Source organism: Culturomica sp., from assembly GCF_003524185.1.
GTDB lineage: Bacteria > Bacteroidota > Bacteroidia > Bacteroidales > Marinifilaceae > Culturomica > Culturomica massiliensis.
Window position 1 is genome coordinate 1 of sequence record NZ_DOED01000014.1, and the last position, 174570, is coordinate 174570.

The following is a 174570-nucleotide window of genomic DNA, read 5'->3' on the forward strand; positions in this document are numbered from 1 at the left end:
ACACACTTTTTGAAACACTATCCGTGGCCATTTTTAGCTGTCCGAAAAATGGCCACGCGAAGTCCCGGAATGGCTGATTTCAGGCCCCTATTGTCCATCCTATAAACATTCTCATTTACAGGCTTTAGCCTAAGTTTGTAATAAAAAATGAGAGCATGAAAAGTACTTTTTCATTATCGTTTTTCTTAAAGCGGACAGCGGCGCGTAAAACCGGGGAAATGCCTGTTATCGGACGTATTACGGTGAACGGGAAAGCCGTGGAGTTTCGGCCCGGTCTATCGGTGAGGCCAGAGGACTGGAGTGTGGAGAAGGGGCGTGCTATCGGGCGGACGCCTGAGATTATCCGGCTGAATGCGATGCTCGATGCTGCGCGTCATGCTATTACACAGCATTATCAGCGGCTGCTCACCGAAGACGGTTATGTAACTGCGGAAAAGGTGCGGGATGCTTATCTGGGAAGGGATGAGTGAGCGCTGAAAAAGAAGGAGGAGGAAAGGAGAAACAATACCACTTTACTGGACTTTTTCGACCGTTTCAACCGGGAATACCGGTTAAAGGCAGAGGCAGGAACTACTACGCAGAAGACTTACAGCCGTTATATCCTTACCCGAAACCGTCTGCTTGCCTTTATGACGGATAAATACGGCGTAACAGATATATGTCTGAATAAAGTAGATTTGTTTTTCATCAAGAATTTTTATCTGTATCTGCGGAAAGTATGTGAATGTACCAACAATACTTCGATGAAGTTTATACAGCGTTTCGGTAAAGTGGTATCGGTGGCAAGGGATTTGGGAATAGTGAAAAGCGATCCGTTTGTGAAGTTTGATTTTCATTTTGATGAGGTAGACCGTGGCTATTTGACAGAGGAGGAGCTCGGGCGGATAGAAACGAAGGAATTCATTTCGGAACGTCTTGGGCAGGTGCGGGACATTTTTGTGTTCAGTTGCTATACGGGTTTATCTTATATTGACATAGCTAATTTGAAGGGGGAGAACCTTCAGACTTCTTTTGACGGTCATGAATGGATAAAGATCCGCAGGCAAAAGACACAGGTCGTTTCCAGTGTCCGTTTATTGGAGATTCCCAAAGCTATTCTGGCGAAATATAAGGGAAAACAGCCCGACGGGAAGTTACTTCCGGTAATCAGTAACCAAAAGATGAATGAATACCTGAATGAAATCGCTACGCTTTGTAATATCGGCAAACACATTACTTTCCATTTGGCAAGACATTATTATTCTCATTACCACCTGATAATGAGTAGTTTGCAAGAATATCTTTCTTAACAGGTAACGATTTAGAAACGAGCGAAATGCTTTATTCTGCTATGTTTCTACACACATCTCAAAGAGCGACTTGATGGATGCAAAAATACAGAATTTATCTCAATAAACAACACTATCTTATGCAAAAGTTACTCTATTCCTTATTTTATCAGAATACTACTTCCGTTTCTGTTCCTTATCATCGTCCTGCTCCATCCTTTTGTTCAACCGTTCCTGCATCTTGTCCAGAAAGTATGTGCGACTTACGTTCTTGCGGCGTTTCATATCCGTGTAGGCACTGTAACAATCCCGGATGTCGATGTTCAGCAGTGTTCCTATAAAGGCGGCTAATTCGTGTATCGGGGTTTCACCGTTGTTGATGCTATCCATTTCACTGAGTCCGTACACTATTTCCACCAATTCGATAGCAGTACCAGTCCACTTGTAGAAACCTTTAACTTTCAGAAGTTCGGTAGACATATTTTCACCTCCATTTCGCAGGTTAGTACGTTTCACCGAAAGGAAAGCATACAACATCTCCATAGCCATGATGCGGGCGACAAGATGGTCATATCCCGTCGAAAACGCCGAATCATCATCCAGATGGCATACATCCATATTGACAATATTCTCTTGCTTTCCTCGCAGAAAATAGTACTTATCCATATAAGTTGCCCCGCTGCGGTAATATTGAAAGAATGCTACATGGCGATCAAAGAACAGTTTTTGTTCTTCCTGTCTCTTTTCGTAATAAGTATCCAACTCATCATCCCCGATGGGACGTTGGCTTTCGATGCGCAGTATCTCATGGAAATAAATCAACTGTCCTAAAAGTGTCGGTTTATGATGCTTAAAAAAGGAAATTTCTTCTGCTTCATCACGGAAAAGGGTAGATTCCGTTAATGCTTTTAATTCTATTAGCTGCTTTCTCAGGAAGACAAGCATCGCTTTACAATCCCGGATAATATGACTCCCGTTCAGGTCGATGGCTGCTATCCGGCTATCCATTTCCCGTATCATCTCTTTACATTTTATCTGCATTGAATATTCTCTTTAGTTTCGGGTGCAAAGTTAAGAATATCAACAATATAGCTAATCATATAAATTTATCATATACTAACAGAAAATGACCACAGATACTTTATTTTGTAAAAGAAGTATTCTCTTTTCGCAAATTACCCGGTGTATCACCCAGATATTGTTTACAGAAGCTGTTGAAGTGTTGAGCGGAAGAAAAGTTAAACTCGTCAATAATGTCGGAAAAGGGGATGTATGGCATTGACAAGCGGTGTTTAATGTGTTCTGCCCGCTTTTGAATCAGCCAGCGGTACACAGGTATTCCAAACTCATTTTTGAATATTCGCCGGAAGGTATGTAACCCATAGCCACATAATTCCGCCAGTTCCTTCGTACAATTGGCTTTACGGTAGTGTGTCAGTACAAGGCTTTTGAATGGGATTTGCTCATCGGTCATCGGATGGAAGAAAAGTTGCAACTCTTCAGGTGTGTAATATTTGCTGAATAGCCAAATCAATTCCTTATGTTTCAGTTTCCATAAATTCGGCTCGTGCGTTTTATCATCTATATAGCCATTTATTCCGTCCAGTAGGTGTAGCAGTTGTTTACAGACAGTGAGTTTACTGTAAAAATAGCTTTTTCCTTCCTTTGGCTCTATATGCTTATGCGTATAGAGATAAGAGAGAATACAATTCTCTGCATGGCATACTGTGTTATTAAAGTAATGGATAAATAATATTGTATTACTCAACGCTACTCCGTAATAGTCACTACCACGAGGCACAAATAATATTTCTCCTGCACACAAAAACTCTTCCTTGAACTTATTACTCGTGATGCGTATGTGTCCGCTTTGACAGAACAGCAGCACGTGCTGTCCCAAATTTACACTGCTACGTTCTGTGTTTCGCGAATAATTCATTATCTGAAAAGAACAGCCTAAAGGGTTTTCTTCGCAAACAGTTTCTTTATTACATTTATATGGCATTTCCTTCATATCATCTAAAAGTTCAATTTCTTCCCCCTCCCAGCGCACGGTAAAGTGTTATAACTCCTTGTATGGCATCAAAGCGGTTCGATATTTGGTTAAGTTGGGCTTGCAATAAAGTTTGTTGTGAAGTGAGGACTTCAAGATAAGAAGTCGTGTTGCCGTGTTGCATCAACAATTGTGTATTATGTACGGCGGATTTTAACAAAGTAACCTGTTGGTCATACAAGCTCACTTTCTCTTTGGTCGATTGACATTGTGCCAAAGCGTTGTTTACTTCGCTTCCGGCATTCAATAAAGTTTGTTGAAAATTCAACTTAGCTTCTTCTTGCTGTACCTTTGCCATATCCAAACGAGCTTTGTTTACTCCCTTGTTAAAAATAGGCTGTGACAGATTTCCGATAACTTGCCAAAGAATTGCTCCCGGATTGCTGATACCGCCTCCACCGCTATTTGTCCATCCGATATTTCCGCTAAGCGTAATGGATGGATAGAAATATGAACGGGCTTCATTAGTTGCATAATAAGCCTGCATCAGTGCCGCTTCGGCGCTTTGGACATCCGGACGATTGGATAACAATTGTAATGGGATTCCAATCGATAGTGTTTCAGGAAGCACTTGTTCCTCAAATTTTCCTCGTTCAATCGCACGGGGCGTTTCGCCTAAAGTAACGCATAAGGCATTCTCTACTTCCGTGATTTGGCGGCGCAGGTTTATCACGGAAGCATCGGCGGAACGTTTATTTGCATCTGCCTGTGCGATGGCTGCTTCGGTTGTTTGCCCTGCTTGTTTTAAAGCACGCATGACATTGACGTTCTTTTCCCAGAGAACAGAAGTTTGCAACGTAATTTCTAATTGTTTGTCCAGCATCAGCAAGGTATAATATGAATTGGCAATATTTGCAATCAGTTGTGTCCGGACTGTTTGCTGATAAGCCTTGCTCTGCTCCAATGCCGCCTTTTTTTGATGCTTCACATTGGTCACTTTCCCGAAAATGTCCAATTCCCAACTGGCTGCAACAGGCAACTGATAGGTCTTTGCTACATCACTGCCATCAAAACTGTTTAGATTTCCTTGCGGATTGAACGATACGGCAGGAAAATAAGAGAGCCGTGCAGACTTCAACGACGTTTCCGCTTGAGTTATACGCAAGTGTGCAATCCTCAAATCGACGTTATTACCCAAGCCATTGCGAATCAGTCTTTGCAAGTCGCTATCGGTAAACACCTGTTCCCATTTCAGACTTGCAATAGTTGTTGTATCTGTCGTTTCAACAGTTTCCCCGAAAAGTTTATCTGTTTTAGTTTCAGGACGCAAGTAAGGTTTGTATATGCCGCAGCTGCTTATTAAAAGTGGCAAGGCAAAAATTATTGATATTATTATTATTCTCTTCATTGGACATGTTTTTAATTGTTTTCTTCTTCTTGACTTTTCTTTTTGGGCGCTAATTTCTCTTGTAATTGTTGCATCAGCATAAATAATGCAGGAGTGATGAACAACAAAGCCAATGTGCCGACAAACATTCCTCCGACGGCTCCCACTCCTAAAGAAATATCTCCGTTGGCTCCCACACCTGTTGAGAACAGAAGCGGGAGTAAACCGACAATCATTGTCAATGCGGTCATCAGAATAGGACGAAGCCGCACGGTAGCGGCATTAAGAGCCGCACGAGGGATACTCATACCTCGTTTACGGGCTTTTTGGGCGTATTCTGTAATCAGAATAGCCGTTTTAGCCAATAACCCGATAAGCATGATGATTCCCATTTGCAAGTAGATATTATTCTCCAACCCCATGATTTTAGTAAACAGGAAACTTCCCATCAGTCCGACAGGAACAGATACAATCACGGCAAGAGGAATAAGAAAACTCTCGTACAAGGCGCAAAGTATCAGATAGATAAAAATAAGGCAAACAGCAAATATAATAACCATATTATTTGACAAGCCCGATTCTTCACGTGTCATGCCTCCGAATTCGTAGCCATATCCAGTCGGCATAAAGGTATTTGCCGTTTCCCGAACGGCATTGATGGCATCGCCCGAACTATAACCTTCGGCAATCCTCACATTGACGGATATGGAGTTGAACATATTGAAACGTGTCAATGATTCCGACCCATAAGTACGTGTCAGGGTTACAAACTGGCTGACAGGAGCCATGCCTCCGCTTGTACGGACATATATATTATGAAGTGACTGTTCGTTCAAATGGTCTTCGGGGGTAGCTTGTATCATTACCCGGTATACTTTTGAGAAACGGTTCAAATCAGTTACATACTGTCCTCCGCAATAACCGGAAAGGACGGTAAGTACTTCTTTCGGTGAAATACCGACCGAACTGCATTTATCAGCATCCACATCAACCATATACTGCGGAAAATTAGTATTAAAAGAAGTATAAGCCATCGCTATTTCCGGTCGTTTATTCAGTTCCCCTATGTAATTTTGTGAAACAGCAAAGAAATCCGATACGCTGCCTCCCTTTTTGTCCTGCAAATAGAGTTCAACGCCGCTCGCACTGCCATAGCCAAGTACCATAGGCAATGAGAACATAAATATCTTTGCATCCGTAATGGGTGTTGTCAGGTGTTTTATTTTCGCTGTTACGGCATCTATGCTATTTTCTTCTCCTCTGCGCTCATTCCACGGTTTAAGAGACATGATAAAGGTTCCTGCTGAAGCACTTTGACCGGAAATCTGGCTGAATCCCGAAATCTTGGCGTATGATTCTATCTGCGGAATATCTTTTAGCACCTTTTCGACTTTACCAACGATTTCTTCGGTTTGTTGCAGGGTATTGCCGGGAGCCGTGGCAACATTGACATACAACAACCCCTGATCTTCCTGAGGTATAAATCCGGATTTGGTGGTACTCATCAAAACAACAAGCAAAGCGATAGCACCGAAAAGAATAGTTCCCGTAATCCATTTGTACCGGACAAAAAATCTCACTCCCCCTTTATACTTGTTTGTAATGGCAGAGAACGAGGTATTAAATGCGGTACGGAAACGTTGCTCGAATGTTTTGCCACCATTTGCCTTTTTATCAGGTTTCATAAGCAAACTGCAAAGAGCAGGACTCAACGTCAGCGCATTAAGGGTTGAAAGAGCTATCGCAGCTGCCATCGTAAGACCGAATTGCGTGAAAAACACACCCGAAGTGCCTCCCATAAACGATACGGGAATAAATACAGCCATAAATACAAGCGTGCTGGTTATAATGGCTCCCGTAATATTACTCATTCCATCTACCGCAGCTTTATAGGACGAACGGTAACCTCTGTCAAACTTGGTTTGTACGGCTTCGACAACGATAATTGCATCATCAACCACAGAGCCGATAGCTAAAACGAGAGCGAATAAAGTCAGAAGGTTAATACTGAATCCAAGCAGGGATAAAATGCCGAATGTACCCAATATCGAAACTATAATAGACACCAACGGAATAAGTGTGGAACGAATACTTTGCAGAAAAACATACACCACAGTAATAACTAACAAAATGGCAAGCAACAATGTGATAACGATATTTTTGATTGAAGCATCCAAAAAGTCATTGACATCCAATAGTTTCTTTACTTCCATACCGGGAGGTAAACTCGGAACCACCTCGTCCAACAACTTGTCGAGAGCCTGGGAAATTTCGGTCGCATTGGAACCGGCAGACTGTTGTATCGTAAGAACTGTTCCGGGGTGTCCGTTCGACTGCACATTCATCGCATAGTTCAACGCCCCAAGTTCAACCGTAGCTACATCTTTCAGCCGGAGTATCTCTCCATCCGATAAAGAACGGATAATAATATTTTCGTATTCTTCAGGGGTTTCAAACCGTCCACGATATTTCATGGTGTATTGAAACGTATTGCCCGAATTGTCGCCAAGAATACCTGTAGGAGACTCGATGCTTTGTTCTCCGATAGCCGTTGTTATATCTGAGGGTTTTAAGCTGTACTGTGCCATTACATCCGGTTTGAGCCAGACACGGATGGAATATTCCGAACCAAGTACGCTTACACCGCCAACTCCGTTGATACGCAATACCTGCGGCAATAGATTGATTCTTGTATAATTTGATACAAAATCCTGATCGAATTTATCATCACTGCTATACAGTGTGAACACGGCGACAATAGAGGCTTGTTGCTTACTCACGGAAACACCTCCCCGTGTAACATCGGAAGGAAGTTGTGCGGTTACTTTGGACACACGATTCTGCACGTTCACCGTTGCCATATCCGGATCAGTCCCTTGCTTGAAATAGACCCTTATAGTCGCACTTCCGTTGTTAGTGGCTTCCGAAGTCATGTAAAGCATATTTTCAACCCCGTTGATAGCTTCTTCCAATGGAACAAGGACACTCTTTTGTACAGTTTCGGCATTGGCTCCGGTGTAAGCGGCTGTAATGGTAACAGTAGGTGTAGCAATATTCGGGTAGCGTTCAATCGGGAGTGTATTAATCCCGATGATACCCAAAAATACGATTAATATAGAAATGACAGCCGAAAGTATCGGTCTGTCGATAAATATCTTTAGCATATCAGTCTGTTTATTAGTTTTTTATTGTTATTGGAGTTCCATTGCGTAAAAGAGCAGCACCTTCTGCTACGATTATATCGCCGGTGTTCAACCCTGATTCAACTACAAAGGTTTTCCCGTCATTCACAGGAAGAATTGTTATTTCGGCCGATTGCGCTTTACCTTCCAATACTTTATAAACGAATACTTTGTTCTGTAATTCAAATGTGGCGCTTTGCGGAATGACAATACACGATTTTATGGTCTCAGGAAAAATAATTTTGCCTACTCCACCGCTTAAAAGAATACGCTCCGTATTCGGAAATACGGCACGCACACTTACAGTTCCCGTACTACGATCTATAACACCGCTAATCGTTTCCACATGACCGTTTTCGGAATAAAGATTTCCATCGCCCAACTGCAATTTTACTTCGGGCATAGACGCAAGCGTGTTTTTCATCGAACCATTTTCACGTATATAAGATAATGCCTGCTTTTCGGTCATCGAAAAATAAACATACATTTCGCTGTTATCGGAAACTGTCGTCAACGGAGTAGATATGCTTGAATTTACCAACGCACCTATTCTATAAGGAAGTATGCCGACAACACCGTCAGACGGACTCTTTACCACCGTAAAAGAGAAGTTGTTCCGGGCATTCTTTTCTTGTGCTTTTGCCTGCGCAAGTGAGGCTTCCGCACTTCTCAATGAGTTGTTAGCTGTTTTCAGATCATACTCCGAAATTACTTGCTGCCCAAATAATTCCTGTTTACTTTGGGCATTCAAACGAGCTGTTTCGACACTTGCCTGTGCCATTTCCACATTAGCAATAGCCGTTTCTAATGCCGCCTTGCAAGCTACTTGGTCTATGATAAACAAAGGCTGTCCTTTTTTTACGCTTTGCCCTTCTTGTACACAGACTTCAGTGATAAGCCCCGAAATTTGCGGACGAATTTCAATATCCTGACGACCTTTTATCGTAGCCGGATAGTTGTTTGAATAATCTTTATCACCGAGGGAAATTGTCATTACCTTATACTCGTTCTTACTGGTCTGTACCGGAGCATTGTTTTTACAAGAAATTGCCATCATTCCACTCAGAAAGCAACATCCATACACCATAATTGATTTAATCTTCATTGATCTCATTTTATTTTCATTTATTATATTCTATTGCTGATATTACAATCATCTTCATCCGAAGAATCATTTGAAAGTGCAAAGTTCGGTATAAGCCAAAAAAGTTTCAATGGTTTTTCTTGATCTAAATTTGTCAATTATAGACTTTTATATATCTTCGTGCAGCATTTTTAGCTTAATACGCAATTCAATGTTGTATATTTTAAACATTTTACTTCATCATATTTCAGAATGGAAAGAATAGAAGAGTTAAGATTTGCCGATTTTATAGAAAGGATTGATTTATCTGCTGCAACACACTATCAACGGCAGGTTGTAATTGTCGATATACAGGGGCTTCCTGAAGAAACTCTGAACAAAAAAAGATTTCCTTTGAAATTGGAAACTATTGCCATTGTCTTAGTCGAAAGGGGGGGACTCAAAATGAATATTGATTATATTCCTTATAATATAAGAGAAAATATGCTCTTGATTCTATCACAAAGGCATATTATGCAAATAGTTTCGCTTTCGGAAGATTTCAAAGGATACTTCCTCCTTGCAAAGCCTAATTATCTTAGAAGCCTGATCGACAGCGAAAGACCGCCTTTGACAACAGGAACTAATTCTCCGCTGAGAACTCCTGTTACACAACTGGACAAAGCCGAGTTTGAAATTCTGCACAACAATCTAAAGCGGTTGCAATGGAATATGCAGCGCAGTGAACATCCCTATCAGGCGAAGCTGATAGCGCATGGCTTGGCGGATCTGATTTTTGAGACATGGAATATTCGTATTCATAAATCGGGCAGAGAGCAGGTCGGTCATAAATCGAGTAATCGTGAAAATATCGTTGCTGCATTTTTTAAGCTGCTTCTGACAAATAGCCGGAAAGAGCGTGAGGTTGCCTTCTATGCCAACCGACTTCATGTTACTCCTGTATATCTATCTCGTGCGGTAAAGTGTGTCCTCGGAATGCCCGCCATTAAAATTATCCATGACATGGTTCTGTCAGATGCCGAGTTGCTTCTCCGCAGAAAAGAGACAACCATTCAGCAAATCAGCGAAGAGCTGAACTTCCCCGATCAGGCGGCATTCAGTAAATTCTTCAAAAAGAACATGGATGTATCACCTTTAGAATATCGAAAGAGGTATTTGAGTTAGTACCACCTTAATTAATTTGTTCAGTTAAAACGAAATAACTCACAGGAATTAATACTACAATCACCCGACTTCGGAGGGTGATTACTCCCACAGGGCAAGGCTTTTGAGAGTAGCTCAAAAGGTATCGAGTAACTCGATACACACCTTGCTGTGGGAGTAACCCACAAGCCTTTGAGTAACTCAAAGGACACCTTGCTGAGTTCTGGTGAACTCAAAAATCCTCCGAATGTCGGATTAAAAATTAGCTTTATTATCAAAATGGGCACAGTAAACCGAGTGGATATACTGTGCCCATTTATTTCATTGAATGGCAGTAATTATAATTTTCTCCACTGTTCAATGTCCTGCCCATAGAGTTCCAGATGATGCCGTGCCAGATTCTCCAAGAATCCCGACACGCTCATTTTTCGTTCACCGAGTCTGCGCACGACATCGTCAATGCGGTCACGGGTGGCACGGCTGACAAATACGGGTTGTCGGTCGGTAATCTTCGGGATGCGGAGAAACTGCTCCCGGTACTCATCCAACGATGCCTTGCGCTGTTTGGTGGTGGCTCGTCGGGGAGTTCCACTCTGTACATCCGGTTCACCTCCCTTTAGAGGTAATTCATCGGATGAGGGTGGCAATGTGCAAGCATCGCTCTCTGTTTGCCGATTCTCACTCTCAACCGGTGTATTCCTGCTGTAATAACTTGAACCGCTGATAAAATCCCGGATGTCGATAGGCTCGTCTGTCTTTTCTTTCATTGTCTGATTGGATTAAAAATGAATACTATGTGTATAGACAGTCAGTGTACTTGGCTGACTAAACACTGCAAAGAAAGAGGATTTATTTTGTATAATCCAACAAGTCAGTGTATTACGATACTTATACGGAGTAATGCGCCAAACTTCTCTTTGCCAACTATATCAAGTAGGGTTAGTTTGCCGGGTTCTGCCGGTGGGCTATTTATCATCAGCTAACCGAGAATAACCAATGGGTGCAGTGTGTTATTTGAACCGACTTGAACGCCACACACTTCCATCCCGGCGCAACAAGCTGCCACTTCGCTGAAATCCATTGAGATACGGAAAAATTATCATTTATTTGCCGGTGAAATAAGAGAAAACATTTTAAAAAGATAGAATCATGGAAATAATCAATGTAGAATCCCGAACATGGGAAATGATGATGGCAAGGCTTGAAAACTTTGCCGAAAAAGTAGAAGCACTGTGCTGTGTCAGTGGCGATAAAGCCCTGCAAAAGTGGCTCGACAATCAGGAAGTGTGCGAGATATTGGGTATCTCGAAGCGGACACTTCAAACGTATCGGGATAATGGTACGCTATCCTACACCCAAATCGGACACAAGATGTATTATCGTCCCGAAGATATAGAGTCGCTAATCAATAAACTTAAAACGAAGTAAGCATGAGCGGGATTATTACCAATGAGCATGAACGGGTGGTACGCCTGTTCGGTTCCTTAGATAGAATGTTATCGGGCATTGAACGGTTGGTTGCCGGTCACAGACCGACATTAGGCGGTGAACGGTTCCTGACGGACAAAGAAGTATCCCGGCGATTGAAAATCAGCCGCAGGACTTTACAGGATTGGAGGACAAACGGGCAGATTGCTTATATTGCATTAGGTGGCAAGGTGCTTTACAAAGAGTCCGAAATTCAAAAGATGCTGGAAAAGTACCACCGAAAGGCTTGGCAATAGCTATGCTGATTCTGAGGGGAGGGAGTTTTTTGTTGCCAATGTGACGCTACCAATCCAGAGAGGCACAGCCGGATTTATCGGTTGTGCCTCTCTGGTATCGGATGCTATGCGTCATCATCGTGTCGGTCGTTTTCGTTGCAGGGGCTTTTCTTGTGCAGGGATAGGGAGCAGGCAAGTTTTACGGCTTAAATACAACCTTCAGGTGGAGATTTCAGCCGTAACCCTTCAGGGCTTGAGCTTGACTGTTCGCTATCCCGAAACTTCCTTTGCCCCTGTAATGGAAATGACCGACACGGTGATTTAATTCAGCCATTGACTTATAGACGTGTTGTCGTACAGGTTTAATAAACTCAATAAGTATTGGCGTATCAATTCAGTGTTTCAGGACTTCTCTTGCTACTCATGGCAACAAATATTTGAGGAGTTATATGCTGTCCTCTTTCAGCCATCTTAGTTAATATCCACCTGCGAAAAAGTTCTGCTTGTGGCGATTGAATCCGAAAAGCAAGAGCCACTACCATATCCAAACCGTGATAATCCGGCAAAATGTTGTTACCAACCAATGTTGCGCCGTTGGTAAAGTTTCCCGCTATGATACCTGTTTTCAGAATGGCGCGTATATCAGACCGTATTGCCGGTATCATTACCCCGAACAGTCCGGCTATCTCAAAATCCTGCATCATCACCTTGTCGGGAACAGACACAGTGCCGTTCCCGTTGATTGTTACTATTGTTTTCTTTTCCATATTCATTTTATCAGATTGAATTATTATCTCTTGTCTTTCTCCTTTCCATCAGCCTGTTCATGTCCTCCGAAATCTTTTGGTCGGTAACTCTCGCATAGACTTGCGTGGTAGAAATATTGGTGTGTCCCATCATTTTGGCGATGCTCTCAATCGAAATGCCCTCTGATAACAAGAGCGTTCCGAATGTATGCCGGGCTTGATGGTGCGAGAGATTCTCCTTAAATTCCAGCGCATTGCCAACTGCGTGTATCTCGTGCCAAAGAATATCACGGATAGGTAAGGGGAAAACGGGCTTCGTGTCATCGGTAGTGTTGTAAAGCGAAAGTATCTGTTCCGCTATCGGGTGCAGCGGGATGAAAGCCTCCACATTGGTCTTGCCTCTCTTTTCACGGATATAAGTACGGTTGTCGGCTGTTCTGCTGATATGGTGCGGATAAAGCCTATAAACATCCACATAAGCCAATCCGGTCAGAGAAGAAAAGATAAACATCCTGCGAGCCAGTTCCAGCTTCGTGTCCTCCATCGGGGTTTCCATCATACGTTTCAGTTCATTGCGGCTGATATGAAGAAGTTTCGGGCTGTTTTTCTTTTCGTAAGCAACATCTTCCAACGGGTTGGCTCTGATTATCTCCCTATCCACGGCTATATAAATCAGCCTGTTGAGCCAGCACAGGCACTTGTTCATCTTGTCGGTACTGCAACCAAGTTCCTTTAGGAGAAACACCTTATAAGACAGCCCGAACTGTTCTGTTATTTCCGAAAATGGATAGTCCTCTTTTCCAAAAGTCATGATATATCCTTTCAGGCACTCTTGATAGATAACAGAACCACGATAGGTGGAACGGGAGTTGATTTCAACAGAGCGTTTTTCCAGTCGCTTCAGTTCTTCCATGCCTGCCCGTAATAAAGTGGTCGGAACGGAGTTTACACCGATAATCGTGTTTTTCAACAGCTCGGCACTGACAACGCCTTGCTCCTTGAGTATCTGCTGGTAAGATTGCTCTATTTTCTGTCTGAATTTCAGAAGGATGCCGTTTGCCTTGTTATCCCTGACTTCTCCATTCTTGGAATTAAAGTCTTCGGGTTTACAATAGATGCCTGTTGTTATAACGCTGTTTTTACCGTCAATGGTGATACGGCATAATACCGCTGTTGTTCCGTCTGCTTTTACCTTCGCTCTGTTTATATAGTATAGCTGTTTAAATGTACTTCTCATATTGTTGTTTTTAAAGGATTAATAGTAAGTCTTGGGTCGCTTCGATGAACTTGTCCATATCCTCGAATAGCTTTTTAGGGGTAACACGGGCATACACCTGTGTCGTCTGGATATTATTATGCCCCAGCATACGACTGATAGTCTCAATCGGTACACCCTCTTCGAGCGTAACCAGCGAGGCGAAACTGTGCCTCCCGGCATGATAGACCAGATCGGCTTCCATTCCGGCGAGGATACGCAGGCTTTTCATGTTGGCTCTCAACACCCTGTAATCCTGTACGGGGAGCAATGTTGCCCGTGTGTCGTCCTTGAATTTATCCAGCATGGCTATGGCTTCGGGCAACAGCTTTACACGTGCCAGCATCTCATTTTTCTTTCTACGGTATTTCAGCCACAATTCTCCGTTGTCATCGGTAAACAGGTTCTCACGGGTAATGGAAACCGTATCTGCATAAGAAGTTCCGGTATAACAGGCGAAAAGAAACAGATCCCGTGTGAGGGCGAGTGACGGGCGTCTGGAAGATATTTCAACATCCCGTATCCGCTCAAAGTCTTCACGGCTGAGAGCTTTGGGGGCGGTCTCTTTCTGTTTGGGGAGTTTGTAATGGGCGAAATAGAATTTATCGGAGTGTCCCTCCTTGAAAGCCAGCTTGCATACTTTTTTCAGAATGGCAAGATAGTGGCGCACGGTTTCCATTGCATAGCCTCTCTCGCCAAGTACATACTCCTGAAAATCCCGGATAAACTGTTCACTCAGTTGTCCGAAAGCTATATCGGAAGTATTGAACTGTTTCTTTATCAGTTCGGCAAGGGCTTTACGGGTGTAATGGTAGGCGGGAATAGTCCCGACGGCAACATCCACACCCACACGGGATTTCAAATCATCAATCAGCAGGTCTAATCTTTTCAATAAAGTCATTTGTGTTTCCACGCTTCCCTGAAACAGGTTCTTCACATCTTCTGCGGTGAAGTGCTGCTTGCGCTCCAAAAGAGCGTTGTAGGCTTCATTGATGGATAGCAACAGCTTATCCAACTTGACATTGGTGACAACTGCTTCACGGCTCTTGCCATTCAAACGGCTTTCACGTGGATTCCACAGGTCGGGACTGCACGAGATTTTGCAACTGAACTGCGACATGGACTTGCCGACAGTGATACGCCCCATGACCGGGGTTTTGCCCGACTTGTCGGGGCTGCTCTTTTTCAGGTAGAGCAGAACCTTGAATTTTTCTTCTTTCATACGCTTATAACTTTTATGGACTTTGCCTCTCGGCAAAGTTACCGGGTTAATAAGCGCTCTTTGATATGCAAAATACTGTGTATCAACGAAGATAAAGCCGTTTCAATTTCTTTTATCCGCTTTCAGTTACCTGTTTTTACTCGGTAACTGAATAGCTAACGGTTTGGTAACTGAAAAGCTGCCTAAATCCGCTGTATTCTGAACTTCCACCTTTTAGCAAATTAGAGCAAACTGTTTCATTTCAAACAGGTTACCTATTGTCAGTCTTCATTATTCCTATGACTGCTTTGCTGCGGATTTTCCATCAAAGGCGTCACACTTTCGCCACGACGGTCACTCTTTCGCAGGGTGTTCCGATAGAGACCGTAAGTAAAATGCTGGGTCATAACAGTATCCGCACCACTCAGATATATGCCCGGATTATCGAACAGAAAATCAGTGAAGATATGGCTTTGTTGGAACAAAAAATGCAGGCAAAGCGGAAAAGAGGGCTACATTTATAATGAAGGAATGAATTAATACTTTTGTTTTGTCATTAATATATGTATATTAATAATTTTGTTATAAAAAGAAAACTCTGTCAAAATATACTTATTTTTGTAATCAAGGTGTATTATAATAATTTGATTTTTTACTATGATAATAAAGGAGTTGAAAATTTTGACAGAAGCACTTTGGGAAGCTATTAAAAGTGATTTGGATTTCTTTTCTTCAATAAGTTCTTTTGTAAAAAAGCTTGCTGAAATTAATTATTCTGATTTATCAAAAGATGATTTTACCGAAATTAATATATATGTCAATAATATAGAAAAATTCTTTTCAAGATATAGATCTACAGGCAGGAGCTTATATATTCCACCTAAGCAAACTTCGACTAATGACTCAACTGTAAGGAGAATTGTTGAAATAACGAATATATTGAATGAATATTCTGAAGAGCAATTACAAGTTGAGCTAAGTAATTTAAAACCTAAAAGAATAATAAAAGCTAAAGCTGAATCTCATAAAATTTTTATTGGACATGGGAGAAGTAAACTATGGGCTAGAATTCAGTTATTTTTAAAAGAAGAATTGAGCGTGGAAGTTTTTTGTTTTGAATCTGAAAATCGTACAAGTGAATCAATAATAGGAATTCTGGAAAATTTTTTGTCTAATTCGAGTTTTGCTATTTTAATTTTAACAGCAGAAGATGAAACTAGTAAAGGACAACTAAGAGCAAGGCAAAATGTTATTCATGAATGTGGTTTGTTTCAAGGACGACTTGGTTTCGATAATGTTGTACTTCTTAAACAAGAAGGAACTGAAGAACTTTCAAATTTAGCAGGTCTTCAATATATTCCTTTTAGTGGGGAAAATATTGAACAGACTTTTTATGAATTACAAAGAAAGTTAAAGAAAAGTGGTATAATATAATTGTTTATATATGAAGTATATAAGAATTAAATAAATAATTTTTATTTAATCTTCGATTACTGATTTTATTTGTAGTTAAGTAAATATGAGTGAAATACTTTCGATAATTCAAAATGAAAAAATTAACTGGGAGCCGTGGATTTTATTTGTAGCAATTTTAGCTTTGGTTGCTTCAGTAATTATTCCATTTGCTCAAAAAAAGTATGATGAGCATAGAACGAAAAGAAATTTTCAGTATTATCTAAAAAAACAGATCGGTCTTATTTTAAATCTATTAACTACAGAAAAGCTTGAATATATTGAACCGAGTGTAAAAAGTGATCCTCAAAAGCAATTTTTTTTAATAAAAGATTTTATTTTATATTTAAAATCTGATTTTAAAAAATATAAAAATAGTGTTCAGCCCAGAATTGTGTTTGAGCTTTTAATGAATATTCAAAAACTTTGTCATTATGCTTATCAACTAAGGTATAATATTTCTATCATTGATCTTAAAAAGATAACAGAAAAAATTTTAGAACATGGGAAAGAGCTATCAAAAGATGAATTGAATAAAGTTTATGGACTAATATTGGTATATGAAAGTTTCCAGAGTATAAGTTATTTTCACGATAAGTTTTATCAAATAAAATCAATAAAAAGAGTAGTTGAAAATGAAACTTGGGTAGGTCTATCTGTGGAAAAAGATTTATTATCAAATCAAAAACAATTAAGTGAAGATCTACTGGTTTTAAATGATAACGAGAATAGTTTAAATGAATTAGAAAATATTATTCTCATTTTGAATCGAGAAACCAAGAAGTATTTCAATTATGATAAATTGCAAAGTCAGAGAGTTAAGAAAGACTGAGAGGGAAACGGTTCTTGTGTTAATATTACAAGAACCATTTCTTTATTAGTTATCTGTTGTAGTTGACAGGAAATCCTCGATTCTTTCGCATAATGTAAGCAGGTCTTCCTGACTGATGCAGAAGGCGGAACCCTTAGGCGTGGATAGAATGTAATCATTCTGGGGAGACAGAATGCTATCTGTTATCCAGGTCCGTTTGTTGATAAAAGGTGATTTTTCCTCTGATCCAATGGATAGTTCCTGCGGTGTGTATGGGCCGATATAAATTTCTTTCTTTTTCCCTTTATCAGGTAATTTGCCCGGTATTGCAGTACCTTCTACGAAGTGTTCCGAATGGGTTAAAAACTAGCACCCGGGGACGGGGCCAAAGTGCTATTTCTGTTTTTTGCGGGTATAATTAAAATCCTTTTCAGGGATAAAATTGAGCCGGAAGATATACGTAAAATGTAAGTGGTGCCGGTCTGTTTTTTAGCTTTGTGGCTGAGAAAAGATAAAAGCAAGGTATGTTTTCGTAACACGAAAACCTTGCTTCCGGTTGCCCGGAAGACGGCTAAACGCACTCCATTTAAAACCTCTTTTATGGCACGACCCGCAAAAATAGAAAAGAACAGCATTACTGTTACCTGCATATCCGCCTGATGCCGGGTGAGATGGAAAAGTTGCAGACGCTCTATAAGCGTACTACTTTCCCTTCTTTGAGTCAGTTTGTCCGCTTGAAACTTTTTGACCGCCATTTTGATGAACTGATGAAATACGGTTTATCCAACCAGGAACCAGCTTTAGTTCTCTGGAATGAAAAACTGGATGCCTTACGGAAAGAAATCAACCGCATCGGCACCAAAATTACCTTTATTAAATAAAATAAACGAATTACAGAATTTATAAAATTGAACAGTTAACGAATTAGAAACAAGCGAAGTTTTCTAAATCGCCGATTCTGTATCAACGAAAGAATACTCAGTAAAATGTAAAAGATACACTTTTATTTTGAAGCAATGAACGTTTTGTCTGGTTGTTGTAGTATTTTATGGATATTATCTAATTGCTTTATATGTTCTTCCATCATTATTCTATACTGGTCATATAGTTTCTTCATATTTGTATTAATTTTCTCCACGCTATTCTGAATATTTTCAATAATCTTTATTAAAAGATATAGATTAATTATGCTTTGAGTCCATTTACATTGTTTATATGTATTAATCTGTTCCATAAAAGAAGCAGACTTATGTGCATCAATACTATTACGAACTTGTTTTGCTTCATTCTTCTCAGTGATTTTCTTTATATCTTCTTTAATACTTTTCCATAGTTTCTTTATCTTTTCTTTTGCTACTAATTTTTCTGGATATTGATGCATGTCTTGTGCTACTTTTTTAAACAAGTTGTGTTCAAGTGCTTCATATATTATTGTATAAGAATGTTTACAAAGCATTATTCTTTCTGTATCGGTTGTTGTGTGGAATAAACTAATACAAGTCGTCATAGCGTCCATCTGAAGAAGAGTTAAATAACCTATCAAATCATAGATACCTTTGTGTATTTTTAATATTGACCTCCACTTGTCTATAGTATAATCATCACTACTACTTTGAGTATTGATAATAGTCATTTTATTAAGTTCATTATCAAAGTGATCCATTAAGAATACGTAAATACCACATTTCTTAGCAGAAGATTCAAGATTTGTTTGCAAATATTCTATATGTTCATCTGCTAACTTTTTCGATATAGTATAAAGTGCTGATTTATCTGATTCTTGAAATTCAAATATGTTCATTATGGAAGATTGGATATTCTTTATAGGCATTATGGAATAATATTATATATAACTTGTAACTTTTACTTGAAAGGTATCAAAATAAGATATTTCCTTTACATGATTTTATAACGCGATTTTTTACTACATCAGTAGGTTCGATATCATTTGATGTTGATTTATTGGATTACGCACCTGCCTTTCTTAAATTCGATCCATATATTATATTATATATAATGTTTGAAAGGCAGAATGCCTGTTTTTATATTTTTCCCAGCTGTTAAGATTTCACCAATTGAATCTGCAAATTTTAAGGTAACTGGTACACCATCTCCGTAAATACATGCATTATAATTTAGCTTGGTTAAGCTTAAAATATCTTTGCATACAGTATCAATATCGGACTGGCCTCTCACTATATCAATTTCAATAGGGTTAGGTGTTTCTAATCCCAATTGTGTTTGAAAACGCGGAACAAAACCTTTTGTCCAGAGAAATGCTTTGGTTTCGTCATATTGAAGCATAGTTCCTCGAGGCACACAATATTGATATTGTCTGTATAGTTTGAACGTATTATTTTCACGAATTCTTACACCAATAATTTTGCATTTGTTATTGGCTGCCTCTTCAAAACCTTCCCATTCACTATCATCAAAATAAGTTTTAGCATGAATGAAAATTTCATTTGGATAACAATCGAATCTATCAAAATAAGAATCCAGAGATTGGGAAATAATTTCAAAGGCGTCTTGTTTTGATAAATGAAATTCTCTTTTTTTCGGATTCCACCAAGGTCCTACATTTCCTCGAAAAATCATTCCATCGCCGGAGTCAAGAAACATTTGAGCGGCACAACAAGCATTTTTATTAGAGGAATTTAATTCCGTCTTTTTATAAACTAACCCTAAATAGCATACTCCTTTTCTTACGTCACCTAACTTCCATGGTAGACCACCTAATTTGTAATATAGTGCAGTTGCAATATTCCATGCTTTGGCCGTATCAAATTTTTTCTCGTTTTCAATCTGTTGAGGAGTGAAAAAATCTTCATAGGCAATTTTACTTTCTCTGATTATCTGTGTTACGATTTTTGATGAGAGAATTTTAGCTTTTAATTGGTTATGAAAATTTACTTCAAATTGATACGCTTCTTTTAATTCATCCTCATCTTTTTGAAAAAATAAGCTTAATTGCTGCGAATTTCTTTCTTTAGGTTTTAATCCAATATTAATATTATTTTCATCTTTGGGAATTTTCGACGTGGGTCTGCCATATTTGTAAATAGATTCTGGTATAATTACGAGCCATAAATCTACAGGCATTTCTTCTTTATCAGCATATAATTTTAATTTATCTACATATAAATTGACCAATTTATGAACTCTTTGATATGAATCAGTATATCTTAGATATTCCTCAATACTTTCTTCTTTCACATCAAGTTGAGGAATATTTTCAAAATTTACATATATATCAAAAATAGTTTCTAAACCAGGGAAATTAGGGCGAGCAATAACTCTGTCAGAATTAATAATTGGTGAGTGTAACTTTCGTAAATACTTTATTGCTTTATCACGCAGATTTTTAGGACCTATAATTCCTAAGTTTCTTTGCCCCTTTATTTTATTATGATCAAATGGACCAAATAACATTAAACCGTCCCTGGGATCAATAGCTTTTTGTTTATTACCAAAAGTTAATAAAGGCTCTGTTATATATTTTAAGATAGGTTCAATCATTATTGATTTCTATAAGTTCATCTGAGTAATTTTCAATTCGGTCACTATCCATTCTTGATTTGGGATCATTGTATCCAATTTCACTTCAAAACGTTTCAGGCCATTCTTTCATTTTAAAGAATGTATCAGAAACTTTAATCTTTATTTCATGCTCTGGATCTTTTAAATTTTGAAGCATAGCTAACAATAAATCTCTCCACTCTTCGTTAAAAAAGCGTTTCCCTTTTTTTCTTCTGTATGCATGGGCTTTTTTATCATCATTAATAGTGTTAAAGCCATCTGTTGTAAATATTAGATGGGATTTTAAAGAGAAACCGAGAAAAGGAGATAAAATAGGGCGAAAAGATAAGGCATAATGCCAATAGCCAACTCCTGTCATAGTACCAATTACAGCTTTTCTTTTTTCTTTGTTTGAATAAGGATAAACGAATTTTATTGGCTTTATTTTTTCATATATAGGAAGAAAGTATGCAGGCTGTTTATTCGACATTTCATATTTCCATAGTCCACGTTTCCGCAATATCGCTGTAATAATTATAAACAATAATCTTTTAAAGTGATTTTGTACGTCATTATGAGAAGGAAAATTTTCAGATTCAAAGCCGTCTAAAATGTTAGAGAGCGAATAAGAATAGATATTTTCAGGCAAGACTTGAAACTTTTCATTTTCTCTTTCTATTTCAAAACAAAGATTTTTATTGAAGGTAGATAGTATATTTGATAATAGACTTATTGGAGTATCTGGATTTATTTTTCTTATAGCATCTGCTTGAGCTGCATTAGAAAATTTGTATATATAAAATTCATTAGGAATTTCATCGACTTGCCACCAAGAAGTATAAAATAATTCATGTTTATTGGAAATTATTTTACATTTTGAAATATAGTTATTTTCATACCATTCTGAAAAACTTGATATTTGTTCTGAATCTGTTTTGGGAACATCATCCCTTTCTAATTTTTTTAATAATTGTTTTAAACCTTCGGCCCAACTGTAATCAAAGGGGATATGATTTAACCTGTTTGCCCCAATAAAAGCATTATAAGGAGCTTCTGAATCTATATGTAAAGGTATTATAAAATCTTTTATTGTTTTGTCTTTTGCAACACTTTCAGCATAGCTAATTTCCTTATAAATACCGTCTTTTAAATTGCCGTCTTTATCACAGATATTTTTAGAATAAACCCAAAGTACTTTGATTGTATTATCTCTTATTACATTTTGAATAGTTAGCCAAAAATGTTCTCCGCCTAATAAGCCATTTTTGTCAATCCATGTTTTATATCCTAACATTTCTAATCTTGAAGCGAGCCAAATGGCAAATTCATTATCTTCAGGTGTTGCATGGCTAATAAACAAAACATCTCTTTCCATAATTTCTTTTATTGAATTTGAAATTCATCTCTTCTACAAAAATAGCCAATTGTGTTTAATATGAAATAGATTTGATTATGATCTCTAAAATAAATTATATTTTTCCATTATATATTAAGTTTGTATGTAGTAAAATTATATTTAATTTTCTCTATGTGCTGGAATATAGTTTGGTGGATTTGTAAAAAGTCGGTCAAAGTCCGATAAAAAATTGTGGCTTTTTCATGGCTATATTGGAAGTTTAATGTGTAACTATTTTATAAACAAATGATTATGTGTTAGGTTAAAACCCCAGCTGGATCACAAAAACCGTGTCAAAATCGGTCAATACTTATTGTAAAACCTGTAATATTAAGACATTACAGGTTTTTTGTGTCTTTTGTCAAGCCGTCGCAGTCTTTTTATATTGACAATTTAAGCTTAAAAAGGTCACTTATCCGTCCACTATCCGTCCACGTACTTTTCGCCTTTTTTGTCCCAGATGACGTGGACGGGAAAAAGGCATATGACTGCATAACTCCTGCATTGTCTAAGGGGTAAATCATCAAACTTGATTTAATAGCTCAGTATAATAAGTGTACGGGCTTGAAGTATTGCATCCGTTGGTTGCAGTTGTCGATTTGCCGAAGGCAACGCGTTTTCCGGCTCGCGTCGTATTGAATTTTGGTGTGTATGCTTTACCTGAAGCAAACCAAATGCGGGGATTTATGCTATGGAAAACAGATTTACGATTATCAGGAAGGAACAGTGACAAGTTTTGCGCCGGGACAGGTAGTTGAGAAGATGGCAGAAGGAGTAAGATTTGGGAGACTTTATGAAGAAAGAAACCGGAAGAGATGTAAAATCTGTAAATGGGGTAAGTATATCTGTAATTGGGGTTGTGGAAAAATGAAAATAATACTTTAATTTTGTTATTGGAAAATTATAGGATATGGGTTGAAAAAGCTGTGAATGCACTGTATTTGTACATATCTCTGCTTTAATTAGATATTTACGTTTATGGATGAAATTATTAATTTAACCAGTGTCGACCAGTACAATTCTTTGTATGGTTTTGAAACGTTACACCCTTTGGTATCTGTTGCAGACCTTCGGAAAGCTACCAAATCGCTTAATAATGTTCAGTTGAATTACGGTTTATATGCCGTTTTTCTGAAATTGTATAAGAGTTGTGATATCCGTTACGGACGCAGGAAGTATGATTATCAGGACGGAACCATCGTCTGTTTTGCTCCCGATCAGTCTGTTTCCATCACTAATTCGGAAGGAGCTTCACAGCCGGTGCTCGGTTTGGTGTTTCATCCCGATCTGATACGTGGTACAACGCTCGGAAAGAATATCAAGCAGTACGGCTTTTTTTCTTATGCCGTTAATGAGGCGTTACATTTGTCCGAACAGGAAAAAAGTATTGTTATAGATTGCTTAAAAAATATTCAATTGGAATTGACTCATGCGATTGATAAACACAGTAAGTCGTTGATTGCAACGAATGTTGAATTATTGCTTAATTATTGTATGCGTTTTTATGAGCGTCAGTTTATTACTCGTGAAAATGAGAGTCATGATGTTTTGACAAAATTCGAGGAATTGCTTGACGAATATTTCAGTAGTAATGTTCCGGAATCTGATGGTTTGCCTACCGTAAAGTATTTTGCCGGTAAAATCTGTCTTTCTCCTAACTATTTCGGTGATATGGTAAAGAAAATCACCGGGAAGACAGCGCAAGAGCACATTCAGGAAAAGGTAATTGATTTTGCCAAAGAACGCATCCTCGGTACGGAAGAAACTGTCAGTCAGATAGCCTATTCGTTGGGTTTTCAATATCCGCAACACTTTTCCCGTTTGTTTAAGAAGCGCGTAGGATGTACTCCTAACGAATATCGTGTACAGACCGAATGATTGTTTTTAGAATGAAAGGGAATACGTTAGACATAAAAACGGTATGCGAGTGTAATCAATGTCTGGGAAATAAGACTTTACATCCACAGGTAAGTATTATCAATCTGGAGAAACCCGATTTAGGACAAGATGCTGTGAAATTTGAGTTTTACGCCGTCCTGTTGATAGAAGATTGCCCGGGTGGTTGTAATTGTTGTGGGCGCAAGTATTATGATTATTCCAACGCTACAATGGTGTTTCTCGCGCCCGGAGAGATTTTTCGTATGAGTGAGACCGGCGCATTACCCGATAAAGGATGGCTTTTGGCATTTCATCCCGACCTGTTGTTTCGTACTTCATTGAAAAATCATATTAAAAGTTATACTTTTTTTGCTTACGATAAAGAAGAAGCATTGCATTTGTCACAGCGTGAAACGTCCAAAGTTGTATGCTGTCTTGAAAATATAGAAGAAGAACTTCACCATGCTATCGATACGCATAGCAGTACCATTTTGTCGCGTCATATCGAATTGTTACTGGATTATTGCGCCCGCTTCTACGAGCGTCAGTTTATTACCCGGGAAACCAAAAACAAAGCTATTTTGGAAAAACTGGAAAAATTGCTCAATGACTATATGGTTTCCGGTAGATTACAGAGAGGAGAACAGCCGGCATCTGAGTACTTTGCCGGAGATTTGAATCTGTCGGTTGCCTATTTTAATGACGTGTTGAAGTTTGAAACCGGTAAGACACTGACGGAATATTTTCAGTTTAAACGGTTGGATATTGCCAAAAGGCTACTGTTGAAAGCAGGCACCACACCTGCTGCCGTATCGTGCCAGTTAGGGTTTCCCAGCGTGCAGTATTTCAGTTTGATATTTAAGAAAATAACGGGAATATCACCCAGTGAATACCGATATTCGCAAAATTGAAAGACGGAAGAGGGGCAGCCTCTTCCGTTTTTACTGACTGTATCGTAGATGACTAATTTCAGAGGTTACCTGATCTTACATTGAATCTGGTACCGGTATTTTAATGTCGTTGTTTAATTTTACTGCTTTATAGTAGGGCAGTCAGGGGTTGTGTCGGCCGAGAGTTCTCCGCTTTGGGACGCAGCTTCGGCATAGGCTGCATCATTGGCCGATATATAATTTAGCATACTGTACGTTGGCATTTCCGACCGGAAATGCACTTAAGTTCTGAGGAATTTTTTCTTTTTTCATATCCTGTGCATTTAACGGATTTGTTGCATGAAACAACAGTGCCATTGCTGTTGTTGCCATTATTGTTCTTTTCGTTTTCATTTGAGTAACTGATTGATTTTCTATCGGATATTTCAGAATTACGGCGTTTTGATTGTAATAGGAGTAGATAAATTACGGATTGTCCTACCCATATACAGGTGGTTTTCAGATTGTCGGTATGTGTCTCTCATAACAGAAATGACGAAGAAAATTGTGTTTTTAAATTCCGGGTTATTAATTTAATAATTGGCGGTATTTCTTTTAAAATTCAGCCGGGATAAATAGCGGATATAAAATGTGTTTTATTCCTGTCTTGTCTATAAGTTTAAATTTTCGTTAAATTATATTTTTCTTTGGCGTTTGCACGTTCAGGATTTTATTGATAGTTTTACAGTTGTGTCTATTCTAAATCGGTGGTATACATAATTATTTTATATTTGGTAATTAAAACGAATCATTTTAACAGCAGGAAAAGGCACTTTTTTATAATAACTTTTATTTTTTAAACAGGAGCTGAAATTATTACTGTCTATTCATGTTAAAAACACAATTTTCTTCCGCAGCTTTTGCAGATACAAAACCACATTACGCTATTCTCGACGGATTACGTGGTGTGGCTGCTATTATGGTCGTATGGTTTCATATATTCGAAGCTTATGCAACAAGTCATTTAGATCAGAAAATCAATCACGGTTATCTGGCAGTAGATTTCTTTTTTATCTTGTCCGGTTTCGTTATCGGTTATGCTTATGACGACCGGTGGAAAACAATGACTGCCAAGGATTTCATCAAACGCAGAATCATACGTCTTCATCCTATGGTTGTCATGGGGGCTGTTATCGGAGCGATTGTGTTTTATTTTCAGGGATGTCCGGTATGGGATGTTGCAAAAGTTACAGTGGGTGCCTTGTTTGTGGCGACATTTATCAATGCCCTTTTAATACCGGCTACGCCCGGTACTGAAATCCGGGGTTTGGGGGAAATGTATCCTTTGAACGGCCCGAGCTGGTCTTTGTTTTTCGAGTATATCGGAAATATTCTGTATGCCTTGTTTATCCGTAAATTTTCTACAGCAATGCTTGCTTTGTTGGTGGTTGTTGCCGGATCTGCATTGGCTGTTTTTAGCATATTCGGTCCTTATGGGGATATTTGTGCCGGATTTTCGCTGACAGGAATCGAGTTTACGGGAGGATTTTTTCGTTTGCTATACTCTTTTTCTGCCGGTTTGCTTTTATTCCGTATGTTTAAACCGACCCATATAAAAGGGGCATTTTGGATATGCAGTTTGGCTGTCATTGTTCTGTTGGCTGTTCCGCGCCTGGGGGGAGCCGGACATTTATGGATGAACGGCTTATACGATACGATTTGTTTTGCACTGTTATTCCCCCTTATCGTCTATTTGGGAGCTTCCGGCAAGATTACCGATAGATATACGAAACGGGTATGTAAATTTCTGGGAGATATATCCTATCCTTTGTATATGGTGCATTATCCTTTTATCTATCTGTACTATGCATGGGTTAAAAATGAAGAACTTACATTCGGGGAATCATTATACGGAGCTTTGGCGGTAGTTATAGGGAGTATGCTTTTAGCTTATATTTGCCTGAAATTGTATGACGAACCTGTTCGCAAATATTTGGCCGGGTGGTTTTTGAAAGCTAGGAACCGATGATTTTTGTAATTTATTGAACATGTGAAATGTAATCGGGGTAGACATCCCGGCCGGAACATAAAATAAGATAGGAAAACTTCTGAAATTCAAATGATTTCAGAAGTTTTTAATTGTAAATACAAGGCTTTTTCTTTTTCAGCAAAGGCGGTCGGTTTAATAGCACAATTGCCCCGTCCCTGTGATTTTACTTTTTGTCATGTTTTATTTATCGGTTTCCGCAGCCTGCATCAGGCAGAACTTTGGGTTGATCATATGCTTATGTGTGCTGTTTGTAATTTATTTATCAACAGCGTCATTTGGGTATGAGATTTATTTCTTTGTGATTGGCCGGGGAATCTTATTTCATTTCTTTTTTCAGTTGTTCGAAGATGGCGAGTATTTTTTCTCTGTCTTCGATCAGTTCGGGAGAAGATATTAAAAAATTGCCGTTTTCGATTTTCATGTTTACCTGTGGAGCGGTGATGATTTTACCATTGTAGAGAAAGCCTATTTGTTTGCCTGTTGCTTTTTCGGTGGCGTCAGCCCAGGTTTTGATTTTGTCGGCTTTTACTTTTCCGGTGAGTACGTAAGTCATGGTATTTTCCGTGTTGAGCAGGGAGTCGATCCGTAGCATTTCGAAATCGGCGACCGTGACGATCGGGGAAGGATCGAATGCGTTTGTCCGGCTGTCGGTAATGAAGTACCAGCCGTTTGCATCCTGTTTATTTGCTCCGTTTGCAAGTAAGGTACAGCATATACTTAAAATCAGATAAATTGTTTTCATATTGAGGTGTTTTATGTGGATAATTGTATGGTCTGCTTTGGGCGTGATCGGGTAAATGGGGTTGTGTTGTCTCTGATTTACATCTTCCGTGAGGGATACGAACCTGTGTATTGAAACAAAGGTAATTATTATTTTAATTTTTGGAAAAGTATATGGATATGTGTTGATATTTAAATCGGTTGTGGTGTGTTATGCATAGGATTTAACCGTATATTTGTTTTCGGAAGCGATAGGGAAAATTCAGAAAATCATATAAAGTTAAAAGAGAGTTCGGGTATGTTTAAAAAAATAGTAGTAATCGACGACACCGGATTGAGGCCGTGGGCTTTGGAACGTTTGTCCGCTTTAGCAAAAAACGTGATATGTTATGATGATATACCGGCGGATGAGGAGGAGGCGATATCCCGGATCGGGGATGCGGATGGTGTATTGGTTTCGTATAATACGAGGATCGGGCGGCAGATAATTGAAGCTTGTTTCGGGATAAAATATATCGGGATGTGTTGTTCGCTATACAGTGAGGAAAGTGCTAATGTGGATATTGCTGCGGCACGGGAGAGGGGAATTGTGGTGTCGGGAATACGGGATTACGGAGACGAAGGTGTGGTGGAATATGTGATAAGCGGGCTGGTTCGTTTATTGCATGGTTTCGGTGAGCATCAATGGAAAAGGGAAGCATTGGAACTGACGGGGCAGAAAGTTGGAATTATCGGGTTGGGGCGTACTGGAAAGATGATCGGCGATGCACTCCGTTTTCTGGGGGCTGAGGTGTCTTATTTCGGACGGAATCGAAAGCGGGAAGCCGAGAAGGAAGGATATACTTATTATCCGTTGGCTGAACTTTTACGACGTTCGGATATCGTATGTACCTGCCTGCCGCGGAATACGTTTATCCTGGGAGATGCTGAGTTTATGAATTTGGGTAAGGAAAAGATATTGGTTAATACGTCGGTAGGGCCTACGGCTTTTTTGCCTGATCTGTTGAAGTGGTTACGGAGTGATGTACGTAATTTTTACCTGTGTGACGGTGTCGGAATCGGGGCATACGCCGATGCATTGGCTGAATTCGATAATGTACTTTATACGCCTAAAGTGGCCGGGCATTCGGCACAGTGTATGGAGCGGCTTTCGCAAAAGGTAATTACCAATATCGAGTCGTTTTTGACTGTTTCGTAGAGAGAAAACAGGCTGTGTTCAGACGGAGACCGTCATGCCCGCAATAGAAAATGAAGGGGCAGAAAGAAAAATTTTATTTTCTTTCTGCCCCTTGTTCTTTTTAATTGGGAGAAGATGTATTCCAGTTGATTTTTTGAGAGTAGTACATAATAACGGCCAGAATAACAAAGAGTCCGAGGCTGCCTGAGAGTAAGGCGTAGGTTTCCATCCGGATGAGTACAAAGATATAAGTGTATAGCAGTGCCAGCAGGCCTCCGATAGTGAAGGCCGTTTTTCGGATTTTTAGTATTCCGATGAGATACAGTGTGATCAGAATAATAGTCATCAGTGCAGAGATCAGATAGGCCGGGGTAAATCCCAGGTGCTCGGAGATAGCGATCAGTAAGGTGTAGAACAGGCAAAGAGCCGATCCGATTAACAGGTATTGAAAGGGATGGATGTGTTTTTTTTGCATTACCTCGACGAAGAAACTGACAACAAACGTGAGGATGATGATAAGTGAGGCATATTTTACCGAACGCATGGATTGTTGGTATTGCTGTACCGGCAGTAATAATTCGGTGCCGAAGACGGCTAATTCCTCGGAAGTGAGAGTACGATTACCACTGAAGGTTTGCGGGTAGTTGCGGTTGAGATGTAATATCTGCCAGTCGGCCGTAAAACCGGTGTCTGTGACTTCTCTGTTTTCCGGGAGGAAAGCTCCGCAGAAACTGGGCGTATTACAGTTGGAGTTGATTTTTATGTTTGTGATTTTTCCGAAGGGAGCGAATTTTAAAGATTGTGAGCCTTTGAGATGAATCTTGATACTGAAATCAACCGTATCTCCGGGCTGTAGATAGCGGTTTAGCGGTAATGGAACGGATATTCCGGAGGGTAGGATCGAATTGGCTGGAAGGCCGGGATTGAGCGGAAGTGTTTCGTTTCCCCATTTTACTTCAGGTTGTCTGCTGATACCCCGGAGGTCGGATAAACCGATATTGAGGCTGGCATGTCCGGTAAACAGATTGCCGGCAGCAATATCGTTGCTGAAGTCTTTGGGAAGAATGAATTTGCCTTTCAATTCCAAGGGGGTTTTATAGACGACAATTTCGTATAATCCTCTGTTTAGCTTTTCGGTTTCGATATTGCCTGTAATTTCCAGGCTTTCCGGCAAGATGTGGAGATTATTTGCTACGGTTACAATTTTTCTTTTACTTTCACCGTTTTCATAAGTAATGTCTTCCCGTTTTTCATAGTAGGGAATACTGATAAACGGACCGACGACCTGCTGTGCACTGCTCCACTTTTCCTGTACCTCATTGCCGGCTTCATAGGCGGTGTATTGACGTTCGGTGATCAGTCCCCGGATCATCGCCAGCGGAATGAGCAAAAGCAGTATTAAGGCTCCGATCAAAATGATCTTTATCGATAGAGCATTACGTTGCATGAAATTCGGATGTGTTGATTTGTCTCGGTTTGAAATTGGGATTTGTGTTTCCATAATCTTATTTATTGTGTTGTTAAAAGTACTTTGAAATTCAAAGTTTAAAAGTAAAAAATATATGTATTTTATTGATCTATTTGGTTTTTTAAAAAGTTTTCGAGAGCTGTCAGATGTTTTTTAAAAGCTTCACGGCCTTCCGGGGTTACGGAGAATGTCGTATTGGGTTTACGTCCTATAAATTGTTTAAGACTCCGGATGTAACCCAATTCTTCCAGACTCCGGGTATGGCTGGCCAGATTGCCGTCGGTCAGTTCGAGTAGGTTTTTAAGCGACACAAAGTCAATTGTCTCGTTGACCATTAAAACGGACATGATTCCGAGGCGGGCTTTACTTTCAAAGGCTTTGTTTATATCTTCTAAGTTTAATTTCATGTGCTGTGTGTTCAGGCCACGGAGGCAGCTTGTTTTTCAAATTTGAAATGGAACCAGATGCCGTAGATGATGTGGAATATTCCGAAACCTACTGTCCAGAATAATAGTGCATATCCTTCTATAAAGCTGTCGGCCAATCCCAGGGCCAGTTCTGTATAACCTAAATAACGGGTGTTGGAATAAGTGTAGTTTGAGGCATTGATCAGTGCTATACCATAAAATATCAGCATGATGGATGAAGTTAGTCCGTAGTGTTGCTGGTATAACATGGCCAGACAAAAGATACCGCCGGCAGTCAATGGCAGAAAAAAGTTCCATAGTAATCTTTTGGCTGTCCGGTCGAGTCCGAAAGGACTGTTGTTTTTCAGTGCCTTATGACGGCACATGAGTATGACGGTAAGGAGGCAAATTCCGATCAGAATGGCGGCAAAAATCAATAGAATCCGTAGCCGGCCCGGGGTATTTATTTGTAATATGGGTATGGAAGAAGTTTCCGACAGGGGAGATATTCCGCCCAATATGTAGTAAGCGATAATGGCTGCGAGACAGGAATACAGACCGATGACGATGGCTGATGCACCGTTCAGCGACACAAAACGGGAAGATTTTTCCATCATCTTCCGGATGTCATTTAAGGTATCGAGGGCTTCTTGATTGTTCATATTAAAAGTACTTTGTTTTGCAAAGTTAAATATATTTTTAATATATAGGTAAAAAAAGAGAAAAAAATTACTGATTGCTATTCCGATTGAGTAAGAGTAGAGAAAGGTGCGGGGGAATCTGCTTATTAGTATCATGGGTGACATCCGGATGAATATGAATGGTTGCTATGGAAAGAGGACGTGATTTTCTGCAACGGTTTGCAGGAATTTTTCGTTATATAGGTTTGGTTTTGTTTCGGAGATGGCAGGATTCGGTTTACATTTGCGTAATGTATTATAAATAAGGAATGTTATGAGATATTTATTACTCGGATTGGTGATTTTGGCAACAGCCTGTACGAAACAGCAGGAAGAATGCCGTATAGAGCCTTTGAATACCGACAAAATTGCAGTGGCGGTGACTCCTTCCGAAAACCGTGAATATTCGTTTACGGATAAAAAGTCGGGGTATTATTACGGACGTACACAGGAAAATGATTTCGGGGAATGGTTCGCCGGATGGAATGTACGCCAAAAGCGTATTTTTTCGGATTACAAACTATTTGTGGATACGGTTTTTCTGGATCGCCGTAATGCACAGGCAAAGATGTATCCGTATAAATTGGAGCGGGTATTCGCACAGGCTACAGAGGAATTACTGATGTCCGATAATGAAGCTGTTTTGTATATCCGGCTGACAGATATAAAGGGCAGGTATATCGGGATTCAATTGAATACCGGTTTGTTAGCATCAATGAAGCAGGAGACAGACGGACTTACTTATGTTCCCCGGGAAGCGCCGGGGAAAGAAGTGAAGGTTGTGCCTTTCCGTCCGGAAAGAATAGAGTATACCGATAGTGTACTTTGGACTCCGGCCGCTGCCGGAGGTTTTCTGATTGCTTACGGAACGGCTGCCGGATGTGACTCGCTGATCCGGGATTTCCGGTCGGCCGGGGAACTGAAACTGGCAGCCCGGAAAGAGCGTATGGAAGGTATTTTGCAACGGAATCCGGTGCGGAGTAATCTGGATACACTGGATGAGGCATTGGCTTGGTTGCTGCTGACAACGGACGAGTTGGTGACGGATCAGCAGGGGAAGGGTATTTATGCCGGTTTGCCCTGGTTTAACGAATATTGGGGACGGGATATGTTTATTTCGATGCCGGGCGCCGTACTGGTGAACGGACAGTTTGAAACAGCGAAAGAAATTTTAGCGGATTTTTCCCGTTTTCAGAATAAAGATTCGGTTTCGCAAACGTGGGGCAGGATTCCGAACCGGGCCAATACGGAAGGCATATTGTATAATACGACGGACGGTACGCCCCGTTTTGTTATGCAGATTGAAGATTATATTAAATATTCGGGGGATACGGCTTTTATCCGGCAGATTTATCCGGCTGTAGCTTTGAGTATAGATGCTGCTATCCGTAATTATACGGATGAAAAGGGGTATTTATTGCATGCGGATGCCGATACGTGGATGGATGTGAAGCGGAACGGTATTCCCGGATCGCCGCGGGGAAACCGGGCGAACGATATACAATCGTTGTGGTATCAGCAGTTGATGGCCGGAAAATATATGGCCGGGTATATGCACGACCGGGTTAAAGCCGGGGAATGGGACAGTGTGGCACAACGGTTGAAACAGAATTTTGAAGCCGATTATGTAGACAAAGGACGGGCTTTTATTGCCGATCATCTGAATACAGACGGTTCGCGGGATGTACAGGTGCGGCCGAATCAACTTTATGTGTTTGAGTTGATCGGAGATGAAGATGTAAAAATGGGTGTTACCCGGAAAGTATGGGAAGAGTTGGTATATCCCTGGGGGACGGGTTCTTTGTCACAGAAAGATCCGGATTTTCATCCGCAGCATGAAAATTGGGAATACTATCATAAGGACGATGCTTATCATAACGGTACGGTTTGGTTGTGGAACAACGGACATGCTATGCAGCGGATGATAGAGATGGATCAACCCGATATTGCCTGGAAATTGTTTGAGAATATGAATCGTCAGGCTTTGGCAGAAGGGGCGGTAGGGAGTCTTTCGGAAAATGCGGATGCGCATCCCCGTGAAGGCAAAAATTGGGCGAAACGGTCGGGTACATTCCTGCAAGCCTGGAGCAATGCCGAGCAGTTGCGGGTGTGGTATCAATATTTTCTGGGTATTCGTCCCGATATGATAAAAGGGGAAATTGTGATAGAGCCGAAATTACCGTCAGCAATAACCGGTTTGCAATTTAAGGAACGGATAGGGAAAGGCGTATTGGAAGGTTGTTTTAAACGAAGTGGCGATGTGACGGAATATACTTACCGGTTGCTGAATGAGGCGGCGGATATTGATTTCCGTTTGCCGCTGTTCGGGAATGTGAGGGTTGGCTTGCAGGCCGGAGACCGATTGACGGTGAAAGACAGCGGAAGCCGGTTGGCGGTGGTCGTCGCGAATGTGCAAGGGAAAGAACTTTACCGGCACGATTATCCGCTTGTTCCGGAGAAAAAGCGGCTGAAACAATTGCGGGATGAATTTTTTAAGGATACCCGGTTTGCTGTTCCGGAGAAGCAAGAGAATCTGAAAGCATTGAGTAAGCGATATACGGGAAAGTAAAGTAGGGGAAAAGTCGGTTTCCGAATGATGGAAACCGGCTTTTTTGTTTATTTAAATCCGTTGATTTAATAAACTTTACGCTTCGATTTTATTTGGTATTAGGTTTAAAAGAGGTGCTGAAAGCGATCCGGATGTATTATGCATACTGAACGATTTGTTATAACCGGAAGTTATAGGGTATAACTATTTCGATTCGGTCTATCTCGTGAAAATGTTGTTCTTTTGCGACGGATTCAGGCGGGGAGTTATCAAAATCTGTCTGAATATCGTTTCAAAGTCAGGGAATATTAAATTCGACAATAATGAAGTTAAGTGAAAAAAGAGGCAATATGCTTCACGGGGTTCTGCTCATCGCACTTTTTTCGTGTGCGGCATTTTATATCGGAGATACGGTTATTATGAGAAAGCTGTCTTTCAGCCCTTTGATTATCGGTATTATTTTGGGGATGCTGTATGCGAATAGTTTGCGGAACCGTTTACCGGAAACCTGGGTGCCCGGTATTTTATTCAGTTCCAAGCAACTGTTGCGTTTGGGTATTATATTATACGGTTTTCGTCTTACTTTTCAGAATATCGTGGATGTCGGACTTTCGGCAATTTTGATCGATGCTACTGTGGTGACTGTTACTATTATAGGGGGAGTGTTTGTGGGACGATTGCTGAAAATGGATAAGGATGTTGCTTTACTGACCTCTATCGGAAGCGGGATATGCGGTGCCGCCGCTATATTGGGAGCCGAGGCTACCATTAAGAGTAAACCGTTTAAAACAGCAGTCGCTGTATCGACGGTGGTGATTTTCGGAACGATCTCGATGTTTTTGTATCCGGTATTGTATCGTAACGGGATTGTAGATTTATCGTCCGAACAGATGGGACTGTATACAGGGTCGACTTTACATGAGGTGGCACATGTGGTAGGAGCCGGAAATGCGATGGGTAAAGAGATTTCGGATGTGGCTATTATTGTGAAAATGATCCGGGTGATTATGCTGGTGCCGGTTTTGCTGGTACTTAGTTATCTGATTTCGTTAGCCAGACGGAAATTACAGCCGGTGGCCGGAACTACCGGAGGCGAAGCTACCGGAAAGATTACCATCCCTTGGTTTGCGCTGGGGTTTCTGGCCGTGATCGGCTTCAATTCTTTCGATTTATTGCCTGTAAGTTTGGTTGATTTCATCAACAATGTGGATACATTTTTATTGACGATGGCTATGACGGCATTGGGAGCCGAAACAAGTATCGAGAAGTTTAAAAAAGCGGGAGCAAAGCCATTTATACTGGCGTTGATTCTGTACGGTTGGTTGTTGACAGGTGGGTATGTACTGGTGAAACTTATCGTATAATAGATCATGTTAGGTTTTAGATTTATGATGGAAAGGTCATAAAAGTACAGAGGCAGGAACGATCGGTTTCCGGTTAGACGAAGACAGGTTTTCCTATTCGAAAAATTGACTTTCAATCAAAGATCGACAGTTGTTTGTTTATAAACGATGACACCGGAAAACGGTATTATCAGAATTTGATCAGCATTTTTTGTACGTACTCCCGGTATTCGCTGGGGGTACTTCCTTTTTTCTTGCGGAAGATACGGATGAAGTTCGACAAGTTGTTGAATCCGCAGGAGTAACATACTTCAGCAATGCTGTGTGTGGTGTCGAAAAGCATTTGACAGGCTTTACCGATACGCAGGTCGTTGACATAGTCGATAAAGGTACGTCCGGTTCTTTTTTTGAAAAAGTGGCTGAAAGCGGATTCCGACATGCCTACCAGATCTGCGACGGCGGCGAGGTTGACTTCGTCTTCGATGTGTTGTTGAATGTATTCGCAGGCTTTGGAGATACGCCGGCTTTTGGATTCCCTGACGATGTTTGAGATGTCGTAAGAACTGCTGGTGAGCAGATGCTGGTTGCGGGATACAGCCAGGTCGTACAAAATTGAAAAGAACGATAAGGCCGTGTCGAAGCCATGCATTTGTGTCAGTTCCAAAATTTTTTCTTTCATATCTTTTTTGACATTTTCCGAAAATTCTATGCCTTGTTTGGAGCGTTCCAGTAATTCGCGTATGGGACCGAATAATCGTTTGTTTAGTATCGGAAAATCAAGCAGTTGGTCGTGGAATTGGATCGTAATGACATGATTACCTTCAATGGTTTCTCCTCGCCAGGCGTGCGGGAGGTTGGGACCTGTCATGACGAGATCGAGTCCTCCGAATTCGTTGATGGAATCACCTACAATCCGTTTTCCACAGGTATTTATTACCAGATTTATTTCGTATTCGGAATGATAGTGTACCGGATACACAAAATCAGCATTGGGATGATTAAGGACAATAAACAGGTCTTCACCGGACAGTGGGGTAATTTCTTTTTGGATTTCCATGGCTGTAAAATTTGAAACAAATATAATAAAGGTTGTGTCTTTTTTCAAAAATGTATAGTTAATCAACAAAAAAATATATTGTTCTGCGTATTTTATCGTCTACATTTGTATTGTTCATTTTAAGCGAGAAGAATATGATGTCGGTTTCTGTCGGTTTTTGGGATTTGCTGATTGTAGCGGTTTATTTAATTTTTATTATTTGGTGGGGTGTCCGTCACGGCATGAGCCGGGATACCCGTTCTTATTTTCTGGCCGGCAGGAGTATGCCCTGGTGGATTGTCGGACTGTCGCTTTTTGCGGCCAGTATTTCGAGTACGACCCTGATCGGACAATCGGGAGATGCTTATCACACAGGTATTGCTGTTTTCAATTACAATCTGACGGGTGTCATCGTCATGGTATTTTTTCTTTTCTTTCTGCTTCCTTTATATCTGAAGTCGAATATTTTCACAATCCCGGAGTTTCTGGAAAAACGTTTTGACAAACGTTCCCGCTATTATTTTTCGGGGATTTGTATTATCGGTAATATATTTCTGGATGCTGCCGGAGCTTTGTATGCGGCAGCTTTGATTATCAAGCTGATATTGCCGGAGGCCGATTTGCAGACGGTAATTATTATTTTCGGTATTATTGCGGCTTCCTATACGATTCCGGGTGGTTTGTCGTCGGCTATTAATGCCGAACTGATACAGGCGGTGATTTTGATTGTCGGATCGGTGATTCTGACGGTGTTTTGCTTTCGGGAAGGTGGAGCATATTTATCCGGGTTGTTGGCTGACGGTGATTTTTCCGTGAAGCTGATACGTCCGTTGGATGATCCTTCTACGCCCTGGTTGGGTTTGATTGTGGGAATGCCGGTGTTGGGCATCTATTTTTGGGCGAACAATCAGACTTTGGTGCAACGGGTATTGAGTGCAAAGAGTGTGGATGAGGGACGGAAAGGGATTCTTCTGACGGGGTTTCTGACATTATTGACTTTGGTGATTATCGTTTTTCCGGGAATTATATCCCGTTATCTGTTTCCCGGTTTAGAGAAACCGGATATGGTATATCCCAATATGGTGATGCAATTGATGCCGGTAGGTTTGTTGGGCGTTATGCTGGCCGCTTTGCTGGCCGCCTTGACGTCTACACTGAGTGCTATATTGAATTCAACTTCTACTTTGTTTACGATGGATTTCTATGCCCAGTTGAATAAGAAAGCCGATTCGGCATCTTTGGTGAAAGTCGGGAAAGTGGCTTCTTTAGTAATTATTGTATTGGCGATGTTGTGGGCACCTTATATCGGAAAATTCGGTTCTTTGCTGAAGTATTATCAGGAGATGTTGTCGTATATCGCTCCTCCTGTGGTTGCAGCTTTTCTTTTGGGTGTATTCGGAAAGCGGGTGAATGGCAGTGGGGTATTTATCGGTTTGTTGGGGGGATTGGGGATAGCGGTATGTATGTTGTTTTTTAAAGAAATGATATTCGGCAATATGCACTTTTTGTTGATTGTACCTTATCTTTTGACAGCGAGTATGGTGATTATGGTTGTGGCCAGCTTGTTTTTTAAAAAACCTTCTCCGGAAAAGTTGGAAAATACAACTTTCAACATAGCGGATTTCAGACAGGAAACGACAGATTTAAAGGAAGTAAAGTGGTTCCGGAATTATCGTTTCTGGTCGCTGGTATTGTTAGCGGGGTGTGCTTTGATTTGGGTATTGCTTTATTGATTAATCGGAAAACAGAATAAATGTGTATGTATTATGAAATTGATGAAATTTAGTGGGAATCCTGTTTTAAAGCCGAATCCGGAGGTGGAATGGGAAAGTTTGATTGTATGTAATCCGGGGGTGTGGTATGAAAACGATACTTTTTTTATGCTATACCGGGCGGCCGGGAACGATGTGGAGCATGTTATTCGTTTCGGTCTGGCGGTGAGTAAGAACGGTTATGATTTTAAGCGGGTGTCCGAACGTCCGGTTTTTGTACCCAGTAGTGACGGACCGGATTCGGGATGCGTGGAGGATCCCCGGATTGTTAAGTTTGATGAGGATTATTATATTACGTATGCGTATCGTCCTTTTCCTCCGGGACAGTATTGGACGTTCGGCCATGATGAGGTGTTGCTGCCGGAGTGCGGAGGACAGGCTCCGTTAGCTTTAAAGAAAAATCTGGGGTGTAGCGGATTGGCTATTACCCGTGATTTCCATACATTCAGACGGTTGGGGCGGTTGACTTCTCCGATGTTGGACGACCGGGATGTGATTTTGTTTCCCGAGAAAGTGGGGAAATATTATGTGATGCTTCACCGTCCGAAAGAATATACCGGTGCGGAGTACGGGGTGAAATACCCTTCGATATGGGTGAAGTTTTCAGATGATTTATTGAGTTGGGAGGATAAGGAGAGTCATTTGTTGATTACCGGCCGGGAAAATACGTGGGAGGAAAAGATCGGAGGAGCCACTCCGCCGTTAAAAACGGATAAAGGATGGCTGATGTTGTATCACGGTGTTGAACACGGGGGTAGGGGATATTACCGGGTGGGCGCCGTATTGTTGGATAAAGAAAATCCTTTGAAGGTGTTGGCGCGTACGCCGGATTGTATTCTGGAACCGGAATTTAACTATGAGTTGTGCGGTAATTACCAGGGGTGTGTGTTTCCAACCGGAAATGTGATCGTGGAGGATATGTTGTATGTGTATTACGGTTGTGCTGATAAGTATATCGGTTTGGCTACCTGCCGGGTGGAAGAGTTGACGGATTTCCTGTTAAATGACTGTAAAGTGTGTTAAGGATTTCCGGCAGTGTGTTTTATTGTTTTATTTTTATCAAAAAATAAGTGTGTAAGTGCTAAAATAAAGAGTATGTATAAGAGTTTACTATTTATGTTGGGAGTTGTATTTTCCGGTTTGTGGTGGTCTTGTGAACGGGCAGCGGAGCAGTATGACATTGTGGTTTACGGCGGTACGCCGGCCGGGATCATGGCAGCTATACAGGGACAGAAAATGGGGAAAAAAGTGATCTTACTGGAGCCGGAAAGCCGGATTGGTGGATTGACGGCAGGTGGACTGGGAGATACGGATCACGGTAAAATTTCGACGATCGGCGGCTTGGCCGCGGATTTTTATCGGCGGATAGGTGTCAAATACGGACAACCGGAGGCTGTGTGGCAATTCGAGCCGAAGGTGGCTTTAGCGGTATTTCAGGAGTTGATTGCGGAAAACAAAGTGGATTTAAAATACCGTGAACGTTTGGATTTGGAGAACGGAGTTGTGAAAGAGGGCAGCCGGATTGTTTCTATCCGGATGGAATCGGGAAATGTCTATAAAGGAAAAGTTTTTATTGATGCGACTTACGAAGGGGATCTGATGGCTAAGGCCGGAGTTTCTTATTTTGTCGGCAGAGAAGGAAATGCCAGGTACGGAGAAAAGAATAACGGTATCCGTCCGGAAGGAGAGAATGAATTGCCGGGTGGTATCGATCCCTATCGCGTTGCGGGAGACCCGGCCAGCGGTTTGTTACCCCGGGTGAATGCAGATGCCGGAGGAAATGCAGGGGATGAGGATACGAAGGTGCAGGCATATTGTTATCGGATGTGCCTGACGGATTCGGTGGAAAACCGTATTTTTATCGAGAAACCGGAAGGATATGACGAAATGGAATACGAGTTGTTGTTCCGGGCTCTGGAAAAGGGAATGCCTAAAGACAGGTGTTTTAAGCTGCATCTGGTCGGCAACCGGAAAACGGATTCAAATAATCATTACGGGGTATCGACCGATTATAACGGCGGTAATCATAATTATCCCGAAGCCGGTTATGCGGAACGGGAAAAGATACGGAAACAGCATGAAACGTATCAAAAGGGATTGGTGTGGACTTTACAGAATCATCCGAGGGTACCGCAAGAAGTGCGTGCGTATTATGCGGCCTGGGGATTGCCGAAGGATGAGTTTGTGGAGAACGGACATTGGACGCCGCAATTGTATATCCGCGAGAGCCGTCGTATGACAGGAGACTATGTGGTGACGGAAAATGTGGTTCGTTTGCGTGAGCCCGTGAGTGATCCGGTGGGGTTGGGGTCATATGCGATAGATTCGCATCACACTCAGTATTGTCTGGATAAAGAAGGGTATGTACGTTCGGAAGGCGGTTTTTATCTTCCGTTGAAGCAGCCTTACCAGATCAGTTATAAGGTGATGTTACCCAAAAAGCAAGAGTGTGCGAATTTGCTGGTTCCGGTCTGTGTGTCGGCTACTCATGCGGCTTATGGCTCTATCCGTATGGAGCCGGTATTTATGATTCTGGGACAGTCGGCGGCTTCGGCAGCGGCTTTGTGTATAGAGAAAGGAATAGATGTACAGGATTTGGATTACGCTGATTTGCATAAAGAATTGGTGAAGGGGGAGCAAATTCTCGAAAATCCGGATAATGAAGCGTATAAGGTGAATGCTTTTGAAAAATAAAAAAATGGGACGAATCGGATTATTAGTAGCATTTGTTTTGTGGGTCGGAGTGGGTATGGCTCAGGAACCGGAGATCAGAAATACGATAGAGAAATTTCGTCCGACCAACGGATGCCGGATTCCGGCGGATATCAAATTCCGTCTGGGAGCTACCCATGTAGGGGGAAAATATTGCCTGACGGAGGAACCTTTTATTATAGAAGGAGCAAAGAAACTGAATGAATTGGGGTATGGTATTATCAAGTTGTGGTTTGCCAACGGAGAAGGGAATCCGAAAGGATATATGTACCATTCGGACTGGAAAGTGACCAGACAAACGACTTTGAAGGAGTTAGCGGAACATCCTTATTACCGCCGTTGTTTTGATATGCCGTTTTCGGTATTCGCGTTGAGTATTTCGGATGGATTTCCGGGGAATTCGACGAAGGATCTGACGGTCTCTCTCGCTAAGACGGAAGAGGATATCTATCGGTTGTCGCTTTATCTGTTGCAGACATATCGGGACCGGGAGATTACGTTTATCATACAGAATTGGGAAGGCGACTGGTTGTTGAGAGGAGGAACCGGACCGGATGCCCACTGGGAGATAAACGGAGCTCCGGCAGATTGGAAGTTGCGGGTGGAAAATATGTGTAAGTGGGTAAATGCCCGCCAGCGGGGGGTAGACCGGGCCAGAGCAGAGGTGAAGGGGGGGAAGTGTAAGGTATACCATGCAGTCGAGGCCAATCGTGTGATGGATGGGCGAAACGGAGTGCCCTCGGTGGCAACGCATGTACTTCCCGGGGTAGAAATCGATATGGTTTCCTGGTCGGCGTATGACGGCGTTTCTGAAGACGGTGTAAAGATGTATGAAGGAATTTGTTTTTTAAAGCAGAATATGCGCCCTACGGCTGAAATGAACGGAAAAAAGGTGGTGTTTATCGGAGAGATCGGTTATCCGGAGAATATGGCGAACCGAACGAAAGAAGAGGTTGTCCGGATGTGGGATACGTTTATGGCGGTGTATCTGGCGTTGGATATTCCTTATGTTTTTCATTGGGAATTGTATTGTAATGAGTTGAAGGCTGACGAATTCGACCGTAAGCAATATCCGTCCCGCTCTGCCGCCGATATGCGCGGATTTTGGCTGATTCGTCCCGATGGCTCGAAAAGCTGGGCTCAGGAATATCTGGAATCGGTATTGAAATGTGCAGGGGAAAGGTATGATAGAATGGGTCAATAAGTTGCAAGGTGATAGAGTTCATAAGGATTTTAGGTTTTAGATTATAAATTGAAGAATGGAGCCGGTGGGAAAATTACATGAGGGGACGGACTCATTGTGTAATTTATAATTTTTGATTTACGGTTGGGGATGGGTTTGATAAGGACGTGCTTTATAGAGGAGGGTATCGGTATTTGCCGGTGTCGGATAAGTTTCAAACCGGTTTGTCTGTGCAATTTGGGAGAATACTGATCGGGGTTTGAAATGCAAAGGTAAAAGGTGTTGTAGGTTTAGGTGTTAAAATGAAAAATGAAATAATATGCGAATGAAATATGTATGGTGTTTGGTGCTGGCTTTGTGGATAGGCGAATCCGGAGCGCAGTCACGGTTGAACTTTGGAGAAGCTTATCCGCAGGGCCGGACGGATTTGCCTAAGTCGAAGGTTCCTTTTCAGAAACCGGAACGTAAGCCGAAGCGGAATGAGGTTTGTGTTCCGGAACGAAAAGGGGAGGCTGAATATTTTTTACGGACGGGCTGGGAACTTGCCGAAGCACAAAAACTGACGGCTTCCGGACAGTCGGTGTTCGACCTGGATTTGAATACGAAGAATTGGTATAACGCTACTGTACCTGGAACGGTGTTGACCACTCTGGTGAATGAAGGGGTATACCCCGATCCGTATTGGGGATTGAATAACCTGGCGATTCCGGATTCGCTCTGCCGGACAGATTGGTGGTATCGCCTGGTATTTGAATGTCCGGCAGAACAGATTGGAAAACGTTGTTTTATCGTCTTGGACGGCATTAATTACCGGGCTGAAATCTGGCTGAACGGAGTGAAGCTGGGACGGATGGACGGAGCTTTTGTACAGGGAAAGTTTGATGCTACCGGATGTATGAAGACGACCGGAAAAAACGTGTTGGCGGTTCGTATTTTGCCTCCTTCCAATCCGGGAATACCGCAGGAACAGAATGGAATGGATCATGGAAATAACGGAGGAGTACTTTGTCTGGACGGTCCCACTTTTATATGTACGGAGGGCTGGGACTGGATTCCGGGTATACGTGACCGGAATATCGGTTTGTGGCAGGATGTCCGGCTGGTATTTACCGGAGCCGTTGTTTTAGAGGATATACGGGTGATGACGGATTTGCCTTTACCGGATACGACACGTGCGGATCTGTATGCAGAGATCGGGCTTGTAAACCGGGAAGCTGTAGCGAAGCGGGGAAAAGTCGAATTATCTGTAAACGATGGAGTCGTGACGAAGGATTTTGTTTTAGAAGCTTCGGCAAAACAGCGGCTACGGTTTGATCCTACGGAGTTTGCTGAATTGAGATGGCAAAATCCCCGCTTGTGGTGGCCGAACGGTTACGGAAACCCTTGTTTGTATGAAGCAGAAGTCCGGGTGTGGGTGGAAGACCGGGTATCGGATTGCCGGAAAATTCGTTTCGGAGTGAGGGAATTGGAATATGAGTTGACGGTGGATGCTGAGGATCGGGAAGATGTACGCATCCTGTTCAATCCGCAGAAGGCTTATGCAGCCGGAAAGCCGGTAATCGATAATTTAAAACGGCGGAAAGTCGGTAATTTGTATTTCCCTTCCCTGAAAACCGGTTTGGATGCAGAGGGTATTACAGTTTTGGGAAATGATGGTACGGAGCCTTATCTGGTGGTCCGTGTAAACGGGAAACGGATTTTTTGCAAAGGGGGTAACTGGGGAATGGACGATGCGATGAAGCGGGTAGCGAGGGAGCGGATGGAACCTTATATGCGTTTGCATAGGGAGCAAGGATTCAATATGATACGTAATTGGACAGCGGAGAGTACGGAAGAGGTGTTTTATGATTTATGCGATGAATACGGAATACTGGTGTTCAATGATTTTAGCATGTCGACCGAAGGGATCAATCTGTTACCGGCTGATTTCAATTTATTGCTGGAAAATATTCGTCAGATTGTGGTGCGTCACCGCAACCATCCTTCTATTGCTTTGTGGTGTCCCCGTAATGAGGGATTTGCTCCCGGGTATCTGGAGTACGGTATTTCGGATATTATCGCCCGTCTGGACGGCACCCGCCATTATATCGGTAATTCGCGCACGATGAATACGATCAAGAGCGGTCCCTGGCAATATACCTTACCTGTGAACTATTTTAAAATGGCGGCGGGTTTTGCGAATGAGGTCGGATCGCCCTCGCTGCCGACAGCGGAATCCGTGCGGAAAATGATGGCAGAGGAAGATTTATGGCCGATCGGGGATGTATGGTATTATCACGACTGGTTGATGGGGAAATGGGGGGATAGTCCTTTGATTCAGGGGTATCAGAATGGTATAAACCGGCAATTGGGGGAATCATCCGGGGTGGATGAGTTCTGCCGTAAAGCGCAATTGCTAAATTATGAGAGTTACCGGGCTATTTTCGAAGGCTGGAACAGTAAGTTGTTCGGTTCTGCTACCGGTGTGTTGTTATGGATGAGTCATCCGGCCTGGCCCAGTATGGTGTGGCAGACTTATAGTTGGGATTATGAAACTCCGGGGGCTTATTTCGGGGCAAAAAAAGCGTGTGAACCTTTGCATGTGCAGTGGAATCCGTTATCCCGGAAAGTAGAGGTGGTGAATGCTTCGCTTCGGGAATATAAAAATCTTACGGCAAAAGTTTGTATATATGATTTGAAGGGAAAGAAGTTGTGGGAAGAACGAGGAACTGTACAGTCGGCATCTAACCGGATGTGTGAGGTTTTTGTGTTGGAAGAAAAAGCAAATTGGCCGGAAGTGTATTTTATCCGCCTGGAATTGAGGGCGGGAAAACAGCTTTTGTCGGAAAATTTTTATTGGGAAACGACTTCTCGTACGGCAAGGGATTTTACGGTTTTGAATCGTTTACCCGTTACCCGGTTGACGGGGAGATGTCGTGTCCGTGAGGAAAATGGAATTGTAAAAGCGCGGATTATCGTGGAGAATCCGACCGATAAAGTGGCACTGGCTGTAAAATTAAATGTCCGGGACAAGGATACCGGAAAAGCAGTTTTGCCTGCTTACTTTTCCGACGGCTATTTTACCCTTTTGCCTTTTGAAAAGAAAGAGATCGGACTTGAATTTACTGCCGATGGGAAAAATAACCGGCAGATTACGGCAGAAGGATATAATGTGAGATTACAGGAGTTGTCCGATCTGTGATCCGGATTTCAGGGGAGTTAGACTGGTTGAGGGGAATATTTGTGGAAAGAGAAATAAAATAACTATGAGAAAGAGAAGTTTGTATTTGATTTTGTTGTTATGTCTGGAAATGGTTGCCGGTGCTAAGGAGCGTGTATATTCCGCCGATATTGTGGTGTATGGAAATTCGTCCTCGGCGGTTGTCGCTGCCGTACAGGTTGCCCGGATGGGGAAAAAAGCTCTGCTGGTCGCTTCGGATGCTTGTCTGGGAGGTTTGACGGCTTCCGGTCTGGGAGCTACGGATATTAACGAGTACAGGGCTGTCGGTGGGATCAGCCGGGAATTTTACCGGCGTGTGTATCAGTATTATCAAAATCCCGGTGTCTGGACAGTGATGGGGCGTGAGACCTATTTCGATGCTATCCGGAAACGGGTGTTTACGGGAAGGAATACGGATGCACAGATGCAATGGGTGTTTGAACCGCATGTGGCACAATCGGTTTTCCGGGAAATGCTGCTGGAAGCCGGAGTACAGGTTATATACGGGAAACTGGACCGGGCAAAGGGAGTGATAAAGAAAGGGGGCCGTATTGGTACGATTGTATTGACAGACGGGACCCGTTGTAACGGAGGTATGTTTATTGATGCTTCCTATGAAGGGGATTTAATGGCAGGTGCGGGTGTTTCCTATATTGTCGGCCGGGAGGCGAATACCGTGTACGGAGAATCGGTGAACGGAATATTGCCGAACGATCATGTGAAAAAGAGCCGGGTGAAAATCGATCCTTACCGGATAGAAGGGGATACTTCTTCGGGGGTGTTGCCTTATGTGGAGGTCGGTCAGCCCGGAAAAGCAGGGGAAGGTGATAAACGGCTGCAAGCTTATTGTTTCCGTTTTACTTTGACGGATGTTGCTGCAAACCGGAAAGAGATCATCCGTCCGGAGGATTATCGTCCCGAATGGTATGAATACATTATCCGTCTCTTGCAAGGAAATCCGGACTGGACATTGAAAAATATACTGACGATAACTCCGATGCCGAACGGTAAATCAGATGTGAATCATGCGGATTTTGTCGGAGCGAATTACGGCTGGCCGGAAGGGTCTTATGAAGAGCGGGAAGAGATGAAGGCTTTGCATCGTTCTTTTACGTTAGGGTTGATTTGGTGTTTGTCTCATGACGAGCGGGTGCCGGTAAATATCCGGAAGGAAATGTCTCGTTGGGGATTGGCAAAGGATGAGTATCGGGATAACGGGAATTTTCCTTACCAGGTGTATGTACGTGAGGCACGGCGGATGATCGGGGAATATGTCATGACGGAGCATGAGGTGACCGGCGTGAGGGAGGCGCCTGAGGCTGTCGGATTGGCTACATACTGGTTCGATTCGCATATCGTATCCCGGTTTGTAGATGAGAAAGGAGCGTTACGGGACGAAGGCGGTTTTTGGAAGAAGCAGACGGTATATCCGGTGGCATACGGTAGTATTATACCCCGGCGGAAAGAATGTGAAAATTTATTGGTTCCGGTATGTCTTTCGGCTTCACATGCGGCTTACGGGTCCATTCGTATGGAGCCTGTCTATATGGTTTTAGGGCAATCGGCAGCGATAGCGGGAGTACTGGCTTTGGAACGGAAAGAAGCTGTCCAGGAATTACCTTATGCCTTGTTAGCGGATAGCTTGAAGCAGCAGGGGCAGATTTTAAAATGGGAAACGAAATAGCTTTGTCTGAAATCCCGATATGCGATCAGGGAGCGTGGTGTAGATGATCTTTATCAGAAGGAGGAAGCATGTGATTTGTGAATGGAATAACGGATGAAAATAAATACTTAAAACAGAATACGATGAAATGGAATGACTTGGGAATTATTGTTTTGATTCTGTTCGGCTGCCTGCGTCTTGAGGCAGCCGGATATGACGTGGTTGTATATGGGGCCAGCAGCGGAGGTGTTACGGCGGCGGTACAAACAGCCCGGATGGGCAAGCGGGTTTTGTTGATCAGTCAGGACGGGCATGTCGGTGGACTGACGGCTTCCGGTTTGGGGGCTACGGATATTAATCAACGGGAGGCGATCGGCGGATTGTCCCGGGAATTTTATCAACGGGTATATGATTATTATTCCCGAAGTGAGGTTTGGACGAATCCGGAAGGCTGGGAATATTACAGCAGACAATTGGGAAAGTATTTTTGGAGGGGAAAAAACGATAGTTTGCGGATGCAGTGGATGTTCGAACCTCATGTGGCGGAAAAGATATTTCAGGATATGTTGTTGGAGGCTGGTGTAGAGGTTGTGTTCGGAGAGCGGTTGGATTTGCAGGTGGGGGTAGAGAAAAAGGGGAACCGGATTGTACGGATAAGAATGGAGAATGGCCGTGTATATGAAGGTCATATGTATATCGATGCGACGTATGAAGGGGATTTGATGGCTTTGGCCGGAGTTTCGTATACGGTGGGACGGGAAGCGAATGCTTTGTACGGAGAGACGATGAACGGGATATTGCCGGGAAAATTTGCCCATAAGAGTAACGTAAAGATAGATCCTTATGTGGTGGAGGGAAATTCCGCTTCCGGCCTGTTGCCTTTTGTCGAGGCCCGTGTACCTGGTGTAAAAGGGGAAGGCGATCATCGGGTGCAGGCTTATTGTTATCGTTTTTGTTTGTCGCGTGATCCGGATAATCAGCGTCCGATCGAGCGCCCGGAGAATTACGATCCTTTGTGGTTCGAGCATATTTACCGTTGGGTGAAAGGAAATCCCGGTGTTACGTTGAATCATATTTTAACTTTGACCCCGTTGCCTAATGATAAAACGGATGTGAATCATGCTGACTTTGTGGGGGCAAATTATCTTTGGCCGGAAGGAAACTATGAGATACGGGATTCGCTTGCCGGGATGCACCGGGATTATGTACTCGGTTTGTTGTGGTTTTTGGCCAATGACCGCCGTTTGCCCGACGATATACGGGGGCAGATGCGTTTGTGGGGACTGGCGAAAGACGAGTTCCGGAACAATGGGAATTTTCCGCATCAGATTTATGTCAGGGAAGCCCGGCGGATGCAAAGCGATTACGTTATGACGGAAGCGGAGGTTACAGGGAAAAAGGTGGCTCCCGAATCGGTGGGGCTGGCGACTTATTGGTTTGATTCGCATGTAGTGAGCCGTTATGTGGATGAAGAAGGGGCATTGCACGACGAAGGTACTTTTTGGGACAAGGAAAATATATATCCGGTCAGTTATCGTTCGATCTGCCCGAAGGAAAACGAATGTACCAATTTGCTGGTACCGGTATGTCTTTCGGCCAGCCATGCCGCCTACGGTTCGATTCGTATGGAGCCCGTATATATGGTACTCGGTCAGTCGGCTGCTGTTGCCGCTGTTCTGGCCATAGAAAATAATAAGAGTGTCCAGCGTTTGTCTTATCTGAAATTGAAGCAAGCCTTGCTTTTGTATCATCAGATTGTAGATTGGAAGAAAGAGAAGTAAACGGAATGTGGGTTCGTTTTAATGCTTATTTTCCAGATTTATAGGGATATGTATGTCGTATTGTATCGGGATTTTATGAGAAATGTTAAAAAATGAGGCTGAAATTTTCAAAAAAGTATAATAAAGCAACAAAAAAAGTGAAAGTATTCAACAAAGGGACTGATACATTTGTATCAACGAGATTTCTTTAAATGTAACAGATTTTAACTATGAAACACATGATTGACTTATTTGATTCATTCAAACCAGGAAAACGTTTCCGTCCGGGAAATTTTTCGTTGATGGTATGTTTGCTGGTTTTGGGAATGTTCGGTTTTTCATCTTACGGCTATGCGCAGGACGGATGGGTGACCGGAACGGTGACGACGAAGCAGGGAGAAACCCTGATCGGGGTGTCTGTTTTGGAAAAAGGAACATTGAATGGGGTAACTACGGATGTTAACGGAAAGTATTCGATAAGAGTTTCCGGGAATGCCGTATTGCAGTTTTCATTTGTAGGAATGAAGAAACAGGAAGTAGGGGTAAATAACCGGAGTTTGGTGAATGTTGTGATGGAAGAAGAAACAGAAAACCTGGAAGAAGTAGTGGTTATCGGATACGGTGTTGTACGGAAGAGGGATTTGACGGGAGCCGTATCTTCGGTATCTGCCGAGAGTGTGAAAGGTTTGCCGGTAAAATCGGTAGATCAGATGATACAGGGGCGTGCTTCCGGAGTATTTATGGTACAGAATTCGGGAATGCCGGGAGCCGGAGCTACGGTTCGTATCCGGGGAGGAAATTCGATTTCGGGTGGTAATGAGCCTTTGTATGTAATCGACGGGGTACCTGTTTATGCACAGGCAGGAAGTAGCCAGACGACGTTGAGTCCGCTGAATACGATTGCGACTTCGGATATCGAATCGATAGAGGTGTTGAAGGATGCTTCTTCTACAGCGATCTACGGAGCCCGTGGAGCGAACGGGGTTATTCTGATAACGACTAAAAAAGGAAAGGCAGGACGTACGTCAGTATCTTTCGATATGTATGCCGGATTTCAGAATATCCGCAAAAAATATAAGTTACTGAATGCGGCGGAATTCGAACAGTTGGCGAATGAAGCTTCGGTAAACGGAGGCGGACAGGCAATATATGACCCCAATGTGATTCCGGAGACGACGGATTGGCAGAAGCTGGTTCGAAATGACAATGCATTGACACAGAATTACCAGTTGTCAATATCGGGCGGTGATGAGAAAACGAAGTTTTTAACTTCTTTCAATTATCAGACGCAGGATGGTATTATCAAAGCAACTGAGTTGGAGCGTATGACTTTTCGGGGAAATCTGGAACGTATCGTATGTCATGGATTGAAATTCGGGACGAATCTGTCTTTGGCTCATGTTACGACGAATAAAGCCGGGGTTAGCGCTTTGGAAATGATGTTGGTGGCTCCTCCCAATATTCCGGTAAAAGATGCGGAAGGTAAATATACGAAGCAGAACCGTCTCGGGGAAATTTTTACGAATCCGATGGCTGTCGTGAATGATAAGGTAGATAAGAATAAACAACTTCGTGTTTTGGGAAATGCTTTCGGAGAGTGGGAGATTATTAAGGGACTGACTTTTAAGTCGACGATCGGCCTGGATTTGATACATTCGGACAACCGTTCTTATACGCCGATGACGATCAATGCAGGAGAAATTGTGAACGGTGACGGGAATGCCAGCAATGACAAGACGTATACCTGGGTAAATGAGAATACGTTGACTTATATCCGGGATTTCGGACCACATGCCGTCAATGCGTTGGTCGGTTTTACACAGCAGGGAAGCCGTTGGGAAATGATGAAAGCAGGTGCACAGGGATTTTTGAACGACAATTTGCAGATGAATGACCTGGGATCGGGGACAGTAGTTAAGACCCCTTCAACCGGGGTATCCGAATGGAGTTTGATGTCTTATCTGGCACGAATCAATTATTCGTATAACGGAAAATACATGTTGACGGCTTCTTTTCGTGCTGACGGTTCCTCTCGTTTCGGTGCCAATAACCGTTGGGGCTATTTCCCGTCGGCAGCCGTTGCCTGGCGTGCTTCCGAGGAAGGTTTTATCAAAGACCTGAATGTGTTCAGTAACCTGAAGATCAGGTTGAGTCACGGTTGGATCGGCAACCAGGACGGTATCGGAACTTATCCTTCCATTGCTTTGCTGGATAAGATGGCAGCCGTATTCGGAGATACGAAATACATGGGATACGGACCTTCGCAGGTTGCTAATCCCGATTTGAAGTGGGAAACTACCCGGCAGACAGACCTGGGTATCGATTTTGGTTTCTTTAACAACCGTTTGAATCTGACCGCTGATTTTTATTATAAGAAAACCACTGATTTGTTGTTGAATGTGAAGATTCCGGCAACTTCGGGTTTCGATTCGGCTTTGAAAAATGTCGGATCGGTGGAAAACAAAGGACTTGAGTTGAGTTTAAGCGGAGATCCCTTTGTAGGTGATTTTTCCTGGAATTCCAGTTTTAATATTACATTCAACCGGAATAAGGTGTTGAGTCTGGGTGGAGAGGAATCTATCGTACCGGCGGGAGGGAATAAGAGTCAGGGAATGGATGTATCGCGTTTGTTAAAAGTAGGAGAACCGATTGGTATTTTCTACGGTTTTGTAGGAGACGGAACTTTCAGCACGACAGATGATATCAAGAATTCGGCTCAGCCGAAAGCAAAACCGGGAGACATCCGCTTTAAAGATTTCAGTGGTTCGGATGGAAAACCGGATAACAAAATCGACGATTATGACCGGAAAATTATCGGTTGTGCACAACCGGATTTCTACGGCGGTTTTACGAATACATTCTCGTATAAGAATTTTGATTTGAATGTGTTTATTGTTTTCTCTTACGGTAATGATATATACAATGCCAATAAAGCCCGTCTGGAAGATATGCAGGGTACCTGGAATCAAAGCCGGAATGTGTTGAATCGCTGGACTCCGGAGCATCAGAATACCCCTGTTCCGAGGGCATTGACGGCTAAGGCTACCAGCCGTTCCTGGGATTATCTGATCGAAGACGGTTCTTATCTGAGAATCCAGAATATCCAGTTGGGATATACTATTCCGGAGAAAATCCTGAAGAAAACACGACTCATACGTTCGGCCAGGGTATATGCTTCGTTACAGAATTTCTTCACTTTTACGAATTACAGCGGATACGATCCTGAAGTCAGTCTTTATGGACAGGATAATGTCGGTATGGGATATGATTACGGTTCTTATCCTTCGGTGAAAACCGTGTTATTCGGTTTAAACCTGAATTTTTGATTGATGATTTTAAAAGATTGGAACGATGAAAAAATATATGATTTTTATGGTGGGTGCTTTGTTGGGATTGTCCGGATGTGTGGATCTGGATTTGGTCCCGGAAGGCTCAATGGCTCCCGATAACTTCTTTAAAAGTGAGGGAGATGCGAATTCGGCTGTTATTTCGGTTTATTCCGGACTGGGTAGTCATTATATTTACAACCAGTACTCAGAAGTGATGAATTCGCAGGGTACGGATGATGCCGAATGGGGAAACGGACGGAATACGTCCAATGCGGATAAAAACGATCTGGATAAGTTTACCTTCAGTCCGGCGACCAAACTGGTGTATGAGTTCTGGCGGACTCAGTATACCGTAATCAATCGCTGTAATTATGCCATCGATAATATTTCGGTTATGGGCGAGGACAGGATTTCTTTGAAAAAGAAAAATCAGTTTATAGCGGAAGCTCGTTTTTTGAGAGCTTTGTTGTATTTTAATTTAGTGCGTACTTATGGTAAGGTACCTTTGGTATTGAAAGAGACGACTTCTTTAAATGATTTGAAGGTAGCGAGAAGCAGTGTGGATAGTGTGTATTCACAGATTATTTCGGATCTGGAGTTTGCAGAACTGAATCTGCCCCGTAAAGGAGAGTATGCTTCGGCTGATCTGGGACGGGCTTCTAAGGGAGCGGCCAAAGGGTTGTTGGCTAAAGTATACCTGACAATGAAAAAATATGATAAAGTAGTGATCAAAACCGAAGAAGTGATGGGTATGGGGTATCAGTTGTGGGATAATTACGCCGATAATTTTGATCTGACGAAAAAGAACGGACAGGAATCTATTTTCGAAATACAGTATAAAGCCGGTACCGGTAATCCGGGAAGTTCCTATAACGGCTATTTCCGGCCTCCTTTTGTGAAAATTAACGGTTGGTCGGGATATGGGGATAATCCGGTTACTAAAAATCATTATGATGCTTATAAACCGGGTGATTTACGCCGGGATGTAAATGTAAGGTTGTATACCCGTGAGGAATATCCCAATATGGCCAGTTCTATTCTTTATCCCTATTATTGCAATAAGTATCTGGATTTTTCAAAAGAAGCAACAGTAGAGAACAGTGGAAACAATTATCCAATCCTGAGGTATTCGGATATTTACCTGATGCGGGCTGAAGCGTTGCATGCTCTGACACCTGGGAGTTCGGAGGCTTATGAGTGTGTGAATAAGGTCAGAAGACGTGCTTTCGGCAAACCGATAGATACACCTTCCGATATTGACCTGAAAACCGGTTTATCACCGGAAGAATTTTTGGATTCTGTTTTGTATGAGCGGCGTTTGGAATTTGCCTTTGAAGGTCAGCGGAGATTCGATTTATTGCGTACTCATAAACTGAAAGAAGCAATGGAAGCCCAGAATCCGTCTATCGCTGCTGCAATAGAGGAAAAACATTACCTGTTACCTGTGCCGCAGCTTGAGCGCGAAAGTAATTCTTTGCTCGACCAGAATCCGGAATGGTAAATTACGATTGTAAATTTTCGGATTTATGATTTCGGATTAAGATGCACAAACTGTTTGTGTTAGCGGGAGTGAGGGCATGTGTCGTTTGTGTAGGAAGATATAGAGTTGAATTAATCTGTTAGATAGATGGATCCCGCGAACGTACCGATCATTGATAGTACAGTTCGCGGGACTGTCTGTTTATTGGGAAGCGGTTGTTTAAAATGAAAGTTATGAGAAAATATATTGTTTTTTGGTTGTTATGTTGCTTTTGTCATCCGGTTGCCGGTTTTGAGTTGTCTTCCGTATTACAAAGTAATATGGTGATACAACAGGGAAAACCGTTTTGTGTATGGGGGACTGCACGTGCGGGTGAGAAACTGACGGTACAGGCCGGGTGGACTCCGGAAGTGTTGAGAGTAGAAGCTGATGAGGACGGGAACTGGGAGTGCCGGATCAAAGTACCGGACGTGAAGTCCGGGGATTTTACTTCTTATCGTTTGGAAGTGGTTGCGACGGATACGACTGTCGTGCTCGAAAATCTTGTAATAGGGGAGGTGTGGTTTTTTTCGGGACAATCGAATATGAATATGACGATGGAACCTTTTTTGCCCTGGCATAAAGGTATATTGAATCATGAGCAGGAAATCGCTTCCGCCGATTATCCGTATATCCGCCTGTTTACAACGGTTTTGAATCCTTCGGATTTGCCCACGGACCGGGTGGAAGGGACCTGGCAGGAATGTACTCCTGTAACCGTCCGGAAGTTCAGTGCCGTTGCTTTTTCTATGGGCCGTAAATTGTTCGAAACGTTGAATGTTCCGGTGGGATTGGTGGTTTCCTCCCGGGGAGCAATGTCCTGTCAGGCTTTTACGTCACGGGAGGTGTTGGAAAATGTGCCGGTTTTGAAAACGAAATATCTCGATCCCTGGCTTTCGGCTCCGGAGCAGGTAAAGGAGGGGAATGTGCCTTATAGATTGTATAACGGTATGATCTATCCTTTTCGTCATCTTTCGATACGGGGTTTCGGCTGGTATCAGGGTGAAAATAATTGTAATGACGGGAATTGCTATGCACTTTTGTGTGCCGAAATGGTGAAAGGTTGGAGAAAAGTTTTCGGGCAGGGTGATTTGCCTTTTTATTTTGTACAGATGACGCCTTATAGCTGGAAAAAGAATGATTTTTACGGCGGACATTACGCTGTGTTCCGGGAAGTTCAGGAGAAGACAATGCGTTTATTGCCCCATAGCGGAATGGTGGTAACGATGGATATCGGGGAAACAGAATCTATTCATCCGGTAAATAAGCGTCCGGTGGGAGAAAGAATGGCGGCATTGGCTATGCGACGGGTGTACGGATACAAAACGGTGGTATGTGAAGGTCCGATGTATAGCAGGGTACAATATAAAGGGAAACAAGTGGAGGTGTGTTTTAAAAAAGGGTCTTTGGGTACGGGTTTACGTACAAATGACGGGCAAATGCCTGCGCATTTTTACCTGGCGGGGACCGATAAACGCTTTTATAAAGCGAAGGCTGAAATTGTCGGGGACCGAGTCGTATTATCGGCACCTGCAGTGAAGACACCTGTGGCTGTACGTTATGCTTTTCTGACTTACCCGCTTACGAATCTGGAAAATAAAGAGGGTTTCCCCGCTTGTCCGTTCCGGACGGATAGTTGGACGGATGCCGTATATACCGGAGAATAGTCCGGGTATAACGATCCGTCGATTATACAAGTTTTGCCGGTTTCGGAAGGAGATCTGTAAGGTTTGTATAATCGGCGGATTTTTTATATCTTGCTTGCAGATCATTTAAATTATAGCGATTATGAAAGTGTTATATGTATTGTGTTGCCTGATTTTATGGGGCTGGGGAGGTATGGCTCAAACGGGGGAAAAAAATTTTATCGACCAGAATTATGTAGAAGTGACCGGGACAGCAGAGCTGGAAATCGTACCGGATGAAATTTACCTGCGTATTGTAATCAGTGAGAAGGATAAAGGGAAAAAAAGTGTGGAGGAACAGGAGAAAGAAATGGTAAATGTTTTGAAAAATCTGGGGATAGATGTGCATAATGATTTGGCAATCAGTGATTTGTTCAGTGATTTTAAATACTATCTGCTGAAGCGTACGGCTATACAAACGGAAAAAGAATACCAGCTTTGTATGCATGGAGCAGATAAGATCGGTCGTTTATTGACAGATCTGGAAGCGGTAGGAATTTCAAATATTTCAATTTTACGGGTGGATCATTCACAGATAGCAAAGTTTCGTCGGAAAGTAAAGACAGATGCCGTTAAAATAGCGAAGGAGAAAGCCGAAGATTTTGCCGGGGCAGTCGGGCAGGAGATCGGGCGTGCATTGTATATCAGTGAAAATGAAGGTGGCTATTATCCCCGTCAGAATGCAGTAGCCAATGTGCGTGTCAGAGGTGTGGGCTCGGTTGACAGTACGCCTGTTTTAGATTTTGAAAAAATACCGTTGAAATATACGGTGGTGGTGAGGTTTGAACTGAAATAGGACTTGTCGTATTGGATTGAGCCCGTTGTGATGAAGATTGTAAAAGTGCTACCTTTTTTCGTGTGGTAGCGAAGTCAGAAATAAAAGAATTAATCTCAGATCGGAAATTTATGAAAAGATATTGGATAGGGTGCTTTTTTCTTTTTTTAGGTCCGGGGCTTTTTGCACAGGATTTAATCGACAGGATGGCTGAAGCGGCTTGTAAATGTTTGGATTCACTGGCTTTGTCTTCCGGAGATTCGATAAATTATAAAGTTTGTTTGGCGCAGGGAATGGCGGTGACGATGGAAAAGGCGGGTGAGGAGGATAGAGTGAAGATGAATCGGGTAGAAAACATCAGAAAAACAATTGAGCAATTACAAAACCGTTTGGTGCAAAATTGCCCTTTGTTTAAGTCTTTGATATTGCAGGAAAGGACGGACCGGTTTTATGCTCCTTCTTCGGTTAAAGAAGCAAATGTACACTTCAATCAGGGGGTGGTTTATTCGATGGAAAAAGATTATGCCAAAGCAATTACCGAGTATCGTCAGGCGTTGAAAGCGGATGATAAATTTGTGAAAGCCTGGGATAATCTGGCGGTAGTTTACCGGAAATCAGAGAAATACCGGAAAGCTTTGGCGTGTTACGACAATTCTTTGAAACTTTTTCCGGAAGGTCGCGTCGCTTTACTCAATAAAGGCATTCTTTTGGAAGCGATGAAGGAATATGAACCGGCATTGAAATCCTATCAGCTTTATATACATCTGTATCCGGAAAATCCGGAGGGATACTGTGGTGCGGCGAGGGTGTATTATGCGCAACAGGATTATGAACATATTCTCGACTACCTGTTGCCGGCTCATCGTTTGTATGTTGAAAGTAATTCACAGTTTCAGGGAGAGACGGGACGTATGATCGACGGGGTTTATAGTGGGATGAAAGCGAAGGGGCAAGAAGAACTTTTCAAGGCGAAGTTTGAAGAGTACAATTTTGTTTTCGGGGAGGAATAAAGGACTGAATATTTACGGGCAGGAAGGCGGTGTTTTTGCTGCCGGCCGGATAAAATACGTTGAAATATTTAAAATATGGAATTACTGAAAAAAAGAATACTCCAGGACGGGAAATGTTTTCCGGGAGGGATATTGAAGGTCGATAGTTTTATCAATCACCAGATGGATCCGATTCTAATGAAATCGGTAGCCGTCGAGTTTGTCAGGCGTTTTGCCGGAACGGATTTCAATAAGGTAATGACAATAGAGGCCAGCGGGATTGCTCCGGCAATTATGGTGGGCTATTTGCTGGAATTACCGGTGGTGTTTGCCAAGAAGAAACAGCCGAAGACTATGGAACATATACTTTCGACTGTCGTTCGTTCGTTTACAAAGGACCGGGAGTATACGGTATGTATCAGCCGTGATTTTCTGAAACCGGGAGACCGGGTGCTCTTTATCGATGATTTTCTGGCAAACGGCAATGCGGCGTGTGGGTGCATCGACTTGATCCGCCAGGCCGGAGCAGAATTGGCGGGTATGGGTTTTATCATAGAGAAGGCTTTTCAGGATGGAGGCAATGTGTTGAGAGAACGGGGGATTAGAATAGAATCGTTGGCCATCATTGAAAGTCTGGACGATTGTCAGATTGTGATTCGCTGACAAAGTGACGGAAGAGGAGGGGAACGATTACATTCTGTCATGTGAACGTTTTGTTGCTTGCCGGGGTGTATCGCCGAAAAATGCAGGGAATTCCGAATTTTGTAAATTTTAATCTGATTTTTGAAAATCTTTTTGTGGGTTTGGCCGTAAAATTGATGTATTGTTGGGGATTAGAAGGCCGGTAATAAGGTGCCGGTTTTTTGATATTGGATTTTTATAATGTGAAATATGGCATATATAGATTATTACAAAATTCTCGGAGTTGATAAGAGTGCTTCCCAGGATGATATTAAAAAGGCTTTTAAAAAATTAGCCCGGAAGCATCATCCTGATTTGAATCCGAATGATGCGGATGCCAAGCGGCGTTTTCAGGAGATAAATGAAGCCAATGAGGTATTGAGTGATCCGGAAAAACGGAAGAAGTATGATCAGTACGGTGAGCATTGGCAACATGCCGATCAGTTTGAGGCACAGCAACAGCAGCAGCGGCAATACGGTGGGGCCGGAGGAGGAGGGTATTGGTCGTCGGCCGGGGGATTTTCCGGGGATGACGGAGAATTTTCAGATTTCTTTGAATCGTTATTCGGTTCACGGGGAGGGCGTCGTGGCGGAAGAAGTGCCGGATTCCGGGGACAGGATTACAATGCGCAATTGCAGTTATCGTTGCGGGATGCGGCTCAAACCCATAAACAGATATTGACGGTCAATGATAAAAAGATCCGGATTACGATTCCTGCCGGAGTGGAGGACGGACAGACGATTAAATTGGGAGGGCAGGGAGCTCCCGGTATAAACGGAGGACCTGCAGGCGATTTGTATATTACTTTCGTCATACCGGAAGATCCTGTATTTAAGCGTTTGGGCAACGATTTATATGTAGATGTGCCGCTGAATTTGTATACTGCCGTGTTGGGCGGAGAACAGGTAATCGATACGTTGAACGGTAAGGTGAAACTGAAAGTGAAACCCGAGACCCAGAACGGAACAAAGGTACGTTTGAAAGGAAAAGGTTTTCCGGTATACAAGAAAGAGGGGCAGTTTGGGGATTTGATCGTTACATGGTCGGTAGAAGTGCCGACGCATCTGACGGAGAAACAAAAAGAACTGTTTCAGGAATTGCAGCGTATGAGTTAAAGGAAGAGACGGGAAAATTACACATTGGGACGGACTCATTGTGTAATTTTTGATTTACGATTGAGTAGAGAATTGCAGTGTTTATAGGAGTTTTAGATTTCAAATTGGAGAATGGGCTTGATAGGGAATTGGATGTAGGATTGATTGATTTTGAGATTTATAGGATAGGATATTAGGAATTTTAGGTTGAAATGCAGTATAAAGGGGTTGTAAAACGAGGATAGAGTAACCGACGAAAATAAATTAATAAAACGACCGTATTATGGAAACGGATTTAATTATTGTCAATGAGTATTGCCGGCAGAATCATATAGACCATTCATTTATCGTGTTGTTGTATGATGAGGGACTGATCGATATCCGCAAAGAAAAGGATACGGAATATCTGTTGGTTTCCCAATTACAGGATTTGGAACGGTATACCCGTATGTATTATGATTTATCAATTAATATTGAGGGCATAGATGCTATCCGGCATATATTGGACCGAATGGAAAGTATGCAGGTGGAAATCAGAAGACTGAAAAATCGTTTGAGCAGGTTTGAACGGGAAAACGGGATAACTGATTATGAGTTTTGACCCGATTGTTATAAATGAAATTTATAGATTCCGGTATGTTTGTTTTGCTGGAAAACGGATTGTCGGAATACTCGGAGAAATGTCGATTGTTGTATAATTTTTATATTTGAGCTTATGAAAAAATCGTTTTTATTTTTAGCAGACGGATTTGAGGAAGTTGAAGCTTTGGGTACTTTGGATGTATTGCGTCGTGGTGGGGTGGAAGTGTATACGGTGTCTGTCTACGACAGGAAAGAAGTGGAAGGGGCTCACGGAGTGGTTGTTTCGGCGGACAGACTTTTGAGAGAAGTAAATGAAGCGGATGCAGAATATATGATTTTTCCGGGAGGAATGCCCGGCGCCCAGCATTTGTCTGAATCGTCCGTATTGATGGAGATGCTGAACAGGCATTTTGAGAAAAAGAAGCCGATAGCTGCGATTTGTGCTGCTCCTGCATTGGTATTGGGAAAATTGCCGCTGGATAAGTCAATCCGAATGACTTGTTATCCGGGTTTTGAAAAGTTTCTCCCGGGAATAAATGTGCGGCAGGAAGGCGTTGTGACAGATGGAAATATAATTACAGGCCGGGGACCTGCTTATGCTTTTGCTTTCGGGTTGGCTTTGTTGGAGCACATTACCGGATCGCAGGAGACGGCCCGGGAAGTTGCCGAAGGAATGTTATTGGGTTAATATAAAAGTCGCGTGGAAACGCGACTTTTCATTTATTGTTGAGAACAAACAAATTTTATATTCCGCGAATGCGGTCTTCAAATGCGGAAAGTGCTGCTTTCGCTCCTTCTCCCATGGAAATGATGATTTGTTTGTACGGCACAGTCGATACATCTCCGGCAGCATATATTCCCGGAACATTGGTGCGGCAATGTTCGTCGATTATGATTTCGCCTACCCGGTTGGTTTCTACGATGCCCTTGAAAATTTCACTATTGGCGGCGAGTCCGATCTGGACAAAAACACCGTCTAATGCGATGATCCGTTCTTGTTCGGTTTTGCGGTCTTTTACGCGTATTCCCGTTATTTTCTCGCCGTTGCCGATTACTTCCATGGTTTGTGAACTCCGGAATATTTCGACATTCGGCAGACTTTTGGCTTTTTCCTGCAATACGTTATCTGCTTTTAGTTCGTCTAAAAATTCCAGAACGGTTACTTGAGAGCAGATACCGGCGAGGTCGATTGCAGCCTCGATTCCCGAGTTACCGCCTCCGACAACCGCAACATGGCGTCCTTTGTAAAAAGGACCGTCACAGTGGGGACAGAAGGCAACGCCTTTACCGATATGTTCGGTTTCACCGGGAACATTCAATTTTCTCCAGCTTGCACCGGTTGCGATGATTACAGCCGGTGCCCGGAATTTTTCATTGCCTTTGGTAGATATGATTTTTTGCTTATCCTCTATTTCTATCTTTTCGAGTTTCCGGTGTTCAAAAATATCGATCGGATATTGTTGCATATGGGTCAGTAAATCGTTTGCCAGTTTACTGCCTGTTGTTAGCGGGACAGAGATCAGGTTTTCAATACCTACGGTTTCTTTTACCTGTCCTCCGATACGTTCAGCAATAACGGCTACTTTCAGGCCTTTGCGGGCTGAATATATCGCGGCAGAAGAACCGGCAGGACCGCCGCCGATAACGATAACGTCATATTGATGCTCGGTCGGTTCGGAAAGGGTATCCGCGGTTCCGTATAATTCTTCCAGTTTATTCAGTAATTCTCCGAGTTCTCCGCGTCCGACATGTATAAGCCGGTCGTTGACAAAGACGGAGGGAACGGCCTGTATTTTGAGTTCGTCTGCTTCTTCCCGGTGGAGAGCTCCGTCTATCATGACATGCTCGATTTGGGGATTGAAGATTGAAATGATATTCAAAGCTTGTACGACATCAGGGCAATTGGTACAGGTCAGAGATACGTAAGTTTTGATCTGTATGGGGCCCTTTAATGCCTGTATGCGTTTTTGCAGATTGCTGTCCGGTAGATTTTTGCCTTTCCCGTCACTGTTTAAAATGGCAAGCAGTAAAGACGTAAATTCATGTCCGTTGGGAATGCCTCTGAATTTTATGCCTGTATCGGTTCCGTTTTTCAATATATGGAATTCGAGATTTTTTCCGGTCGTTACATTGCATGTGATCTTTTCAGAGCAGTTTGCAACGTCTTCCAATAGCTCGAGCAGTTCCTGACGGCTTTCATGTTCGGGATCGACATGAATATCCAGGGTGTAATTGGCCTCCAGATCCGCAAATATGTTGTTTAGTTGGTCTTTTAATGCTGTATCTAACATAGTTTGTGTTGTTAAAAAAAGCCGGCTAAGGGGTGCCGGCTTTAGAAATGAATATTAAATTTTTCCGACTAAGTCGATACTCGGCTTTAACGTAGCGTCGCCTTTTTTCCATTTGGCCGGACAAACTTCTCCGGCATGGGTGGCTACAAATTGAGCGGCTTCTACTTTCCGCAGTAATTCATTAGCGTCCCGGCCGATGTTGTTGTCGTGGATTTCTGCAACTTTAATTTTACCTTCCGGATTTATCAGGAAAGTTCCCCGGTAAGCCATACCTTCTTCTTCGATCATAACTCCGAAAGCGCGGCTTAATGCTCCGGTCGGGTCTGCCAACATCGGGTAGTTGATTTTACGGATGCTTTCAGAAGCATCGTGCCAGGCTTTATGAACAAAATGAGAATCGGTACTTACAGAGTAGATTTCAACTCCCATTGCTTGGAATTGTGCGTATTTTTCAGCCATATCCACAAGTTCGGTCGGACATACAAATGTAAAATCGGCCGGATAGAAGAAGAAAATAGCCCATTTGCCTTTAACATCTTCGTTTGTTACGGTTTTGAATTTACCATTGTGAAAAGCTTGAACACTGAATTCAGGTAGTTGAGAATTAATAATTGTTTCCATCATTATTTGTATTAAATTGTTATTGTTTTCTTTTTGCATTACAAAAATATATCAATTTTCTCAATATAAATAATATTTTTGATCGAATTAATTTATAAACATATCGATAAAATATATTTTGTGTGGATAAAATGTTTGTAATCAGTTTGTTGGTGTGTAAACATAAGCTTTAAATTTTAAATTGAAAAATAAGATTAGGGTGAAAATTTTGCAAAGGGACGGACTCGTGGTGTAATTTTTGATTGATGTTTTCAAGTGATCGTAAATTCCGGGTTAAATAGATATGATGAATTGATAAGTCCGATAATTGACAATCTGAAATCTGCAATGATTTTCGGGCTCTTTTGCTTATTTTTGTATGAAACTAAATTTTCGGAGGGGGCGTACAGATAGGTGAGATAAAAAATGTATTATGGAAAAGAGAGAAACATTTTATGTGACAGGAATGAGTTGTGCCGGTTGTGCTATGAGTGTAGAACAGGTATTGTCTCAAACAAAGGGCGTGAAAGAAGCAAAAGTTAATTTTGCGGCTTCTACGGTTATGGTGGAATACGATGAATCGGTTGTTACTCCGACTGACTTGCAGGAGGCTGTACAGGCTGCCGGATACGATTTGATTTTGGAGGAGGAAACGGAAAGTGATATAGAGATTCGTCAACGGAAGGAATACCATAAGTTGAGACAGAATACGATAGGCGCGATTGTTTTTTCTTTACCGGTATTTATTATCGGTATGTTTTTTATGCATATGCCTTATGGCGATTGGATTATGTTGATATGTACCGTGCCGGTGATCCTGGTTTTCGGCCGGCATTTTTATATTAATGCCTGGCAACAATTGCGACACGGCCGCGCCAATATGGATACGTTGGTTGCGGTAAGCACGGGAATCGCTTTTTTATTCAGCTTGTTTACGACGATTTATCCTCAATATTGGACGTCCCGGGGGTTGGAGGCTCATGTGTATTATGAGGCTGCGGCTGTGATCATTGCTTTGATTTTATTGGGACGTTTGCTGGAGAGCCGGGCTAAGGCTGGAACGTCTGCGGCTATTCGTAAATTGATGGGGTTACAGCCTCAGACGGTCATCCGGGTAGCTGATGACGGCACTGAAACAGAGATTCCGCTTAAAGTAATTCAGGAAGGGGATGTATTGTCGGTACGGCCGGGAGAACGGATACCTGTAGACGGGACAATTAATACGGGTGTTTCTTTTGTCGATGAGAGCATGATCACCGGAGAACCGGTACCGGTAGAGAAGGTAACGGGAAGTAAAGTTTTTGCCGGTACGGTGAATCAGAAGGGAAGTTTCCGTTTTACGGCAGAGCGTGTCGGTAACGATACGGTTTTGGCCCATATTATAAAGATGGTGCAGGAGGCGCAGGGGAGTAAAGCTCCGGTACAGCGTTTGGTGGACCGGATTGCCGGCATATTCGTTCCGGTGATTATCGGTATTGCGATTATTACTTTTGTTGTGTGGATGTGGGTTGGCGGAGGGGAGGCTTTTACCCACGCTTTGCTTACTTCGATTACGGTATTGGTGATCGCTTGCCCTTGTGCTTTGGGATTGGCGACTCCGACGGCCATAATGGTCGGTATAGGAAAGGGAGCCGAAAATAATATTTTGATAAAGGATGCAGAAAGTCTGGAAGAATTGCATAAAGTTGGGGCTGTTGTGCTGGATAAGACCGGAACGATAACGGAAGGTAAACCGGAAGTTACCGGAATATATTGGAATGAAGGTATTTCTGCCGGGATTTATATGCCTGTTTTATTGGAACTGGAGAGCCAGTCGGAACATCCTTTGGCCGGAGCGGTGGTTACGTATCTGACGGAAATGGGTATTACTGCGGGGAGAGACGGTAGTTTTGAAAGTATTACGGGACAGGGAGTACGGGGACGTATTGCCGGGAAGGATTATTATATCGGAAACCGCCGTCTGCTGGAAGCGCAGAGTATTGTCGTGTCCGGAGAGTTGCAGGACTGGGTACAGGAATTGCAATTGGCCGGGAATACGGTCGTGCATTTCGCTGATGAGCATAAGGTATTGGCCGTGATCGGCATTGCCGACCGGATAAAACCGACTTCGGCCGAGGCGGTCAGCCGGCTGAAGAAAATGGGCGTGGAAGTTTATATGCTCACAGGGGATAATGCCGTAACGGCGAGGGCTGTTGCTGATCAGACCGGCATTGGAAAATATCAGGCCGAGGTGATGCCTTCGGATAAAGCTGAATTTGTAAAATCGTTGCAACGCCAGGGGATAAAGGTGGCTATGGTGGGTGACGGCATCAATGATTCGCAAGCCTTGGCGCAGTCCGATGTCAGTATGGCTATGGGACGGGGATCGGATATTGCTATTGATGTGGCGAAACTTACGCTTATAACTTCCGATTTGAATGTGATTCCCAAGGCTATTGCATTGTCACGGCAGACAACACATGCCATTCGGCAGAATCTGTTTTGGGCTTTTATTTATAACCTTATCGGTATCCCCTTGGCGGCAGGAGTACTTTATCCTTGTTGCGGATTTTTGTTGAATCCGATGATTGCGGCTGCAGCTATGGCATTTAGCTCCGTATCTGTTGTTAGTAACAGTTTACGTATAAAAGCAAAAAAGATCTGAAAATAACTTCATTTATCGTTTTGTGAGGAAAGTTGGGTAACCTTCTTGCTTTCGTGTCGTTCCATGAATAAACGGTTAAATTAGTATAGGATATGAACGATAAAGAGCACAGACAATATGTACAGACTGCCGACCGGCAGCCAAAAGAAGGACGAAGTCCGTCGATGAGGGCACAATTAGAAGAAGAGGAGGCCATGGGAAATGATGTTGAGAAATTGCACTCAGAGGGGGATGAACCTGATTTATGTCAGTATATTCAGGAAAAATCAGATCCGGCAGATTAATTTGCCGGATTTTTTTTACAAAAGAATCTTTATTAAAAAATTTACATAGGTGTGTTGTAAAATGATAAAAATAATATATCTTTACCGTCGCAAACGGTTGAAATTTGTGTGCCGAAATTTTTAATAATAACTCATAAATTTATTATCTATGTTGAAATCTTTAAGTTTTCTGGTAGTTGCCATTTTATTTATGTCGTGTTGCGATGCCTCTGCCAAAAAAGACAAAGCAGGTGTCGTGCAACCTATCGAGGTCGGACAACCGGAACGTCCTGCCGGACAGGAAGATGTTGTCGGATTGACTACACCGAAGCTGGATACGGTACGGGTCGGTTTTATCGGACTGGGAATGCGTGGTCCCGGGGCTGTTGAGCGTTTTACCCATATTCCCGGAACTAAGGTTGTGGCTCTTTGTGACATTCGTCCCGAATGTGTTGAAAGAAGTCAGAATATTCTGAAAAATGCAGGTTTACCGGAGGCTGCAGCTTATTCAGGCAGCGAAGATGCATGGAAACAGTTGTGTGAACGCGATGATATTGATTTGGTGTATATAGCAACGGATTGGGTACACCATGCTCAAATGGGAGTGTATGCCATGGAACACGGGAAACATGTTGCTATTGAGGTGCCTGCAGCTATGACTTTGGATGAAATCTGGTCGTTGATCAATACTTCTGAAAAGACCCGTAAACACTGTATGCAATTGGAAAATTGCGTGTACGACTTTTTCGAGTTGACGACATTGAATATGGCACAGCAAGGTCTTTTCGGGGATATACTTCATGTGGAAGGTGCCTATATCCATAATCTGGAAGATTTCTGGCCGTATTACTGGAACAACTGGCGTATGGATTACAACCGCAAACACCGGGGTGATGTATATGCTACTCATGGAATGGGTCCGGCTTGTCAGTTGTTGAATATTCACCGGGGCGACCGGATGAAGTATCTGGTATCTATGGATACGAAAGCTGTAAACGGCCCTGAATATATTAAGAAAACAACGGGTGAGGAAGTGAAAGATTTCCAGAATGGAGACCAGACGACTACAATTATCCGTACGGAAAACGGAAAGACAATGTTGATACAGCATAATGTCATGACTCCCCGTCCGTATAGCCGTATGTATCAATTGGTAGGAACCGACGGTTTTGCAAGTAAGTATCCGATTGCAGAATATTGTTTGAGACCGGCACAGGTAGACGCTAATGATGTACCCAATCACGAGAATTTGAATGCTCATGGTGCTGTACCTGAAAATGTGAAAAAAGCGTTGATGGAGAAATATAAACACCCCATTCACCGGGAATTGGAAGAAACGGCTAAAAAAGTAGGCGGACACGGCGGTATGGATTTTATTATGGATTATCGTTTGGTGTATTGCTTACGTAACGGTTTACCTTTGGATATGGACGTATATGACTTGGCTGAATGGTGTTCTATGGCCGAGTTGACCCGGATTTCCATCGAAAATAACAGTGCTCCGGTTGCCGTACCTGATTTTACCCGTGGCGGATGGCAGAAGTTAGACGGTTATCACCATGCTTTTGCCGAATAATCTTTCGGAGAGGATATATTGATCTCTTGTAAAAAGAGTGTCAAGTTTTTATACATCGGATGTCTAAAAAAAAGACATCCGATGTTTTTGTTGTAATGGTATGTGTTTGTTTTATAGTGCTTTATGCGGAATGGCATGTTTTTTGATTTCTTGTATGCGAAATAATTAAATTACTTGAAATATGAATTTTTTTGCGCGTTTATTCAGGACAGCCTTTCATAACAAAGGATTGACGGTAATTAATATTCTCGGATTAGGGACGGGATTGGCCGTGGCGTTATTTTTATTGGTGTATTTGCACTTTGAATACTCTTACGATAAACATTTCAAAGATGCGGACCGGATTTACCGGATATTGACAGTTTGGGACGAGGGTGGAAATGTGGTGAATTATCCGATTAATTTCGGTGTGTTGGCATCCACCTTGGTAAAAGAAGTGCCGGAGGTCGAAGTATCCAGTCGTTTGTATAAATGGGGGAATATGAATCTGAAATATGAGAATGGAGATAAAGCTTCGGTCAGGTCGTATATGGTGGATTCCTCGTTTTTACAGATTTTTGATTTTAATTTGCTATACGGAAATTTGGACGGGGCTTTGAACGAACCCAATACTTGCGTCATTACCCGGAGTACGGCCGACCGCTTTTTCGGTGTCGGGAGCAATCCTGTAGGAAAAAGCCTGATGTACGACGATTATAAGACAGCACTGGAAATAAAAGCCGTTGTGGCAGATATACCTTTAAATACCCATTTCCGTTTTGATTTACTGACTAAATTACCGGAATTCGGTTGGGGAGGCCTGGAATACTATACGTATGTGAAATTCCGGGAAGGGACGGATTATGCCGCAGCCATTGAGAAATGCAATGCAGTGAATAAGAATTTGCTGGAAACACGTTTTAATGGTTATGGTGACAGTAAATTCGGGAGTATTACCGAACCGTTGAACGGCATCCACATCGGAACACAATCGAGCTTTGATTTGACCCCTAAAACCAGTAAGGCGAATCTGATTTTTATTATTTTAGTGACGGTATTTATTTTGGCTATAGCCTTGTCTAATTTTATATCTTTGAATATTATTCAGGGAGAGAAAAGGGCAACGGAGATCAGTGTCCGGAAAACCAACGGAGCGGAGCGGTCGAATATTGTTAAAATGTTGTTCAGTGAGACGACTTTAGTGACTTTGCTGTCTTTTATCATAGCGATTGTGTTTTACTATGTATTTTCTACTCCTTTTGCCCGGTTGATTAATTTTAATTTACCTGCGGATGTGGGAATAACGGGAGTTATGTGGGGGTATTTTATTTTACTTTTTTTGCTTGTAACGGTGATTGCGGGGGGATATCCGGCTTATTACCTGTCCCGTTTCAGTCCGACGGAGTTGATCCGTAAAACGACGGTGAGGAAATATAAATTGACGGCAACTTCAGTTGTGGTGCAATTTTCTGTGGTGATTTTTTGTGTATCGGCTTTGTTTGTTGTTTGGCGGCAACTCGATTATGTAAAGAAAATGCCGTTGGGATTCGAAGCCGATAATGTTATGACGGTGCAATTGAATTGTACTTTCAAGCAGTATGAAGGACTTCGTGCGGATTTACTTCAGTTTCCCGATATTATTGATGTATCCGTATCCGGCGGCCATCCGCTGAACGGGTGTAGCGGGCAGGGATTGCGGCGTATGGATCAGGCGTCGACAGAAGAATTGACTATAGACGAACGACGCACTGGGCCCGGGTATTTACGCTTGTTTGGTATTCCGATCATCGAGGGACGCGATTTGAAGTATGAGGGAAGGATGGATTCAGCCGGTATTGTTTTGACGGAAACGACGGTAGCGGCACTGGACCTGAAAGATCCGATCGGAAAAAAAGTTTTATTTAACGATATGCCGATGACAGTGGTCGGAGTGGCTAAGGATATTCATTATGTATCTGCCCGGGAAAAGATCGGAAAATTGGTTTATACGGCATACAGAACCAGTGGTAGTACTTTGGGTATAAAATATGCTCCGGGTAAATATCAACAGGCGAAGACAGCTTTGTCGGAGATTATGAATAAACATTACCAAGGCGAACCGTATAGCCCTGTGCTGATGCGTGATATTGTCAACAATCAGTATTGGCAGGATGAGATTACCTCCCGTATATTGATCAGCGGTACGGTTTTGGCGATTTTACTGGCTTTGTTGGGTTTGGTGGCTTTGATGGGATTTGTCGCACAGCAGAAACGGAAGGAAATCAGCTTACGCCGGGTTATGGGTGCCCAGGTCAAGGAAATCGTATATGATCTGAACCGGTATATTATTCTGCGGATTTTGCCTGCCGTACCGATCGGATTGGCTTTAAGCTATTATATGATGAGTAATTGGTTGCAGAATTTTGCCTATACGATTCCTTTGAGCTGGTGGATTTTTGCCGGAGCCTTGGTGGTGACTCTGTTGATCGTGTTGATCACGATATTCTATCAAAGTATACATTCTGCAACAGCAAATCCGGTGAATGCCCTGAAAAGTGAATAGTATTTGAATATTGGGGGGAAGGAAAGACCGGCACAGAGAAAACATTTCTCTGTGCCGGTCTTCTTACAGGACTTCGGCTACGACAAATGTACTGCCTCCGATGTATATCATGTCTTCTGCTGCGGCCTGTTTACGGGCAGCAGCGTAGGCTTCGGCAACGGTCGGGTAGATTTCTCCCTGCAGTCCGTGTACGGCAGCCTTCCGGGCCAGTAATTTCTCATCCATAGCTCTGGGAATAGACGCTTTACAGAAATAGTAGCGTGCATCCGGAGGTAAAATCCGGAGTACGCTGTCTACGTCTTTATCGTTTACCATACCGATAACAAAATGGAGTTCGCGGTAGGTACAGGTTCGCAGTTGATTTGTGATTTCGGTGAGTCCGTCTATGTTGTGTCCGGTGTCGCAGATTGTGTAAGGATGCTCTGCCAGTTGTTCCCATCTGCCGTGGAGTCCGGTGTTGGAGATTACTTTTGAAATGCCTTCGCGTATGTCTTGCTCGTATATGGCCAATCCACAACTTTGCAGGGTGAATGCTGCTTCGAGTACTGCCGGAATGTTCTTCCGCTGGTAGAATCCTTTCAGCCCGCATTCGATGTCAGATAGAATACTGCCTTTGGAAGTTGCGGCATCATAGGTTCCCTTCTGGTTGTTTGTTATTTGCCATTCTTCCGAAGCGAAAGTCAACGGAGCATTGCATTCCCGGGCTTTTTTTTCAAAAACAAAGTCGTAAGCGCTGTCTTTGGCACCGATTATAGCCGGGATTCCGGGTTTTATAATGCCGGCTTTTTCAGTGGCGATTTCGGGTAATGTATTCCCCAGTAATGCCATATGGTCGAAAGAGATATTGGTGATTACCGACACCAGTGGAGTAATGATATTGGTGGAATCCAGCCGCCCTCCCAGTCCGACTTCAATGACGGCTATATCGACTTCCGCATCGGCGAAATATTTGAAAGCCATTGCAACCGTCATTTCAAAGAAAGAGGGTTTTACTGCGGTAAATACCTCTTGATTTTGCTCTACGAAACCGATCACGTATTCTTCCGGGATCATTTCTCCGTTGATTTTGATTCTTTCTCTGAAATCTTTCAGGTGGGGAGAGGTATAAAGTCCGGTTTTGTAGCCGGCTTCCTGTAAGATTGAAGCCAGCATGTGGGATACGGAACCTTTGCCGTTGGTTCCTGCGATATGAATGGTTTTGAATTGCCGGTGCGGGTGTCCGAAATGTTCGTCTAATTTCAGCGTATTGTCCAGGTTTGCCTTGTATGCTGCCTGTCCTTCACGCTGATACATGGGTAATTGTGCGAATAGCCAATCTAATGTTTGCTGATAGTTCATGAGATGAATTTTAAATACTGAATTTTGGATTGAACGTATTTTCCATACTTGTTTTTTATGAACAATCGTAAATTAATAATCAAAAATAAGGTATGTCTGAAAACACGTTGCAAAAGTACGAAACAATTGAAGATGGGGAATTGAAAAATAAAAAATTTACTTGTAAAAGTTTGAATTTAATTTTTTCGTTGCCGGGGAAAAAACTTATATTTGCAAGTTAGTTCTTACAATTGCAGACGTTATAAGCATTCTGAAATAAGGAGTGAACCGTTTAAGGTATTGAAGCGCTTTGCCTGGGAGATCCGGGTATATCGGGACGGTAGGTTTAAAAACTGATTTGTAAGTAAATTTTTACGTTAGAAACGATTTAGTAGAATTTAAATGAAAGAGGATAGCAGTGTTCCGGTGCCGGTTTTGAGACGAATGCCTTCTTATTTGGCATTTGTGAAGACCTTACAGAAGCGGGGAGAGAAATACGTGTCGTCGACGCGTATAGCTGAGTATATGGATATAGATTCGACACAGGTGACGAAAGATTTATCCCATACAGGACTTACCGGGAAGACTAGAGTCGGATATGAAGTGGATAGTTTTGTGCGCGTACTCGAAGATTTTTTGGGATTCAGTAAGGTGGATAATGCTTTCCTGGTGGGGGCGGGGTCGCTCGGTTCGGCTTTATTGCAGGACAAGGGATTGGCCGCATTCGGTTTGAATATAGAGGCGGCGTTTGACGTGGATGATGCCAAGGTCGGGACGAAGGTAAACGATATTGAAATTTATCATATCGACGAATTCCGGGCAATGGCAGCAGAACGGAATGTGGTGATCGGAATTATTACGGTACCGGCTGAGCATGCGCAGAATGTGGCGGATTTGATGGTTGCCTGGGGGATAAAAGCGATCTGGAATTTTACACCGGCCCGAATCAAGGTGCCTTCTCATATCGTTGTGCAGAATACGACGATTTACATGAATCTGGCGATTCTTTTCAATAAGTTGTATAATCAGGGATAGGGGGGATACGCCTTTGTCCAGGTCGAAGGCAGTTATTTTGTTCGATACAACCCGGATTTTTTAAGGTCGTTTTATGCATTATCGGTTAAAAACAGGAATCGCTTTGTTGTCTTGTCGTCCCGTCTTGCAATTTGTAATTCAAAGCCTACGATTTTCAATTCTTTTTTGCTTCTTTAGTCCTTGTTTTTTATTGCCGGCAGGCCTTTTGCTTTTCGCTTTTTATTTACTATCTTTGCACATTGCAAAAATGCAGAATCATTAATTTATAGAAAAATATCATGGTAAAGATTAAGTTTCCTGACGAAAGTGTCAAGGAATTCGAGCCGGGAGTGACCGGCCTTGATATAGCTAAGTCGATTAGCCCAAAGTTAGCGAAGGAAGTGTTGTCGATATCTGTCAACGGTGAGATCTGGGATTTGACCCGTGGTATTACCGATGATGCCGATGTGAAATTATTTACCTGGGAGGACGAAGAAGGACGTCATGCGTTTTGGCATTCGTCTGCGCATTTAATGGCAGAGGCTTTGCAGCAATTGTATCCGAATACGAAGTTCGGTATCGGACCGGCTATTGAGAACGGATTTTATTACGATGTTGATCCGGGAGAAGGAGTTGTATTGACAGATAAGGATTTGGAAGTAATCGAGAAAAAAATGCTCGAACTGGCCCGGGAGAAGCAGGAATATTGCCGTATCAATGTCAGCAAACAGGAAGCCTTGGATCATTTTTCGGCTATAGATGAGAATTATAAGGTCGAGTTGATCAACGATCTCGAAGACGGTAAGATCACATATTACAAACAAGGTACTTTTACAGACCTTTGCCGCGGTCCGCATTTACCCGATACATCCTATATTAAGGCAATCAAGCTGACGAGCTTGGCCGGGGCTTATTGGAGAGGTAACGAACACAATAAGATGCTGACCCGTGTATACGGTATCACTTTCCCGAAGCAGAAAATGCTGGACGAATGGTTGGTCATGATGGAGGAAGCCAAACAGCGCGATCATCGTAAGATCGGTAGGGAAATGGAATTGTTTGCTTTTTCGCAGGAAGTAGGGGCCGGTTTGCCTTTGTGGTTGCCTAAAGGTGCTATGTTGAGAGACCGTCTGGAGACTTTTTTACGGAAAGTGCAGAAGAAATACGGTTATCAGCAGGTGATTACCCCGCATATCGGAAATGTGAATCTGTATAAGACATCCGGTCATTATCAGAAGTACGGAAAGGATAGTTTTCAGGTAATCACGACTCCGCAAGAGGGAGAAGAGTTTATGTTGAAACCGATGAATTGCCCCCATCACTGTGAGATTTACAAAACGAAACCTCGGTCGTATAAGGATTTACCTATACGTTTTGCTGAATTCGGTACGGTTTATCGTTACGAGCAGAGCGGTGAGTTGCACGGATTGACGCGGGTTCGCGGTTTTACGCAGGATGATGCGCACTTGTTCTGTACTCCCGATCAGTTGAAGGAAGAATTTATGAAGGTAATAGATATTATTTTTATTATTTTCAAAGCTTTGAATTTTACGGAGTTTACCGCACAGGTTTCTTTGCGTGATCCGAAAGACCGGGAAAAATATATCGGAACCGATGAGAATTGGGAAAAGGCAGAACGTGCCATTATAGAAGCTGCTGCTGAAAAAGGTTTGAAAACTACGGTTGAACTAGGCGAAGCTGCATTCTATGGTCCGAAGCTCGATTTTATGATAAAAGATGCAATCGGGCGTAAGTGGCAATTGGGTACGATTCAGGTGGATTATAACCTGCCGGAACGCTTTCAGTTGGAATATACCGGAGCCGATAACCAAAAGCATCGTCCTGTTATGATTCACCGGGCTCCTTTTGGAAGTATGGAGCGTTTCGTAGCTGTATTGATTGAGCATACGGGAGGTAAATTCCCGTTGTGGCTGGCTCCGGATCAGGCCGTCATCCTGACAGTGAGCGAAAAATCAAACGATTATGCCCGGAAACTTTCAGAATTGTTAAATAATTCCGATATTCGCACCGTTTTAGACGATCGTAATGAAAAGATCGGGCGTAAAATCCGGGATAACGAATTGAAGAAAATTCCGTATCTATTGGTTGTCGGGGAGAATGAAGCCCGTGAAAACAAAGTATCGGTCCGCAGGCAGGGGCAAGGTGACTTGGGGTCGATGACGGTAGATGAATTTATCGAAATGATACATAGCGAAGTCGACAAGCAGTTGCACGCTATTTATAACGAATAAGGTTGTGCCGGAAGGCAGTCTTTATAATGTAGTAACTAATAATTAAGGAGGATTTAATATCGCAACAAGAATGGAATTCAGAGGTCCGAGAAACCGGCAGATTAACAGAGAACCACAACACAAAATCAATGAGTTAATCAAAGCACCGACAGTAAGGGTGGTCGGTGAAAATATTGAACCGGGGGTTTATCCTTTGCGTGAAGCACTGGCTATGGCTGAAGCTGCCGGAGCCGATTTGGTCGAAATTTCTCCTAATGCAGAACCGCCTGTATGCCGTATTATCGAATACAGTAAGTTTTTGTATCAGTTGAAGAAAAAGCAAAAGGAGATCAAAGCCAAGAGTGTAAAGGTGGTGATTAAAGAAATCCGTTTCGGTCCTCAGACCGATGAGCATGACTTTAACTTTAAAGTGAAACATGCGAAAGGCTTCCTTGAGGAAGGGGCGAAAGTGCGGGCTTATGTATTTTTCAAAGGCCGTTCGATCCTTTTTAAAGAGCAAGGTACGAATATCCTGGATCGTTTTATTGCAGAGCTTGAAGAGTATGGGAAAGTGGAAGCTGCACCGAAATTGGAAGGTAAAAAAATGATTGTGGTATTGGCTCCGAAAAAATAAATGTTTTTGATTTACAATTCTTCTCTTTTTTGCAGGGGAAGGATTGTGAATACAATCTGAAATCGTAGACCTAAAATCTACAATTAAAACGAACGATTTTTATAATTACATATTTTCTGAAACACAATTAAATTAAGAGAAATGCCAAAGATGAAATCAGTAAGTAGCGCGAAAAAGAGATTTACTTTGACCGCTACCGGAAAGATCAAAAGAAAACATGCTTTCAAAAGTCATATTTTGACCAAGAAAACAACCAAACAGAAAAGAAATCTTACTCACAGCACGATTGTCGATGATGCCAATATGAAGTCTGTGAAGAAGATGTTATTGATGTAAGATTAATTAAAGAGTTATTAACCTGAATGTTATGCCTTAAGTTTCCGGCTGAACGGAACGCTGACATTTAAAAAACAAGAATTATGCCAAGAGCTAAAAATGCCGTTGCTTCAAGAGCACGTAGAAAAAAGGTTTTAAAACAGACCAAAGGTAACTTTGGTGCAAGAAAGAATGTTTGGACGGTTGCTAAAAACACATACGAAAAAGGTTTATTGTATGCGTTCCGTGACAGACGTAAGAAAAAGTCGGAATTCCGCGCATTGTGGATTCAGAGAATTAACGCTGCTGTAAGAATGGAAGGTTTGTCTTATTCTAAATTTATGGGTCTGGTACATAAGGCTGATATCGATATCAACCGTAAAGTACTTGCCGATTTGGCGATGAACCACCAGGAGGCTTTCAAAGCTGTTGTTGCGAAAGTAAAAGAATTAGCAAAGTAATTATAAAAAATCGAAGGAAAGGCTGCTGTGAAGCAGCCTTTTTTTATTTCAAGGCGGGATTGTTTGCGGGTATTGTAACTTTATGGACTATATTCTGCACTTGTACCAAAATTAGTATTAACTTTGTCTTTAACATGTAAAGCAGGAGATTGATAATGAAGATTGCATTATTAGGATACGGCCGGATGGGTAAGGCTATTGAACGGATTGCGTTGGAGCGTGGACACCGGATTGTGTTGAAAGTGGATTTGGATAACCGGGAGGAATGTACGGACGAACAGTTGAAGACAGCTGATATCGCTATTGATTTTTCAACTCCGGCCATTGCTGTCGATAATTATAAATGGTGTTTCGATAACGGAATACCTGTTGTATCGGGTACTACCGGTTGGTTGGAACGTTGGCAGGAGGTGACGGATTATTGTCAGGCGAAAGCAGGCGGATTCTTTTATGCTTCTAATTTTAGCATCGGGGTGAATTTGTTTTTTCAGTTGAATGCGACATTGGCCCGGATGATGAGCGGTTTTGATGATTATAAGGTGTATATTGAAGAGACTCATCATATTCATAAACTGGATGCCCCCAGCGGAACGGCGATCAGCATTGCCCAGGGAATTCTGGAAAATCATCCTTCTTATAAGTCCTGGGAATTGGAGCACGGTGTGGTCTTACCTGCAGATGTCATCCCGGTTACGGCTAAACGGATAGATGAAGTGCCCGGTATACATGTGGTGACCTATAAATCAGCCGTCGATCAGATCGAGATTTCTCATTCGGCTTTTTCCCGGGAAGGGTTTGCACATGGTGCCGTATTAGCGGCTGAATTTATGCAGGGAAAAAAAGGAGTGTTCGGTATGAAGGATATGTTGAAAATCCGGAATTGAGATGATACGCCTTTATTTTTATTTGTCCGGTTGGATAATGGTTTTGAGTAAATAGACATTAGTAATTAAGAGGAAATATTTGGATTATGAGGGATATATTGCGTAATAAATGGTTTAAGGTTACCGTAGTATTGATCGTTTATCTGTTGTGGACATTGTGGGTCGGCAGTTGGTGGTTATTGCTGGGTGTTCCGGTTATTGTGGATGTGTATATTACCCGCAAAGTGCATTGGGCTTTTTGGAAGAAAAAAGGGGTAAAAAAACAGACGAAGCTGGTCGAATGGATCGATGCTTTGATCTTTGCCGTGGTTGCAGCCACCCTGATCCGGATGTTTCTTTTTGAAGCCTATACGATACCGACTCCTTCTATGGAAAAATCAATGTTGGTGGGGGATTATCTTTTTGTCAGTAAGGTGGCTTACGGGCCGAAGTTGCCCAATACACCCCTGGCTGTACCTTTCACTCATCATACCCTGCCTTTTACGACAAGTACGAAAGCCTATTCGGAAGCAGTGCAGTGGCCCTATAAACGGATAGCCGGGACGTCGGAAATCAAACGAAACGACATCATTGTTTTTAATTTTCCGGCGGGAGATACCGTGATTGTAGGCAGTGAGAATCCGGATTATTATTCGCAGGTGCGTGCAAATGCCCGGAATTATCAGCAGGTTGAATTGAGCCGGGGAAATCAGCTCTCTTTCCGGGAGGCGGAAGATAAAATAAGAGGGTTGATGAAGCAGCGTATGGAGATCATTTCCCGTCCTGTCGATAAGCGGGAAAACTATATCAAGCGTGGGGTCGGAATGCCCGGAGATACGCTACAATTGAAAGACGGCTTGCTGTATGTAAACGGAGTGGCAGCCGAAAGTCCTGAAAATCTGCAATTCGACTATATCGTAAAAACCAACGGAACACCGCTGAATCGAACGAAATTAAAGGATAATGTCGGAATTTCCTATGAAGATATACGGATGCTTTCCAATGCTGAATACAATTTCCCGTTAACGGCGGAAATGGTTACGAAATTGAAAGCATTCCCGAACGTCACTGAAATCAACCGGGTACACGATAGCGGTGTGAATCCGGATATTTTTCCGTTTAGTGCGGATTACCCCTGGAATATCGATAATTTCGGTCCGTTGTATATACCGAAAAAGGGGGATAAAGTCGAATTGAATATGAAGACATTACCTTTGTATGAACGTATTATCGGAGTGTTTGAAGGCAATAAGCTGGAAGTGAAAGATTCGGTTATTTATGTTAATGGACAACCTGCCGATGACTATACTTTTCAAATGAATTATTATTGGATGATGGGAGATAACCGTCATCGTTCGGCAGATTCCCGTTTTTGGGGGTTTGTACCGGAAGACCATATTGTCGGGAAAGCCTATTTTATCTGGTTGTCTTTGGATAAGGATAAATCTTTCTTAGGAAAGATCAGATGGAACCGGATGTTCCGGTTTGTACATTGATCGGAATAGAATTTTGATTTCGGATCGGACCCGCAGATTTTGTTGTCCCTATGGATTGATTCTGAATGTCAGAGTAAAATTGAAAAATAGGGATGGCAGAAGGGAGGTTTGGATAGACTTGGGGGGTGATTACTGATTAACCAAAATTTATCTCTGTCCTCCTAAAGTTCTTATAATCTTTTTTTTACTAATCATAAATTACACAATGAGTCCGTCCCAGTGTGTAATTTTGTGTGTTTGTTTCTTTCCTGATTGTTTAAAATGTAACAAATAATTATTCCTTTAGGACTTGTATGTAAATAAATAATCTATATATTTGTGAATATATATGTTAATTTTGATTTCCGAATGTTATTTTTTCGGATGTTGAAATAGGATTTGAACCCCTAATTATCTATTATAAACTTACACTTTTGAACAAAAGAAGTGTGCTAAATTAAATGCTATGAAAAAAATTATTTTAATTGTATTATTGGCCGGATGGGTATTCGGCGGGTACGCCCAGGAAGTTAAATTCGGTGTGAAAGCCGGCATGAATATGACCAGTTTGGGGTCGGATTTTAAAGATCTTACAGACGGTTTTGATCAGAAGACGAAAATCGGGTTTCATATCGGTGCTTTTGTCGATCTTGGAATTACTGAAAACTTTTACGTTCAACCGGGACTTTATTACAGTAACAAAGGTATGAAGCTTGAAGCCGATGAAAACAGCGATTATAAAATAAAAGTAAATTTGAGTTATCTGGAAATTCCGATTCTGGCTTCTTATCGTTTCAAATTGTCGGATAACATGAAATTGCATATCAATACCGGTCCTTATCTGGCATACGGATTGGGTGGTAAATTTAAATTCGAGCCGAGTGAATTTGAAGAACTAATGGATGGTGATATGAAAGCATTTGACGAGGATGAAGGTGATTTGAAGCGTTTTGATTTCGGTTGGAGTTTCGGTGCCGGGGTTAATTTCAGTGCTGTTTATGTCGGCTTGAAATATGACCTTGGATTTTCTAATATTGCCGGAGATTCTTATGACGAAGCTGATATGAAAATTCATAACCGTAATTTCTCTGTATCAGTTGGATATACATTTTAACTGTTTTTGGGGTAAACGGATTGTTTTAAAAAGTGGCGAAAGCCACTTTTTTTTTGTGAATTGTTCGTAAATTTGAGACAATTAATAATTAAACAGGATTCTTTCGGCAGACTGACGTAAAAGAAGTGACTATCTGAAGGGGTTGGATTCTGCGGACGCCTGTTCGGTTTAAATGAATATGTTCATTTTAAAATCTGAGAAATAATATTTAAAATTCGGAGTATGGCAGGGAAAAATAAGAAGACTTTTATTTTGGATACAAATGTGATTTTGCATGATTATAGAGCGATATATAATTTTAAGGATAATGATATTATTATTCCGATCGTGGTTTTGGAAGAATTGGACCGGTTTAAGAAGGGAAATGATCTGATCAATTATCATGCCCGGGAATTTATGCGGGAGTTGGATAAAATTTCCGATCTCGATTTTTTTAAAAAAGGAGGAAAACTGGGGCCTAAATTGGGACGTTTGTTTATCGAGGTCGGGAATAAAATTCCGCAGGATGTGCGGGCTTTTTTTCACGAGGATATTCCCGACCACCGGATTTTGGCTGTTACAGCCTGTAAGGCTCAGGAACTGGAAGATAAGGAAAAAGTGATTCTGGTGACGAAGGATTTGAATATGCGGATGAAAGCACGGGCATTGGGACTATTGGCAGAGGATTATAAAAACGATCAGGTAGAAGACCCGGATTTTGCGATAAACCGGAGTGTGAGGGAAATAAACGGTGTGGCACCGGAAATAATTAAGACTATACATGAAAATCCCGGAGGTCTTGAGGTGAAAAAAGTGTTTCCCCGGGAAGCGATCAGAGGGAACAATTATTATATCCTGAAAAATGATAATGCTTCTGCTTTGGCTGCTTATGATCCGATGAAACAATTGATCCGCAAGGTGGATAAACCCAATATTTTCGGGATATATCCCCGCAATGCAGAACAGGCGTTTGCTATCGATGCCTTGATGAATCCCAATATACAATTAGTGGCGATCAGCGGTAAGGCCGGTACCGGAAAAACTTTGTTGGCCCTGGCTTCGGCACTCCAGCAAGCCAAATTATACGAACAGATTTACCTGGCACGTCCGATTGTCGCTTTGTCTAACCGGGATTTGGGGTATTTGCCCGGAGATATGAATGAGAAGGTTGACCCTTATATGCAGCCCTTGTATGATAATTTAGGCTTTATCAAACGTCGTTTTAATATACACAGCCAGGAAAACCGTTTGATCGAGGATTTACAAAAGGAAGAGAAGTTGTTGATTTCGGCTTTGGCATTTATACGCGGGCGCAGTCTTTCGGATATTTATTTTATTGTAGACGAAGCCCAGAATTTGACGCCTCATGAGGTGAAAACGATTATCACCCGTGCCGGAGAAGGTACAAAAATGGTTTTTACGGGTGACATCGATCAGATTGACTCACCGTATCTGGATAAAAAATCCAACGGACTTTCCCACTTGATCGATAAGATGCAGGGACAGGATATTTTTGCCCATGTGCATCTGGAAAAAGGCGAGCGTAGTCATTTGGCGGACTTGGCAAGTAGTTTGTTATGATCTGGCCGATGAGATTATTCTGCGCATTTCTGATTTTTTTCGGGACGCTGTGTTCCGTATATGCCGACGGATATGTAAAGTATGTCCGGAAGCTTCTTCCTGTTGCGGAAGGAACCGATTTCTATATGGAGAGCATATACGGACATATTACTTTGCATCAATGGGAGAAAGATTCCGTTTTGGTGGAGGCTTCGTTTCAGGTGGAACGGGCGGAGGATTGGGAAAAGGAAGAGCTGGCCGGACAGTTGGATTTGCTTGTGGAAACGTGGCCCGGAACGATTAATATCCGTACGCAGGTAGCAGAGGAATTCGAGCAGGCGGGGAGCCTGCTTGTCGAGACTGTGTTGTGGGTGCCGAAGGGGATGGTGATGGATTTGGTAGGCCGTTATAGTTTTATTTATGTGCCTGCTTTTGTCGTGTGTGAACATACGAGTTTAACGGCTATATACGGAGACATACGGATCGATTCTTTACAGTCCGTGAATGACAGGGAGATTTATCTGAATGTATCCTATGGTAAATTATTGGTGGACTGCTGTTCGAAAGCCCTGATCCGTTCTTCTTATTCTTCCGTGGATATCGATAAAGCTTCTTTTCTTCAGATTAAGGCCGAAAAATCCCAGATAGAGGTTCAGGCTGCAGATACACTGATCAGCGAGGGAAAGTATAATGTATATCGGGTGAAGAAGAAAGGGATTGATGATTTTTGATTTACGATTTACGATTTACGATTTTTGATTGAGGAATAAGGTCGGTAGTGGGGGAGCTAATGTCAGTTTTACTGATTGAAATAGGCGATGTCCTGTCTTATCGGGTCTTTATCGTAAATCAAAATTCGTAAATCACAGCAGATGTATTAGTCTTTTTTGCCACTTCGTCCTTTTTTCAAACCGAGCAAGCGGGGTATGTAGGTAGCAATGTGGCGTAACTTTTTAGCTTCGTATACGTCGGCAATATTGATCAATATTGCCGTTTCTTCTACGCCTCCGAATCCGGGATTGGTAGCCGTGCCGAATGTGCGCATAGAAGGAGAGAGGCTCATGTAGGCATTTACCAGCGGAGGAATGTTTTCTCCCAGATCGCGTACGTTACGGGAGAGAATTCTGTAGTCTTCGTCGTAATTTCCCCCGTTGAAAACCGATTGCATATAATTTTCGTCGATGTGGATTTCCAACGGATGTATCGGATATACGAGATTTTCAGTATCCCGGAAATATTTTTTCATAAAATAAAGAATCATATCCCGGGCGTGCATGTTAAAGCTGGTATACATCGTCACTTTTCCGAAAAAGTATTTGATTTCGGGATTATCGACGGTAAGCGCTCCCAAGCCGTCCCAAAGGTTGTCGAGGGCGAACAGGGATTTCCGTCCCATACGGGTAGACTGGTAGAGGGGATGGACGAATGAACGGCCTAACTCGATCATCTGACTCAGGTATTGTTTTTTGAACTGTTCTGAAAAGCGAAACAACTCGGTAGTGGCTAAATTGGGTTCTCCCTCTGCATTTAATGAGAGATGATCACACAGAATATAACGGTATCCGCCGATGATTTCCTGTTCTTTGGGATCCCAGACGATCAGTTGCTGATACGGAGTATCGGGAGTGATGTCGAATTCGTCGATGTCGATCTCTTTTCCGGTACCGCCTCCTGCCGTACGAAATGTCAATTCGCGGATACGTCCCACTTCACGCATCAGGTTCGGTGCGTTGAAAGCGTTGAATGTGTATATCTCATTCCCCGCTTTGTTGGTTTTCCGTAAAAATTTTTCTTCTGTGAGTTCGGCAAGAAGTTTTTCTTTTTCGACGGGATAAATTACAGGTTGCATCTGCTTATAAGTGCTCTAATAATTAATGATATATTCAATTGTTCTGATAACCTTTATTCATAAAGATTACAAAAACGAAACCGAAATGTACAGTTTGATATGTCAAAGGATTTCTTTGAATTCCTGTACTGTATGTTTTCAGGTGTTGTGCTATACATCTGAATATTTATGCAAATATACTATTTTCTACAGAAACTCTGGCGGTATGGGGATTTTTTTACAATCGGTATAAGATTTCACGCACTTCTTTGGCCCATTCTTTCGGTTTTTTACTTTTATCGAACGATTGCCAGGAAATCGGTTTACCGATTTTTAATGTCAGGGTTTCATTTTTTTTCTTGAAGGCCTCTTTGGGTAACCAAAGCATTTCTATATTGGCTTTGAGTCCTATTCTTTTGCGGAAATTAGAAAGGTTGTAGAAAAAATTCGAATTCTGTCCGCTGATGTAGATCGGTACGATGTCCCGTTGGTGTTTTACTGCTTCTACGATAAAATTTTTCTGCCATTCGAGATCCTCTATTTTGCCTTTGATTTTACGGCTACATAAACCGGCAGGGAACATGATAATCTGATTGTCAGATGTATAGGCTGATGCGATTGCTTTGACGGCTTCCCGGGACATGCCTCCGTGCTTGTTGACCGGCAGGAAAATATTATTCAGGTTTTTCAGGTTCAGCAGGATATCGTTAACCGGGAATTTTAAATCCGGATAATATTTACCTAGAAAGGAGATCAGCGCAATACCGTCCGGTCCTCCCAGCGGATGATTGGAGACAAAAATATAGCGTCCCTGGGGGGATGGCAGGTTAGTGATTCCTTCGGTCTGGAAGGTGAGATTCAGGTATTCGACAATCGCATCAGCAAAATCGATGCCTTTGCGGTCTCCGTGTTTCCGGATAAAATCGTTGATATCATCGATACAGATGATACGGTTGAGCCAGGAGTAGACAAAACCCGGAATCCAACGGGCCAGGGCCGGATTTTTACTTTTGAATACTTCTTTCAGGTATATGGGGCTTAATGTTTCGTTTCCTGTTTCCGCTGTCTGATTCATGGTATTTGATTTTATAGGGCAAAGATAACGCCGGGGGGAATGCGGTTATATTTCTTCGAACTGCGCCGGGACGCATCTTACCGCCGCAAAGATAACTATTTGGATTTTTGATTTACGAATTTTGATTTACGATTTTTAATCGGGACCGGAGGAAATTGTATGCGGGAACTGACGTATTCTTTCCTATCGTTCTTTCTCTAACTTATTTTAATAAATAAAACACAACTGTTCTGCGGAAACTCCCGTTAAACAGGACAGCAAACAATGCAATAATTGAATGAAAACAAATATGTTCAACTAAAATCAAAAATTATGAAGCGTACTTTTTTTATAACAATGCTGGCTTTTCTGGCAGTTGGGCTGTTGGCGGGATGTAACTCAATGAAGAAGTTACAACAGGATGTTATCCAGACGGCTGTTATGGGGCAGGTAACTCCGGCCCAGCTCGAGTCCGTGAACGGTAAAATTAATTTCGAATATACCGTAAAATTTGCACCGAAAGAGTTCGGTAAAAAGATGATATTGAAGATAACGCCTCGCATGCAGTATGGGAATAACGTGGAAAAATTACCTCCTGTATTTTTACAGGGAGAAAAGGTAAAGGGTAGTAATTACCCGGTTGTCGCTTATAAGAGTGCTACGACAATTACCCAGAAGATGACGATGAATTTCCGGGAAGGTATGCAAAACGGCGTACTTTGGGCGGATATTGAGGCGATACACGGTGATAAAGCTTTTGCAATGTCTCCGGTTATCCTCAACCAGAACGGCGTACGGGTATGGCAGAACTATACCTTGCGTATCGGGGATACCGATTATGTACCGGTTATGACCGAAACTTTCGTTGAAGATGTACCGGTGGCTCAGGTAGGAGTGGTAAGCGGTTATGTTTTATTCCCGCTGGCACAGTCTAAAATTTCGGAAACCCAGCAACATTCTGCCGTTATGAATAAAGCTGTGGAAGCCATGAAAAAAGTATTGGCCGATAAAGGAGCTACGGTAACCAATATGTTGCTATATGCTTCCAGTTCTCCGGAAGGCGCCGAACGCCTGAATAAGAATCTGACCAATAACCGTTTCAAAGCAGCGAAGACTTTTTTTGAAAAAGATCTGGGACTGTCGGGTTTGCCTATCGTAAAGAATGCCAAGTTTGTCGTGCCGCAGATGGTAACGGAAAACTGGGACGGACTTTATTTGTTACTGAACGATTCCAATATCAAGAATAAAGCACAGATTATCAGTGAAATCAAGGCTGCTCCGAATAACAACAAACGGGAAGCGATACTCGAATCGTATATCAAGCGGATTCCGGAATTAAAGAACGATATTCTGCCTTTGTTACGCCGCGCTGATTTCTTCGTATTCTATACAACTCCCGAAATGGTGCAGGAAGAAATGCAGATGACTTATTTCATTCCGCAGGCAGATGAAAAGACGCCGACGGTGGGTACTCAATGGAACTGGCAATTACTGAACGATTTGGCAGCCATCGCTATTCAGAATAAGGAATACAAGAAAGCCCAGAAGTTACTGGAATCTGCTATTGTATTAAAACAGGATGCTGCTATTCAGAATAACCTGGGTATCGTGTATGCCAAGCAAGGGAATAATTCGAAAGCCATGGAGATGCTGAACAAAGCACAGGTAAAGAAAGAAGCCCGCTATAATATGGGATTGATGTTGTTGCAACAGGGAGATTACCGGAAAGCCGTTTCTTATTTGAAAGATACCCCGGGAATCAATTTAGGTTATGCACAGTTGATGGCCGGTGATAATAATGCCGCTCTCAATACGTTTAAGCAGTTGAAGCTGACAACCGGAACCGATTATTATATGATGGCCGTAGCTGCTGCCCGGGTAAAGGATGTCAATACGATGGCAATGGCTTTGCAAAAGGCGCTTCAACTGAATCCGAAGTTGAAAGCCTGGGCCGCTACCGATGTGGAATTTCAACCGTATGCCAATAATGCAATGTATCAGCAGTTGGTGAAGTAAGAGAATAGACATATAGATCAAGGGAAAGGGTAAAGCCTGTGAGGCTTTACCCTTTTTATTTTACCGTTTTGAACCAATTTGAACCTAAATCGTTGATCTGTAATTCATAAAATCTCTCTAATTTTAAAATATTTTAAAACCTAAAATAAAGAGATTATGAAAATGTATAGATTTATGTGGCTGATGGCGATGCTGGTCGTGTCGGCAGCTTTTGTGGCTTGCAGTAAAGACGGAGATGATCCGAAGTTCAATTATGATGTTCCTTATCCTGAAATTTTTAATTGTCAGTATTATGATGGAGATACATATGTTAGGAATATATCGTTTGTTATTGTAAATCCGACCAAAGAAACGGTGTATTGGATGGAGTTCGACATGGATGTATATCTTAAGGATGAATTGATTGTTTCTGAAAAATGTATGGTAGGTTCGCTTGCGGATAAAACGGAATTTGTTGTTCCTGCTAAGAAAAAAATAGAATCTGATAAATACTATATTCCGAATATGAAAGTAAAATTTTGGTTGGAAGATATATATAGTTTCAGTTTTTCAAATCTTCGTTATCGTACGCTTGAAGGCGATAATATTGAAACATCTGCACAATCGACGGAAGTGAAAGGTGTAATTTCAGTTCTGCCGTAATAATTACCTTATTTAAAGACCGGATACTTATGAAAAAATTGCTACCTGTCCTGATGCTTTTGGTATTTACTGCGATGAGTGTTGTAATGTATGCTCAGACAGTAATAAATATTTTATACCTTAAAAACGGTTCCGTAATAAAATGTAATGTGTTAGAAATGGAGATCGACAAACAGATAAAAATAGAGACTGCAGACGGTTCTGTCTTTGTATATCCGATGAGCGACGTTCTGAAAATTGGAAAAAACATGACATTACAGAGTAATGCCAGCCAATCTGCTCGGTCTGTGGAGAAAACGATCACCGATATAGACGGTAATGTCTATCGTATAAGAGAGATAAACGGCCTTACGTGGATGATAGATAATCTGAAGACTAAACATTATGCTGACGGTACAAAAATAAGTAGTGGTATAACGACGTCTTTTACACCATACCTATACTATCCTAACGATGAGTATATCGATAAATATGGGCTGTTGTATAATTGGGCGGCGGCGGTCCGTTTGGACAATAGTGAACAGATCAAATATTTTAACGGACATCGTCAGGGGGTGTGCCCGGAAGGATGGCATATGCCAACAGCCAATGAGTTCCGGGAGGCTTTCCCTATCCTTGCTAAAAAGGTTCAGAAAAAAAAAGAGTGGGCAGAACAGGTAGAAGAGATTAGGTCTGATAGTATGTTTTCAGTGAAATCTGCGGGAGGTTTTAATTTGCCTTATCCTGGTTCTAAGAATAAATACAATAAAATCGGTGAGGTATCGCTATTTTGGACTTGTACCCAACTTCCGCATGAGATAGGTTCTATGATAAGAGAGAGATTTTATGCTGAGGCGTTTTATTGTATACCGCTTGATATGTACACTTCTGCACCGCTACTGCCTACACATAAATATACGGCAATTTCTGTAAGGTGTATCAAGGATTATTAATAATCAATCAATTCATAGGCCGGGTGACGATTTTCTAATCGTCATCCGGCTATTTTCTCCAGCCGGGTCCAGGAGGTCCGGCTGATTTTATGGGCGATCAGGAACAGGATACTCCATAGCAGGAGGATGCCGGCCGGAATGCCGTAGGGAATGTAACGCAAGCCCATGTGAATGGTACTGAAAACAGCGGTGACGAGCATGGTGATAAGTATGAATACCAATACTTTGCCGGAATTGTATGTACTTCTTTCCCGGGAAAACGGGAAAGCGGGGGATATTCCCAGGGTGGCGACCAGGGTGGTAATGGTGATGGCCGTAAAGATAAACAATATATCCGGGAGAATAGCGATGCCGCCGATGTATATCAGGGGTATGGAAACGAACAGGAAGGTCGGAACGAAATATTTCAGGTAGAGGGCTTTGAAAGCGCCCAGCAGAATACTGCCCGGCCGGTAGAGCGGCTTGGTGCGGTAGAGCCAGAAATAATCTCCGAGTTCGTTGTATTTCATATTGTCTATAATCGTGTAACCGATTAATAAAGTAAGATAAAGTGGGAAAAAGCCCATAAAGTCGCTGACATTAAAATCTCCTTTTTTCCAGATGGAAAAGATTTGAAGACCGATGAGCACGATGATGTAAGCGATTGAAGGGAGTATGGCTTCTTTGTATTTCCGGTTGCCGGCGGCGAGACGCCAACTCAGCATAAATCCGGATTTTTGCATGGCCGACCGGGTAAATAAGGCGGCCAGGAAACGGGCCGTTTTTTCCTTGCCCGCCCGGGCGGTTTTTACCGGAGCTTCGTTTGCCGGATTAAGGTGGGCGGCGAAATAGGGAGCGAACCATTTGATCGTAACATAGGCCGAAATAAAAGGCAGGACGATTCCGATGGCTGCATATAGGTATACTGTGGCAGAAGGAGCCAGAAACAGTTCGGTCAGCGCCGTGAACCATACCGGAGGCAGGAGATAAAACCACCAGGGATCGGATGCTGTCAGTTCCAGTATGAGGTTGTCGGGGATATTGGCTACCAATTGATAGCTGCAAACGACAAGTACAATCATAAGGATCTGGATATAGCTGAGTATATTTCTGAAATTCTCGCCCGAAGCAAACCGCATACATCCCATATAGACCAGATTGGTTAATAGCAGGGCAAATAAGGTGTTGAGTAGGGTTGCCGACAATAACAGCAGGCCGGTCGCGACTCCTTTGGTGAAGATAAATACCAGTGTAGGGATGAGTGCCGAACAAAAGCTTAGGAACAGCATGTAATATCCGATAGTTATCAATTTGGCTGTAGAGATGGTACGGGAATCGACGGGTAAACGTAACAATATATGCGTGTCTCTGCTGTCGAACAGCATTTGGGTGTATTCCGATAACAGGGAAAGGATCAACATAACTAATATCATGCTGTGGTACAGTAGAATAGCTGTCGTAAGTCCGCTTTTAGACCAGGTCATCAGAAGAGCGAAGGTACCCATAACGAGCATGCTGAAACCTTGCTGCAACAAAGCGGAATTGATCTGTTTCGTTTTGTTGGAGTTGATGTTTTTGGACGTCCGGTTGTCAATGGTCAGTTTGGTCCGGATGATAGTGATCATTTTATCGAAATCGACCCCGGATTTGTAGAACAGGAGACGAAAAGGCCGCAATATAAAAAGTAAAAAGCGAATCATAAAAATTATTTTTCAAATACGTCTATAATTTGTCCGGCTTTTTCCGAATGGTCGTTTTTCCCGGTCAATTTCGAAAACAGTTCTTCCAGCGAAGTACTGCCGGAGTCTTGTTTTAATTGCTCTACAGTACCGTTGGCGATGATACGGCCGCCGTCGATAAGGACGATCCTGCTGGATATTTTTTCTACGATATCCATAAGGTGGGAGCAATAGAAAATGGTTTTGCCTTCTCTGGCCAGTTGCGTGATGATTTCTTTGACAATGATGACAGCGTTGGCATCCAGACCATTCAGGGGCTCGTCCATAAACAGTATGTCCGGATTGTGGAGCAGTCCGGAAATGATATGGATTTTCTGCTTCATACCTTTTGAAAAACTAATGATCCGCTCGTTGTTATGGGATTTCATTTCAAACAGTTCGAGCAATTCCGTAATTTTCCGGTGGGCGATGTCGGGCTGCATACCGTAGAGGGTGCTGACGAATTCAAGGTATTCGACCGGTGTGAGTTGTTCGTAAACGACGGCGTTTTCAGGAATATATCCGATGCGTTTTTTGATTTCCAGATCGTCGGTACGCAGGTTGTGTCCGAGGATGGAAACTTCGCCTTCGAATTGGCGGATGAGTCCGCATAATATTTTTACCGTCGTGGATTTGCCGGCTCCGTTGCTACCGAGGTAGCCTATGACTTCTCCGGCCGATATGTTAAGGTCGATGCCTTTAAGTACTTCGTTTTTGCGAAAACTTTTTTTCAGGTTCTTGATTTCAATACAGTTGTCTGTCATTTTATACGATTTTATCCGGATTTTTTTTGATATAGTCCCCCCAGTCTTTGCATTTCGGGCTACCGGTGGTCGGGAGTGAACCTTGTAAGTGGTGGCAATAGGCGATGGCAATGGCATCCGTTTCGTCCAGGTTCTCGGAGGTCGTATGGATTTCCATAAATTTACCCAGCAGCAGGGCAATTTGTTCTTTGGAAGCCGTACCGCTTCCCGTTACGCTCATTTTAATTTTTTTAGGCGCATACTCGAAGATGGGAATTTCCCGTTGCAGGGCGGCGGCGATAGCAACTCCCTGTGCCCGGCCGAGTTTGAGCATTGACTGTATGTTTTTACCGTAGAACTGGGCTTCGATTGCCAATTCATCCGGATGATAGGAGTCAATGACCTGTAATGTCCGTTTGAATATCCGTTGTAATTTAATGTAAGGATCGGATATTTTGTCCATATCCAATACACCGGATATCACCAACTGCGGTTTTTTAGATTTGCCGAAGGTGCGGATAATGGCATAGCCCATAAAGTTTGTTCCGGGGTCGATCCCCATGATTAGTTTTTCCATATACGGACGCCGGAAGGCCGGCCGATCAGATTTCGGTTAAAGTACTGCTGAAACAAAGATAACGATTTTTATATTTATCGGTTATTTTTTCTTCCAATAGCGGCAAATGATGTTGTGTGAAATGTTCCAGGGATTCAGGGGTATCAAAAACGACTTGCAACGAATAGGTTTTACCGTCGGGTTGATCGATGGATACTTTTGTAAAGAGCACGTCTTGTACGAATTGTTGCCGGCGGAGATAGGCGATATATTGTTCGCGCATAAAATCCTGCCATTCGGTTTCAATGTTTTCTTCGACGATATAGGTGGTGTTGAAAATAAGGCGCATGTTTTTGATTTACGATTTATGATTGAAATTGCAGATTTTATTGTAGTATTCAGTTGACGGGTGTTATTTTTTCGTTTTTGATTGTCTTTTCCAGTTCCCGGTATATTTTTCCGGCCTCGACACTGTATACGCTGCCGGAATAGTCGGAAACCAGTTGCTGATATAAACCGAGGGCCTGCTGTTTTTGATCTGTACGATTTTTGAGATTGGCAAGTTCGAATATTGCTTTTGCCCGGATATACGTTTGTCCGGATGCTTTCGCCAGTTTTTCCAATATCAGAGCGGCTTCTTGGTCTTGGTGTTGCGATAGTAAAACCCCGGATTTTACCAGGGCGGCATAATCGGCAATTCCGGCGGCGGAATTTTGGATCAGGCTATCCAAAACGGGTAGAGCTTCTTCGCTTTGGTGGCGGTAAACGGCATATTCTGTGGTGGCCAGTCGTTCTAAATCACTGTTATCGCCTTCTTCTTCGTAGTTCATGTTCAGGAAATGACTCATTTGCAGCGCATCGTTGGATATCAGCTTGCTGGTAGAACCTTTCAGAACATCGTATTGGGCTTTTGCCCATAGTAAGTCTCCTTCGAAGTAAGCCAGACGGGCTTTCTTGAGTTTGGCTTCGTATCCGATATCGTTGTTGGGATTCGCTTTTTCAATTTGAGTATAGAGAATCACGGCTTCCCAGGGATTATTCATATAGGTCAGTAAATCGGCCCGTTTCGATTTTAAAATATCTAAGGTCAGGGTATTCAATCGTTTTATACCGATTCCTTTTTGTAAAATCTGATCGGCTGAGTCCGGAAGGCTTAGATGGTAGGCATACAGATCACTTGTCAGGACAATGATATCGGCGTTTGCATTGCTATACCCCGTTTCTTGTAAAAAATCTTTACATTCGGAAACCAGGTTGCGGTAATTTTCTACCGGGGGCTGGGCTTGGTCGTATTGCCGGTATTTGCAATTGAGGATTTCCTTGCGTGCCGTGTAATAATAAGGATTTTCTTCTTTCCCTTTTTGAATAACCCGCTGATAGGCTTGTCTGGCGATATCGTATTTTCGGGCATTTGCGGCTTCGTGGGCAATATCGATGTAGATGTATAATTTATCCGTGTTTTTTGCGTTGAGCTTTACAGCGTGATTGAAGGCTTGCGTATAATCGCCCGTTTGCAGGGAATACCATACACCCAGTTCGTCAAATACGGAAGGGTAATCTTTTTGCCGGAATATTTTTTCCAGCTGGGAGGCGATAACTTTATCGGCATTGCCGTTTACGTCATAAGAACGCGCAAAACTGAGTTTGGAGGTGATGATGCTGAGTTTTTCCGGATTTTGAAGCAAGGCTTCTACAAAGAGTGCGAACATATTGTCGTAATCCCTGTCCATCATATAGTTGTCGCCCATTTCGGCCGTAAAGGCCAACGGGCGGTTTAACAGTTCCCGCCCTTTGAGGTAAGTTTTGTTGGCCCAGTTGTATTCCCGGATATTCCGGAATTTATTGGCCAGGCTGTGGATATCGTTTTCGTATGGGATCAATTTTTTGACGGCCCGGTTGAAATATTCCTCGGCTTTGTTGGTTTTGCCTTGTTGGGTATAAATGTAACCGAGATTCACTAAAAAATCTTTGTTGTTATCGTCCGTTTTCAGGTATTTTTTCAGTGTCTTTTCTGCACTATCGTATTCTTTAGCGTTGATCAGGCTAATGATGTGATAATCGAGGTAGTAAGAGGCCCGGGTACGTTCGTAAAGTTGCAAAAACATTTCTGCCGCTTTTACATATTCCTTGTTCTGGTAGTAGGTATATGCCAGTTTGGAATCGCTTTGCTGGGCGAATACGATGTTTGAAAAGCAGAATAAAATCAGAATGAGGATGAATCTCATAGAATTTAAAGATTTGGAGATTTGGAAATCCGAAGATGTTCTCCTTTCCAAATCTCCTTAATTTTTATCGGATCATATCGGTTCCCATAAACGGTTGTAATACTTCCGGCAGACGTATACCTTCAGCGCATTGATTGTTTTCCAGTAATGCGGCCACGATACGCGGTAATGCCAGGGAGCTTCCGTTCAGGGTGTGTACCATCGTCGTTTTTTTATCGCCTTTGTTCCGGTAGCGGAGTTTCAGACGATTGGCCTGGAAATCTTCGAAGTTTGATACCGAGCTGACTTCCAGCCATTTTTCCTGGGCTTTGGAAAATACTTCAAAGTCATAAGTCAGAGCCGAGGTGAAACTGATATCTCCTCCACAGAGACGGACAATGCGGTAGGGAAGTCCCAGTTTGATCAGCAGGCTTTCTACGTGAGCTACCATGCCTTCGAGGGCTTCGTAAGAGATTTCCGGCTTGGTGATCTGTACGATTTCTACCTTGTCGAATTGATGAAGCCGGTTCAAGCCGCGAACGTCTTTTCCGTAGGAACCCGCTTCGCGGCGGAAACATGCCGTATAAGCCGTATTTTTAATCGGTAATTTTTCTCCTTCTACGATCATGTCCCGGTAAATATTGGTAACCGGAACTTCGGCTGTCGGAATCAGGTATAATTTATCTTCGTTGACGTAATACATCTGGCCGTCTTTATCGGGTAACTGTCCCGTGCCGTATCCTGAATCTGCATTTACCATCAGGGGAGGCATTACTTCCTGATAGCCGGCCTTGATGTTTTCATCCAGGAAGAAATTGATCAGAGCTCTTTGCAAGCGGGCTCCGAGGCCTTTGTATACCGGAAATCCGGCTCCTGTGATCTTTACTCCCGTTTCGAAATCGATCAGATCGTATTTTTTAGTCAGTTCCCAATGCGGAACATCGTCTTCGTGACGATGAGGGATGTCGCTGACGATTTTGACAATTTCGTTGTCTGCATCCGATTTACCGCGGGGTACACTTGTATGCGGCATATTCGGTAAACGCAACAGAATTTCTGTTACCTCCGCATTCAGGTTGTTTACCTGCGGGACCAATGCTGCTATTTCTTCTTTTAATTGGGTCGTTTCCTGACGGGCTTTTTCCGCTTCTTCTTTTTTTCCGGCTTTCATCAGGTTTCCGATTTCCTTGGCGATGGCGTTCATCCGTGCTTGCTTATTTTCGGAATCTTGTTGTAATTTCCGGCGTTCTCCGTCCAGATATATGATTTTTTCAACGCTTTCCCGGGCATCAAAATTTTTTACAGCTAAACGTTCGATGACCGTTTCTTTGTTTTCCTGAATGAATTTTAAATTTAGCATGATCGTAATAAGTTTGGATTTTCAGATTGCCGGTTGTCATACGATACGTTGTTTTCATATCGTAAGGCAGCCGATTCTAAATAAGCTGAAATAATGAATGAACTATTAAAGTTTACTTCCCTTTGTTCAAGGCAGCTACTGAAATAGTCAATAAGTCAACAGACTTAAGTCATAAATTATTTTCCGAGCGGTAAATATACAAAAAAACTCCTGTATCGCTTACAATACAGGAGTTTTAAATTTTTATTTCAGGCTTATTCTGCTGCGTTTTCTACAGTTGCCGGTTTAACAGATACATAAGATCTGTTTTTTTGTTTTTTGGTGAAAACAACTTCACCGTCAACCAATGCGAATAAGGTGTGATCTTTACCTATACCCACGTTTAATCCCGGGTTGTGTACTGTACCTCTCTGACGAACGATAATATTACCGGCTTTGGCAAATTGTCCGCCCCATATTTTAACTCCTAATCGTTTGCTTTCGGATTCGCGGCCGTTCTTAGAACTACCGACACCTTTCTTATGTGCCATATCTTATTGAATTTTAGAGTTTACTAAATAATTTTTCTTTCAGATTAAGCGTTGATCGCTTCGATCTGGATTTGTGTCATAGACTGACGATGTCCGTTCAATTTCTGATACGTTTTTCTTCTTCTTTTCTTGAAGATAAGAACTTTGTCAGCTTTTACATGAGCCAATACTTTTGCGGTAACTTTAGCGCCTTCCACTTTCGGCGTACCGATTTTAATGTTGCTTCCGTCTTCAACGAGAAGTACATTATCAAATTCTACCTGAGTGCCTTCTTCTGCAGCCAGACGATGGACATACACTTTGCGGTCTTTTTCTACTTTGAACTGCTGTCCTTGAATTTCAACAATTGCGTACATTGTAAATTGTTTTAATGTTACTACCATGGGGTGAGATACTTATCTGCTTATTGAACCCCTGAGGAAAAATTTTTGTGGTGCAAAGATACAAATTGTTTTGAAAATGCAAAAGAGATTTGGATTTAAGATTTACGATTTAAGATTGGGAGAGAGGGGGAGGTGTTTGTGTATTTTGGAAAAGAAGAGGTTTATTTTAAATTTTGGATTTTAAATTTTAAATTGAAAATTAAAGTATGTATTTATTAAATTTGTGCCTTAAAATTTAAAATATGAAGGTTGTTTTATTACTGTTAGGCATTTTTATAGCTTCCGTTGTGAAGTGTCAGGTACTGGAGGGGGTAGTTTCCGATGCCGAGGGACAGGCGGTAGAAGGGGCTACGGTTTATGTACGGGAAACGGCACAAGGATGTGTGGCCGATGAAAACGGGAATTTTCGGATTGCGCTGCCCTCCGGAACTTATGTATGTGAGGTGAGCGCTTTGGGATATGAAAAACAGACATTGCAGGTCAGGGTAGGAGAGAAACGGGATGTATTGCAGGTGGTTCTGAAACCGATGGTGTATATGTTGCAAGAGGCAAAAGTAAATGCCAGAGGGGAAGATCCGGCTTTTTATATTATGCGGCATGCGATTGCCCGGGCACCTTATCACCGGCATCAGGTGAAGCGTTATCTGTCGGAGGTATATACAAAAGGTACGATGCAGTTGGAAAAGGTACCTAAATTACTTATGTTGTCGAAAGAAATACGGAAAGAGGTGACGCCTTATCTGGGAAAAGTATTTACCCTGGAATCGGTGATGGAAGTTGCTTTTGAAGCTCCCGACACTTACGAGCGGAAGATCGTGGCTTTTTCCAGTTCTATCCCGGATGATCTGAGCCCGGATGAAGCTTTGGGGATCGTCACCGCTTCGGTTTACGATCCGGATGTGATGGGTATGGTGTCGCCTCTGGCACCCGGAGCGTTTTCGTATTACCGTTTCCGTTTTGCAGAATGTTATCTGGAAGACGGAAAAACGATCAATAAAATCCGGGTCGAACCCCGGAAAAAGAACAGTCAATTGCTGGATGGTTATATTTATATTGTCGAAAATGACTGGAGTGTGGTGAATTTTGATTTTTCGGCAAAACTTACCGGGGTGACCCTGCACATCAAAGGGGTATTTCATGACGTAAAACCTTCCGTTTTTCTTCCGACTTCTTACGATATTGATGTGGACGTAAAAATTTTCGGAGTAAAGGCCGGTGGAAAGTATTATGCTTCTGTCAAATATAAAGAGGTGGAGGCGGATACGACCAATGGAGTTGTCGTGAAGCCTGTGTCTGTTGTTGCTGAAAATAAAGCATTGCCCGAGCCGGCTAAATCTCCGAAACGGGAAAAGGCGGAACGTAAGCTGGAAGCTTTACTGGAGAAAGAGGAGCTGACAACCCGGGATGCTTACCGGATGGCCCGTTTGTCCCAGCAATTGATGACTCCCGAACGACCGGATACGATACCTCCGCTTGAGATCCGGGAAGAGGTCGTTACGGAAAAGGTATCGGTCGATTCGATGGCTGTGCGGCGCGATTCGGCTTATTGGTTACAGATGCGTACGATACCCTTGAAACAGGAAGAGGTAAAGGGATATCAGATGAGGGATAGTTTGCGGGCTGTTGTGAAGAAGTCGGAGGGAGAAACGGATACCACCCGCCGTGCGCATCGGGATGTTTTCGGACAGATATTGTGGGGAAGTTCTTATAAATTAGGAAAACAGGGACGGTTTGAGTTCGACGGACTGGTAAAGGCTTTTCCCGAATATAATTTTGTGGATGGTTTCTGGATAGGGCAACGGTTCGGTGTGTCGCTTGCCGTAGCACGGGGACAGCGTTTGTATGTAGAACCTTCGGTTTATTATGCAACGGCCCGTAAATCCTGGATCTGGCAGGTCTATTCTTCTTATACTTATGCTCCTTTGAAACGGGGATTATTAAAGGTTCGTTTCGGAGATGTTTCTGCAGATTATAAAGGGAATGCCGGGGCATGGCGGCTGGAAAATACGTCGACCTCGCTTGTGTGTGCCGATAATTTTATGAAATTTTACGGGAAGCGTTATGTCGCTTTAGAAAACCGGATCGATATCAGTAACGGTTTGGTGTTGTCTGTCGGTGGAAATTACGAAAAGAGACGGGTGTTGGAGAATCATATCTCTTATAATATTTATAAGAAGGATCCGAAACCCAATACGCCTTCTTCCGAAGGGGGAGTCGATATGCCCGACAACACGGCTTTGCATGTTTACGGGCAACTGGATTATACGCCCCGTTCGTTTTACCGGCTCAGAAACGGCTATAAGCGGTATGTACGTTCCGACTGGCCTACTTTTTCCGTGCGTTATGACCGGGGAATTTCCGTCGGTTCCGGATTGAGCAGTGCTTACAACCGGATTGCAATCGGAGTGCAGCAAAAAAAATCTCTGGGACTCTTTGACAAAATTTCTTATAAAGTTCAGGCGGGTAAGTTTTTTTCGGTAAAAGAGTTGTATTTCCCGGATTATAAGCAGTTCGGCGCTACAGGATGGGTTTTTAGCAAAGAAATGTTTTTCAGCGACTTTTACCTGACGGACTACTATGAGTTGGCAACGGCTGAAAAGTGGTTTCAGGGAGCTCTGAATTATACTTCTTCTTATCTGTTGATCAAGCGATTGTCTTTTATGCAACGTTTCTTATTCAATGAGGCTGTGCATGTCCGGTATGTCTGGATGCCGGAAACTAAAAGTTATACGGAGTGCGGATATTCGCTGGGATTCGAGGATGAAATCCGGGGAGGTGTATTTTTCGGGTTCGACCGGGAGGGGTACCGGGGTGTCGGAGTACGGGTTGTATTGCCGTTGGATTGGAAATAAGTTGTATATTTACAATGTACATATTAAAATTGTATATTTACAATTTTAGATTAAATAAATCCGATGACGAATCGGCTTGTCGGGTAATTTAAAATTTACAATCTAAAATTTACAATTTATATACAGGATTAAGGTAGCTCTTAAAGAGTATTCAGGAAATAAATTTATAGGTTATGAAATATATAGCGCGATTTATAATGTGGTTGGGGGGATGGAAGTACAAGGGGGAATTACCGGAAGTGAAAAAGGCTGTCATTATTTCTGTGCCCCATACTTCCAATTGGGATTTTGTATGGGGGGAATTGGCTTTTTTAAGTCAGCGTATTCCGGCTTTTATTTTGATGAAAAAAGAATTTTTCTTTTTTCCGCTGGGAATGATTTTACGGGCATTGCGGGTGATTCCGGTCGACCGGGGGAAAAAGGACAGTCATTTGGTGGATCAGATGATTACAGAGTTTAAGAAGCGGGATTCCATGTATTTGTGTATCACACCCGAAGGAAGCCGGAGTAAGCGGAAAAAGTGGAAAAAGGGCTTTTTGGTCATTGCAAAGGCTGCGGGTGTCCCCGTATATCTGGGACGAATCGATTATAAAGGAAAGTATTGTGAAATCGGTCCTTTATTTAATCCGACGGATGATGTAGATGCGGATTTGCAATACATTATGAGTACTTATAAAGATGCTAATCCGCGACATCCGGAGAAATTTTCCTGGGGGGAGTGAATGAAAAGAGAGAAAGAGCGTTGCGATTCATGTAGGCGTCGGGAAACGTTTTCGCCGGATGATGATGTATCCGGTTTGTAATAATCAAACGGAATGACCAATAAGCGAAGCATTTTAATTTTTGTTTTTGTTTTATTTCTGCTGGCTTGTACAGGTCGGAATAAAACGGTTGAAATTGCTGTGGAACCGGGGCGGATGGTGGAGGTGGATGATTCCCTCATACTGGATGAACGGATCTTCTGTTCTGAAACGGAAACAGAAAAGAGGATGCTGAGTATGGGATTGGTGGATATCGGGAAATTGGATCGGCGGATAAAAGTGAAGTTGGTTTATGCCACACCGGATAATTTTACCGGAAAAGTTTTGTACCGGGAATTGAGAAAGGCATATATGCGGCCTTTGGTGGCGGAAAAGTTGATCCGGGCACAGGATTTACTGGAAAATATTCGGACAGGTTGGCAAATTGTCGTGTATGATGCCGCGCGTCCGATGTCGGTTCAGCGGGAAATGTGGGAGTTGGTAAAAGGAACTCCCAGACATATATTTGTCAGTAATCCGGGTCGGGGAGGCGGATTGCATAATTACGGACTGGCAGTGGATGTAACTTTATGTGACTCTTCCGGGGGATTCCCGGATATGGGGTCGGCATTCGATTATTTCGGAGAGGAAGCCCGGGGAGATAAAGAGGAAGAATTGGTTATACGGGGAAAAATTACGCCGGAAGCTTTTGAAAACCGGCAGTTGTTACGTAAGGTAATGACGGAAGCCGGTTTTATTGCGCTCGGGAGTGAATGGTGGCATTTCAATGCTCTTCCGCGAAGGGAGGTGATCGGTAAATGGGAAAGAATAGAGTGAGGAGTATATTATTATAGATTTTAAATTTTAGATTGTCGATTTAGATCGAGGAGAAACGGGGGCGGAGTTATTGCATTGTTTATGATTTGGATTGAGGGAGATGGGGGTAATTAAGGTTTGAAATAGAAGGTTTGAATGAAAATAGCATTGGTCCAGTCTTCTCTGGTATGGGGAGATATAGAAAAAAATTTGGCGCTTTTTGACCGGAAATTAGCCGGGATAGGGGCGTGTGATGTCATTTTGTTGCCGGAAATGTTTACGTCAGGGAGTATGTTGGTGAAGCCGGATAAAAGGGTGGCGGATGCGGAGAAAAACAAAACGGCAGCTTGTTATGAGCGGGTCAGGCGACTGATGTCGGAATGGGCAGAAAAGCGGGATGCGCTGGTTATGGGGTCTACGGTATATAACGAAGGAGAGTCGTATTATAACCGTATGATTGTGGCATTTCCGGATGGAAAGAATTTGTATTACGACAAGCGGCATTGCTTTCGGATGGGGGGAGAAAATGAACATTTTACTGCCGGTAGGCGGCATCTGTTTTTTGATTTCCGGGGAGTTCGGATAGCGACCTTTATCTGTTATGATTTGCGCTTCCCGGTATGGAGCCGGAATACCGATAATTATGATCTGGCGGTGTATGTGGCCAATTGGCCGGCATCCAGGCGTAAGGTTTGGCAGTTGTTGTTACAGGCCCGGGCAATAGAAAATCAGGCTTTTGTGGCGGGTGTGAATTGTGTGGGTACCGACACTGCCGGCTTGACGTATGCGGGAGATTCTGCCGTTATTGATGCTAAAGGAAATATCGTGGGAGCATGCCGGGAATATAAAGAGGAAATTAAGATTATCGGGATTGATATGGAAGAATTGCGTCGGTTCAGGAATAAATTTGCCGTGTCGGAAGACAGAGATGTTTTTGAAATTAAAGGTATTGACGGACTGGAAGTAGAGTGATAAGATCGTGTGGGGATAGGTGGGTTAATAGGCAATTTTTATATCTTTGCAAACGTGGTCGGAATTTATAAACTCAGTTTTATTAAACTTTGTGTTTTAATCCTGTATTTGTTTTGAATCGCTTTAATTTACTTAAATTTAAAATATATGAGATATTTATTACTTACATGTATCGGAATGGCTATGATGTTTAGTTCAAAGGCACAGGATAAGATGCTGACGATGGAAGATGCCGTTTTGGGTTATGAATTGCGGCCGAAGACGCGTTATATTCAATGGCAGGGCGACCGGGATATAATGACCTATACGGAAGGGACGGATTTGGTTGCGGAGGATGTATTGAAAGGAGAGAAAAAGGTGTTGATGACCGTAGAGGAACTGAATCGGTTATTAACTGCGGATTTGAAAGGATGGCCTATGTATGGCTGGGCGGATGCCGAAACGTTGGTAATCGTAAGGAAGGGAAACAGATACGAGATTGATATCGTGGGGAAACGGGTTCTTCGTACGCTTCCCTTGCCGAAAAAAGGTGGAAATGTAACCTATAACGGATACAATGCTTTTGCTTTTACGCGTGACAATAATTTGTATTATTCGGACGAAAGGGGAAATGAATACGCCGTGACGAAGGATTCAGACCCGAATATTGTAAACGGTCAGACTGTAAGCCGGAGTGAAATGGGTATTTCCAACGGTATTTTCTGGTCTCCGGATGGCAAAAAGTTGGCTTTTTACCGGAAAGACGAAAGTGCTGTGAGTAGTTTTCCGTTGTTGGATATAACGACCCGTACCGGAAGTTTACGTGAGATTAAGTATCCGATGGCCGGTATGCCTTCAGAGCAGGTAAGTCTCGGCGTATATGATTTGGCTTCAGAACGGACGGTATTTATGGATGTAACTGATTTCGGACGGGAGCAATACCTGACCAATATTACCTGGAATCCGGCATCCGACGTAATTTATATACAGGTTGTCGACCGGGATCAGAAGCATGTCCGTTTGAACAAATACAATGCTGTGACGGGTAAATACCTGGGGACGGTTTTGGAAGAGAAAAACGATCGTTGGGTCGAGCCGTCGAATGCTTTGGTGTTTTTGAAGAATGATCCGTCTAAGTTTATTTACCGCACGGATAACCGGGACGGTTTCCGTAATTTATACCTATGTGATACGGAAGGTAAATCTGTCCGCCGGCTTACCGATACGGATGCTGATGTAGAATATGTGGCTCAGGACGGTCGTTTTGTATATTATACTTCGGCAGAGGTTAGTCCTGTCGAAAATCATTTGTTCCGGGTGGATTTGAAATCCGGTAAAAAAAGCCGTCTGACGGATGCAGAAGGATGGCATTCGCCGGCTGTAAGTCCTGGTGGACATTATTTCGTCGATAGTTATAGCAGTCTGAATGTTCCCCGGGTTATGGCTGTACGGCAGACCGACGGTAAAATCGTACGGGAACTGATGCGGGCGGAAAATCCCACAAAAGATTACAATTTCGGAGAGATAAGTATGGGAACGGTAAAGAGTGCCGACGGCAGGTTTGATAATTATTATCGTTTGATCAAACCGGTGGGGTTCGATCCTTCGAAGAAATATCCGGTCATTGTGTATGTATACGGAGGTCCTCATTCGCAAATGGTTAAAAATACCTGGCAGGCGGAATTGCGTCGTTGGGAGATGTATATGGCCCAGCAAGGATATGTCGTGTATGTAATGGATAACCGCGGAACTTCCAATCGGGGTGCCGACTTTGAGAAAGCGATATACGGCTTGTGCGGTCAGGCTGAAATGGCCGATCAGATGAAAGGCATCGAGTTCCTGAAATCTCAGCCTTGGGTGGATGCCGGCCGTATCGGGGTACATGGATGGAGCTACGGTGGTTTTATGACGATTTCTTTGATTACGAATTATCCGGAGGTGTTTAAGGTGGGGGTTGCAGGCGGACCTGTAATCGATTGGAAATGGTATGAGGTGATGTATGGCGAGCGTTATATGGATACTCCCCAGCGCAATGCCGAGGGATATGCTAAAGTAAGTCTGATGAATAGGGCGAAAGATTTGAAAGGCAAGCTGTTGATTTGCCAGGGAGCTATCGATAATACGGTGCTGTGGCAGCATAGCCTGAATTTTATAAGGGAATGTATAAAGAATCAGGTACAGGTGGATTATTTTCCTTATCCTTGTGCAGAACACAATGTTTTCGGACGCGACCGTATCCATCTGATGCAGAAAGTAACCGATTATTTCGACGATTATCTGAAATAGGTATTCCGGGGAGGTTCGGAATAGCATAATAATGCGGAACCGGGACTTTTAAAACCTGGTTCCGCATTTTTATTTAATAACGTTTCCCTGCTTTCGGTAAAATAGAAAGTTCCTATTGAAGCATGTGGGAAATCGGCTGAAATTTTATAAAATCATTCTGTGCATTGCCTGATTTTTCTGTTTCCTTTTGTCTTTGGGGAAAATGGATGAAAATAGTTATCTTTACCACCGGAAAACGAAGAAATCAAGATTATGCGTATAGATATACTGAGTGTTGTGCCGGAATTGTTGGAGAGTCCGTTGAATCATTCGATTGTAAAGCGTGCCCGGGATAAAGGGATTGTCGAAATATACATTCACAATATCCGGGACTGGTCGAAAGATAAATACCGTAAGGTAGATGATTATCCTTTCGGCGGAGAGGCGGGCATGGTGATGATGATTCAGCCTGTATTCGATTGCATTAACGAATTGAAATCCCAGCGTGATTACGATGAGATTATCTATACTTCTCCGGATGCGCCCGTGTTTAATCAACGGGTGGCGAATGAATTGTCTTTGAAAGAGAATATCATTTTATTGTGCGGACACTATAAAGGAATTGACCAGCGTATCCGGGAACATCTGGTTACCCGGGAAATATCTGTCGGGGATTACGTATTGACAGGAGGAGAGTTGCCGGCTTGTATTATGACGGATGCTATCGTACGTTTGATTCCGGGTGCGATGAGTGACGAGAGTTCTGCATTGAGTGATTCGTTTCAGGATAATTTGCTGGCGGCGCCCGTGTATACCCGTCCGGCGGAATTTAACGGTTGGCAGGTTCCGGAAATTTTGTTGTCCGGTAATCACGCTAAAATCCGGGAATGGCAGGAGAAGGTGGCTTATGAGCGGACAAAGGCATTGCGGCCGGATTTATTGGATGAGTAAAATTACCGGATGGGGCAGAATTTTGGTTCTGTAAATTCGTTTTTATGATGTGTATATAGAAATCTGTCAGGGATATGGAAATTATCGAAGGAATAACTTTAAACGATTTGTTGCAACGCCTGGGTATCCACTCCTCCTGGTTGTTGAGTACCCTTGAATTCATGATCCGGATATTGTTTATAGCCATAGTAGCTTGGCTTACTTATTTTATTGCCCGGAAATGGTTGGCAAAGATCGTTGTCAAATTGGCCGGCCGGACCGATACACGTTGGGATGACCTGATGTTTGACCAGCGTTTTTTCAATTATTTTGCTTTTTTCATTACCCCTATCGTTATCCGGATGGTATCTTTTCAGATCGGTTTGGAATATCTGGTGGTTATCAATAAAGTTATCGATATTTGGATTGTTTTTGCGGTGGCATTTCTGTTGTCTGTGGTAATGGATGGGGTAAACCGGATTTATAACAGTTATCCCGTTGCGCGTAATCGTCCGATCAAGGTGTTTATACAGGTGATTAAGATATTTGTATATTGTGTGGTGACGGTTATTGTTTTCAGCATTATCCTGGGAAAAGATCCGGAAGCATTGTTGGTCGGTTTGAGTGCTTTTGCCGCGGTTTTGATGTTGATTTTCAAAGATGCGATACTGGGATTTGTAGCCGGAGTGCAGTTGATAGCCAATAAGATGGTTAATCTGGGCGACTGGATCGTGATGCCTTCTGCAAATGCCGACGGAGAAGTGCTGGAGATCAATTTGACGACCGTAAAAGTACAGAATTGGGATAAGACCATTTCTACGATACCGACTTATAAGATGGTATCCGAATCTTTTACAAATTGGCGGGGAATGGAAGAGTCGAACGGGCGGCGTATAAAACGTTCTGTAAATATCGATGTGCAATCCATTCATTATCTCACGCCCGGAGAAATAGAACAATTGGCAAAATCCGAATTGTTGAAAGATTATATATTGACGAAAAAGGCCGAGCTGGATATAAATTATGCAGATGCCAGTACACCTTTAGACGGAATTCGGATGACAAATATCGGTACTTTCCGGGAATATATGGAGCTTTGGATTGCGCAGAATCCTAATATCGCTCAGAATATGACGCATATGGTAAGACAATTGCAGCCCGGTCCGACCGGCGTACCGTTGGAAATTTATTGTTTTTCGGCCAGGCAGAAGTGGGTGGAGTATGAGAAAGTACAATCCGATCTTTTCGACCATTTGTATGCTGTGGTTCCGCTTTTTAATCTTCGCTTATTCCAGTATCCTTCCGATAAATGGGTAGCAGAGGGGGATAATTTTTGATTTACGATTTACGATTTACGATTTTTGATTGGTTCCGCAGATTGGTATTGGATTGAAAATCGAAAGGAATCTGCTACGCCCAGTTCCGGTTCGGGTCTCATTCTGTATATTCCGGAGGCTAAAGGAGTTCTGTTTTTTATTTTTATTTGAGAAAATAATTGTGAAACAGATTATTATTCTTACCTTTGCGCCCGTATTCAAAATAATGTCTAACTTATTAGTTAAGAAAGAATTAATTTTTATGTCAGAAGAACAAAAAGATTTGCAGGCTATAGCTGCAGAAAAAGAAACCAAAAAAACAGCTCCTGTTACAACAGCAGAAGCTGATGAAAATTTTGATTGGGATGCTTATGCTAATGATGTTGTAACTCCCGTTTCCCAGAAACAAGAACTGGAAGAAAAGTATGCCGGTACACTTTCGCAGATTGCAGAGCGTGAAGTGGTAGACGGTAAAGTAATCTCTATGAATAAGAGAGAAGTCGTTGTAAATATCGGCTACAAATCAGACGGTATCATTTCTTTGAACGAATTCCGTTACAATCCGGATTTGAAAGTAGGTGATACGGTTGAGGTCTATGTGGAAACACAGGAAGACAAAAAAGGTCAGTTGACTTTGTCACATAAGAAAGCGCGTGCAATGCGTAGCTGGGATCGTGTGAACGAAGCATTGGAAAAAGACGAAATTATCAAAGGATTTGTTAAATGTCGTACGAAAGGCGGTATGATCGTTGACGTATTCGGTATCGAAGCGTTCTTGCCGGGTTCTCAGATCGATGTTAAGCCGATCCGTGATTACGATATTTATGTAGGTAAAACCATGGAATTCAAGGTGGTTAAGATTAACCAGGAATTCAAAAATGTGGTTGTATCTCACAAAGCTCTTATTGAAGCAGAGCTTGAACAGCAGAAGAAAGACATTATTTCCAAGCTGGAAAAAGGTCAGGTACTTGAAGGTACGGTTAAAAATATTACCTCTTACGGTGTATTCATCGACTTGGGCGGTGTAGACGGATTGATTCACATCACCGACCTGTCTTGGGGTCGTGTAAATCATCCGAACGAAATCGTTCAGTTGGATCAGAAACTGAATGTGGTTATTTTGGATTTCGATGATGAGAAAAAACGTATTGCTTTAGGTCTGAAACAATTGACTCCGCATCCGTGGGATGCTTTGGATGCAGATTTGAAGGTCGGTGACAAAGTGAAGGGTAAGGTTGTGGTTATGGCTGACTACGGTGCATTCGTTGAAATTGCACCGGGGGTAGAAGGTTTGATCCACGTATCTGAGATGTCATGGTCACAGCATTTGCGTTCTGCTCAGGATTTCATGAAAGTAGGGGATGAAGTAGAAGCTGTTATCCTGACTTTGGATCGTGACGAAAGAAAAATGTCATTGGGTATCAAACAGTTGAAAGCTGATCCGTGGCAGAATATCGAAGAGAAATATGGTGTTGGCAGCAAACACAAAGCTACTGTACGTAATTTCACAAACTTCGGTGTATTTGTTGAAATAGAAGAAGGTGTTGACGGATTGATTCATATTTCCGATCTTTCCTGGACGAAGAAAGTAAAACATCCGGCAGAATTCACTCAGATCGGTGCTGAAATCGACGTTGTTGTATTGGAAATCGATAAAGAAAACCGTCGTTTGAGCTTAGGTCACAAACAATTGGAAGAAAATCCGTGGGATGTATTTGAAACGATTTTCACTGTAGATTCAGTTCACGAAGGTACGATTACCGAAATTTTCGATAAGGGTGCTGTGATTGCATTGCCTTATGGTGTTGAAGGATTTGCTACTCCGCGTCATTTGGTAAAAGAAGACGGATCACAGGCTAAAGTTGAAGAGAAATTGGACTTCAAGGTAATTGAATTCAATAAAGCCGCTAAACGGATCATTCTTTCTCATTCCCGTATTTTCGAAGATGCACAGAAATCGGATGAGAGAGCTAAGAAATCGGCCGAAGAAAAAACAACCAAAAAAGCCGTTAAACAGGTAAAAGATAAACTGGAAAAAACGACTTTGGGTGATATCACCGAGTTGGCTGCTTTAAAAGAACAGATGACTGCTAAAGCAGAACAGGCTGAAAAAGCTCCGAAAGCTAAAGCTGCTGAAGACAAAGCAGAAGAAGCTCCGGCAGAAGCTTAATGAGTCAAAGAACTAGGGTCTGCATAGCAGACCTTAGAATATAATAAAAGAGTCTGAACGGTTAGCTGTTCAGGCTCTTTTAGCATTAACCCGGAAATAAAAAAGGATGAAATTCGAATTGACGATTCTCGGTGCCGGCTCTGCTGTTCCGACAGCCCGTAGGAACTCTTCGGCACAGGTATTGAATATTCAGGAACGTTATTTCCTGATTGATTGTGCGGAAGCTACTCAACATCAATTGCGTCGTTTTCATATTCCCTATAATAAAATCGGTCATATTTTTATTTCCCATTTGCATGGGGATCATTTTTTCGGTTTGATCGGCTTATTGTCCAGTCTGGCGCTCCAGGGACGTAAAGGGGAGGTACATGTTTATGCAGACAGACGATTGCAGGAGATCATTGAATTTCAATTGAAGGTAATGAACAGCCGTTTGGGGTTTGCACTTGTTTTCCATCATTTGAGCCGGGAGGAAGAGGTTGTTTATGAAGATAAAGCGGTTACCGTGACTTCCTTTCCGTTGTCCCATCGTTATGATGCTCCGGTGTGCGGCTTTCTGTTCCGGGAAAGAGAGCGGGAAAGAACCATACGCAAAGATATGGCTCTGGCCTGGGATGTGCCGGTCGCTTTTATGCAACACCTTAAAAAAGGAGCTGATTTTGTAACGCCGGAGGGGCAGGTGATTGCTAACGACCGGTTAACGATTGCCGCTCCGCCTTCCCGTTCTTATGCCTATATGACCGATACTTTGTTCCGGGAACGTTTTGCTGCCTATGTTAAAGGGGTCGATCTGTTGTATCATGAGGCGACTTATGACCGCACGCTGGAACAATTGGCCAAAGAAACCTACCATAGCACGGCAGAGCAAGCGGCCCGGATGGCTCTTTTGGCCGGTGCAAAAAAATTGTTGTTGGGGCATTTCTCAGCCCGTTATCCGGATCCCTCTTGTTTGTTGCCGGAGGCCCGGGCTATTTTTCCGGATACGTTCGTTTGTACGGATGGGGATGTTTTTGATATTCCGGCCCTCAAGAGAAAAGAAGGTTGATTTGATCCGTTGTTTGCAATTTCTGATTGGTTTCCTAGAGGTACCGGTCTGTACACTGTGAAATACCGGTATTAAAGGTCCTCTTCTATAACTTTTAAAATATCCGGAGATAGGAGATCCAGAAGGCCCAATATGTAAATCACACCGATGATAATTGCTGTAATCAATATTGTAAAGAGCAGGATGAGTAATCCCGAGTAGAGAAACATAAGTGCTGTTTTTCGCAGGGCTTTCCAGAAACCTATTTTGAATAATTGTTTTAGGTCCCAAACGGTGACGGCGAAATAAAGACTGTATACGATCTGAAAGGAGTTATCTGTCAGTTCCGTTGTATGGGTGCAGACCATAATCGGTAAGGCTATGAATAAAGCTAAAATCAACCGTTGGCATGCTATGTAAGCAAATATGAATATATATTCTGTGAAATTGTAGGTATATTTTTTCCGGATTTGGTAACGATAGCGTGCATGATAGGTGGCAATAAACCGGTAATCCGAAAGGGTATAATTGTAAGAGCGTTTCCTTGGAGGCAGGGTATGGTAATATATCCAGGCGGAGAGGCCTTTTCTGGTTCCCGGTCCGTATGGATGAAAAGGAGGGGTGTAAAAGGCGAGGCGTGATGCCCAGGCAAAGAACGGCAAGGTTACAATAGCCGTCAGCGACATACTGGAATCGATCCATTGTTCCAGTAAATTGAAAAATCTTTCCCAAAAAGTTAAATCAGTGACGGTCTGGACTGCTTCAACCGGTTTTGCCGGTAAAAGGATCTGTGACATTAAGCCGTAGAATCCGGCGGTGATGAATAACATCGGGAACGGTTGGAAATGGATAATGCGTTTACCGCTGACATAGTCGGCCAGCATGTGTCCGGGGCGGATAAACAGTTCTTTGAATGTGAATAAAATCCCTCTGTCGCAATTGGTCAATCCGTAAGCCCAATTATCGATTACCGAGCGTAATGTCAGTCTCCCGACTTTAGCTCTTTGACCGCATTGGTTACAGTAATTCCCTTTGTATCGGGCACCGCAGTTTTTACAGATATGAGGCATAAATTTAACTTTCCTGCCTACAAATTTAATTTAATTATTTAAATTTATCATTTTGTGGGGTTACTTTTGTCCGGTTATTTGATCGGGTAAGGCCGGGGTGCCGAATAGTTCCAGAATTTTTTTACGCACCTGGTATGTATTTTCGCGGAATGCCTTGTCATCTCTGCCAACGCCGACAAATCCATTGAATCCGTTGAGGAAATTGTCCGGATAATAGGTTTTATTATTGTTGCGTTGGAATTGTTGTTCGATATCGGCATATCTGTTCAGGTCGTCAAAACTCCGTCCCTTTTCCAACAATAAGGGAAGCCGGCTGAATAGCAGAGAATCGTATGTACCGAGCGGGTTGCGTTGGGCGACGTGAATTTTTACAGCGACTGAATGTGTGCGAAACTCTTTTTTAACAGGTTTGTAATCGTAGCAACAGAAGGCTTCTTTTTCAATCAGGTTTCCGGCAGAGGGAAGCATGCGGGAAGGTTGCTCTAAAACCAGAAAATCATTTCCCAGATCGTATTTCCATTGAGTGGTCGTCTGGCAAGAGCGGATGTAGATCTGATTGTTTTTGTCGTATCCGAAAGTAAGGTCCGCCCGGGTGGAATAGGGGGAACTGGTCTTTCTGCGGTTTGTCAGCAAAACTTGCCGGAGCAATTGGTAATCGATGTATTCGAAAGTCATTCTTTTCAGAATGTGACGATGGAAGTCTATGACGAGGGTGCCTTTGCAGGAGATTCGGGTTTGGTCCGGATAGTCCTGGGAACGGGTATGGAAGGAATAAACGTAGTCGAGACTGTCGGTATCAACCGGTTTAAATTCGTATGTATGTGTTCCGGAGAAAAGAGGGCCGTATAATTGAACGGCACGCAGTAATGTGAATATCTTTCTCGTTCCGGCATCGAAACGGTTGTCTTCCGTCGTAATATACAGCGGCGAAAGGGTATCGCTGCCGTTATTGGTTAGGTTATAACTTCTTTGCGTGTATACAGGTAGAAAGTAGGAACGAAAACTCTGGTCCCATATATTTTTAGGACGGATGTCTCCGGAAGTAAAGTAATAGCCGTATTCACGCCGGTATTCTAGAGTCGTATCCCGGTAGTTCGTAATTTTTTCATATTGAGCATTGCCGTAGAAGTTGCAATAGGGCAGGGTACTACGCGGGAGCTTCTTTAATTTAGCACTTACTTTATTCAGCAATTCTTCGGTTGAGATACTTTGGACGATGGTTTCTTCCAGTTGGTAGCTCAATTCTTCGAGTTGGATGCGGTCGATTTTTTGTAAAGCTGCCGGAGTATACGTTACGAGTTTGTACCCCATTCCTTGAAATTGAATGGAGTCATTCGGATGAAGCAGGCGGTTGTGGATGATACATTCGCCGTCGATATCCGAGGAGGTAATCAGGAAGCTTTTGTTTTTATTGATGACATATACACCGAATATCGGTCGGTTTTGAGTATCTGTAATTTTTATTCGTAATGTGGTTGTATCGCTGACAGTCAGATATTGGGCTTGTAATGAACAAGTCCCTGAAAAGAAAAGGCAAATTAGTAAGAAATGTCTCATCGGAATATACGGATAATTGTGAACTTACGATTCAGAATGACAATGTCTTCGGGATGACTCCGATTTGTCGGTTTCTTTTTCTTTGGCCGTCAGATATATTTTTCCAATGCTTTTTTCAATTGCTCGATAGAAACGGGTTTTGTTAAAAAATCATTGCAACCTGCTGCAAAAGCTTCTGCCTTATCGGATTCAAAGGCAAAGGCTGTAAGTGCTATGATGGGAATGTTTTTGTCCTCTTGGCGGATTATACGGGTGGCTTCCAAACCGTCCATTTCCGGCATTTTTATATCCATAAGAATTAAATCCGGATGTACGGTTTTGTTCAGTTCGATAGCCTCTTTCCCGTTTACAGCTCTGACTAAATCGTATTCTTTACCGATCATTGCTTTTAGCAATAGAAAGTTGCTGTTTACATCTTCAGCAATTAAGATTACTTTGTGCTGATCCATATGTTTTTCTTTATTTTGTATACTTGTTATTCTTTCCGGTGTCTTTCCGGTTTTTTCTTTTCCGTCTATCGGAATGGTAAAGCGGAATGTGGAGCCTTTCCCGACAGCAGATTCTACTTCGATATATCCGCCCAGATTGTTGATGATCATTTGGCAGATAGACAGGCCGAGTCCGGAACCTTGTGCGAAGTTATTCAATTTTACAAAGCGGTTGAATATACTTTCGAGATTTTGGGGTGCAATACCGATACCTGTATCTTGTACGAAAAATTCGATGTTTTTGTCTTTCTGTTTGTATCCGAAACGAATTTCTCCTTCGGTTGTAAATTTTTGCGCATTGGTTATCAGGTTGGAGATAACCTGAGCCAACCGGTTGTTATCACTGGTAATTGTCATATCCGGCGCATCGGTGTCCAATATGAGCCGTACATTTGACTGTGTTTTATGGAGGTGAGTGTTGTAAAGGCTTTGGCACAGTTCTTTTAAATCTACGGGTTTCATTACAAATTCCAATGTCCCGGCTTCAATTTTGGAGAGATCTAGAATGTCGTTGATCAATTGTAATAATAGTTCAGCATTTAAATTGATGATATCGTCGTATTGCCGGAGTTCTTCCGGGTCCTGTGTTTCTGCTATCAATCTGGAAAAACCGACGATTGCATTTAAGGGGGTCCGGATTTCATGGCTCATATTGGCCAGAAAAGCGGATTTTAATTTGTCGGATTGTTCTGCTTTTATACGGGCTTCGATTAAAGCCGTTTCCGTATTTTTTAATTCAGTGATATCCCAGGCAATACCGATGATAAAAGGGGGTTTATTGTCTTCAAAGGGTACCAGGGTTTTTATGGTATTGACTGTCCGGATTTCTCCGCTGGTTGTCATATAATCTTCCTGGTATTCTATTTTTTCTCCGTTTGTTAAGAGGCGTAAATCGTCTTCTCTGAATTTGCGGGCATCTTCCGGATTCGGGAAAATTTCGTAGTCCGTGTGTCCCAATGCATGGTCGGCGAGAATACCGGAATGTTCTTCGAAAGCTTTGTTCCAATACAGGTAACGAAATTCATTCCCCGTATCTTTAACGAATAGATATACCGGAACATTATTCAGTATGGTATCCATAATAAAATTGAGTTCCCGTATTTTTCTCTGTTGTTGGAGTCTTTCTGAAATATTGCGTCCGAAGGTCCAGACAATTTCTTTTTCTTCGTCATACTCTTTTACGATATAAGTCGTTATTTCGAGAGTTATGGAAGTGCCGTCGGCGTTTTTGTGGCTTGTCGTGTATTTTAAGGTTCCGTTTGCTTCCCTGAGATTTTGGATTTGAGTCTGCCATGAATCCCGGGTGATATCCGGATATATGTCGTATATTTTTTGTTCCCGGATATCGCCGCTTAAATGATAATTGTTATAAAACTGGGCATTGGCAAAAATCAGATTTCCTTCAATCGTGCAGGCATATATTTCTTCAATGGAATTATTGACAGCCGATTTTACCATTTCTAATTTCTGTTGTGTTTGAATAGCTTCTGTCTTATCACGGCAGATACAGAGTACATGGTTGTCATCCAATGGAATGATCCGGTTTTCGAAGAAATGTTTTTCTCCGTTTAAGGGCAGGGAATGGCAGGCAATACCCGTTGTTTGCGTATGGATTACCTGATCCAGATTCGTCTTGATAATTTCGTAGGCATCTTTCGGGAGTATATCCCGTATATTTTTACCCAGCATGGCTGCTGAACTGTTACCTACGTGTACGGTTTTCTCAGAAGACACAAGTTCGACATAATTTCCTTCGTAGTCCAGAACGGAAAGCATATCGGGCAGGGCTTCCAGCGCTTTGGAACCGAATTGTTTTTCCAGGTTGCGCTTGTTTTCAGTAGTTACAGACCGGGCACAAACGGAAGAATCTTGTTTGCCGGAAAGATTTTCGATTTGTTTTTCCAGGTCTGCTATTCTATTTAGTAAGTCCTGACGCGATAGATGTTCGTAGACTTCCATAGTTATCGGAATTGGTTAATACGTCTTTTGATCGACCGGTTGTTATTATACAAAAGTAGCATAATTAATGAAATTTCTATGTTTTATTCCGCCCGTTTTGCTTTTTCCCACGTACCTTTCCCTTTGAATTTTTTGTAATAAAAGAATGCTTTTATAACATTCAGGTTCATAAATAGAAAGTAGTAAGGAATGAAAAGAATTTTAATTTTGATTTGTTTGCTTTGAAAATAAGCTCCTGTTGAGGCCAGGATGTAAAATAACAGTTGAAACAGAAAAATAATCCGGTAAATAAGCGAGGGTGAGCAAATGGCGAGTCCGGTATTTAACGGGAGTAGCAATAAAAGGGCTACGGGGGTGACGGACCAGCGTAACACCCGGTGTGAAATGTATTGGAAACTCAGAGTCTTGTATTTGAAAAGGTTCAGAAGTGAGCGCAATCTACAGATGGCTTGCAATCCTCCGGCTGCAATCCGGATTTTTCTTTTTTGTTCGTTTCTGATATCTGCCGATCCTTTTTCAATAGCATAGGCAGAAGCACAATATGTAATTTTATACCCCTTTTCAGCAATTCTCAGCGAAATCATGAAGTCATCCAATAAGGTATCGGCGGGCATGGGTTCAAATAGGGAGGTTTGTATTGCAAAAAGTTCTCCGGCTGCTCCTACTGTGGAATAGAGCCGTGAATCCCATGCCTTTAGTTTGGATTCATAACGCCAGTAAAACCCTTCCCCTCCTGATGCAGCGTTGTCTTTTGTATTGTTTTCAATGCGTTTTTCACCGGCAACACAACCTGTTTGCTTATCGGCAAAAGCATTGACAATTTCCCGGACGGCCTCCGGATTGAGCATGGTATTTGCGTCGGTTAAGATCGTATAGGGAGTCGTAACAAATGGCACTGCCCGGTTGAGGGCAGCTGTTTTCCCTTTTCTTTCCGGATGGAAATAGAGTTTTATTTCCGGATATTGGGCCAGTAGAGAGTTTGTATTGTCATTGCTGCCGTCCGTAATCCAGGCGATAGTCAATTTTTGGGGAGGATAATTCAGGGCTTTGCAGTTCCTCATTTTTTCCTCTACAACCTTTTCTTCGTTATAAGCTGCAATGAGAAGAGTCACTTCGGGAAGTTCTTCTTGCCATTCAGGTTTACAATATGGGTGAAAGAACTCTTTTATTCGTACGAATAAATAGAGTAGCATGCCATACCCTACGTAAGTATAGAAGACAATAACCAGACAAATCCAGAATAAAATTTCAAAAAACGACTGCCACATGAAACTTTAGACTCAATTCCGGTATATAAGATGTTCTTCGGGAAAGATATACCAGTCTGCATTGTCTTTCCCGCTGCTTTTTACCCATGCTTCAAATTGAGGATATACATCGGTTATTTTTCTCCATTCCTGCGGATAACGGAAAATGCCCGGAACGCGGATACTCCACATGTATTGCTGGGTAACTTCCTGTAATTTGGCCGGAGTAACACTCAAATTCGTATGCTTGTACCGGGGTAAATGGATTTCTGTACGAGGCAGCCGGGTGCCTACGATTGTAAAATAGTTTATGGCATCCAATTGAATGTCTTCTTCCTGAATCAGTGAAGAAAATTCTATCGTTACATCGAAAGAAACCGGCTTGGCCGTTGCGCCTCCCTGGATTGTATTGACGATCGTGGTCGTGTTGCTATACCCCAGTATCTGATGGGCATTGTCAAATAACGGAATAACCGCTTGCTTCTGTTTTTGTTCCGTAGAGTTACCGTTTCTGTAAAAGTTATCCAGCGGCAATTCTGTGGAATAGCTTACCGATTTTACGCTCTCTTTTCCAAGACGGTCTAATTGCAAGGCAGCACCCAATTGTCTGGTTGCACCTACTGCTCTCAAGGTAAAATGCAAAGTCACCCGGTCTATTCCGTTTTTCTGCGGATAGTAATAACTTGTTGAATCCAGACTTAAAACGATGTCATTCATGTCGTAATCTCCCGGATTCGGATAGTTATCTTCGGAAGCGAATGTGTAGGTCTGGGTATAGGTTACCGTTTTGGGAAATTCCGGTTCTTCCGGTTGCTCCGGAACATAGTCGTTTCCCTGGCTGCATTCGCTGGGCTTGATCTCGATGGTCGCACCCGTAGAAACATCTTCCAGCATACAATTAAACAGAATATTATAAGTCCATGGATCTGCCGGATATTGATTGCAACTGATGTAAAGGTTAGAAATAAAGTTTAACGGCGCGTACCGTGAAGGGCAGATCATTTTGTCGATCCGGACTAAAGCATAGTCATTTCCGTTTCCCTGGATGAATGGGCTTCCCCAATTGGCTGTGGTGAGTGTACCTATTTCCAGCATAGCAGAGTTGCCCAGATATACCGAAGAGTTTGCCATGGAAAAATCTTCGCTGACGAAAGAGCAGTCCGGAGAAACGGTCAGTATACTTTGGTTGTTCAGCTTAAATTTTTTGATATGGGCATAACATTCATTCCGGAATAGAAATGCAACGTCGGATGTCGTCAGTCCGTTTGCATAGAATTTTCCCTTGTTGACGAAGAGCATTCCACCGGCTTTGGCGATGATCCAATCTCCGTAAAAATTCCCTTCATTGATGACGGCTCCCGGATTATGAAATTCCAGGCCGATGTTGTTTTGCTCGGGGGTGCCCAATTGTCCGCCGGGGGCGATACCCATAACACCTCCTGCCGAATTCCATTTAAATGTACAGGAAGCCGCAGAAGATAACAGTTTTCCCGTTCCCATAATGTAGATATCCGAGCCTTTGTTAAGGACCGTCATGTTATTCGGGTTGATCCACGTACCCGTAATGTACAGAGAACTGTTGCCACTGCCGGGGAATGTAATTTTACCGGTATACGTTTCCCGGATAACGTAATTTTTATTGGCTTCCAAGGTTACGTTATTGGGGCCTTCTTTGATTTCGTTTGCGTCTGCGGGTACATTTTCCGGTATTCTTTCATCGGCATATGCCCGGGTGGTTGCCGGGGTGCTGCTTGTATTTTTTTCCGGGTAGAAACTGCAATCGAGTTTGTTGTTTTTGATTTCCGCTTCTTTGATGCTTTTTCTTCCGCCGGGAGTCGTTTGACGGATATACAAGGTTTTTTGAACAGCCGGAACGGTTATCGTTTTTTGTAGAGGTTGTTTTCCGGTACACCAGCCCGTGGTATACAATACAGCCGACGGATCGGTAAGCGGGTTTTTATCGAAAATTTCAATCGTGTAGAGGTATTGTCCTTCGTACCGGTCATAAGGAATTACGGACGTCTGAACGGAAGAGGTCGTCGACCAGGTAAAATCACTTGGAATATTCTGGATAAAATAATCCTTGCCCAGTGCTTCCGGGTCATATATTTCTTCGTGGCAACTACACAATAGAAATAGTCCACAAAGTATGCATAAAATACTGCTGTGTATTCGTTTCATGGTATCTTGATTAAAATCCGGGCGGTTGTGTTTGGGAGTTTACATGCTACCCAATCTACTTAATTATGTAACAAATGTACAATTCTTATTGATTCATTTCAAGAATATTACTCTTTTTTTTTAAGTAATTTCATTACTATCGGATTGTGGTCGCTTCCCGGAAGGCTGGGAGAGTCGTATGTCAAACCGACGAAGTGGGAATCATAGGCAATGAAGTCGATTCGCAACAAGCCTTTGATGCCTTTGAACGAGTGGCCGTAGCCTTTGCCACAGGCCCGGAAGCCGTCGGTAAGGTCGTGATTGCGGATGTGGTTGAAAGCATAGGAGACCGGGGTGTCGTTAAAATCTCCGCAGACAATCACGGGGTATTTCGTCGTATCTATTATTTGCCGGACAAGTTGAGATTGGCGGGCACGGATCTGAAAGTTTTCTTTCAGTTGTTCCAATAGGTTGACGAGGGTGTGGGCCTGGCCTTTCCAGTTTTTTACACTTTTGTACTCGTAATATTTCTTTTTGTTCAGACTGACATTCGTGGTTTGCAGGTGGTTGTTAAAAACCCGTATGGTATCCTGGCCTACCAGGATATCTACCCACATGGCAGCATTCGTTTCGGAGTGAAAGTCGATATCGGTATGCCGTATTATAGGATGACGGCTGTATACGCTGATACCGAAATTGGCCCACGAAGTCCGGCGATTGAAAAACGTACAACGAAACGGGAGAGGGATTCTTTCACGGATGGTGGCTGAATCCAGGTTGACTTCTTCGCAATGTTCCTGTACACAGAGAATGTCTATATTTTCAAGAGACAGTTTGCGAAGCAGTGCATAGCCTTTCGGAGAATGGCTGATTTCGTAAAATCCTTCGACATTGTAGCTGGCAATGTGCAAAACTTTTCCCGCATCTGAAATTTCAGGTAATTTTTTCCAGGGATTCTGGAAGATGGAAAAAAGGTAATTGTAATTTAATAAGATTGTAATTAAAGGCAAAACCAGCCATATTTTTCTGTGAAATCCCCAGAATATCAGTAAAAAGAAGTTGCCGATAAGAATGACAGGCATAAATAATCCGGAAAATGCAGGTACCCACCATGTATTAGGGTCAATATACGGTGCCAGTATGCCGGTTAATCCCAAGACGGCCATACCTATGGCTATAGGTTTCATTAAAAGGTAAAAGAAAAACCTTAAGGCAGCCATCTTATTCGTTCTTATTGTTATCTGACATGGTGAAATAACTCACAATAACCGATTGTGCTTTTGACACAATCTTTCTCTCCTACGCTTGAATTGAGGTTAATGATCGGATTGGCAAAGTTAAGATTATTTATAGAATATTAAAATCTTAAAATATTCGTTCCAATACTTTTTTTATCTGTCTTTCCCAGGAGAGTTCCTGAATGGAAGCTCTGATTCCGGAAGGTGAGACGGATAGTTGCCGGTAGAAAGCGATGAGCCGGCCGATGTTGACGGGGGCTTCGTTTGCCGGGACTTTTAGGATGTAAGGACGGTTTTCAAAATCAGTATCCGTTTCCGAGTAGATAAAAGGAATACCTCTGGCTGCATATTCTCTGTTTTTCAGGGTTTTGATGTGCTGTATGCCGCTGCGATGGCGTCCCAGACTACCGATTCCCATATCGCAACGGTCGAACAGGTTATCCAGTGCCTTGCCGTGTAATGCTCCGTGGAGAATGACATAGGGCCCGAGCCCGGATTGTCCGATAAGGGGGACAATTTCATTACGCTCGCGGGCACTGAAAAAGTCGCCTATAAGGTGGAAATATACTTTATAGTCAGGTTGCGTGGCGTAATATTCTGCCATTCCTTTTATCAGGCGGTCGTATCCGTGCCAGTAATGGATTTCTGCTACTCCGATGAGATGCAGTTCACGCTCCGGTGTATTGAGGGCGTGTTTCAAGGGGATTGCTTCGAAATCTATACCATTGGAAATTTGTATGGTCGGGACACCGAAGATTGTTTTATAGTCGGAAAAGGTAACGATACCGTCGAGGCAACGGGCCAGTTTTTTACGGTAATAACGGTCGAGGTATAAACCGATTTTCATGCGGAAGGTCACGTATTCCTGGTCGTAGGGATAGGTGGGGATTTCCATGATTACCCGGCACCCCTCCTGTTTCAGCCGCCGCACCAGTCGGATGGTAAAAGGATTGGCATTGTGGGCGGAGCGCATATATACCAATTTTATTTTTTCCCGGACGACAAAGCGAACGATGGAATCGAATTCGATCCGTTTGCTTATTTTGCTTCTCCAGCCTGTGCCGTAATCGGCAATGACTTGCTTGCCGGCCATGCGTTGTTTCCGGCCGTGTTCTTCGGACAGATAGCACAGGTAAGTTTCTAAACCGTTGGTTTCCAATGCACGGACTTGATAATGAATCTTTTTGCTGATGCCGTTGGCTGCGTCGAAACCGTGGAATGTGAGAAAAAGTGCTTTCATCTGTCGTCGCGTTTTTATACCTTTGCCGATATTTTTTAATTTATGGCGGAGTCAAGAGTTCAAAAGAGTATCCAGAATGCAAAAGTAAATCTAATATTCTATTTTATTACTTTATTTTTGTCGTTCTTTTCCCGGAAAATATTTTTAGATTGCCTGGGGGATGATTTTGTGGGGTTGACCGGAACATTGGGTAATTTGCTGAATTTTCTGAATCTGGCCGAATTGGGGATCGGGGCTGCTATCGGTACGGTATTGTATAAGCCGATTTTTGATTGCGACCGGGAGAAGATCAATGAGATTATCTCGGTGTTCGGCTATTTTTATCGGAAAGTGGGATTTGTTATTGCCGGAGGCGGGATTGCTTTATCTGCTTTCTTACCCCTTATTTTTGCAAAGACGGAATTTGACTTGGCTTTGATTTATTTTGCTTTTTATGCTTTTCTGACTTCGGCATTGATCGGCTATTTTGCAAATTATAAGCAAGTATTACTGGGAGCCGACCAGCGGAATTATGTTGTAATCGCCTATTTTCAGACTTCGAATCTCATTAAGACTTTCATTCAGATTGCTTTGGCTTATTATACCCGGAATTATTATTACTGGGTAGCGGTTGAGTTGTGTTTCGGGGTGATCTATAGTATTATATTGAATTGGAAAATCCGGAAAGTATATCCCTGGCTGCGTTCAGAGATTCGCAACGGCAGGTTGCTGCGTAAGCGCTATCCGTTGATTATGACTTATTCGAGGCAGTTATTTGTACACAAAATAGGTTCTTTGGTACAATTTCAGATCAAGCCTTTATTGATTTATAGTTTTGTATCTTTACAGGTTGTTGCCTTTTACGGAAACTATTCGTTGATTATCGATAAGGTGATTTTGCTTATCAAAAATATGCTGGGAAGCACAGGGGCCGGGGTGGGTAATCTGGTGGCGGAAGGGGATAAAGTAAAAATCCGGAAAATATATTGGGAATTGACGGCTTTGAATTATTTTATTGCGGGTTTGTTTGTATTTGCCGTTTATCACCTGATACAGCCTTTTATTGTATTATGGGTAGGGCCGGAGTATGTATTGAGTCGTTGGGTATTGATTATTTTGTTGGGGAATATGTTTATTATGCAGACCCGGGGTACGAATGATCAGTTTTTATATGCCTACAGTCTTTTTCATGATATATGGGCTCCGATTGTGGAGACGGTCGTCAGTATTTCCATATCTTTGGCCGGAGGATATTATTGGGGGTTGGAAGGCGTATTGTTGGGAAGTGTGGTAAGTATGTTTTTTATTGTGGTTTTATGGAAACCCTATTTTTTATACCGGAAAGGCTTTCAGGACAAACTTCGGGAATACTGGTGGGGTATCGTCAGGTATATTCTTTTGATCTTGCTTGCCTGGATCATAACGTCCGGAATTATCCGTTATGTTTCCATTGATCCTTACCGGAGTTATTGGAACTGGATACAGTTTGCCCTTGTGATCGTCGGTATTCTGGGGGGAGTGTTGTTTACCTTCTTTTATTTATTCAGTGCAGGATTCCGTTATTTTTTGAAACGTGTGAAGGAACGCTTGAAACTGAAATTTAAAATCAAAGCCTGATAGGATTTACGATTTACGATTTTTGATTTACGATTTTAGTTCAACCTAAACTGTTATCGCTTTACAGGAGTCGAAATAATTCTGTATTTGTCCGGATTGTCAGTCAATTTACAATCCGGGCTTCAGGTATGCCGGTAAAAATACCCCCGGTCAATGTGTGTGAACAGACCGGGGGCTATTTTTTATAAGAATTACAATTGTTACTCGAGTTCTTTTACGATTTTTTCGACATCTCCGGGAACGACACGGCCGAATACTTTTTCGCCGATGAGTACAACCGGGGCCAGACCGCATGCACCGACGCAACGGAGACTGGTGAGTGAGTATTTACCGTCGGCAGTGGTTTCGCCGACATTGATTCCCAGTACACGTTTGAATTCATCGAGTACTTTTTCTGCTCCTCGTACGTAACAGGCGGTTCCCATACACACGGAAATGGGATGTTCGCCTTTGGGGGTCATTGTAAAGAATGAATAGAAGGTAACGACACCGTATACTTTGGAAACCGGAATAGACAGTTGGCGGGCTATGATTTCCTGTACTTCACGGGGCAGATAACCGAATTTATCCTGTGCTTTGTGAAGTATGTTGATCAGTTCGCCGGGTTGGTTACCGAATGATTCACAGATCTGCACCAACTCTTTGACTTTATTTTCGGATAATTTTATTTCTGACATAACTTATCGGATTTGACTGTCTGCAGACCGGCATTTGCATACCGGTCTGACAGATGTTTTAATTACTTTTGTTGAAATAGTGGGTATGTAACAGATGGTGTGCTTTTTCACTCATCGGTTTACCCAGAAATTCCTCATATAATTTGATAATATCGGGATTCTCGTGTGATTTGCGAAGCGGTTTGTTACGGTCTTCCTCATAAAGAGCCCGGGTACGGGCTTTAAGCAATTCTGAATTGCCGTGGTGCAGAGGTTGTCCGCCGCCACCGATGCATCCGCCCGGACAGGCCATAATTTCGATGGCGTGGTATTCGGATTTACCTTCGCGGATTTCTTCCAGTAACCGTCTTGCATTTCCCAGACCGTGAGCAATACCGACATTCAATTTCACTCCGTTCAGTTCTATCGTTGCTTTTTTGATGTTTTCGAGTCCGCGTACGGCTTCGAAGTCTACTTTATCCAGTTTCTTTTGCGTATACAATTCGTAGGCTGTACGTAATGCTGCTTCCATCACGCCGCCGGAAGCTCCGAAGATAACACCCGCTCCGGTAGATTCTCCCAACGGATGATCGAAATCTTCGTCAGGCAGACTGTTGAAGTCGATGTTGGCCCGTTTGATAAGCGATGCCAATTCGCGGGTGGAGATGGAGTAGTTTACATCCGGATCGCCGTCTACCTTGAATTCGTCGCGTTTGCATTCGTATTTCTTAGCCAGACACGGCATGATGGAAACCACGATCAGGTTTTCGCGCGGAATATTCATCTTTTCAGCCCAGAAGGTTTTGGCAATAGAACCGAACATTTGCTGGGGTGAACGGGCAGTAGAGGGGATGTCGAGCATATCCGGGAACTGGTGTTCGAAGAAATTGACCCATGCCGGACAACAGGATGTCAGGATCGGAAGGCGTACGCTTTTGTCTCCTTCCAGGTATTTTGTCAGACGTCCCAGTAATTCAGAGCCTTCTTCCATAATGGTCAGGTCGGCAGCAAAATCGGTGTCGAATACTTTCGAAAAACCCAGTTGCCGGAGTGCGGCAACCATTTTTCCGGTTACGGAAGTGCCGGATGCCAGGCCGAATTCTTCTCCGAGTGCAGCGCGTACGGCGGGAGCCGTTTGTACGATCACAGTTTTTTTCGGATTATTGAGGTCGTTGATAAGACGGTTGGTGTGGTCCATTTCCGTCAATGCACCCACCGGACATACGGCAACGCATTGTCCGCAGAAGGTACATTCGGATTCACTCAGCGGTTGCTCGAATGCCGGGGATATGATGGAGGCAAAGCCCCGGTTTACAGCACCCAGTGCACCGACAGTCTGTACTTCGTTACACATCATTTCACATCTCCGGCAATAGATACATTTGTTCATATCCCGGATCAGGGAAGGTGAGCTTTCTACCTTGTAAGAACACTGTTCGCCGGCAAACGGCATTTCTCTGATCTTCAATTTTATGGCCAGATTCTGTAATTCACAGTTTCCGGATTTCGGACAGATCAGGCAGTCGTTGGGATGGTCTGAAAGGATCAGTTCCAATACCGTTTTGCGGGCATTCAATACCCGTAACGTACTGGTGTGTACCTGCATACCGTTTTCACAGCGGGTTGCACAGGCCGGAGCCAGGTTACGACGACCTTCAACTTCTACGACACAAATTCTGCATGAAGCCGGAAGGTTGGTGATGCACATGTCCTTCAGGTTCATGTAACAAAGTGAAGGAATATTGATCCCAACACCCCGTGCCGCTTCAAGGATAGTTGTGCCTCTGGCAACTTCGACGGTGTGGTGATCTATTTGTAATGTTATAGTAGGTTCCATAATTTTCTATTTCTCAAAGCAATGTACATAGTTTTTCTTAGACGGCACTGATTGCCTTAAATTTACATTTTTCCATGCAGGTACCGCATTTGATACATTTGGAGGTATCAATAAAGTGGGCTTCCTTGCGTTCTCCGATGATAGCGTCAACCGGACAATTGCGGGAGCAAAGGGTACAGCCTACGCACAGTTGCGGATCGATACGGAAAGAAAGCAGTGCTTTACATTTTCCGGAAGGACACTTCTTATCCTGAATGTGAGCAATGTATTCATCGTAGAAATTTTCCAAGGTAGAAAGTACCGGGTTAGGAGAAGTTTGCCCAAGACCGCAAAGGGCTGTGTCTTTGATGACATGACTGAGGTTGCGGAGCATATCCAGGTCGTCCATGCTGCCTTTGCCTTCCGTAATCCGGGTTAAGATTTCAAGTAACCGTTTATTGCCGATACGGCAGGGGGAACATTTTCCGCAGGATTCTTCCACAATGAATTCCAGATAGAATTTGGCAACAGCTACCATACAGTCGTCTTCGTCCATAACGATCATACCTCCGGAGCCCATCATCGAGCCGGCGGCAATCAGATTGTCGAAATCGATCGGAGTATCCAGGTGCTTTTCTGTCAGGCATCCGCCGGAAGGGCCTCCGGTTTGGACAGCTTTGAATTTCTTACCGTTTTTGATGCCTCCTCCGATTTCGTAAATGACTTCACGTAAAGTTGTTCCCATAGGCACTTCAATAAGTCCGACATTGTTGATCTTGCCGGCCAAAGCAAAAACTTTGGTTCCTTTGGACTTTTCGGTACCGATCTTATTGAACCAATTGGCTCCTTTGGTAAGGATTACCGGAATATTGGCCAGGGTTTCAACATTGTTTACATTTGTCGGTTTGTTCAAATAACCCGATTCGGCAGGGAAGGGAGGTTTTGTTGTCGGTTCACCGCGTTTTCCTTCCATGGAATGGATCAGGGCGGTTTCTTCTCCGCATACAAAAGCTCCGGCTCCATACCGGATTTCAATATTGAAACAGAAGCCGGTACCCATAATATTTTTACCGAGCAAACCGAATTCTTCTGCCTGGCGGATGGCTATCCGCAGGCGTTCAATGGCCAATGGGTATTCGGCCCGGATGTATACCAAACCTTTGTCGGCTCCGATACTGTATCCGCAAATGGCCATCGCTTCGATGACCGAATGCGGGTCGCCTTCCATAATCGAACGGTCCATAAAAGCTCCCGGATCGCCTTCGTCGGCATTGCATACGACGTATTTGCAATCAGACTGGTATTTGCGGGCAAATTCCCATTTCAATCCGGTAGGGAAACCGCCGCCCCCGCGTCCGCGTAGTCCGGAAAGTTTAATTTCATTGATGACTTCCTCCGGCGTCATTTCGGAAAGGCATTTTGCCAATGCAGCATAACCGTCCCGTCCGATGTATTCTTCAATATTTTCCGGATCGATAAACCCGCAATTACGCAATGCAATACGCAATTGCTTTTTATAAAACCCCATGTGTTTGGAGTCGCTTACGGCCGCTTTCTTTTCCGGATCTTTGTAGAGCAGGCGTTCTACTTTCCGGCCTTTTATGATATGCTCATTGATGATTTCTTCCGCATCTTCCGGTTTTACCTGGGTGTAAAACGTATTGTCGGGCATGATCTTTACAATCGGCCCTTTTTCGCAGAAACCGAAACAACCGGTAGCAATAACTTGTACTTCATCCTCCAGATTTTTTTCTTTGAGGTAATCTTCCATTCTGCTGATGATGTTCTTGCTGGAGGAAGCGCGGCATCCGGTACCCCCACATACAAGAATATGCATTTTATAACTCATAATTCTTAGTTTTCAGATTTCAATGTTCAATAGTGTCGTAATTTACCGGAATAATTCCTTCTACCAGTTCATCGTGTTTCAGATATTTCTGGATGATTTCTTCTGCTTTTTCACAGTTGACATGACCGAAGACGATCGGTTCTTTTCCGGGTTTTGTAATTTCTACTGTCGGCTCTGCAAAACAATAGCCCATACAACCCGTCTGTGTCACCACGGCTGCAATCCCGTTTTCTTCCAGATGAGAAAGGAAATAGTTCATTGTTTCCTTACTCCCGGATGCGATACCGCAGGTAGCCATAGCTACTTTTATCTGTATCATGTTTTCGGGATGTTCGCTTTTTTCGCGCAGGTCTATTTTAGCCTGAACATTGTCCCTGATTTTTTTCAGGTCGGCGAGTGTTTTTATTTTTTCCATAAGTCTCTAATGTTGTGTCGCCCCGGCGACGTTTCAGGTTAACTATTCTGTAATTTCTTTTTCATTTTCTTTTATCATTTCCTGTATTCCCATGATGATTTCCGGGTGGTTGACCGGAATGCCTTCCAGCATGTTTTTCAGTTCACGGGTATCGATGCTGAATGTACCGCGATCGGAGCAATGGGTATATAAAAATTCTCTTTCAGAGTTGGCAGCGATCAGTAAACTGATGGTTTCCGCCATGTTACCGAGTGGAGGGCGGTCTATGTGAGAATGCATAAACCGGGCTTCCACGATTGTCCCTTTCCCTTGCTGTGAAGTAATACTTAATGAACCCCCTGTACGCTCTGCGTTTTGTTGAAATAGCGGGATGCCGAGTCCGACTTTACGGACTGTACGGCTGGTAAAAAAAGGATCCCGCACCCGTTGCAGGGTTTCTTCGTCCATCCCGTCTCCATCGTCTTTCACTGTGATCGTCAATAAATCATCGGACCAATGTTCCTCTACGGTAATTTCTATATTTTGTGCATTGGCCCGAACTGAGTTCTGGACAATATCCATGATATGGGAAGCCAGGTCTTTCACGCGTGATTCTTTCGATCTATTTTATTTAGCCTTATTTTGAAATGAATCTGTAATAAAACGCCTCAAATTTAATTTAAATTTGAATACTTACAACGATTGCATGAAAAAGAATTTTTAAAAATGAAAAAAGATGTTGAATTTGATTCCGGGTTTTTACCGGAACGGGGATTTTACTGTTTTTGATTTATCAAAAATTAAAACCTGCTATTGTGTATGGCTTCCCGGATAGTGGAGAACGATATTTCGTCCAGTTCGAAAGGAGTCGATACCTTTCCGATATCCGGCAGATAATGTGCATCGGAGGACCGGATGAAAGGATAGTTTTTCAGGTAATCGTAATTGTGTATAAAGGATGTGTACGTTGTGTGGGGACTTAATTCCAGCGCATCGCATTGTAGAGAGGGAGGAATAAACCCCAATTGTGACAATATGCTGAAATGACTTTTGTCGATGTGAGCGGGAATGAAAATACCTTGCAGGCTGTGTACTTTTTTTTCGATTTCTTCCAAACCCGGGGTGATGGCAGAGATCAATAATTTAGGTTCTTCATATATAATATTGTCCTGAATATCGGCGACGACCTGATAGCCGAATTTTTCCGGATTGTTCGGAATATCGGGAAGATAGGTATCCAGGTATGTCTGAAAGTCTGTCAGTTGCCCGTCTTCTTCAAAGAATGCAAGACAATGCACTTCTTCGCGAGTGGTCACTTCGGCTCCGGCGAGTACAAATAATCCCGTATTTTCAGCTGCATCGCGGATGATTTTTGCTTCCCGTGTCGAATTATGATCGGTTATGCCGATAATATCCAGTCCTTTTTGGCGGGCAGTTCGCAATATGTTTGCCGGACTCATTTCCAAATCCCCGCAGGGAGAAAGGACTGTGTGTATATGTAAATCGGCATATCGTGTTTTCATAAACCGTTTCGGAAAACTCCGTTTCGTGTAAGGATGGCGTAAGCCGTTATTTTTGTTTCAGCAGTTCGTATATCTCGCCTGTAATTTCAAAGGTCTGTTTTGTTGTGGAAAGTATCGGGATGCCTTCGGCTTCACTTTCGGTGACGGTATCCTCTTCCGGCTTGTAACCTTTCACCAGAATAACGGCCGATAGTTCTTTCAGCGAAGCGATGGCCATTACGTTTTTATGTGTCTGCAAGGTGATCCACAGGTTTCCTTCCTGGGCGTTTCCCATGACGTCACTCAACAGATCGGATGTGTATCCGCCTTTGATTTCGCGGTTTATTCCGGCTGTTCCGCAACATATTTCCAGTCCTAATTTTTCGACGATATCTGCGACTTTCATGATGGTATTTTATTTGTATTGATGATTCAGGTTATTTATTTGTCGAATTTTTCCTCTCCCCAGATTTTGCAGGAGAGTTCCATGGATTCTTCCGGCGTAATCAAACCTTCTTTTGTCAGTATTTTCTGCATGAATACACATTGGTTCAGTTTGGCTTTTCCCTGTGCGACATCTTGAGCCAGCGCCTGACAGGAAGGGGCTCCGCAGGCGCCGCAATCGATTTGCGGCAGCACCTTCATGACCCGGTTGATCTTTTCCATCTTTTCCATAGCGATCAGCATGTTTTCGTCCAGTTTCTCGATGGAGCGGGGGCGAATCTCTCCCGTCAGCCGGATTTGTTCATTCAGAAATTCCCGGTATTGGGGCATTTTGTTGGCTGATGTGTAATTGTTCCGGATGTAGTTTGTCATCCTTTTTTGCAGGCGTTCGATGGTTAAAAAACGGTTGTTGATAGTGAGGGCTCCTCCGGCACAGGAATGATCACAGGCCCGTAGTTCCAGAAAATCGATGTCCGTAATTTCATCGTTTTCCAGCTTTTCCAGAATTTCGATGACGTTGTGTATTTCATCGATAGCCAGACAGCGACCGGTATAATGGGCGGCTTCGCCTCCTGTCAGCGTCCAGTTGATAGATTCCGGAGTCAGATGGTATTGTTCGGGTACTTTGGTAATGGGTTTGTCTTTGTTTTTGTTAATGGCCAAAAGGATTTTATTGTATATGAAATCCATGTTGATTACCCCGTCGACGGAAGATTTTTCTTCTCCTACCGGGCATTTGATGGCGGCAATTTTTGCGGCACATTGGGTTACGAAGAATACACCGATCTCTTCTTCCGGAATCCCTTTGTCGATGAATTTTTTCCGTACATATATGGCTGCCGTATCCATGACTTGCTTCAATCGGATAATGTGGTCGATCAAGGACGGGAACCGGACTTGTATCAGCCGGATGACAGCCGGACAGGAATTCGAGATAAAAGGTTTCAGGTGGGCGTTTTTCTCCATGTATTTCCGGGTTTCTTCTGCTAGAATGCCGGTGGCTTTGTCCACTTCCATCACATAGTTAAAACCCATATTATGTAGTTCGGAAAAGATTTGCTCTTCGCTGATATCTTCCGGGAATTGTCCGATCAGCACAGTGGGGAGCAAAATGATCCGGTAAGAGAACTTGAATATTTGGCTGAAATCGTCCTGTTCGACAATAATAGCGTGTTGAGGACAGGTTTTCAGACACATTCCGCAATCTGTACAGGCCGCTTCATTTAAGGACGCCTTTCCGTTCCGGATTCGTATGGCGGAGGTAGGGCATATATGCATACAATGGGTGCAGCCTGTACAGACGGCGTCCACGATTTTTAATGCATGATAAAATTCCCCTCCGCTCATTACTCGTTATTTTATATTTCCCTTATTTGTACGGGGTATTTGTTATTTCGTTCTTACTTTAAATAGGTGATCATGCGGACAGTCGTACCCACGTTGATTTCGGATTGAATGTCCAGCTTGTCACAGTTTTTCTGCATATTGGGTAATCCCATTCCCGCTCCGAATCCCATTTCCCTGACTTCGGGGGTAGCCGTGGAATATCCTTCCTGCATGGCCAAACCGATATCCGGAATACCCGGTCCCTTGTCAGCTACGGTAAGTTGGATCGCTTCCGGCGTAATTTGTAATTTGACAGAACCTTCCCAGGCGTGGGCAACGACATTGACTTCGGCTTCATACAATGCGACGACGATACGTTTGATCAGATTGCTGTCGACATTCAGTTGTTTGAGTATTTTTTTTATTTCGCTGGAAGCTGTACCGGCACGTGAAAAGTTACCGCCTTCTATGTTGAAATTAAATTCCATAATTCTGTTTTAATATACGGGTTCCAGTCCGGCTTTATAGAGTTCGCCACAGACTTTAAACATACTTTGGGAACATTGTAAAACGGCGATACCGTTTTCCCGGGCCAGTTCCAGCATATCCGGACTGACTTTTTTGTCCCGGACGAAGAGAATGAAATTGATGTCGGACATTTCGGCTGTCCGGATCACCTGAAGATTAGCGAGTCCGGTGATCAAAAGCATTTCTTCCGTATTCAGACGCAGGACATCACTCATAAGATCGGCTGCAAATGCCCGTTTTATTTCGCATTCGAGATGTTGGTCTCCGCATATAACGGAGGCTTTTAACAGTTGCACAATATCATTTAATACCATCTTTCGGAATTTAGATGGTTACGAATATAACAATTGCAATCGTTTTAAAAAAATTTTTTTAAGGAAAGATTGAATTTCAGACATTGTCCGTAACTGAAAAAGACGGAATGTATGGTATTGATATCAGATGGTATATGTAAATTTTAATTCATTGTGAAGTGGATCGTATCTTAAAGGAAACTGTTATTAATGACAAGGGATATACAAGGCATCATCTCTGGGAATTAATAACGTAGGGGTGTGCGAATAACGTTTGAATAAGCGCAGATTCAGCGGTGTATAGAATGGAAACAGACGGAAAGGCCGCATGATAAACACAATGGAATTGTCTGTTTGTATGAACGTATTTTTTAAAATATGCTCGAAACTCCCTTTGAAGAAGGATTTGGTGTACCGGGCATTGGAATTTTTGAAAATATTTTCGATAAAGCTGACGTTGTTATCAACCAAATGAGCTATACCTTCGTCTTTTTCCTGCGGAATCGTCAACTCGATCGTTGCTTTTGTATTGTATCTTTGGAAAAAGTTCGCCCAGACTACTTTTTCTTTGTTTTCCTGCAGGTAACCTACCGGAATATTGAAATGATTGTAGGAATCCTCGGGATAAGACGCCCGGACAAGCAACATCGGTTTGTTGATCTCGTAGGCATATTTCAACAACTTACCGAATTTCAACGTATCCCGGTTAAGTATGCACAATACTGTTTTTTCGGAAAGGAGTGTAACAATGGAGGCCGCAGTTGCCGGAAGCTTTTCGAATCTGACATTCAGGTTGTATAGTATCCCTATTTTGTTTGCCAGAACCGTGATTTCTTCCTCACTGTCCTTATAAAATGCAATGATTTCGTAATTTGCCATGGCATTTTTTTATTAGTTTTTCAAAGTAAGCTAAAAAACAAATAATAAACAAATATTTAGATACTAAAACTAATATTGAATAAAAACTCTGCAAACATCGATTTGGTTTGTGTTTCGTAACCTGTCCGGATTCCCATGGTCAGGGGAAACGGTAATCTCAAAAAATGGAATCCTGCTGTCAATTCTGCTCCGTAAGAGTAATAGTTTTTTTCCGCCCGGCGGAATTTTTCATGTCCCATATCGAAGAAAAGTCCTCCATCCAGACGTTTTATATAAAAGAGGGAAGTGATGTGCTGATCGGGAAAGAGCAGAGGTAATTTATAATTTGTCCGTAGAGTTGTCAATTCTGAACCGTAAAAATGAATACCCCGGGGTTGGAGTATTTTTTTTCCGTAGGCTCTGTTATCGGGGCGTTCCTGGTATCCTCCGTATAAAGAAATGGAGTTGTTGACTGCAAAGCCGGGAAAATAGAATGTGCCGGATACCCACCATTCATGTCCCAGATCCAGTTTTTTCCAGGGTGTATGTGCGTAGCCTATTTGTATCGATTGCCCCCAGCGGGGGTTGATTTCCTGTGGCGTCATACGGGTTTGGCTGCCTAACAGCAGGCCGTACTCCAACATCTGGTAATAGTTGGAAGGGGTCGAGAAACGGAAGTCGGAAGGGTTTACCGGCAGAATGTAGCCCATATCGCCCTTTTTTGTCAATAGGTAGGTTTCGCGGACTTTATTGTTGTGTATGGCCTCGATTTTGTAACGGGCGTAAGGGGTGATATAACGGTTGTAATTTTTTCTGGATATGTTGAAGGGGAGTTGAACGGTAAATTCTCCCTGGGTATAATTCGACCGGTTTTTCAGGTAGAGGGTATCTTTTGTTCCGGTGTGCAGGTTTTCGGCCTTTGTGTTGAAGGTGTAATAGTCGTATCTTCCGCTACGGATGTCGACGGAGAATACCGGCCATATTCCTTTGTAGCTGGCGTTAAGCATCCAGGCGCCGTGATCGTAGTCCGAATCCAGAATATATCCGGCAGATAAGGACAACGTGCTCAATTTGTTTTGGGAATAGGCAACGATACCGGCTGTGATTTCCTGTCTGCTGGGGTCTATGTACAAAGGGCCCCAACTGTGGAAATTGAATAGATGGGTAAGTTTCCGGTATTTCCGGGTCGGATATATGGAATCGTTATCCCAGGACATCTTCCAGTTTTCTCTTCTAACGAGAGAGTCGGCCAGACGGAAATGTTCTTTGTCTAAAGGGATATTTTTTAAGTCCTTTAAGGCTATACGTCCGGGTTTATAACCGTCGGAAGTATAGAACGAGAAATACAGGGAATCGGTATATAAAGAAGGGAAACGCACTCCGTAGGGAGCATTCAGGACATTGTCGATGTGACCTGTCCGGCTGTTTCTGGCATAAAATGAATTATTGGCATTGAAAGAAGCCCGGAACAGCAGCAGGCTGTCCTGTACAACCGGGTTATCCAGTTCATACCAGACGGGGGCGGTGATTTTTTCTCTTGCACCGCTGTGCAGGTCGATCGATTCCAGGTGTATGCCTTGCCGACCCTGAACGACGGTTGTTATCTTTTTACCATCGTAATGCGGGTGAATAAATAACTCATCTTTGGATGCCTTGATGCGTTGCAATTCTTTTTTCATTTCCGGGTCGAGAATGACCAGTGAGGCCCGGTTATTGTCGTTTACTTCGACAACACCCCAGTTTTCACCGACAGAGAAAGGAGAAAACCGGTTGTGACGACTTTTGTGATAACGGTATTTGTGTCTGTGCAGATCGTAACTTACAAGCGTGTTGCGGCCGCCGTGCTCCCAACGGATATCCGGCCGGTATTCCGTCCAGACGATACGGTCGTCGTTTATGGCATATCGGTTGTCGTCCATGACTCCCGTGCGTGTCAGTAGTTTGTCTTTGTCTGAGCCGATGCTTACGAAAGCACCGGTTTCCCGCAACCCTTTTTTGTAAGCAATGAGCCGTCCATCCTGTAAACGGATGGGGTAAAGGTAATGGGTATAGGTTCGGTTGTGTGTGGAAACGGTATCGAATTTACTGGAATCGTGTATAACTTCTTTTTGCCAGATGCGTTGTAATTCCGTAAAATTATCCCGGTATAGGGTGCGTTTGGCATCCCGGTAAGTATTGGCTTTTTTTACACTGTCTGCATTGATAAAGAGGGACCGGAAGGTGGAATCCCGCCACAGGCTGTCCCGTTTTTGCGCCAGGGTTTTACGCAGGCTGCGGGCAAAAGGGGCCAGGCTAAAAGGACGGCGGCCGATGCGGTTCAAGGCGTCGGTCCAGATTTCGTTACCGTAGTTTACCCGGGCATTGCCCACCATAAAATAGCCCATGTTATAGCGATTGGGGACAAAGTCTTTATCCGATCCGAGGGTTGCCTTATAATAGGTGTATATACCTTTTTCAACGATTTGTGCTTTCATTTCATTGAGAAATTCAGGAGAACGTCCTCTGCCGATATGTCCGACGGCGGTTTCGAATGTCACGGCGTCGCCTTCGAGGAACCACAGGGGAAGATATAAGCCGGTAACGGCAATCGTAATTTCTTCTCCGAAAATGTAATATAGCAGTTTCGTCAGTCCCTGGTTCACTTTGTCGATTTGTACGACATGACGGAATTCATGTACACAGAGGTGTTCCAGCCAGGTATCGGATGGTTCCTGGGGAGGCATCGTATACAGATCGGTTTTACGGGGAGCCCAGGCAACGTTACCATTGGCAATACCTCCGCTGGCGTGAATGACCATCGATATTTTTACGGGTTTATGTGCCAGAGAATTCGAGTGGCGGTACAAGGCTGCGTATATATTCGCAATTTTTTGGGCATTTTCTTCGAAATAGTCCGGGTAAATGATCTGAAAATCTTCTGTTTTAATTTGTTTCCAGCGTAAACCTGCCGGATCTTGCCCTAAATCGACAAACTGAGCTTTTGCGGAAAATAGTAACAGTAAAAAAAAGACGGATAATTTGATCTTCATAGTTTACGTTGTAGTCTTATTTAAGTGTCTAAAAATATAGTTTAGATTTGAAATATTGTATAATTCATCAATATATTTTGATAAAATAACTGTAAGCCGGTTTGAAAAATACCTTTTTTTCAGGATTTTCCTGCATTTTTCGAACTCTTTCAGAAGGAAAGAAAATGATTATTTTTCCGTAACTTTGTCGTAAAGATTTATACGGAAACTATGGAAAAAGCAGAGGAACGGCTATTGGCGTTGCGTAAATTACTGGAATATCATAATAATAAGTACTATATCGATAATGCACCGGAGATTTCGGATATCGAATTTGATCGTTTGATGCATGAGCTGGAAGCTTTGGAAGAAGCTCATCCGGAATGGTATGATCCGAATTCTCCGACACAGCGGGTCGGTCAGGATATAAACCGGGAATTTACCCAGGTGGAGCATAAATATCCGATGCTTTCGCTCAGTAATACATACAGCGAGGAAGAAATCCGGGACTTTGATACCCGGGTACGTAAAACGGCAGGTGAAGTACAATATGTATGCGAGTTGAAATACGATGGAACTTCGATCAGTCTGACTTATACCGGTGGGGAATTGACACAGGCCGTTACCCGTGGGGACGGGGTGAGAGGCGATGATGTGACGGCTAATGTCCGGACCATTCGTATGGTCCCTTTAAAACTTCAGGGAGATTATCCTGCCGAATTTGAGATACGGGGTGAAATTTTAATGCCTTTTGCTGTTTTCAACCGTTTAAATCAGGAGAAAGCGGAAGCAGGGGAAGCGCTGTTTGCCAATCCCCGGAATGCTGCTGCCGGTACGTTGAAATTACAAAATTCGGCTTTGGTGGCCAAACGGCATTTGGATTGTTTTCTTTATTATTTGCCCGGAGAGAATACGCCGGCAGATACGCATTACGGTAGCCTGATGAAGGCAAAGGAGTGGGGATTTTATATACCGCCTTATCTCCGGCTTTGTAATACCATCGGAGAAGTATGGGATTTTGTGAAAGAATGGGATAAAAAGAGGGTGGATTTGCCGGTACCTATCGATGGTATCGTCGTAAAAGTCAATGATCTTGAAAAACAACATTTATTAGGCTATACGGCAAAATCTCCCCGCTGGGCGATCGCTTACAAGTTTAAGGCAGAACGGGAAGCTACTCCGTTGATTTCGGTCAGCTACCAGGTAGGCAGAACGGGGAGTATAACCCCTGTTGCTAATCTGGAACCGGTGCATCTGGCCGGAACGGTGGTGAAACGGGCTTCTTTACACAATGCGGATATTATAGCCGATTTGGATTTGCATGAGCATGATACGGTGTATGTCGAGAAAGGGGGAGAAATCATTCCGAAGATTGTAGGAGTGGATGTGAGCCGTAGAAAACCGGATGCGTTACCGGTGCAATTTATTACACATTGTCCCGAATGTGGAACGGAATTGGTGCGGATAGAAGGCGAGGCCAACCATTATTGTCCGAATGAAGAACATTGTCCCCCGCAGATTGCCGGTAAAATCGAACATTTTGTCAGTCGCCGGGCCATGGATATAGAAGGTATGGGGGAAGAGACGATAGATTTATTGTTGAGCCGGCACTTTATACAAAATGTGGCCGATATATATATTTTACCGGAACGGCGGGCCGAATTGATCGGATTGGAGAAAATCATTTATCCTCAAAGTTTTGAGATGACGAGTATTCCGTTGGCTAAGGTGATTTACGGCTTTGAAATCGGATTGAAAAACATATCGGCTCGTCTGGCAACGATGCTGGCAGGGCGTTTTTCCAGCCTGAAGGCATTAGCCGAGGCCGGTAAGGAAGAGTTGATGGCCTTGCCTTGGGGAGAGAGTAAAGATATAGAGAAGAACGTAAACCGGATTCTGGATTATTTCCGGACTCCTTTCAATGAGCCTTTAGAGCGTTTGAAAGCAGCCGGAGAGGTGGCGGATATTCCTTCGGATGATGTCATTTTTGCCTTTTGTATACCCGGGGTTGACAGGTATAAAGCGGAATTATTGGCAGCTTCTTACGATTATATTTATGAATTGGCAACGGCTTCTGAATCGGAAATAGCAACGGTAGAGGGAATGACAGATACGGATGCCGTCAATATCCGGAATTTTTTCCTGCGTAATGAAAAAATGGTACGGAAATTGAATACCTTAAACGTATACCGGATGCAGGAAAAGTCAGTGGATAACTTGATCACCGGTATTGAAAAATCGAAAACCGCCGGATTTCCTGCCTTATTATATGGTTTGGGGATTCGTTATATCGGTGAGACGGCTTCCCGTAATCTGGCCAGAAGTTTCCGGAGTATGGAGAAATTGATGGCTGCCGACTATGAACAACTGATAGAGGTGGAGGATATCGGAGAGCAGATGGCGAATAGTTTATTGAAATATTTTGCACGGATAGAAAATCGGATACTGATCGAACGTTTGCTGAAATATGGGGTTGCCGGAGAGATGGAGGAACAAGCTGAAGAAAACAATATCCTTGAAGGACAGATTTTCGTAATAACAGGGACATTGAGCCGGCCGCGGGAATATTTTAAAGATATCATATTGAGTGCCGGCGGCAAGGTCAGTGATTCGGTATCTTCAAAAACCACTTTTTTGCTGGCGGGAGAAAATGCCGGAAGTAAATTGAAAAAAGCTGAAAAATTGGGAATCCGGATTATCGGAGAAAATGAATTTAAGGAGATGATTAACGATAAGTAATAATAATTTCTTTTTTTCAATAGTGATTTTCATTGGAATGTATTATTTTTATGATGTCAAATGCGACTTTTCAGATTTTAAGTAAGAGTTGCTTATTAAATAAAAATGGGTAAAAGCGATACAAAAAGATTAAAACAGATAATGACCTCTGCAGGAGAGGAAGCTAAACGTTTGGGTAATTCGAAGATTTATCCCGAACATTTGTTTTTGGGGCTGTTGAGGTTGAGTCGGGGCCGGGCAATAGATGTGCTGATGGCTCTGGGGGTGGATTTCTATGAGGTGAAGGATCGGATAGAAGAAAAACTGGCAAAGAAAAAAGAAAAAATAGAATCTTTGACAGAGTTGGATTTTACATTGGCCGCCAACAGTATTTTGAAACGGGTGATGGAGGAAGCTTTGAAATTAGGTGATGAGCAGGTGGATTCAGAACATGTCATGTTGGCTATACTGCGAAGTGAAGCTGTATTTGTATCCAAACTATTCAAATCCATGGGGGTCGATTACGAGGTGTTCAGGGAGCAGTTGCTGAAAGAACGGGCCCGGATGCAATCGGATTATAAGGAGGATTCCGAGGATGAGGACATGGAGGATGAAGATCCGTTGTATAATCCTTACCGTCAGCAGGGAATGTCTAAATCAGATACTCCGGTACTGGATAATTTCGGAATCGATATTACAAAAGCTGCGGAAGAAGGTACATTGGACCCGATTGTCGGTCGTGAACGGGAAATCGAGCGTTTGGCACAGATATTGAGCCGCCGCAAAAAAAATAATCCGGTATTGATAGGTGAACCCGGTGTCGGCAAATCGGCCATAGCAGAGGGGTTGGCTATTCGTATCACGCAACGTAAGGTGTCCCGGGTGTTGTTTGACAAGCGGGTTGTGGCTTTGGATATTGCTGCTATCGTGGCGGGAACAAAATACCGGGGACAGTTTGAAGAGCGTTTGAAAGCGATTTTGAATGAATTGGCCAAGAATAAAAACGTTATTTTATTTATAGATGAGATTCATACCATTGTCGGAGCCGGAGGATCGGGGGGAAGCCTTGATGCTGCCAATATGCTGAAACCGGCACTGGCCAGAGGAGAGATTCAATGTATCGGCGCGACGACATTGGACGAATATCGTCAGAATATAGAGAAAGACGGTGCTTTGGAACGTCGTTTTCAGAAAGTATTGGTAGAGCCGACAACTTTTGAAGAAACGGTAGAGATTCTGAATAATATAAAGTCGCGTTATGAAGAGCATCATAATGTAAAATATACGCCGGCAGCTATTAAAGCGTGTATAAAGCTTACCATGCGTTACATTTCGGACAGGGCATTGCCTGATAAGGCAATCGATGCTTTGGATGAAGCGGGGTCCAGGGTGCATATTACGAACATCAACGTTCCGGCTGTAATTGAGGACCTGGAAAAGAATATCGAAGAGGTAAAGTATCAGAAGAAGGAGGCTGTAAAACAACAGAACTTCGAGGTCGCTGCAGCTTTTCGGGATAAAGAGCGTCATCTGACTTCATTGTTGGAGCGGGAAAACGAGTCATGGCAAAAAGAATTGAATGAGAATCCGATTCTTGTCGATGAGGAGCAGGTTGCCGAAGTGGTGGCTATGATGACCGGTGTGCCTGTAAAACGGATTGCACGCACGGAAGGTATAAAGTTGCTGCAAATGCGGGACGAGCTGGCGGGTAGTGTTGTCGGTCAGGAAGAGGCGATTGAAAAGATTGTGAAATCGATTCATCGGAACCGGGCCGGTCTGAAAGATCCCAACCGCCCGATTGGTTCTTTTATATTCCTGGGACCTACAGGGGTCGGAAAAACCCAGTTGGCTAAAGTTCTGGCAAAATATCTGTTCGATACAGACGATGCTTTGATTCGTATCGACATGAGCGAATATATGGAAAAATTTGCCGTATCCCGGCTGGTCGGAGCACCTCCCGGATATGTCGGATATGAGGAAGGCGGACAATTGACGGAAAAGGTAAGAAGAAAACCTTATTCGGTGGTGCTGTTGGATGAGATCGAGAAAGCCCATCCGGATGTTTTCAATATTTTGCTGCAGTTGCTGGACGACGGGCAGTTGACGGATAGCCTTGGACGGCGGGTGGATTTTAAGAATACCATAATAATCATGACGTCCAATATCGGAAGCCGGCAATTGAAGGATTTCGGCAGAGGCATCGGATTTAGCCGGGAAGACCGGGTGAATGATAAGGATTATGCCCGGGGTGTAGTACAAAAGGCGTTGAAAAATGCATTTGCTCCCGAATTTCTGAACCGTATCGATGATGTAATTGTCTTCAATGCATTGACGAAAGAGGATATTCATAAGATTATCGATATCGAATTAAAAGGACTGATGAAACGGGTCGGCGATTTGGGATATGTTGTCGAGATTTCGGAGGAAGCCCGGGAATTCCTGACAGAGAAAGGATATGATCCGCAATATGGGGCGCGTCCTTTGAAACGAGCCATTCAGAAGTATCTGGAAGATGAATTGGCAGAGGTGATTATTAAAGGTACGGTTCCGGAAGGAGGCGTGTTGAAAGTCGACTGTGACAAGGAACACGACAGAGTAATCGTTATATAAAAAAAAGAGCTTGAAAAAGCTCTTTTTTTATTTGGGATCTTCTGTAAGCAGATCGACTTGTTTTTCGATAATGGTATCCAAAGATATAAAAGATTCCGTTTTAGCGATCCCCGGTATATTCTGAAGGGTATTGATCAAAACATCCATCAGATGCTGATGATTGTTACACCGAAGCTTCAAAAGAAAGGCATAATGGCCTGTAATGAAATGGCATTCCGTGATTTCCGGAATTTTTTCTAACTCTTTAACCACAGATTTGTATTGATGGGCATTGTCAAGAACAACACCGATAAAAGCACATATCTTAAGCCCTAAGGCTCTGGGTTTTACAATAAAACGGGAACCTTCAATAATTCCTGCATCTTCCATTTTTTTTACACGTTGATGGATGGCAGCTCCGGATATTCCGCATTCTCTCGCTATTTCAAGGAAAGGTACCCTTGCATTTTTTACCAGATAGGAAAGGATTTTTCTATCTATGTCGTCTATTTGATATTTCATAGTTGTTTATTTTAAACTGATTGACCGGAAATTACCGGAAGTTTAAAACACTGTAAAGCTGTTTGCGTTGCTTGTAGTATCTTTTTCCTTCCTCATTTGTGATCGATTTGATAATGCTGTCGATCAGATTGTTGAAAATTGTCGTAAATGTAAATCCTTCAGGCGGATAGATTTCCGGATTGTGGATATCATTCAATTTGGCAATAAACATGCGGGCAATCATTTCGCTGGAAGCATCCTGTTTATAAATTCCCTGTTCCATGCCTTTTTCGATGTTGATTTTTATCTTTTCGTATATAAAATCCGAACGGAGATTCTTATGTTCTTCGTAAAGATCCGGATAGGCTTTTGATAAAGCCATTGTTACCGAGGGGGTTACATTGAAAAAACGATTGTTGATCTCGTTACTTACAATCAGTAAGATGTCAATTGCATTCCATCCTTCAAAGTTGTATTCATTGAAAATTTCTTCGAAACACCTTCTTTCATGAGCTAAAATCGTATTAACCATGTCTTTACGATCTGTAAAGTATTCTTTCAGTTCATTTGTGGATAAGCCTACTTTTTGTAGATGCTCTTCGCTGAAATCATTGATTCCGTAGCGACTGATATAGGTCCTGAGTTTTTCTGCCAGCTGAAATTTCTTGTCCTCCATAATTTAATTCAGGTTTAATTGAAGTGGTAAATATAGTAAACAAATAGGAAAACTACACAAGCTTACTTATAAATTATAATATTTTGCTCCCTTTTTCTTTAAAACCGAAACTCCGACATCCTTTGTTGATAATATGCGGAATCCGAGGTGTTAAACATCATTAAAATCACGGTAATCTTGTTGTAACGATTAAAATATTTTTTGATTTTCATTTTTCGGTTTTTAATTGTTTTTACCTTTGTTGCTTTGAGAAAATTATTGTCATCAGATAGAATCGGTTATGAAATATATATATGTTTTTCTGCTGTTTTGTTGTGTGTTGAAAGGATATGCTTCGGAAAATAAGACCAGGTTGATCGTCACTATTACGATTGATCAGTTTTATCCGGAATGGTTATCCGTTTATGCCGGGGATTTGGAAGAAGGAGGATTCAAAAGGATTATGAATCAGGGAAAAAGGAGTGTTGCCGATTACAATTATTTGTATTCCCAGACCGGAGTCGACCAGGCTACGATATATACAGGTGTACTGCCTATTATTCACGGGATTGTGGCTCATGACTGGTATGACAGATTGAGACGCTGCCGGATAAATAATGTGGCCGCTGTGAATTATCCGGAAATCGGTTACGGTGATTCGCTGAAAGGATATAGTCCTGAAGGATTGGAGGCGTTGACTCTGGGCTGTGTATTGAAAATGAATGATGTATTTTCCAAGGTATACAGTGTGGCTGTTAATCCGGAAGTGGCGGTGTTGGGAGGCGGTAGTTGTGCCAATCTGTCGTTGTGGCTGAGTGAAAAAAGCGGCAAATGGGTTTCTTCCGGTTTTTACGCTGATTCTCTCCCGGCCTGGCTGACGGCTTATAACGGAAAAATCGAAAGTGATTTCCTCATTCGCCGGGGATGGATGCCTTTGGCAGAAGAACAGAGTAATTCACTTTCGTTGAAAATGAAAAATAAGTTGGGCATGGGAAATAGTTTTTTTTATGATATCGCCCAGGCTAAAAAGAAATTTAATACTTACCGGGTGTTGAAAGCCACACCTTATGCTAATACGATGGTGGTGGATCTGGCCGAGCAATTGGTAAATTCGGAGGGATTGGGCAAAGACAATGATGTGGATTTGCTGGCTCTCGGCTTTTCGAGCCTTGATTATATGAACCGGGATTTTGGGGTTTATGCCCGGGAATTTCAGGATATGGTGCTGCGTATGGACAAAGACATACAGCGTTTGCTGGAATTTTTGGATAGTAAGGTCGGGAAAGAGGGGTATACGGTGGTGCTGACTTATACGGAAGCCCGGGAGTTGTTGCCCGAAGAATTGGATAAAATGCGGATAGAGAGTGGGTATTTCAGTATTTTTAAGTCTGTGGCCTTATTGAAATCTTATCTGAACCTGGTGTATGGGGACGGAGAATGGGTAGCTGATTACGATGCCGGACAAATTTATTTAAACCGGGGATTGATAGAGAAAAACAAACTGTCATTGGAGGAAATACAGGATAAAGTAGCTGATTTTATGGTTGAATTCGAGGGAATATCCAAAGTATTGACGGCTTATTCTTTGTCCCGGAATGCATTTTCTCACGGACAGGAGATGTTGATGCAGAATGCTTTTTCCCAGAAGAGGAGCGGAGATGTGATGTTTTGTTTGCAGCCCACCTGGATTCCGGAATTGAAGGACAGGGAAGACAATTATTTTCGTTACAGTAAGCGTAATAAAGTGCCTGTATTCTTTTACGGTGCAGGTATCGGGCATTCTCTGGCTCCGGAATGTAAGATGACGGACCTATTGCCGACCTTGTGTTATTTGGCAGGGATACCGGTACCTTATACGGCTAAAGGGGAAATTCTTTTCCGGTGATCTTACCGGCTAAATTCGGCCGACTCCATAAGTTCGACGATGTCTTTCCGTAAATATTCGATGACCGGGGCCAGGGAATCTTTGTTGGGATGTGTATGAAAATACAGGGACCCTCTGAGGAAATGCCGGGTGGAATCAGTGATATAAAATTGTGTCGATGAAGCTGTATTGCCTTCAATCAGGTAAAGCAAACCGTGTAATCCTTTGTCCCGGCTGAAATACTGTTCTTTTATCGATTCTGCTTTTACTGTATGAGCATAAGCCAGCCGATGACAATCCTGTTCGTACCTAAGGAGAGAAGTATCATTCGCAATGGTTTTGTAGGACAGGTTGATTATAGCGTTGTATGCCGGATACCGGATGTTTATCCAGTAGGCTTCTGCATCCGGCGATTTATCGGGTTCGATTACGGCCTGGTCCGATATATTGAATGTGTAAGGTAAACCGGGAGCAGTCATCGGTGAGTATGCTTTCTCCGGAAAATCGATCCGGTAGTAACCGTAAGGACGCGGAGAGTAATTTTCCCGGCAGCTCATCGGTAGTATGGCAATAGATAATAAGCAGGCCGTGAAAATTATTTTTCCTGAAAATCCGGTGTTTATCTTCATTTTATTCTGTCTCTTGGTCCAGGTTTTCGTATTTGATCTTCTTGATTCTTCGCTTATCGACATCCAGAATGGTGAATTTATGCTGCCGGTAGGTAATGACTTCATTTTTCCGGGGCAGCTCTCCTTTGATTTCGAGAATTAAACCGGCTAACGTGTCCGCTTCACCTTCTATGTCTTTGAAATAATCGTCTTTAATATCTGCAATCTTTTCAAAATCGTTCAGTAATGTATGGCCTTCGAAAATATAGGCGTTGTTTTTGATTTTGATATATGTCTTTTCTTTTTCATCGGTTTCGTCATTGATTTCTCCTACGATTTCTTCCAGAATGTCTTCCATGGTGACAATACCCGACGTGCCCCCGTATTCATCTACGACAATAGCCAGATGTACTTTCTTGGTTTGGAATTCTTCCAGCAGGTCGTTAATTTTTTTGGTCTCCGGGACAAAATAGGCTGGCCGTATCAAGCTTTGCCATTGAAAATGATCGTCTTCCTGTAAATGTGCCAGCAGGTCTTTTATATATAATATACCTACGATCGTATCAAGATTGTCTTTATATACCGGGAGCCGGGAATATCCGTGTTCGATAATCAGCTCGCGGATGTGTTTGAAAGAATCTTCTTCGTCGATGGCAATAATATTGATACGGGGCTGAATAATATCGATCGCATAAATATTACTGAAACGCACAATACCTTCCAGAATGTCCTTTTCTTCATTGATTTCGGAATCTTTGGTCAATTCCAGGGCTTTTGACAACTGGTCGATGGAGATACTGTCTTTTTTAGCCACTTTTTTACTGATAATCGAAGTCGAATTGATCAATAAGGCTGAAAGCGGACGAAACAGGTAGCTCAACACGGTTAAGGGCGATGCCATAAATATCGCCATCTTTATCGGGGAGCGGTTGGCATACAGTTTGGGAATGATCTCGCCGAATAGTAATATGATGAATGTGACGACGATAACCTGGATGACAAAGCCCAATAAAGGGTTTCCGGAAAAATCGAACAACGAATCTACCAGATAAGAGGATAATATGACAATTGCGACATTGACGAAATTGTTGGATATCAAAATTGTCGCTAATAGCTTTTCCGGTTTGCGATGGAGGTGACATACCTTTTCATAACCTTTTTGCCGGATTTCTTCTAACTGGCCCGGACTCAAAGAAAAATAAGCTACTTCGGAGCCTGAAATGACGGCCGAAGAAAAAAGCAGCAGCAGTAAAATAATAATGAAGATGACATCGGTTAAGTTAAACGGTCCATATGCAACATCCGATACGGCACTTATTAGCTCAGTTTCCAAAATTTATATTATTAGTTAAACAATTTCACCCTCCTCTTGCCTTACCTTCTTTCTTTAATCTCTGTTCTTTATTCGGTATCAGAACGGCAGATCGTCGCTTTCATCAGTAGCCGGAGAAATATTCTGAACCGGAGCAGAGGGGGCTGCTGAAAAATTACTGCGAGGCGCAACATCGGCATTGTCTCCGCGGTTGAATGACAACATTTGCATGTTGTCGGCGTAAATTTCAGTGGTGTACCGTTTTACTCCGTTTTGATCGTCCCAGGAACGGGTACGGATTCGGCCTTCGATATAAAGCCGCATACCTTTTTTAACGTATTTTTCGACAATTTCCGCTAACCCCCGCCATAATACGATATTATGCCATTCCGTTTGATCGACTTTTTCTCCGTTTTTGTTTTTGTAGCTTTCTGTCGTTGCCAGCCGTAAATTCGCAACTGCAACACCACCATCGAGGTACCTTACTTCCGGATCGGCACCTACATTTCCGATTAAAATCACTTTGTTAACCATACTTCTTACCCTTTAAATTTTCACACAAGTTACGAAAAAGACGGCAATTTTAAAACCCTATTCTTATTAAATATCGAATTGCGAATTTAAAAATAAATTGTGGGAAACAAAAGACCGGATATTAAGTTTTTATTTCAGGAGATATAAATCCTTGTTTTCGTATTCTGTTTGAGTGGTGAAACGCAGTGTCCGGTAGAATACCAGGGCCTGGATTCTGGCGGAGGGAAGATATTAAACTGAAAATTTCGGTGAATTGTGAAAAGCGTATTTATTTATATAGTAACGATTCTGTCTGTCGGGGATGTAGAAACAGACCGCAAAGATGGATCTTATACTTAACAGGATATGTTTCGGTTAAAAATTTTGATATTATTATAAAGTGAAAAGTGAAAGGCGGAAGGGGAAACAGGGTGTGGGAAAAGCAACTATCTGATATTTTTTCAGAAAAAATCGAAAGGTTTGTTTCATTGTTCCAGGAAAACACTTATATTTGCAGACTGAAAACAGATCAGAAGAAATAAATTATTGAATATTAAATATTTATAGAAAATGACTAAAGCGGATATTGTTAACGAAATTTCGAGAACAACCGGGATTGAGAAAGTAGCGGTTCAGGCTACAGTAGAGGCTTTTATGGAGTCAATAAAGAATTCCGTGGTTGGTGGTAAGAACGTGTATTTGAGAGGATTCGGTAGTTTTATCGTGAAAAAGAGAGCAGAAAAAACAGCCCGTAACATTTCAAAGAACGTAACTATCAAAATACCCGAACATTTCATTCCTTCATTCAAACCTTCCAAAAGTTTTGTAACGGAAGTTAAAGGTAAAGTTAAAAAATAAGAAAGGAGTAGATTATGCCAAGCGGAAAAAAGAGAAAAAGACATAAGATGGCTACTCACAAACGTAAAAAAAGACTGAGAAAAAATCGTCATAAGAAGAAATAAGTTTGTGAGTCGAAGATAAACCTAAAGAACCGGTGTTCTTTAGGTTTATTTAATTATAAAAGAAAAATGTATACACATGAACAGTGAGCTAGTTATTGATGTCAGGGCGGATGAGGTTATTATCGCTTTGCTGCGGGAAAAGAAGCTGGTGGAGTTGACGAAAGAAAAAACGAGCGTCCAGTTTGCCGTGGGGGATATTTATCTGGGAAAAGTAAAAAAGATCATGCCCGGATTGAATGCGGCATTTGTAAATGTGGGATACGAGAAAGATGCATTTCTTCATTATCTGGATCTGAGTCCTCAATTCCATTCTCTGGATACCTATATCAAACAGTGTATTGCCCGTAAAGGACTGCCGTTGGCTAAACTGAAGCTGGAACCGGAGATCAGTAAGAACGGAAAGATTTCCGATATTCTTACCGTTGGACAATGGGTTGCCGTACAGGTGGCCAAAGAGCCTATTTCCACGAAAGGGCCGCGTTTGACTTCAGAGTTGAGTATTGCCGGACGTAATCTCGTCTTGATGCCCTTTGCGGATAAGGTATCCGTTTCGCAGAAGATAAAATCTCCTGAAGAACGGAAAAGGTTGAAACGGCTTATTGAGAGCATCAAGCCTAAAAACTACGGGGTAATAGTGCGGACGGTGGCCGAAGGGAAAAAGGTGGCGCAGTTCGACACTGAACTCAAGGAATTGGTGGATAGATTTGAGAGTGCATTTAAACATATCCGGGATATCGAGCCGCCTAAGCTTATTTTAGGGGAAATCGACCGGACAAGTGTTATTTTACGTGACATTCTGAATTCTTCTTTCGAGAATATATATGTCAATGACATTACTTTAAGTAAGGAAATACGGCATTATCTTAGCTCGATAGCGCCCGAGAAAGAAGATATCGTAAAATATGTATCTCCTGAAATACCGATACTCGACCATTTCGGTGTGGATAAGCAGATAAAATCTTCGTTGGGGAAAACAGTTTCCTTTAAGAACGGGGCTTATTTGATTATCGAACATACGGAAGCTTTTCATGTCATCGATGTGAACAGTGGCAATCGGGCAAAATTGGGTGACGATCAGGAGTCAAATGCCCTGGAAGTTAATCTGGCGGCCGCAGAAGAAGTGGCCCGGCAATTGCAGTTGAGGGATATGGGAGGCATCATCGTTATTGATTTTATCGATATGCAATTGGCCGAAAACCGGCAGAAATTGTATGATAAAATGAAAGCCTGTATGGAAATCGACCGGGCGAAACATACGATTTTGCCGTTGAGTAAATTCGGATTGATGCAGATCACCCGTCAGCGGGTACGGCCGGAAATGACTGTCGATACGATGGAAACTTGTCCCGTATGTCACGGGACGGGAAAAGCGGAACCTGCTATTTTGGTTATCGACCGGATTGAAGACCAGTTGGAACACATTGCCCGGGAAAAGAGATGCCGGAATATCGTATTGAAAGTACATCCGTTTATCGGCGCTTATTTGAAAAAAGGTTTTATTTCCATGCGCCGTCGCTGGGCTTTCCGGTATAAGATATCTCTTCGTATCGTGGATGTCCCGTCGTATTATATTTATGAATATCATTTTTATAATTCCTATAAGCGGGAAATTGTGGATTGAGAAACCGGGGAGTATCTTAGGGAAACAAATGATAAAATGTAAAAACGGCGGAATTTTTCCGCCGTTTTAATTATATGTTAAATTTAACAAATTCATAGTATTCCGTGATAAAATAATTCTATTTTTGTCTTTGAGTTAAATATTTGTAGTTATACATTCATATGCATAATTGAAACTTATGAGAAAAAAATTATTTACTTTTTTATTGTTTTGGACAATAGGTATATTAACAGCCTTTGCTCAGGTAGAAAATCCGGCGACATGGTCATATAGCGAGAAGAGTTTGGGAAACGGGGAATACGAATTGACATTAAAAGCTGAATTGAAACCCGGTTGGACGATATATTCCATGTATACTCCCGAAGGCGGACCGATGCAAACCTCTTTGAATTTCGAGGCTGCGGGGAAAGGAATCGAATTGCTGGGGAAAGCTACCGAAAACGAACCGCATAAAGAGTATGATCCGATATTTGAGGTGGATGTATGGCATTTTGCAGGGGAATTTGTAATTACCCAGAAAATCAAAGTGACCGATCCGGCATTGACTTCGGTAAAAGGAACGTTGGAATATCAGGTATGTCAGGAAGGACAGTGTGTCATGTTCGACGAAGAGTTTACGATTCCTTTGAAGGGGGCGGGAAATGTTGTTGAAAAGACAGCGGAGGTGCCGTCGGGAGATCTGCAGGCATCTGATACGCAGAAAGACGAGTCTTTGTGGATGTTTTTCTGGCTTGCTTTTGTAGCGGGGTTAGCAGCCGTCGTGATGCCTTGTGTATTTCCGATGATTCCGATGACGGTATCTTTCTTTATGCACGGAGATTCTAATAAGGCCAAAGCCAAAGCGAAAGCATTGTTTTTTTCTTTCTCGATCATTGCTATTTACACGGTGCTGGGATTGATTATTTCGGTTGTGCTTGGACCGGATTTTATCAATTGGCTGAGTACGAACTGGGTTCCTAATGTATTCTTCTTTATCATTTTTATGATCTTTGCTGCTTCGTTTTTCGGAGCGTTTGAAATCGTACTTCCTTCCTGGCTCGTAAATAAGTCCGATAAGCAGGCTGATAAAGGCGGTTATATCGGTGCTTTTTTTATGGCTTTTACTTTGGTATTGGTGTCATTCTCGTGTACGGCACCGATTGTCGGTACAGTGCTCGTTGAAGCTGCCCGGGGATCGGTATTGAGACCGGTTATCGGTATGCTGGGTTTTTCGCTAGCAGTGGCTTTGCCTTTCGGTTTTTTTGCTTTTTTCCCTTCTAAATTGGGAAATTTGCCCAAATCAGGAGGATGGCTGAATTCGGTAAAAGTGGTTTTGGGTTTTATTGAAGTCGCTTTAGGCTTTAAATTCTTGATGGTAGCCGACCAGACATATCATTGGGGATTACTCGACCGGGAGGTATATATCGCCATCTGGGTAGCTGTTTTCACTTTACAGGGCTTGTATCTGATGGGTAAACTGAAATTTAGAAATGACAGTGATTTACAATATATCGGTGTAACCCGGCTGGCATTTATTATCGCTACCTTTGCTTTTGTTATTTATCTGATTCCGGGTATGTTCGGAGCTCCTTTGAAAGCATTGGCCGGTTATTTCCCGCCACAGGAGACGATCGATTTCGATATTAACCGTATTGTACGCGACAATGCCAAAGAAATTATGAAGAGTGGTGTGGCTCTCGGTAATCCGGCGGCCGTATCCAGGAATCAGGAAGCCTGTGAATCTCCCAAATATGCAGACTTCTTACATTTGCCTCATGGAATCGACGGATATTTCGATTATGAACAGGCATTAAAATGCGCCCGGGCACAGAATAAACCACTGTTTATCGCTTTTACGGGACATGGATGTGTGAATTGCCGGGAAATGGAACAATCCGTATGGTCCGATCCCCGTATTTTGGATATGCTCAGAAATGATTATGTCGTTGTGGCTTTGCATGTGGACGATAAAAAGACTTTGCCTGAAAATGAATGGTATATTTCTGACTATGATGGAAAGAAGAAAAAGACTCTCGGAAAGAAAAATGCCGATTTTCAGATTAAATATTTTAATTCCAATGCTCAACCCAATTATATTCTATTGGACAGTCATGTTGAAGGAAAGGATCTGGAAAAGTATATGTTGATGCCTGCCCGCGGATATGATCTGAACCGGGATGCTTTCTACAATTTTCTCAAAGAAGGACTGGAAAAGTTTAAACAGAGAAACCAATAAGAAATTCATTCGGTATTTCAAAGGCTCCCAAATATCAGATTTATTTGGGAGCTTTTTTATTTATCGGTTGTTCAGGATACCCGGAAAACCGGTTTTAAAACAAAAAGAGAGAGTGTGAAGTTGTGGCGACCGGAATCCATGTATTGCATCCTTATTTAGCTTGGAAGGCAGGACGGGGCAAACCGGATTTATTATTTTTAAATTTCTTGTATATTGATGTAACTTTTGATTGACTGATCTGTCTGGTATATACGATGAAGATAGAAGAATTTAAAAATAAGATTTTGCCTTTACGGGATAAGTTGTTTCGCTTGGCTTTACGAATAATGCGGAGTACGGAAGATGCGGAAGATGTTGTACAGGAGGTCATGCTTAAAATGTGGGATATACGGGAGGATTGGGAGAGGATCGGGAACAAAGAGGCCTATTGTTGCAGGATGGTACGGAATATTTCGTTGGGAAAGATTGGGCTGAAAGAATATGGAAATGAAACATTGGATGAACATTGGGAATTGAGGCTGGAGGAAGAGAGGCCGGATGAGAGAATCGAAAAAGACGATAATCTGAGATGGTTGCATGAGTTGATCGGCCGTCTTCCGGAAAAGCAAAGAACGGTTATACAGTTGAGAGACATTGAAGGTATGAGTTACCGGGAAATTGCCGCTTGTATGGCTGTTTCGGAAGAACAGGTGAAAGTAAATCTGTTCAGAGCGAGAAAAGAAATCAGGGAAATGTTTTTAAAAATTGACGGTTATGGATTACGGAAGAATTGAAAAATTGTTGGAAAAATACTGGAGCTGTGAAACAACAGTGGAAGAGGAGGAAGAATTACGTCTTTTTTTTACCAGAGAAGAAGAGATGCCGGAGCATTTATCCCGCTATACCTCCCTGTTTGTATTCCAGCGGACAGAACGGAAAGTGGGATTGAATGATTCGTTTGATGAAAGGATTTTGCGGCAGATCGACCGGAAAAAGGGTGGGGCAAGGATGTGGCTGACGTTGGGCATGCGCCTGGCTGCCGTATTTGTATTGTTTATCGGCATGGGACTGTTGTACCGGCATATGGACCGGATGCAAAAACCGGAACCGGCAGATACCTATCAAAATCCGGCAGAAGCTTTAGCACAGGTTGAGAAGACTTTAATGCTCGTTTCGGATAAAATGATGCAGGGACAAAAGAAAGCTGAACGGAATATAGAGAAAACAGAGACTCTGATTAAATATATCAAGTAAAAACTTTAAAACTTAGAAAGATGAAAAAGATAACATTGCTAGTGGTGCTTGTTTGCCTGGGATGGGGTGGCTTCGCTCAAAATTTTGTAGAAGAATTCGAGATGCGTTATGCCGATAATGAGAATTTTTCGGTCGTAAATATTTCTTCCAAGATGTTTGAGTTGATTGCGATGATGGCGGATGAAAAGAAAACGGATTCGGAGACGAAGATAAGGTATCAGATTTCTGCCGATGGGGAGTTGGAGGTACAGAAAATGGTTTCGAAATTGAAGGGTATGAAAGTGTTGACCTCGGAAGTGGATGCCCGGAAATATTATGATGCTGCTGTGAAAGATCTTACAAAAAGCGGGTCTGTATATGAGGAACTGATGAACGTAAAGGAAAAAAAGGAGTGGGTCCGGATATATACGCGGGAGAAGAAAGGGACGGTTTCGGAGTTAGTGATGGTTATTCTCGATGAGAATGAGTTTGTTTTAATCGGATTTACGGGAGAAATCGATCTGAAACAGATTTCCGGTATAGCTGAAATGGTCAATGTGAAAGGGGCTGAACAGTTGAAAAAAATCGATGAAAATAAATGATAGGATATGAAACGGTTTCTTTTGGTATCTCTGCTGGTCATAGTGGCTTTAACAGGGATGGGGCAGACCCGGGAATTTCAGGAGATATGTGATAAGTACAAAGAGCACGAAGATGTCGTAAGTTTGCGGGTAAATCGGTTCGGGTGTTTTTTTCTCTCCTTGTTTATGCCGGCAGGAAAAGAGAGTGAGGTTGTCCGTAATTTTATACGTCACAGTTCTTCCTTTCAACTTTTGGTTACAGAAGGAGAAATCGTCAGGGATGTTACGAAAGAGATAAAGAATTATATAAAAAAGGATCAGTTGGAAGAATTATTGAATGTAAAGGATAAAAAAGACGAAATAAAGATCTATACCCTGGACGATAAAAAAGTGATCCGGCAATTGTTTATTTCGGTTGTCGACGGAGGGAAGGAGGCGGTTTTTCTGCAAGTGAAAGGAAAATATTCCATGAAGATGATACAGGATTTGGCTAAAGTGAACCGTTAATTTGGTTATATTTGCATTCTCAAAATGAGAGAGGGATGCAAATTATTAAAATTGCGGTTATATTGGGGATATTTCTGTGGTGTGGATGTAGCGGAGATAAAAAAAACGATCGTTTTTCCTATTTCCGGAATTATTCGCGCACATTCAACGATTTGAATGACAGACATCTGCAGGGAGCCCGAAAATGGGGGATACAACCGGTCGGGTCGGTGAATGAGTTGAAACGGATGAAAGGGCAGGTCGAAGAAATCCGGTCTTGCCGGCTGTATGAAGTAGACGAACTGACCCATTCGCAGCCTTACCTGGTGCCCAGGGCCGTCGGCTTATTGCAAGCGATAGGGCGGAATTTCCGGGATTCTTTATCGGCTAAAGATTTACCTTCTTACCGGATTATTGTGACCAGTGTGTTGCGGACAGATGAGTCGGTAAAGAAACTCCGGAAAAGAAATATAAATGCCAGTGCCAATTCAGCACATGTTTTCGGTACGACTTTCGATGTGGCTTATGCACGTTTTAAGAAAACCGGTTTCGGAAAGACGGAAAACGATAAACTGAAGTCGGTATTGGCAGAAGTTTTGCAGGATTTGCGTAAAGCAAAACAATGTTATGTCCGCTATGAGTATAAACAAGGATGTTTTCATATCACAGTGAGGTAAGGTATAAAATTATCTGTAGGTAAATCGGACAATTTTATTTCAGGATTTAACTTTACGTTTTTGATCCTTCTTTTTCAGGGAAAGGTTATGGGCCGGATTTAAAATCGTAAATCTAAAATCCGCAATTAAAACCGACTATTCGAAAGTTTGGCTATCTTTGCGGACGGAAAATTCTGGAATATTCCCGTGGCTTGTCGTTTATGTCTGCGGAGATTTCCGGAAAGAATAGAGTAGTGATATAAATAATTGATATTAAATATTTAATGTAAATTTATGGGTTTACAGTGTGGTATTGTCGGACTGCCGAATGTCGGAAAGTCGACCTTGTTTAATTGTTTGAGTAACGCCAAGGCACAGTCTGCCAATTTCCCGTTCTGCACGATCGAACCGAATGTGGGTGTGATTACAGTGCCCGATGAGCGATTGAATAAGTTGGTGGAATTGGTGAAGCCCGCGAATGTCGTACCGGCTGTCGTGGAGATTGTGGATATTGCCGGCCTGGTAAAAGGGGCCAGTAAAGGAGAAGGGCTGGGAAATAAATTTCTGTCGAACATCCGGGAAACGGATGCGATTATCCATGTATTACGTTGTTTCGATGACGATAATATTGTGCATGTGGATGGACGTGTAAATCCTGTAGGGGATAAAGAAATTATCGATGCCGAATTGCAATTGAAAGATTTGGAAACGGTCGAAAACCGGCTTCAGAAAGAAGAAAAGAGGGCAATGACCGGAGGCGATGCCAATGCGAAGCGCTTGGTTGAAGTGTTGCATATGTATAAGGATGCCCTGGAAAAAGGGTTGTCGGCCCGGACGGTTGTGCTGGACGATTTGCAGCAGGATGTCGCTAAGGATTTACAGTTGCTGACCAACAAACCGGTATTGTATGTGTGTAATGTGGATGAAGCTTCGGTTGTCAATGGTAATAAATATGTGGAAGCTGTCAGAGAGGCTGTTAAAGACGAACGGGCAGAAGTACTGGTGATCGGAGCCGCTATCGAAGCCGATATTGCGGAATTGGAGACCTACGAGGAAAAACAGCTGTTTCTGGAAGATTTGGGTTTGAAAGAAGCAGGGGTAAATAAATTGATCCGTACAGCTTATCATTTGTTGAATTTGCAGACTTATTTCACTGCCGGTCCGAAGGAAGTCCGGGCATGGACTTTCCGCAAAGGAATGAAGGCACCCCAGACAGCCGGAATTATACATACCGATTTCGAAAAAGGGTTTATCCGCGCGGAAGTAATCAAATACAATGATTTTATTACTTACGGTTCGGAAGCCAAGTGCAAAGAAGCCGGAAAAATGTCGGTAGAAGGCAAGGATTATGTGGTACAGGATGGAGATATGATGAATTTCCGTTTTAATGTTTAATTCCGGGCGATAGCCTGACAAGCGATATAAAAAATACCGGGAACTGACCATCGTCAACTCCCGGTATTTATTTTTGAAAGAAATTTATTATCTCATATCGACAACTTCCACATCAGCATGTTTTGCCGTATCGAATTTGAAAAAAGAATCGGCAGGAATGGGGGAAGGTTGTTTTATACTGTTGATGGTAATAATTAGATTATTACCGTCTTTACCGAAAGAGGTAACTTCCTGGATGGAAGAATCGGCTGTTTTTACCCGTATGCCTATTTTGACGAAATTCTTTTTCAGGTCAATGGGGTAGAGCTCGATATAGGCAATCCCGTTTGTCGTTGAAATCAATTGTTGCTTGAAACCGGTGTTGTGGATGTCAAAAATCTTTGTCGGATTCAGCATGTCCTCTTCTTCGTCAGATGGGTTTTTAATGTTTACTTCCTGAACTTCGGGCATGTAGGTGTAAATATTGGTTCCATCATAGTAGTTTTCTACGTCCATGACGTTTAATTTATACAGATTACCTTTCATCCAGGCTTTGCCTTCATGCTCCTCATTGATGTTTTCGGCTTTGTTTTCCATCGTCAATGTAAATTGGATTTCCACAGCCGGAAGAGCTTTTATTTTAGCTGCCGATTTATCCAAAATCGTTTTCGCTTCATTTTGACCTAGTGTGGGTAAACAAAATGCGATAAATGAAAGTAGTGTAATGATGTAGTGCATAGATGTCGTGTTTTTAAGTGCTCAAAAAATGCAATATTTAAGAATATAATAAGCTTCAACGGATAAAGTTACAAAAATACAATTGAAACGTAAATTTTAATAAGTCAATAGACTTAAAACGAATGACAAAGGTAGTGATTTTATGGCCTGTTTTTCTTTTTTACGTTGAAAAAAAAGGAATTTACAAGGATTGTTTAATTTTGCAGAGCTAAAAATAGAAGAATGGAAAAAATACGGGGGATAATATATGCCTGTTTGTCGGCTGCCACATTTGGTATGATACCTTTATTTGCCAATACGGCTATGCAGGAAGGAGTCAACAACGATACCATATTGGTTTACCGCTATATGATAGCGGCCATCGTATACGGCATATACCTTCTGTTTCGGAAAACCGACCTGAGGATCGGTAAAAAAGCTTGTGTCGAGCTGCTATGGGCAGGTGTCGGGGGATACGGGATTACAGCTTATTTTCTTTTCCTTTCCTATCGGTATATGCCGACTGGGATTGCGACTTCGATTCATTATCTTTATCCGGTAGTCGTGGCTATTTTTATGTCTTTATTTTATAGGCAGCATTTGTCGTTGCTGGTGAAAGGAGCTATCGGGCTGGCAATTGCCGGGGTTTACTTTATGTCGTGGAGTGGGGGAGAAATCAAATGGGCCGGATTGGTGTTTGCCATATTGACGACCTTTACTTACGGTACGTACATTGTGGCTTTGAATCGTCCGTTACTGCGGTCGATGAACCCTGACGTACTTACATTTTATGTATTGCTGTTTACCGCTTTGTTCTATTGGATTGCTGCCGGGGTTAAAGGTACGTTTACTTTAAATTATACGCCTCATTTTCTCTTCGATATGTCGATGCTCGGCATATTGAGTACGGTGATTTCTGCACGCTTGTTAGTGGCGGCGGTAGCGCGTATCGGTTCTGTTGCGACTTCGGTGTTGGGAACCCTGGAACCGATTACCGCAATTATTGTCGGCGTTTACGCTTTTCACGAGGAATTGGGTATCAAAAACTTCGTCGGTCTGTTATTGGTATTGATGTCCGTATTGATCGTTATACTAAGTATGAACGAACGCCATCGGAAATCGAAGGAAAGGACGGCCAATAATTAAAAATTAATTGTAGATTTGTATAATGAATTGAAAAGACCAGCAGTATGATATCGTTGTTTATCAAGTTCGGGGTATTTGATGTATTGGATATACTGATTGTTGCTTTTATTTTTTATCAGGTGTACAGATTGGTAAAAGGAACGGCTGCAATCAATATTTTTATCGGGATTTTCATATTTTACCTCGCATGGTTGCTGGTACGGGCTTTCAATATGGAGTTGATCTCTTCAATTCTGGGACAGTTTATCGGGATGGGGGTAATCGCTTTGCTGATCGTATTTCAGCAGGAAGTAAGGCGTTTCCTGTTGCTGGTGGGTAGTAAATACAATTTACAGAATATCTTCAATTTTGAAAGTCTTTTTGCTAAACCGGTGATCAAGGACGATGTATCCGAAGCCATCGTACAGTCGTGTGTCTATTTTTCGCAAACCAAAACGGGAGCATTGATTGTTTTCGCCCAGAATACGGAGTTGTACAATTATGCCCAGACCGGGGTAATGTTGAAGGCGAAGGTAACCAGCGATCTGATCGAGAATATTTTCTTTAAAAATACTCCCTTACACGATGGTGCCGTTATTATTGCAGAAAATAAAATTTTGGCGGCCCGTTGTATCCTGCCGGTATCGGATAAAACGGACCTGCCGGGGAGTATGGGGTTGCGTCACCGGGCTGCCCTCGGATTGAGTGCTGTAAGCGATGCGCTTATTATTGTGGTGAGTGAGGAAACCGGTAATATAACTTTTGTCAAAGACGGCAATTACAAAGTGCGCATTACGGCCGACGAGTTGCGCAATTTCCTGCACGGCGATTTCAAAACTTTTATTGTAAAATGACGGAAGCCGGAAGGCGGACCACTTTTCTTACCGGTTACAGACCGGATTAAATCGGGAAAATACGTTTAAAATCTGTTGCGGTTTAGAACTTTTCAGATCGGTAGTCGTTTATAAGTTTTACGAATGTTAGAACTTATGGAGATACTGGTAACTGGATTACACGGATTTATCGGACAGGTCTTGAAGGAGACGTTTGAAAAGAACGGACATCATGTATTTACCGCTTCCAGGGAGGCATTGCTTACCGGGAATGAGGAATTGAAGGATGCAGCCCGGAGAGCCGATATTGTCGTAAATCTGGCAGGGGAGAGCATTGCCGGACGTTGGACCGATGAGAAGATGATTGAAATTGTTGAATCCAGACGTTGTATCACCCGTAATCTGGTCAGGTGTATACAGGGATCGGAAAAAAAGCCGCTATTGTGGATCAATGCTTCTGCTGTCGGTGTTTACAAACCCGATACCTTTTGTGACGAATATTCTGCCGATCTGGGACATCATTTTCTGGCCGGAGTGATAAAGGTATGGGAAGGAGAGGTCGCTCAGTTAGAGCAGGTACGTAAAGTTATTCTGAGATTCGGTATTGTCATCGGAGAAAACGGAGGGGTGTTGCATAAACTAAAGCCGATGATCAAATCACGTGTAGCCGTGATTATGGGAAACGGAAAACAGGAATTCCCGCTGATACATGTGGAAGATGTGGCAGGGTTCGTAATGTATGTGCTGGATCACAGAGATATGGAAGGCGTTTACAACCTGGTTATTCCCAATGCCGTTACTTACCGGGAGTTTGTCCGATCCCTGGCTGTTATTCGCAAGCCTCTGTTTACGGTTGTTTTACCGGAATGGCTGCTGTGGTTGCTGATGGGGGAATCCGCCTACACCCTCACCCGTTCGGCCCACGTTATCCCGATGCGTATGATGACCTCCGGTTATGAGCTGAAATACCGGACGGTGAGGGAGATCGTACACTAAACTACCTCTGAACCGGGAAACGGTTGACAGCCGTTTGGGTATCCGAAATGCCGTTTTAGAAAAATTTGCCTGTCATTCGAAAAATAAATTTCCTGCGTGGAATCCGGACACTTATTTTTGTTTTATCACTCTGTTTTTAATGCAGTCTATGGAAGCGGAAAAAGTACACCAGGAAAAAAACAACCATACCCCTCAATTGGTACGCGGTGGTACGGCACAGTTTGTGGATAACCGGCCCTTATCTCTGCTTAGCCAGATTACTCAAAGAAAAGAAAATACGCTTGACCAATCTGGAGTAATTCTAAAAAATGTATGGGGCTGTTTTATGGATAAGGTGCATCAAAAGGGAGGTGCTTCATCTGAAATTATACAGAGATTAAAGCTTAAAAGAAGTTCATCAGGAAGAGAGATTGACTTTACTGGGATATCTGAAGTAAAATCCCGGGAAGCAAGTCGTGGTATATATATCAAAGCTGGACGTGTTTATAAAATATTCGGAAAAACTGATGCAGCCCAAAAAGAGTATAATGAAACTGCTAATGTAAATTCTAGTTTTGGAGTGCCGATAGCAGATCCTATTGACTATTATCCGGCGACAATAGATGATACTCCTGGGGAGAAGGTAGGTGTTTTTGAATCTACAGAGTTAAAAGGTAAATTTTTTCAATTAAGTAAAGGAGGTGAACTTGGGAGTTATGTAGGTAAGCTTACTGATAAAGTTGAACTCGATTGGGTATTAAGAGATCTGGTAGCTGCTAGAAATGCAAAATTATCTGATCCGCAAGGTTTTTTAGAAGATACCGGTTTACATCCAATAATTTTTATTGATATAAATACTGCAAGTAATCCGCATCCGACCATAGTTTCCTTAATAAAATCAATAGAACAAAAATTAAGTGTTCAGTAAAAAATAGTAATAGTAAATATTTCAGGTCATGAAAGCGGAAAAAGTGTATCGGAAAAAAGTTTCTCGTACTATTCAACGGTTACATGTTGGTAGTCGTAGAGCGCAATCAGTGAATAAGCTTTCCCCTGCTATTGTTTTGGCTCAGCTTAAAGAGGTGAATGAGCCGGCTAAAAATTTTGGAGTAAATAATTCTTTGGACAATCGTGCTATCCAAAGAGCTGTACTTGGGAATATAAATTGTCCGAATATTGGGAGTGCGATGGCTATCGGTACTCATATTCATGGGATATTGGAGGCCGATTATCTGGTGAATGGACATCCGAATCCGGCTCATCCGACATGGATTAAAGGAGTTGAGATACCTACACCGACAGGACAAATTCCCGATTTAAGTCTGAGAACTCCGGGATTAGGATTTATCAGGTCTGTCGGGGAAATAAAACCGGCAGGGCAGGTGGTGGCTGGGGCGGCGCAAATAGCAACCCACCTGGCGAATATGCCGGCTAATGGTTTGAATGCCGTACATCCGGTTATAAATGATCCTGCGTGGGCTGCTGCTGCCACTTTTCCTGTTGCCAATCTGGATCCGGCAGCCGTAAGTCCGACAGGTAATGTAAATGTTTGGCAGGCTCCGGGAACAAACGGCTTATACCTTTATGACGGATAGAGATAAGCTTTAAATCGGAGAATGGAAAAACAAACGAATAAAAATCTCCGTACCGTTTGAAAACGATACGGAGTATTTTAAAATATACATCTGTATTATAAGCTTTTCAGGTAATTGTCGACGTTGGTTTCGATGCGTTGGAGGACGTTGGTGCCTTCGCCTTTGACGAATTTTTCCCCGGTGATGTTTTCGTACAGTTCGATGTAGCGGTCGGTGATACCGGCGATGATTTCGGGGGTCATTTCAGGCACTTGCTGGCCTTCTTTGCCCTGGAAGCCGTTGTCCATCAGCCATTCACGTACGAACTCTTTGGAGAGTTGTTTTTGCTTTTCTCCTTTTTCAAACCGTGCTTCATAACCTTCGGCATAGAAATAACGGGAGGAATCCGGTGTATGAATTTCGTCGATCAGGTAAATTTTACCGTCTTTTTTACCGAATTCGTATTTGGTATCGACTAAGATCAGTCCTTTTTCGGCAGCCATCTGAGTACCTCTCTCAAATAAGGCCATCGTATATTTTTCCAATAATTCGTAATCTTCACGGCTGACCAATCCCTGGGCGATGATTTCTTCTTTGGATATATTTTCGTCGTGACCTTCGTCAGCTTTTGTCGTCGGGGTGATCAGCGGAACCGGGAACTTCTGATTCTCTTTCATTCCTTCCGGCAGGGGATGCCCGCAAAGGTCGCGTCCGCCTTCTTTGTACAAGCGCCAGGAACTACCGGTCAGATAACCCCGGATAACCATTTCTACTTTGAACGGTTCGCATTTGTGACCTATTGTAACCATCGGGTCGGGCGTTGCGATTTTCCAGTTCGGAACGATATCGGCCGTTGCATCCAGAAATTTGGAGGCAATCTGATTCAATACCTGACCTTTGTAAGGAATACCTTTCGGAAGAACGACGTCGAATGCCGATATCCGGTCGGAAACCAACATAACTAAATATTCGTCCTTGATGTTATACACATCGCGTACCTTCCCTTTATAAACGCTTTTTTGGCCGGGAAAGTGAAAATCGGTTTTTACAATAGCTTCCATGCTTATTTGCTGATTATTGTTAATGATATAATTGAGACAAAATTAAGTAAAATTCTTTACTTCGGTTTCCGGAATTGCGGTTTTTTCTTCAACCGGTATGTTTAATACAAGGTGTTGAAAATGTGATGTTTCAGTAATCCAGCGTTCAATCCTGTCTTTCTTTTTTCTTTTCCTCTTTCTCGCCTTCTTTTTCGTATGCTTTTACGATCTCCTTGACCAGACGGTGGCGTATGATATCTCCTGCATCGAACTCTACAAAAGCAATTCCTCTGATTTTATGCAGGATTTTAAAAGCATGTGTCAGGCCTGAATCGCTTTTTCGGGGCAGGTCGATCTGACTCATATCGCCGGTGATGACGAATTTGGCACTGACACCCATACGGGTCAGGAACATTTTCAATTGGTTGCGGGTGGTATTCTGTGCTTCGTCCAGGATAACGAAGGCATCGTTTAGTGTCCGTCCCCGCATATAAGCCAGAGGGGCGATCTGTATAATGTCTGTCGCCAGATAATCTTCCAGTTTCTTCGGTGGGATCATATCCGAGAGCGCATCGTATAAGGGTTGCAGATACGGATCTACTTTTTCTTTCAGGTCTCCCGGTAAAAAGCCCAGGCTTTCGCCGGCTTCCACTGCCGGCCGGCTGAGTATGATGCGTTTTACTTCCCGGTTACGCAATGCCTTTACTGCCAGTGCTATGGCCGTATATGTCTTTCCGGAACCTGCCGGTCCGGTTGCGAACAGCAGGTCGTTGTCCCGGGCCAATTCAACTAATTTGCGTTGGTTGGGAGTGCGTGCCCGTATGGCTTTGCCTGAATTCCCGAACAGGATAACGGATGCCAGGTCTTCCGGATTTTCCAGTACGTTGTCTTCCAGTAAAATGCGTTTTAAGTTTGCCACCGTCAACATATTGTACCGGTGGTAATGCTCCAGAAGTGCCGTAATTTTGGAATGAAGAATTTCTATATCGCTCTCTTCTCCCTGTATGATGATCTCGTCTCCTCTTGCCGTAATTTTTAATTTTGGAAAAAATTCTTTCAGTAAATTGAATTTTGTGTTGCCAACACCATAAAAATCAATGGGATCTATATTTCCGATACTTATTCTTTGCTCGATCATGAAACTTCAGATAAAACCTTTATTTTTGCAGGTGCAAATTAATAAAAATCAATATAGGATTGTCGATTGAGGGATAAAGATTTCCGTGCTTTGTTGTATTGACCGGCTAACTGATGGAGAATGTTAGGTTTATGAATAATTTAGAGCAGAAAAAAGCGGCTTTTGCCGATTTGATAGAAATCATAGAGACCTTGCGGGAGAAGTGCCCCTGGGATAAAAAACAGACGTTGGAATCTTTGCGTAGCCTGACGATAGAAGAAGTTTACGAGTTGGGGGATGCTATTTTGGCCAAGGATATGCAGGAGGTAAAAAAAGAATTGGGGGATTTGATTATGCACCTTGTATTTTATGCCCGCTTGGCAGAAGAGCAGGGGGAGTTTGACATGGCCGGCGTATTGACGGCGATCTGTGATAAATTGCGCTACCGTCATCCGCATATATACGGAGATATTCAGGTAAAAGACGAGCAGGACGTATTGCGGAATTGGGAACAGTTGAAGTTGAAGGAAAAGGGACGGAAGCACAAAGTATTGGAGGGCGTACCGGTTTCTTTACCGGCTTTGGTCAAAGCTTACCGGATACAGGATAAGGTCAGGGGTGTCGGATTCGACTGGAAACAGAAAGAAGATGTGTGGGACAAGGTTCGGGAAGAACTGGGAGAGTTTGAAGAAGAGCTTCGGAAAGGAGACAAGGAGAAAATGGAGGAGGAACTGGGAGATTTTATGTTTGCGGTGATCAATGCCGCCCGTTTGTACGGCCTTAATCCCGAAAATGCGCTGGAAAAGACAAATCGTAAGTTTATTAAACGCTTCTCTTATGTAGAAGATAAAGCCAATGCAGCCGGAAAAAAGCTGGCCGATATGAATCTGGAGGAAATGGAGGCGTATTGGCAGGAAGCCAAACGGACAGAAGAATAATATACCGACAATAGCAGGAAGATATATGGATTTAACCGGTAAATGGAGATACAGGGAAAATTACGGCTACGGGACGGCAGAAGGGGAGGTTGTCCTCAAACAGGAGGAAGAAAAGCTTTCGGGCCGTATCGTTTTTATGGATAATACGGGTGAAGAAGATGAACTGATGGTGCAGGAGTTCCTGATCGGTGAGATCGAAGACCGTAAGGTCAAGCTACAAGCTGTAGAAGTGGATATTATTCATGCCAATACGGTTATCGAGTACAAGCTCGACTCGTGGTTTGGCTTATTGGTTGACGATTGTACGGTAAAAGGGATCAGTGTAGATTTGCAAGGCATAGAAGGAAGTTTTGTATTTGAACGGATGATTTGATCCCGGTGTAGAAATCGGGGCAGGAAATGCTGAAGAGCATATTCCGGAAAATGAAAAGTTGACAATTGTCAGCTTTTTTTTTGTTTTTAATATATAAGTTTACCCAAATCTAAATAACCTTAATAAAATACGAACTTATGTCTAAAATACAACATCATCCGATATTGGACGTACCTGTCCGGAGTAAAGTCACTTTTGTATATCGTGGCAAAAAAATTGAAGCTGAAAGTGGTTATACAATAGCAGCGGCTCTCCATCAGGCCGGTTATCCTGTGCATAGTCATAGTCTTGACGGACGTGAGCGTTCCCTGGAATGCGGTATCGGTAAATGCGGAGCATGTGAAATGCTCGTTGACGGAAAAATCCGGCGAATATGTATTACGAAGGTCGATGGGGTGAAAGAAGTAGAAGAGATTACCGATCGTTTTATGCCTAAAGAAAAGGAGCGTGAATTGCCGGAAAAAAAGAAAATATTGCGTACGACGGTTGTAATTGTCGGGGCCGGTCCTGCCGGTCTGGCCGTTCGGGAAGAATTTAATAAATACGGTGTCGACAACATCGTTATCGATAATAACGATAAAATCGGCGGACAGTTTACGATGCAAACCCATCAGTTTTTCTTTTTTGAAAAAGAAAAGAGATTCGGAGGGATGCGGGGATTCGATATTGCGAAAACGCTGGCCGGTGACAATGCTGAAGGTATTTACCTGAATTCCACCGTTTGGGATTTGTTGGAGGGGAAGAGAGTGGCTGTAAAGAATGTGCATACGGAGGAGGTGTTTTTTGTCGATGCCGATTACCTGGTTGTTGCTACGGGAGCCGTACCTTTTATGCCGGCTTTTGAGAATGACGACCTGCCCGGCGTATACACGGCTGCCGTTGTCCAGAAGATGATGAACAATGAAATGACCCTGCTGGGGAAAAATGTGTTGACGGTGGGGGCCGGAAATATCGGATATCTGACCTCCTACCAGTTGATGCAGGCCGGCGCCCATGTCAAAGCCATTGTTGAAGCAATGCCGCAGGAAGGCGGTTTTCCGGTGCAGGCCAATCGGGTACGTCGCCTGGCCATACCGGTTATGACTTCCCATATTCTTTTAAAAGCCATTCCGAATAAGGCACGCAATGGCATTACAGGGGCTGTGATTGCCCGTTGTGAGAATTTTAAACCGGTACCGGGGACAGAAAAAATCATAGGGGGTATCGATGTCATCAATATATGTACCGGGCTGATTCCGGATAATCAGTTGTGGGCAAAAGGGAAAGAAGTTTTCGGCGGACAATGTTTTGCTGCCGGAGATGCCATCCGGATCGGGGAAGGGACGAGTGCTGTGTTGAAAGGCCGGCATACGGCCATGCAGATCATGATGGAATTGGGAGTGAGGGTAAATTACGACGATTATTTGTTGCTTTCCAAAGAATACATCGATTCCCAGCAGCATCCTGTCAGGATATTGGATGAGCCGCGTTTACCGGAGCCGGAACGCATGTTTGCCCGGGGATTTGTACAGGCTGATTGTCTCTATGGCTTTGCCTGCAACCCCTGTTCCTTTGCGTGTCCGCACGGAGCGATTACCAAGTCGTCTACTTCTGCGGTGCCGATCGTTGATTACGACCGGTGTATCGGTTGTATGGAATGTGTATATCAATGTCCCGGACTGGCGATCTTCGGATACAATGTAAAGAAAGATATGCTGTTTTTGCCAATAGAGTATGAAGCACAGGAAGGACAGGAAGTATTTCTGGTAAACAATAACGGAGAGAAACTGGGAGAAGGAGTCATTGAGAAAATATTATCCAAACCGAACAAGACGAATGTGGCCCGGGTGAGGGCTTTATCGATACACGGAGAAGAACTGACCCTGGTACGGGGCTTTATCGTTAAAACCTCTTATCCGGAACCGCTGGATTTAAAACCTCTGTTGCGGGACGATAAGGGAGAAACCTATATTTGCCATTGTGATGATGTGAAACTGGAAGAAGTATTGCAGATGATAGGCGACCGTAAGTTTATTTCGATTGACGAGGTGAAGCATACGACTCATCTGGGAATGGGACCTTGCCGCGGAAAACGGTGTATTCCGCGTTTGCGCCAGGCATTAAGAAGCCGGGGAATCGAGTTGACCGGAGATGCAACGCCGCGTGCACCGCTTTCCAATCAGTTGACATTGGGGGAATTGCACCCGGCTAAGAAAGGAAATGTTTATCTGGTGGCCAACCGGGAAGGTTTTAAAAAAATAGAAGTCGGGGCTTTGATTGCCGGCGGCGGTATTGCCGGAAGTGCTTTGTTCAGGTATATGGCGGAAGCCGGTATGAATCCGGTATTGGTAAATGCCGACCGGGGGTCTTCCTGGCGTAATATCGGCGGTGGACGCACGGCATTTTCTATTCCGGAACTGGCTGAGATTGCCACCCGTAATCACACTATTTTCAAAGAGTTGCAATACCTGTCGAATATCGATTATCGTCCGATCAAATATATCAATTTTGCTCACGATGAAGCAACGTACAAGGCATTGGAGGCAAGTAAAGCCTGGTCTAAGGCAGAAATGGTCGCTCCCAAGCAATTCCGGGAGGAGATCTCGCCTTATTTTAATCCCAGGTCTAAAAAATACCTGGCGGCTTTGATTACCGATGATTGCTGGCAAGCGACGCCCGGTAAGGTAGTCGATCTGGTCCGGAATATAGGTATCGCGGCCGGAGGTACGGTGATGGAGGATTGCCGGGTGATAGAGGCGGTGAAAGAAGGGAAATACACCAGTGTATTGGTATTGACACATGATAAGAAATATGTGGAATACCGTACGGAGCATTTTGTGAATGCCTTGGGAGGAGGAGCTGGAAAATTGTGCGATAGCATGGGAATAGATGCTGGCTTATATCCGGTGCGCCATCAGGCTTTTATTACCCGCCGTCTGCCGATGCTGGGGAAGAACGGAGCTAATCTGGATATGCTCATCGATCGTCAGGACTATAAGGGATTTTCTGCCGTATACGGGCAACAGATTGCCCATACGGGACAGATCATCGGTTGTGCTTCCCCGAAGCTGGATGCTATGCGTATCGATAAGAACTTAAAACTGAATACAAAAGCGTTTCTGGAAATCGTGAGCGAAATGTTTGTGGAATGGATTCCGGATTTGGCCGGTGTCGGGATACAGGCCGTATGGGCCGGTTATTATACCGAACCGCGTTATATTGTAGATCCGGAACTGGGGCTGTTTGTCGGTATGCGCGGACACGGTTTTATGCTTGCCCAGTACATTGCGAAGATGTATGTCGACAAATTGATGGGCCGGCCGGTGCCGGAGTATTTCGAGAAATTGAAGCTTCACGGACCCGGTTTGTCGGAAAAAGCCTTTAAATAATTTGAAATTAGCAGGAGAACTGTAAGTGTAAAACTATTTTTTGAACTACTTTTGTGAATAAAATAAATATTTATGATTGAGATCGGAAAATACAATACACTTACAGTGATCAAAGCTGTTGATTTCGGAGTCTACCTGGATGGAGAGGATAGGGGCGAAATACTGTTGCCGAAGGAATATGTGCCGGAAAAGTGTTTCCCGAACGACGAATTGAAAGTTTTTATATATTTCGATTCCGAAGACCGGGTTATCGCGACAACGGAAATACCGAATATCGTTGTCGGGGAATTTGCCTGCATGAAAGTGGTGGCGACAAGTTCTGTCGGAGCTTTTCTGGATTGGGGACTGCGGAAGGATTTGCTGGTGCCTTTCCGGGAACAGCGGGAACGGATGAAGGAAGGTAATACCTATCTGGTATACGCTTATGTCGATGAAGAAAGTGATCGCATCGCTGCTACGGCTAAGATTGAGAAATATCTGGACCGCACTCCGGCTGCTTATGAAGTCGGACAGGAAGTTGATTTACTGATCGCCCGCCCTTCCGATTTGGGATACAGTGTAATTGTTAACAATGCCCATTGGGGTTTGATATACCGTAATGAGATTTTTCAGCCGGTACGTGTCGGTCAGAAAGTGAAAGGATACATTAAAGAGATGCGCCCGGACGGTAAAATCGATGTCTCCTTACAGCGGGCCGGTTACGGGCAAAGTGATGAGCTGACGGCTAAGATACTGGAAAAGATAAAAGACAACGGCGGTGTGTTGGATGTTTCCGATAAAAGTGCTCCGGAAATTATTTACAATCTTTTCGGATGCAGTAAGAAAAATTATAAGAAAGCTATCGGAGCACTCTATAAGCAGGGGATAATCGAGATTGCTGAAGATGAAATCCGCCTGAAACAGTAAAGAAATTGAAAATGGGAAATATTAATTTTCCACTTTCAATTTTTATTTTTTAAAATGGCAGGTCGTCGGCTTCCGGCATAGGCGGAATATCTTCGACGGCATATTCCGGAACCGGGGGCATCATTTCAGATGTCTGTTCCTGGAGTTTTTCGATACGCCAGCCTTCCAGATTTGTGAAATAACTGACCTGACCTTTATTTTCCCACTTGCGTCCGCGGACATTGAAATATACTTTTATATTTTCATTCAGAGCGATATTTTCCAATAGATCGCATCTGTCCTGGATGAGTTGGATTTTGATAAAGTCGTTCCATTGCGGATTTTTCTCATTTTCCACCTCAATCACAAATTCCCTTTTCTGGAATCTTTCACTGATATGCTGTGTATCTTCTTTGAAAATGAGTTTACCCTTGATTTCGTAATTCATAAGGAAAAAATAAATGCTGTAAATGATGTTTTATGTAATAACAAAGCCTGGGGTTGCCCCCAAGCTCTGCTATTTATTTGGTAGTCAGATTACTTTTTGTCGGCAGCCGGTTGTTGTGCATCCGGGTTTACGATATCAAGTAATTCAACTTCGAAAATCAGAGTTTCGTTCGGGCCGATAGCGCCGCCTGCACCTCTTGGGCCGTAAGCCTGATCCGAAGGAATATAAAGAATCCATTTAGATCCTACAGGCATCTGCTGAATTGCTTTCGTCCAGCCCGGGATAACCTGATTCAGACGGAATTCTGCCGGTTCGTTACGTTTGATGGAAGAATCGAATTCAGTACCGTCGATCAAAGTGCCCTTATAGTGTACTTTTACCATATCGGTAGCTACCGGTTTCGGGCCGTTGCCTTCTTTAACCACTTTGTATTGAATGCCGTCGGATAAGGTATCTACACCTGATTTTTTGGCATTTTCCTTCATGAATTCAGCTCCTTTTGTCAGGTTTTCTTCAGCCACTTTTTGTGCCATTTTTTGCAGATATGTGCTGACAAACATTTGCATTTGCATTTGATCGGCACCGGTCTCTTTTTTCTCGATAGCTGTATTCATACCGGCAACGATAGCCTGCATGTTCGGTTCTTTAATACCGGAACGTGTAATACCGGTTCCGTACATGTAACCGATATAGTAGCAAGCCGTATCAGCTTCTGTCTTTAAAGTAGCAGTGGTAGACGTCATAGAGCCGCTGTTACAGCCCGATAAAATGCATGTACCTACTGCAAGTACTAATAGTAAATTTTTTGCATTCATTGTTTAAAAATTTAAGACTATAAATTATAGGTTATTTTATTCGGTAATTTCCACTTTGGGAAAGATCTCTGCTTGCCCGGTTAAACGATGTCCAACAGTTCGACATCGAAAACCAGCGTTTCGTTCGGACCGATAGACTGTCCTGCTCCGCGGGCACCGTAAGCCAGTTCGGAGGGAATATACAATTGCCATTTGGAACCTGTATTCATCAGTTGTAAAGCTTCCACCCAACCGGCAATAACGCCGTTTACCGGGAATTCTGCCGGTTCGCCTCTCCGGATCGATGAATCGAAAACAGCTCCGTTTATCAAACGGCCTTCATAATGGCATTTTACCGTATCCGAAGCTTTGGGTTTCGGACCGTTGCCTTCTTTTAATATTTTGTATTGCAAACCGCTGGGTAGGGTTACAACTCCTTCTTTGGATTTGTTCTCCGACAGGAATTTTTCTCCGGCTTTCAGGGCTGCCTCTCCTTTTTTATTCTGAAGTTTATCAAAATAATCCTGCAGAATTTTATTTGCTTCGTCCGGAATGATTTCCGGCATTTTTCCTGCAAATACCGTAGACATAGCATCGTTGAATGCTTCTGCGTTAATGGTGTCTACTCCTGAAGAAATCAGGTTGCTGGCGATGCTCAGCCCAAGGCAATAACTTACCTTATCAAGATCATTTGAATACTTCATGAATTTTCTTTTTTAATTCCTATTTTTTTGTAATAAATTCTTTAAAATCACGCAAAGATAAAAGGAAAACTAAAAACTAAAAATATAAAGGTTAAAAATATAGTTGTACAAGTCGTATTTTTAGCTTTTTAAATATGTTTTCAACTTTATGCAATTTTGCCGTCTTTCAGCCGTATTTGTCTGTCGGACATCTCTGCCAATCCCGTGTCGTGGGTTACGATAACAAAAGTCTGACCCAATTGATCCCTCAGTGAAAAAAATAACCGGTGCAGGTCGTTTTTCGTTTGCGAGTCCAGATTACCGGATGGTTCGTCGGCCAGGATCACCTGCGGATTGTTGATCAGGGCTCTGGCAACGGACACCCGTTGTTGCTCTCCTCCCGACAGTTCATTGGGTTTATGTGCAATACGATCTTTTAGCCCCATAAGTTCCAATAATTCCCCGGCTTTTTTTTCAGCTTCCTTTTTGGCCGTTCCTTTTATCCAGGCCGGAATACAGACATTCTCAAGGGCAGTGAACTCCGGAAGTAAGTGATGGAATTGGAATACGAAACCGATATTGTGGTTTCGGAAAGCAGCCAGTCTGACAGGAGAAAGGGTAGCTATATTTGTTTCTCCGAACCATAGCTCACCGGAGTCCGGAAGATCCAGTGTTCCGATAATATGTAGTAGGGTGCTTTTCCCAGCTCCGCTGGCGCCGACAATCGTAACAATCTCTTTTTCATTGACAGTGAGGTCTATCCCTTTCAATACCTGGAGGTCTCCGTAATTTTTAGTGATATTTTTTATCCGGATCATAAGATCTGTGCAAATTTTAATTTTGTTTCCGGGGTCTTCTTAGGCCGGCCTGAACTTTAAGCCCCGTAAAGATAGGCAATAAACCGTAGAACTTGTATCTTTGTACACATTTTTATTGGAAAAGTACGATCCCTTTGATCACAGATATCACAACAATAGCAAAACGATTTAAAATGGCAGAATTTTATATAGACCCGGTTATTTTTATTGCAGAGGAAACAAGTGTGGAGGCTAAATATATCCGTAACTTACTTGCGCTTCTGGACGAAGGGGCTACCATCCCTTTTATTGCCCGGTATCGTAAGGAAAGAACAGGAAGTATGGATGAGGTCCGTATCGGGGAGATAGAAGAGAGGTATGTACAGTACAAGGAGTTGGAAAAACGGAAAACTTCGGTTTTGGAAACGATCGGGCAGCAGGGAAAACTGACGTCCCAACTTGAAAAGCAGATTAAAGAATGCCGGGAATTGCGGACGTTAGAGGATATTTATTTACCCTATAAGCCGAAAAAGCAAACCCGGGCGTCGAAAGCGAAGGCTTTGGGACTGGAGCCTTTGGCCGCTATTCTGATGCGCCAGGAAAACGGGGATGTCGTGGCGAAAGCCGGCCGTTTTGTAAAAGGAGAGGTAAAAACCGAAACGGAGGCTTTACAGGGTGCCCGCGATATCATTGCAGAGTGGGTCAGTGAACACGAGCGGGCCCGCAACATTACCCGCCGGCAAGTAGAACGTGAGGCGTATATCCGTTCGAAAGTGGTAAAAGGAAAAGAGAGTGAAGGAGAGAAATACAGTGACTATTTCGATTATACGGAATTGCTGAGGCGTTGCCCTTCTCACCGGATGCTGGCGATGCGGAGAGGGGAAAACGAGGGGATACTGAAAGTGACTTTGATTGTAGATGACGAAATTTTGCTCGATACGATCGGCCGGTTGTTTGTAAAAGGTCGTAACGATAGTGCTGTACAGGTATCCGATGCTGTGAAAGACGGGTATAAGCGTTTACTTTTTCCTTCCATCGAGTCGGAATACCTGAGCCTTTCGAAGCAGAAAGCCGATGAAGAAGCGATCCGGGTATTTGCAGAAAATCTGAGACAATTATTGCTGGCGCCGCCTTTGGGAAATAAGCGTATTCTGGCCATAGACCCCGGATTTCGTACCGGGTGTAAAGTGGTCTGTCTGGATGAGACAGGACACCTGCTGCATAATGAAAACATATATCCTCATCCGCCCCGGGGAGAATACAAACAAGCGGCAGCGAAAATTACCAATATGGTGGAAACTTACGATATACAGGCGATAGCGATTGGAAACGGTACTGCAGGGCGGGAAACGGAAACTTTTATTCAGAGTTTGCGGTTCGATCGTAAATTGCAGGTATTCGTGGTGAGTGAAAGCGGAGCCTCGGTATATTCAGCCTCTTCCATTGCACGGGAAGAATTTCCGGAATATGACGTTACCGTGAGGGGAGCCGTATCTATCGGACGCCGACTGATGGATCCTTTGGCTGAGTTGGTGAAAATCGACCCCAAATCGATAGGTGTCGGTCAGTATCAGCACGATGTCGACCAGACGAAATTGAAAGAGAGTTTGAACCGGGTAGTCGAATCCTGTGTAAACCGGGTCGGAGTCAATGTGAACACCGCAGGGAAATACCTGTTGATGCATATTTCCGGATTGGGACCTGTATTGGCTGAAAATATCGATAATTATATCCGGGAAAACGGAGCTATCCGTAGTCGCAATGAATTAAAAAAAGTGAAACGTATGGGAGCTAAGGCTTATGAACAGTGTGCCGGTTTCCTGCGTATCGAAGGAGCCGCCAATCCGTTGGATAATTCCTCTGTGCATCCGGAGTCTTATGCCGTTGTCGAAAAGATGGCCCGTGATTTGAATGTGAATGTCGGACAACTGGTCGGTAATAGTGTATTGTGTGATAAGATTGATTTGAAACGTTATGTGGATGAACGAATCGGATTACCGACTTTACAGGATATATTGGACGAGTTGAAAAAGCCGGGACGCGATCCCCGTTCGGTGGCCCGGGTTTTCAGTTTTGCCGAGGGAATCACGAAAATAGAGGATTTGCAGGAAGGGATGGTCTTGCCCGGAATTGTGACGAATATAACAAATTTCGGGGTGTTTGTAGATGTCGGTGTGAAACAGGACGGTTTGGTACATATATCGGAAATTGCCGATCGTTATATCGCTAACCCGGCAGATGTGATAACCCTTCATCAGCATGTAACCGTAAAAGTATTACAGGCAGATAAAGACCGCAAGAGAATCAGCCTGTCGATAAAACAGGCTTGAAAATGTATTTTAGCGGTAAATTAATTTATGCCGGTTAACCTTATTCGTGTAAATATATTACAATTCCTTTTATACATAAAGATCGGGGTTAGTAAAAGAAGCATAGCTATAATTTGTTCGTATACACATATAGACTATCTTTGTACTGAATTTTAAGATGTAAATAAAAACTAAACAGATTGGGATATTTATTACATTTTGCCTAACCGAAATCTTATATACTGTGCCCAAAAAAAAATTACATAATCATCCGGTTTCCGGCTTTATTCCTGGAATTTATAATTTTTGCGATCGTTGGTGTGAGAAATGCAGTTATAAGGCGAATTGCCTCAGTTATACGATGGAAAAAAAATTCAAGGAAAGGGAGGGGGAGGATTCGGAACGGAATGTAATGCATTTGAGGGATAGTTTTTGGAATTATTGGGAATATATATGTCGTTCGGCTTATGATGTCGTACAAGATATAGCTAAAGAACGGGGCGTTGGTATTGAGGATATTTATTTGGCGGAACCGCTGAGAGAAGAAGGCTTGTGGCATAAATTCGGGACGGAGATCAGCGATGATGAAGATGAATACAGTTATATAGAGACCTTCGATATTGTCAACATTTGCCAGTTATATGAGGTGTTGGCAGAAGAATGTCTGGATGAAATCTTCGGTTTCCTGGACGAGCAGGATTGGAAGGAAGGAAGCGAGGAAGTGAAAATTACGGAGGAAGCGTTGGAGGTTATCAATTGGTATTTGGATACGATCCAGCCGAAGATACGGGAAGCTTTGTTCGATTGCCTTCGGAAAGACAATGCCGTGGCTGAAGCAATGCCCGGGAAAGAATATAACGGTTCGGCTAAAGTGGCCCTGATTTGTGTGATACGCTCGGTAGATGCCTGGAATGTGCTTGAAAAATATTGTCATCCCCTGGCAGTTGACATTCAACACATCAAGGTCGTATTGGAGCAATTGGAAAAAGAAGTCGATTATCAGTTTCCTTATGCCCGGACGTTCCTGCGTCCGGGTTTCGATACTATTTAAATAATTTCTCCAAGCCTTTCAGGGCTTTATTTTTCAGATCTTTTTCAGCTGCCTTTCTTACTTTGTTGATGGCTTTCGACAAATCGGGTTGCACCTGTGGCCGGTTTAAGGTACCTGTGATTTTGGCGTCTATATCCAGATTCTGTATGTTTTTGGAACCCGGTATCGAACGTAATAAATTTTCGATATCTTGGCCGAAAAATTTGCGGTCGATATTCATGGAAATCGTATAGTCGATTTTCCCGTCTACTGTTTGGCTACCCCAAATCGTGGCCGGGTTACCGGCTAAACGGGTCGTGAAAGGCGCGATGGTAATATTCCCCTGGTCGATTTTAAAATCGACTTTCAAAGAACTGATGGATAAGCGGCTCAATTCGTCATTTTTCACCACAGAGGCCAGCTTAAGCATAGCCGGATTCTCATTGATCAGAATACCTTTGGAATCGATATAGCCCGATCCGTTCAAGGTATTGGTACGCACGGACATATCCATACTCAAATCCGAAGACAAGTTGAGAACGGAAGATATTTTTCCTTCACAGTTCATGGTTATCGGCAAATTATTCCGGACAAATGAAAAGGATTCGGAAGCAGAATGTATGTCGAGATCCGAGACATTCAACCGCAGGTCGAAATGAGGAAAACTGTATTTTTCGGTTGTGTATTTTCCGCTTACTTCCATATTCCCTTCCAGCAGATTCATACTCAATCTGTCGAGTATGGCAGAAGCATTAGCCAAACTTACTTTTCCCCTGACTTTACTGATTTTCAGCTTATCGAAAAGTATGGTATTTACGTCGGTATTGATTTGCAATTGCAGATTCGCCGGAATAATCGGGGCCTCATTTTTGACATCTCCTTTCGGTTGGGTATTCGTCGTGTCTTTTACCGGCGTATTGGGGGTTATAAACTCATTCAGATCCAGGCGGTTGGAAGACAGGGTGAAATTCCCTTTTAATGTTTCTTTTTTTAAGATATAGGGAAGGTAGCCTGAAACATAACCTTTGAGTTTCAGGTCCGAAGAGTTAACCTTGGCTTGTAAATCGGTGATGTGCAATTCAGCCGGGGTTACCCGGAGCGTTCCTGTCGGAATATGTATTCCTTTCGGGAAATCGGTATTTGCATAAAATATATCTTTGACTTGTATATCTCCTTTGGCTGTAAATTTTTCGTATTGCTTTTGCTCGATGTATTTATACCGGCCTTGGAAGGTCAGACTGGTCTGAAGCGAGCCTTCCAGGGTTACGCCTTGTAACGGTAAAACCTTTTTGAGATCGTTGAAATCGATACTGCCTTTCGCTCCTCCATTGAGCAGAGGATCGTTTAATTCGGATATTTGCAGGTGGACGTCAAACGGATTGCCTCCGAGGGTGAAAGAAAGTTTTTGGAGATCGATATCCGTAGAGTCGGAAGGACCTCCCGGATTTTTTACATTCAGTGCCATATTGATGTTTTCTATCGCTTCCGGTAAGTCTTCATATTTGGCACGGGCATTGTCGATATTGAAATGCAGATCGAATGCCGGGAGATGATCTTTATAATATTCACCTTTGGCGGTCAGTTCGAAGGTGAAATTGCCGCTGGTCTGTAGTTTTGACAATTGCTCTTTATATGTCTTGGGAAGTAACGCCAATAAGCTTTCAAAACGGGTGTCCGGCGTATTCAAACGTAAGTCGAGCAGAGTTTTGTCTCCGGCCTGGGCTACCTTACCGTTTAAATCCAGACGGAGGTCATTGAGAACAAGCGTATTCTTTTGGATGTCGAAAGACCGTTCTTGCAATGCGGCAGCCAATTCAGCCTGCCATTGCAAATCGGAATGACTGATCCATACCGTATTTTGCTGCCGGAAGAAAATATCCTTGACTTGTAAATCGATTTTTAAAATTGTTTCGGCAGCACTCAAATTTCCGGACAGGTTGAGATTCAATTGTCCGACAGTCGTTTGTATCGCGCCCGGAATATCGGTGTAATTCAGTGAAAGGTTTTCGATTTGAATGTCGTTGAAATGAAGTATTTCGTTTTTGCCTTTCTTTTCTTTGGGAGATTCTGCTTTCTTTATACCGGTTGTGTCGGTGGTCTTACGGATCAGAATGTCCCAGTTATTTTGTCCGGATGTCCCGATTTCCGGATTCAGCCGGGCATCTTTCAGGTATATCTTTTTAACGATAATTTCTTCGCCTTTTATGAGCGACATTACATTTACAGAAGCATTGAACGTATTGATGGCCGCTACCGTATCGCCTTCAAATTCCCCTTTGCCGCATAGAACGATATTTTTTACCCGGACATTCAAATCGGGAAAGCTTTTGAACATACTCAAACGCATGTCCTCGATTTGCAATTCTGCATTCAGGTATTTTGCCGATTGTTTTTCTATAATTTCTGAAATATTGCCTTGCAAGAAAAGGGGAAGCAGTAATAAAAATACAATAAAAATACCGATGATGACAGAGAAAATAATAAGGATTTTTTTCATAGCGTTGAAGATTTTCAATACGTTTTATACGGACTTCGGACAAAGATAAGAAATTACATGAAATAAGGTTTTATTTTTTTTAGTTTATATACGGGTAGTATTTTTCTTTTTTCCAAAGTGTCCATACTTATTTTTTTGTATTTGTTTTTGGCATTGAAAATAAGCTTGACATCTTCGTATTCGAGATACGGATGTCTCAATACTTCTTTGAATGTCAGTGTATTTAAGTCCTTTTTACGGATAAGCCCGGGATTTACAGTAAACAGGTGTGCGGAGGAATCGACATTAAAGTAGGTCATCCGGAGCTCTTTCAATTGTTCGGTCCGGTAATATCCGCCGAGCCGTTCCCGATAGCGGATGATTTTGGCGGCGTAATAAGGGCCGATACCCCGGATTTCTACCAACGTTGTGCTATCGGCACTATTCAGTTCAATCGGTTCTTGCTCTGCAGGGAAGGTCATCCGGATAGAATCTGCTATCGAATGGGGAGTTTGAAGCAAAAAGGCATCCGTTTTTTTGTGTTTGATCTGGCGGGGAATGACGATAAAAGCGACGATAAGCAGCAACAACACCAGTAACCCCTTTTTTTCATAGTAATAAAGTAACATCACACCGGAATTTAGAAGTTTCGGAATATAAGTTACGACATTTTCAGGAAAGAGCAAACACTTTCATGAGCAAAACCGTAAAAAATGGTTGGATATAGGATTCAGATTATGAGTAAATTGTAATTTATCCTCATAAAATATCTTATAAAAAACGAACGTATTATTTGCATTCTTCGGAAATCTGTCTAAATTTGCACCCGCAATTAGGCAAATAGACTGATTCGCTAGCTCAGTAG

General features: G+C 42.7%; 143 protein-coding genes and 4 pseudogenes. 83 read left to right on the top strand and 64 right to left on the bottom strand.

Annotation, left to right across the window (positions count from 1 at the left end; genetic code table 11):
• Nucleotides 1-155 precede the first annotated feature (155 nt).
• Nucleotides 156-470 carry an Arm DNA-binding domain-containing protein gene (locus DD657_RS05650; RefSeq protein ID WP_287048936.1) on the top strand — a complete coding sequence of 105 codons (315 nt, stop codon included), beginning with the start codon at nucleotides 156-158 and terminating at the stop codon, nucleotides 468-470.
• Between the two features lie 45 nt (nucleotides 471-515).
• Nucleotides 516-1289 carry a site-specific integrase gene (locus DD657_RS05655; protein WP_287049079.1) on the top strand — a complete coding sequence of 258 codons (774 nt, stop codon included), beginning with the start codon at nucleotides 516-518 and terminating at the stop codon, nucleotides 1287-1289.
• Between the two features lie 156 nt (nucleotides 1290-1445).
• On the opposite strand, the gene DD657_RS05660 is transcribed toward DD657_RS05655, so the two are convergent.
• From DD657_RS05660 to DD657_RS05680, 5 genes are all read right to left on the bottom strand, one after another.
• The gene (locus tag DD657_RS05660; RefSeq protein ID WP_287048937.1) at nucleotides 1446-2288 is read right to left on the bottom strand and encodes an RteC domain-containing protein; all 843 of its coding nucleotides are present in this window, start codon (nucleotides 2286-2288) and stop codon (nucleotides 1446-1448) included.
• 121 nt (nucleotides 2289-2409) lie between these two features.
• Nucleotides 2410-3282: a helix-turn-helix domain-containing protein gene (locus DD657_RS05665; RefSeq protein WP_287048938.1), complete on the bottom strand. Its 873-nt coding sequence runs from the start codon at nucleotides 3280-3282 to the stop codon at nucleotides 2410-2412.
• A gap of 13 nt (nucleotides 3283-3295) precedes the next feature.
• Complete coding sequence (locus DD657_RS05670) at nucleotides 3296-4669, bottom strand: TolC family protein (RefSeq protein WP_287048940.1); 1374 nt, start codon at nucleotides 4667-4669, stop codon at nucleotides 3296-3298.
• A gap of 11 nt (nucleotides 4670-4680) precedes the next feature.
• The gene (locus DD657_RS05675; protein WP_287048942.1) at nucleotides 4681-7812 is read right to left on the bottom strand and encodes an efflux RND transporter permease subunit; all 3132 of its coding nucleotides are present in this window, start codon (nucleotides 7810-7812) and stop codon (nucleotides 4681-4683) included.
• A 13-nt stretch (nucleotides 7813-7825) separates the two neighbouring features.
• Nucleotides 7826-8935, bottom strand: coding sequence for an efflux RND transporter periplasmic adaptor subunit (locus DD657_RS05680; RefSeq protein ID WP_287048944.1), 1110 nt, complete (start codon nucleotides 8933-8935; stop codon nucleotides 7826-7828).
• 231 nt (nucleotides 8936-9166) lie between these two features.
• Between DD657_RS05680 and DD657_RS05685 the strand changes: the two genes are divergently transcribed.
• A complete protein-coding gene (locus DD657_RS05685) occupies nucleotides 9167-10078 on the top strand; it encodes an AraC family transcriptional regulator (protein WP_287048946.1) in 912 nt (303 codons plus the stop codon).
• A 317-nt stretch (nucleotides 10079-10395) separates the two neighbouring features.
• Here the strand turns inward: DD657_RS05685 and DD657_RS05690 are convergent, their stop codons facing one another.
• The gene (locus tag DD657_RS05690; RefSeq protein ID WP_287048948.1) at nucleotides 10396-10824 is read right to left on the bottom strand and encodes a DUF3408 domain-containing protein; all 429 of its coding nucleotides are present in this window, start codon (nucleotides 10822-10824) and stop codon (nucleotides 10396-10398) included.
• Between the two features lie 382 nt (nucleotides 10825-11206).
• Here DD657_RS05690 and DD657_RS05695 point away from each other — a divergent pair, with 382 nt between their 5' ends.
• From DD657_RS05695 to DD657_RS05705, 3 genes are read left to right on the top strand one after another with little or no spacing between them, the layout of a single operon-like run.
• Nucleotides 11207-11485, top strand: a complete 279-nt coding sequence (locus tag DD657_RS05695; RefSeq protein ID WP_287048950.1) for a helix-turn-helix domain-containing protein — start codon at nucleotides 11207-11209, stop codon at nucleotides 11483-11485.
• Nucleotides 11486-11487: 2 nt separating this feature from the next.
• Nucleotides 11488-11781: a helix-turn-helix domain-containing protein gene (locus tag DD657_RS05700; protein WP_287048952.1), complete on the top strand. Its 294-nt coding sequence runs from the start codon at nucleotides 11488-11490 to the stop codon at nucleotides 11779-11781.
• A 40-nt stretch (nucleotides 11782-11821) separates the two neighbouring features.
• Complete coding sequence (locus tag DD657_RS05705; RefSeq protein WP_287048953.1) at nucleotides 11822-12085, top strand: hypothetical protein; 264 nt, start codon at nucleotides 11822-11824, stop codon at nucleotides 12083-12085.
• A 64-nt stretch (nucleotides 12086-12149) separates the two neighbouring features.
• Here DD657_RS05705 and DD657_RS05710 read toward each other — a convergent pair whose 3' ends face one another.
• Genes DD657_RS05710 through DD657_RS05720 form a run of 3 tightly spaced genes read right to left on the bottom strand, consistent with a single transcriptional unit; the run spans nucleotide 12150 to nucleotide 14983 of the window.
• Nucleotides 12150-12527 carry a virulence RhuM family protein gene (locus tag DD657_RS05710; protein WP_287048954.1) on the bottom strand — a complete coding sequence of 126 codons (378 nt, stop codon included), beginning with the start codon at nucleotides 12525-12527 and terminating at the stop codon, nucleotides 12150-12152.
• Between the two features lie 10 nt (nucleotides 12528-12537).
• On the bottom strand, nucleotides 12538-13743 hold the full coding sequence (locus DD657_RS05715) for a site-specific integrase (protein WP_287048956.1): 1206 nt from the start codon (nucleotides 13741-13743) through the stop codon (nucleotides 12538-12540).
• Between the two features lie 10 nt (nucleotides 13744-13753).
• The gene (locus tag DD657_RS05720; protein WP_287048958.1) at nucleotides 13754-14983 is read right to left on the bottom strand and encodes a site-specific integrase; all 1230 of its coding nucleotides are present in this window, start codon (nucleotides 14981-14983) and stop codon (nucleotides 13754-13756) included.
• A gap of 299 nt (nucleotides 14984-15282) precedes the next feature.
• Here DD657_RS05720 and DD657_RS05725 point away from each other — a divergent pair.
• The 4 genes and pseudogenes from DD657_RS05725 to DD657_RS05740 all read left to right on the top strand — a co-directional run.
• Nucleotides 15283-15486: pseudogene (locus DD657_RS05725) on the top strand (tyrosine-type recombinase/integrase); the annotation flags it as partial.
• Between the two features lie 133 nt (nucleotides 15487-15619).
• On the top strand, nucleotides 15620-16396 hold the full coding sequence (locus tag DD657_RS05730) for a TIR domain-containing protein (protein WP_287048959.1): 777 nt from the start codon (nucleotides 15620-15622) through the stop codon (nucleotides 16394-16396).
• Nucleotides 16397-16481: 85 nt separating this feature from the next.
• Entirely contained in the window at nucleotides 16482-17246 is a 765-nt protein-coding gene (locus DD657_RS05735; protein ID WP_287048960.1) for a hypothetical protein, read from the top strand.
• 650 nt (nucleotides 17247-17896) lie between these two features.
• Nucleotides 17897-18106 carry a hypothetical protein gene (locus DD657_RS05740; protein WP_287048961.1) on the top strand — a complete coding sequence of 70 codons (210 nt, stop codon included), beginning with the start codon at nucleotides 17897-17899 and terminating at the stop codon, nucleotides 18104-18106.
• 122 nt (nucleotides 18107-18228) lie between these two features.
• Here the strand turns inward: DD657_RS05740 and DD657_RS05745 are convergent, their stop codons facing one another.
• The 3 genes from DD657_RS05745 to DD657_RS05755 all read right to left on the bottom strand — a co-directional run bounded on the left by DD657_RS05745 (nucleotide 18229) and on the right by DD657_RS05755 (nucleotide 22119).
• On the bottom strand, nucleotides 18229-19026 hold the full coding sequence (locus DD657_RS05745) for a hypothetical protein (RefSeq protein WP_287048962.1): 798 nt from the start codon (nucleotides 19024-19026) through the stop codon (nucleotides 18229-18231).
• Between the two features lie 206 nt (nucleotides 19027-19232).
• Complete coding sequence (locus tag DD657_RS05750; RefSeq protein WP_287048963.1) at nucleotides 19233-20744, bottom strand: argonaute/piwi family protein; 1512 nt, start codon at nucleotides 20742-20744, stop codon at nucleotides 19233-19235.
• A gap of 85 nt (nucleotides 20745-20829) precedes the next feature.
• The gene (locus tag DD657_RS05755) at nucleotides 20830-22119 is read right to left on the bottom strand and encodes a toll/interleukin-1 receptor domain-containing protein (RefSeq protein ID WP_287048964.1); all 1290 of its coding nucleotides are present in this window, start codon (nucleotides 22117-22119) and stop codon (nucleotides 20830-20832) included.
• Nucleotides 22120-22659: 540 nt separating this feature from the next.
• Between DD657_RS05755 and DD657_RS05760 the strand changes: the two are divergent.
• From DD657_RS05760 to DD657_RS05770, 3 genes and pseudogenes are all read left to right on the top strand, one after another.
• Nucleotides 22660-22920 (top strand): annotated as a pseudogene (locus DD657_RS05760) (AraC family transcriptional regulator); the annotation flags it as partial.
• A 198-nt stretch (nucleotides 22921-23118) separates the two neighbouring features.
• Nucleotides 23119-24018, top strand: a complete 900-nt coding sequence (locus DD657_RS05765; RefSeq protein ID WP_287048966.1) for a helix-turn-helix domain-containing protein — start codon at nucleotides 23119-23121, stop codon at nucleotides 24016-24018.
• 11 nt (nucleotides 24019-24029) lie between these two features.
• Complete coding sequence (locus tag DD657_RS05770; RefSeq protein WP_118773786.1) at nucleotides 24030-24929, top strand: helix-turn-helix domain-containing protein; 900 nt, start codon at nucleotides 24030-24032, stop codon at nucleotides 24927-24929.
• A gap of 201 nt (nucleotides 24930-25130) precedes the next feature.
• Here DD657_RS05770 and DD657_RS05775 read toward each other — a convergent pair whose 3' ends face one another.
• Nucleotides 25131-25301, bottom strand: coding sequence for a hypothetical protein (locus DD657_RS05775; protein ID WP_287048967.1), 171 nt, complete (start codon nucleotides 25299-25301; stop codon nucleotides 25131-25133).
• Nucleotides 25302-25776: 475 nt separating this feature from the next.
• On the opposite strand from DD657_RS05775, the gene DD657_RS05780 reads away from it, so the two are divergent.
• On the top strand, nucleotides 25777-26916 hold the full coding sequence (locus DD657_RS05780) for an acyltransferase family protein (RefSeq protein WP_287048969.1): 1140 nt from the start codon (nucleotides 25777-25779) through the stop codon (nucleotides 26914-26916).
• Between the two features lie 337 nt (nucleotides 26917-27253).
• Here DD657_RS05780 and DD657_RS05785 read toward each other — a convergent pair whose 3' ends face one another.
• Nucleotides 27254-27679: a SecDF P1 head subdomain-containing protein gene (locus tag DD657_RS05785; RefSeq protein WP_287048971.1), complete on the bottom strand. Its 426-nt coding sequence runs from the start codon at nucleotides 27677-27679 to the stop codon at nucleotides 27254-27256.
• Nucleotides 27680-27955: 276 nt separating this feature from the next.
• Between DD657_RS05785 and DD657_RS05790 the strand changes: the two genes are divergently transcribed.
• A complete protein-coding gene (locus tag DD657_RS05790; protein WP_287048973.1) occupies nucleotides 27956-28855 on the top strand; it encodes an NAD(P)-dependent oxidoreductase in 900 nt (299 codons plus the stop codon).
• Nucleotides 28856-28955: 100 nt separating this feature from the next.
• On the opposite strand, the gene creD is transcribed toward DD657_RS05790, so the two are convergent.
• The 3 genes from creD to DD657_RS05805 form a co-directional block, all read right to left on the bottom strand.
• The gene (gene creD / locus DD657_RS05795) at nucleotides 28956-30281 is read right to left on the bottom strand and encodes a cell envelope integrity protein CreD (RefSeq protein WP_235837402.1); all 1326 of its coding nucleotides are present in this window, start codon (nucleotides 30279-30281) and stop codon (nucleotides 28956-28958) included.
• A 122-nt stretch (nucleotides 30282-30403) separates the two neighbouring features.
• Nucleotides 30404-30709 (bottom strand): winged helix-turn-helix domain-containing protein, encoded by a 306-nt coding sequence (locus DD657_RS05800; RefSeq protein ID WP_021987341.1) that lies wholly within the window; start codon nucleotides 30707-30709, stop codon nucleotides 30404-30406.
• An 11-nt stretch (nucleotides 30710-30720) separates the two neighbouring features.
• Nucleotides 30721-31371, bottom strand: coding sequence for a hypothetical protein (locus DD657_RS05805; RefSeq protein WP_287048976.1), 651 nt, complete (start codon nucleotides 31369-31371; stop codon nucleotides 30721-30723).
• Between the two features lie 292 nt (nucleotides 31372-31663).
• Between DD657_RS05805 and DD657_RS05810 the strand changes: the two genes are divergently transcribed.
• Together DD657_RS05810 and DD657_RS05815 are read left to right on the top strand one after the other, a co-directional pair.
• Entirely contained in the window at nucleotides 31664-33958 is a 2295-nt protein-coding gene (locus DD657_RS05810; protein ID WP_287048978.1) for an amylo-alpha-1,6-glucosidase, read from the top strand.
• 302 nt (nucleotides 33959-34260) lie between these two features.
• Nucleotides 34261-35301: a YeiH family protein gene (locus DD657_RS05815; protein ID WP_484054680.1), complete on the top strand. Its 1041-nt coding sequence runs from the start codon at nucleotides 34261-34263 to the stop codon at nucleotides 35299-35301.
• 169 nt (nucleotides 35302-35470) lie between these two features.
• Here DD657_RS05815 and DD657_RS05820 read toward each other — a convergent pair whose 3' ends face one another.
• Nucleotides 35471-36337, bottom strand: a complete 867-nt coding sequence (locus DD657_RS05820; protein WP_021987337.1) for an AraC family transcriptional regulator — start codon at nucleotides 36335-36337, stop codon at nucleotides 35471-35473.
• Nucleotides 36338-36471: 134 nt separating this feature from the next.
• Here DD657_RS05820 and DD657_RS05825 point away from each other — a divergent pair, with 134 nt between their 5' ends.
• The 16 genes from DD657_RS05825 to DD657_RS05900 all read left to right on the top strand — a co-directional run bounded on the left by DD657_RS05825 (nucleotide 36472) and on the right by DD657_RS05900 (nucleotide 59948).
• Entirely contained in the window at nucleotides 36472-38049 is a 1578-nt protein-coding gene (locus DD657_RS05825) for a sodium:solute symporter family transporter (protein WP_287048980.1), read from the top strand.
• Between the two features lie 33 nt (nucleotides 38050-38082).
• Nucleotides 38083-39111, top strand: a complete 1029-nt coding sequence (locus tag DD657_RS05830; protein ID WP_021987335.1) for a glycoside hydrolase family 130 protein — start codon at nucleotides 38083-38085, stop codon at nucleotides 39109-39111.
• Nucleotides 39112-39183: 72 nt separating this feature from the next.
• A complete protein-coding gene (locus DD657_RS05835) occupies nucleotides 39184-40782 on the top strand; it encodes an FAD-dependent oxidoreductase (RefSeq protein ID WP_287048982.1) in 1599 nt (532 codons plus the stop codon).
• 4 nt (nucleotides 40783-40786) lie between these two features.
• The gene (locus DD657_RS05840) at nucleotides 40787-42004 is read left to right on the top strand and encodes a hypothetical protein (RefSeq protein WP_287048983.1); all 1218 of its coding nucleotides are present in this window, start codon (nucleotides 40787-40789) and stop codon (nucleotides 42002-42004) included.
• Between the two features lie 304 nt (nucleotides 42005-42308).
• Entirely contained in the window at nucleotides 42309-45164 is a 2856-nt protein-coding gene (locus DD657_RS05845) for a glycoside hydrolase family 2 protein (RefSeq protein WP_287048985.1), read from the top strand.
• Nucleotides 45165-45228: 64 nt separating this feature from the next.
• On the top strand, nucleotides 45229-46866 hold the full coding sequence (locus DD657_RS05850) for an FAD-dependent oxidoreductase (RefSeq protein ID WP_287048986.1): 1638 nt from the start codon (nucleotides 45229-45231) through the stop codon (nucleotides 46864-46866).
• A gap of 122 nt (nucleotides 46867-46988) precedes the next feature.
• A complete protein-coding gene (locus DD657_RS05855; RefSeq protein WP_021987330.1) occupies nucleotides 46989-48626 on the top strand; it encodes an FAD-dependent oxidoreductase in 1638 nt (545 codons plus the stop codon).
• Between the two features lie 218 nt (nucleotides 48627-48844).
• On the top strand, nucleotides 48845-51931 hold the full coding sequence (locus tag DD657_RS05860; RefSeq protein WP_287048989.1) for a SusC/RagA family TonB-linked outer membrane protein: 3087 nt from the start codon (nucleotides 48845-48847) through the stop codon (nucleotides 51929-51931).
• Nucleotides 51932-51956: 25 nt separating this feature from the next.
• The gene (locus DD657_RS05865; RefSeq protein ID WP_068688987.1) at nucleotides 51957-53435 is read left to right on the top strand and encodes a RagB/SusD family nutrient uptake outer membrane protein; all 1479 of its coding nucleotides are present in this window, start codon (nucleotides 51957-51959) and stop codon (nucleotides 53433-53435) included.
• Nucleotides 53436-53647: 212 nt separating this feature from the next.
• Nucleotides 53648-55120 carry a sialate O-acetylesterase gene (locus DD657_RS05870; protein ID WP_021987327.1) on the top strand — a complete coding sequence of 491 codons (1473 nt, stop codon included), beginning with the start codon at nucleotides 53648-53650 and terminating at the stop codon, nucleotides 55118-55120.
• 121 nt (nucleotides 55121-55241) lie between these two features.
• A complete protein-coding gene (locus tag DD657_RS05875; RefSeq protein ID WP_287048992.1) occupies nucleotides 55242-55934 on the top strand; it encodes an SIMPL domain-containing protein in 693 nt (230 codons plus the stop codon).
• Nucleotides 55935-56044: 110 nt separating this feature from the next.
• Nucleotides 56045-56923, top strand: coding sequence for a tetratricopeptide repeat protein (locus tag DD657_RS05880; RefSeq protein WP_021987325.1), 879 nt, complete (start codon nucleotides 56045-56047; stop codon nucleotides 56921-56923).
• 75 nt (nucleotides 56924-56998) lie between these two features.
• Entirely contained in the window at nucleotides 56999-57565 is a 567-nt protein-coding gene (gene xpt / locus DD657_RS05885; RefSeq protein WP_021987324.1) for a xanthine phosphoribosyltransferase, read from the top strand.
• A 228-nt stretch (nucleotides 57566-57793) separates the two neighbouring features.
• Entirely contained in the window at nucleotides 57794-58699 is a 906-nt protein-coding gene (locus DD657_RS05890) for a DnaJ C-terminal domain-containing protein (protein WP_021987323.1), read from the top strand.
• A 262-nt stretch (nucleotides 58700-58961) separates the two neighbouring features.
• On the top strand, nucleotides 58962-59279 hold the full coding sequence (locus DD657_RS05895; RefSeq protein ID WP_287048995.1) for a chaperone modulator CbpM: 318 nt from the start codon (nucleotides 58962-58964) through the stop codon (nucleotides 59277-59279).
• Between the two features lie 114 nt (nucleotides 59280-59393).
• Nucleotides 59394-59948, top strand: coding sequence for a DJ-1 family glyoxalase III (locus tag DD657_RS05900; RefSeq protein WP_021987320.1), 555 nt, complete (start codon nucleotides 59394-59396; stop codon nucleotides 59946-59948).
• Between the two features lie 55 nt (nucleotides 59949-60003).
• Here the strand turns inward: DD657_RS05900 and ahpF are convergent, their stop codons facing one another.
• Entirely contained in the window at nucleotides 60004-61551 is a 1548-nt protein-coding gene (gene ahpF, locus DD657_RS05905) for an alkyl hydroperoxide reductase subunit F (RefSeq protein WP_287048997.1), read from the bottom strand.
• Between the two features lie 54 nt (nucleotides 61552-61605).
• The gene (ahpC, locus tag DD657_RS05910) at nucleotides 61606-62172 is read right to left on the bottom strand and encodes an alkyl hydroperoxide reductase subunit C (RefSeq protein ID WP_021987318.1); all 567 of its coding nucleotides are present in this window, start codon (nucleotides 62170-62172) and stop codon (nucleotides 61606-61608) included.
• Nucleotides 62173-62584: 412 nt separating this feature from the next.
• On the opposite strand from ahpC, the gene DD657_RS05915 reads away from it, so the two are divergent.
• The 4 genes and pseudogenes from DD657_RS05915 to DD657_RS05930 all read left to right on the top strand — a co-directional run bounded on the left by DD657_RS05915 (nucleotide 62585) and on the right by DD657_RS05930 (nucleotide 69155).
• Complete coding sequence (locus tag DD657_RS05915) at nucleotides 62585-64795, top strand: heavy metal translocating P-type ATPase (RefSeq protein ID WP_273133210.1); 2211 nt, start codon at nucleotides 62585-62587, stop codon at nucleotides 64793-64795.
• Between the two features lie 92 nt (nucleotides 64796-64887).
• Complete coding sequence (locus DD657_RS05920) at nucleotides 64888-65079, top strand: hypothetical protein (protein WP_287049001.1); 192 nt, start codon at nucleotides 64888-64890, stop codon at nucleotides 65077-65079.
• A gap of 241 nt (nucleotides 65080-65320) precedes the next feature.
• Nucleotides 65321-66634 (top strand): annotated as a pseudogene (locus DD657_RS05925) (Gfo/Idh/MocA family protein); the annotation flags it as partial.
• A 181-nt stretch (nucleotides 66635-66815) separates the two neighbouring features.
• The gene (locus tag DD657_RS05930) at nucleotides 66816-69155 is read left to right on the top strand and encodes an ABC transporter permease (RefSeq protein ID WP_021987314.1); all 2340 of its coding nucleotides are present in this window, start codon (nucleotides 66816-66818) and stop codon (nucleotides 69153-69155) included.
• 63 nt (nucleotides 69156-69218) lie between these two features.
• Here the strand turns inward: DD657_RS05930 and DD657_RS05935 are convergent, their stop codons facing one another.
• The gene (locus DD657_RS05935) at nucleotides 69219-70493 is read right to left on the bottom strand and encodes a bifunctional folylpolyglutamate synthase/dihydrofolate synthase (protein WP_287049003.1); all 1275 of its coding nucleotides are present in this window, start codon (nucleotides 70491-70493) and stop codon (nucleotides 69219-69221) included.
• 381 nt (nucleotides 70494-70874) lie between these two features.
• Here DD657_RS05935 and DD657_RS05940 point away from each other — a divergent pair, with 381 nt between their 5' ends.
• The 10 genes and pseudogenes from DD657_RS05940 (at nucleotide 70875) to DD657_RS05985 (ending at nucleotide 80849) form a co-directional block, all read left to right on the top strand.
• On the top strand, nucleotides 70875-71507 hold the full coding sequence (locus DD657_RS05940) for a redox-sensing transcriptional repressor Rex (protein WP_021987311.1): 633 nt from the start codon (nucleotides 70875-70877) through the stop codon (nucleotides 71505-71507).
• Between the two features lie 278 nt (nucleotides 71508-71785).
• Nucleotides 71786-73738, top strand: a complete 1953-nt coding sequence (gene thrS / locus DD657_RS05945; protein WP_021987310.1) for a threonine--tRNA ligase — start codon at nucleotides 71786-71788, stop codon at nucleotides 73736-73738.
• Nucleotides 73739-73808: 70 nt separating this feature from the next.
• Nucleotides 73809-74348, top strand: a pseudogene (gene infC / locus DD657_RS05950) (translation initiation factor IF-3); the annotation flags it as partial.
• Nucleotides 74349-74492: 144 nt separating this feature from the next.
• A complete protein-coding gene (rpmI, locus tag DD657_RS05955) occupies nucleotides 74493-74687 on the top strand; it encodes a 50S ribosomal protein L35 (protein ID WP_021987308.1) in 195 nt (64 codons plus the stop codon).
• Between the two features lie 83 nt (nucleotides 74688-74770).
• Nucleotides 74771-75127 (top strand): 50S ribosomal protein L20, encoded by a 357-nt coding sequence (gene rplT, locus DD657_RS05960; protein WP_021987307.1) that lies wholly within the window; start codon nucleotides 74771-74773, stop codon nucleotides 75125-75127.
• Nucleotides 75128-75282: 155 nt separating this feature from the next.
• Nucleotides 75283-76011: a 4-hydroxy-tetrahydrodipicolinate reductase gene (gene dapB / locus DD657_RS05965; RefSeq protein ID WP_118774375.1), complete on the top strand. Its 729-nt coding sequence runs from the start codon at nucleotides 75283-75285 to the stop codon at nucleotides 76009-76011.
• A gap of 86 nt (nucleotides 76012-76097) precedes the next feature.
• The gene (lepB, locus tag DD657_RS05970) at nucleotides 76098-77486 is read left to right on the top strand and encodes a signal peptidase I (RefSeq protein ID WP_021987305.1); all 1389 of its coding nucleotides are present in this window, start codon (nucleotides 76098-76100) and stop codon (nucleotides 77484-77486) included.
• Between the two features lie 445 nt (nucleotides 77487-77931).
• Complete coding sequence (locus tag DD657_RS05975; protein ID WP_021987304.1) at nucleotides 77932-78579, top strand: porin family protein; 648 nt, start codon at nucleotides 77932-77934, stop codon at nucleotides 78577-78579.
• Between the two features lie 222 nt (nucleotides 78580-78801).
• Entirely contained in the window at nucleotides 78802-80139 is a 1338-nt protein-coding gene (locus DD657_RS05980) for a PhoH family protein (RefSeq protein WP_273133220.1), read from the top strand.
• Between the two features lie 8 nt (nucleotides 80140-80147).
• Nucleotides 80148-80849 carry a hypothetical protein gene (locus DD657_RS05985; RefSeq protein ID WP_287049008.1) on the top strand — a complete coding sequence of 234 codons (702 nt, stop codon included), beginning with the start codon at nucleotides 80148-80150 and terminating at the stop codon, nucleotides 80847-80849.
• A gap of 146 nt (nucleotides 80850-80995) precedes the next feature.
• On the opposite strand, the gene glsB is transcribed toward DD657_RS05985, so the two are convergent.
• Nucleotides 80996-81967 (bottom strand): glycine N(alpha)-acyltransferase GlsB, encoded by a 972-nt coding sequence (glsB, locus tag DD657_RS05990; RefSeq protein WP_021987223.1) that lies wholly within the window; start codon nucleotides 81965-81967, stop codon nucleotides 80996-80998.
• A 217-nt stretch (nucleotides 81968-82184) separates the two neighbouring features.
• Complete coding sequence (gene glsA, locus DD657_RS05995) at nucleotides 82185-83021, bottom strand: lyso-glycine lipid O-acyltransferase GlsA (RefSeq protein ID WP_021987224.1); 837 nt, start codon at nucleotides 83019-83021, stop codon at nucleotides 82185-82187.
• Between the two features lie 312 nt (nucleotides 83022-83333).
• Between glsA and DD657_RS06000 the strand changes: the two genes are divergently transcribed.
• From DD657_RS06000 to DD657_RS06010, 3 genes are all read left to right on the top strand, one after another.
• On the top strand, nucleotides 83334-85016 hold the full coding sequence (locus DD657_RS06000; RefSeq protein ID WP_287049009.1) for a tetratricopeptide repeat protein: 1683 nt from the start codon (nucleotides 83334-83336) through the stop codon (nucleotides 85014-85016).
• A gap of 156 nt (nucleotides 85017-85172) precedes the next feature.
• A complete protein-coding gene (locus DD657_RS06005) occupies nucleotides 85173-85658 on the top strand; it encodes a hypothetical protein (protein WP_287049011.1) in 486 nt (161 codons plus the stop codon).
• A 29-nt stretch (nucleotides 85659-85687) separates the two neighbouring features.
• Entirely contained in the window at nucleotides 85688-86590 is a 903-nt protein-coding gene (locus DD657_RS06010; protein WP_287049012.1) for an FISUMP domain-containing protein, read from the top strand.
• Nucleotides 86591-86631: 41 nt separating this feature from the next.
• On the opposite strand, the gene DD657_RS06015 is transcribed toward DD657_RS06010, so the two are convergent.
• The 8 genes from DD657_RS06015 to rplU form a co-directional block, all read right to left on the bottom strand.
• Nucleotides 86632-88269 (bottom strand): hypothetical protein, encoded by a 1638-nt coding sequence (locus DD657_RS06015; protein WP_287049013.1) that lies wholly within the window; start codon nucleotides 88267-88269, stop codon nucleotides 86632-86634.
• A 5-nt stretch (nucleotides 88270-88274) separates the two neighbouring features.
• Entirely contained in the window at nucleotides 88275-89051 is a 777-nt protein-coding gene (locus tag DD657_RS06020; RefSeq protein ID WP_021987228.1) for an ABC transporter ATP-binding protein, read from the bottom strand.
• 1 nt (nucleotide 89052) lies between these two features.
• Nucleotides 89053-89607 carry a crossover junction endodeoxyribonuclease RuvC gene (ruvC, locus tag DD657_RS06025; RefSeq protein ID WP_068689025.1) on the bottom strand — a complete coding sequence of 185 codons (555 nt, stop codon included), beginning with the start codon at nucleotides 89605-89607 and terminating at the stop codon, nucleotides 89053-89055.
• 25 nt (nucleotides 89608-89632) lie between these two features.
• On the bottom strand, nucleotides 89633-89935 hold the full coding sequence (locus DD657_RS06030) for a DUF4286 family protein (protein ID WP_021987230.1): 303 nt from the start codon (nucleotides 89933-89935) through the stop codon (nucleotides 89633-89635).
• A gap of 49 nt (nucleotides 89936-89984) precedes the next feature.
• Nucleotides 89985-91811 (bottom strand): tetratricopeptide repeat protein, encoded by a 1827-nt coding sequence (locus DD657_RS06035; protein ID WP_287049015.1) that lies wholly within the window; start codon nucleotides 91809-91811, stop codon nucleotides 89985-89987.
• A 64-nt stretch (nucleotides 91812-91875) separates the two neighbouring features.
• The gene (gene serS / locus DD657_RS06040; protein WP_021987232.1) at nucleotides 91876-93150 is read right to left on the bottom strand and encodes a serine--tRNA ligase; all 1275 of its coding nucleotides are present in this window, start codon (nucleotides 93148-93150) and stop codon (nucleotides 91876-91878) included.
• Nucleotides 93151-93404: 254 nt separating this feature from the next.
• Nucleotides 93405-93680 carry a 50S ribosomal protein L27 gene (gene rpmA, locus DD657_RS06045; protein ID WP_021987233.1) on the bottom strand — a complete coding sequence of 92 codons (276 nt, stop codon included), beginning with the start codon at nucleotides 93678-93680 and terminating at the stop codon, nucleotides 93405-93407.
• A 44-nt stretch (nucleotides 93681-93724) separates the two neighbouring features.
• Nucleotides 93725-94036, bottom strand: coding sequence for a 50S ribosomal protein L21 (gene rplU, locus DD657_RS06050; RefSeq protein ID WP_068689029.1), 312 nt, complete (start codon nucleotides 94034-94036; stop codon nucleotides 93725-93727).
• A gap of 269 nt (nucleotides 94037-94305) precedes the next feature.
• On the opposite strand from rplU, the gene DD657_RS06055 reads away from it, so the two are divergent.
• The 9 genes from DD657_RS06055 (at nucleotide 94306) to DD657_RS06095 (ending at nucleotide 107148) form a co-directional block, all read left to right on the top strand.
• Complete coding sequence (locus DD657_RS06055; protein ID WP_287049018.1) at nucleotides 94306-96915, top strand: DUF5686 and carboxypeptidase regulatory-like domain-containing protein; 2610 nt, start codon at nucleotides 94306-94308, stop codon at nucleotides 96913-96915.
• A 173-nt stretch (nucleotides 96916-97088) separates the two neighbouring features.
• On the top strand, nucleotides 97089-97637 hold the full coding sequence (locus DD657_RS06060) for a 1-acyl-sn-glycerol-3-phosphate acyltransferase (protein ID WP_021987236.1): 549 nt from the start codon (nucleotides 97089-97091) through the stop codon (nucleotides 97635-97637).
• A 93-nt stretch (nucleotides 97638-97730) separates the two neighbouring features.
• The gene (locus DD657_RS06065; protein ID WP_287049020.1) at nucleotides 97731-98492 is read left to right on the top strand and encodes a M15 family metallopeptidase; all 762 of its coding nucleotides are present in this window, start codon (nucleotides 97731-97733) and stop codon (nucleotides 98490-98492) included.
• Nucleotides 98493-98627: 135 nt separating this feature from the next.
• The gene (locus DD657_RS06070; protein WP_287049022.1) at nucleotides 98628-99443 is read left to right on the top strand and encodes an amidohydrolase; all 816 of its coding nucleotides are present in this window, start codon (nucleotides 98628-98630) and stop codon (nucleotides 99441-99443) included.
• Nucleotides 99444-99590: 147 nt separating this feature from the next.
• Complete coding sequence (locus tag DD657_RS06075; protein WP_118773270.1) at nucleotides 99591-101708, top strand: S9 family peptidase; 2118 nt, start codon at nucleotides 99591-99593, stop codon at nucleotides 101706-101708.
• A 252-nt stretch (nucleotides 101709-101960) separates the two neighbouring features.
• Complete coding sequence (gene trmD, locus DD657_RS06080) at nucleotides 101961-102638, top strand: tRNA (guanosine(37)-N1)-methyltransferase TrmD (protein ID WP_021987240.1); 678 nt, start codon at nucleotides 101961-101963, stop codon at nucleotides 102636-102638.
• A gap of 74 nt (nucleotides 102639-102712) precedes the next feature.
• Nucleotides 102713-103954, top strand: coding sequence for a mechanosensitive ion channel family protein (locus DD657_RS06085; protein WP_287049025.1), 1242 nt, complete (start codon nucleotides 102713-102715; stop codon nucleotides 103952-103954).
• 241 nt (nucleotides 103955-104195) lie between these two features.
• A complete protein-coding gene (gene rpsA, locus DD657_RS06090) occupies nucleotides 104196-106103 on the top strand; it encodes a 30S ribosomal protein S1 (protein WP_021987242.1) in 1908 nt (635 codons plus the stop codon).
• Nucleotides 106104-106209: 106 nt separating this feature from the next.
• The gene (locus DD657_RS06095) at nucleotides 106210-107148 is read left to right on the top strand and encodes a ribonuclease Z (RefSeq protein WP_287049028.1); all 939 of its coding nucleotides are present in this window, start codon (nucleotides 106210-106212) and stop codon (nucleotides 107146-107148) included.
• Nucleotides 107149-107219: 71 nt separating this feature from the next.
• Here the strand turns inward: DD657_RS06095 and DD657_RS06100 are convergent, their stop codons facing one another.
• The 7 genes from DD657_RS06100 to DD657_RS06130 form a co-directional block, all read right to left on the bottom strand.
• Nucleotides 107220-108197 carry a DUF3667 domain-containing protein gene (locus DD657_RS06100; RefSeq protein WP_287049030.1) on the bottom strand — a complete coding sequence of 326 codons (978 nt, stop codon included), beginning with the start codon at nucleotides 108195-108197 and terminating at the stop codon, nucleotides 107220-107222.
• A 60-nt stretch (nucleotides 108198-108257) separates the two neighbouring features.
• Complete coding sequence (locus DD657_RS06105) at nucleotides 108258-109754, bottom strand: hypothetical protein (RefSeq protein ID WP_021987245.1); 1497 nt, start codon at nucleotides 109752-109754, stop codon at nucleotides 108258-108260.
• An 89-nt stretch (nucleotides 109755-109843) separates the two neighbouring features.
• Complete coding sequence (locus DD657_RS06110) at nucleotides 109844-112201, bottom strand: PAS domain-containing sensor histidine kinase (protein WP_287049033.1); 2358 nt, start codon at nucleotides 112199-112201, stop codon at nucleotides 109844-109846.
• 83 nt (nucleotides 112202-112284) lie between these two features.
• Complete coding sequence (locus DD657_RS06115) at nucleotides 112285-113469, bottom strand: glycosyltransferase family 2 protein (protein WP_287049035.1); 1185 nt, start codon at nucleotides 113467-113469, stop codon at nucleotides 112285-112287.
• A gap of 12 nt (nucleotides 113470-113481) precedes the next feature.
• Nucleotides 113482-115629 carry an LruC domain-containing protein gene (locus DD657_RS06120; protein ID WP_287049037.1) on the bottom strand — a complete coding sequence of 716 codons (2148 nt, stop codon included), beginning with the start codon at nucleotides 115627-115629 and terminating at the stop codon, nucleotides 113482-113484.
• Between the two features lie 107 nt (nucleotides 115630-115736).
• Entirely contained in the window at nucleotides 115737-116795 is a 1059-nt protein-coding gene (locus DD657_RS06125; RefSeq protein WP_287049039.1) for an endonuclease/exonuclease/phosphatase family protein, read from the bottom strand.
• Nucleotides 116796-116973: 178 nt separating this feature from the next.
• Entirely contained in the window at nucleotides 116974-118086 is a 1113-nt protein-coding gene (locus tag DD657_RS06130) for a glycosyltransferase family protein (RefSeq protein WP_287049041.1), read from the bottom strand.
• Nucleotides 118087-118128: 42 nt separating this feature from the next.
• On the opposite strand from DD657_RS06130, the gene DD657_RS06135 reads away from it, so the two are divergent.
• The gene (locus DD657_RS06135) at nucleotides 118129-119682 is read left to right on the top strand and encodes a lipopolysaccharide biosynthesis protein (protein WP_287049042.1); all 1554 of its coding nucleotides are present in this window, start codon (nucleotides 118129-118131) and stop codon (nucleotides 119680-119682) included.
• Between the two features lie 200 nt (nucleotides 119683-119882).
• Here DD657_RS06135 and nuoE read toward each other — a convergent pair whose 3' ends face one another.
• From nuoE to DD657_RS06195, 12 genes are all read right to left on the bottom strand, one after another.
• A complete protein-coding gene (gene nuoE, locus DD657_RS06140) occupies nucleotides 119883-120359 on the bottom strand; it encodes an NADH-quinone oxidoreductase subunit NuoE (RefSeq protein WP_021987252.1) in 477 nt (158 codons plus the stop codon).
• Between the two features lie 58 nt (nucleotides 120360-120417).
• Nucleotides 120418-122175: an NADH-dependent [FeFe] hydrogenase, group A6 gene (locus DD657_RS06145; RefSeq protein ID WP_502696217.1), complete on the bottom strand. Its 1758-nt coding sequence runs from the start codon at nucleotides 122173-122175 to the stop codon at nucleotides 120418-120420.
• A 37-nt stretch (nucleotides 122176-122212) separates the two neighbouring features.
• Entirely contained in the window at nucleotides 122213-124003 is a 1791-nt protein-coding gene (locus DD657_RS06150) for an NADH-quinone oxidoreductase subunit NuoF (protein ID WP_021987254.1), read from the bottom strand.
• Between the two features lie 19 nt (nucleotides 124004-124022).
• A complete protein-coding gene (locus DD657_RS06155; protein ID WP_021987255.1) occupies nucleotides 124023-124418 on the bottom strand; it encodes a (2Fe-2S) ferredoxin domain-containing protein in 396 nt (131 codons plus the stop codon).
• 42 nt (nucleotides 124419-124460) lie between these two features.
• Nucleotides 124461-125003, bottom strand: coding sequence for an ATP-binding protein (locus tag DD657_RS06160; RefSeq protein WP_287049044.1), 543 nt, complete (start codon nucleotides 125001-125003; stop codon nucleotides 124461-124463).
• A 194-nt stretch (nucleotides 125004-125197) separates the two neighbouring features.
• On the bottom strand, nucleotides 125198-125920 hold the full coding sequence (locus tag DD657_RS06165) for a PHP domain-containing protein (RefSeq protein ID WP_021987257.1): 723 nt from the start codon (nucleotides 125918-125920) through the stop codon (nucleotides 125198-125200).
• Between the two features lie 46 nt (nucleotides 125921-125966).
• Entirely contained in the window at nucleotides 125967-126305 is a 339-nt protein-coding gene (locus DD657_RS06170) for a DRTGG domain-containing protein (protein WP_021987258.1), read from the bottom strand.
• A 35-nt stretch (nucleotides 126306-126340) separates the two neighbouring features.
• On the bottom strand, nucleotides 126341-127690 hold the full coding sequence (locus tag DD657_RS06175) for a [Fe-Fe] hydrogenase large subunit C-terminal domain-containing protein (RefSeq protein ID WP_287049046.1): 1350 nt from the start codon (nucleotides 127688-127690) through the stop codon (nucleotides 126341-126343).
• A gap of 53 nt (nucleotides 127691-127743) precedes the next feature.
• Nucleotides 127744-128157, bottom strand: coding sequence for an ATP-binding protein (locus DD657_RS06180; protein ID WP_021987260.1), 414 nt, complete (start codon nucleotides 128155-128157; stop codon nucleotides 127744-127746).
• A 9-nt stretch (nucleotides 128158-128166) separates the two neighbouring features.
• Nucleotides 128167-128511: a DRTGG domain-containing protein gene (locus DD657_RS06185; RefSeq protein WP_021987261.1), complete on the bottom strand. Its 345-nt coding sequence runs from the start codon at nucleotides 128509-128511 to the stop codon at nucleotides 128167-128169.
• 186 nt (nucleotides 128512-128697) lie between these two features.
• Nucleotides 128698-129369 (bottom strand): hypothetical protein, encoded by a 672-nt coding sequence (locus tag DD657_RS06190; protein ID WP_287049048.1) that lies wholly within the window; start codon nucleotides 129367-129369, stop codon nucleotides 128698-128700.
• A 56-nt stretch (nucleotides 129370-129425) separates the two neighbouring features.
• A complete protein-coding gene (locus tag DD657_RS06195; RefSeq protein WP_287049049.1) occupies nucleotides 129426-132377 on the bottom strand; it encodes a hypothetical protein in 2952 nt (983 codons plus the stop codon).
• Nucleotides 132378-132587: 210 nt separating this feature from the next.
• On the opposite strand from DD657_RS06195, the gene ligA reads away from it, so the two are divergent.
• Both ligA and DD657_RS06205 read left to right on the top strand, forming a co-directional pair.
• Nucleotides 132588-135095: an NAD-dependent DNA ligase LigA gene (gene ligA / locus DD657_RS06200; RefSeq protein WP_287049050.1), complete on the top strand. Its 2508-nt coding sequence runs from the start codon at nucleotides 132588-132590 to the stop codon at nucleotides 135093-135095.
• A 141-nt stretch (nucleotides 135096-135236) separates the two neighbouring features.
• The gene (locus tag DD657_RS06205) at nucleotides 135237-137684 is read left to right on the top strand and encodes an ATP-dependent Clp protease ATP-binding subunit (protein WP_502696218.1); all 2448 of its coding nucleotides are present in this window, start codon (nucleotides 135237-135239) and stop codon (nucleotides 137682-137684) included.
• Nucleotides 137685-137711: 27 nt separating this feature from the next.
• Here DD657_RS06205 and DD657_RS06210 read toward each other — a convergent pair whose 3' ends face one another.
• Nucleotides 137712-138185, bottom strand: a complete 474-nt coding sequence (locus DD657_RS06210) for an Lrp/AsnC family transcriptional regulator (protein WP_021987266.1) — start codon at nucleotides 138183-138185, stop codon at nucleotides 137712-137714.
• 31 nt (nucleotides 138186-138216) lie between these two features.
• Nucleotides 138217-138840: a hypothetical protein gene (locus tag DD657_RS06215; RefSeq protein WP_021987267.1), complete on the bottom strand. Its 624-nt coding sequence runs from the start codon at nucleotides 138838-138840 to the stop codon at nucleotides 138217-138219.
• Nucleotides 138841-139120: 280 nt separating this feature from the next.
• On the opposite strand from DD657_RS06215, the gene DD657_RS06220 reads away from it, so the two are divergent.
• Entirely contained in the window at nucleotides 139121-140704 is a 1584-nt protein-coding gene (locus DD657_RS06220; protein ID WP_021987268.1) for an alkaline phosphatase family protein, read from the top strand.
• Nucleotides 140705-140706: 2 nt separating this feature from the next.
• Here the strand turns inward: DD657_RS06220 and gldD are convergent, their stop codons facing one another.
• The 3 genes from gldD to DD657_RS06235 form a co-directional block, all read right to left on the bottom strand.
• Nucleotides 140707-141312: a gliding motility lipoprotein GldD gene (gene gldD, locus DD657_RS06225; protein WP_118773284.1), complete on the bottom strand. Its 606-nt coding sequence runs from the start codon at nucleotides 141310-141312 to the stop codon at nucleotides 140707-140709.
• Nucleotide 141313: 1 nt separating this feature from the next.
• On the bottom strand, nucleotides 141314-142624 hold the full coding sequence (gene gldE, locus DD657_RS06230) for a gliding motility-associated protein GldE (RefSeq protein WP_287049055.1): 1311 nt from the start codon (nucleotides 142622-142624) through the stop codon (nucleotides 141314-141316).
• A 78-nt stretch (nucleotides 142625-142702) separates the two neighbouring features.
• Nucleotides 142703-143137 (bottom strand): single-stranded DNA-binding protein, encoded by a 435-nt coding sequence (locus DD657_RS06235; protein WP_021987271.1) that lies wholly within the window; start codon nucleotides 143135-143137, stop codon nucleotides 142703-142705.
• A 549-nt stretch (nucleotides 143138-143686) separates the two neighbouring features.
• On the opposite strand from DD657_RS06235, the gene DD657_RS06240 reads away from it, so the two are divergent.
• The 9 genes from DD657_RS06240 (at nucleotide 143687) to ychF (ending at nucleotide 152244) form a co-directional block, all read left to right on the top strand.
• Complete coding sequence (locus DD657_RS06240; RefSeq protein WP_021987272.1) at nucleotides 143687-143974, top strand: HU family DNA-binding protein; 288 nt, start codon at nucleotides 143687-143689, stop codon at nucleotides 143972-143974.
• A 180-nt stretch (nucleotides 143975-144154) separates the two neighbouring features.
• Complete coding sequence (locus DD657_RS06245) at nucleotides 144155-145699, top strand: Rne/Rng family ribonuclease (RefSeq protein WP_287049057.1); 1545 nt, start codon at nucleotides 144155-144157, stop codon at nucleotides 145697-145699.
• A gap of 178 nt (nucleotides 145700-145877) precedes the next feature.
• Nucleotides 145878-147914: a protein-disulfide reductase DsbD family protein gene (locus tag DD657_RS06250; RefSeq protein WP_068689072.1), complete on the top strand. Its 2037-nt coding sequence runs from the start codon at nucleotides 145878-145880 to the stop codon at nucleotides 147912-147914.
• A gap of 254 nt (nucleotides 147915-148168) precedes the next feature.
• Nucleotides 148169-148687 carry a GFO_1088 family ECF-type sigma factor gene (locus tag DD657_RS06255; protein ID WP_068689074.1) on the top strand — a complete coding sequence of 173 codons (519 nt, stop codon included), beginning with the start codon at nucleotides 148169-148171 and terminating at the stop codon, nucleotides 148685-148687.
• On the top strand, nucleotides 148668-149147 hold the full coding sequence (locus tag DD657_RS06260; protein WP_287049060.1) for a PG0215 family putative anti-sigma factor: 480 nt from the start codon (nucleotides 148668-148670) through the stop codon (nucleotides 149145-149147). Before DD657_RS06255 ends, DD657_RS06260 begins: the two co-directional genes overlap by 20 nt.
• Before the next feature lie 20 nt (nucleotides 149148-149167).
• Nucleotides 149168-149728, top strand: coding sequence for a DUF4252 domain-containing protein (locus tag DD657_RS06265; RefSeq protein WP_021987277.1), 561 nt, complete (start codon nucleotides 149168-149170; stop codon nucleotides 149726-149728).
• A 6-nt stretch (nucleotides 149729-149734) separates the two neighbouring features.
• Nucleotides 149735-150214 (top strand): DUF4252 domain-containing protein, encoded by a 480-nt coding sequence (locus DD657_RS06270; RefSeq protein ID WP_068689076.1) that lies wholly within the window; start codon nucleotides 149735-149737, stop codon nucleotides 150212-150214.
• 35 nt (nucleotides 150215-150249) lie between these two features.
• Nucleotides 150250-150870, top strand: a complete 621-nt coding sequence (locus tag DD657_RS06275) for a DUF5715 family protein (RefSeq protein WP_287049063.1) — start codon at nucleotides 150250-150252, stop codon at nucleotides 150868-150870.
• Between the two features lie 273 nt (nucleotides 150871-151143).
• Nucleotides 151144-152244, top strand: a complete 1101-nt coding sequence (gene ychF / locus DD657_RS06280; RefSeq protein ID WP_021987280.1) for a redox-regulated ATPase YchF — start codon at nucleotides 151144-151146, stop codon at nucleotides 152242-152244.
• An 87-nt stretch (nucleotides 152245-152331) separates the two neighbouring features.
• Here the strand turns inward: ychF and lolA1 are convergent, their stop codons facing one another.
• Nucleotides 152332-152961 carry an outer membrane lipoprotein periplasmic chaperone LolA1 gene (lolA1, locus tag DD657_RS06285; protein WP_021987281.1) on the bottom strand — a complete coding sequence of 210 codons (630 nt, stop codon included), beginning with the start codon at nucleotides 152959-152961 and terminating at the stop codon, nucleotides 152332-152334.
• 222 nt (nucleotides 152962-153183) lie between these two features.
• Here lolA1 and DD657_RS06290 point away from each other — a divergent pair, with 222 nt between their 5' ends.
• The 5 genes from DD657_RS06290 (at nucleotide 153184) to DD657_RS06310 (ending at nucleotide 157468) form a co-directional block, all read left to right on the top strand.
• Nucleotides 153184-154086, top strand: a complete 903-nt coding sequence (locus DD657_RS06290) for a DMT family transporter (protein ID WP_118773286.1) — start codon at nucleotides 153184-153186, stop codon at nucleotides 154084-154086.
• Nucleotides 154087-154130: 44 nt separating this feature from the next.
• Nucleotides 154131-154919: a diadenylate cyclase CdaA gene (cdaA, locus tag DD657_RS06295; RefSeq protein WP_021987283.1), complete on the top strand. Its 789-nt coding sequence runs from the start codon at nucleotides 154131-154133 to the stop codon at nucleotides 154917-154919.
• A 123-nt stretch (nucleotides 154920-155042) separates the two neighbouring features.
• Nucleotides 155043-155894 carry a TIGR01777 family oxidoreductase gene (locus DD657_RS06300; RefSeq protein ID WP_021987284.1) on the top strand — a complete coding sequence of 284 codons (852 nt, stop codon included), beginning with the start codon at nucleotides 155043-155045 and terminating at the stop codon, nucleotides 155892-155894.
• A 148-nt stretch (nucleotides 155895-156042) separates the two neighbouring features.
• On the top strand, nucleotides 156043-156801 hold the full coding sequence (locus tag DD657_RS06305) for a hypothetical protein (RefSeq protein WP_287049068.1): 759 nt from the start codon (nucleotides 156043-156045) through the stop codon (nucleotides 156799-156801).
• A 28-nt stretch (nucleotides 156802-156829) separates the two neighbouring features.
• Complete coding sequence (locus DD657_RS06310) at nucleotides 156830-157468, top strand: hypothetical protein (RefSeq protein WP_287049070.1); 639 nt, start codon at nucleotides 156830-156832, stop codon at nucleotides 157466-157468.
• A 95-nt stretch (nucleotides 157469-157563) separates the two neighbouring features.
• Here DD657_RS06310 and DD657_RS06315 read toward each other — a convergent pair whose 3' ends face one another.
• Nucleotides 157564-158508 carry a phosphoribosylaminoimidazolesuccinocarboxamide synthase gene (locus tag DD657_RS06315; RefSeq protein WP_021987286.1) on the bottom strand — a complete coding sequence of 315 codons (945 nt, stop codon included), beginning with the start codon at nucleotides 158506-158508 and terminating at the stop codon, nucleotides 157564-157566.
• Nucleotides 158509-158653: 145 nt separating this feature from the next.
• The gene (locus DD657_RS06320; protein WP_118773288.1) at nucleotides 158654-159625 is read right to left on the bottom strand and encodes a PhoH family protein; all 972 of its coding nucleotides are present in this window, start codon (nucleotides 159623-159625) and stop codon (nucleotides 158654-158656) included.
• Between the two features lie 131 nt (nucleotides 159626-159756).
• Here DD657_RS06320 and mazG point away from each other — a divergent pair, with 131 nt between their 5' ends.
• From mazG to DD657_RS06340, 4 genes are all read left to right on the top strand, one after another.
• Nucleotides 159757-160542, top strand: coding sequence for a nucleoside triphosphate pyrophosphohydrolase (gene mazG, locus DD657_RS06325; RefSeq protein ID WP_118773289.1), 786 nt, complete (start codon nucleotides 159757-159759; stop codon nucleotides 160540-160542).
• A 25-nt stretch (nucleotides 160543-160567) separates the two neighbouring features.
• Nucleotides 160568-160915 carry a hypothetical protein gene (locus DD657_RS06330; RefSeq protein WP_021987289.1) on the top strand — a complete coding sequence of 116 codons (348 nt, stop codon included), beginning with the start codon at nucleotides 160568-160570 and terminating at the stop codon, nucleotides 160913-160915.
• A gap of 137 nt (nucleotides 160916-161052) precedes the next feature.
• Nucleotides 161053-164283 (top strand): FAD-dependent oxidoreductase, encoded by a 3231-nt coding sequence (locus tag DD657_RS06335; RefSeq protein ID WP_021987290.1) that lies wholly within the window; start codon nucleotides 161053-161055, stop codon nucleotides 164281-164283.
• Nucleotides 164284-164355: 72 nt separating this feature from the next.
• Entirely contained in the window at nucleotides 164356-165189 is an 834-nt protein-coding gene (locus DD657_RS06340) for a CvfB family protein (RefSeq protein ID WP_021987291.1), read from the top strand.
• A 49-nt stretch (nucleotides 165190-165238) separates the two neighbouring features.
• Here the strand turns inward: DD657_RS06340 and DD657_RS06345 are convergent, their stop codons facing one another.
• The 4 genes from DD657_RS06345 to DD657_RS06360 all read right to left on the bottom strand — a co-directional run bounded on the left by DD657_RS06345 (nucleotide 165239) and on the right by DD657_RS06360 (nucleotide 167911).
• Nucleotides 165239-165616: a DUF3127 domain-containing protein gene (locus DD657_RS06345; protein ID WP_021987292.1), complete on the bottom strand. Its 378-nt coding sequence runs from the start codon at nucleotides 165614-165616 to the stop codon at nucleotides 165239-165241.
• Between the two features lie 89 nt (nucleotides 165617-165705).
• Nucleotides 165706-166431 carry a BamJ family beta-barrel-assembly machinery protein gene (gene bamJ / locus DD657_RS06350; protein ID WP_082989208.1) on the bottom strand — a complete coding sequence of 242 codons (726 nt, stop codon included), beginning with the start codon at nucleotides 166429-166431 and terminating at the stop codon, nucleotides 165706-165708.
• 80 nt (nucleotides 166432-166511) lie between these two features.
• The gene (gene bamJ / locus DD657_RS06355; RefSeq protein ID WP_021987294.1) at nucleotides 166512-167114 is read right to left on the bottom strand and encodes a BamJ family beta-barrel-assembly machinery protein; all 603 of its coding nucleotides are present in this window, start codon (nucleotides 167112-167114) and stop codon (nucleotides 166512-166514) included.
• 146 nt (nucleotides 167115-167260) lie between these two features.
• Nucleotides 167261-167911 carry an ABC transporter ATP-binding protein gene (locus DD657_RS06360; protein ID WP_021987295.1) on the bottom strand — a complete coding sequence of 217 codons (651 nt, stop codon included), beginning with the start codon at nucleotides 167909-167911 and terminating at the stop codon, nucleotides 167261-167263.
• A 173-nt stretch (nucleotides 167912-168084) separates the two neighbouring features.
• Here DD657_RS06360 and DD657_RS06365 point away from each other — a divergent pair, with 173 nt between their 5' ends.
• Nucleotides 168085-170220, top strand: a complete 2136-nt coding sequence (locus DD657_RS06365; RefSeq protein WP_287049076.1) for a Tex family protein — start codon at nucleotides 168085-168087, stop codon at nucleotides 170218-170220.
• Between the two features lie 340 nt (nucleotides 170221-170560).
• Complete coding sequence (locus DD657_RS06370; protein WP_021987297.1) at nucleotides 170561-171250, top strand: hypothetical protein; 690 nt, start codon at nucleotides 170561-170563, stop codon at nucleotides 171248-171250.
• Here the strand turns inward: DD657_RS06370 and DD657_RS06375 are convergent.
• Both DD657_RS06375 and DD657_RS06380 read right to left on the bottom strand, forming a co-directional pair.
• A complete protein-coding gene (locus DD657_RS06375) occupies nucleotides 171243-173726 on the bottom strand; it encodes an AsmA-like C-terminal region-containing protein (protein WP_287049078.1) in 2484 nt (827 codons plus the stop codon). The genes DD657_RS06370 and DD657_RS06375 overlap by 8 nt on opposite strands.
• A gap of 53 nt (nucleotides 173727-173779) precedes the next feature.
• On the bottom strand, nucleotides 173780-174334 hold the full coding sequence (locus DD657_RS06380; RefSeq protein WP_068689099.1) for a ComEA family DNA-binding protein: 555 nt from the start codon (nucleotides 174332-174334) through the stop codon (nucleotides 173780-173782).
• Nucleotides 174335-174570: the final 236 nt, after the last annotated feature.

Excerpts from the sequence above, each read along its gene's own strand:
- DD657_RS05650 (WP_287048936.1), top strand. The coding sequence starts at position 156 with ATGAAAAGTACTTTTTCATTATCGTTTTTCTTAAAGCGGACAGCGGCG.
- DD657_RS05660 (WP_287048937.1), bottom strand. The coding sequence starts at position 2,288 with ATGATACGGGAAATGGATAGCCGGATAGCAGCCATCGACCTGAACGGG.
- DD657_RS05665 (WP_287048938.1), bottom strand. The coding sequence starts at position 3,282 with ATGAAGGAAATGCCATATAAATGTAATAAAGAAACTGTTTGCGAAGAA.
- DD657_RS05670 (WP_287048940.1), bottom strand. The coding sequence starts at position 4,669 with ATGAAGAGAATAATAATAATATCAATAATTTTTGCCTTGCCACTTTTA.
- DD657_RS05675 (WP_287048942.1), bottom strand. The coding sequence starts at position 7,812 with ATGCTAAAGATATTTATCGACAGACCGATACTTTCGGCTGTCATTTCT.
- DD657_RS05680 (WP_287048944.1), bottom strand. The coding sequence starts at position 8,935 with ATGAAGATTAAATCAATTATGGTGTATGGATGTTGCTTTCTGAGTGGA.
- DD657_RS05685 (WP_287048946.1), top strand. The coding sequence starts at position 9,167 with ATGGAAAGAATAGAAGAGTTAAGATTTGCCGATTTTATAGAAAGGATT.
- DD657_RS05690 (WP_287048948.1), bottom strand. The coding sequence starts at position 10,824 with ATGAAAGAAAAGACAGACGAGCCTATCGACATCCGGGATTTTATCAGC.
- DD657_RS05695 (WP_287048950.1), top strand. The coding sequence starts at position 11,207 with ATGGAAATAATCAATGTAGAATCCCGAACATGGGAAATGATGATGGCA.
- DD657_RS05700 (WP_287048952.1), top strand. The coding sequence starts at position 11,488 with ATGAGCGGGATTATTACCAATGAGCATGAACGGGTGGTACGCCTGTTC.
- DD657_RS05710 (WP_287048954.1), bottom strand. The coding sequence starts at position 12,527 with ATGGAAAAGAAAACAATAGTAACAATCAACGGGAACGGCACTGTGTCT.
- DD657_RS05715 (WP_287048956.1), bottom strand. The coding sequence starts at position 13,743 with ATGAGAAGTACATTTAAACAGCTATACTATATAAACAGAGCGAAGGTA.
- DD657_RS05720 (WP_287048958.1), bottom strand. The coding sequence starts at position 14,983 with ATGAAAGAAGAAAAATTCAAGGTTCTGCTCTACCTGAAAAAGAGCAGC.
- DD657_RS05730 (WP_287048959.1), top strand. The coding sequence starts at position 15,620 with ATGATAATAAAGGAGTTGAAAATTTTGACAGAAGCACTTTGGGAAGCT.
- DD657_RS05735 (WP_287048960.1), top strand. The coding sequence starts at position 16,482 with ATGAGTGAAATACTTTCGATAATTCAAAATGAAAAAATTAACTGGGAG.
- DD657_RS05740 (WP_287048961.1), top strand. The coding sequence starts at position 17,897 with ATGGAAAAGTTGCAGACGCTCTATAAGCGTACTACTTTCCCTTCTTTG.
- DD657_RS05745 (WP_287048962.1), bottom strand. The coding sequence starts at position 19,026 with ATGAACATATTTGAATTTCAAGAATCAGATAAATCAGCACTTTATACT.
- DD657_RS05750 (WP_287048963.1), bottom strand. The coding sequence starts at position 20,744 with ATGATTGAACCTATCTTAAAATATATAACAGAGCCTTTATTAACTTTT.
- DD657_RS05755 (WP_287048964.1), bottom strand. The coding sequence starts at position 22,119 with ATGGAAAGAGATGTTTTGTTTATTAGCCATGCAACACCTGAAGATAAT.
- DD657_RS05765 (WP_287048966.1), top strand. The coding sequence starts at position 23,119 with ATGGATGAAATTATTAATTTAACCAGTGTCGACCAGTACAATTCTTTG.
- DD657_RS05770 (WP_118773786.1), top strand. The coding sequence starts at position 24,030 with ATGAAAGGGAATACGTTAGACATAAAAACGGTATGCGAGTGTAATCAA.
- DD657_RS05775 (WP_287048967.1), bottom strand. The coding sequence starts at position 25,301 with ATGAAAACGAAAAGAACAATAATGGCAACAACAGCAATGGCACTGTTG.
- DD657_RS05780 (WP_287048969.1), top strand. The coding sequence starts at position 25,777 with ATGTTAAAAACACAATTTTCTTCCGCAGCTTTTGCAGATACAAAACCA.
- DD657_RS05785 (WP_287048971.1), bottom strand. The coding sequence starts at position 27,679 with ATGAAAACAATTTATCTGATTTTAAGTATATGCTGTACCTTACTTGCA.
- DD657_RS05790 (WP_287048973.1), top strand. The coding sequence starts at position 27,956 with ATGTTTAAAAAAATAGTAGTAATCGACGACACCGGATTGAGGCCGTGG.
- creD (WP_235837402.1), bottom strand. The coding sequence starts at position 30,281 with ATGCAACGTAATGCTCTATCGATAAAGATCATTTTGATCGGAGCCTTA.
- DD657_RS05800 (WP_021987341.1), bottom strand. The coding sequence starts at position 30,709 with ATGAAATTAAACTTAGAAGATATAAACAAAGCCTTTGAAAGTAAAGCC.
- DD657_RS05805 (WP_287048976.1), bottom strand. The coding sequence starts at position 31,371 with ATGAACAATCAAGAAGCCCTCGATACCTTAAATGACATCCGGAAGATG.
- DD657_RS05810 (WP_287048978.1), top strand. The coding sequence starts at position 31,664 with ATGAGATATTTATTACTCGGATTGGTGATTTTGGCAACAGCCTGTACG.
- DD657_RS05815 (WP_484054680.1), top strand. The coding sequence starts at position 34,261 with ATGAAGTTAAGTGAAAAAAGAGGCAATATGCTTCACGGGGTTCTGCTC.
- DD657_RS05820 (WP_021987337.1), bottom strand. The coding sequence starts at position 36,337 with ATGGAAATCCAAAAAGAAATTACCCCACTGTCCGGTGAAGACCTGTTT.
- DD657_RS05825 (WP_287048980.1), top strand. The coding sequence starts at position 36,472 with ATGATGTCGGTTTCTGTCGGTTTTTGGGATTTGCTGATTGTAGCGGTT.
- DD657_RS05830 (WP_021987335.1), top strand. The coding sequence starts at position 38,083 with ATGAAATTGATGAAATTTAGTGGGAATCCTGTTTTAAAGCCGAATCCG.
- DD657_RS05835 (WP_287048982.1), top strand. The coding sequence starts at position 39,184 with ATGTATAAGAGTTTACTATTTATGTTGGGAGTTGTATTTTCCGGTTTG.
- DD657_RS05840 (WP_287048983.1), top strand. The coding sequence starts at position 40,787 with ATGGGACGAATCGGATTATTAGTAGCATTTGTTTTGTGGGTCGGAGTG.
- DD657_RS05845 (WP_287048985.1), top strand. The coding sequence starts at position 42,309 with ATGAAATATGTATGGTGTTTGGTGCTGGCTTTGTGGATAGGCGAATCC.
- DD657_RS05850 (WP_287048986.1), top strand. The coding sequence starts at position 45,229 with ATGAGAAAGAGAAGTTTGTATTTGATTTTGTTGTTATGTCTGGAAATG.
- DD657_RS05855 (WP_021987330.1), top strand. The coding sequence starts at position 46,989 with ATGAAATGGAATGACTTGGGAATTATTGTTTTGATTCTGTTCGGCTGC.
- DD657_RS05860 (WP_287048989.1), top strand. The coding sequence starts at position 48,845 with ATGATTGACTTATTTGATTCATTCAAACCAGGAAAACGTTTCCGTCCG.
- DD657_RS05865 (WP_068688987.1), top strand. The coding sequence starts at position 51,957 with ATGAAAAAATATATGATTTTTATGGTGGGTGCTTTGTTGGGATTGTCC.
- DD657_RS05870 (WP_021987327.1), top strand. The coding sequence starts at position 53,648 with ATGAGAAAATATATTGTTTTTTGGTTGTTATGTTGCTTTTGTCATCCG.
- DD657_RS05875 (WP_287048992.1), top strand. The coding sequence starts at position 55,242 with ATGAAAGTGTTATATGTATTGTGTTGCCTGATTTTATGGGGCTGGGGA.
- DD657_RS05880 (WP_021987325.1), top strand. The coding sequence starts at position 56,045 with ATGAAAAGATATTGGATAGGGTGCTTTTTTCTTTTTTTAGGTCCGGGG.
- xpt (WP_021987324.1), top strand. The coding sequence starts at position 56,999 with ATGGAATTACTGAAAAAAAGAATACTCCAGGACGGGAAATGTTTTCCG.
- DD657_RS05890 (WP_021987323.1), top strand. The coding sequence starts at position 57,794 with ATGGCATATATAGATTATTACAAAATTCTCGGAGTTGATAAGAGTGCT.
- DD657_RS05895 (WP_287048995.1), top strand. The coding sequence starts at position 58,962 with ATGGAAACGGATTTAATTATTGTCAATGAGTATTGCCGGCAGAATCAT.
- DD657_RS05900 (WP_021987320.1), top strand. The coding sequence starts at position 59,394 with ATGAAAAAATCGTTTTTATTTTTAGCAGACGGATTTGAGGAAGTTGAA.
- ahpF (WP_287048997.1), bottom strand. The coding sequence starts at position 61,551 with ATGTTAGATACAGCATTAAAAGACCAACTAAACAACATATTTGCGGAT.
- ahpC (WP_021987318.1), bottom strand. The coding sequence starts at position 62,172 with ATGGAAACAATTATTAATTCTCAACTACCTGAATTCAGTGTTCAAGCT.
- DD657_RS05915 (WP_273133210.1), top strand. The coding sequence starts at position 62,585 with ATGGAAAAGAGAGAAACATTTTATGTGACAGGAATGAGTTGTGCCGGT.
- DD657_RS05920 (WP_287049001.1), top strand. The coding sequence starts at position 64,888 with ATGAACGATAAAGAGCACAGACAATATGTACAGACTGCCGACCGGCAG.
- DD657_RS05930 (WP_021987314.1), top strand. The coding sequence starts at position 66,816 with ATGAATTTTTTTGCGCGTTTATTCAGGACAGCCTTTCATAACAAAGGA.
- DD657_RS05935 (WP_287049003.1), bottom strand. The coding sequence starts at position 70,493 with ATGAACTATCAGCAAACATTAGATTGGCTATTCGCACAATTACCCATG.
- DD657_RS05940 (WP_021987311.1), top strand. The coding sequence starts at position 70,875 with ATGAAAGAGGATAGCAGTGTTCCGGTGCCGGTTTTGAGACGAATGCCT.
- thrS (WP_021987310.1), top strand. The coding sequence starts at position 71,786 with ATGGTAAAGATTAAGTTTCCTGACGAAAGTGTCAAGGAATTCGAGCCG.
- rpmI (WP_021987308.1), top strand. The coding sequence starts at position 74,493 with ATGCCAAAGATGAAATCAGTAAGTAGCGCGAAAAAGAGATTTACTTTG.
- rplT (WP_021987307.1), top strand. The coding sequence starts at position 74,771 with ATGCCAAGAGCTAAAAATGCCGTTGCTTCAAGAGCACGTAGAAAAAAG.
- dapB (WP_118774375.1), top strand. The coding sequence starts at position 75,283 with ATGAAGATTGCATTATTAGGATACGGCCGGATGGGTAAGGCTATTGAA.
- lepB (WP_021987305.1), top strand. The coding sequence starts at position 76,098 with ATGAGGGATATATTGCGTAATAAATGGTTTAAGGTTACCGTAGTATTG.
- DD657_RS05975 (WP_021987304.1), top strand. The coding sequence starts at position 77,932 with ATGAAAAAAATTATTTTAATTGTATTATTGGCCGGATGGGTATTCGGC.
- DD657_RS05980 (WP_273133220.1), top strand. The coding sequence starts at position 78,802 with ATGGCAGGGAAAAATAAGAAGACTTTTATTTTGGATACAAATGTGATT.
- DD657_RS05985 (WP_287049008.1), top strand. The coding sequence starts at position 80,148 with ATGAGATTATTCTGCGCATTTCTGATTTTTTTCGGGACGCTGTGTTCC.
- glsB (WP_021987223.1), bottom strand. The coding sequence starts at position 81,967 with ATGCAACCTGTAATTTATCCCGTCGAAAAAGAAAAACTTCTTGCCGAA.
- glsA (WP_021987224.1), bottom strand. The coding sequence starts at position 83,021 with ATGAATCAGACAGCGGAAACAGGAAACGAAACATTAAGCCCCATATAC.
- DD657_RS06000 (WP_287049009.1), top strand. The coding sequence starts at position 83,334 with ATGAAGCGTACTTTTTTTATAACAATGCTGGCTTTTCTGGCAGTTGGG.
- DD657_RS06005 (WP_287049011.1), top strand. The coding sequence starts at position 85,173 with ATGAAAATGTATAGATTTATGTGGCTGATGGCGATGCTGGTCGTGTCG.
- DD657_RS06010 (WP_287049012.1), top strand. The coding sequence starts at position 85,688 with ATGAAAAAATTGCTACCTGTCCTGATGCTTTTGGTATTTACTGCGATG.
- DD657_RS06015 (WP_287049013.1), bottom strand. The coding sequence starts at position 88,269 with ATGATTCGCTTTTTACTTTTTATATTGCGGCCTTTTCGTCTCCTGTTC.
- DD657_RS06020 (WP_021987228.1), bottom strand. The coding sequence starts at position 89,051 with ATGACAGACAACTGTATTGAAATCAAGAACCTGAAAAAAAGTTTTCGC.
- ruvC (WP_068689025.1), bottom strand. The coding sequence starts at position 89,607 with ATGGAAAAACTAATCATGGGGATCGACCCCGGAACAAACTTTATGGGC.
- DD657_RS06030 (WP_021987230.1), bottom strand. The coding sequence starts at position 89,935 with ATGCGCCTTATTTTCAACACCACCTATATCGTCGAAGAAAACATTGAA.
- DD657_RS06035 (WP_287049015.1), bottom strand. The coding sequence starts at position 91,811 with ATGAGATTCATCCTCATTCTGATTTTATTCTGCTTTTCAAACATCGTA.
- serS (WP_021987232.1), bottom strand. The coding sequence starts at position 93,150 with ATGCTAAATTTAAAATTCATTCAGGAAAACAAAGAAACGGTCATCGAA.
- rpmA (WP_021987233.1), bottom strand. The coding sequence starts at position 93,680 with ATGGCACATAAGAAAGGTGTCGGTAGTTCTAAGAACGGCCGCGAATCC.
- rplU (WP_068689029.1), bottom strand. The coding sequence starts at position 94,036 with ATGTACGCAATTGTTGAAATTCAAGGACAGCAGTTCAAAGTAGAAAAA.
- DD657_RS06055 (WP_287049018.1), top strand. The coding sequence starts at position 94,306 with ATGAAGGTTGTTTTATTACTGTTAGGCATTTTTATAGCTTCCGTTGTG.
- DD657_RS06060 (WP_021987236.1), top strand. The coding sequence starts at position 97,089 with ATGAAATATATAGCGCGATTTATAATGTGGTTGGGGGGATGGAAGTAC.
- DD657_RS06065 (WP_287049020.1), top strand. The coding sequence starts at position 97,731 with ATGACCAATAAGCGAAGCATTTTAATTTTTGTTTTTGTTTTATTTCTG.
- DD657_RS06070 (WP_287049022.1), top strand. The coding sequence starts at position 98,628 with ATGAAAATAGCATTGGTCCAGTCTTCTCTGGTATGGGGAGATATAGAA.
- DD657_RS06075 (WP_118773270.1), top strand. The coding sequence starts at position 99,591 with ATGAGATATTTATTACTTACATGTATCGGAATGGCTATGATGTTTAGT.
- trmD (WP_021987240.1), top strand. The coding sequence starts at position 101,961 with ATGCGTATAGATATACTGAGTGTTGTGCCGGAATTGTTGGAGAGTCCG.
- DD657_RS06085 (WP_287049025.1), top strand. The coding sequence starts at position 102,713 with ATGGAAATTATCGAAGGAATAACTTTAAACGATTTGTTGCAACGCCTG.
- rpsA (WP_021987242.1), top strand. The coding sequence starts at position 104,196 with ATGTCAGAAGAACAAAAAGATTTGCAGGCTATAGCTGCAGAAAAAGAA.
- DD657_RS06095 (WP_287049028.1), top strand. The coding sequence starts at position 106,210 with ATGAAATTCGAATTGACGATTCTCGGTGCCGGCTCTGCTGTTCCGACA.
- DD657_RS06100 (WP_287049030.1), bottom strand. The coding sequence starts at position 108,197 with ATGCCTCATATCTGTAAAAACTGCGGTGCCCGATACAAAGGGAATTAC.
- DD657_RS06105 (WP_021987245.1), bottom strand. The coding sequence starts at position 109,754 with ATGAGACATTTCTTACTAATTTGCCTTTTCTTTTCAGGGACTTGTTCA.
- DD657_RS06110 (WP_287049033.1), bottom strand. The coding sequence starts at position 112,201 with ATGGAAGTCTACGAACATCTATCGCGTCAGGACTTACTAAATAGAATA.
- DD657_RS06115 (WP_287049035.1), bottom strand. The coding sequence starts at position 113,469 with ATGTGGCAGTCGTTTTTTGAAATTTTATTCTGGATTTGTCTGGTTATT.
- DD657_RS06120 (WP_287049037.1), bottom strand. The coding sequence starts at position 115,629 with ATGAAACGAATACACAGCAGTATTTTATGCATACTTTGTGGACTATTT.
- DD657_RS06125 (WP_287049039.1), bottom strand. The coding sequence starts at position 116,795 with ATGAAACCTATAGCCATAGGTATGGCCGTCTTGGGATTAACCGGCATA.
- DD657_RS06130 (WP_287049041.1), bottom strand. The coding sequence starts at position 118,086 with ATGAAAGCACTTTTTCTCACATTCCACGGTTTCGACGCAGCCAACGGC.
- DD657_RS06135 (WP_287049042.1), top strand. The coding sequence starts at position 118,129 with ATGGCGGAGTCAAGAGTTCAAAAGAGTATCCAGAATGCAAAAGTAAAT.
- nuoE (WP_021987252.1), bottom strand. The coding sequence starts at position 120,359 with ATGTCAGAAATAAAATTATCCGAAAATAAAGTCAAAGAGTTGGTGCAG.
- DD657_RS06145 (WP_502696217.1), bottom strand. The coding sequence starts at position 122,175 with ATGGAACCTACTATAACATTACAAATAGATCACCACACCGTCGAAGTT.
- DD657_RS06150 (WP_021987254.1), bottom strand. The coding sequence starts at position 124,003 with ATGAGTTATAAAATGCATATTCTTGTATGTGGGGGTACCGGATGCCGC.
- DD657_RS06155 (WP_021987255.1), bottom strand. The coding sequence starts at position 124,418 with ATGGAAAAAATAAAAACACTCGCCGACCTGAAAAAAATCAGGGACAAT.
- DD657_RS06165 (WP_021987257.1), bottom strand. The coding sequence starts at position 125,920 with ATGAAAACACGATATGCCGATTTACATATACACACAGTCCTTTCTCCC.
- DD657_RS06170 (WP_021987258.1), bottom strand. The coding sequence starts at position 126,305 with ATGAAAGTCGCAGATATCGTCGAAAAATTAGGACTGGAAATATGTTGC.
- DD657_RS06175 (WP_287049046.1), bottom strand. The coding sequence starts at position 127,690 with ATGAGCGGAGGGGAATTTTATCATGCATTAAAAATCGTGGACGCCGTC.
- DD657_RS06180 (WP_021987260.1), bottom strand. The coding sequence starts at position 128,157 with ATGGAATTTAATTTCAACATAGAAGGCGGTAACTTTTCACGTGCCGGT.
- DD657_RS06185 (WP_021987261.1), bottom strand. The coding sequence starts at position 128,511 with ATGGTATTAAATGATATTGTGCAACTGTTAAAAGCCTCCGTTATATGC.
- DD657_RS06190 (WP_287049048.1), bottom strand. The coding sequence starts at position 129,369 with ATGGCAAATTACGAAATCATTGCATTTTATAAGGACAGTGAGGAAGAA.
- DD657_RS06195 (WP_287049049.1), bottom strand. The coding sequence starts at position 132,377 with ATGAAGATCAAATTATCCGTCTTTTTTTTACTGTTACTATTTTCCGCA.
- ligA (WP_287049050.1), top strand. The coding sequence starts at position 132,588 with ATGGAAAAAGCAGAGGAACGGCTATTGGCGTTGCGTAAATTACTGGAA.
- DD657_RS06205 (WP_502696218.1), top strand. The coding sequence starts at position 135,237 with ATGACCTCTGCAGGAGAGGAAGCTAAACGTTTGGGTAATTCGAAGATT.
- DD657_RS06210 (WP_021987266.1), bottom strand. The coding sequence starts at position 138,185 with ATGAAATATCAAATAGACGACATAGATAGAAAAATCCTTTCCTATCTG.
- DD657_RS06215 (WP_021987267.1), bottom strand. The coding sequence starts at position 138,840 with ATGGAGGACAAGAAATTTCAGCTGGCAGAAAAACTCAGGACCTATATC.
- DD657_RS06220 (WP_021987268.1), top strand. The coding sequence starts at position 139,121 with ATGAAATATATATATGTTTTTCTGCTGTTTTGTTGTGTGTTGAAAGGA.
- gldD (WP_118773284.1), bottom strand. The coding sequence starts at position 141,312 with ATGAAGATAAACACCGGATTTTCAGGAAAAATAATTTTCACGGCCTGC.
- DD657_RS06235 (WP_021987271.1), bottom strand. The coding sequence starts at position 143,137 with ATGGTTAACAAAGTGATTTTAATCGGAAATGTAGGTGCCGATCCGGAA.
- DD657_RS06240 (WP_021987272.1), top strand. The coding sequence starts at position 143,687 with ATGACTAAAGCGGATATTGTTAACGAAATTTCGAGAACAACCGGGATT.
- DD657_RS06245 (WP_287049057.1), top strand. The coding sequence starts at position 144,155 with ATGAACAGTGAGCTAGTTATTGATGTCAGGGCGGATGAGGTTATTATC.
- DD657_RS06250 (WP_068689072.1), top strand. The coding sequence starts at position 145,878 with ATGAGAAAAAAATTATTTACTTTTTTATTGTTTTGGACAATAGGTATA.
- DD657_RS06255 (WP_068689074.1), top strand. The coding sequence starts at position 148,169 with ATGAAGATAGAAGAATTTAAAAATAAGATTTTGCCTTTACGGGATAAG.
- DD657_RS06260 (WP_287049060.1), top strand. The coding sequence starts at position 148,668 with ATGGATTACGGAAGAATTGAAAAATTGTTGGAAAAATACTGGAGCTGT.
- DD657_RS06265 (WP_021987277.1), top strand. The coding sequence starts at position 149,168 with ATGAAAAAGATAACATTGCTAGTGGTGCTTGTTTGCCTGGGATGGGGT.
- DD657_RS06270 (WP_068689076.1), top strand. The coding sequence starts at position 149,735 with ATGAAACGGTTTCTTTTGGTATCTCTGCTGGTCATAGTGGCTTTAACA.
- DD657_RS06275 (WP_287049063.1), top strand. The coding sequence starts at position 150,250 with ATGCAAATTATTAAAATTGCGGTTATATTGGGGATATTTCTGTGGTGT.
- ychF (WP_021987280.1), top strand. The coding sequence starts at position 151,144 with ATGGGTTTACAGTGTGGTATTGTCGGACTGCCGAATGTCGGAAAGTCG.
- lolA1 (WP_021987281.1), bottom strand. The coding sequence starts at position 152,961 with ATGCACTACATCATTACACTACTTTCATTTATCGCATTTTGTTTACCC.
- DD657_RS06290 (WP_118773286.1), top strand. The coding sequence starts at position 153,184 with ATGGAAAAAATACGGGGGATAATATATGCCTGTTTGTCGGCTGCCACA.
- cdaA (WP_021987283.1), top strand. The coding sequence starts at position 154,131 with ATGATATCGTTGTTTATCAAGTTCGGGGTATTTGATGTATTGGATATA.
- DD657_RS06300 (WP_021987284.1), top strand. The coding sequence starts at position 155,043 with ATGTTAGAACTTATGGAGATACTGGTAACTGGATTACACGGATTTATC.
- DD657_RS06305 (WP_287049068.1), top strand. The coding sequence starts at position 156,043 with ATGGAAGCGGAAAAAGTACACCAGGAAAAAAACAACCATACCCCTCAA.
- DD657_RS06310 (WP_287049070.1), top strand. The coding sequence starts at position 156,830 with ATGAAAGCGGAAAAAGTGTATCGGAAAAAAGTTTCTCGTACTATTCAA.
- DD657_RS06315 (WP_021987286.1), bottom strand. The coding sequence starts at position 158,508 with ATGGAAGCTATTGTAAAAACCGATTTTCACTTTCCCGGCCAAAAAAGC.
- DD657_RS06320 (WP_118773288.1), bottom strand. The coding sequence starts at position 159,625 with ATGATCGAGCAAAGAATAAGTATCGGAAATATAGATCCCATTGATTTT.
- mazG (WP_118773289.1), top strand. The coding sequence starts at position 159,757 with ATGAATAATTTAGAGCAGAAAAAAGCGGCTTTTGCCGATTTGATAGAA.
- DD657_RS06330 (WP_021987289.1), top strand. The coding sequence starts at position 160,568 with ATGGATTTAACCGGTAAATGGAGATACAGGGAAAATTACGGCTACGGG.
- DD657_RS06335 (WP_021987290.1), top strand. The coding sequence starts at position 161,053 with ATGTCTAAAATACAACATCATCCGATATTGGACGTACCTGTCCGGAGT.
- DD657_RS06340 (WP_021987291.1), top strand. The coding sequence starts at position 164,356 with ATGATTGAGATCGGAAAATACAATACACTTACAGTGATCAAAGCTGTT.
- DD657_RS06345 (WP_021987292.1), bottom strand. The coding sequence starts at position 165,616 with ATGAATTACGAAATCAAGGGTAAACTCATTTTCAAAGAAGATACACAG.
- bamJ (WP_082989208.1), bottom strand. The coding sequence starts at position 166,431 with ATGAATGCAAAAAATTTACTATTAGTACTTGCAGTAGGTACATGCATT.
- bamJ (WP_021987294.1), bottom strand. The coding sequence starts at position 167,114 with ATGAAGTATTCAAATGATCTTGATAAGGTAAGTTATTGCCTTGGGCTG.
- DD657_RS06360 (WP_021987295.1), bottom strand. The coding sequence starts at position 167,911 with ATGATCCGGATAAAAAATATCACTAAAAATTACGGAGACCTCCAGGTA.
- DD657_RS06365 (WP_287049076.1), top strand. The coding sequence starts at position 168,085 with ATGGCAGAATTTTATATAGACCCGGTTATTTTTATTGCAGAGGAAACA.
- DD657_RS06370 (WP_021987297.1), top strand. The coding sequence starts at position 170,561 with ATGGAAAAAAAATTCAAGGAAAGGGAGGGGGAGGATTCGGAACGGAAT.
- DD657_RS06375 (WP_287049078.1), bottom strand. The coding sequence starts at position 173,726 with ATGAAAAAAATCCTTATTATTTTCTCTGTCATCATCGGTATTTTTATT.
- DD657_RS06380 (WP_068689099.1), bottom strand. The coding sequence starts at position 174,334 with ATGTTACTTTATTACTATGAAAAAAAGGGGTTACTGGTGTTGTTGCTG.